The sequence below is a fragment of the Cytobacillus kochii genome, assembly GCF_044790165.1.
GTDB classification, from domain to species: Bacteria; Bacillota; Bacilli; order Bacillales; family Cytobacillaceae; genus Cytobacillus; species Cytobacillus kochii.
The window spans coordinates 171,752-402,437 of record NZ_CP085254.1 but is presented as its reverse complement, the minus strand read 5'-3'; the positions used below and the strand labels follow the sequence as shown (position 1 = coordinate 402,437).

The 230,686-nt window shown below is 37.5% G+C and carries 240 protein-coding genes, 8 tRNA genes, 3 rRNA genes, 5 pseudogenes, 7 riboswitches and 1 other annotated feature (2 of these 264 cut by a window edge); of the genes and pseudogenes, 50 read left to right on the top strand and 206 right to left on the bottom strand.

Going from position 1 to position 230,686, the window contains the following annotated elements; genetic code table 11:
* Positions 1-1,102, top strand: partial view of an adenine deaminase gene (gene ade, locus LG276_RS02250; protein WP_251162975.1) — the 3' portion only. Its footprint begins 635 nt before the window's first position; 1,102 of the gene's 1,737 nt are visible here — the last part of the coding sequence; its start codon lies beyond the left edge, outside the window; the stop codon is at positions 1,100-1,102.
* A 285-nt stretch (positions 1,103-1,387) separates the two neighbouring features.
* Here ade and LG276_RS02245 read toward each other — a convergent pair whose 3' ends face one another.
* From LG276_RS02245 to LG276_RS02195, 11 genes and pseudogenes are all read right to left on the bottom strand, one after another.
* Complete coding sequence (locus LG276_RS02245) at positions 1,388-1,969, bottom strand: GNAT family N-acetyltransferase (RefSeq protein WP_373370949.1); 582 nt, start codon at positions 1,967-1,969, stop codon at positions 1,388-1,390.
* Between the two features lie 153 nt (positions 1,970-2,122).
* Positions 2,123-2,790: pseudogene (locus LG276_RS02240) on the bottom strand (HAD family hydrolase).
* A 34-nt stretch (positions 2,791-2,824) separates the two neighbouring features.
* Positions 2,825-3,763, bottom strand: a complete 939-nt coding sequence (locus LG276_RS02235) for a glucosaminidase domain-containing protein (RefSeq protein ID WP_404293366.1) — start codon at positions 3,761-3,763, stop codon at positions 2,825-2,827.
* 29 nt (positions 3,764-3,792) lie between these two features.
* Positions 3,793-5,022: an MFS transporter gene (locus tag LG276_RS02230; RefSeq protein ID WP_281202787.1), complete on the bottom strand. Its 1,230-nt coding sequence runs from the start codon at positions 5,020-5,022 to the stop codon at positions 3,793-3,795.
* Between the two features lie 129 nt (positions 5,023-5,151).
* A complete protein-coding gene (locus tag LG276_RS02225; protein ID WP_224938200.1) occupies positions 5,152-6,150 on the bottom strand; it encodes a DUF3231 family protein in 999 nt (332 codons plus the stop codon).
* A 130-nt stretch (positions 6,151-6,280) separates the two neighbouring features.
* The gene (locus LG276_RS02220) at positions 6,281-6,547 is read right to left on the bottom strand and encodes a Parvovirus coat protein VP1-like protein (RefSeq protein WP_224938201.1); all 267 of its coding nucleotides are present in this window, start codon (positions 6,545-6,547) and stop codon (positions 6,281-6,283) included.
* Between the two features lie 159 nt (positions 6,548-6,706).
* Entirely contained in the window at positions 6,707-7,201 is a 495-nt protein-coding gene (locus tag LG276_RS02215; protein ID WP_251162980.1) for a DUF1648 domain-containing protein, read from the bottom strand.
* 319 nt (positions 7,202-7,520) lie between these two features.
* Positions 7,521-8,798, bottom strand: a complete 1,278-nt coding sequence (locus LG276_RS02210) for an O-acetylhomoserine aminocarboxypropyltransferase/cysteine synthase family protein (RefSeq protein ID WP_224938203.1) — start codon at positions 8,796-8,798, stop codon at positions 7,521-7,523.
* A 25-nt stretch (positions 8,799-8,823) separates the two neighbouring features.
* Positions 8,824-9,030, bottom strand: coding sequence for a hypothetical protein (locus LG276_RS02205; RefSeq protein WP_251162981.1), 207 nt, complete (start codon positions 9,028-9,030; stop codon positions 8,824-8,826).
* A gap of 55 nt (positions 9,031-9,085) precedes the next feature.
* Positions 9,086-9,177: riboswitch (SAM riboswitch) on the bottom strand.
* 87 nt (positions 9,178-9,264) lie between these two features.
* Positions 9,265-9,663 carry a hypothetical protein gene (locus tag LG276_RS02200; protein WP_251162982.1) on the bottom strand — a complete coding sequence of 133 codons (399 nt, stop codon included), beginning with the start codon at positions 9,661-9,663 and terminating at the stop codon, positions 9,265-9,267.
* A gap of 386 nt (positions 9,664-10,049) precedes the next feature.
* Complete coding sequence (locus LG276_RS02195) at positions 10,050-10,802, bottom strand: IclR family transcriptional regulator (RefSeq protein ID WP_251162983.1); 753 nt, start codon at positions 10,800-10,802, stop codon at positions 10,050-10,052.
* A 340-nt stretch (positions 10,803-11,142) separates the two neighbouring features.
* On the opposite strand from LG276_RS02195, the gene LG276_RS02190 reads away from it, so the two are divergent.
* The 5 genes from LG276_RS02190 to LG276_RS02170 all read left to right on the top strand — a co-directional run bounded on the left by LG276_RS02190 (position 11,143) and on the right by LG276_RS02170 (position 16,520).
* Positions 11,143-12,084, top strand: a complete 942-nt coding sequence (locus LG276_RS02190) for a fumarylacetoacetate hydrolase family protein (protein WP_224938207.1) — start codon at positions 11,143-11,145, stop codon at positions 12,082-12,084.
* Between the two features lie 2 nt (positions 12,085-12,086).
* Complete coding sequence (locus tag LG276_RS02185; protein WP_281202789.1) at positions 12,087-12,584, top strand: DinB family protein; 498 nt, start codon at positions 12,087-12,089, stop codon at positions 12,582-12,584.
* A 20-nt stretch (positions 12,585-12,604) separates the two neighbouring features.
* Entirely contained in the window at positions 12,605-13,714 is a 1,110-nt protein-coding gene (locus tag LG276_RS02180) for a cupin domain-containing protein (RefSeq protein WP_251162985.1), read from the top strand.
* 123 nt (positions 13,715-13,837) lie between these two features.
* Entirely contained in the window at positions 13,838-15,049 is a 1,212-nt protein-coding gene (locus LG276_RS02175) for an FAD-dependent monooxygenase (protein WP_251162986.1), read from the top strand.
* A 118-nt stretch (positions 15,050-15,167) separates the two neighbouring features.
* A complete protein-coding gene (locus LG276_RS02170; RefSeq protein WP_224938211.1) occupies positions 15,168-16,520 on the top strand; it encodes an aromatic acid/H+ symport family MFS transporter in 1,353 nt (450 codons plus the stop codon).
* Positions 16,521-16,571: 51 nt separating this feature from the next.
* Here the strand turns inward: LG276_RS02170 and LG276_RS02165 are convergent, their stop codons facing one another.
* On the bottom strand, positions 16,572-17,435 hold the full coding sequence (locus LG276_RS02165; RefSeq protein ID WP_251162987.1) for an alpha/beta fold hydrolase: 864 nt from the start codon (positions 17,433-17,435) through the stop codon (positions 16,572-16,574).
* A 113-nt stretch (positions 17,436-17,548) separates the two neighbouring features.
* Between LG276_RS02165 and LG276_RS02160 the strand changes: the two genes are divergently transcribed.
* Entirely contained in the window at positions 17,549-17,893 is a 345-nt protein-coding gene (locus tag LG276_RS02160; RefSeq protein ID WP_251162988.1) for a DUF6176 family protein, read from the top strand.
* Positions 17,894-18,229: 336 nt separating this feature from the next.
* Here the strand turns inward: LG276_RS02160 and LG276_RS02155 are convergent, their stop codons facing one another.
* Positions 18,230-18,550: a hypothetical protein gene (locus LG276_RS02155; RefSeq protein WP_251162989.1), complete on the bottom strand. Its 321-nt coding sequence runs from the start codon at positions 18,548-18,550 to the stop codon at positions 18,230-18,232.
* 154 nt (positions 18,551-18,704) lie between these two features.
* On the opposite strand from LG276_RS02155, the gene LG276_RS02150 reads away from it, so the two are divergent.
* The 3 genes from LG276_RS02150 to LG276_RS02140 all read left to right on the top strand — a co-directional run bounded on the left by LG276_RS02150 (position 18,705) and on the right by LG276_RS02140 (position 21,305).
* Positions 18,705-19,304, top strand: a complete 600-nt coding sequence (locus LG276_RS02150) for a glycosyltransferase family 2 protein (RefSeq protein ID WP_251162990.1) — start codon at positions 18,705-18,707, stop codon at positions 19,302-19,304.
* A gap of 40 nt (positions 19,305-19,344) precedes the next feature.
* A complete protein-coding gene (locus LG276_RS02145) occupies positions 19,345-20,340 on the top strand; it encodes a polysaccharide biosynthesis protein (protein ID WP_251162991.1) in 996 nt (331 codons plus the stop codon).
* 197 nt (positions 20,341-20,537) lie between these two features.
* Positions 20,538-21,305 (top strand): IclR family transcriptional regulator, encoded by a 768-nt coding sequence (locus tag LG276_RS02140; protein ID WP_251162992.1) that lies wholly within the window; start codon positions 20,538-20,540, stop codon positions 21,303-21,305.
* Positions 21,306-21,522: 217 nt separating this feature from the next.
* On the opposite strand, the gene LG276_RS02135 is transcribed toward LG276_RS02140, so the two are convergent.
* The 9 genes from LG276_RS02135 to LG276_RS02095 form a co-directional block, all read right to left on the bottom strand.
* Entirely contained in the window at positions 21,523-22,278 is a 756-nt protein-coding gene (locus LG276_RS02135; RefSeq protein ID WP_251162993.1) for a 3-oxoacyl-ACP reductase, read from the bottom strand.
* Positions 22,279-22,370: 92 nt separating this feature from the next.
* Positions 22,371-22,472, bottom strand: a riboswitch (TPP riboswitch).
* A gap of 85 nt (positions 22,473-22,557) precedes the next feature.
* On the bottom strand, positions 22,558-24,093 hold the full coding sequence (locus LG276_RS02130; RefSeq protein WP_251162994.1) for a glycosyltransferase family 2 protein: 1,536 nt from the start codon (positions 24,091-24,093) through the stop codon (positions 22,558-22,560).
* Positions 24,094-24,210: 117 nt separating this feature from the next.
* Positions 24,211-25,875 carry an AarF/ABC1/UbiB kinase family protein gene (locus LG276_RS02125; protein ID WP_251162995.1) on the bottom strand — a complete coding sequence of 555 codons (1,665 nt, stop codon included), beginning with the start codon at positions 25,873-25,875 and terminating at the stop codon, positions 24,211-24,213.
* A 29-nt stretch (positions 25,876-25,904) separates the two neighbouring features.
* Entirely contained in the window at positions 25,905-26,207 is a 303-nt protein-coding gene (locus LG276_RS02120; RefSeq protein WP_224938221.1) for a phasin family protein, read from the bottom strand.
* A 439-nt stretch (positions 26,208-26,646) separates the two neighbouring features.
* Positions 26,647-27,066, bottom strand: coding sequence for a disulfide oxidoreductase (locus LG276_RS02115; protein ID WP_251162996.1), 420 nt, complete (start codon positions 27,064-27,066; stop codon positions 26,647-26,649).
* A gap of 2 nt (positions 27,067-27,068) precedes the next feature.
* Positions 27,069-27,755 (bottom strand): thioredoxin domain-containing protein, encoded by a 687-nt coding sequence (locus LG276_RS02110; RefSeq protein WP_224938223.1) that lies wholly within the window; start codon positions 27,753-27,755, stop codon positions 27,069-27,071.
* 77 nt (positions 27,756-27,832) lie between these two features.
* Complete coding sequence (locus LG276_RS02105) at positions 27,833-28,303, bottom strand: nucleoside deaminase (protein ID WP_251162997.1); 471 nt, start codon at positions 28,301-28,303, stop codon at positions 27,833-27,835.
* Positions 28,304-28,321: 18 nt separating this feature from the next.
* Positions 28,322-28,894, bottom strand: coding sequence for a hypothetical protein (locus tag LG276_RS02100; RefSeq protein ID WP_251162998.1), 573 nt, complete (start codon positions 28,892-28,894; stop codon positions 28,322-28,324).
* Between the two features lie 70 nt (positions 28,895-28,964).
* Positions 28,965-29,660, bottom strand: a complete 696-nt coding sequence (locus tag LG276_RS02095; protein WP_251162999.1) for a CPBP family intramembrane glutamic endopeptidase — start codon at positions 29,658-29,660, stop codon at positions 28,965-28,967.
* 81 nt (positions 29,661-29,741) lie between these two features.
* Here LG276_RS02095 and LG276_RS02090 point away from each other — a divergent pair, with 81 nt between their 5' ends.
* Positions 29,742-30,455 carry a MerR family transcriptional regulator gene (locus tag LG276_RS02090; RefSeq protein WP_251163000.1) on the top strand — a complete coding sequence of 238 codons (714 nt, stop codon included), beginning with the start codon at positions 29,742-29,744 and terminating at the stop codon, positions 30,453-30,455.
* Between the two features lie 11 nt (positions 30,456-30,466).
* Here LG276_RS02090 and LG276_RS02085 read toward each other — a convergent pair whose 3' ends face one another.
* Entirely contained in the window at positions 30,467-31,789 is a 1,323-nt protein-coding gene (locus LG276_RS02085; protein WP_251163001.1) for a TrkH family potassium uptake protein, read from the bottom strand.
* 694 nt (positions 31,790-32,483) lie between these two features.
* Positions 32,484-32,635: riboswitch (cyclic di-AMP (ydaO/yuaA leader) on the bottom strand.
* A 228-nt stretch (positions 32,636-32,863) separates the two neighbouring features.
* On the opposite strand from LG276_RS02085, the gene LG276_RS02080 reads away from it, so the two are divergent.
* Positions 32,864-33,763, top strand: coding sequence for a 3-hydroxyacyl-CoA dehydrogenase (locus LG276_RS02080; RefSeq protein ID WP_251163002.1), 900 nt, complete (start codon positions 32,864-32,866; stop codon positions 33,761-33,763).
* 410 nt (positions 33,764-34,173) lie between these two features.
* Here LG276_RS02080 and LG276_RS02075 read toward each other — a convergent pair whose 3' ends face one another.
* The 32 genes from LG276_RS02075 to LG276_RS01920 all read right to left on the bottom strand — a co-directional run bounded on the left by LG276_RS02075 (position 34,174) and on the right by LG276_RS01920 (position 66,182).
* Positions 34,174-35,142 carry an LLM class flavin-dependent oxidoreductase gene (locus LG276_RS02075; RefSeq protein ID WP_251163003.1) on the bottom strand — a complete coding sequence of 323 codons (969 nt, stop codon included), beginning with the start codon at positions 35,140-35,142 and terminating at the stop codon, positions 34,174-34,176.
* Positions 35,143-35,290: 148 nt separating this feature from the next.
* The gene (locus tag LG276_RS02070; protein ID WP_095370940.1) at positions 35,291-35,560 is read right to left on the bottom strand and encodes a hypothetical protein; all 270 of its coding nucleotides are present in this window, start codon (positions 35,558-35,560) and stop codon (positions 35,291-35,293) included.
* Positions 35,561-35,635: 75 nt separating this feature from the next.
* Positions 35,636-37,048, bottom strand: a complete 1,413-nt coding sequence (locus LG276_RS02065; RefSeq protein ID WP_404293357.1) for a catalase — start codon at positions 37,046-37,048, stop codon at positions 35,636-35,638.
* A 297-nt stretch (positions 37,049-37,345) separates the two neighbouring features.
* Positions 37,346-39,226 carry a helix-turn-helix domain-containing protein gene (locus LG276_RS02060; RefSeq protein WP_404293355.1) on the bottom strand — a complete coding sequence of 627 codons (1,881 nt, stop codon included), beginning with the start codon at positions 39,224-39,226 and terminating at the stop codon, positions 37,346-37,348.
* 142 nt (positions 39,227-39,368) lie between these two features.
* Entirely contained in the window at positions 39,369-40,388 is a 1,020-nt protein-coding gene (gene dmpG / locus LG276_RS02055) for a 4-hydroxy-2-oxovalerate aldolase (protein ID WP_404293352.1), read from the bottom strand.
* A 16-nt stretch (positions 40,389-40,404) separates the two neighbouring features.
* The gene (locus LG276_RS02050; RefSeq protein WP_404293349.1) at positions 40,405-41,280 is read right to left on the bottom strand and encodes an acetaldehyde dehydrogenase (acetylating); all 876 of its coding nucleotides are present in this window, start codon (positions 41,278-41,280) and stop codon (positions 40,405-40,407) included.
* A gap of 26 nt (positions 41,281-41,306) precedes the next feature.
* The gene (locus tag LG276_RS02045) at positions 41,307-42,056 is read right to left on the bottom strand and encodes an IclR family transcriptional regulator (protein ID WP_404293347.1); all 750 of its coding nucleotides are present in this window, start codon (positions 42,054-42,056) and stop codon (positions 41,307-41,309) included.
* Between the two features lie 142 nt (positions 42,057-42,198).
* Complete coding sequence (locus tag LG276_RS02040) at positions 42,199-43,488, bottom strand: MFS transporter (protein ID WP_404293345.1); 1,290 nt, start codon at positions 43,486-43,488, stop codon at positions 42,199-42,201.
* Positions 43,489-43,553: 65 nt separating this feature from the next.
* Complete coding sequence (locus LG276_RS02035; protein ID WP_404293342.1) at positions 43,554-44,345, bottom strand: 2-keto-4-pentenoate hydratase; 792 nt, start codon at positions 44,343-44,345, stop codon at positions 43,554-43,556.
* A 63-nt stretch (positions 44,346-44,408) separates the two neighbouring features.
* Positions 44,409-45,266: an alpha/beta fold hydrolase gene (locus LG276_RS02030; protein ID WP_289432674.1), complete on the bottom strand. Its 858-nt coding sequence runs from the start codon at positions 45,264-45,266 to the stop codon at positions 44,409-44,411.
* A 22-nt stretch (positions 45,267-45,288) separates the two neighbouring features.
* Positions 45,289-46,245 (bottom strand): 3,4-dihydroxyphenylacetate 2,3-dioxygenase, encoded by a 957-nt coding sequence (gene hpaD / locus LG276_RS02025; protein ID WP_404293340.1) that lies wholly within the window; start codon positions 46,243-46,245, stop codon positions 45,289-45,291.
* A 34-nt stretch (positions 46,246-46,279) separates the two neighbouring features.
* Positions 46,280-47,068 (bottom strand): FAD synthetase family protein, encoded by a 789-nt coding sequence (locus LG276_RS02020; protein ID WP_404293337.1) that lies wholly within the window; start codon positions 47,066-47,068, stop codon positions 46,280-46,282.
* A 20-nt stretch (positions 47,069-47,088) separates the two neighbouring features.
* Positions 47,089-47,568 carry a flavin reductase family protein gene (locus LG276_RS02015; protein ID WP_251163014.1) on the bottom strand — a complete coding sequence of 160 codons (480 nt, stop codon included), beginning with the start codon at positions 47,566-47,568 and terminating at the stop codon, positions 47,089-47,091.
* A 17-nt stretch (positions 47,569-47,585) separates the two neighbouring features.
* Positions 47,586-48,764, bottom strand: coding sequence for an acyl-CoA dehydrogenase family protein (locus LG276_RS02010; protein ID WP_251163015.1), 1,179 nt, complete (start codon positions 48,762-48,764; stop codon positions 47,586-47,588).
* A gap of 1,402 nt (positions 48,765-50,166) precedes the next feature.
* On the bottom strand, positions 50,167-50,436 hold the full coding sequence (locus LG276_RS02005) for a hypothetical protein (RefSeq protein WP_224938243.1): 270 nt from the start codon (positions 50,434-50,436) through the stop codon (positions 50,167-50,169).
* 576 nt (positions 50,437-51,012) lie between these two features.
* Positions 51,013-52,044 (bottom strand): S66 peptidase family protein, encoded by a 1,032-nt coding sequence (locus LG276_RS02000; RefSeq protein WP_289432670.1) that lies wholly within the window; start codon positions 52,042-52,044, stop codon positions 51,013-51,015.
* A gap of 17 nt (positions 52,045-52,061) precedes the next feature.
* Positions 52,062-52,847, bottom strand: coding sequence for a lipid II flippase Amj family protein (locus LG276_RS01995; protein ID WP_404293335.1), 786 nt, complete (start codon positions 52,845-52,847; stop codon positions 52,062-52,064).
* Between the two features lie 170 nt (positions 52,848-53,017).
* A complete protein-coding gene (locus tag LG276_RS01990) occupies positions 53,018-53,305 on the bottom strand; it encodes a DUF4190 domain-containing protein (protein ID WP_224938246.1) in 288 nt (95 codons plus the stop codon).
* A gap of 10 nt (positions 53,306-53,315) precedes the next feature.
* Positions 53,316-55,157 (bottom strand): LTA synthase family protein, encoded by a 1,842-nt coding sequence (locus LG276_RS01985; RefSeq protein WP_404293333.1) that lies wholly within the window; start codon positions 55,155-55,157, stop codon positions 53,316-53,318.
* A complete protein-coding gene (locus LG276_RS01980; RefSeq protein ID WP_404293331.1) occupies positions 55,154-56,755 on the bottom strand; it encodes a GNAT family N-acetyltransferase in 1,602 nt (533 codons plus the stop codon). Before LG276_RS01980 ends, LG276_RS01985 begins: the two co-directional genes overlap by 4 nt.
* Positions 56,752-57,297 (bottom strand): glycerol-3-phosphate acyltransferase, encoded by a 546-nt coding sequence (locus LG276_RS01975; protein WP_404293329.1) that lies wholly within the window; start codon positions 57,295-57,297, stop codon positions 56,752-56,754. Before LG276_RS01975 ends, LG276_RS01980 begins: the two co-directional genes overlap by 4 nt.
* Before the next feature lie 178 nt (positions 57,298-57,475).
* Positions 57,476-57,907, bottom strand: a complete 432-nt coding sequence (locus LG276_RS01970; protein ID WP_404293327.1) for an RrF2 family transcriptional regulator — start codon at positions 57,905-57,907, stop codon at positions 57,476-57,478.
* Positions 57,908-57,925: 18 nt separating this feature from the next.
* Positions 57,926-58,822, bottom strand: a complete 897-nt coding sequence (locus tag LG276_RS01965; RefSeq protein WP_224938324.1) for an NAD(P)/FAD-dependent oxidoreductase — start codon at positions 58,820-58,822, stop codon at positions 57,926-57,928.
* 222 nt (positions 58,823-59,044) lie between these two features.
* Complete coding sequence (locus LG276_RS01960) at positions 59,045-59,608, bottom strand: PepSY domain-containing protein (protein ID WP_289432667.1); 564 nt, start codon at positions 59,606-59,608, stop codon at positions 59,045-59,047.
* A 106-nt stretch (positions 59,609-59,714) separates the two neighbouring features.
* Complete coding sequence (locus LG276_RS01955; RefSeq protein ID WP_404293324.1) at positions 59,715-60,395, bottom strand: PepSY domain-containing protein; 681 nt, start codon at positions 60,393-60,395, stop codon at positions 59,715-59,717.
* Between the two features lie 7 nt (positions 60,396-60,402).
* Positions 60,403-61,755, bottom strand: a complete 1,353-nt coding sequence (locus LG276_RS01950) for an ATP-binding protein (RefSeq protein WP_404293321.1) — start codon at positions 61,753-61,755, stop codon at positions 60,403-60,405.
* Positions 61,752-62,447: a response regulator transcription factor gene (locus tag LG276_RS01945; protein ID WP_095370967.1), complete on the bottom strand. Its 696-nt coding sequence runs from the start codon at positions 62,445-62,447 to the stop codon at positions 61,752-61,754. The genes LG276_RS01950 and LG276_RS01945 overlap by 4 nt, the downstream gene beginning before the upstream one ends.
* 112 nt (positions 62,448-62,559) lie before the next feature.
* Entirely contained in the window at positions 62,560-63,561 is a 1,002-nt protein-coding gene (locus tag LG276_RS01940; RefSeq protein ID WP_404293318.1) for a DUF1835 domain-containing protein, read from the bottom strand.
* 38 nt (positions 63,562-63,599) lie between these two features.
* A complete protein-coding gene (locus LG276_RS01935; RefSeq protein WP_404293315.1) occupies positions 63,600-64,028 on the bottom strand; it encodes a GNAT family N-acetyltransferase in 429 nt (142 codons plus the stop codon).
* A 260-nt stretch (positions 64,029-64,288) separates the two neighbouring features.
* Positions 64,289-64,468, bottom strand: a complete 180-nt coding sequence (locus LG276_RS01930) for a hypothetical protein (protein WP_404293313.1) — start codon at positions 64,466-64,468, stop codon at positions 64,289-64,291.
* 136 nt (positions 64,469-64,604) lie between these two features.
* The gene (locus LG276_RS01925; RefSeq protein WP_404293311.1) at positions 64,605-64,745 is read right to left on the bottom strand and encodes a hypothetical protein; all 141 of its coding nucleotides are present in this window, start codon (positions 64,743-64,745) and stop codon (positions 64,605-64,607) included.
* A gap of 174 nt (positions 64,746-64,919) precedes the next feature.
* On the bottom strand, positions 64,920-66,182 hold the full coding sequence (locus tag LG276_RS01920) for a cation:dicarboxylate symporter family transporter (RefSeq protein ID WP_224938257.1): 1,263 nt from the start codon (positions 66,180-66,182) through the stop codon (positions 64,920-64,922).
* A gap of 129 nt (positions 66,183-66,311) precedes the next feature.
* Positions 66,312-66,467: riboswitch (cyclic di-AMP (ydaO/yuaA leader) on the bottom strand.
* A gap of 361 nt (positions 66,468-66,828) precedes the next feature.
* On the opposite strand from LG276_RS01920, the gene LG276_RS01915 reads away from it, so the two are divergent.
* A complete protein-coding gene (locus tag LG276_RS01915) occupies positions 66,829-67,284 on the top strand; it encodes an SRPBCC family protein (protein WP_341104800.1) in 456 nt (151 codons plus the stop codon).
* A gap of 18 nt (positions 67,285-67,302) precedes the next feature.
* Here LG276_RS01915 and LG276_RS01910 read toward each other — a convergent pair whose 3' ends face one another.
* Together LG276_RS01910 and LG276_RS01905 are read right to left on the bottom strand one after the other, a co-directional pair.
* Complete coding sequence (locus tag LG276_RS01910; protein ID WP_224938259.1) at positions 67,303-67,698, bottom strand: VOC family protein; 396 nt, start codon at positions 67,696-67,698, stop codon at positions 67,303-67,305.
* A gap of 64 nt (positions 67,699-67,762) precedes the next feature.
* Entirely contained in the window at positions 67,763-68,908 is a 1,146-nt protein-coding gene (locus tag LG276_RS01905) for an MFS transporter (RefSeq protein WP_404293309.1), read from the bottom strand.
* Between the two features lie 159 nt (positions 68,909-69,067).
* Here LG276_RS01905 and LG276_RS01900 point away from each other — a divergent pair, with 159 nt between their 5' ends.
* Positions 69,068-69,706 (top strand): alpha/beta family hydrolase, encoded by a 639-nt coding sequence (locus LG276_RS01900; protein WP_404293306.1) that lies wholly within the window; start codon positions 69,068-69,070, stop codon positions 69,704-69,706.
* Positions 69,707-69,726: 20 nt separating this feature from the next.
* Here the strand turns inward: LG276_RS01900 and LG276_RS01895 are convergent, their stop codons facing one another.
* The 9 genes from LG276_RS01895 to metG form a co-directional block, all read right to left on the bottom strand.
* Positions 69,727-70,116 (bottom strand): DUF2283 domain-containing protein, encoded by a 390-nt coding sequence (locus LG276_RS01895; RefSeq protein WP_224938261.1) that lies wholly within the window; start codon positions 70,114-70,116, stop codon positions 69,727-69,729.
* Between the two features lie 84 nt (positions 70,117-70,200).
* Positions 70,201-71,079: a peptidase G2 autoproteolytic cleavage domain-containing protein gene (locus LG276_RS01890; protein ID WP_404293303.1), complete on the bottom strand. Its 879-nt coding sequence runs from the start codon at positions 71,077-71,079 to the stop codon at positions 70,201-70,203.
* Positions 71,080-71,234: 155 nt separating this feature from the next.
* Positions 71,235-72,683, bottom strand: a complete 1,449-nt coding sequence (locus LG276_RS01885) for a hypothetical protein (protein ID WP_404293301.1) — start codon at positions 72,681-72,683, stop codon at positions 71,235-71,237.
* 232 nt (positions 72,684-72,915) lie between these two features.
* Positions 72,916-73,377: a VOC family protein gene (locus LG276_RS01880; RefSeq protein ID WP_404293298.1), complete on the bottom strand. Its 462-nt coding sequence runs from the start codon at positions 73,375-73,377 to the stop codon at positions 72,916-72,918.
* A 152-nt stretch (positions 73,378-73,529) separates the two neighbouring features.
* Complete coding sequence (locus tag LG276_RS01875; protein ID WP_404293296.1) at positions 73,530-73,658, bottom strand: hypothetical protein; 129 nt, start codon at positions 73,656-73,658, stop codon at positions 73,530-73,532.
* 139 nt (positions 73,659-73,797) lie between these two features.
* Entirely contained in the window at positions 73,798-74,193 is a 396-nt protein-coding gene (locus LG276_RS01870; protein WP_404293293.1) for a helix-hairpin-helix domain-containing protein, read from the bottom strand.
* 91 nt (positions 74,194-74,284) lie between these two features.
* Positions 74,285-74,533, bottom strand: coding sequence for a hypothetical protein (locus LG276_RS01865; protein ID WP_404294368.1), 249 nt, complete (start codon positions 74,531-74,533; stop codon positions 74,285-74,287).
* A gap of 112 nt (positions 74,534-74,645) precedes the next feature.
* Positions 74,646-75,509, bottom strand: a complete 864-nt coding sequence (locus tag LG276_RS01860; RefSeq protein ID WP_404293290.1) for an aminoglycoside 6-adenylyltransferase — start codon at positions 75,507-75,509, stop codon at positions 74,646-74,648.
* Between the two features lie 61 nt (positions 75,510-75,570).
* The gene (gene metG / locus LG276_RS01855) at positions 75,571-77,211 is read right to left on the bottom strand and encodes a methionine--tRNA ligase (protein WP_404293288.1); all 1,641 of its coding nucleotides are present in this window, start codon (positions 77,209-77,211) and stop codon (positions 75,571-75,573) included.
* Between the two features lie 79 nt (positions 77,212-77,290).
* Positions 77,291-77,567: a binding site (T-box leader), on the bottom strand.
* A gap of 896 nt (positions 77,568-78,463) precedes the next feature.
* On the opposite strand from metG, the gene LG276_RS01850 reads away from it, so the two are divergent.
* Complete coding sequence (locus LG276_RS01850) at positions 78,464-79,174, top strand: hypothetical protein (RefSeq protein ID WP_224938268.1); 711 nt, start codon at positions 78,464-78,466, stop codon at positions 79,172-79,174.
* A gap of 90 nt (positions 79,175-79,264) precedes the next feature.
* Here LG276_RS01850 and LG276_RS01845 read toward each other — a convergent pair whose 3' ends face one another.
* The 10 genes and pseudogenes from LG276_RS01845 to LG276_RS01800 all read right to left on the bottom strand — a co-directional run bounded on the left by LG276_RS01845 (position 79,265) and on the right by LG276_RS01800 (position 85,723).
* Entirely contained in the window at positions 79,265-79,462 is a 198-nt protein-coding gene (locus tag LG276_RS01845) for a hypothetical protein (protein WP_289432630.1), read from the bottom strand.
* Between the two features lie 24 nt (positions 79,463-79,486).
* Entirely contained in the window at positions 79,487-80,215 is a 729-nt protein-coding gene (locus LG276_RS01840; protein WP_289435104.1) for a cytochrome c biogenesis CcdA family protein, read from the bottom strand.
* Positions 80,216-80,252: 37 nt separating this feature from the next.
* On the bottom strand, positions 80,253-80,831 hold the full coding sequence (locus tag LG276_RS01835) for a nucleotidyltransferase domain-containing protein (protein ID WP_404293286.1): 579 nt from the start codon (positions 80,829-80,831) through the stop codon (positions 80,253-80,255).
* The gene (locus tag LG276_RS01830) at positions 80,828-80,950 is read right to left on the bottom strand and encodes a hypothetical protein (protein ID WP_404409905.1); all 123 of its coding nucleotides are present in this window, start codon (positions 80,948-80,950) and stop codon (positions 80,828-80,830) included. The genes LG276_RS01835 and LG276_RS01830 overlap by 4 nt, the downstream gene beginning before the upstream one ends.
* A gap of 23 nt (positions 80,951-80,973) precedes the next feature.
* A pseudogene (locus LG276_RS01825) lies at positions 80,974-81,712 on the bottom strand (class I SAM-dependent methyltransferase).
* Positions 81,713-81,723: 11 nt separating this feature from the next.
* The gene (locus LG276_RS01820; protein ID WP_224938273.1) at positions 81,724-82,497 is read right to left on the bottom strand and encodes a Cof-type HAD-IIB family hydrolase; all 774 of its coding nucleotides are present in this window, start codon (positions 82,495-82,497) and stop codon (positions 81,724-81,726) included.
* Positions 82,494-82,943: a DUF4275 family protein gene (locus LG276_RS01815; RefSeq protein WP_224938274.1), complete on the bottom strand. Its 450-nt coding sequence runs from the start codon at positions 82,941-82,943 to the stop codon at positions 82,494-82,496. The genes LG276_RS01820 and LG276_RS01815 overlap by 4 nt, the downstream gene beginning before the upstream one ends.
* Before the next feature lie 4 nt (positions 82,944-82,947).
* Positions 82,948-84,225 (bottom strand): hypothetical protein, encoded by a 1,278-nt coding sequence (locus tag LG276_RS01810; protein ID WP_251163036.1) that lies wholly within the window; start codon positions 84,223-84,225, stop codon positions 82,948-82,950.
* Positions 84,222-84,635: a hypothetical protein gene (locus LG276_RS01805; RefSeq protein WP_251163037.1), complete on the bottom strand. Its 414-nt coding sequence runs from the start codon at positions 84,633-84,635 to the stop codon at positions 84,222-84,224. Before LG276_RS01805 ends, LG276_RS01810 begins: the two co-directional genes overlap by 4 nt.
* An 86-nt stretch (positions 84,636-84,721) precedes the next feature.
* Positions 84,722-85,723, bottom strand: coding sequence for a YeiH family protein (locus LG276_RS01800; protein WP_224938277.1), 1,002 nt, complete (start codon positions 85,721-85,723; stop codon positions 84,722-84,724).
* Positions 85,724-85,831: 108 nt separating this feature from the next.
* Between LG276_RS01800 and LG276_RS01795 the strand changes: the two genes are divergently transcribed.
* Positions 85,832-86,710, top strand: a complete 879-nt coding sequence (locus LG276_RS01795) for a LysR family transcriptional regulator (RefSeq protein WP_251163038.1) — start codon at positions 85,832-85,834, stop codon at positions 86,708-86,710.
* A 68-nt stretch (positions 86,711-86,778) separates the two neighbouring features.
* Here the strand turns inward: LG276_RS01795 and LG276_RS01790 are convergent, their stop codons facing one another.
* Both LG276_RS01790 and LG276_RS01785 read right to left on the bottom strand, forming a co-directional pair.
* A complete protein-coding gene (locus LG276_RS01790; protein ID WP_404293283.1) occupies positions 86,779-87,753 on the bottom strand; it encodes a peptidoglycan DD-metalloendopeptidase family protein in 975 nt (324 codons plus the stop codon).
* A gap of 27 nt (positions 87,754-87,780) precedes the next feature.
* Complete coding sequence (locus tag LG276_RS01785) at positions 87,781-88,023, bottom strand: hypothetical protein (RefSeq protein WP_251163040.1); 243 nt, start codon at positions 88,021-88,023, stop codon at positions 87,781-87,783.
* 135 nt (positions 88,024-88,158) lie between these two features.
* Positions 88,159-88,263: riboswitch (TPP riboswitch) on the top strand.
* A 104-nt stretch (positions 88,264-88,367) separates the two neighbouring features.
* On the opposite strand from LG276_RS01785, the gene thiT reads away from it, so the two are divergent.
* Positions 88,368-88,946, top strand: a complete 579-nt coding sequence (thiT, locus tag LG276_RS01780; RefSeq protein ID WP_224938281.1) for an energy-coupled thiamine transporter ThiT — start codon at positions 88,368-88,370, stop codon at positions 88,944-88,946.
* 582 nt (positions 88,947-89,528) lie between these two features.
* Here thiT and LG276_RS01775 read toward each other — a convergent pair.
* The 4 genes from LG276_RS01775 to LG276_RS01760 form a co-directional block, all read right to left on the bottom strand.
* Entirely contained in the window at positions 89,529-89,759 is a 231-nt protein-coding gene (locus LG276_RS01775; protein WP_251163399.1) for a helix-turn-helix transcriptional regulator, read from the bottom strand.
* A gap of 10 nt (positions 89,760-89,769) precedes the next feature.
* Positions 89,770-90,246 carry a DUF2975 domain-containing protein gene (locus LG276_RS01770; protein ID WP_224938283.1) on the bottom strand — a complete coding sequence of 159 codons (477 nt, stop codon included), beginning with the start codon at positions 90,244-90,246 and terminating at the stop codon, positions 89,770-89,772.
* An 802-nt stretch (positions 90,247-91,048) separates the two neighbouring features.
* Positions 91,049-92,122, bottom strand: coding sequence for a serine hydrolase (locus tag LG276_RS01765; protein ID WP_251166500.1), 1,074 nt, complete (start codon positions 92,120-92,122; stop codon positions 91,049-91,051).
* A gap of 177 nt (positions 92,123-92,299) precedes the next feature.
* A complete protein-coding gene (locus tag LG276_RS01760) occupies positions 92,300-92,650 on the bottom strand; it encodes a VOC family protein (protein WP_251163401.1) in 351 nt (116 codons plus the stop codon).
* Between the two features lie 293 nt (positions 92,651-92,943).
* Between LG276_RS01760 and sigY (LG276_RS01755) the strand changes: the two genes are divergently transcribed.
* From sigY (LG276_RS01755) to LG276_RS01740, 4 genes are read left to right on the top strand one after another with little or no spacing between them, the layout of a single operon-like run.
* Positions 92,944-93,501, top strand: coding sequence for an RNA polymerase sigma factor SigY (gene sigY / locus LG276_RS01755; protein ID WP_251163402.1), 558 nt, complete (start codon positions 92,944-92,946; stop codon positions 93,499-93,501).
* Positions 93,455-93,814 carry a YxlC family protein gene (locus LG276_RS01750; RefSeq protein WP_251163403.1) on the top strand — a complete coding sequence of 120 codons (360 nt, stop codon included), beginning with the start codon at positions 93,455-93,457 and terminating at the stop codon, positions 93,812-93,814. Before sigY (LG276_RS01755) ends, LG276_RS01750 begins: the two co-directional genes overlap by 47 nt.
* The gene (locus tag LG276_RS01745) at positions 93,801-94,019 is read left to right on the top strand and encodes a sigmaY antisigma factor component (RefSeq protein WP_224938288.1); all 219 of its coding nucleotides are present in this window, start codon (positions 93,801-93,803) and stop codon (positions 94,017-94,019) included. Before LG276_RS01750 ends, LG276_RS01745 begins: the two co-directional genes overlap by 14 nt.
* Entirely contained in the window at positions 94,000-94,314 is a 315-nt protein-coding gene (locus tag LG276_RS01740; RefSeq protein WP_095371002.1) for a YbjQ family protein, read from the top strand. The genes LG276_RS01745 and LG276_RS01740 overlap by 20 nt, the downstream gene beginning before the upstream one ends.
* A gap of 357 nt (positions 94,315-94,671) precedes the next feature.
* Here LG276_RS01740 and LG276_RS01735 read toward each other — a convergent pair whose 3' ends face one another.
* From LG276_RS01735 to LG276_RS01665, 15 genes are all read right to left on the bottom strand, one after another.
* Positions 94,672-94,866, bottom strand: coding sequence for a helix-turn-helix transcriptional regulator (locus tag LG276_RS01735; RefSeq protein WP_251163404.1), 195 nt, complete (start codon positions 94,864-94,866; stop codon positions 94,672-94,674).
* Between the two features lies 1 nt (position 94,867).
* The gene (locus LG276_RS01730) at positions 94,868-95,170 is read right to left on the bottom strand and encodes a hypothetical protein (RefSeq protein WP_251163405.1); all 303 of its coding nucleotides are present in this window, start codon (positions 95,168-95,170) and stop codon (positions 94,868-94,870) included.
* A gap of 157 nt (positions 95,171-95,327) precedes the next feature.
* Entirely contained in the window at positions 95,328-96,755 is a 1,428-nt protein-coding gene (gene aspA / locus LG276_RS01725; protein ID WP_224938292.1) for an aspartate ammonia-lyase, read from the bottom strand.
* A 133-nt stretch (positions 96,756-96,888) separates the two neighbouring features.
* Positions 96,889-97,134: a DUF4190 domain-containing protein gene (locus LG276_RS01720; protein WP_251163406.1), complete on the bottom strand. Its 246-nt coding sequence runs from the start codon at positions 97,132-97,134 to the stop codon at positions 96,889-96,891.
* 563 nt (positions 97,135-97,697) lie between these two features.
* A complete protein-coding gene (locus LG276_RS01715) occupies positions 97,698-97,880 on the bottom strand; it encodes a hypothetical protein (RefSeq protein ID WP_095371010.1) in 183 nt (60 codons plus the stop codon).
* A gap of 855 nt (positions 97,881-98,735) precedes the next feature.
* Entirely contained in the window at positions 98,736-100,412 is a 1,677-nt protein-coding gene (locus LG276_RS01710; protein ID WP_251163407.1) for an acyl-CoA dehydrogenase family protein, read from the bottom strand.
* On the bottom strand, positions 100,409-101,914 hold the full coding sequence (locus LG276_RS01705; RefSeq protein ID WP_251163408.1) for a class I adenylate-forming enzyme family protein: 1,506 nt from the start codon (positions 101,912-101,914) through the stop codon (positions 100,409-100,411). The genes LG276_RS01710 and LG276_RS01705 overlap by 4 nt, the downstream gene beginning before the upstream one ends.
* Entirely contained in the window at positions 101,907-102,290 is a 384-nt protein-coding gene (locus LG276_RS01700) for a MerR family transcriptional regulator (RefSeq protein ID WP_353050699.1), read from the bottom strand. Before LG276_RS01700 ends, LG276_RS01705 begins: the two co-directional genes overlap by 8 nt.
* A 127-nt stretch (positions 102,291-102,417) precedes the next feature.
* Positions 102,418-102,615: a hypothetical protein gene (locus LG276_RS01695; protein WP_224938297.1), complete on the bottom strand. Its 198-nt coding sequence runs from the start codon at positions 102,613-102,615 to the stop codon at positions 102,418-102,420.
* Positions 102,602-103,111: a phosphoribosylanthranilate isomerase gene (locus tag LG276_RS01690; protein ID WP_224938298.1), complete on the bottom strand. Its 510-nt coding sequence runs from the start codon at positions 103,109-103,111 to the stop codon at positions 102,602-102,604. Before LG276_RS01690 ends, LG276_RS01695 begins: the two co-directional genes overlap by 14 nt.
* Before the next feature lie 162 nt (positions 103,112-103,273).
* Positions 103,274-103,513: a hypothetical protein gene (locus LG276_RS01685; RefSeq protein ID WP_251163410.1), complete on the bottom strand. Its 240-nt coding sequence runs from the start codon at positions 103,511-103,513 to the stop codon at positions 103,274-103,276.
* Positions 103,514-103,516: 3 nt separating this feature from the next.
* A complete protein-coding gene (locus tag LG276_RS01680) occupies positions 103,517-103,717 on the bottom strand; it encodes a hypothetical protein (protein ID WP_224938300.1) in 201 nt (66 codons plus the stop codon).
* Between the two features lie 52 nt (positions 103,718-103,769).
* Positions 103,770-104,468, bottom strand: a complete 699-nt coding sequence (locus tag LG276_RS01675; RefSeq protein ID WP_251163411.1) for a hypothetical protein — start codon at positions 104,466-104,468, stop codon at positions 103,770-103,772.
* A gap of 82 nt (positions 104,469-104,550) precedes the next feature.
* Positions 104,551-104,865 (bottom strand): antibiotic biosynthesis monooxygenase, encoded by a 315-nt coding sequence (locus LG276_RS01670; RefSeq protein WP_224938302.1) that lies wholly within the window; start codon positions 104,863-104,865, stop codon positions 104,551-104,553.
* A gap of 24 nt (positions 104,866-104,889) precedes the next feature.
* Positions 104,890-105,327 carry an HTH domain-containing protein gene (locus LG276_RS01665; RefSeq protein WP_224938303.1) on the bottom strand — a complete coding sequence of 146 codons (438 nt, stop codon included), beginning with the start codon at positions 105,325-105,327 and terminating at the stop codon, positions 104,890-104,892.
* Positions 105,328-105,386: 59 nt separating this feature from the next.
* Between LG276_RS01665 and LG276_RS01660 the strand changes: the two genes are divergently transcribed.
* Positions 105,387-105,575 (top strand): hypothetical protein, encoded by a 189-nt coding sequence (locus tag LG276_RS01660; RefSeq protein WP_224938304.1) that lies wholly within the window; start codon positions 105,387-105,389, stop codon positions 105,573-105,575.
* A gap of 5 nt (positions 105,576-105,580) precedes the next feature.
* On the opposite strand, the gene LG276_RS01655 is transcribed toward LG276_RS01660, so the two are convergent.
* From LG276_RS01655 to LG276_RS01635, 5 genes are all read right to left on the bottom strand, one after another.
* Positions 105,581-106,138 (bottom strand): DUF4256 domain-containing protein, encoded by a 558-nt coding sequence (locus LG276_RS01655; RefSeq protein WP_404293276.1) that lies wholly within the window; start codon positions 106,136-106,138, stop codon positions 105,581-105,583.
* 16 nt (positions 106,139-106,154) lie between these two features.
* Positions 106,155-106,700: a hypothetical protein gene (locus LG276_RS01650; protein WP_224938306.1), complete on the bottom strand. Its 546-nt coding sequence runs from the start codon at positions 106,698-106,700 to the stop codon at positions 106,155-106,157.
* 122 nt (positions 106,701-106,822) lie between these two features.
* Positions 106,823-107,578 carry a class I SAM-dependent methyltransferase gene (locus LG276_RS01645; protein WP_224938307.1) on the bottom strand — a complete coding sequence of 252 codons (756 nt, stop codon included), beginning with the start codon at positions 107,576-107,578 and terminating at the stop codon, positions 106,823-106,825.
* Between the two features lie 17 nt (positions 107,579-107,595).
* The gene (locus tag LG276_RS01640; RefSeq protein ID WP_224938308.1) at positions 107,596-107,916 is read right to left on the bottom strand and encodes a hypothetical protein; all 321 of its coding nucleotides are present in this window, start codon (positions 107,914-107,916) and stop codon (positions 107,596-107,598) included.
* Between the two features lie 139 nt (positions 107,917-108,055).
* A complete protein-coding gene (locus LG276_RS01635) occupies positions 108,056-109,303 on the bottom strand; it encodes a LysM peptidoglycan-binding domain-containing protein (RefSeq protein ID WP_404293273.1) in 1,248 nt (415 codons plus the stop codon).
* 399 nt (positions 109,304-109,702) lie between these two features.
* Between LG276_RS01635 and LG276_RS01630 the strand changes: the two genes are divergently transcribed.
* Positions 109,703-110,089, top strand: a complete 387-nt coding sequence (locus tag LG276_RS01630; RefSeq protein ID WP_224938310.1) for a hypothetical protein — start codon at positions 109,703-109,705, stop codon at positions 110,087-110,089.
* 322 nt (positions 110,090-110,411) lie between these two features.
* On the opposite strand, the gene LG276_RS01625 is transcribed toward LG276_RS01630, so the two are convergent.
* Positions 110,412-111,176, bottom strand: coding sequence for a hypothetical protein (locus LG276_RS01625; RefSeq protein ID WP_224938311.1), 765 nt, complete (start codon positions 111,174-111,176; stop codon positions 110,412-110,414).
* A 164-nt stretch (positions 111,177-111,340) separates the two neighbouring features.
* Here LG276_RS01625 and LG276_RS01620 point away from each other — a divergent pair, with 164 nt between their 5' ends.
* Both LG276_RS01620 and LG276_RS01615 read left to right on the top strand, forming a co-directional pair.
* On the top strand, positions 111,341-112,474 hold the full coding sequence (locus LG276_RS01620; RefSeq protein ID WP_224938312.1) for a CamS family sex pheromone protein: 1,134 nt from the start codon (positions 111,341-111,343) through the stop codon (positions 112,472-112,474).
* Positions 112,475-112,591: 117 nt separating this feature from the next.
* Complete coding sequence (locus LG276_RS01615) at positions 112,592-113,278, top strand: DUF1796 family putative cysteine peptidase (protein WP_224938313.1); 687 nt, start codon at positions 112,592-112,594, stop codon at positions 113,276-113,278.
* A 1,161-nt stretch (positions 113,279-114,439) separates the two neighbouring features.
* Here LG276_RS01615 and LG276_RS01610 read toward each other — a convergent pair.
* The 5 genes and pseudogenes from LG276_RS01610 to LG276_RS01590 all read right to left on the bottom strand — a co-directional run.
* Positions 114,440-114,679 (bottom strand): hypothetical protein, encoded by a 240-nt coding sequence (locus tag LG276_RS01610; RefSeq protein WP_224938314.1) that lies wholly within the window; start codon positions 114,677-114,679, stop codon positions 114,440-114,442.
* 19 nt (positions 114,680-114,698) lie between these two features.
* Complete coding sequence (locus tag LG276_RS01605; RefSeq protein ID WP_251163418.1) at positions 114,699-114,938, bottom strand: hypothetical protein; 240 nt, start codon at positions 114,936-114,938, stop codon at positions 114,699-114,701.
* Positions 114,928-116,415, bottom strand: coding sequence for a glycosyltransferase family 2 protein (locus LG276_RS01600; protein ID WP_341104894.1), 1,488 nt, complete (start codon positions 116,413-116,415; stop codon positions 114,928-114,930). Before LG276_RS01600 ends, LG276_RS01605 begins: the two co-directional genes overlap by 11 nt.
* Before the next feature lie 65 nt (positions 116,416-116,480).
* The gene (locus tag LG276_RS01595; protein WP_404294362.1) at positions 116,481-117,722 is read right to left on the bottom strand and encodes a nucleotide sugar dehydrogenase; all 1,242 of its coding nucleotides are present in this window, start codon (positions 117,720-117,722) and stop codon (positions 116,481-116,483) included.
* Positions 117,714-119,225 (bottom strand): annotated as a pseudogene (locus tag LG276_RS01590) (glycosyltransferase family 2 protein); the annotation flags it as partial. The pseudogene LG276_RS01590 and the gene LG276_RS01595, both read right to left, overlap by 9 nt.
* Positions 119,226-119,507: 282 nt before the next feature.
* Between LG276_RS01590 and LG276_RS01585 the strand changes: the two are divergent.
* Complete coding sequence (locus LG276_RS01585; RefSeq protein WP_404293270.1) at positions 119,508-119,795, top strand: DNA-binding protein; 288 nt, start codon at positions 119,508-119,510, stop codon at positions 119,793-119,795.
* A gap of 74 nt (positions 119,796-119,869) precedes the next feature.
* Positions 119,870-119,982, top strand: a riboswitch (SAM riboswitch).
* Positions 119,983-120,036: 54 nt separating this feature from the next.
* Positions 120,037-120,217, top strand: a riboswitch (cobalamin riboswitch).
* Positions 120,218-120,366: 149 nt separating this feature from the next.
* Positions 120,367-122,667, top strand: coding sequence for a 5-methyltetrahydropteroyltriglutamate--homocysteine S-methyltransferase (metE, locus tag LG276_RS01580; RefSeq protein ID WP_404293268.1), 2,301 nt, complete (start codon positions 120,367-120,369; stop codon positions 122,665-122,667).
* 20 nt (positions 122,668-122,687) lie between these two features.
* On the opposite strand, the gene LG276_RS01575 is transcribed toward metE, so the two are convergent.
* From LG276_RS01575 to LG276_RS01560, 4 genes are all read right to left on the bottom strand, one after another.
* A complete protein-coding gene (locus LG276_RS01575; RefSeq protein ID WP_251163422.1) occupies positions 122,688-122,978 on the bottom strand; it encodes a hypothetical protein in 291 nt (96 codons plus the stop codon).
* Between the two features lie 360 nt (positions 122,979-123,338).
* On the bottom strand, positions 123,339-124,211 hold the full coding sequence (locus LG276_RS01570) for an AraC family transcriptional regulator (RefSeq protein WP_224938927.1): 873 nt from the start codon (positions 124,209-124,211) through the stop codon (positions 123,339-123,341).
* A gap of 245 nt (positions 124,212-124,456) precedes the next feature.
* On the bottom strand, positions 124,457-126,070 hold the full coding sequence (locus LG276_RS01565) for an ABC transporter permease (protein WP_404293266.1): 1,614 nt from the start codon (positions 126,068-126,070) through the stop codon (positions 124,457-124,459).
* An 18-nt stretch (positions 126,071-126,088) separates the two neighbouring features.
* On the bottom strand, positions 126,089-126,970 hold the full coding sequence (locus LG276_RS01560; RefSeq protein WP_404293264.1) for an ATP-binding cassette domain-containing protein: 882 nt from the start codon (positions 126,968-126,970) through the stop codon (positions 126,089-126,091).
* Between the two features lie 291 nt (positions 126,971-127,261).
* On the opposite strand from LG276_RS01560, the gene LG276_RS01555 reads away from it, so the two are divergent.
* Complete coding sequence (locus tag LG276_RS01555; RefSeq protein ID WP_224938924.1) at positions 127,262-127,861, top strand: TetR/AcrR family transcriptional regulator; 600 nt, start codon at positions 127,262-127,264, stop codon at positions 127,859-127,861.
* Between the two features lie 542 nt (positions 127,862-128,403).
* Here the strand turns inward: LG276_RS01555 and tcuA are convergent.
* Both tcuA and LG276_RS01545 read right to left on the bottom strand, forming a co-directional pair.
* Positions 128,404-129,888 carry an FAD-dependent tricarballylate dehydrogenase TcuA gene (tcuA, locus tag LG276_RS01550; protein ID WP_251163425.1) on the bottom strand — a complete coding sequence of 495 codons (1,485 nt, stop codon included), beginning with the start codon at positions 129,886-129,888 and terminating at the stop codon, positions 128,404-128,406.
* Positions 129,889-129,986: 98 nt separating this feature from the next.
* Positions 129,987-131,009: an AbrB family transcriptional regulator gene (locus LG276_RS01545; protein WP_404293262.1), complete on the bottom strand. Its 1,023-nt coding sequence runs from the start codon at positions 131,007-131,009 to the stop codon at positions 129,987-129,989.
* 210 nt (positions 131,010-131,219) lie between these two features.
* On the opposite strand from LG276_RS01545, the gene LG276_RS01540 reads away from it, so the two are divergent.
* Positions 131,220-132,080, top strand: a complete 861-nt coding sequence (locus LG276_RS01540; RefSeq protein WP_224938921.1) for a LysR family transcriptional regulator — start codon at positions 131,220-131,222, stop codon at positions 132,078-132,080.
* A gap of 228 nt (positions 132,081-132,308) precedes the next feature.
* On the opposite strand, the gene LG276_RS01535 is transcribed toward LG276_RS01540, so the two are convergent.
* The 8 genes from LG276_RS01535 to LG276_RS01500 all read right to left on the bottom strand — a co-directional run bounded on the left by LG276_RS01535 (position 132,309) and on the right by LG276_RS01500 (position 139,361).
* Positions 132,309-132,797: a GNAT family N-acetyltransferase gene (locus LG276_RS01535; RefSeq protein WP_404293260.1), complete on the bottom strand. Its 489-nt coding sequence runs from the start codon at positions 132,795-132,797 to the stop codon at positions 132,309-132,311.
* A gap of 190 nt (positions 132,798-132,987) precedes the next feature.
* A complete protein-coding gene (locus LG276_RS01530; RefSeq protein ID WP_404293258.1) occupies positions 132,988-133,548 on the bottom strand; it encodes a dihydrofolate reductase family protein in 561 nt (186 codons plus the stop codon).
* Between the two features lie 153 nt (positions 133,549-133,701).
* Entirely contained in the window at positions 133,702-134,385 is a 684-nt protein-coding gene (locus LG276_RS01525; protein WP_404293256.1) for an ABC transporter permease, read from the bottom strand.
* Positions 134,378-135,301: an ABC transporter ATP-binding protein gene (locus tag LG276_RS01520; RefSeq protein WP_224938917.1), complete on the bottom strand. Its 924-nt coding sequence runs from the start codon at positions 135,299-135,301 to the stop codon at positions 134,378-134,380. The genes LG276_RS01525 and LG276_RS01520 overlap by 8 nt, the downstream gene beginning before the upstream one ends.
* A gap of 136 nt (positions 135,302-135,437) precedes the next feature.
* Complete coding sequence (locus LG276_RS01515; RefSeq protein ID WP_404293253.1) at positions 135,438-136,373, bottom strand: sensor histidine kinase; 936 nt, start codon at positions 136,371-136,373, stop codon at positions 135,438-135,440.
* 3 nt (positions 136,374-136,376) lie between these two features.
* Positions 136,377-137,072: a response regulator transcription factor gene (locus tag LG276_RS01510; protein ID WP_404293250.1), complete on the bottom strand. Its 696-nt coding sequence runs from the start codon at positions 137,070-137,072 to the stop codon at positions 136,377-136,379.
* Between the two features lie 235 nt (positions 137,073-137,307).
* Positions 137,308-138,150: an aldo/keto reductase gene (locus LG276_RS01505; RefSeq protein WP_251163453.1), complete on the bottom strand. Its 843-nt coding sequence runs from the start codon at positions 138,148-138,150 to the stop codon at positions 137,308-137,310.
* Entirely contained in the window at positions 138,150-139,361 is a 1,212-nt protein-coding gene (locus LG276_RS01500; RefSeq protein ID WP_404293248.1) for an MFS transporter, read from the bottom strand. The genes LG276_RS01505 and LG276_RS01500 overlap by 1 nt, the downstream gene beginning before the upstream one ends.
* A gap of 201 nt (positions 139,362-139,562) precedes the next feature.
* Here LG276_RS01500 and LG276_RS01495 point away from each other — a divergent pair, with 201 nt between their 5' ends.
* Positions 139,563-139,925, top strand: a complete 363-nt coding sequence (locus LG276_RS01495) for a helix-turn-helix domain-containing protein (RefSeq protein WP_224938913.1) — start codon at positions 139,563-139,565, stop codon at positions 139,923-139,925.
* A 126-nt stretch (positions 139,926-140,051) separates the two neighbouring features.
* On the opposite strand, the gene LG276_RS01490 is transcribed toward LG276_RS01495, so the two are convergent.
* From LG276_RS01490 to LG276_RS01480, 3 genes are all read right to left on the bottom strand, one after another.
* On the bottom strand, positions 140,052-140,504 hold the full coding sequence (locus LG276_RS01490) for a helix-turn-helix domain-containing protein (RefSeq protein WP_404294359.1): 453 nt from the start codon (positions 140,502-140,504) through the stop codon (positions 140,052-140,054).
* 372 nt (positions 140,505-140,876) lie between these two features.
* On the bottom strand, positions 140,877-141,236 hold the full coding sequence (locus tag LG276_RS01485; RefSeq protein ID WP_251163434.1) for a hypothetical protein: 360 nt from the start codon (positions 141,234-141,236) through the stop codon (positions 140,877-140,879).
* A gap of 36 nt (positions 141,237-141,272) precedes the next feature.
* A complete protein-coding gene (locus LG276_RS01480) occupies positions 141,273-142,700 on the bottom strand; it encodes a PLP-dependent aminotransferase family protein (protein WP_404293246.1) in 1,428 nt (475 codons plus the stop codon).
* Positions 142,701-142,801: 101 nt separating this feature from the next.
* Between LG276_RS01480 and LG276_RS01475 the strand changes: the two genes are divergently transcribed.
* Positions 142,802-143,401, top strand: coding sequence for a LysE family transporter (locus LG276_RS01475; protein ID WP_341104931.1), 600 nt, complete (start codon positions 142,802-142,804; stop codon positions 143,399-143,401).
* A gap of 101 nt (positions 143,402-143,502) precedes the next feature.
* On the opposite strand, the gene LG276_RS01470 is transcribed toward LG276_RS01475, so the two are convergent.
* The 5 genes from LG276_RS01470 to LG276_RS01450 all read right to left on the bottom strand — a co-directional run bounded on the left by LG276_RS01470 (position 143,503) and on the right by LG276_RS01450 (position 147,584).
* Positions 143,503-144,156 (bottom strand): uridine kinase, encoded by a 654-nt coding sequence (locus LG276_RS01470; RefSeq protein ID WP_404293244.1) that lies wholly within the window; start codon positions 144,154-144,156, stop codon positions 143,503-143,505.
* A gap of 85 nt (positions 144,157-144,241) precedes the next feature.
* On the bottom strand, positions 144,242-144,760 hold the full coding sequence (locus LG276_RS01465) for an SRPBCC family protein (protein WP_404293242.1): 519 nt from the start codon (positions 144,758-144,760) through the stop codon (positions 144,242-144,244).
* 328 nt (positions 144,761-145,088) lie between these two features.
* Positions 145,089-145,292 carry a hypothetical protein gene (locus LG276_RS01460; RefSeq protein ID WP_251163438.1) on the bottom strand — a complete coding sequence of 68 codons (204 nt, stop codon included), beginning with the start codon at positions 145,290-145,292 and terminating at the stop codon, positions 145,089-145,091.
* A 470-nt stretch (positions 145,293-145,762) separates the two neighbouring features.
* Entirely contained in the window at positions 145,763-147,079 is a 1,317-nt protein-coding gene (locus LG276_RS01455; RefSeq protein WP_404293240.1) for a DUF4179 domain-containing protein, read from the bottom strand.
* A complete protein-coding gene (locus LG276_RS01450) occupies positions 147,072-147,584 on the bottom strand; it encodes a sigma-70 family RNA polymerase sigma factor (RefSeq protein ID WP_322910326.1) in 513 nt (170 codons plus the stop codon). The genes LG276_RS01455 and LG276_RS01450 overlap by 8 nt, the downstream gene beginning before the upstream one ends.
* Before the next feature lie 969 nt (positions 147,585-148,553).
* Here LG276_RS01450 and LG276_RS01445 point away from each other — a divergent pair.
* The gene (locus LG276_RS01445) at positions 148,554-148,760 is read left to right on the top strand and encodes a helix-turn-helix transcriptional regulator (RefSeq protein ID WP_095371063.1); all 207 of its coding nucleotides are present in this window, start codon (positions 148,554-148,556) and stop codon (positions 148,758-148,760) included.
* The gene (locus LG276_RS01440) at positions 148,757-149,056 is read left to right on the top strand and encodes a hypothetical protein (protein ID WP_404293237.1); all 300 of its coding nucleotides are present in this window, start codon (positions 148,757-148,759) and stop codon (positions 149,054-149,056) included. The genes LG276_RS01445 and LG276_RS01440 overlap by 4 nt, the downstream gene beginning before the upstream one ends.
* A gap of 1,137 nt (positions 149,057-150,193) precedes the next feature.
* On the opposite strand, the gene LG276_RS01435 is transcribed toward LG276_RS01440, so the two are convergent.
* The 11 genes from LG276_RS01435 to sigW all read right to left on the bottom strand — a co-directional run bounded on the left by LG276_RS01435 (position 150,194) and on the right by sigW (position 164,237).
* Positions 150,194-151,561, bottom strand: coding sequence for a hypothetical protein (locus tag LG276_RS01435; RefSeq protein WP_404293235.1), 1,368 nt, complete (start codon positions 151,559-151,561; stop codon positions 150,194-150,196).
* A gap of 174 nt (positions 151,562-151,735) precedes the next feature.
* Positions 151,736-152,191 (bottom strand): PaaI family thioesterase, encoded by a 456-nt coding sequence (locus tag LG276_RS01430; RefSeq protein ID WP_404293233.1) that lies wholly within the window; start codon positions 152,189-152,191, stop codon positions 151,736-151,738.
* 686 nt (positions 152,192-152,877) lie between these two features.
* A complete protein-coding gene (locus LG276_RS01425) occupies positions 152,878-153,084 on the bottom strand; it encodes a hypothetical protein (protein ID WP_224938904.1) in 207 nt (68 codons plus the stop codon).
* A gap of 230 nt (positions 153,085-153,314) precedes the next feature.
* Positions 153,315-154,169 (bottom strand): aldo/keto reductase, encoded by an 855-nt coding sequence (locus LG276_RS01420; RefSeq protein WP_404293231.1) that lies wholly within the window; start codon positions 154,167-154,169, stop codon positions 153,315-153,317.
* 959 nt (positions 154,170-155,128) lie between these two features.
* Positions 155,129-156,031, bottom strand: a complete 903-nt coding sequence (locus tag LG276_RS01415; RefSeq protein WP_404293229.1) for a DUF2268 domain-containing protein — start codon at positions 156,029-156,031, stop codon at positions 155,129-155,131.
* Positions 156,032-156,952: 921 nt separating this feature from the next.
* Entirely contained in the window at positions 156,953-158,752 is a 1,800-nt protein-coding gene (gene glmS, locus LG276_RS01410) for a glutamine--fructose-6-phosphate transaminase (isomerizing) (RefSeq protein ID WP_307315834.1), read from the bottom strand.
* Between the two features lie 487 nt (positions 158,753-159,239).
* Positions 159,240-160,586: a phosphoglucosamine mutase gene (glmM, locus tag LG276_RS01405; protein ID WP_251163618.1), complete on the bottom strand. Its 1,347-nt coding sequence runs from the start codon at positions 160,584-160,586 to the stop codon at positions 159,240-159,242.
* Between the two features lie 36 nt (positions 160,587-160,622).
* Positions 160,623-161,951, bottom strand: a complete 1,329-nt coding sequence (locus LG276_RS01400) for a YbbR-like domain-containing protein (RefSeq protein WP_404293227.1) — start codon at positions 161,949-161,951, stop codon at positions 160,623-160,625.
* Positions 161,944-162,786, bottom strand: coding sequence for a diadenylate cyclase CdaA (gene cdaA / locus LG276_RS01395; RefSeq protein WP_095371070.1), 843 nt, complete (start codon positions 162,784-162,786; stop codon positions 161,944-161,946). The genes LG276_RS01400 and cdaA overlap by 8 nt, the downstream gene beginning before the upstream one ends.
* A gap of 244 nt (positions 162,787-163,030) precedes the next feature.
* A complete protein-coding gene (locus LG276_RS01390; protein ID WP_095371071.1) occupies positions 163,031-163,660 on the bottom strand; it encodes an anti-sigma factor in 630 nt (209 codons plus the stop codon).
* A gap of 13 nt (positions 163,661-163,673) precedes the next feature.
* The gene (gene sigW, locus LG276_RS01385) at positions 163,674-164,237 is read right to left on the bottom strand and encodes an RNA polymerase sigma factor SigW (RefSeq protein WP_095371072.1); all 564 of its coding nucleotides are present in this window, start codon (positions 164,235-164,237) and stop codon (positions 163,674-163,676) included.
* A gap of 321 nt (positions 164,238-164,558) precedes the next feature.
* Here sigW and LG276_RS01380 point away from each other — a divergent pair, with 321 nt between their 5' ends.
* Positions 164,559-164,723: an aspartyl-phosphate phosphatase Spo0E family protein gene (locus LG276_RS01380; RefSeq protein WP_095371073.1), complete on the top strand. Its 165-nt coding sequence runs from the start codon at positions 164,559-164,561 to the stop codon at positions 164,721-164,723.
* A 24-nt stretch (positions 164,724-164,747) separates the two neighbouring features.
* Here LG276_RS01380 and rocF read toward each other — a convergent pair whose 3' ends face one another.
* The 13 genes from rocF to LG276_RS01315 all read right to left on the bottom strand — a co-directional run bounded on the left by rocF (position 164,748) and on the right by LG276_RS01315 (position 172,396).
* Positions 164,748-165,644, bottom strand: coding sequence for an arginase (gene rocF, locus LG276_RS01375; protein ID WP_404293225.1), 897 nt, complete (start codon positions 165,642-165,644; stop codon positions 164,748-164,750).
* Positions 165,645-166,057: 413 nt separating this feature from the next.
* Positions 166,058-166,130 (bottom strand) — tRNA-Lys (locus LG276_RS01370).
* A gap of 5 nt (positions 166,131-166,135) precedes the next feature.
* A tRNA-Gln gene (locus LG276_RS01365) sits at positions 166,136-166,210 on the bottom strand.
* A 79-nt stretch (positions 166,211-166,289) separates the two neighbouring features.
* Positions 166,290-166,373 (bottom strand) — tRNA-Tyr (locus tag LG276_RS01360).
* Between the two features lie 18 nt (positions 166,374-166,391).
* Positions 166,392-166,467 (bottom strand) — tRNA-Thr (locus LG276_RS01355).
* 20 nt (positions 166,468-166,487) lie between these two features.
* Positions 166,488-166,563, bottom strand: a tRNA-Val gene (locus LG276_RS01350).
* Positions 166,564-166,567: 4 nt separating this feature from the next.
* Positions 166,568-166,642: transfer RNA gene (locus LG276_RS01345), tRNA-Glu, on the bottom strand.
* A 24-nt stretch (positions 166,643-166,666) separates the two neighbouring features.
* Positions 166,667-166,739: transfer RNA gene (locus LG276_RS01340), tRNA-Thr, on the bottom strand.
* A 31-nt stretch (positions 166,740-166,770) separates the two neighbouring features.
* Positions 166,771-166,845: transfer RNA gene (locus LG276_RS01335), tRNA-Asn, on the bottom strand.
* Between the two features lie 19 nt (positions 166,846-166,864).
* Positions 166,865-166,981 (bottom strand): 5S ribosomal RNA (gene rrf, locus LG276_RS01330).
* A gap of 116 nt (positions 166,982-167,097) precedes the next feature.
* Positions 167,098-170,030 (bottom strand): 23S ribosomal RNA (locus LG276_RS01325).
* Between the two features lie 326 nt (positions 170,031-170,356).
* Positions 170,357-171,905 (bottom strand): 16S ribosomal RNA (locus LG276_RS01320).
* The 16S, 23S and 5S rRNA genes sit together here with 8 tRNA genes alongside, the layout of an rRNA operon.
* A gap of 251 nt (positions 171,906-172,156) precedes the next feature.
* Positions 172,157-172,396, bottom strand: coding sequence for a hypothetical protein (locus tag LG276_RS01315; protein WP_251163220.1), 240 nt, complete (start codon positions 172,394-172,396; stop codon positions 172,157-172,159).
* Positions 172,397-172,533: 137 nt separating this feature from the next.
* On the opposite strand from LG276_RS01315, the gene pdaB reads away from it, so the two are divergent.
* Positions 172,534-173,286: a polysaccharide deacetylase family sporulation protein PdaB gene (gene pdaB / locus LG276_RS01310; RefSeq protein WP_251163219.1), complete on the top strand. Its 753-nt coding sequence runs from the start codon at positions 172,534-172,536 to the stop codon at positions 173,284-173,286.
* 19 nt (positions 173,287-173,305) lie between these two features.
* Here pdaB and LG276_RS01305 read toward each other — a convergent pair whose 3' ends face one another.
* On the bottom strand, positions 173,306-173,947 hold the full coding sequence (locus tag LG276_RS01305) for a KinB-signaling pathway activation protein (RefSeq protein WP_251163218.1): 642 nt from the start codon (positions 173,945-173,947) through the stop codon (positions 173,306-173,308).
* Between the two features lie 148 nt (positions 173,948-174,095).
* On the opposite strand from LG276_RS01305, the gene gerD reads away from it, so the two are divergent.
* Entirely contained in the window at positions 174,096-174,752 is a 657-nt protein-coding gene (gene gerD / locus LG276_RS01300; RefSeq protein ID WP_251163217.1) for a spore germination lipoprotein GerD, read from the top strand.
* 43 nt (positions 174,753-174,795) lie between these two features.
* Here gerD and LG276_RS01295 read toward each other — a convergent pair whose 3' ends face one another.
* The 7 genes from LG276_RS01295 to LG276_RS01265 all read right to left on the bottom strand — a co-directional run bounded on the left by LG276_RS01295 (position 174,796) and on the right by LG276_RS01265 (position 184,407).
* Positions 174,796-175,845, bottom strand: coding sequence for an Mrp/NBP35 family ATP-binding protein (locus tag LG276_RS01295; RefSeq protein WP_224938746.1), 1,050 nt, complete (start codon positions 175,843-175,845; stop codon positions 174,796-174,798).
* Positions 175,846-176,030: 185 nt separating this feature from the next.
* Complete coding sequence (gene cwlD / locus LG276_RS01290; RefSeq protein WP_224938745.1) at positions 176,031-176,750, bottom strand: N-acetylmuramoyl-L-alanine amidase CwlD; 720 nt, start codon at positions 176,748-176,750, stop codon at positions 176,031-176,033.
* Positions 176,751-176,814: 64 nt separating this feature from the next.
* Positions 176,815-177,258, bottom strand: coding sequence for a DUF2521 family protein (locus LG276_RS01285; protein ID WP_224938744.1), 444 nt, complete (start codon positions 177,256-177,258; stop codon positions 176,815-176,817).
* 90 nt (positions 177,259-177,348) lie between these two features.
* On the bottom strand, positions 177,349-178,185 hold the full coding sequence (proC, locus tag LG276_RS01280) for a pyrroline-5-carboxylate reductase (RefSeq protein WP_095371082.1): 837 nt from the start codon (positions 178,183-178,185) through the stop codon (positions 177,349-177,351).
* A 665-nt stretch (positions 178,186-178,850) separates the two neighbouring features.
* Positions 178,851-181,526 (bottom strand): YhgE/Pip domain-containing protein, encoded by a 2,676-nt coding sequence (locus tag LG276_RS01275; protein ID WP_251163216.1) that lies wholly within the window; start codon positions 181,524-181,526, stop codon positions 178,851-178,853.
* 811 nt (positions 181,527-182,337) lie between these two features.
* On the bottom strand, positions 182,338-183,525 hold the full coding sequence (locus tag LG276_RS01270; protein WP_224938742.1) for a DUF4317 domain-containing protein: 1,188 nt from the start codon (positions 183,523-183,525) through the stop codon (positions 182,338-182,340).
* Positions 183,526-183,807: 282 nt separating this feature from the next.
* On the bottom strand, positions 183,808-184,407 hold the full coding sequence (locus LG276_RS01265) for a TetR/AcrR family transcriptional regulator (RefSeq protein WP_095371086.1): 600 nt from the start codon (positions 184,405-184,407) through the stop codon (positions 183,808-183,810).
* A gap of 183 nt (positions 184,408-184,590) precedes the next feature.
* Here LG276_RS01265 and LG276_RS01260 point away from each other — a divergent pair, with 183 nt between their 5' ends.
* Positions 184,591-185,328, top strand: a complete 738-nt coding sequence (locus LG276_RS01260; protein ID WP_224938741.1) for an SDR family NAD(P)-dependent oxidoreductase — start codon at positions 184,591-184,593, stop codon at positions 185,326-185,328.
* Positions 185,329-185,493: 165 nt separating this feature from the next.
* Here the strand turns inward: LG276_RS01260 and bla are convergent, their stop codons facing one another.
* Complete coding sequence (gene bla / locus LG276_RS01255) at positions 185,494-186,381, bottom strand: class A beta-lactamase (RefSeq protein ID WP_251163215.1); 888 nt, start codon at positions 186,379-186,381, stop codon at positions 185,494-185,496.
* A 114-nt stretch (positions 186,382-186,495) separates the two neighbouring features.
* Here bla and LG276_RS01250 point away from each other — a divergent pair, with 114 nt between their 5' ends.
* The 3 genes from LG276_RS01250 (at position 186,496) to LG276_RS01240 (ending at position 189,819) form a co-directional block, all read left to right on the top strand.
* Complete coding sequence (locus LG276_RS01250; RefSeq protein WP_251163214.1) at positions 186,496-188,289, top strand: BlaR1 family beta-lactam sensor/signal transducer; 1,794 nt, start codon at positions 186,496-186,498, stop codon at positions 188,287-188,289.
* Positions 188,290-188,676, top strand: a complete 387-nt coding sequence (gene blaI / locus LG276_RS01245; RefSeq protein ID WP_251163213.1) for a penicillinase repressor BlaI — start codon at positions 188,290-188,292, stop codon at positions 188,674-188,676.
* 153 nt (positions 188,677-188,829) lie between these two features.
* The gene (locus tag LG276_RS01240) at positions 188,830-189,819 is read left to right on the top strand and encodes a zinc-dependent alcohol dehydrogenase family protein (protein ID WP_251163212.1); all 990 of its coding nucleotides are present in this window, start codon (positions 188,830-188,832) and stop codon (positions 189,817-189,819) included.
* A gap of 58 nt (positions 189,820-189,877) precedes the next feature.
* On the opposite strand, the gene LG276_RS01235 is transcribed toward LG276_RS01240, so the two are convergent.
* From LG276_RS01235 to LG276_RS01190, 10 genes are all read right to left on the bottom strand, one after another.
* A complete protein-coding gene (locus LG276_RS01235) occupies positions 189,878-191,839 on the bottom strand; it encodes a TRAP transporter permease (protein ID WP_224938736.1) in 1,962 nt (653 codons plus the stop codon).
* 72 nt (positions 191,840-191,911) lie between these two features.
* Entirely contained in the window at positions 191,912-192,904 is a 993-nt protein-coding gene (locus LG276_RS01230) for a TAXI family TRAP transporter solute-binding subunit (RefSeq protein ID WP_285840948.1), read from the bottom strand.
* A 379-nt stretch (positions 192,905-193,283) separates the two neighbouring features.
* Positions 193,284-194,009, bottom strand: coding sequence for a CPBP family intramembrane glutamic endopeptidase (locus tag LG276_RS01225; RefSeq protein ID WP_251163210.1), 726 nt, complete (start codon positions 194,007-194,009; stop codon positions 193,284-193,286).
* Positions 194,010-194,346: 337 nt separating this feature from the next.
* Positions 194,347-195,126 (bottom strand): ABC transporter permease, encoded by a 780-nt coding sequence (locus LG276_RS01220; RefSeq protein WP_251163209.1) that lies wholly within the window; start codon positions 195,124-195,126, stop codon positions 194,347-194,349.
* Entirely contained in the window at positions 195,123-196,028 is a 906-nt protein-coding gene (locus tag LG276_RS01215) for an ATP-binding cassette domain-containing protein (protein ID WP_404293220.1), read from the bottom strand. The genes LG276_RS01220 and LG276_RS01215 overlap by 4 nt, the downstream gene beginning before the upstream one ends.
* The gene (locus tag LG276_RS01210; protein ID WP_224938731.1) at positions 196,028-196,231 is read right to left on the bottom strand and encodes a PLDc N-terminal domain-containing protein; all 204 of its coding nucleotides are present in this window, start codon (positions 196,229-196,231) and stop codon (positions 196,028-196,030) included. Before LG276_RS01210 ends, LG276_RS01215 begins: the two co-directional genes overlap by 1 nt.
* Before the next feature lie 297 nt (positions 196,232-196,528).
* Entirely contained in the window at positions 196,529-196,873 is a 345-nt protein-coding gene (locus tag LG276_RS01205) for a YxlC family protein (protein ID WP_251163207.1), read from the bottom strand.
* On the bottom strand, positions 196,860-197,390 hold the full coding sequence (gene sigY, locus LG276_RS01200) for an RNA polymerase sigma factor SigY (protein ID WP_224938728.1): 531 nt from the start codon (positions 197,388-197,390) through the stop codon (positions 196,860-196,862). Before sigY (LG276_RS01200) ends, LG276_RS01205 begins: the two co-directional genes overlap by 14 nt.
* Positions 197,391-197,721: 331 nt before the next feature.
* Positions 197,722-198,984, bottom strand: a complete 1,263-nt coding sequence (locus LG276_RS01195) for an MFS transporter (protein ID WP_251163206.1) — start codon at positions 198,982-198,984, stop codon at positions 197,722-197,724.
* Positions 198,974-199,438 (bottom strand): transcriptional regulator, encoded by a 465-nt coding sequence (locus LG276_RS01190; protein ID WP_224938726.1) that lies wholly within the window; start codon positions 199,436-199,438, stop codon positions 198,974-198,976. The genes LG276_RS01195 and LG276_RS01190 overlap by 11 nt, the downstream gene beginning before the upstream one ends.
* 188 nt (positions 199,439-199,626) lie before the next feature.
* Between LG276_RS01190 and LG276_RS01185 the strand changes: the two are divergent.
* From LG276_RS01185 to LG276_RS01175, 3 genes and pseudogenes are all read left to right on the top strand, one after another.
* Positions 199,627-199,870, top strand: a pseudogene (locus LG276_RS01185) (recombinase family protein); the annotation flags it as partial.
* Between the two features lie 112 nt (positions 199,871-199,982).
* Positions 199,983-200,492, top strand: a complete 510-nt coding sequence (locus tag LG276_RS01180) for a hypothetical protein (protein WP_251163205.1) — start codon at positions 199,983-199,985, stop codon at positions 200,490-200,492.
* A 12-nt stretch (positions 200,493-200,504) separates the two neighbouring features.
* Complete coding sequence (locus LG276_RS01175) at positions 200,505-201,023, top strand: hypothetical protein (RefSeq protein WP_251163204.1); 519 nt, start codon at positions 200,505-200,507, stop codon at positions 201,021-201,023.
* Between the two features lie 350 nt (positions 201,024-201,373).
* Here the strand turns inward: LG276_RS01175 and rpsI are convergent.
* A pseudogene (rpsI, locus tag LG276_RS01170) lies at positions 201,374-201,439 on the bottom strand (30S ribosomal protein S9); the annotation flags it as partial.
* A 345-nt stretch (positions 201,440-201,784) separates the two neighbouring features.
* A complete protein-coding gene (locus tag LG276_RS01165) occupies positions 201,785-202,537 on the bottom strand; it encodes a DUF6973 domain-containing protein (protein ID WP_251163203.1) in 753 nt (250 codons plus the stop codon).
* Positions 202,538-202,604: 67 nt separating this feature from the next.
* Here LG276_RS01165 and LG276_RS01160 point away from each other — a divergent pair, with 67 nt between their 5' ends.
* Positions 202,605-203,063 (top strand): hypothetical protein, encoded by a 459-nt coding sequence (locus tag LG276_RS01160; RefSeq protein WP_404293217.1) that lies wholly within the window; start codon positions 202,605-202,607, stop codon positions 203,061-203,063.
* 129 nt (positions 203,064-203,192) lie between these two features.
* Here the strand turns inward: LG276_RS01160 and LG276_RS01155 are convergent, their stop codons facing one another.
* Positions 203,193-203,453, bottom strand: coding sequence for a YolD-like family protein (locus tag LG276_RS01155; protein ID WP_404293215.1), 261 nt, complete (start codon positions 203,451-203,453; stop codon positions 203,193-203,195).
* Between the two features lie 2 nt (positions 203,454-203,455).
* Entirely contained in the window at positions 203,456-203,674 is a 219-nt protein-coding gene (locus LG276_RS01150; protein ID WP_404293213.1) for a hypothetical protein, read from the bottom strand.
* Between the two features lie 103 nt (positions 203,675-203,777).
* Here LG276_RS01150 and LG276_RS01145 point away from each other — a divergent pair, with 103 nt between their 5' ends.
* From LG276_RS01145 to LG276_RS01125, 5 genes are all read left to right on the top strand, one after another.
* Positions 203,778-204,107: a YolD-like family protein gene (locus LG276_RS01145; protein ID WP_404293211.1), complete on the top strand. Its 330-nt coding sequence runs from the start codon at positions 203,778-203,780 to the stop codon at positions 204,105-204,107.
* A 4-nt stretch (positions 204,108-204,111) separates the two neighbouring features.
* Positions 204,112-204,468, top strand: coding sequence for a hypothetical protein (locus tag LG276_RS01140; protein WP_404293209.1), 357 nt, complete (start codon positions 204,112-204,114; stop codon positions 204,466-204,468).
* A 125-nt stretch (positions 204,469-204,593) separates the two neighbouring features.
* Positions 204,594-205,280, top strand: a complete 687-nt coding sequence (locus LG276_RS01135; RefSeq protein WP_251163197.1) for a hypothetical protein — start codon at positions 204,594-204,596, stop codon at positions 205,278-205,280.
* 15 nt (positions 205,281-205,295) lie between these two features.
* Positions 205,296-206,042, top strand: a complete 747-nt coding sequence (locus LG276_RS01130) for a Panacea domain-containing protein (protein WP_251163196.1) — start codon at positions 205,296-205,298, stop codon at positions 206,040-206,042.
* 34 nt (positions 206,043-206,076) lie between these two features.
* The gene (locus LG276_RS01125) at positions 206,077-206,262 is read left to right on the top strand and encodes a hypothetical protein (protein WP_251163195.1); all 186 of its coding nucleotides are present in this window, start codon (positions 206,077-206,079) and stop codon (positions 206,260-206,262) included.
* Positions 206,263-206,315: 53 nt separating this feature from the next.
* Here the strand turns inward: LG276_RS01125 and LG276_RS01120 are convergent, their stop codons facing one another.
* Complete coding sequence (locus LG276_RS01120; RefSeq protein ID WP_251163194.1) at positions 206,316-207,062, bottom strand: sulfotransferase family 2 domain-containing protein; 747 nt, start codon at positions 207,060-207,062, stop codon at positions 206,316-206,318.
* 155 nt (positions 207,063-207,217) lie between these two features.
* On the opposite strand from LG276_RS01120, the gene LG276_RS01115 reads away from it, so the two are divergent.
* Entirely contained in the window at positions 207,218-207,388 is a 171-nt protein-coding gene (locus LG276_RS01115; protein WP_251163193.1) for a hypothetical protein, read from the top strand.
* A 41-nt stretch (positions 207,389-207,429) separates the two neighbouring features.
* Here LG276_RS01115 and LG276_RS01110 read toward each other — a convergent pair whose 3' ends face one another.
* The 28 genes from LG276_RS01110 to LG276_RS00975 form a co-directional block, all read right to left on the bottom strand.
* The gene (locus LG276_RS01110) at positions 207,430-208,395 is read right to left on the bottom strand and encodes an N-acetylmuramoyl-L-alanine amidase (protein ID WP_251163192.1); all 966 of its coding nucleotides are present in this window, start codon (positions 208,393-208,395) and stop codon (positions 207,430-207,432) included.
* 59 nt (positions 208,396-208,454) lie between these two features.
* Positions 208,455-208,688 (bottom strand): phage holin, encoded by a 234-nt coding sequence (locus LG276_RS01105; RefSeq protein ID WP_404294354.1) that lies wholly within the window; start codon positions 208,686-208,688, stop codon positions 208,455-208,457.
* Between the two features lie 11 nt (positions 208,689-208,699).
* Positions 208,700-208,966 (bottom strand): hemolysin XhlA family protein, encoded by a 267-nt coding sequence (locus tag LG276_RS01100; RefSeq protein WP_285840943.1) that lies wholly within the window; start codon positions 208,964-208,966, stop codon positions 208,700-208,702.
* A 32-nt stretch (positions 208,967-208,998) separates the two neighbouring features.
* Positions 208,999-209,220 (bottom strand): hypothetical protein, encoded by a 222-nt coding sequence (locus LG276_RS01095; protein ID WP_404293205.1) that lies wholly within the window; start codon positions 209,218-209,220, stop codon positions 208,999-209,001.
* Entirely contained in the window at positions 209,220-209,651 is a 432-nt protein-coding gene (locus LG276_RS01090) for a hypothetical protein (protein WP_404293203.1), read from the bottom strand. The genes LG276_RS01095 and LG276_RS01090 overlap by 1 nt, the downstream gene beginning before the upstream one ends.
* Before the next feature lie 2 nt (positions 209,652-209,653).
* The gene (locus LG276_RS01085) at positions 209,654-210,085 is read right to left on the bottom strand and encodes a hypothetical protein (protein WP_404293201.1); all 432 of its coding nucleotides are present in this window, start codon (positions 210,083-210,085) and stop codon (positions 209,654-209,656) included.
* 13 nt (positions 210,086-210,098) lie between these two features.
* Complete coding sequence (locus LG276_RS01080) at positions 210,099-214,751, bottom strand: phage tail protein (RefSeq protein ID WP_404293199.1); 4,653 nt, start codon at positions 214,749-214,751, stop codon at positions 210,099-210,101.
* Positions 214,752-214,787: 36 nt separating this feature from the next.
* Positions 214,788-215,483 (bottom strand): distal tail protein Dit, encoded by a 696-nt coding sequence (locus LG276_RS01075; RefSeq protein WP_340977223.1) that lies wholly within the window; start codon positions 215,481-215,483, stop codon positions 214,788-214,790.
* A gap of 13 nt (positions 215,484-215,496) precedes the next feature.
* Positions 215,497-219,213, bottom strand: coding sequence for a tape measure protein (locus tag LG276_RS01070; protein ID WP_404293197.1), 3,717 nt, complete (start codon positions 219,211-219,213; stop codon positions 215,497-215,499).
* Positions 219,214-219,768, bottom strand: coding sequence for a Gp15 family bacteriophage protein (locus tag LG276_RS01065; RefSeq protein ID WP_404293195.1), 555 nt, complete (start codon positions 219,766-219,768; stop codon positions 219,214-219,216). It lies immediately after the preceding gene.
* A gap of 10 nt (positions 219,769-219,778) precedes the next feature.
* On the bottom strand, positions 219,779-220,231 hold the full coding sequence (locus LG276_RS01060; protein ID WP_404293193.1) for a hypothetical protein: 453 nt from the start codon (positions 220,229-220,231) through the stop codon (positions 219,779-219,781).
* A 93-nt stretch (positions 220,232-220,324) separates the two neighbouring features.
* On the bottom strand, positions 220,325-220,777 hold the full coding sequence (locus LG276_RS01055; RefSeq protein WP_095371148.1) for a phage tail tube protein: 453 nt from the start codon (positions 220,775-220,777) through the stop codon (positions 220,325-220,327).
* 3 nt (positions 220,778-220,780) lie between these two features.
* Positions 220,781-221,182, bottom strand: a complete 402-nt coding sequence (locus LG276_RS01050) for a minor capsid protein (RefSeq protein ID WP_322910542.1) — start codon at positions 221,180-221,182, stop codon at positions 220,781-220,783.
* Positions 221,182-221,505, bottom strand: coding sequence for a minor capsid protein (locus LG276_RS01045; protein WP_095371150.1), 324 nt, complete (start codon positions 221,503-221,505; stop codon positions 221,182-221,184). Before LG276_RS01045 ends, LG276_RS01050 begins: the two co-directional genes overlap by 1 nt.
* Before the next feature lies 1 nt (position 221,506).
* A complete protein-coding gene (locus LG276_RS01040; RefSeq protein ID WP_404293190.1) occupies positions 221,507-221,842 on the bottom strand; it encodes a putative minor capsid protein in 336 nt (111 codons plus the stop codon).
* Complete coding sequence (locus LG276_RS01035) at positions 221,842-222,240, bottom strand: hypothetical protein (protein WP_404293188.1); 399 nt, start codon at positions 222,238-222,240, stop codon at positions 221,842-221,844. The genes LG276_RS01040 and LG276_RS01035 overlap by 1 nt, the downstream gene beginning before the upstream one ends.
* 27 nt (positions 222,241-222,267) lie before the next feature.
* A complete protein-coding gene (locus LG276_RS01030) occupies positions 222,268-222,450 on the bottom strand; it encodes a hypothetical protein (RefSeq protein WP_404293186.1) in 183 nt (60 codons plus the stop codon).
* A gap of 12 nt (positions 222,451-222,462) precedes the next feature.
* On the bottom strand, positions 222,463-223,455 hold the full coding sequence (locus LG276_RS01025) for a major capsid protein (RefSeq protein WP_404293184.1): 993 nt from the start codon (positions 223,453-223,455) through the stop codon (positions 222,463-222,465).
* Positions 223,456-223,471: 16 nt separating this feature from the next.
* Positions 223,472-224,095, bottom strand: coding sequence for a phage scaffolding protein (locus tag LG276_RS01020; protein ID WP_404293182.1), 624 nt, complete (start codon positions 224,093-224,095; stop codon positions 223,472-223,474).
* A gap of 118 nt (positions 224,096-224,213) precedes the next feature.
* The gene (locus LG276_RS01015) at positions 224,214-224,825 is read right to left on the bottom strand and encodes a hypothetical protein (RefSeq protein ID WP_404293180.1); all 612 of its coding nucleotides are present in this window, start codon (positions 224,823-224,825) and stop codon (positions 224,214-224,216) included.
* A 51-nt stretch (positions 224,826-224,876) separates the two neighbouring features.
* Positions 224,877-226,031 carry a phage minor capsid protein gene (locus LG276_RS01010; RefSeq protein WP_404293178.1) on the bottom strand — a complete coding sequence of 385 codons (1,155 nt, stop codon included), beginning with the start codon at positions 226,029-226,031 and terminating at the stop codon, positions 224,877-224,879.
* The gene (locus LG276_RS01005) at positions 226,028-227,587 is read right to left on the bottom strand and encodes a phage portal protein (protein WP_404293176.1); all 1,560 of its coding nucleotides are present in this window, start codon (positions 227,585-227,587) and stop codon (positions 226,028-226,030) included. Before LG276_RS01005 ends, LG276_RS01010 begins: the two co-directional genes overlap by 4 nt.
* Before the next feature lie 11 nt (positions 227,588-227,598).
* On the bottom strand, positions 227,599-228,957 hold the full coding sequence (locus tag LG276_RS01000; protein ID WP_404293174.1) for a PBSX family phage terminase large subunit: 1,359 nt from the start codon (positions 228,955-228,957) through the stop codon (positions 227,599-227,601).
* Positions 228,950-229,678, bottom strand: a complete 729-nt coding sequence (gene terS / locus LG276_RS00995; RefSeq protein ID WP_404293172.1) for a phage terminase small subunit — start codon at positions 229,676-229,678, stop codon at positions 228,950-228,952. The genes LG276_RS01000 and terS overlap by 8 nt, the downstream gene beginning before the upstream one ends.
* A gap of 64 nt (positions 229,679-229,742) precedes the next feature.
* Positions 229,743-229,991: a hypothetical protein gene (locus LG276_RS00990; protein ID WP_341050573.1), complete on the bottom strand. Its 249-nt coding sequence runs from the start codon at positions 229,989-229,991 to the stop codon at positions 229,743-229,745.
* Positions 229,992-230,061: 70 nt separating this feature from the next.
* Positions 230,062-230,250: a hypothetical protein gene (locus tag LG276_RS00985; RefSeq protein WP_341050571.1), complete on the bottom strand. Its 189-nt coding sequence runs from the start codon at positions 230,248-230,250 to the stop codon at positions 230,062-230,064.
* Positions 230,251-230,359: 109 nt separating this feature from the next.
* Positions 230,360-230,503, bottom strand: coding sequence for a hypothetical protein (locus tag LG276_RS00980; protein WP_157733841.1), 144 nt, complete (start codon positions 230,501-230,503; stop codon positions 230,360-230,362).
* A 137-nt stretch (positions 230,504-230,640) separates the two neighbouring features.
* Positions 230,641-230,686, bottom strand: the end of a protein-coding gene (locus LG276_RS00975; RefSeq protein WP_095371164.1) for a sigma-70 family RNA polymerase sigma factor. The gene runs 422 nt beyond the window's last position; the window shows 46 of its 468 coding nt (coding positions 423-468); its start codon lies beyond the right edge, outside the window — the gene reads right to left on this strand; it ends in the stop codon at positions 230,641-230,643.

Below are 230,686 nucleotides of genomic sequence, written 5' to 3'. Positions count from 1 at the left end.
AGCTGGTATCCGAACTGATCATGAAGCAACTAATGCAAAAGAAGCAAAAGAACGATTGCAAAAAGGGATGTACGTCATGATTCGCGAAGGTACAGCAGCAAAAGAATTATGTCGAATCCTACCAATTGTTAATGAGAAAAATGCACGTAGATTTCTATTTGTTACAGATGACCGCCATCTTGATGATATTATTAGCGAAGGCAGTATCGACTATATGATTCGGAAAGCGATTAAGAAAGGGATTGATCCGATTACAGCGATTCAAATGGGGTCTCTCAATACAGCTGAGTGCTTTGGGCTTAAGGATCAAGGTGCCATCGCTCCAGGATATAAAGCTGACTTTGTTTTATTAGACGATCTTGAGCAAATTGAGATTCAATCTGTGTATAAAAATGGGCAATGTGTTTTTAGTGAAGGAGAATTAACTGATTTCCCTAAAGAATTAGAGCAAAAGGAATGTTCCCATCTCACTAATACCGTCCACCTTCCTGTCATTAATGAACAATCGTTTCACTTAGACATTGTCGGAGAAAAAGCACATATTATTGAAGTGATTCCGAACAGCATAGTAACCGACCATGTTATTGAAACCGTTCAGAAAGACGAACGCGATCGTTTCATCGCTTCTATCGAGAAAGATCATTTGAAAATTGCTGTCATGGAGCGTCATCATCATACTGGCAACATTGGACTCGGTGTCTTAAAAGGGCTCGGACTACAATCGGGCGCCATCGCAACAACGGTAGCCCATGATTCTCATAATTTAATTCTTGCGGGTACAACTGATAAGGATATGGCAGTCGCTGCCAATGCAATCCGCGACATGCAAGGTGGACTTGTCGTTGTCGATAAAGGAAAGGTGCTTGCTCAATTAAACCTGCCAATCGCCGGTCTCATGTCACATGAACCATATGAGAAAGTGAATAAGAGGCTAGTGGAAATCAATCAGGCATTGGATAAAATCGGAGCTAACCATACATTTAATCCATTCTTAACATTAAGCTTCCTTGCGCTACCTGTTATTCCATCACTAAAACTAACAGACCTTGGGCTCTTTGATGTCAATACCTTTAGCCATATCTCTGTATCTGTAGAGAAATAACCTAATAAATGAGAATGACCCGAACTCGTTTCGGGTTATTTTTATATTCTTTATGTTTCTTTCTTGAGAACTCCTTCATGTATTTTATCCAATTTTTTTCATTTGCCAATCCTTCCCCTTCTTGTGTTCTTATTACTATCTCTGCCAAACCGGCAAGATGTTGTATATTACTGTAAACAGCTTACCTATCTAAGGGAGTCCTCCATTAGTTTTAAATAAAGCAACAGCAAGGTACTTTCCCACCTTTGTCCCCTAGCTGTTTCAACTTCACGTTCATATGAACTCTTAACGAGTACATGTCCCTATTTCACTCAAAACATCAGCTTCTTGTTTAAGAATGCCATAACATACGAGGTCTATATATTTTCCATCTTTTCTTACATGTTGTTTCAACAAGCCTTCTTTCTTCATACCGGTCTTTTCAATTACCCTCATTGAAGCTGGGTTCGAGTCGAATGAGCGTGCAAACACTTTATTGTAATTTTTTGCGCTCAAGGCAAATTCAATTAATGCTTTAGCAGCCTCTGTAGCATAGCCATTCCCCCAATATTCCTCACCAATCCAATAAGCAAGCTCCCCATGATTGAACGTTTGATGATGCGAGAGCGCAATTGCACCGTATAACTTGCCAGTGATTTTATCAGTTATTGCCAACTCAAACCGCTTATTATGATTGAAATCACTAAGATGATTTTCCATCCAAATAAGAGCATGTTCAGTTAAATAAGGATAGGGAAGATTTAAAGTACTTTTATAAAGATTATAATTGTTACATAGTTTAACAACTTCTGGTACATCGGCCTCATTAAACAAGCGAAGCATTAATTGGTTCGTTTCGATTTTATTTTCGTTATGATGATATATCACTAGGTACCCCTCTTTTACAATAAATTTTGATACTACTCTCATTCAATTTTTTTTGTCTATTCTCCTTCTCGTCACTAGAAAAACGCATGTAAGGATCTCTATATGTAAGTTATTCGATACCAATATGGATAAAATAAAAAGACCTCATCCATTCTACAAGATTTGGTCCTTACAAAATTCAGGATTTATTTTTTTCATAATAGCTGCACATACTTCCGATAAATCAGAAACATGCTCATCCCCCATTGTTGTCAATACAGGGCGAGGCTGTTTCCATATTGTATATATCCCTACTCCTACCGCACCGACTATATCATTTTTGAGATGGTCACCTACATATATTGTCTCATCTGGAGATACGTCAAGTCTTGAAAGAGTATGTTCAAAGATATAAGGATAGGGTTTCTTTACACCAACCTCTTCTGAAATAACAATTTCATCAAACAATGCTTCTATCTGCAATGACTTAATTACTTCTCGCTGAAATTTACTGTACCCGTTCGAAATGATCGCCATCCTTATGCCCTTTTTTTCAAACTATTAAGCAATGTGATTGCCTGAGGATAAAGTTCGGCATGTAAAGGAAAATGAGATAAATAATCCTGCAGTAATTCTTGCCAACAAAAGTTTATTAAAGAAAACTCTTCTACCATCTGTTGATACACTTTATCTTTCCAAACATAGCCGCCTTGATCTAAATTAATGAACCTTTCTGCATATACTTTCTTATCTAAACGTGGAAAGAGTCTCTCTCGCTGATTCTCAATAAATGACAAAATAGAAGCCTCTCGATTATGAAGGGTTCCGTCTAAATCAAACATCACTGCTCTTATCATTACTTGATTACACCTCCAATCATTTCACTCGTAACTTTTGCCCAACTGAAATCACATTAATATCTTTCAAACGGTTCCACTCTTGTAACTGTTGCGCTGTTAGTTTAAATCTCTTTATGATAGTTGTGACTGTATCACCTTGGTGAACGGTGTAATAGTAATGTTTTTCCCCTGTCTTGATTATTTGACCGACAGTAATCAAGTGAGGATTATGAATATGATTGATTTTTTGCAAGCTACTGACACTTGTATCGTGCACAGCTGCTATTTTTGAAAGCGTATCGCCAGATTTGACTGTATAGCTAAACTCTACTTCCTCTAATTGATTTAGGTTCACCCAAGATCCTGGCATACCTTCCACTTTTGATAGATTGAATATTTCTCCTACCTTTTTAAAAATATAATAACTTCCTGCCTTGTACAGGGACTTTTCTCGTATCTCTTTCTTTGCATCTTCAACCGTTACATAACCTTTTTTGTCTGTTGATAAATGATATTTAGGATTGGTATCATATTGTAGTAATTGATAAGTCTCAATGATACGAATGATTTTTTTGCTATAATCAGGATCTGTCGCATAACCTGATAACTGCACCTGCTCAGCAGCTTTTTTATAATCTTTTTCTTCTATAATAGTAAGGTATTTGTTTCGATCCCAAGATACACCATTCTTATAAAGCTTAGCTAAGTCCTCAATTGACTCCTCCCATGAAGGGTACTTTCTAAATGTCGCTGCCGTTGTAACCATTTGCCCACCTATAAATTCTTTCGTCAACATCTTTACCGACTGTCCGTTATACTCACCCTTTATACCGAACAAATTATTACCTTCTATTGCCAATTTACTCTTCCCATGATTAGATTCATGCATAGCTTGTGCAATCACTAGTGAAGGCAGTATGTGATATTGTTTAGCTATTTTCTTTGCTAACGGAACGATCGCTTCAATAAAGTTCAAAATAAACACCTCTTTTTCACACTCTATTCCTAACATGATGCTTTGCTAGGGCTTTTTTTCTGTTTCTTGTATTTTAAAAAATAATAAAATGAAAATAAGAATATACTAGAAATAACAAACCCAGTTCCACCTAATAATCCAAGCAAGCGATTAGGCATCCATACAGTGGCAAGCCCAGCTAAAAACATAGAGATACCTATCATTGTATTAGAAATCGTTGTAAATAGACCAAATATTAATCCACTCTTATCTTTAGGTGTCTCTCTCATTAGCATCGTATCAAAGCAGGTGTTACATAATCCAGAGAAAAACGCGGCCGTTATTAAAAAAACAATGGCCATCCACACTTGTTGTGACTGGCTTAATAAAATAATGCTAAATCCTTCGAACATCAGTGCAATGAGGGCGATTCTCATTAGATGATTTTTCAATTTCTCCGCTACAGGAAAGCTTAGCATTAAACCAATTCCTAATGAACCATAGAATATACCGACACCAACATCTCCTAAATGAAATTCTTGAACAGCATACACACTTAATAACACATTATCAATGCCATTAAATAGAGGAATTAACAGTTCTGATAGAAAAATGATAAATAATAAACTCGAATGAAAAATAACATCCTTAACGATGAAGAATGAATCTTCCCCCTTATTCTTGGACATTGATCCCTCTGTTCTTTCTCTATCAAGAACGCGCAATGTAGATAACAAAACAGCAGCAATTAAAAAGGAAGCACCATTGACAAAAAAGGTTAAATTAGCACCAAATAAAGAAGTGACCACTCCACCTGAAAACGACCCTCCAATAAGAACAACGCCAACCATTACTTGTTCAAGGCTATTAACTTTTATCATATTCTTTTCCTTAACCATCAATGGAATAGCAGATTTCCTTGTTGGTGCATAAATGGCTTCACCTGCTGCTAAGAAAAAACTCGACAAATAAACGATCCAGACAGATGAAACATCATTTACAAACACAAACGACAAAGCAAACAGGATCCGTCCTAAATCTGTACAGACTAATATTTTTCTCCGCGAAAAACGGTCTGCCATCATCCCTCCTAATGGGCCAAAGAACAGAAATGGAATGACCCTTATCGCTAAAGCAAGACCAACAGCAAGGCCAGATCCTGTTACTTGCAATAACAGTGCTAACAACGCAACTTGACTAAATCGATCACCTATTCCATTGAGAACACCCGCAAAGAATAAGCGCGCATAGTCTTTCTCTTCTTTTAATATGGAGATCATTCTCGTCCCTCCTCAAACAATTAGATAATCATCTAATTTGATGTTAATCTAATATATGAATAATCGCAATCTTTATTTCGAAAAAAAAAGGAAAGTGCTTCATTATGAAACAAACTTTCCAATCAATTTTTATTCTCTCAAATTATTTACACTCATTCTTGGGGGCTCCTCTAACCATCCATTATCGATCATAATTCTTATATTTTCTCTAATAAACAACATGATGTCTTTTACAAATAAACCTAATTTGATGTTAATGTCATCTCTTAAGCTAAAGCCTGCACCAAATCCCTGACTACCGAGACCGAAATTACTTAACAAAAAGGTTAAATACATCATTAATTTATCAGAAAATGGTGGAATGTTAGACCTAGTAAGCGATAACCCATGAATTGTCGGCACCCTAATATCATCCTTAATTAGGATGTCATATGTTCCCTCCAAAATATCCTTGCTGAGCTCTTTCCCTTTAATAAAATAGTCTTTCACATCTGTATGAACTGCCGTTTGAGCAAATCCTGTCATAAGCATCATGCCAACTGTATTCGTTTGAATGGACTGGTTTAAATAACTAAACTCAATCGTATTAATTTCTCTTTTGTCACTAAACAGGCGATAACCTTTTGTATAATTTATATCTGAGACAAAGTCGACCGTTGTAGGGACATTAATCAAATTAGGTAATGGGTAATATCCCTCATCCACCGCATAATTTAAGAACTTTTGATAATATTTCTGCGTTACATTTGTCATCTCACGATATAAATCAATAATATCATTTCGATAGGACGTTGCTATATGAAGAGTGTATAGTCCCATGCTGATTTCCTTTAACACCATACATAAAAGAATATCAAACCCCTCTCCAAAAAGTTTTGGAGCTTGTAAGTTCACATCGGCATTAGTAAAACCTTGAGGTATAACAGCACCCTCATCTTTAAATATCTGTTCAATTCGGTGGACATTTGGCTCTAACTCAGACCATAAACCTTGCATAAGCTTTTTCGCTTTTTTATCCTCGGACACTTCTATAAAATGTTCTAAAACCCTTAATATCATTGTCTTCTTTTGATAAGTAATCCACAGTGCACCAATTTCTGTAGATGTCATTTTACTTCGATTGACCATTCTGTCACCTACTTTTATAAAATAACCATTCTTGTGACTAAGTTTTGCTATTCTCCTACTAAATATTCCCTCTATATCAAAAAAGCTAGAGGACAGGAATAGTCGTTCCCTTCACCTCTAGCTACCTAAATTATCCCCAAAGCATACGAAAACGCATAGCTGCATCAATTACTCTAGCTGTCGCTCCTTCATGCCTGGATGCATATTTCTTTCGATTGACACAATTAATTAACATTTGATCACATTGATAACAATGGCCATACCGATCAATGCAGGCATCATGTTTCTGACAACAAGAATCCACATAATTAATGGGCTTGCCTGGTCCGCTACAACCCGGGCCACAATATCGATAACCTCCAGGCAAACAAAAACCTTTTTTATTAAACCTGTTCACTATTTTCACCTTCTTATCCTTTTATATATAGTACAAACAGTAAGTCCATTTCGCCTGTGACCTTACCTAATAGGGGAATCTTTTTATCAATTTATTTCAGTGCTTATTGGTCAAATCACATAAAAAAAGCCAACCTATCCAAAAAGGATAAGTTGGCAATTATTGAATTCGACTAAACTTAATCAAAGCAAATATAATTGGAACTATCGTGGCAAGTAAAAACACGGGCAGAAACCAAATACCTAATGAGTCCGCCCATCCTAATGCTACTCTAATGGATTGAATAAGTATAAAGCCGAATAATGCGAGGCAAATATTCTTTGTGACATTTAGCATTTTTCTACTTGTTAAGTAAAATGCTGCTGCATTTGATTCATTGATACGTGCAGGGTAATTATGAATATGAGGAAACCTTTCAAATATCCCCATCATGAACCATAAAAACACGCCGATAATTGGTAAGATAAATAATTCATATTTAGAACCCCACCGATCAACTTCCCCTGAAGCATTGTAATGGCCCGGTACTTGTTCAGGTATAGCTGACCAAGAAACAACTAAGAATACTATCGACCCAATGAATACAATAAGACCAAGTATGTCGCATCCCCATTCCCATTTGGTACGAGGCAATTTAAGTACTGGTCTATCCATACCCCATTCCTCCTCTTTCCGTTCGTCTTTCCAATACATACGAAGGAAAAATGAAAAAGTTTCATTCATTAGATAATCAAAGGCAACTAGTTCATCAGGGAATTACGCGATGGCTTTATCCCCTTTTTCAGGAAAGGAAACAGGGGCGTCGCAATGGTAAGATATCAGTGTTGATGTCTCTTTCTTTAAGAAAAACATAAGGTGAATTGCCTGAGACATGCGATCAACAAAGTATATGGTAAAGGAAGGAAGAATGGTTCTCTTTTTAGGCACTTTAACTTCACTCTTTTCACCCTTTATAATGTAAATCGTAATAAACCTACGTACATTGTTTTAACGCTTGCGTAATATCAGCCATCACATCTACAGGATCCTCTAAGCCAACAGAAAGGCGGATCATTTCGGGACTCACACCCGCCTCCGCTTGTTGCCCTGGTGAAAGACGAGCATGTGTTGTACTCGCTGGATGAATAATGAGCGTTTTCGCGTCACCAACATTTGCTAAATGTGATACCAGCTTTAGTGAGTTGATAAACCTTTTAGCTGTACTGATTCCCCCTTTGATGCCAAATGTAAAGATTGCACCTGCCCCACTCGGAAAATACTTCTTTCCGAGATGATATTGCGGATGGCTTTCTAACCCAGGGTAGTTCACCCAAGAAATATGAGGTAACTCTCCTAGCCTCTTAGCCAAAACTTGTGCATTAGCGACTTGCTTTTCTACTCTGACACTTAATGATTCCAAACCTTGAATAAATAACCAGCTATTGAAGGCAGACAGCGTTGCCCCTAAGTCATGGCCAAGTTCAAATCTTGCTTTAAGAATAAACGCTTTTTCCCTAGAAATTTCAACATAGCTGCGATTACCAATAGCAGGCTTTTTCTCATTAAAGGAAGGAAATCTTTCGTTACTCCATTCAAATCTTCCTCCATCTACAATCACCCCACCAATTGCCGTCCCATGACCACCAATGAATTTAGTTGCTGAATGAACGACTATATCTGCACCAAATGCAAGCGGTTTTAGTAAAAATGGCGTAGTGAATGTATTATCTACAACTAATGGTAGGCCGTGACGTTTCGCTATCTCACTTAACTTTTCTAAATGTGCTACCTCCATATTCGGGTTGCCAATTGTCTCTGTAAAAATCGCCTTTGTCCTTTTATTAATTTTTCCTTCTAAAGATGTAAAGTCCGTCCCATCAACAAAATGAACATTGATGCCGAATTTACTAAACGTTTCTGCGAATAAATGATATGTGCCACCATAAAGAGCCTGTGTAGAAACTATCTCATCGCCTGCTCTTGCAAGTGTTAAAAGGGCAATGGAAATCGCTGCTTGCCCAGATGAAACAGCAAATGAGGCTACGCCACCCTCTAACTGTGCCATTCTCTCCTCAAACACTGCATTAGTTGGATTTGCATTCCTTGAATAAATAAAGCCAGGCTCTTGCATCTGAAATAAGCTTGCTGCATGATCGGTATCTTCAAACACATAGGATGAAGTCATGTATATTGGAACAGCTCTCGCCTTTGTAACAGGATCTGGCACTTGCCCCCCATGAAGCGCTATTGTATCAAACTGGCGATGATTCATTTTTCATTCTCCTCTCACATTTCACTTATAATAAACAAACTCGACTCGGAAACAATCTATCAGTGATGAGCTTTTGAGTATGCCAGCACAATGGTTGTTTTTTCCTAGATTGAATTTGGAACATCCATTTTTTATGTTCAACACCCTTTCCAAGAGCAGAAAAAAGACCACTTTCAATAAAAAGAGATTGTACTCTTCCATCGAAAGCCGCCTTTAGTCGTCTAATCGGCATAAATAAAGCCCCTCTTGCTAAAGAAGAGGGGCTCACGATATATCGCCATATCCTCAACTTATCTATCTTGGAATTAGCACCGTTACCTAGTTTTGGTCGGTTGCTGAGGCTTCAAAGGGCCAGTCCCTCCACCTCTCTTGATAAATTGAATTTTTTAAATTTTAAGAGTCATTAATTATAAATCAGAATAACCTTATCATCCAGCGCTGTCAACAGCTTTTTATAATAAATCTTTTATGCAGCGTAAAGTCTTTCTTTTGCCTTTATTACCGACACCCAATATTCAACTGGGGATACAAAGGATTGCAAATAATTCAGCTCTTTATTATACATAAGAGCCTCCACTAAAAGATAAACAGACGTATCATTTAAATCGTTAACAATCATATCAAGCAAAGTTGCTTTCATATTCATAATATCTTCATAATCATCGATGATAGCCAACTTATCATCTAAATACGAAAGAAAAGCTTGTAAATGAACAACCTCTTCTTGTAATTCCTTCCACCCTTTATCCTTAGCTAATGCGTTTACATAATTAACAAATCGATTGTACTCTTCATGACTATCTCTTTTAATTTTCTCTGCTAATATATCAAAAAATACATGATTGGACATATCCTTATTGTTCACTATTAGAGCACCACCTTTACTATTTGTATAAAATTATAGACCTTCTCTTTTAAATATTCAATAAAATCACATCAAACTATTTTCAATTAAGGGGTCGGGTGGTGTGTAGTTTTAGTCTAAATTAAAACAAGTGGATCAGATATAAGGGTCATAATAATTTCCCCTTCAACTTTTACGCATTTGGATGAAAGGTGAGCCATTACTAGATGTATACCCAGCTATTATGTACGCTTTGTTTCGCCCTTTTCCCCGGTTCATCATTCGATTTGCTTCTTTTTAGCTTCGTTTTGCTCTTTAACGTGGATCATAAACTAAATCTCTTTTAGCTATGGTAAACAACTTTCCCTTTGATGCAACCGCCTCATATAGAGTAGGATTTAAATCATTCAGCCCCTTGCTCGATAGCCAAATTGTGCAGAGATTTCTTTTCCTACTTTTATAATAGATTGACTTTTATCTGCAGAGGGGTCTTTTGGAATCGACTCTGAGAAACCAACTACTGTTATCGCACTTAATAATTCTTGATTATAATTAAAGATTGGTATAGACACAGAAGATACAGTAGGAATCAAGGGCTCATTAGCAAAGGCAATCCGTTCCTGCCTTACGCGGTTGATTTCTTCTACCACATTCCCTTTTCCTTCTTTCCCCATAACCTTAATCCAATCTTTAGTTGTAGCTGAATCAAGGAAGCTCTCGAATATTTTCCCAGTCGATGATAGCGGTGGTAAAAGTGAGCCTAACTGCGCCCCAATATTATAGGCATGTCCCGGGTTCCATATTTTCGAGATAATTGGACCATTATATGTCCACGTAGTTAATAGGCATGTATTGTCTAGTTGCTGACTTAAATCCTTTAAATAAGGTAGAACACGTGAAATCACATCTTCCTGCCCTATAGCTGCCACCCCATATTCAATTAATTTACTTCCAAGTTGATATTGTCCATTATGTTTATCCTTGTATAGAATGTCTAATTCCGTAAAAGTGTTCAAGTATTTATATAGATTACTTTTTGTAATTCCTGTTTTTTCTTGTATATCAGATAACCTCAATGGTTCTCCACTAGCAACTAAAAGGTCAATAATTCTCATACCGACTTGAATCGATTGGATCGTAGCTTGTTTTTGATTTTTCATGTAAAAAACCCCTATTTTATATTTTTTTTAGTATATCAGAAAAACACTATGTTTTCTGATTTCATCCATGTTTTGCATCCTTTCGAAAGGATTTATTTTTCAAAAAGTTTAAAAAACCACAACAAATTCACTTGAGTTTATCTGAAAATTAGGATACTATAAATTTATCATTAATAGATAACATCGTTCACTATTAATGGAATTTAAATAACCGATGAAGAAAGAGTCTAATAAACGCTCATTAATAAAAGGTTTTATGCCTAACACTTCCACACAAAGCGTTTTACTCTTTGATCACGCAATTCCAAGACAAAAAAACTTTTCATAAAGGAGTTTGAATATGAAATTAGTTACTTTCACTCACAATAACAACACACGTATCGGAGCAGTTACAGAAGGAAATGAAGTAGTAGACTTAAACTTTGCTTACCAAGCTTTTCTTGAAGCAGAAGGTAAACTACGTTCTGAGTTAATTGCTGAAGCGTACATTCCAGCACAAATGGAAGGTTTCCTACAAGGGGGAAATGAAAGCCTTTCCATCGCAAAGGAAATGGTTGATTATGCATTAAATAATCGTGAATCGTTCAAACATCCACTTGTACATGCATTTGAAGATGTAAAAATCGAAGCACCTGTAACAAAACCTGGAAAAATCATTTGTGTGGGTCATAACTACCGTGAACATATTGCTGAAATGGGAAGAGAATTACCGCCTCACCCAGTAGTATTTGCTAAATTTGCTAACACAGTGATTGGACCACAAGATGATATTCCATTCTATCCAATTTCTGAACAATTAGATTACGAAGCCGAATTTGCTTTTGTTGTAGGTAAAAAAGCTAGAAACGTAGCAAAAGAAGACGCACTTAACTATGTAGCAGGATATACAATCGCTAATGACGTCACTTACCGCGATATCCAACGTCGCACACTTCAATGGTTGCAAGGTAAAACAGTTGAAGGTAGTGCACCAATGGGCCCTTGGTTAATCACTTCTGATGAATTACAAGATCCATCTGGTTTAGGTGTTCTTTTAACTGTAAATGGTGAAGAAAGACAAAAAACGAATACAGCCAACTTTGTTTTTGATGTTCCAACGCTTGTTGAGTTCTTATCTAACTTAATGACTTTAGAACCTGGTGATATCGTATTAACAGGGACCCCTGGAGGCGTAGGATTTGCACGTGATCCTCAAGTATTCTTGAAAGATGGCGATATCGTTCGCATTGAAGTAGACAAAGTCGGCGTTCTTGAAAATAAAGTTTCAAAGGTGGAAAAATAATTATGAGCGAAACGAAAACGATTCAGCAATCTATTGAGTCTATTCAAACATCATTAGATCAAATCATTGAAACCGTTTCAGGATTATCTGAAGAAACCATACGTTGGAACCCATCAAAAGAAGAATGGTCCATTATGCAGGTTATTACTCATTTAAACGAGGCCTTACCTTATTGGCTAGGTGAAATAGATACAGTTGTAAAAGCCCCTGGTTCACAATGGGGACGTGGCTTACAGGACCCTGCCCGCCTTGCAGCAGTCGAAAATACTGAACAACAATCAGTTGAAGATGAATTGAAAAAATTATCGCAAATAAAACAAGATGTTCAAACCAAATTATCTGTTTTATCTGCTGACACATTGGCTCAGGAATCACCTCATCGTAACTTTGCAAAATTCGGTAATAAATCTGTATTCTTTATTGCCGATCACTTTATCGATGAACATGCCGCTGGTCATTACAACCAAATTCAACGTAACTTGTCTAAGCTAGCAAAATAATATTAAGGTGGCGAAATATTATGGCTGAAAAACATGCATATATGGAGGATCAAGACGTAAAGGACTTTACGAAAGAAATCCAAGAATATCATCTCGGTCCATTATGGGAAGCCATCCCAGCACTGATGAACCATACACCAAAACCACATGCTGTGCCATATTTATGGTCAGATGAGCTTTTAAAGAAAAAATTATCCGAAGCTGCTGAAATCTTCACACCTGACCGTGGTGGAGAAAGACGCGCAATTTACTTTCAAAACCCCGGGTTGACTTATAGACAACCATGGGGATGGGCTTCAACCACTCAAACATTGTATGCTGCTGTGCAGTTGCTGCTTCCTGGTGAAGTAGCACCTTCACACCGTCACTCTCAAAGTGCTCTGCGCTTTATCACTGATGGAGAAGGAGCTTACACAATTGTTGAAGGTGAACGTATCTTCATGCAAGAAGGTGACTTCCTTATTACACCGAAGAACCTCTGGCATGGACATGGCCATGTAGGCGATAAACCAATGATTTGGATGGATGCGCTTGATATTCCTACCATCTATTCAATCGGTGGAACATTCTTTGAACCATTTCCTAATAAGATTGAAACGCCAACTCGCCCAGATAACTTCTCTGAACAAAGATACAGTGGCGGAATGGTAAGACCAATTAATGACCGCTATTCAAGCGTGGCACCACTCGCAAATTACAAGTGGAAACGTACAGAAGATGCGATTAGAGGATTAACTAGATTTGAGCCAGATCCATATGATGGCTACGCTGTTGAATATATCAATCCATCAAACGGACAAACAGCTAATCCAACAATGGGAGCTTGGATGCAATTATTACCAAAAGGCTTCCGTACAAAGGCACATCGTCACACACATTCTACTATTTACCAAGTACATCAAGGTTCTGGTTATACAGTAATAAACGGTGAACGATTCGATTGGAAAAAAGGAGATTACTTCTGTATTCCAAACTGGGCATGGCACGAACATGTACCTGCTGAAGATAGCTTCCTTTTCTCAGTAAATGACCTACCCATTATGGAGAGATTTGACTTAGAAAAATCTCAAAACCTTGAAGAAAACAACGGAGAACAAAAAATCATAGGCGAATTTAAAGCTTTCCGTTAATTGCACAAGAACAACCGGGCACAGTTCCTCGGTTGTTCTTAAAAGATTCGGAATATAACAGTAAATGAAAACGCTTATAAAACAGAATATTTATTTTTGTAAAACAAAAGGAGGATAAACATAATGACAAACACAGCACAGAATCCATTTATTGTAATCGGTGGAGGAATCGGCGGTTTAGCTACTGCATTAGGCGTAGCAGAAAATAACCAATATGTAAAAGTGCTTGAACAAGCACCTGAATTCGGTGAAGTTGGAGCTGGTATCCAACTTGCAGCGAATGCGGCAAATGTTTTGCAACGCTTAGGCGTAATGGATAAAATCAATGAAATCGCTGTATTCCCTAAACGTCTTGTACTTATGGATGCATTCTCTGGTAAAGAATTATCAGCACTTGATTTAGGAGAGGTTTACAGAGAGAGATACGGTGCTCCTTATATTGTATTACACCGCTCTGATCTACATCGTGTGCTTCTTGAAGCTTGTCAGGAAAACCCATATATTGAACTGGCAACCAACCAAAAAATTACGACAACAGAAGAAAACGATCAAGGTGTAACAGTTAAAGCAGAAAACGGTGATGTTCATAAGGGAATCGCAGTAATTGGTGCAGATGGTCTATGGTCTAATGTTCGTAAAATGTTCTCTGATGACCAACCTATTTGTTCCGGATATGTTGCTTACCGTGGGGCAATCCCGATTGAAGAAGTGAAGACCTCTATTGGGGATATGGATGACGTATATATGTGGATTGGACCAGACCTTCACTTAGTACAATATCCAGTTCGTCGTGGTGAACTTTATAACCAAGTCGTTGTATTCAAAAGTAAAAACTACCGTCCCGAAATTGAAAAGACTGAAGATTGGGGCACTCCGGAAGAAATGGACGCTGTGTTCGCTGGGTCATGTGAATTAGTGCAAAATGCCATTTCATTTATCTCACGTCAAAAACGTTGGCCAATGTTCGATCGCTTACCAATTGAAAACTGGACGCAAGGTCACATTACGCTCACTGGTGATGCCGCTCACCCAATGCTACAATATCTTGCTCAAGGTGCTTGTCAAGCACTTGAAGATGCTGCATACATGTCAGATATGCTCAGTGCACATGGTGAAGATATCCCTGCAGCATTTGCAGCGTTCCAAAAAGAAAGACAACCGAGAACAGCCTATGTCCAAGGTTCTGCACGTACATGGGGTGAAATTATTCACAATACAACAAACGAAGGTATTTTACTTAGAAACATTATCCTAGGAAAAAGGCAATCAAGTGACTTTGAATTTGTCGATCAATTCCATGGCTATAATAAAAATGCAAAACTAGTTGAAGCTTAAACCGTTCTCCACAAAGTCATCATTAATGGTTTCATCTGGAGAAGAAAGGCTTAATCCTTTCTTCTCTCTTTTCATATATGTGTAAGCGATTGCAATCTCTAATTGATGGGGGAAACAAATGAACAAAATAAACGCAGCGGAAGTGATTAATAATAGTAAATTTAATCGGTTTCATTTCGGCTTACTTGCCTGGAGCTTCCTTATTATTCTCTTTGATGGCTATGATTTAGTTGTCTATGGTACCGCCGTACCAGTTTTAATTGAAGAATGGGGATTAAGTTCGGTCCAAGCTGGAGCCATGAGTAGTTATGGATTATTAGGGATGATGTTTGGTGCCATCTTTTTTGGTATTCTTGCTGATAAAATGGGAAGAAAAAATGTGATTGCACTTTCACTGATTCTTTTTAGCTTATTTACGTTTCTTTGTGGATTTGCCTCTTCACCTACAACCTTCTCTATTTATCGATTTATTGCCGGTTTAGGTTTAGGTGGAATTATGCCTAACGTTATTGCCTTATTGACAGATTACGCGCCAACGAAAATGAAAAGTATGGCTGTTTCCATTGTATTATGTGGATACTCTTTTGGTGGGATGCTTGCACCGATTCTAGGAATCTTCGTTATGCCTACACTCGGTTGGGAATCGATTTTCTGGTTTGCAGGTCTACCATTATTACTGCTGCCTTTCATATACAAATTTTTACCTGAATCTTCAGCTCATTTAATTAAGAAAAATAAGAAACAAGAGCTATTATCTGTGCTACGTAAAGTAAACCCTGCCCAAAAGATGGATGAAAGAACAGAGTTCTTCCTACAAGTCCAAGAGGAAAACAAAGTTCCTGTTGTCGGACTATTCAAAAACAACCGCGGTCTAAGTACCGTCATGTTCTGGATTGCGTTTTTCATGTGCTTATTAATGGTTTACGGCCTAAATACTTGGTTACCGAACTTAATGATTGAAGCGGGTTATGCCTTAAATTCAAGCCTAGCCTTCCTTATTACGCTACAAGGTGGAGCCATTGTTGGGACACTCATTATTGGCTGGCTCTGTGATAAATACGGTTCAAAGAAAATGCTCGTGCCCTTATATGCACTTGGTGCAGTGAGCTTAACATTACTTGGATTTGGTGGCAGTGAATTATTCATTTATTTACTCGTTGCTATAGCTGGTGCTAGTACAATCGGTGCCCAAAACCTTGTACAAGCCTATGTCTCTCAATATTATCCTCCTAATATCCGATCCACAGCATTAGGAATGGCTTCAGGAATTGGGAGATTTGGAGGCATGCTCGGGCCACTTCTCGGCGGATTCTTATTGACGGCCGCTCTTCCTATTCATATGAACTTTATCGCATTTGCAATTCCAGGGTTGATTGCTGCCATTGCCTTAGCGCTCGTCCCAATTAAACGGGCCTATAAGCCTGAAGCTACTGTGGTAAAAGAGAATGAAACGATAAAAGTTGCTAATTAACGAGGATGTAAAGAAAAGAGCCATATATTTTGGCTCTTTTCTTTTACCTACTTATCTTTGGAAAAAGCTTTCTAATTCCCTTATCACTTCATCAACTTCTTCTATAACGAACGCATGGCCTGCATCTAAATCTCTAAAAATGACATTAACGCCAGCTCTCTTTAAATCCTCTAGTAATGTAGTCGTCATTTCCCTTGTAGTTAAGACATCCTTATTTCCCCACAAAAGAAAAGTCTCTGCTTGAATATGGTTTATTTCTCCTGTTCCCGCAGCTGCATCATTATCAATATCAGTTATATTAAACACATTAGCTGCATGTGCAACATCCATTATATTCCTTTGTTGTATTGCTGCTTCTATATATCCTTCAAACCGTTCTCCTAATGCCTGCCTGCCTTTAACAAACATCAACTGTTCTATCGCTTCGGTAAAAAAAGCAAACTCTTTCATCTTCTGTGCTTCTACCAACCTATTTAACATTGGATCTTTTTCTATTGCTTCTCTTGTTTGATAGCGCTGATTGTTTTCATCATAGGCTGGATATCCACCGGCTGGCATGGAGGCGAGCAAAACCATTTTTTCTACAAGGTTTGGATACATTGCTGCAAATTGCATCGCAATACCACCTCCATTTGACCAACCGATGATTGTTATTTTATTTAAAGAAAAATGATCACAAAATAATTTCAAATCATAAGCGAATGTCTTAAAATCCTTTATTGGCTGATTGTAAGTAGATCGGCCATAACCTCTTAAATCCGGAGCATAGACCGTATACTTTGAAGGTATTTTCTCCAAAAATACGTCCCAATGATTCGCTGAGGCATAATTGCCATGAATGAGAAGTAGAACCTTCTCTCCCCCATCCTTTTTCAGATAATCATACACTTCACCGTTACTTAACCTGCATTCCATTTAAACACCCCTACTTTCTCCCTTAAGCCTCTCATACTATTCGATTAAAGCTATCTTTATTCCTTTTTATGTTAAAATATTACATAAACATTCTAATAAAAAGGAGAGATTGTATGAACGTTGAACTCATACGTTTTAAGGTTAAAAAAGGAAAAACAAAAGCTGTAGACGAATGGTTACAATTCCTTAATCATCATATGAAAGAAGTACTCCTCACACTTGAAGGAGAAAAAATGTATATTGAAACGATTTTTCGCGAAGTACAAAACGAAGATGAATATCTTTACTGGTATTCTGTTCAAGGTAGGGACGGGATTGAAGTGACTGAATCCACACACTGGGTAGATAAAAAACATCTTCAATATTGGCAAGATTGTATAGATGAAATCTACAAACCCGTTAATTTAACTACCGAAGTCGTTATGATCCCAGAGAAAATCAGAGCAAATATGACTTAGCTTAAATAGACTAAGCCCTTTTCACCTTCCGTCCATATAAGAAGAACGAAATGAGCCCTAATACGGTATATAATATAACTGCATTCACCAAACTACCTACCTCAAACCAATACGAAACCGGAATTATTATCGCAGCGGATGAAAAGATAAAGCCTATAATCATCTGCTTTTTTAAGCGCGCGCAAATCATACCTTGGATAATAAAAGCTAGCGGAAAAAGGACATAAATCCCTAATAATAGGATTTTGCTAAACGGAAAAAATGAACATATCCACGTAAATATAAAAATACATATAGAGGGAAATAAAACGCGAAAAAACATCTTCATGTCAGTGTTCATCCCCTTCTTTTTACAGACAATATGATAGCCTTCCACCAAAACCACAATAAAACAAGATAACCGAAAACACTATACAACGCCCATAGTGCCCCATAAGAAAGCTCATGAAGGAAAAACTCCCCTTCATTCATTTCTTCACCGCGACCAATAGCGTTGAATATAGAAATAAAAGGGATTGTTAGAACAAAAAAGATGACAAACAATGCTGTTTTTCTACTTTGTTTCCTCCATACCATTCTTAACGCCATCATAAATGAAATAAACAGAAAGAGATAATACAATAGCCAAAACCATAGCGGTAAACTCACCATAAACATTCCCTCACCCCTCTTGAGTGTAATATTACACTAAAAGAAATTTATTGTAAATAATTTCTTTTTATGTCCTAAATTCACCACTTTTAATTAGGCGCATACACTAAACGATATAACACCTGCCCCAAAATCATGCATAATAAAGTGAGGAAAAGTCATGAGATTCAGCTTTTTATCCCCGGTTTATAATAGTGAACAATGGGTTCGCTCGATGCTTGATAGCATTCCTAAAGAATATGCCGATGAAATCATTGTTTGTGATGACGGATCAACCGATCAAACATTATTGATGTTAAAAGAATATCAACAACAGTACCCTCAACTAAGAATCTTAGAAAATGGGGAAAATCGTGGCGCTAGCTATTCGTATAATCGTTGTATCGAAGCCGCAACTGGAGATTATATTGCCATCATTGATAGCGATGATATTTATTTACCAACCATTCGCGAAGTACTCGCTAAAATAGATGGTGAGTACGACATTTATTATTACAGCATGGTGACAAAGGATGGCCAGCTCTTTCAAGCAACGGAAGAAAATTATCGTGAGTGGTGTGGGCAATTTAGGATCATTAAGAGAAGCTGTGTGGGAGAGGCCAGATTTTCTGAAAGAACGGATATGGCGGGGGACTGTGATTTTCATCAAGCGCTCTTAGACCAAAACCCTTCAGTGCACATAACAGGGATTATCGCTTACTGGTATAACTATCCACGAATAAACTCCGAATATTATTTATACTATTTTGGATTAAAGTAAACCCACTGTGGTAAATGACAGAAAGGTGCGCTCCATACTTATGTTTAAAAATAAAACGCTATTAATTACAGGTGGAACCGGCTCGTTTGGTCATGTCGTGTTAGAACGTTTTTTGCATAGTGAAATAAAAGAAATACGTATCTTTTCTCGTGATGAAAAAAAACAAGACGACATGCAAAAACAGTACGCAGATGGAAGAATCTCTTATATCCTCGGCGATGTTCGGGATATGAGTACTTTATTACCAGCTGTGGACGGGGTTGATTACATTTTTCATGCTGCAGCCTTAGAACAAGTACCCTCATGTGAGTCACATCCGCTAGAAGCAGTGAAAACGAATATTCTTGGCACCGATCATGTATTAAGTGCAGGCATACAAGCAGGGGTAAAGAAAATTGTCTGCCTATCAACGGACAAAGCAGCCTACCCAATTAATGCAATGGGAATGTCTAAAGCTTTAATGGAAAAGACATTTATCGCTAAATCGAGACAAGCTAACGCTCGTGGTACCATTATATGTGGCACAAGATACGGAAATGTCATGGCATCAAGGGGATCCATCATTCCGCTTCTCATAGAACAAGTAAAGGAAGGAAAGCCGCTAACTGTTACGCATCCTTTAATGACCCGTTTTATGATGAGTTTAGATGAGGCTGTCGAACTCGTATTGTACGCTTTTGAGAATGCTTGTAATGGGGATATTATGGTACAAAAATCGCCTGCTGCCTATATTACAGATTTAGCACAAGCGATTAAAGAACTTTTTCATGTTAACCTTCCTTTAGAATTAATTGGCACACGGCCGGGAGAAAAGCTCTATGAAGTTTTACTAACAAAAGAAGAAGCAGCGAAAGCCATTGATCTTGAAGGCTTCTATCGCATTCCTCGAGATACCAGAATAGAAACTGATACAAACTCTGTAGAAGAATATCACTCCAATAATACTTATCGTCTCTCTATAGCTGAACTAAAAGAAAAACTACAATCATTATCCTATGTTCAGAAAGAGCTAAAAAAATGGAAAAGGTTAAATTAATATATTTGACCGCTCCCTATTTTTCGTGAGTTGAGCGCCTTCATTGACCAAGTTAATAATCGCCAACTCACTAACTATTCTTATATATACTGAATTTATAGGGATATCCTACCAACCCTCTAAAGGGAGGTTGTTGTTTGATGTCGTTTCTGATAAATTAGGATTCAACATGACTAGCATAATGAGGAGTTACATACATGGAAATACAAAAAAGTAGTACGATGATACAATCCTTGCAAATAGGCATTTCTATCATCGAATTAATCTATCAAAAAGATACCCCAATGAAATTCTCAACCATTCAAGAAGAAACCGGTATTACGAAAAGTAATTTATATAAATATTTAAATACACTTACACAATTGAACATGCTCTATCGAGAAAAAGGGACAAACCTGTATTACCTTGGCAGCAAATTGATTCAATATGGTACAGCCGCCTTTGGTAGTCGTGATATTGCCGATGCAATCACTCCTTATATGCAGGAACTTTCTTCGCTTACTTCCTGCACCGTTTCGTTTTCATTATGGACAAACAACGGACCAATTACGACAAAGATTTGTCATTCGAATGAACCACTTCATATTGGTACACAACTAGGCGGAAGCTTGCCACCAACATCTGCCGCGGGGAAGATTTTCTTAAGTTTCTTAAACCCAGTACTGACAAAAGATTGGCTTGGAAACGGGGATGCGATCGATAACGCAGAATGGCAAATGATTCAACAATCGAAAATATCCTTCGCTACCGAACCTTTAATTCCATCAATTTCTTCTGCTTCCGTCCCTTTGCTAGACTACCAAAATCAATTACTCGGTGCAGTGACTGTTGTTGGATTTAACGATAAGATGCCTAAGGAAGCAACGGATCCGATGAGCAAGCAACTGCTGAAGTTTCACTTACAAGCATCGTCTATGTTTGGCTATCGATATAAACAAGGAAAAAAATTGAACAATACTGATTGAGCGTTCAATCAACCGTTTTAACATCTAGAAAAATAAAATACTAGCGAGAAAATTAAGTTAAATTTTTAAAAATATTCTTTTCTACGAATAAATTGGAGTTTAGCTTCGACTTAGACGTACATTTGCTAATATAAGCACTTTACTAACTATCAACCTACAAAATAAGTCCATTTATTGAAAAAGGCCGCCATAAACAAAGATGACGACCTTTTTTATCTTAGTTCATCGTCAATCCATGATCAACGACTAGATTTTGTCCCGTAATCGCTTTAGCGCCTGGAGAGGCTAAGAAAACAACTGCTTCTGCTACGTCTTCTGGTTTTGTCACACGGCGGATAGCAGAGTTATCAGCCACAATCGCAAATACCTCAGGGGTAGTAACAGCACTTGCATCCGTTGTTTCTAATAATCCACCGGAAACCATATTCACATTAATATCATACTGTCCGAGCTCTTTGGCCATATTGCGTGTAAAGCCAATTAATGCCGCTTTGGCTGTTGTATATTCATGGTAGGCAACGACTGGGTTCTGGTAAAGATTCGTGCCAATACCAATCACACGGGCTTGCTGTGAATCCTTTAGAGCCGGAAGAGCAGATTGAACAACATTTAAGCTTGCTTTTATCGCGCCTTCAAACTGGGTTTGGTAGCTAGCCCAAGATAATTCCTCTACTTTCGCCTGTGCCACAGGATCAAATTTAAATTGAACTAATGCATTATTGACAACGATATCCAAGCGGCCAAAATGAGCAATTGTGTCTGCTACCATTGCTTTTACTGCTTGATGATCTCTAACATCAGCTTGGATAGCCAATGCACGATCTTGCCCGATTTGTTCAACTACTGCATCGGCTTTTTCTTTATTATTATAATAATTAACGACTACCTTGTAGCCTTCCTTACCGAACTTTTGAGCAATTGCAGCTCCTAATCCACGACTTGCTCCTGTTACTAACACGACTTCTTCTCTCACGCTATTCCCTCTTTTCAATAGATGTAATTAAAAATGTTCAGGAAAACAAAACAAAAGGCTCCCCGAAAATGGAGAGCCTACCATACGTATGCATATAGTTGGAAGATGCTCCCTACGATCGTCTTAACGAACAGGTTCTAAGGGTCAGGTTTTAACCTTCTCAACTCATTTTCTGAGTCCCCCTGCAACAATTTTTAATTATTTTTAGTTTAGCATACAAATAGTTTCCTAGCTATGAATCGAAGTTCAGTTCTTAATTGACCATTTCCTTTATGTTTCTCACCATTGTTTTAAACGGGGATTCTTATCTAAAATCGATTCATATTGTTTCTCATTACCGTAGAGGCTATTCGGGTCAAGCAGCTTATATCTCTCATACTTTTCTAATCGATCTTTTTCTTTTGCCCAGCCTAAATGCTTGACTCGTATTGTGGATAAACTGTGGGTAAGTTGGAAGATGTTTTCTGGAAATCTCCCACAATGTTGAGGTGTTTCTTTCCAGACAGGCTGAAAGGTTGATTCAACTCTTGCTAGAAATGGACGGTATAAGAAATGTGCTTGCCAGTATTCATCTTCACGATAATGGTCTTCATCCCACATATCATACAGTCTAAAACAGTACAGGTCGATAGTATCCTGTTTAACAAAGTCATCAATATAATCAATAAAACTCTCCTCAAACCATTCATCTGCATCAAGATTTAATACCCAACCTAAAAAACAATTCGTTGCTTCTAACCACTGTTGTTTTCTTAGTTCCACTTCATTGGCAAACTGGGAGCTTGCATTCTTGACCAATTTAATTGGCATACCTTTTAGTTCTTGCAAGAAAATCGATATAGTCTGATCAGTACTAGCATCATCTATAATCACAGCTTCATCGATAAATGGCTTTACTTTCATTAACATCGTTTGTAAATAACGACCTTCTTCATTCTTCACAATCATCGATAAGCGAATTTGATGGCTTTCTGCTTTTTCTGGATAAATAGGTAGTTCGCTATACGCATACTGACATTTTTCTTTAAATGCGGGTATGCCTGTAAGGTCAGATGATCGATAAATATGATAAGCTGGGAGATGTGTGTCTACATGTAGATCCAGTCCCAATGCCACTGCTCTCACACAAAAATGTCGATCTTCTCCCCAAAAACTGAGATTTTTAATTTTACTAAAATGAACACCTGCTAACAAAGCCTTCCTGCTAATTAGCGTGCACGCACCTAATCCTCCTACTTCATAAACACCTGGAGTTTGTAACTGTTGAATAAAGGCCTCGGTTTGAACGGCCTTTTCTTCGTCTGTTATAACACCTTCATCCGCCTGTCTCCAGTGGGTATATTCATCTGTTAACCACACTTGCGGATAAGGAATTGTCCCCTCTTGCCAAGCCGTCCAAAATACCTCTGAAACAATTTCTTTTTTCGTGGAAATAAGTGTATGAAGGGTATCCGGGTGTAAAAGCAAATCAGAGTCAACTAAAAACAAATAATCAAATTCTTCAAATTTTGCCTGCTCAATAAGCATATCTTTGAAGCGAGCAACCTTCCAGATGAGAGCATCATTCCAGAAATGTGTAAAGTCGGTGCGAATATAGATACTATCTTCTTTTGCGGATAAAATCGCAACATCGTTCTTCCATCTGGCAAAATGACGTAGTAGTCTACTTGATTCTTCATTCTGATTATCATCTATGAAAAAATAATGAATCTCCATTGTATCCGTTTGTAAATTAGCTAACGAAAGCAGAAACTCTTTTAAAATATCGGGATCTTGATTAATTGGACTACCAATGAGAATTTTTGTATTAATCATAAGCAACATTAACGTTTATTGACAAAATCGTTCACCTCTCTACACTATATTCTCACCATGATTTGCTTGTGTAGTGAAATCAGAAAAATTGTAGCCAAAACAAAAAGCAGAGAGTCGTCAGAATCTCCCTGCTCTAATGATGGTGTATATAAGAAATAAGAACATTAATATCGCAATGACGAAGCCGATTTCTACTGCTGGTATATTCCATAGGAGAGATGATTGCCTGCCAAGGGCGGAACCGATAATTAAGCCTACCATTATAATGCAAAATGCCAGCAACACGATACTAAATGCTAGCCGGTTGCTGATACGGTCAATTCTCGTTAGAAATTTTTCACTGTTTGGCAAGTTCAACTCGAGCGGGATTTTTCCCTTTTTGATAAGAGCAATCAAATCTTTCAAATTATACGGTGCTTCCTTAAGAATATCAAAATACTCCCCGATATGCGCTAGCGAATCTTTCGCCAAATGATCAGGACGATATTTATTAACAATTAATCGTCTACCAAAAGGCTCAGCAATTTTTAAAATGCTTATATTAGGATCAAGTTTTTCAACAATACCTTCCATTGTCAACAATGTTTTCCCCACTAATGTTAGGTTTGTTGGGATATGTATATGATGTTGATTGGCAACGGAAAACAAATCATTAACCGCCTCGCCAATTGATATTTCACTAAATGGAATATCATAGTATCTTTCTCTTAGTAAATCAACATCAATTTTTAAAAGTTCAACATCGACATCATCTTGGACAATTCCCATTTTAGTGATGGCTTTAATGACTCCATCGGTGCTTTGCCGCAACATGGCAATAATTAATGATGCTAAATTTTCTTTCATATCCTCAGTTAAACGTCCAACCATACCAAAATCCATGAAAACAATCACATTTCCTGGTAATACACAAATATTACCTGGATGAGGATCCGCATGGAACACACCTTCCTCTAATATCTGCTGGAGGATGCCTTCAACGATTCTTTCGGCGATTAGTTGTTTATTAAATCCTTGTTCCGCCAAACTTTTATTTTCAAGGATGCCGCAACCTTCAATATATTCCATAGTTAACACTTTTTTCGTCGTATATTTCCAGTATGTTTTTGGGATTTTATAATGATTATTGTCTTCAAATTGATTGGCAATTTTATCGGCGTTACGACCTTCAAGTAAATAATTCAACTCATTTAACAATGCTTTAGAAAATTCTTTCATCATTTCCACTAACTGATATTGCGATGCCCAATGTAGCCTTCTTTCTGCAATTTTAGCAATTTCTATCAAAATTTCTAAATCTGTTCTCATGGTCTTCTCAATATCAGGCCGTTGTACCTTAACAGCTACTTTTTCACCAGAATGGAGAACACCATAATGGACTTGACCGATAGATGCCGATCCTAATGGCTCCTCTTGAAATTCTGTAAAGAGGTCATGTAGTTCTTCCCCTAGTTCGGTTTCAACAATTTTTTTTACCTCTGCAAATGAAAATGACGGAGCATGTTCCTGCAATTTTTCCAATTCCCTAATGATTGATTCCGGAAAAATATCTGACCTTGTACTCGCAATCTGACCAACTTTAATAAACGTCGGTCCAAGCTCTTCTAAAAACAGACGAACACGTTCACCTGTCGTCTTTTCATGAATTTCCTCTTGCTTTCGCATGAACATACGTTTAGGTAGTGACAATACTTCATGCAAGCCTAATTCTTTTAAGAGATAACCAAAACCGTAATGAGAGAAGGCTACGGCAATTTCACGATAGCGATGAATATGGCTCATCTTTGGTTTGAAAATGGCAAAAACCTCCCTTAATCCTCTTCTCGATGTTTTGCCTCAAGTGCTAGAATCCGTTCCTCTAACCTTAAGACATCATCCTTTGTAGCGATATTCAAATCATGCAATAAACTTGTCATTCGTTGATGGGCTTTGTCGTCTATCTGCGTTTGCTTCTCTTGGCCTTTCGTCCTTACCTCCTGCATAAAATCCTTCGCTTCCTGTTTTGTTAACTCTCCTCTTTTCACTAACTCATCCATCATTTCTTGTGCACGGTCTTTCCCTGCTGCTGCTAAACCTAACCCTAACATCATCCCTTGTTTTATTGGATTTTTCATCTCATTTCCTCCTTTAATAAATGGCAGATTTTCACTAACATTATTTTACCCATTTTCAAGTGGATTAAGCATGAAAAAACATATATCACAAGTGTACTAACAGATGGGATATTCAGTGATAGTTAAAATGAATCGAAGAAAATACAATGCTTCACAGACCTTCTTTTTTACGCTCTTGTCCATCCCTAGAAACTAGATAAAGAGTGGGCAAGTCGGATTTAAGCGGAATTGGTCACGGAATTTGCGGATGAATGGCGATGTCGGATTTTCCGATTTACACGCAATTTTATTTTCAAATGAATAGTGGGCATGTAATGCGATCTTACGCTTGTCTCATGTCTCAAGCAGCTTCCCTTTTTCCATTTACAAATTCACACCCGATTTCTACTTTATTACGAACAAAACAAAAACCCCGTACAATCATATGTACGAGGAATGTTTATGATGCTTGATTGTCTTTTTTCATCATCAGACAAAAGAAGATAATAAGCGTGAAAGCCGTTAATGCCAAGAAAGGAATGGTGATAAACCCGAGCCAATTGATATATTGGCCACTACATGGTACACCGTTTGAACATGGGGTGACCTCAGCGAGTCCAGGCACTTTTTGTACAAGATAATGATAGAGAGAAATACACCAGCCAATAAATGCCATTGGTAGCGCAAATCTTCTCACAGAAATATCTTGGTAGAACGTACCAATCCCCAAGATTAAAACGAGTGGATACATGAATATTCGTTGATACCAACAGAGCTCACAAGGAATAAACTGCTTAATTTCACTAAAGTATAGACTGCCTAATGTTGCTATGAGTGCGACCACCCAAGAAAAATACAACATGATTTGATTTTTCTTCATTCTTATCCCTCTAACTCTTCTTCAATCAAACGTTTGATTGAATCATAATCAAATGGATCTGTCACCATTTTATCGTTAATCATAATCGTCGGTGTGAGCTGGACTTCATATTCACCTACGAGTGATGTGTCATGATTAACCGCCTCTATTGTTGCGCTTTTTTTCATTTCTGCCAATAGATCTTCTAGTGGAATTGACGTCGTTTCTGCGACGACTTCCTCTAGTACTTCCGTTGTTAACCAGACAGAATCATGTTGACCACTCTCTGGCTGCTTAGCAAACAAACCTTTATGGAATGCCCAGTATGCATCAGGTTCCAATAGATGAACAGCTTCGGCTGCAACTGAACCTAATTTAGACTCATCCCCATGGAAGAGCACATTGATATAAGAGAAATTCACTTGATTCGTGTCTACATAATCTTCCACTAATTGCGGATAAATGGTCTCACCCCATTGTTTACACGCTGGACATTTAAAGTCGCCAAATTCTACGATTTGTACAGGCGATTCCACCTTGCCTAAAACAGGCTGTCCTTCAATAGGGGGCGCATTTTCAAAAGATGTATACTCATCCTTTTCATTTCCTTGATTGTTTATGAACACCATGATAACAACTGCGATAACGACAATAATCGTAATAAAAAATAATAACTTCATCGGTTGGAATTGATTTTTATTTGTGCCCATGCTGCTCTCCTTTATGTAGAGGTATCACTTTTAAGAATAATATATCCTTATGCAGAAAGTAAGGAATTTCCGTGAAGTCAATATGAAGTTCGATTGACTTGCTTACTCCAAGCATCAAAAGGGAGCTGTGATTGATTTAGTGTCAATTGTACAAACGGAAGACCTCTATCTTTCGGGTCTATGCCAATCTCTTGGTAAATAAAATCATCATCAAAAAGCGCTTTTGCCGCATCTTTCCGATCCGCTGCGTAATACACATTTTCCAAACGCGCCCAGTAAATCGCACCTAAACACATGGGACAAGGCTCACAGCTTGTATAAAGAGTACAGCCTGTTAATGTGAAAGATTGTAACTTCGTACATGCTTCCCTAATAGCCATTACTTCCGCATGCGCCGTTGGGTCATGAAGATCTGTTACCCTATTCACACCTTTGGCAATCACCTTCCCGTCCTTTACAATGACTGCTCCGAAAGGTCCTCCTGCATTTCCTACGTTTTCTACTGCTAGATGTACTGCCTCTGTTAAAAATTGTTCATGATTACTCATCTCGTCCCTCCCATTTATTTAGGCTTTTTGTTTAATACCATGAGATTCTAACAGGATTTGCAACTGTTCATAAGCCTCTATTGAAGTAACTAGTAAACTAACCTGACTCGAACGACCTGAATGAAGCTTCATCTCAAAACCATCATTTACTTTTTTATCAAAACCAAAATGACGGTTATGAATATCAATAGACTGAACTTCATAAGAATCAATTTTATGCCAAGGGATATACTTTAGCCCTTTAACAATCCCTTTTTGGAGAAAAACTAATTGGTTAAACAGAAACTCCATTTGAAAAAGAGGTACAAGTAACAGCAGATAATTCGAAACATCTAACTGATCGGAAAAAACAATAAACATGATCGCGATAAACACCATACATGTGATAAAAATATAAGTAAAGATACTGCCCTTCTGACTAGCTACCTTTGGCTCTGCTATCGGTCTTTGCGGCTCAATACGTATGTCCTCTAATACTTCATCTGGCAATGGGAATACCCTATTTTTCTTAATCTTAAAGAAAACATTAAATAAGCGATAATAATAAAAAAGTAATAGCATAAGCAGTAAAATAGCAAATAACCATTTCATTCTATTCACCCCCTCTTTTATTTATGATTATTCGCTTCATAGCTTCCTTGGAAACTAAAAATTAAGATAATTAAGTAAAGGCAGTTAGTAGAATCGCCAGTCCGTTAAAAACGCTATGGATAATCATCGCAGGATAGATGGAGCCTGTTTTCTCATAAGTCCAAGCGAAGATAAGTCCACTGAAAAAATTAACTGGTAATGTGTTATAAGTCGGTAAATGTACCACCGTAAAAATCGCGGAACTAATGAGCATACTCAGTCCAATATTACATTTAGCCCTTAACCATTTGTATATAAAGCCACGATACAAAATTTCTTCATAAATGGGTGACACAATGGCCGCAGATATAAATGCAATGAGAATCGTAAATCCATTCAGTTCTGCTGTTAATGAAGCCGTTTTCTTATTTTCTACGCCAACACCGAATAAATCCATGAGAATAACAAGCAATACATTGCCCACTATTAGAAAAATCGTCCATCCGATAATCGGTAGCCAATAGCTCTTAGCAAACGACCTCAAGCCAAGCGACTGCCAATTCAATCCATATGGTTTAATCGTAATATAATAAAGAGCCACTGTAAAGGCAATTGCCATGATTAACCCTGTCAAAGTCCCCGCATATAAATCATTTTGAAATAACCGCTGCAATAGGTCCTGTGCCCAATTTTCAATGAATATCGGCACTATGATGAAGACAAACATCAGAATAAGTAAAAACGTTTGTATTGACCAGCGTGATTCTTTTGAAAATAAGGTATTCACTCCATTTACCCCCAATTTATTTGATATATTAAGAGTACCTGGTTACGTTACGTCATCTTCAAGTTCAAAGGAGAGAAAAAGATGAATTATTTTTCGACGGGTAAAATTGCTAAAGATTGGTCCATTTCTGTTAGAACTTTACGATATTATGATGAAATTCAATTAGTCACCCCTACTTATAAAGATGATTATGGTAAACGTTTCTATACACAACTGGACTTACTTCGTCTGCAAAAGGTATTGCTATTAAAAAAAGCGAATATGTCGTTAGAAGATATACAAAAGCTCATTGACGAAACGACTGTATCATCAGTGCTAGATATCCATCTTCAAACATTGAAAGCGTCAATTGACGATATCGTACAAGCGCAAAAATATACACAAACTTTAAGGAACAGTGTAGATTTAGAAGGAGAGATTGGTTGGGAACAACTTCTTCCCTTAACGTTAAAAGAGAGTGAAGATCATACACAGCCAACAAAAGAATGGGAGACATCACTTCCCAAATTAGAGAATGATGATGGTCAAATTAAGAAATGGATGAATATTATTAAGCGCATAGAACTTTGTTTAAAAAACGGAGAAGCGCCTTCTTCTGACGTTGCCAAATTAATTGCGAGTGATGTGGAAATCTACTCAATGGAAATGTTCAACGGTAATCAAGCACTATCTGAACAATTTTGGGAAGCACGAAGATCAAAAGAGCAGTCAGAAGAATTAAACTTATATCCCATTAATCAAGAAGTTATCGAGTTTCTCGAGTCAGCCTTTACCTATATGAAGAATAAAAGCTGACACAATTATATTTAACCTGTCATGATATCTTCACTCGGATATCTAATCTTCTCTTGTCTTGGTTTGGCTAGAGAAAAGGCAAATGTTAATGGTCCAATTTTTCCGAGAAACATAATAAATACTATAATAATCTTACCGATGTTAGATAGATCAGCCGTAATCCCCATAGAAAGCCCAACAGTCCCAAAAGCTGAGACCGTTTCAAATAATAATTCTAAAAACGGCTCTGGTTCTGTAATATTGAGAATAAATACAGCTAAGAAGATAAATAAGAAACTAATCATAGAAATGGCCAATGATCTAAATATGATGGTTTCTTTAATTGCTCTATTAGCAATGGTAATTTGCTGCTTTTGCTTTAAAAAACTCCTAACTGATAATACGATGACTAAAAAAGTCGTTAACTTAATTCCACCACCAGTAGAGCCGCTACCCGCACCAACAAACATGAGAAGGAGCATGAAAGTAATGGTTGCTTCATGCATATTACCTATATCGATTGTATTGAACCCTGCCGTCCTCGGTGATGTCGCTTGAAAGTAAGCTGCCCAAAGTTTATCACTCATTTCAGACATAGCGCCTAATGTATGTGGATTATGGAACTCCATCACGAATATAACTAACATCGCAAAAGCATTGATAACTACAGTGCCGACAATCATCAGTTTTGAATGTAAGCTCAGTTTCTTAAATTTGCGTTTATACCAAATATCCGCTAAAACCGTAAAACCAATACCGCCAATAATGAACAAGAATGAAATAACAAGATTAACAATCGGGTCCCCCACATATCCCATTAAATTATCAGGAAACAGCGATAAGCCAGCATTATTGAAAGCGGAAATGGAGTGAAAGAAGCTGAGGTACATGCCCCTTCCCCAACCAAATTCAGGAACCCAAGTAATGGCTAAAAAACACATAGCAATTAATTCAATCGTGAAGGAATAAATGAATAAACTTTTTACTAATTTAATGACTCCACCAATAGATGTATGGTTTAATGACTGTTGAACTAATAACCGCTCCCTAAACCCTATCCTTTTACCAAGGAGCATAAAAATTAACACTGCAAATGACATGATCCCTAATCCACCAATTTGTATTAACGCAAGGATGACTAATTGCCCAAATAGTGTATAGACCGTACCAGTATCTACAACAGCTAACCCTGTTACCGTCATGGACGAAGTTGCTGTAAATAATGCATCTGTCCAAGTAACCTGTGTTGTCGTTGCAAATGGAAGTTTTAAAAAAATCGTCCCAAATATAATGAAAAACAAGAACACTAACAATAACAACTGAGATGGGTTTAACCGAACGATTGCGTTGTTCATCTTTCTATGCTCCTTCTTTTTCAAAGCGTATAATATCTCTTTTTTTTACCCAATACTATTAACATATCATTCAACTGAATTGGTTCCTTTTCACTTGGAGAAACAGTAAAGTTCTGTTCTCGCCTGAAGACCGACAATATGACAATCAAACCGCTTAGCAATTCGTAAATCTTTCAATTTACACCCCCAAAAATTTCTTTCCTACAAGGATTTCAGCGATGGTATAATCACGAGCTAATCAAGAAAATCAACCATTGAATTTGAGACAATATTTTCTGCAACTCTTATCGCCATATTTCTCTGGATCAATCACTCGGTCAACACCTATCTTTTCTAACACTTTCGCATGAAAATTGTGATGCGCTTTGCCCCCATACCCTTCAGAAGAAAGGCGGTAAAATACTTCCCTGCACATCTTCTCCAAACAAAATAAAAGTATGATCTACATTATTCATCCCGATTTGCCTTGACATGTGCTCATCTAGTGACAGAAAACAGCAGCATGTGTAGATCCTTATCGACCGCTAAAAATGCCTCATTCATTTCTTTCAATTCTGGTAGCATCGTTGCCCCAAAGTGCCCCAAACCATATCCCATCCTTACTATCGATTTGTGAGTTCTTCAATGAGAAAAAAGGAACAGCAAAAAGACCACAGAGGGATCCCCCGTGGTCATGTTATTTGATCACAAGTTTACCATCTTTTCTTAACGCTTACGAAGTTAGCTGTCGGATTAGGGTCAAGAATAACCCTTCCTTTTTACATTCTTTAAAGGATTCACCCCAAGTAGATTACCTCTACAAAAGTGGTTCCTCCGCTCCAATTAAGGATTCAGCGATTGAGATGATATTTAATTGATGAAGTTATATTACTCCCCTTTTTGTTATCTGTAAAGATAAAATAAAAAATGTTTACCAAACCATCCATTTACCTACATTAATGAAGAGGAGCCATGATAACGAATAAAGAGGTTTCAGTTTTACTTAACAATCCTTCTATAAGTCGAAAGTCATAGAAGGTAAGACTATGCCATAATGAAAATGTGAAAATAACTTTTTATAAAGAGGGGATTACAATGGGATTCAAACATATCACAGTTGCAGGTAGTGGGGTACTTGGCAGTCAGATTGCTTACCAAACAGCGTATAGTGGATTTCAAGTAAGTGTGTATGACATTTCTGAGGAAGCACTAGCAACAGCAAAAGGTAGAATATTGAAGCTGAAGGAAAGCTATAAAAATGATTTACAGGCAACCGATGAACAAGTCGATGCGGCATTCGAACGGATGTCTTTTTATACTGATTTATCTAAAGCTGTCGAGCAAGCTGATTTAGTGATTGAAGCTGTTCCAGAAGTGGTTAGCATTAAAGAAGACTTTTATACAAAATTAAGTGCAGTCGCACCGAAAGAAACCATCTTTGCAACGAATTCATCCACATTACTTCCTAGCCAATTTGTAGCTTTCACAGGGAGACCGTCACAATTTCTAGCATTGCATTTTGCAAATGAAATTTGGAAAAACAATACGGCTGAAGTAATGAAACACCCCGGTACAGACATGAATGTTTTTAACCAAATCGTTGAATTTGCAAGAGAAATCGGGATGGTCCCTCTTCAATTGCATAAAGAACAACCAGGATATATCTTAAATTCCTTACTCGTTCCATTATTAGAGGCAGGCCAAATGTTATTAGTGAATGAAGTAGCTGACCCAGAAACCATTGATAAAACATGGATGATTGGCACTGGTGCTCCACTAGGTCCGTTCGCTATTCTTGATGTCGTTGGAATCCGCACAGCTTACAATATCTCACAAGCAAAAGCCGATGCAACCGGTAATGAAGCATTTAAAAAATTAGCTCACCTTTTAAAAACGGAATATATTGATAAAGGTAAACTCGGACGAGAAACAGGAGAAGGCTTCTATAAATATCCGAATCCAAGTTTTGCTGATCCTGAGTTTCTGAAAAGGTAACGAGGGCGCAATTGAAAAATTGATATCCTTAGAACCTTAATATATTTTAGGGCGTCTAAAAAGTCGGCAATGAGACTTTCTGGATGCCCTTACTATTGTAAATGTTTTGCCCACTTGGTATATTTGGTGGAACTTGACTTCGCATTTCCGCTTTACCAACACTTCTCGGCGCTTTTCATCCACTTGGGTTCGCATTTCTCATTTACCAACACTTCTTCTCGCTTTTCAACCCGCTTGTATTTGTATTTACTATTTGCAGGCACAACTCGTCACTATTAATCCCAGTTGAGTTGGTATTTCGGATTTGCGGGAAAACCCTTCCTCTTCTTCTCCACCTTTACACTTGCCAACACATTTTTTGTTAGTTAAATTCTATTGATATGTGTACTACTTGAGAGTTATCCACATCATCAGAAAAAAATTTCTGCAATGCGTTCATAAGATTGGCGTTGATCAGCAAAGTGATAGGTGTTATTTAATAATAACCAGTGGTCACATTCATAAAGTTCGCTCCATTTGCTTAGCTCTTCTTTTACTTTTGCTGGCCCACCGATAATCATCCTTTTTCTATTCAATGCGATTCTTTTTTTATCTTCTGTTGTTAACCGCATTGCTTTTGCTTCCTCAAGTGTCGGAATCCGACTATCAATTCCTTTTTCCGTCCTTAATAACCATATATCTTGTGTAACGGCCAATTCCTCTGCATCTTCATCTGTCGCACCACAAATGACAAAGACAGCAGTAATCGCTTTCGGATTTACAAAAAAGCCCGGCTGAAAATACTCCCGATATTGTTTGTGGGCCTGCACGCCTCTTCCAGGTTGAATAAAGTGACCAAATACATAACCAATGCCAAGCTCTGCTGCTAGCTGGGCACTATTCTCCCCAAGTCCCAGACTATAAAGCTGCGGCGATACCCTCGGCCTAGGTGTCGCTTGCACCGACTGATCCCCTGCGAAATAGTGGAGCATTTGTTTTATCTTTTCAGGATAAATGCTCGTTTCATTCTTCACACCATTAGCTAAGGCCTTACGTATTCGTTCCGGTCCCCCTGGTGAACGTCCTACACCTGCCTCAATCCTACCTGGAAAAATTGATTGAAGTTGCAGCATTTGTGTAGCCACTTTATACGGACTATACTGAGACAATAAAATCCCGCCACTGCCAACATGAATGGTCTTTGTTTTTGCCGCTGCCGTTGCCATTAGGATTTCAGGTGCACTAGAAGTCATCCCTTTTGTCCCATGATGCTCAGCAAACCAATAACGCTCATATCCCCATTCTTCTGCCATTTGTACTTTATGAATGGTTTCTTCTACCGTTTCCTCAACTGACAAGTGACGTGGTCTCGGCATTTGATCAAGAATTCCTAGATGCATGCTCCATACCCTTTCTAAACGATTGTTTTAATAAAGAAAGTATACCAGTCTGTTGATCAACTTCAAACGGAGTTGCTTGAATAATCGACTCCAAATAGGTATGCATCTAGCTTTTCCACTCCATAAAAAAAACCAGCTGATAGCTGGTTTATTCGACTTCCACTATATCAGGACTGATTTCTAACCTCTCAGCAATTTCCTTCTTAATATCATCAGCTGAATTGAATTCAAAATCATAAAAGTGATCCCATTCTTTCGCTGGCTCGTAATCATTTAGAAGCTCCATATTTTTCCCGTAAAACAAAACGGTATCTACTCTTAATAAAGCGTCCGCTGCTTCCTTCTGATCATTATCGTCAGTAAAATATTCTTCCATTTCATCCTGTAATACGACTTTCACAGCTGTTAATTCTGCCATTTTATATCGCCTCCATCTCTTAACTATTCATTACCTCTTAACAGATTATTTTAAACGGAGGTTATGCTGAGAATTTTAAACATGCTTGGCAATCGCTTCCCCAAGTTCTGAAGAAGCTTGGTGAAAATATGACAATACCACTTCTTTTATATCTTGATCAACCCCTTTTAAATCTGCAGCAATATTACCGACTAAATGTTCCTTCTCTTGTGGACTTAAAGCGTGATAAAATTCTCCAGCCTGCGCATAATCATTTTGCTTTATTAAATCACTTCTTTGTAATTTCCCTTCCACAAATCGGCCATCTCCACTTGTCACCTGGTTGGCAGGTGTCCAATCTGCTTGGTCATTTACTGGCAACTTCCTAAACCCCGGTCCGATTCGTCTTCTTTGTGAATCGCTATAAATATTCGCTCGACCTTGAAGCATCTTATCATCGGATAACTCTGCTCCCTCTAGCAGGTTGACAGGTGAAAAAGAGACCTTCTCTACTTCTTCCATATAATTTTTTGGGTTTCTATTTAAAACCATTCGACCAACTGGTACCAATGGATATTGTCTTTCATCCCACACTTTCGTATCATCAAGTGGATCATACGATAATTTCTCCTCATCCATGGGATCCATTAATTGAACGTATAATCCGTACTCTACTGTTTTGCCAGATGCAATGGTATCAAAAAGATCTTTCCCAGCATAATCTGGATTCTCACCGGCTAGTTTGCCCGCTTCCTGCCTCGTAATATATTCAATACCTGCAAACGGATACCAATGATATTTCACATATTTCCTTTCTCCCTGCGCATTCCGCCAGACATATGTATTCACACTATGTCCTGGGATATGACGCAAACTTTTCACTGTTCCAGCATCTGAATATAGATGGACAACAAAATTTAACGACTCTGGTGCACGTGCTACAAAGCTCCAAAAGCGATTGGGATCCATTAGATTATTGACTGGAGATGGTAAAAACGCTTTAATCGCCTCAGGGAAACGAATCGTATCACGCACAGAGAAAACAGGTATATGATTACAAATTAAATCAAATATCCCCTCTTCTGTATAAAACTTAGTTGCAAACCCTCTTACATTCCTTGACGTATCAGGCGTTCCTTTCGTACTCACTGCTAATGAAAATCGCACCATAACAGGTACTTGTTGACCAGGACGCTGTAGGAAACTAAGCTGTGTATGTTCTTTCATTGAATGCACCGTTTGAAAATAGCCAAAAGCACCGAATCCTTTGACATGAACAGGTCGTTCAATGATTTTCTCATGGATAAATTCTTGCAGTGTTTCATGTTCTACACTATCCTGTTTTAAGATAGGTCCTCTTTTGCCAACAGTTTGTGAATGAAGCTTTGCAGGTTCGTCCCCTTTCCATTTATTTATATCCCTCTCTTCCACTTCTTCTTGCGCTTGACTTCCTCGACTATTGAAATGAATCTTTGCTTGTCGCTGATGTTTTTCGTTGTTTTCGTCCATATTTCCCTCCATATTCTTCTATGTCTTCCTGTTAATTAGATATGAAGGACAACTACGTTTTATGTTTCTTTCTATAACAACTTTCACTTAGAATTCTATCGAAGCATTCAAGCTGCTCATTACAACAAAGATTTAATAGATAGGAGTAGTTTAATAAAAAAAGTGGAGGGAGTGCCTTCGATATGACTTATTAAAAAGTTTGAACCTCACTATTATCCATTTAATAGGAATTGAAGGTAGTCAATTATATTAAAAAACCACCAGAACCAACTCTGGTGGGGTAATATAATCATCTATTTAGTTCATTTTCAATTCTCCTAAAGCAATTAAAGATTGCATAATTAAGAATAGTTGATGTGTTTCTTGAGGATTACGCAAATCCTTATCTAATGTATGTTCAATCTTTCGAATTCGATGGCGAAGACCGCTCATAGATAAATTCAGATCTGCTGTCGTTTGTTCCAATTTTCCTCCATTTAGTAAAAACACATATAAGGTTTGCAATAAGTCCACCATCTTGCTATCCGATAAATCATATAGTGAGCCTAATTCCTGTTTGGCAATTGTTTTCACCCCAGCTGTATTTTTAGAATTAATCAGAACACCAACGATTCCTAATTGTTTAAAGGACATCATATTTTCCTTTGAAGATAGTCTTAAAGAAACAAGGGCTTCTTCATAGTGTTGATGGGCACTTGTAATCTCATTTCCTTGATTGCTAAGACCAATTGTAAATTCACCATTAGGAAAGTCCGCACGTAAGGTCTTCATTAATGGGCGGAAGAATGTTTCATGATGCTCATATGAAAGTGCCGCATCTGGGATCAGAATGATTAGATGATGATCACGCATATTGATTAATACACTTTTCTTTTTTTCACTAAAGTATTGAATCATCCATTCATATATATCTTCCTGCAACTGAAATTCTTCCTCAAAGGATTCTGTACCAATACTAAAATCAATCATGACTAAGAAATAGGACTGTGTTAAATCAATACCCGTATATTTACCCCTTTTAATAATCTCTGCTTTAGACGTTTCTCCTTCTAATATACGTTCAAGGAAACTACCCTTCATTCTCTCTAACGAATCAAAGCGTGTTTTTTCATTTAATAATATAAGGGAAGCAGCATTAGCAAATCGTTCCAGTAATAAATAGTCAGATTCATGACTGTTATCTATCGTTGGTTCATAAACAAATGAGCAGTACCCTTGAATTTTCCTTTGCACTAAAATTGGGGCCATCAGCCTTGTTTGCTTTTCAGTATGGACGATTCTCTTTTGAAAAAACAATGGATAGGTAGAGTGCTTTTCTTCCTTATCATTCATAGGAAATGAAAAATATTGCTTCATATCATCCGTCAGTTCACCGCATTCATCTGGAGATAAGCCTGCACTAGACATTTGATAAAAATCAATAGACTCTATCACAATTGGTATTTGCATATGATCGTAGACAAGTTCAGTAATTTCTTCTAAACTACTGCCCCCAGAAATCTCTTCAGTTAATTTACTTTGAAATTCCGCCAGTTTTGTTACAAAATTACGCTGTTCTAATAACTGTTCATATGTATAAGCTAATTCTTTAACGATGGGGGTTTCTTCATATGGTGAATGAGCATCTTCACCCTCCATCTCCCATTGTTCTTGCGATTGGATTGTCCATTTGCATTCAGCATCACCCTTCGCCACACAACACGTTTCTTTTACTAGCAGCGACACACCTGTGATAGTAGTCATATAGCCGCTAGCATAACCTACTAATGTATGACATTGAGGTGTATCACTATAGCCATGTAGTCTTATATGTTCTTCAGCCTCATAAGAACCATACCAAATCCCCTCTGAATAGAGAGATTTCACATGCTGATTGTCTTCACACATTGTTAAATGGCAAATATGCTTCACACCTGTAATTTGCCCATTTTCCTTATGATACAGGGGACCGTGCTTGATTAAATAAGGAATTGAAGTATGCTCTTTCAATGCCTTTTTAGCATCCTTTACACCATTCTCCCATCCAAAGGAAAATAAGAAACTTTTTAGGCGTTCAAAACCTATATGCTTAACGAGTTGATGACGCAAAATACCTAGTGATGCCGATGGTGTCGAAACGACTCTTTCATGTCCTTTTGTAATAGGATTGATTGAAACTTCATCAACAACAATATGCATAGATAACCTCCTAAAGCGCAAGATTGAAAGCGCAAACATTTCTATTTTTATAAAAAAGGGGAAATTTCGCCCCTTCCAGTCTATTTTATTAGAAAATTGAATCATTCGCGAGTTTTGAAACGAAGTTCGGCTGCTTTGAACTTTAGACGAATGTTTTTACTTTTGCTAACTCTGCCGCCACATCAACAATCATATCTTCTTGCCCGCCGACAACTTTTCGGTTACCTAGTTCAATTAAAATATCTCGTGCATCTAAATTGAACTTTTCTGCTGCACGCTGGGCATGTAAAGCAAAACTAGAATAAACGCCTGCATATCCAAGAACTAAACTATTTTTAGTAATTTCTTGAGGAACAGGTAAGATCGGTGCCACAACCTCTTCTGCTAGATCCATCATTTTATAAAAATCCACACCTGTTTCAATGCCCATTCGATCTAATACCCCTACTAACACTTCTGTTTGCGTATTACCCGCACCTGCTCCAAGACAACGAACACTTCCATCGATTCTTGTTGCGCCTGCTTCAATGGCAGCTAACGTATTTGCCATTGCTAATGAAAGATTATTATGAGCATGGAAACCAATTTCCACACCAATGGTTTCTTTCATTGCTTTGATTCTTGTTGTTACTTGATTTGGTAATAAAGCTCCAGCAGAATCAACGACATAAACAATATCGGCACCGTAACTTTCCATTAGTTTTGCTTGTTCCACGATTTTCTCCGGTTCTGCCATATGAGACATCATTAAGAATCCAACCGTTTCCATTCCAAGCTCTTTGGCAGCGTAAATATGTTGGGCAGACACATCTGCTTCTGTCACATGTGTAGCGATACGCGCCATCTTCGCCCCTAATTGCTGGGCTTGTTTCAATTCTTTAACTGTCCCTATACCAGGAATTAACAACACAGCAACCTTTGAAAAGTCAGTTACAGCAACAGCTGCTTCTATTAATTCAAACTCATTTGTTTTTGACCTGCCATATTGCAAAGAAGATCCCGCTAGGCCGTCTCCATGAGCTACTTCAATATAAGGCACCTTAGCCTCATTCAAGCCTTTGGCAATCTTCTCTACTTGCTGAACAGTATATTGATGTGAAAGGGCATGACTCCCATCTCGCAATGCCACTTCCGTTAATAATACCTTTTGAGGTTCGGTCATATGAATCTCTCTCCTTTTACTGTGTAATTAAATTCTTTGCAAACTCTTCAGCTACCTTTACACCAGCCGCTGTCATAATATCTAGATTTCCTGAATATTTAGGTAAATAATCGCCGGCTCCTTCCACTTCTATAAAGATAGTTACTTGATTACCGTCGATCATTGGTTCCGTCCGTAATCGGTAGCCTGGCACATAGCTCTGCACGGTTTTTTCCATATCAGCAATTGATGCTTTTATCTCTTCTTCCTTCATCGTCCCCTCTTCCACTAACGTGTAGACGGTGTCTCTCATGAGTATTGGCGGTTCTGCTGGGTTTAATATAATAATAGCTTTCCCTTTTTTCGCGCCGCCCACTTCTTGAATCGCCCTTGAAGTGGTTTCAGTAAATTCGTCGATATTAGCCCTCGTACCAGGTCCGGCACTTTTACTTGAGATTGTCGCAACGATTTCAGCATAGGCAACTGGACTCACTCGGTTCACCGCATGTACCATTGGTATAGTCGCCTGACCGCCACATGTAATTAAATTGATATTCTCAGCATCTAAATGTTCCTTTGAATTAACTGGGGGAACAATCAACTTACCTACAGCTGCTGGTGTCATATCAATGACCTTCTTACCTGCTGCTTTTAAAGCTTTTGCATGACGAATATGCGCTTTTGCTGATGTCGCATCAAAAACAATCTCTGCAAGTTCCGGCTGTTCTAAAAACCCATCAATCCCTGTATCAATGGCGACATACCCTAATTCCTTCGCACGTCTTAAGCCATCAGAATTTGCATCAATACCTATCACCGTTGTAAGTTCTAAAATGTCTGAACGACCTAATTTAATCATCAAATCTGTTCCAATATTACCTGATCCTAAAATCGCTACTTTTACTTTACTCAAACCTCAGTTCCCTCCTTAATTTCCTTCTAATATCCAAGTGCAGTTGAAATTTCATTGGCAGCAGTTTTAATTCCAGTAGTAACCTCTTGTTGATGTGCCTCATTTAATCGCACTGTTGGTACCGCACAACTAATGGAACCAACTACCCTTCCTTGATAATTAAAGATCGGGCTTGCTGTACATATAAGACCGATTTCAATCTCCTCGTTATCAACAGCGAATCCCTGCTCTTTCACTACAGCTAATTCCTTTACTAATGCTTGCTTAGTGACAATGGTATGCTCAGTGAACGACTTTAAAGTAAGGGTTTCGATGATATCTTCTTGTTCTTTTTTTGGTAAAAAAGCCAATATCGCTTTCCCTACTCCCGTACAGTGAAAGGGTGCCCTCCTACCAATCTGCGAATAGATTCGCAAAGAATGAGGACCTTCCTTCTTTTCAATGTAAATCGCTTCACCTTGCTCAAAAGTTACTAAATGCACCGTTTCTTTTAGAGTAGTAACAAGCTTATTGATGATTGGCCTCGAAACTTCAGCAAAATCGAATTGGTTCTCAACGATATGACCTAGTTGAAAAAGCTTCATACCTAAACGATACTTACCACTTTCCTCATTTTGATAAAGATAACCTTTCGAGGCCAAAGTTTTTATTAAACCATGGACCGTGCTTTTAGAGAGTTCCATGGCTTCCGCTATTTCTTTTACACTTAACTCTTTTTGACCATTAAGATATAATTCTAAAATGTCTGTTGCACGCAAAACTGATTGTATCGTCATACATCCTCCAACGTTCGATAATGTCGAATAGTATTCGTTAATATCACATTAAAATTGTAGGATGTTTTCCTTTTGTTTGTCAATATAATTATTCTGATTTTTTATTTTTTTCAAAAATTACTTGTAAACGCATTCATTTTCTTTATGCTACGTTTGATCGAATATTCTCATCCTTATTCGGCCTGACAAATAACCATACAAGTCCACCGCAAATAAGAAGGATTATACCGCATAATTGAAATGCCATATGAAAGCCCACTGCTTGTGTTGCAGATCTTTCAATAAGAAGACCCGTAATATAAGGACCAACGATTCCTCCTAAAGAGGTAAACGCCATAAACCATCCTTGCACTTTACCTATATGCTCTTTTGAGACCATACTCGAAAGAATAGTCGGACCAAGCACAAGTGTAATACAACCGAAAGTAAGCCCTAAAGAGAGAAAGGCAATGACCAACATATTTGCATTTAGTATTGTCCCTATAAAGTAACTAACTGCTCCCGCTAGCATCACCGGACCGAGTACAAATACTCGCCCCTTCACGATACTTTTCGTTTTCTTAAATAATCGGTCTGAGACAGTAGAGAAAGTGATTTGAGAAATGGTAATCATTATCCATGGGAGTGCTGCTACTATAGATAAGGTTTCTGCACTCAATTGACGGACATTTTCCAAGTAATTAGGAAGCCAATTTAAACCAATGGTAAAAGACCAATACGTCGCAAAACCACAAAGGGCAATAAGAATAAAGTTTTTTGACCTTAGCACTGGTCCAAATTTACTTACTGCTGTTTGTTGGTCTTGTTGTCGATTAGCTTTGTATTTTGCTATTGCTTCTTTGCGATCATTTTCTGCAATCATTAGCCAAAATACAACCCAAATCAAACCGACAATACAAGTCGCTAGAAATGCCGAACGCCAACCAAATTGAGTGATTAAAGAAATAAGTATAGGTGCCGACATAGCTACCCCTAAAGGACCACCTACAGAAACAAGTGTTAAACCTATCCCAAGCTTCTCTTTTGGTAGATATTTTGTTGCAGCAGTCATAGCGAGTGAATAAGATGGCCCCTCCCCTGCGCCTAGTATAATGCGTGTTATCAATAAAAAGGTAAAGCTTGACACAAATAGGGTAGAAAACTGCACGGTCGCCCAAACAATTGCCATACCAGCAATAACAATTTTTGCACCGAATCTGTCAGCTAACGTTCCCCCGATAATAGCAAAAATAGAATATAAAAAGAAAAATGCACTTCCAATGATACCCCACTGTTCAGCATTCAACCCTAATTCTTCCATCAGAGGAACAGATGCAAATCCAATAATCGCTTTATCTGCATTACTAATCACTGTCAGTAAAAATAATAAAATAATAATTAGAATTGCCTGACGCGAGATTTTACCTTCTTTCGTACGAGGATTTTTCGCCATTTAGATGACCTCACTCTCAAGATTTTTAAGAAAAAGTAAGCGAAGGACTACGCTCCGCTATGTTTTTAAAAACTCACCTCTACACTCTCAAGCCCACTAAATTCTGCTTTAAATGAATCGCCTTTCTCCACAGGAATCGCTGCAGATAACGCACCTGATAAAATGACTTCTCCTGCCTTCAAGTGAACACCATAGTCAGACAGCTTATTAGCTAACCAAGCAACACAAGTTATCGGATTACCTAATACATCCGCACCATAGCCTTTATTAATCAATTTGTTATTTTTGTATAACTTCATTTCCATTTCTTTTAGCTTCACACTATCGACAGCATATCGTTCTTCACCTAAAACAAATTGGGCACTTGAGGCATTGTCAGCAATAGTATCTTCCAGTTTAATCCGCCAATTTTCGATTCGACTATCCACAATTTCTAAAGCAGGGATAATATAATCAGTGGCTGCTACAACATCTGCCTCTGTTACGTTCGGTCCCCGCAAATCATGCTTCAATACAAACGCAATTTCTCCCTCAATTTTCGGCTCAAATAATTGATCCATAGGAATGGCCGATTTTTGCATTGTGACATCCATGCTACTTAATAAATGGCCATAGTCTGGCTGATCAACCCCTAAGGCCTTTTGCATAGCTAGAGAGGTTAGACCGATTTTCTTTCCAACTATCTTTTCTCCTTGAGCCAACTTCACATCAATATTTACCATCTGAATCTGATATGCCTCATCAACTGATAGCTGCTGGATGTCATCTGTTAATGGCTGGAGGGATTTCTTTGTTTCCTCCGCTTCTAAAAGCGCTTGAGCAGCTTCTTTTAGTTGATCATTTAACTGTAGTGTCATCATTGAACCTCCTTCTATATGGAAAGACCCCGCCACTTTGTTAAGAGACGGGTGTATAAATATTTATTTAGATACCACTTGTTTTTTTAAAAAATCAATGGTCACCTGATTGAATTCTTCCGGTTTCTCCCATTGTGGCCAGTGACCAGCCTCATTGATTACTGTCAGTTCACTCCCTGGAATCATCTCTTTGATCGGTTCTGCTTCTTCTACTGTTGAAGTTGGATCATGGTCAGTCCAAGCAAGTAATGTTGGTACATTGATTTTGCCACACCATGATGGGTCCCAACTAAATTGTTTTCTTGCTTCGATATTTTGCAAATGGACAATATGATGGACAGCTTCCTGATAAGCAGGTTGAGTATAAATATTGTAACGAGATTCAATTAACTCATCTGTTACTTGCGATTTATCATACATTAACCACTCTAATCTCGTTTTCACATTTTCATAGTTTGCTTCAAGTACAGCTTTTAATGTTGACGCTTTTAGTCCTGCCATAACTTCAGGTTTGTTATTCACATTACCAGGAGTATTGAGCACCATCGATTCCACATAGGTCGGATGGTGAGCAGCAAACCAGGCAGCCACCCATCCACCAAGAGATTCGCCAGATAAATATACTTTCTCTAAATCAAGCGCTTTGATTACAGCTAATAAATGGTCACTGTAACTATCAATACCGTACGGATAGTCTGGCTTTTCTGTATATCCATGACCTAACATATCGATACATATCACGCGGAAATGCTCAGCCAATCCTTTGATATTTCTTGCATAAGCCTCGATGTGCCCCCCTGTACCATGTAAAAGCAAAAGAGGCTCTCCAGTTCCCGATTCTAGTACTCTCGTTTTCACCCCATCTGCATCGACAAAATGAAGTTTAAATTCGATATCTGCTAAATCGTTCCAAATAGACATATAAAATCCTCTCCTATTCTCTTTATTTTGTCACTTTCTCTTTCATCCACTCATCATTCACTGGTGTTGTTTCAAAGAAAGAATCTGGCACTGATGGTCCCCACCATAAACGACCCTTTGTATCATATTCTTCCTTGGTCCAGCCGATTGGTGGTAAATCAGTATCACGTTTATAATCACCAGAATAAATCTCAACACGATGACCGTCAGGGTCTCTTACATATAAGAAGAAGGCATTTGTTACCCCATGACGACCTGGTCCATAATCGATATTTGCACGGTAGCCTGCATCTGCAAGTAAGTCAGCCGTTTTCACAACGGAAGAAATACCGTCTACAATATAAGCAATATGATGCAGAGATGTTTCTTTATGTTGGACAAGGGCCACGTCATGTGTAGATGTTTTCGCTCTTGTCCATGCAGCAAATTTCCCCTCATCTCCTTGAACATATTCGGAAATGCTAAAGCCTATTGCTTGCCAGTATTCTAACGCTTTATCTACATTTGTTACACGCAGGTTCATATGATCGATTGCTACTGGCGGTATACCACGATGTAAATGGGAGTATCTCATTGGCAAGGCATCTACTCCGCCACTTTTATTCCCTACATTCATCTCTTCCATTGCATGATAGAATTCAACCGGATGACCATTCGGCTCAGCTACTTTAAGTACCGGCCCTTTTCCTGGGTGGATACTATTCTCGACATATTGAGTGGCAACTCCCATTTCTTGATGTTGCTTCTCTAACTCTCTTAAATACTCAGGGCTAGATACACGTAGACTAAAACTACCAAGAGCTGCTTTTGGCTTTTGCGTTAAAATTAAAGAATATCGATCAAATTCATCAATGGCACGCAAATATAGACTTGACTCTGTTCTTTCCACTTCAATAAACCCTAGTACATCTACATAAAAATCTTTAGACTTATTTAAATCTGTTACAAACAGCTCGATTTGCCCTAAACGAAGAATCATTGCTCTTCACTCTCCTATTTATCAAAATATTGATTTAACTGATTTGTTCTTTTGCATCTGTTTTTTTCAACCAATGAATGCTTAATTCTTTTGGTAAGGTCTTGTTCGATTGCCATTCTACTTCTTCTTTGCTAAGGACTTTGACTGTATGCATATCCCCTTGGCAATTCACTTCATATTCACCAAGTGCAGGTAAAGTATAAAAAGGTTTAACCCAGTACGTGCTACCGTTCCTTTGCAACTTCACTTGATACGGTCTACCAAGAAGTGCATTTGCTAAATCTACTTCCCCCTGCTGTAAACAGCTGCGGATATAAGAGGAACTAATTTTCAACCCATTTCTGCTCAATTTTGAAACAGATGTTGTCGTTATTTGATAGCCTGAATCAGTTGCTAATCTGGCCATATGTCCGACTCCCTTGTTACCATAATGAAAGTCGAAACCAGCAACTGCATGTTTCACGCCGAGTGTGAGTAAATATTGCTTAACAAATGCTTCTGGGGAGAGGCTAGCAAATGCATGATTAAAAGGAACGATATAGAAAAGATCGACACCAAGAGAACTCATTCTCTTTTTCTTTTCCTCTAATGGCATTAAATAAGGAAAGTCAGATCGCTTCATTAACACCGTTTTCGGATGAGGAAAAAAACTCATGATTGCTAGTGGCAGGTTACGTTTATTTGCTTCCACCTTTGCTTGGCGAATGACTTCTTGATGACCAAGGTGAAGGCCATCGAAAAATCCGAGCGCCATCACACATGATTCTATATTTTTACCTAATACGCCATGGAGCTCTTCCTCATTTAAGACGATGGTTTTCATCTGACTTCCCTCCTTTATTGTTAAGAAATTGGCTCTTCTACTGCTATCATTGAACGGTATTTGCCGTTAAAGAATAATAATGGATCTTTTTCTTCTAAATACACATCCTTCACCCGACCAATAAATAACGTATGGTCACCTTCTACATGTGTGGCCGATACTTCACATGCCATTTGTGCCACTGCCCCGTCAATGACCGGCATGTCATTTAATCTCGCGAATGACACTTCCTTTGTTTCCTTTAACTGTCCAGCAAAATTCATTGACAGCTCTTTTTGATCATCAGCCAAAATATTGACGGTGAATATCCCACTATCTTTAATTTTCGATAGGATATTCGCTCGCTCCCCAATAGAGATAACGATTAATTTAGGATCAAGTGATACCGACATAAAAGCATTAGCCGTCATCCCATGAACATTTCCATTTGTTTCGGTTGCAATCACCGTTACGCCGGTGGCAAATTTACTCATTGCATTTCTAAATAAACGATCATCCATCTTTACCTCTCCTTTCATTAACCTCTGACGCCACTCTCAAATCCAAATAAGTCTTGCCCGTAAGCAGCAACAGAATCTTCATAAAGTGATGTTTTATGTGTAGCCACGGATAAAATATCGCGGATAAACATTTCTAAAGTCCCACCTTTATACAGTGCAGCACCACCAAGTGTTAACATGGCACGAACAGCGATATCTGTACAAAGCTTTATAATTTTAGTTCTAATGGCAAAAAACTCCCCGAGTGGTGTCATTTCGCCATCCTTTTCGTAATTTTCTAATAAAGAAATGTATTGAGCCATCAACCCTTTTGCTGCATGCAAATCGGTAGAAATTTCTGCTATTACACGTTGACTTCGAGGGGACTCACTTTCTCTCATCCCATCCATCAAACGAACACGCTTTTCAGTTAACACTTTAAACTCTTCAATCACTCTTTCCGCACCACCGATAGCAATCGCTGGGAATCCAATATAAAATGCCGGATAAAATGGCACATGATAAAACGGATAACTTTTATCATAATCTTCTTCTGGTGGCCTTCTTGTTGATTCCGCTTTTTCTAAATCGAGAATACGCTCTTTCGGTACGTACACATTATCTGCAATAATTTGGTTACTTCCCGTCCCTCTTAATCCAAAAGTATCCCAATTTTTAACGATTTCAACCTCAGATGTTTTCAAAATGGGTAGGCAGACTACTGGTTTATCACGTCCTGGTAATTGAACTTTCACCCCTACGCCAACCCAATCACTATGAAGAATGCCACTGACAAAATTCCATTTCCCACTAATTCTTAATCCATCTCCATCAGGTTCTGCTGTACCTAATGCTGCAAAGATATCTGCAATCAATCCACCTTGATTGACTACTTCATCTCTTCCTGCTTTCGGTAAATAAGATGGTAATGAATTGTGTAAAGGGTAAAGGAAGGTTAACCAAGCAGCAGAAAGATTATAATTTGCCACCTTTTGAATCACTTTTGCAAAGGTAGATAAACTCGCTTGTGGCCCACCATATTCCCTCGGTAACATCATCCTTGAGATTTGTGTTTCTTTTATCAAATTCACGACATTTGCTGAAACCGTGGCATTCTTATCAGCCTCATGCGCTTCTTCTTCAGCGAGCATACCAATCTTCTCGGCTCCCTGTAATAGCGCTTCTTCCGTTATATTATCCACCGTATTAACATTCATTGTTACTCACCCCGTTTATAGAATATAAAAACAATTAATTTGATATCGCTTACATTGTTGATTCGAAATTTTCTTTTAATTAAGTTTCTACTGTTAGTGTAGTGAAAAATGAAAATTCAAACTAGAACAAAAACTGTTCATGATTTTTGATTTTTTCGTCTTTATTTGTTCATGTCGGAAAACTTTTTTACAAAATAACTGGCGTAAAATGAAAAAGAAGCGTTCAAATGAAGAACGCTTCTTTTTTGTGATTTTATGAAAATATCGTCTAATCATACAGAGAGGAGTTGCTGTGAAAATCAACTATTAATTTCCATTGGGCCCCCTAGTAGAGGATTCTTTTTTGTGATGCTCTCGACTCTGGAATCTTTCCTGGCAGCCTCGATGAATGTACAAAAACAAATATCTGCTATATACATTTTAACTCACAACTTTACTTGTTTTTCTTGTACCATTTTGCGCGTAAACACGACTTGCACGCAGTTCTTTACCTTTTACATCCTTATCAGTCGCGATTCTCCCTTTTATGCTACTTATCTTTGTGTTTTTGTTCAGATTAGTCGCGATTCCCTCTTTTTCTCTACTTATCTTTGTGTTTCCGCTCGGATTAGTCGCGATTTCCTCTTTTATCCTACTTATCTTTGTGTTTCCGCTCGGATTAGTCCCGATTTCCTCTTTTATCCTACTTATCTTTGTGTTTTGGCTCAGATCAGTCGCGATTTCCCCTTTTTCTCTACTTATCTTTGTGTTTCCGCTCGGATTAGTCGCGATTTCCCCTTTTTCTCTACTTATCTTTGTGTTTTTGCTCCGATCAGTCGTGATTTCCTCTTTTATCCTACTTATCTTTGTTTTTCCGCTCTGATTAGTCGCGATTTCCTCTTTTATCCTACTTATCTTTGTGTTTTGGCTCAGATCAGTCGCGATTTCCTCTTTTACCCTACTTATCTTTGTGTTTCCGCTCTGATTAGTCGCGATTTCCTCTTTTATGCTACTTATCTTTGTGTTTTGGCTCAGATCAGTCGCGATTTCCCCTTTTTCTCTACTTATCTTTGTGTTTCCGCTCGGATCAGTCGCGATTTCCTCTTTTTCTCTACTTATCTTTGTGTTTTGGCTCAGATCAGTCGCGATTTCCCCTTTTTCTCTACTTATCTTTGTGTTTCCGCCCTGTTTAGTCGCGATTTCCTCTTTTTCTCTACTTATCTTTGCTTTTCTGGATGGCTTTTGCTCGTAAACTCAACTTGCGTGCAGTTCTCTTTCTTTTCCTATTAGTTTTGTCCGCAAACTCAACTTCTGAGGCAGACGGTTTTTCTTTTCTGCGCCCTCTTGTAATTCTTCCTTTCACAACGCTCACAGCTCCGGTCTCTATATCAAGGAGACCATATATCAAATAGCATATTTACAATCAAAGGAAAGAAACAAGCAAAACAATAATAGGAAAAAGAACAAAAAACCCATTTAACCCTTGTAAAAAAATAATGAGCGGGCTCATGCTATTTTTGTTTCTAATATAAAAGAAAGAAATGATAGCTAAAATGGGGGTGAGTAATCCAAAGATGCCATAGACCTTACCCGTTGTGTCTAAAAGCTCTTGAATAATTAAAGAAGTAAGAACGATATTTACTAGCAACAACAATAAAGGAATAAGCATTTTCTGTGCTTTGTACTGCTCCACCTCTATCACCATCCTCTAGATCATTTATTAATAGATGAACAATAAAAACAAAAAGAGAAGACTTAATATCAAATATCGAAATAAATATTTACTTTTTTGCAACCATGACTCTACCGCATCCATTAGAAACATCAGGGCCAAAATGAGATATAATCTACCCGGTAATAACAAGTCAGTGTTTTGCAGACCCAAAATTAAATAGAGTAGTAGCATAAAAATGAATACGAACCGAAGTATAGTAAAAATTTTAATTGGCTTTACATTACTTTTTTCAAAAAACAAACCCATTTTTTCATCTACTTTCAAAGATTTTCTCCCTAATTCGCCGTTTAAAATAAAAGGTAATAAGCAGACTACCAGTAAAAACAAAGAAAAGTGAGCCCCAAACCCCCCTTGATAAACTAGCAAAAAAATAGAAAAACACCGCATTCACTAACATCCAAAATGTAAAAAGGATAGAAAAAACCAAACCTCTCATAGTCTTATTTGCCCTTTTTGCTAACAACCAAATTCCTACAATACATTGCAATAATATAAAACCAATGATTGAACTCATCCAATAATTATAAACTAACACTACTCCACACCATTTTCTAAGATGGCAAAGGAGCCAAGATCAGCATCAATCTGAGCAGTTGCCCCATAAGGCAAAATAAATTTTGGTTCCGTATGTCCGAAATTCAAGTTATAAAGGACCGGTACATCAGTTAAACCGTATTCCTGTAAAACGGTTAATATCACCATCTTGTATTCTTCATAGTATGCTTCATCATAAGGCTTAGCAAATACGATTCCATTTACGGCTTTTAATATCCCTTGCGCTGCATAATTCCTGAGCCAATACTTCACATAATCAGGGGCCGTCTTATCTTCGGACGTTTCAAAAAACAAAATACTACCTTGCCAATACTCTTTCTCTGGCCAAAGAATGGTTTGCTTAGCAAACTCCAGCACTTCAATACATCCGCCGATTAACGAGCCTTCTACCTTACCGCTTCCTTGCAGGACCTCATAGCCGTTATTCTTATTCATTTTTCGCCGCTTCTCTTTATTGACTTCTATCCACTCGAGCCTCTCACTCGTCCAATGTGGAGCAGGCGTCAGTTCACCAATTGGAGAAGAGGAAAATAGCGTACGTTTGATGCTTTCAACGGTGTACGGATCCATCTCAACATTCTCTGCAAAATCTGTTAAAATCGCAGGTCCATAGAACGACGATAGCCCTGCTTTATGACAGAATAAATGAGTAATCGTGACATCTGAATAGCCCATAAAAATTTTAGGATTTTCTTTTATCACATCAAAATCAATATAGGGCAGCAAGCGAATACTGTCTTCTCCACCAATATTGGCAATAATGGCTTTAATACTATGATCAGAAAAAGCTGCCATTAAGTCTTCGGCGCGCGCTTCGGGATGTTGATATAAATAATCTGCCCCCTTCAGGCTGTGCGGCATTGCGACGACTTCTAGTCCAAATACTTCTTCAAGCCGCCTTACCCCTTGTTCATAACGCCACCTAATTTCTTCTTCACCTGCACCTCCCCATGAAGGACTCACCGTTGCTACTCGGTCACCTCTTTGCAATCTTTGTGGTTTTTTTAACATATATATCCCCCCATCTGTTATATCCAACGTGCAAACCAAGCTACATAGTAAGCAGCAGGCAAGAATATGATTTGCGCTGCCAACGTGCCAACAAACTTAGAACTGACCATTGTTAATGAATAACTTTTCAAATAAATATATTTGCTTGGGTTAGTTACCACCCTATCAGCTAATACTGAAGCTTTTGGGTCAATAAATAATGTCAGAATAATTGTTGCTACACCGTTTATGATACCCGACGACATTAACGCTGCTTGCGCATACTCTGGTGCAATAATGGAAGCATAGATGGATGATAGCACCCCTGTCGTAAACACCGCTGTGACAATTACATTCAAGCAAAATAAGCGCTTAGGAATGGTTTGTAACGTAATTCCTTTTAAGTAATAGAAACGAGGGATTCTAATACATGAAAGCATACGCTTGATTCCTCGTAAGTTCATATTTTTCTTTACTAATGCGGGGATTGAGCCCCGCTGTTCTGACATTTGCACGATTGCCTTTGAAAATATCAAAATAAATGTAGGGAAGAGCAACATGCCTAGCAATACACCTATTGAAGTAACACCTATTAACAGGCGATACTGTTCTTCAATGAACTTCATGACATTCCCTTCAGGTGCTGCATTAATCAATTTTGCCGTCATCGGTTGCTGAATCATCGTCGAAAATCGCGAGACAATCACTAATGTACTAAACAATGAGATTGCTGTAGCAATCAACCTTACTCTTGTTCCAGCAATCCTAGTCGAGTAAGCTAAAGTCTCTACTAATGTAACGATTAATAGAAAACATGCGATCAAAAGTAATTATGCTGTGATCAATTCTGCCATTAACTTGTTCACTCCAGCTTTTTATATTAAAAGCAATTATAAATCAAGTGGGATAAATTAACAATAATAAATACCATCCTTTTCCTTTTGTATTTGGGCATAAGAAAAACGCTCCTTCCATTAGAAGCAGCGCATTTCCGTTAAGGCATTTCCTGTATTTCTGTCTCAAATGTTGAAAAAGCAAAGATACCAAGTAACGCAAATAATATCCATATGACCGTAAGAATGATACCTATAATCCCGCAGATAAGACCGGCCGTTGCTAGCGATTTCCCTTTTTCTCCTGTTTGCAGGATTTCTTTTGCCGACAACCTTCCAAATACAATACTAATAATCCCTAATAAGAAGCCGATAAATGGAACGAGCAATGAGAGAATCCCTAGGGTCAGGGAAACCACTGCTTTCGTATTTGTTTTTTGTTGTTCCATTCTTTCCCTCCTATTCCATAAACCTAAATAAATCGCCTAAAATAATTTCATCAGATAACTTAAGTTCTTTACGTACCGTTTCTAGATAAGTTTCACAGTTTTCTTCTTCAGTTAGTGATTCAGTATTCATGCTGTAACAAGCATTGTTAAGATAAGCGTATTCACTAGCTACCATACTGCCATCACGAAAGACAACAGGTTTATTAGGATCTCTCGTAAAGAGGTTTTCACTAAAGTTTGTTCTCTGCTCCTCATCAATACCCATTAGTTCGAGGATAGTCGCATGAATATCAATTTCGCCACCGATTGTTTCAAATATCGCACCTTCTTCACCAGGTATATGAATAATAAGAGGAATTTGCTGCAATTGAAGATGATTAATCGGCGTCTCCGGTTGATCTAATAACTCATGCACGCCTTCTTCAAATTCTTGAGAAATCCCATAATGATCACCATAGATAACGAAAATGGTGTCTTCATACATGCCTTCCTTTTTTAACAAATCAAAGAATCTTTCAATCGCTGCATCTTCATAATTAACCGTTGTCACATAACGATTAACAACGTCAACCGACGTATCAGCAGGAGGCATTCGTTGGTCCTCACTTTCTAATAAAAAAGGAAAATGATTTGTTAATGTAAGGAAACTAGCCATATAAGGTTCCGTTAGCGTTGAAAGATGTGTGATTGATTGTTCAAAAAAAGGAATATCTTTAATACCATAGTTTACGGAATTCTCTTCTGTAATATGATAGTCCTCTTGAGAAAAATATTGATTATACCCTAAGCTCGGATACATTTGCTTTCGATTCCAAAAATTAATGCTGTTACCATGAAAAGTGGCAGCGCTATAATTATTTTTTGCTTTCAATAATTTAGGTAGAGAAATAAACTCATTTTCAGGGCGTCTAACAAAGACAGAACCACTGGATAAAGGGTATAAGCCTGTATGAATCATGAACTCTGCATCTGACGTTTTTCCTTGTGCTGCTTGCTCATATATATTTGAAAAATAATAACTATCTTCTATTAAGGAGTTAAGGAATGGGGTAATTTCTTCCCCATTGACTTTACGGTTAATGACGAAATTCTGCGTAGACTCTAAGCTAATCAATACTAAATTCTTTCCCTCAGCAAGACCAAAATAGTCTGATTTAGCATCAGGCATCCCCTGTAAATAGTTAGTTACAGGTTCAACACTTTTATCACTAGCTAATACTTTCATCATTGGTGATTGCAAACTATTAATAATGTTGAACACTTGATAATTATATAGCCCTAATGACTCAACAAGCTGTTCCCTGTCATAGTTCGCTTGAAGCACGTAAGGATTTCTCAATAATGCGAGGGAAACGGTCATCATGATTAAGACCATAGTCAAGCCAACATACTTCTTTTTATGAGGCATAGCAGGTTGCCACTTTGTTTGTTTTGTTTTTCGCCATACATAAACAAAAAAGATAATATCTAAGAATAATAGCAAATCTAAAGGCGAAATTAACTCCAACGTACTTGGTCCAAGTCCACCAACATTATTTAGCTGCATAAGTACAGATACTGTTACAAAATCAATATAGAAACGATAATATAGTAAGTTCGCATATAATAAACCAATAAGCAACACATAGGCAATTAACACGCCTATCATGGAAAATCTTTTTTTGAATATAAAAGCAAGGCCCATAAGTAGCAGGCTAATACCAATTGGATTAACGAGAAGGACGAGAAAGTCTAGCCATGTCTCGACGGTTAAATTGAAGCCTACCCATGTAACAACCACTACCTTTACCCATAAAATGACAAAGAGTGCAGGTAGATAATGCTTACCAACCCAATTTATAAAGTTTTTCATCCCATTACCTTCCTACTATGAAAGCTGTCATAGACTTTAAGCAAGCGAATCATCGCATCCTCAACATCTGCCTTTTTCTGTTCCCCCATTAGTGCAATCTGAAACCAGTTTCTCTTAAGCAAATAGTTGCTTTCATAACTGACATAAACCCCTACGAGCTTCAATTGATCGCCAAACTCTCTTGAACTAATTTCTATCTCTAATTGAACAGTCAAAATACCAGGAGAATAATTTTCCCCATAAAACACTCTTAAGCCTGCCTCTACTAATTTTTGACGTACTAATTCATATAAAGCATGACTTGCATAATGATGATTCTCTATCGCTACAGATAGTGCATACAGTCCATTTGATGAATGTGTAAACGGAATACTCGCCTTGGCCTGATACACACCAATATCGAGATATTTCGGTAATTGATGATGAGGCTTGATTTCTGTTTGATGAAAAACCAGCGCTAAACCGGGATAGGAACCTAAGCCTTTCCCACTAACCGCACTCGTGATATATACATTCTTTAGATGAACTGGAACAATTCCTAGCGAACTGCAAGCATCTAGACATAGCTTCACATTATACTGCAGACAAAGCTGTTCCAATTCTTCTAATGGAAAAAGATAACCTGTAGATGTTTCACAGTGTACAGTCCAAATCCAGCCAATATCTCGATTGTCCCGTAACATGTTCTCTACTTCGCTTATATCTATAGGTGCGTTCCATGGTTTCTCAACTGTCGCAAAAGGTAATTTGAAACGCTTACCATGCTCAATGAGCCGGTACCCAAATTCACCGTTTGCTAAAATGAGTCCCTTCTCATTTACTATTGATAAATGGGCAGCAACCATATCATTTGCCATTGTTCCTGTACCAACAGCTATTTCGACTTCATTAGCATTAGTTAATGCGCAAAGCTTCTTTTTTAGCTTGCTCAACATGGAGCTTACTTCATGAGAACGGTGGGACACTGGCTCTCTCCCCCACGCCTCCTTTACCTTATCTGCGATCGAAACTGGACCAGGAAGGAAAAAATGTCCATTCTCTTTCGCGTTCCGCCTCAGCATTTTTTGAAAAAGCTTAGATGCTGCCTCGAAACTTTCTTTTGTTAAATACATTGGTTGGTATGGCGCTTCCTTTGTACCTACCAAAGGACCAAAGGGGCGGAATCCAAGATGTCTATATAACTTTGTCTGTCTTAATGTTCCAGAAATGATTGCCATTGTATAATGCTCTTCAAGACAGAAATCAACTAACGCTTTGCTTAACTCGTAAAATACGCGACTCCCACGATAAGGTGTTTTGATAGATAATAACCGTATCTCACATAAGGTTTCGTTCGGTGGCAGGTACGCGTCTAATTGATCAAGCTTTTCGTCTAATGAAAATGGTCTCGTCCCTTTTACAGCAATCATACCCACGACTTCATCTTCTTTTTTAGCGATAATATATGTATTGGCATCATGAAAGCGATCAACTAATTTTCTTTGTTCATTCACTCTATGTTGCGGTATTTCCTCTACAAATGTTTCATAGTTTAATTGATGAATCTGCTCCAGTTCAGAACTTTGATCTGCACGCTTATAAACAATTGCTGTCATCATTCCACTCCTCCACTTCTATGCAGCCTTACAATAATGAATAGCATAAAAAAGTATGCCGCCGCTAATATCCAACTACTTTTTATCATAAGTAGAATAGGCATGATAAAGAAACTAGTTAGTGTAGGGATAGTCAACTTCTTTGTAATGATATATAGCAGGAGAATGAGTCCACCGACGATCAGTAAACCCATTGGCAACAAAACCAATGAGACAGCTAGATAGACAACGATTCCCTTTCCCCCATGAAACTGTAATTGCACTGGCCAGATATGACCACATAAGATGGCTACCACAACGCAAGCGAGTACTAGATTACTAGCTTCCCCCAAATAAATGACTACTAACAAAGGGAAAATGGTTTTGAATGCATCAATAATTACGGTATACACAAAAGCTTTCCTACCCATCACTCTACCGGCATTACGTGCACCTGCATTACCACTTCCCTTTACTCTTATATCCTCACCATATAAAAATTGACCAATATAATAGGCCCCATTTAAACAACCACAAGCATACGCAAAAAGAACCCATAAAACCAAATTCAGGAAGGGTCACCTCTCTTTTTTAACATAACTACATCCCTCATATCTTAACATTATTATCCAATGTGTAGGAATACCCTAAATGTCATTTTTTACATAGGTTTTAAAATATAAAAAAGGCTCAAGCCACCAAATTATTTAGAGTCTTAAGCCTTTTCATTCCATTTTCATTTACTTAATTTAAATCAACTGCTTTTTGAGAAGCTTTCATTTGTTCAGCGATGTCACTAATGAAGGTTTGCTCCAACTGTTTCACCATTTGCTCTTCTGCTCTAAGCATTGCCTGCTCAATTAAACAGCATTCATTATGTGGGTGGTCGTGATCAAGTGAACAGTGAAACAGTTGATTACTTCCTTCTATCGCTTGGATCACTTGTAAAAATGAAATATCTCCATTACGCTTCACTATACGGTAACCACCTTTTGCTCCGGGTGTGGATTCAATTAACCCCGCTTTTACCAGCTTTGTTAATATTTTCGATAAATAAGTCGGCGATAGATCTTGCACTTTTGCTAACACGTCCACTCCGACAGATTCACCTTTTGGAGCCAAGTATAAGAAAGCCATTGTGTGTAAACCATAATTCGTCGCACTTGAATATTTCATTTTTACTACTCCTTTTTTCTAAAAATCTTCGGCTAATAAATCACTCACAACAGCAATGCCAGCCCTACTTCCGTCACTAGCTGCAAATATAAGTTGAGCCATTGGCATTGTTGATGTGTCACCACTAGCATAAACGCCTTCTATATTTGTTCTACCAAATTCGTCTGTGATAATGCCACCATTTTCATTCACTTTACAACCTATTATATCAGCTAAAGGAGAAGCTTGCTTTGACATCATCCCAACAAATCCACCATTCCTTTCTAATCTTTCCCCATTTGTAAAGACAACTTCTTGTAATTGTCCCTCTTCACCATGTAAATAAGCAATTTCATCCTCCAATACACGGATCCCTTTCGAGGCTAATAGTTCTTTTTCTTCTCCTGTTAAAATCTTCTTCCCATTAGAGCATACAATAATATCATCACTCCAATTCGTTAGTAATTTAACCATATGGGTAATACCTTCCATCTCAGAAACAACCACGAGTTTTCTCTCCCTTAACTCCCAACCATCACAAAAAGGACAATGAAAGACACTTTTGCCATATAACTCTTTTAACCCTTTAATAGGAGGTAACTGATCCTTCACTCCTGTTGCTAAAATCACTTTTCTCGATTGTATCAGATTGCCTGAGCTTGTCTTAATAAGGAATATATTGTTTTCTTTTTTAAGCCCCGTCACCTTTTCTGTCTTTAATGAAATGCTTGGATATTTCTGAAGATCTTCTTTTGCTAAACGTTTAAATTCAGCTGGTGCAATTCCATCTCGTGTAATAAAACCATGTGATTCATGTGTAACACTATTTCTCGGTTTATCTTCATCGAAAAGCACGATATTTTTTCTTGCTCTCCCTAATACAAGTGCCGCATTCATACCTGCTGGACCGCCACCAATAATCACACAATCTAACATTGTATTACTCACTCTCCTATATAAATATATTATAGACCTTTAATATCTATAATAGGGAGTATACCGATTAAAAACAAGGAAAACAACTCACACTTTAGAGTAAAGACTTTTTAGTAGATAAAAATTAATAGCATTTGTTGGCGATATACTCTCATTATATGTACACTTATGTTCATAATAAAAAGTGCTCACCAGAAGATGAGCACTCTCTTATTATTTTTATTAATCATCTAATTCAACTTTTAGTACTTTACCAGTTAAAGCATCAATTTTTATTTCTGCTTCTTGTTTGCCTTCTAATTCAATATCGTAAATAAGTGTCCCATTATCGTGATCAAGTTGCAGTTCACTGAACTCTCCGTCTGCTTCTTTTTCAGCTAATTGAATGGCATCACTTGCAGAGAAAAGCTTTTGATCCAGTGTAATTTCTTCGTCCTGCTCATCTTCTTTCTCTGATTTCACTTTAAGCACTTCTCCAGTATTTGCATTTAACTCTACATCTGTTTCAGTACCATTCCCTTGTAGCTCTACATTATATACGAGATTTCCTCTTTCCCACTCTAATTCAACATCAGTTACTTTTCCTTTCCCTTCCTCTTGTGCTGTCTTGATTGCTTCTTCAATTGAAAGGGTTCCTTCATTTGTATTGCTTGTTTGTTTTTGTTTCACTTCTTCACCATTTGATACCGTTGCTTTTGGGGCATCATCATTGGCAAATGTGGTTGCAGCAAAAACGCCTCCTAATGTAATAGCTCCTGCTAATAAACCTACTCCTACTTTTTTCATTTTAATTTCCTCCTGTTTGTTATGTCTATACTGTTATATTAAACAGCTATCATGAGATAAAATTGTGAGGAAGATTAAAATAAGATTAGAATTCACTTCTTTTTCATTAATCCCAAGTCACAGTTGATTCGCCTGTAATGGCATTCACTTCAACTAAAGCCTCTTTTTCATCACCCGTTTCAATTTCGATAAGATAGAAGACATGATCCTCTTCATTTTCCAAGTCAACATCATCTACTTCGCCTTGAACAGCTTGGAGAGCGATTTCAATCGCTTCTTCTTCTGTCAGAATCGTATTTTTCGGAGGCTGTTCATTGGCTAGCTCATTTGAAAGGACTTTCCCAGTTACTGCATGTAAGGTAATTTCACGCGCTTCTCCGTCTTTAACTACTTGAGCGACAAATACTTCTTCGCCTGACTTTTCTTTTAGATTTACTGAATCAATTTCCCCTAAAGAAGCAGTTTGCACTAATTCCTTGACTTCTTGCTCCGTTAAACGTTGCTTTTCTTCTCCTGTTCTTGACATTTCTTCTATTTCACCACTTGCACGATTAATGTGTAGTTGATACATTTGCCCTGCGCGATCGAAAGAAACGATAAACTCTTTACCTTTATCCTCTGTTTCTTGGATAACGCCTCCATATCGTTCCTCAACTATCTGCTTTACCTCGCTCTCAGCTAATTCATCCGATGGCAACACAAACTGTTTGAGCAAGAGCCAGACAATAATGATCATGATGAAAAACAACAGAATGAATCCTAAACTACTAATTACCTTCTTCTTCATTTTCTCATCACTCCTGACTTTGCCCTTTATCAAAAAGTATTTTCACTTTCGTTCCTATTCCTAATTCGCTTTGAAGCGTTAACTCAACATCAATCGCTTCTGAGATTTCTTTTGCCAAAGATAAACCGAGTCCGCTACCATTTTTCCCCCGCTTCCTTGCGGGATCTACTTGGTAAAAGCGATCAAACACTCTCGCCTGATCAGCTTTAGAAATACCAACTCCTGTATCAATTACTTCAATAAATGTTTGCTCATTTGCCTTCCCGATAACAATTTCAATCTCATTTTCACTATATTTCCTAGCGTTATCTAATAGGATAAACAATAGCTGCTTAAGCTTTTGCTCATCAGAAGTGACCGTCGTTTCTTTTAAGCCAGTTATTGTAATGTGGCGCTGATACGCTCTCTCAAATGAACGACTAACTTCAAAAAGGAACGGGGAGAGTGAAATCTCTTGTTTTTGTACATTCCATTCTTCGTTATTCTTCGCCAAAAGAAGCAATTGTTCAGTTAGTTCTCGCATCCTTATTGCCTCTGAGTGGATAGCTTCAACAGATTCATCGACTAAATCTTTATCTTGGTACCCTCGTCTTTTAAGCAAATTAGCATAACTTTCTATGATTGTTAATGGTGTTTTTAATTCATGAGAAGCATTAGCAATAAATTGCTTTTGTTTCTCATCATTCTCCTCAAGCAGCGTAATCATATGATTGAAGGTTTCACCCATTTCCCTCAATTCGATGTCTGCATTTCGATGGAGCTGCAGTTGTTTAAATTGGCCACTATTTCTAATTTCCTTCATTGTTGCAGTTAAAGAAAGAATCGGCGTAATAATCACGTTGCCGACAAACCTACTTGAAAGGAATACAGGTATCGTTGCAACTAGTGTTACGATAAAGAGAACGGTCTTTAATATATTTAAGTTTCGATAACTTGCTTCAATATCTTTTCCTATTTGTAAGTTTGCCACTTCTCCACTGGGCAAAATCATTGGTGTTGAACTAATAACTATATGTTCGTTTTTAATAATTTCTGTCTTATCACTTGCTCCAAACTGAAAAGCCAGCTTATCTACCTTTTCATTATCCATCGAAGTGGTTGTTGTTGCTTCTCCATTTTCATGAATAATTCTTATAAACCCATCAACCGGTACATACGCCCTTAATAAGCTTCCTTGAGGAAGAGTGCCTAGGGATTGATGGAACTCAGTTAATACCCTATTTAATTCTTCTTTTGCCTGCTCCTTCTCACCCTCTAGCGTAATGGATTGAAAAATAAAGTATATTGTAAAGTTCATTACAATGAGTAAAACAATAAATAAGACCGCAGTATATAAATGAATTCTATTTTTGATCTTCATGTTGGTTGCCTGAGGGTATAGCCCACACCTCTTACTGTTTGAATAAGCGGTTTGACATCATCCGATACTTCTAACTTCCTTCTTAAATACCGAATATACACATCAACCACATTTGTATCACCGCTGTAATCGTACCCCCACACTTTAGACAATATTTGGTCTCTTGTCAGCACTTGGCGTTCATTTTCAGCTAAATAGAGCAATAAATCGAATTCCTTAGCAGTCAACTCAATGGATTGTTCCCCTCGCATGACTTCTCTCGTCTGCTCATTCATTTTTAAATCGCTACAAGTTAACCATTTTCCTCCTTCTTCTTTACCGCCTTTTTGTTTCAATCGCAAAGCTGCTCTCACTCTTGCTAGTAATTCTTCTATTTGAAAAGGCTTGGTGACATAGTCATTTGCCCCAAAATCAAGTCCAGTTACTTTATCTTCTACTGCACCTTTAGCCGTTAGTAATATAACCGGTGTAACCGTATCATTCCCTCTAATTCTACGTAGAATTTCCATCCCACTTAAACCTGGTAGCATCACATCTAAGAGGATAAGATCCCACTCTTTTTCTCGGTAATGATTCATCGCCTCCATGCCATCATACACCTTTGTCACTTGATAACCTTCATACGTTAATTCAAGCTCTAATAAGCGCGCAATTTTTTCCTCATCCTCAACAATCAAAATCTCCTCTGCCATCCACCACGCCTCCTTTTACAGTTATTATTAACTTACCAAAAGAACATTAAAAACAAATTAAAATTTTCATCAAATAAACCTCCCTTTTTTGGAGGAGGTCTCACCATATTAATTATTCGTTCGGCTTGAGGCGTACACTATAAAATCTCATTGCCCTCGGCACACCCTTCAATTCAAAAACACCTAAGAACGCTAGCGTTCTTAAACGGTACTCAATAAACAAATCCCCAATGGGTTGGTCTAAATGTCCAATGACCTCACCAATTAGGCGGGCAGACTTCATAAATTCTTTTCCCTTTTGAAGTTCCCTTGCCTTAGCAATAATCATCTCATCTAAATAATTTTCACTGACAGGAGTTAACCTTCCTTCTTCCCATGTCCTTAAAAAGACGTCCTTCGAGTGAGCAAGCGTAACCCAAAGTTCTATCCATTTTTGACGTTCATCTATTGATAAGAGGAGATAATTTTCCACATTTTTTATATATTCCATCCACTGCTCGGGCGCAAGCTCACCCGTATGTAGAATATCTTGACGTGTTAAGCTTTGCTGGTGCTCCTGATCTAAACCTATATATATTTGATTGTTTTTCTCCCGTAATAGGTAGACGGCATAGGCTATTCCTGTCTGTTCATGCGCATTTTCGCATCCCCAAATAAAAATTTTACATTGTTCGGGTAATGCCTGTAACTTCATCCAACTTTCTTCTATCCGTGGAATATAGTCAAAGATAAATTCATCTTCTAAATTAATATGTTCAAACAACCAGTCCTTGCGCTTCTCAAGACCCTCTAATTGATGCAATTGCCATAATGGCCCTATCGAAAAATTAATTGGAATAGTAATGACTCTATCACTTATATTTAATTTCTCTATTGCTTGTTTTAAACTCCCCGCACTCGAATCGCTAAAAACAATATGTATATTACCTCCTTGAATAGGAGGAGTTTCCTTATCAAATGTTAACACTGCTCGATAAAACTTCTTCATGCTAGTCATATAATCCTCATCAGAGTAGTTTCCTGAACGAAGCATTTCAGTATGTAATAACATTTGTAACAGTAAGGATCTTGCTTCATGATCCGATAATTTATCTACTTGCTGTTTAATTTGCACCTGCTAACCCACTCCCTATACACTTTTATAACAATCTATTACCATATCATAAACTCATAAGTACTTCCGTTTGTTTCTTGCATATATATGCGACTCGTGCAAAACCCCATACGTTTATATAGTTTAATAGCCCTTTTATTGAAAGTAGCTACAGATAATGTCATCTGTTTAGGTTCATCATTCATTCTTATAAAACACGTCGCAGCCTTTAAAAAAGTGGCACCTTTTCCTTGACCAGTTAAGTCTGGTCTCAATCCAAGGCCTATATCCATTGAGTCACCCATTTGCTCAATCATCAAAAAAGCGATAAGCTCTTCTTCATCCTTTACAGAAAAAACAAACTCTCCCCGTTCTTTTTCATCCAAAAATGCAACTAAATCCGCCTCATCTTCTTCCATATTATAAAAATCATAGGGGGCATCATACTGCCAAGTTAAAGCAATTTCCTCAGCTTCCTGTTGCGACATGATATTAAATGAATACGGCTTTATAGACTCCTCCTTATTTTAGAAAATTATACCACTTCCTCCCTATACAAAACGCCATTTTAACAAACATTTAATGATCATTTGAGAATGGCATTTTTTAAACAAGATGCTATTTCAACCTATATATCAGCATCTATTAAAAGGCCATAACTAGCCATTTAATATGCAGGTCCCTGCTCTTGGCAGCGAAGTCCGCATTGAGAGCGATACTTGTGGAGTAAAGTGTTTCCTGCTTTTTTTCAGACTTGTAAGCCTATTTGACTCTTGTGCGTAATTTCTCGGCTTCCTCTATACCTCTTTTGCGCGTATCTGGCTTTTGCGCGCAATTCTTCTTCTCTCTCCCTTATCTTGTGCGCGTATTTAGCTCTTTCACGCATTTGCGCGCATTTCTTCTTCTCTTTCTCATAACTTGTGCGCATATTTTGCTCTTTCGCGCATTTCCTCTGCCTTCTCTATGACTCTTTTGCGCGTATCTGGCTTTTGCGCGCAATTCTTCTTCTCTTTCTCATAACTTGATCGCGTTTTTGGCTCTTTCGCGCATTTCCTCGGCTTCCTCTATACCACTTTTGCGCGTATCTGGCTTTTGCGCGCAATTCTTCTTCTCTCTCTCATAACTTGTGCGCGTTTTTGACTCTTTCGCGCATTTCCTCCCCCTCCTCTATGACTCTTTTGCGCGTATCCGGCATTTGCGCGCAACTCTTCTTCTCTTTCTCATAACTTGTGCGCGTTTTTGATTCTTGCCAACATAGTTTCTTAATCTCTTCCCTCGCATTGTAGGTTATGCAGCCAAGATAGACTATTGATCGCAAACAAAAAAATACCACAGAATTAAATTCTGTGGCATGCGAATTCTATCATCTATGATAACTTTTAAGAAGCTTTTTGAACTTTATTATCAGCTGGCGGGTTAAATTGGCCTTCCCACTTTGCGATAACAAGTGCTGCAAGGGAATTACCAACTACGTTTACTGCTGTACGACCCATATCTAGGATACGGTCGATACCTGCGATAAAAGCAAGTCCTGCTGCAGGCAGTCCAATTGTACTGAAAGTAGCTAGTAGAACAACAAACGAAACGCCTGGTACACCTGCCATACCTTTAGAAGTAATCATTAGTACAAGCATTAATGTGATTTGTTCAACAATACTTAACTCAATACCAAACATTTGTGCAATAAATAATGCTGCAATGGCTTGGTATAAAACGGAACCATCGAGGTTAAATGAGTAACCAGTTGGAATAACAAAAGAAGCGATATGTTTCGGGCTTCCTGCTTGTTCCATCTTGTCCATAATTCGTGGAAGAACCGTTTCTGAACTCGCTGTTGAGAAAGCTAGAAGTAATTCTTCTTTAATGGATCCAAGTAATTTAAAGATATTCACACCGATAATTTTAGCCATAATTCCTAAAATAACGATAACGAAGAATGCCATTGTTCCATACACAGTTAACGCTAATTTCCCTAAAGGAATCAATGAAGCAAAACCATATTTTGAAATCGTCACACCAATTAACGCAAACACCCCTATTGGTGCATACTTCATAAATAAGTTTGTTACATAAAACATCGCCTTAGCTGTGCCTTCAAAAAATCTTAATACTGGTTTCCCTTTTTCACCTATTGCAGCGACTCCTAGTCCAAACACAACGGCAAAGAAAATAATTGCAAGCATGTCACCTTCCACCATTGCTTGAACCGGATTTGTCGGTACAATATGCAATAGCGTATCGGCTATTGATTTTCCTTCTTGCTCTTCATTCGTTTGAACATATCCAGAAATATCATTCTGTTCTAAGCTCTCCATATCCAAACCTGCTCCAGGTTGGAATATATTAGCAGAAATAAGTCCCACTGCAATCGCTACCATTGTCATTCCAATGAAATAAAACAGTGATTTTCCGCCGAGCTTACCGACTGATTTAATGTCACCAACACCAGCAATAGCAACGATGATTGTTGAAAGGACGATCGGTACGACGATCATTTTAATTAAACGGATAAATAAATCACCAAAAGGCTGTAAAAAACTTTGAGCGGTTTCATTTCCGTAGAAAATACCACCAATGACAATACCTAAAATAAGACCAATCAAAATTTGAGTAGCTAGACTCATTTTAAATATTTTTTTCATAAAAAAACCTCACCTTCTATAAATTTGATCTAGTGCTTAGGCAAGGGAAACAAGGTTAATTAATTTAAGGTGAAAATAAACCAAAAAAAAAAGCCTTTTCAGTCATTTTCCCGCAATCATATAAACTCCTTTTGTCTCCTTTAATGCTGACGAGGTTAGCTTTCGGGTTAGGACTAAGGGAAACAGTAAGCCCCTCTAACATACATAGATTCACCCCAAACGGACATGTCCGCTGTAAAAATTGGGTCCCCCGTTCTTAGAAAAAAGATTAAGCAATATATTACAAAATACTTTTCTATTATATTATTAATACATTGAAATTGTAAATAGCAAGAATTACCGAGGATATTTAAAGCTGTGCGTTCACTATAGCGCACCTATCTAGAAAAACCTTTATAATTCTCTCAAATACTTATTATTTCTCTTGTTTACTACAATAACCTTCAGTTTAATTCTTCCGATTATTCCTCTTTTTTTAAATAAAAATTAAAGAAAAATATACACAAATTTTACAAAACTAATTTTTCTGAAATATTAATTATTTAGTCTATCTAAATAATTAATCAACGGTTACCGCAATGATCTTGTTTATGGTGGTTGATTTCATCGAATGCTTTTGTTATCACTAAAATAAGGGGGTTTACACATGCCTGTCATTAAACATCGTTTGTTGATTCATGCCGATATTCACTTATGTTTTGATTTAGCAAGAAATGTGGAAGTACACACGGAGACAACAAAGCAATCACAGGAGCGAGCTGTTGCAGGAGTGACTTCAGGTTTACTCAGGAGTGGGGACACAGTAACCTGGGAAGCTATACATTTTGGTGTAAAGCAAAGACTAACAGCAAAAGTAACGGAGATGGAACGCCCCTACCAATTTACAGATGTATTGGTCAAGGGTGCTTTTCAATCATTTATTCATGTTCATGAGTTCCGCGAGCATGAGGAAGGAACAGAAATGATAGATTCATTTTCTTATATCTCACCATTAGGATTGATTGGGAAGATAGCAGACTTCCTCTTTTTAAAAGCTTATATGCAACGATTCATAACCAAAAGAGCGTTAGCATTAAAAAAGATGGCAGAGGGGATTACATAACCCTCGCCATCTTTTTAATTAAGGTAGATTGATTTGCCAAGATACACCGAAGCGATCATTAATCCAAGCAAATTGTTGACTAAAACCATAATCACCTAAAGGCATTAATTCCGTACCACCGTCTACTAGCTTTTCGTAGACAACACGAAGTTCTTCCGCAGTATCACAATTCAAATAAAAGGAAAAGCTCGGGGTGAAATTGAACTGATGGGCGATATTACTATCAATGCACATCACTTCTTGGTCCTTTAGCTTGAATATGGCATGCATTACTGTCCCTTCATCACCCGCTTCATTTTCACCATAGCGGGCAATATTTATAATGCTTGAGTCTTCAATAATCGACGTATAATAATTCATCGCTTGCTCTGCTTGACCATCTTGAAACATAAGAAATGGCATGACACTTTTCATCTCTAATCTCCTTTATCTCTCATTTCCATTCATCATACTTCAATCGGAAGTTAGGAGCAAATCATTAGCTAGAGACAGCCTTATCTTCAAAATAACTTGCTTTTGATGGGCGATAGATAGTTGCGACTAACGCAATAGAAACAATTCCACTAATCACTGCAAAAGCAACACTGACTTCTTGTAAGGTAAACCACTCAGCTAGGAGACCCAGTAGTAATGTCAAACCAATCTGGACGATTCCTTGCAATAGATCAGCCACACTTGCAAACCTTCCCATAATGCCAACAGGTACTTGTTTTTGGAAAAAAGTCACGTAACCTGCATTTGCAAACGTAAAGAAGAACCCTAATATGACAAAGGCTATGGTTGCAGTTAAATAATGTGAAGATGCATAGAAGACTATGTAACCGATTGATGTCAATAACATCCCCGCACCAATATATAGTTTTAATGATAATTTTTTCGCTAATAAACTCGAACATAAACCGCCAAATATAGCACCGATACCTGTCATGGCCACAATATAGCCATACGCTTCATTAGATAGGCCAAGATCTCTCGTTAAAAAGGTAACTTCTTGAGAATCCAGGGCGACACATATGAGCATCGTCGTTTGGAATAACAAGTATACAGATATAAAATATTTGGCTCCTTTTGAAAACCGGATAATTGTTCGCCAATCTTCTATTAATGTTTTTAAGCGAATTCGCTCTCTAACATGATTATTCTGCTCATCCACATTCGGAAGTAAGAAAATAAAGAAAGCACAAATAATAAAAGTAGCCGCATTAATATAGAAACAGACAGCCAAACTAACCGTCGTCATTAATACACCCGCAATAGCTGGACCAATCATAATTGCCCCATTACCTGCCATTCCGATAAGAGCATTAACTCGCTTACGTTCTGACTCTGGAATTAATTTGGTTATGTATACCTGTGAGCTTGGTCCAAAAAAACTACCAGCCAAATTAATAAGTAACAATAAGAAGTAAATCAACCACAATGAATGTAAAAATGGTAAACAGACAACTAAAAGACCACGTACAATATCAATAAAAATCATTAACCTTCTCTTATTTACTCTATCAATTACGCTACCTGACCAAAGGTTGGTCATAAGCATTGCTAGAGGTCTAATAATATAAAGACCCGCAACTGCAGCTGCAGAACCGGTTAAGTCAATAATATATACGTTCAACGCAATCAAATAAATCCAATTTCCTAAATAAGAAACGCCTATACCCAATATAAGCAGCGCAGGATTTCTCCAACCGATAGGTATCACCCCTTAAAAAAATACAAGATTCAGAAAATACAGTACAGGAAATATGTTACACTACTTATAAAAAATAACAAGGGGAAATCGATGGAAATTCAAGAAAAAAACTTACAAAAAGAGGAAAAAGCAGTTAGATATACTCATATAAATTCAGGCGCACCGTCCGTATGTATTATGTTTTCAGGAGCAGGATACAACTATAATCATCCATTGTTTTACTACGCTACGATGATGATGATTGAACAGGGCATTGATGTTGTTCATATCCATTATCAATATGAAGCAAATTTATTAAAAACACATAGAGTAGAAGACATTTCATCCTTAATGATGGCAGATATTCACCTAGTTATTACGGATCTATCTCAAAAACATATCTATCAAAAAACCATCCTGTTGGGCAAATCTCTTGGTACGATACCGATCACTTTACACCTTGCGAAAGAAGAATTTTTCCGTGAGGCACAGATCATTCTTTTAACACCGTTATTAAAATTCCCATCAATCGCTAAGGCAACAGTACTTATAAAGCAAGAGGTGTTACTCGTCATGGGTAATCAAGATCCATATTTCCATCATGAAACAATCGAAAAAATGAAGGAACGTTCTATTCAAATAGAAATAATAGATGGCGCAAATCACTCACTCGACATCGACTATCATACGGAACATTCCCTTCAAACGTTGAAAACAGTAATGGCAGAATTAAAGAGATTTATTTCTTGATATGGTTAAAAAAGTAAAGATTATTTTACTATGCTTTTTAAAGTCTGTTTTTTATATTTATGAAAATCAATAATGTCAAAGCCGATAAAATATTTACACTTCTCATCAGCAAAATAAAATTGGATGCCTTTCAGTAGATAATGTTTCTTAACAGCTTGTCCAGATAGCCGGAAAGATAGGGTTTCACCATTTTCGTGATATATTTTTTCTGACCCTGCTATCGGGGATAATCTTTGCGCAATCTCTCCAAAACATTCTATACCAACGATTCGATCATGCTCATCAATATCGACTAGTAATGGAGAATCACCCACATCTTCTGTTGCTTGAATAGTATACGTTTCTGAATCAGGCAGTAAATAGATATAGCCAGCTTTCGCCTCTGTATCAAATGTAATTCTAGATTCCAATCCTTATCCCCCTCAGATTTTTAGTTTGATGAATATTATGTAAACATAGGATTCCTTTGTATAGAAACCCTACATTCTTAGGATTTAATTATAGTTATTATTGATTGTATTTGCCAATTGGGAAAGCATTTGTTTCATTTCTTGTTGTTCTAGTTGATATCGGTTAGAAAGCTCGATTATTTCACTTTCATTGCCTTTAATCATTATTATAACTTGCTTAGCAGCCGTTCTTTTTATCACGCGATACCCTTGCTGTGAAGTAGTTGCTATTCCTTCATCATTTGGTAAACAATAGCCATTCACTTGACAACTACCATCATCTCTTACTCTTAATTGTCCCAATAACCCTACTGCAGACCACTCTTGTCTATCTTGTCTTGAAACATAAGATTGCGATGGATCCCATTTCGTACTAATGATCGGTTTGGTTTCTGTAACCGATGACCGAGGTTCTCCATTTTTTGAAGCTGGCAAAGGTACCTCAATATGGGTGTACATTCTACGTCCCCATTCATCTAATTCATATTTCCCCTGCCAATTCAAGCTTGCACTATTACCTAATAAACTTGGAGTAGCACTTGTAACACCAAGAATATATCTATCAGATGCAGTTGCCTTTCGCATCTTATCTCCTTCTAATGTAACAAAGTATCCTGGATCAATTGCCAAGCCATCTATACTTTCAAACATCTCTGCTATATCTGCCCCACCAGTATTGTATGTGGCTCCATCAATATACATTTCGCCATTACTAGCTAACCATTTAGCACCGAGGCTTCTTGTGTCTGCAGCTGTACCGTTACCAATAAACCATGAAAAAGGTTCTTCGGCATCACCGTATCTACCTATAATATGTGCTCCGGCTTGACCATTTGTACTTGTTCCAAGTCCCTCCGCATGAGAGTAATCACCTGAAGCGATCGTATCTGTGCCTTCTGCATGACTTGCTAATCCACTCGCCACATTGTTAAATCCTTCAACATGAGAACTATTTCCACTGGCAGTGTTAGGCGCTGGTAAGTTTGCTCCATCTGATCCCCCTTCTGCGTGTGCTGAGAAACCACTGGCCGTATTTTCAGTTCCTTCCGCATGGGACGCATTTCCACTGGCGGTTGTTCCTAACCCTTCGGCGCATGGGCATAAGGTGCGTCAAATGCTGTACTAGATAAGTAGCCCTCGGCATGGGAAGAAGTGCCCGCCGCTACTGTACTCTGACCTTGGGCATGTGCAAAAGTGCCTGAGGCAATTGTTGAATTTCCCTCGGCATGTGAATTGTAACCAGAGGCCTCTGATCCATCTCCCTCAGCATGAGACCAAGTTCCCGAAGCAATTGTTGAAGTACCTTCTGCATGAGCCGCACCTCCACTCGCTGTTGTAAGGTAACCTTCCGAATGAGAATAGTCACCTTGTGCCTGTGTACTCCCACCTTCAGCATGGGAGTAGGCTCCTAACGCTTGAGTATTGTACCCTTCGGAATGACTACCAAAGTTACTTGCTACACTTAGAAAACCTTCTGCATGTGCGCCAGAATTAGATGCAGTGGTTTGAACACCCTCGGCATGAGCACCGTAAGCAGTTGCATTTGTTGAACCCCCTTCGGCATGGGAGGCGGTAGAGGTAGCATTAGTAGATAAACCCTCGGCATGCGCGCTACTGCCAGAAGCTAACGTACCATCTCCTTCCGCATGAGAGGCATCCCCACTCGCGGTTGTACCTAACCCTTCTGCATGCGCAGCCCCTCCACTTGCTGTTGATTCTGAACCTTCTGCATGCGAAACATCTCCGCTTGCATTTGTTTCTGAACCTTCTGCATGAGAGGTTTCCCCACTAGCCGTTGTGGCATAACCTTCTGAATGACTATTATCTCCAATCGCCGTTGTATTTGTTCCTTCCGCATGTGCCTCATTTCCAATTGCCGAAGTATTAATCCCCTCGGCATGAGAGGCATATCCACTTGCTTCAGTCCCATGTCCCTCAGCGTGTGATACACCCCCGATGGCCAAACTTTCAAATCCCTCCGCATGGGATGCTGTCCCTAATGCATTTGTCGAATTCCCCTCAGCATGAGACCCATCACCGTTTGCAGTTGTACTAAAACCTTCTGCATGCGCAGCGACTCCACCTGCATTTGATTGAGCCCCTTCTGCATGTGAACCAATTCCATCTGTTGTTGTTCCATAACCTTCTGCATGTGAATTATCAGCAATCGCCATATTTCCAAAGCCTTCCACATGAGAAGCTGTCCCTAAAGCTTCCGTCGAATTTCCCTCCGCATGAGACGCTTGCCCACTCGCTAGTGTATTAAACCCCTCACTATGTGCAGCAACCTCCGTTGCATTAGTACTTGAGCCTTCCACGTGAGAAGCTGCACCTGTTGCTATTGATGCATAACCCTCGGCATGAGAGGTCTCTCCAGTCGCTATACTATTATAGCCCTCCGCATGAGACGCTGTGCCAGCAGCTTCTGTTGTACTACCCTCCGCATGCGAAGCCACACCACTTGCAGTAGTATTATAGCCACCTGCATCGGAACATGTTCCTAAAGCATTTCTATTACAATCAGCCAAATGTAGCACTCCTTTCCACAAGAATTTAACCTTTATCCTGATAGTTTATTAAGAAAAGATCATTTTCGTGTGGACAAGTAGCCTACTTTTATCACTTTATCTCTTTGGCTTTTTCTAAATGTAACCATATTACCACTCAACTCTTACAAGGCAAAAAAAAAACGAAAAAATGATATAAGAAGCAACATTTTTTCGTTAAAATCTCATTACTCTATTTAAATATATCTTGTAGCTAAAGTCCCTTCAAGGATTCTTCCCATTCAGTGATAGACCACTTTTTGCAAACTTTCTGCAACTCCTCTGGTGTATCCACCGTACACATCAACTCTAAACTATTGCCGTCTGGGTCTTTAAAATAAACGGAAGCATTACTTTGATGTGATCGAATAAATGGAGCCACCGACTTTCTGCTGCCAAATGGCACTGCTTCAATTCCCTTTGTTTCTAACCAGTTTAATGACCGCTTTAAATTTTCATAGGAAACGCGAAAGGCAACATGTCTAACAGAAGGATGATAGGGCAACTTGTACTCTTCTCCTTGCCATAGACCTAACCAACTTTTATCCTTTTCAATCCAGAGAAATACTGTCTCTTCATCCCTTAATGCCACCTGTAACCCTAGATTCGTATAAAATTCAATCGCGTCATCTAAATTTTTGACTGGTAAATGAGCTTCATATAAGCCTTCTATCATTGCATCATCAGTCCTCCTTTATCTAATTATATTTTTATACAAAAGAGAACTCATCACGACCGATAAAAGCTGTATCTTCCTTACGACTTTTGATGGAGAGCGGACTTTGCAATAGGTTACTTTCTTGAACAAGTTCTATTATTTCGGATACATTATGATAAAAATAGGAGAGATCGTCCACTATTTCCACTGGGCACCCTTGAAAATTCTGGCTTCCTAGCAATTAACAAACCGGCATCTAAATCACCTTTCTCAGGTTGGTTTAAGATGATCGTATCCACCTATCCTCCCGCTAACATCACCCACCTGAATCGATGGTGCTTTTAATCTCATTTAATCGCTTATAATGATTGAACCCGTTTGACTTGTTGCCTTCAAGGCTACTTCATGTGTAACTTGAATCACAACCGCCAACTCCTCCTAGTCCCTCCACGATTTCTCTGGGCGATCTGATGGAAAGCCATTTGTTACGCGGTACGCCTTTCTCTCATCCGTGAAGTCAAACCTTTTTTTAGGTATTTTCTTATTGTTAGCAAAATGAATGACACAGCGAATTTGATCTTCCACACAGCCATCCGTTCTCACACCCATCTCCTTTTCCAGCAGATCAAATAGTTGTGCTGGATTTTCATTCTTTATATCTTCTAAACGATAGATTTGCAGATATCGAACAAGTTTATCCGCTAATCCAAAACCAACCGAGGGCACCAATTGAAAATCTGCCCATCCCTTTATCTTTCGTGCCCTTTGATCTGATATATTTAAATGCTGACTAATTTCTTTTATCCCAAGTGTATGTATTTGGCTGATCTTCAATCTTGCCTTTCGTAGTCTAGACCTTTCATCCGCTGTTAAAGGTCATTCAGGTTGATAAGATGGCATCGGCTTCCTCCTTCCTGGCTTACATTTATAATATTAGTGGTTTATAACCTTTTCTTTTTTTATAATGATCAAGTGTACCCATCTCTAAGTTTGCTACTATCTCCATTCTCTCTAAATCTCTTCTTGTCACAACAGGATCCGCCGCATTCCAGCGCACAGTGCGAATGAAATAATACGTTTTAATTGGGTGAAAGACTACTTTTGAATGGGGAAAAGCATCGAAAGTAAATTCAATCGCTCCCCGTTTTTTATAAGAATAGGAAAGAATATTCATTGTGTTGATCCATCCCTTTGCTTTTAAGTCGTACAATTCTTTACCCTTATACGAAAGGTCTTCAATCCCTTTTTCCGCTTTTTCCTCTCATTCTTTAAGTAGCCTATCTCCTTCACGCTTTCGGTAATTGCCTTACCCCCTCCAAATACGCCAACATACGGCGATCATCATTGATAGGATAAGAGAATCGAAGGTGATTAGCCACTTCTTGAGCTAACGCACGAAACAATTTGCATGTGGTCATAACTGCTTCCCACATATTTTCCTCATCTCCATCACTATAAGTTTTTCTGTACATCTCCCAATAGGAAGGAGGGAGATAACACTTATAATATTTTCCTAACTTACCAGTAGAAATACGAAAATCATATTGAATACCGATCCACCAATCGACCATTTTGTTTAATGCGTCTCTTATGTCAGAGTTAAACATTGCTTGAGCATATGGCCATTCATCTCGCCAAATACCTTTCGCCACATTTTGTAGACACCACCAGAAGTTATTTGTATAAGCATCATATTCACCTTCACTCGGTGTTTGCACGTGGTAATCGACATCTGTCGGAGGAGGAATAATGGGCAAGTACTCACCTTTATCTAATAAAGGAACAGTCAGTTTATCTTCCCCATATTCTTTTCGCATCACTTCCTTCGTTTGAAAGCGAAGATCGATGCGATTGCCGTCTGTAAATAGCATCAGAAAACCATAACTCTTGAAGTCTTGCACTATTTCTTTACCAAAATCATTTTTATCTGGTTCTTGCTTCATAATCAACTCGCCGAATGATGCGATCCAATTTTGATTTTTAATAAAAGGCTCGGTATCTTCAACGACATAAACAATATCATAATCTTGAAACTGGTCTCTTGGGACATTTATATTTGTTCTGGAACCGTTCATATAGACGGCAAAAATCCTTTCTTCGTTTTTTGCAAAGTCTATAATCGTCGCCATCATTTCTGTTTCAGACCTCATCACTTCACCACCCAAGTATTGGTTCTTTGTTTACTAAGAAAAGTCCTGCTTCCGGCGATTATTAGGCAAGTGATTGTGCTTGTAATCTCGCTAATTCTTTTTCAATGTTCTCTACATCAATGCGCGCAAACAATGGTTCAACTGGTGCAGTGAGTGTCACACCATTCAAAACAACCTCTTGCCATCTCCGCTCTTGGACATTGAGTAATTCAAATACCTTTTCACTTGAAAACGGTAAAAAAGGAGAAAGTAATTGCGCGAGGTTGGCAAGAAGATAAACACAATTAGCTAACGTTTTTTCACAAGTCCCTTGATCCTCATGCCATTGTTGCCATGGCTTTTGCTCATCAAAATATTTATTAGATTTTCGCACATAGGCGAATATATTTTCTAGGGCTTGCTTCATGCTTCCTTGTTCAATGAGGTTTCCAACTTCATGATATAAGCAGTTTATTTCTCCTTTTATCTTCTCATCAATATCCGACGTTGTAATGACACCGGCAAATGATTTTTCAATAAATTTCAACGTACGATTCACAAAATTCCCATATGCACCGAGCAATTCGCTATTATGGCTATAGATAAACTCTTTCCAAGAAAAATCGGCATCGCGATTCTCCGGTGCATTAATCGTAAGAAAGTAGCGAATCGAATCTGGTTCATATCTTTCTAAGAAATCAGGCACCCAAACAGCCCAATTTTTACTCGTCGATAACTTCTTTTTTTCTAAAGTAACATATTCGTTGGAAATCACCCTTGTCGGCAATGCCGCAATTCCTATTCCTTGTAAAATGGCGGGCCAAATGACCGTGTGGAACGGGATATTATCTTTTCCGTGCACATAATACGAGGTTGTTTCACTTGACCAAAAAAGATGATCATCCTGATTGTTTTCTTCGGCCCACTTTTTACTTGCCGAATAATAGCCTGAAACCGCCTCAATCCATACATACACCTTTTTCTCTTCATAACCAGAAACAGGGACACTGACACCGATTGGTAAATCTCGAGAAATGGCTCTGTCGTGCAAGCCTTCACCTAAATACCTCTTCGTTAAATGCAATGCATTCTCTCTCCATAAATGTTGCACTTCAGCCCGTTGTGTATATTTCTCCAAATCAGCTTGTAAGTCACTTAGTGCAAAATAAAAATGTTCTGTCTCCCTTGTCGTAGGTGTGTGACCACAAATTTTACAGCTGCGTTCATGAAGTTCAAGGGGCTCTAAGATGGTTGCACAATGATCACATTGATCACCTCTGGCAGGTTCATTGCAAACTGGACATAATCCTTCCACATAGCGGTCTGGCAAGAACTGCTGACAGTGCTCACAATAGGTTTGCTCTACCTTTCGCTTGTAGATCAAGCCTTTTTCTAAAAGCGCTAAAAATATTTCTTGTACTCCATGATGGTGATGAGCTGTATCTGTTCTTGTATAAATATCATAAGAAAAACCTAATTGTGTAAAGCAATCAACAAACTCCCGGTGATAGTGATCTGCTATCGCCTGCGGCTCTACCCCCGCCTGTCTTGCTTTCACAGTAATCGGTGTACCATTACAATCACTGCCTGAAGCATATAGCACTTTTTCTCCTTTTAAACGATAATATCTTGCCAAAATGTCTCCAGGTAGCAAACTTGAAACATGACCGAGATGCAAAGATCCATTTGCATAAGCCCACGCCCCACCAATAAAAATACTCATCTTCTATTCCCCCTAAATTTTAGCCTGATTGATTGAGACACGACTGCAAACAAAAAACCTCGCCCCATAGCTATTGCTAGCTAAGGGCGAGGTTTACACCACGCGTTACCACCTTATTTTACAAATAGGTTACCCTACTTGCCTCATCAAGTACGCCAGTCCCAATCGGCCTTTATACTGTGACATTGATAACGAGTGCCAAAACTCGGCGTAGCCTACTTATACTAATAAACAAGTATGTTCAGTACACAGCTCAGAGACCATTTTTCGAATGATTGCTTTTTGCTTCTTCTCAGCTACCGAAGCTCTCTGCTTAAAAAACGACACATTCTACTTTTTCTCTTCATTGCTTTTGAAGTAAAAATATATAAGGGTAATTTTAATCAACTGGGTTTTGAAAGTCAATGGGAGAAGTGAAAGGCAAATGTGTTTTGCTCGGGCTTAGTGACGGAATTTCTAACTGAATGACTTGCTAATAATGCTATTTGCTCGGCTTTCGCGGACGATTTTCTAGTTGAATGACTTGCTAATGCTTTTTGCTCCGCTTTCGTGACGGGTTTTCTGACTGAATGACTCGCTAATGCTTTTTGCTCGGCTTTCGTGACGGATTTACTGTCTGAATGACTTGCTAATGCTTTTTGCTCGGCTCTCGTGGGGGATTTTCTAGTTGAATGACTTGCTAATGCTTTTTGCTCGGCTCTCGTGGGGGATTTTCTAGTTGAATGACTTGCTAATGCTTTTTGCTCGGCTTTCGTGACGGATTTTCTGTCTGAATGACTCGCTAATGCTTTTTGCTCGGCCTTCGTGACGGATTTACTGTCTGAATGACTCGCTAATGCTTTTTGCTCTGACTGAATGACTTGCTAATGCTTTTTGCTCGGCTTTCATGTCGGGTTTTCTGACTGAATGACTCGCTAATACTTCCTTGTTTTACTTTTACAATTGCTGGTTGTGTATTTCGGCCCAATCACGGGTCTTTATCTATTTCTCGGTGGCACGGAAAAACAATATTTGCCGACGATTTATCTCTCGATTACCAATGAAAGGCCTGGGCTCATTGGGCAGGCACGCGGCTTCATCTACCACTCACCATGGATTATTCTTTTCCCTCTCATAGCTTACTTATTACTACTATTGGCCTTTTATCTCGTCTCGTCAGGTTAAATAACCAGGCAAATAAAAATTGGCGGAGGATGACTCATTTATGATTTTCGGGTATATAGAAGGGTAAAGAAATAGGAGGGGAATCACCATGACCATTGAATCCATCATCATTGGCGTTATTCTTATATTCATCCAGCTTTTTGCACTAAAGATTGTTAAGTGGCTACCAATGAGAGAACAAAAAATACTGTCGCTATCCGGCGGTGTCGCGATCGCTTATGTATTTGTATATATTCTCCCTTCCATGCATGAAGAACAAGACAAGTTAGGTGGCACACTAGCGATCGATTCCGAACTATACTTCTTGGGGTTGATTGGATTAATTGTTTACTATAGTGTGTATAAATTCGCAAAATCTACAAAAGCGCAAAAAATGAACCAAAACGCCGCCTATTTTGTGCAAGCAACTTTTTTCGCTATCTATACATTTATGGTTTCTTATATTGTATTCTCATCTGATGTTCACTCTGGTGAAGCTTTATTTTATGGATTAGCCATCGGTCTTCACTTTATCGGCATATCCTATCATATTGGAAAAGGTAACGAAGATGTTCACCATCAGTACGGACGCTTTCTATTTGCGATAGCTACGCTTATAGGGGCACTTGCCGGATCAATGGGCCCTACTTCAGGGTTATTCGTCCACTCCATCATCGCTTTCAGTTCAGGCGCAATGATCTTTAATGTCATCAGTAAAGAGTTACCGGAGGAAGACTATGCCCATCTGCCCACTTTCTTATTGGCTTCCCTTTTGTACTCATTGATTCTCTTTACTCTTAAAACCGTCTTTAATTGGTAAATAAAACGAGATAACCCAATTTAAATGACATGAGCAAATTCCCAGAAACTTTTGTTCATGTCTTTTTTATGGAGTTGTACTCAGCTCTTCCTAGTTACTTTTTCTGTAAAGTATAGCACTAGTAAGAATCATAACGATTGTACCAATCATTAATAAACCGTTTGGGATCCAATACAATTCACTCGGTAAAGCACTAAATAATATGATAGACAGCACGATTAAAGGTATCATGCCTAAAATATACAGACGGATGATTGGATTTTGCCACTTTATATTAAACTGATTCAACTAATTGTCCCCCCTTTGTGCTAGCTAGTAACCATCCCCCCACAACCCTTTCAAAAAGAATTCCGCCTTCGCTCCCCAAATGTTGATGACATACACTTGATCAAAATAGACCATTACACCAATAATAATCAAAATGAAACCACCAATTTTCATCAAATGGCTCGAATATTTATGAAAGAATCGCACCTTCTCAATAGCAAAACCTAGTAAGATAAACGGTATAGAAAATCCTAACGAATAAGCCGTAATATGGATAAAAGTTTGTTCTGGTGGTTGAGCCAAACTAGCGTAAATAATAGCACCTAAGATGGGGCCAATACATGGGGTCCAAGCTGCAGCAAAAATGACGCCTACTAAGTATGAATTCAAACAAGTTCCTGCTTGTTTATATTTGAAGAGGCGTATCTCCTTCATAAAAAATTTCGGCTGAAAAAGTCCCATTAAAAATATCCCCATCATAACAAGGAAAATCCCGCCAAACATGCGAATGAGATCATTATATTCTCTAAAAAACTCCCCAAGAAAGCTCGCAGAAAAACCCAATACATAGTTTAAAGATGCTAATCCGAAACAAAACGCAACCGCATGAAGGATTACCTTCGACTGTGCACCACGCTTTTGTTTCAGGTCATTTACCGATACCCCGGTAATATAAGAGATAAAAGTCGGATATAACGGTAGCGTACACGGAGAGAAAAATGCCAATAGCCCGCCTAATAATGCTAAGGTTACTGTCATATTCATTATATCCATCACTAGGTATCCTCCTGATCCATTTAAGTAAGTGTTTTCAGTATCTTACAAGTAATTCTAACCACTTATGATGTGGCATATGTAATTGAATCGCCGTTTGTAGCCATTTCTTTTCTTCAGAAGATAGGAAATCGACGACTCGAAGAAAGTCCTCTTGATCTTTCGCTCTCGTATCTTTCGCTTTATATAACAACACCACTTCGGGGCTCAAATATGGAATATCTTCTATGTGTACGGACTTCATTTTTTCAAATGAATAACGAATACGCTCATCTCTTCTAAAGATCCAATCGTTATGTTGGATTTCATTTAACAATACTTCTAAAGAAGTACCATCTATCACATTCTGGCAATGAATTTCATGAATCGGTCGCTGTAAGTTTTCCCCTTCCCAAGTAACTAGTTCACCATTCACCACCTTCTGAAACCTCCATTGTTTAAGGTGATTTTTTACATGCGCTTGATCCTGACGAAATACAGCGATTTCAATATCTTTATGTTCTCTAGTCTTTTGACCGATATGCAAATCAATCGCCCAACCACCCGCAATAAACCACGGTTTATCAAATCCCGACATGAGTTCCTTTATTCTATGACAAAGTTGGAACTCCGTCATAATTTCAACCCCATATATAAAGCTCCTGCTACCGGATTGTACGTATATGGCGGAATTTCATAAAACTGGTTAAGAGAATAATTTCTTGAAACGACCAAATCATCTACTCCTTTCTTCAACAACCAACCATCATTGATATTTACTACTCGTATTTAGTCGCCGAAATGATGATCATCATGGGTCTTCTCATTTCATTCTTCATTTCCTCTGTATGCATCATATGTTCTGGTGGCTTTGGTTCCACTACTCTTGTGATTTGAAAACCTTGCTTTAGTAAGCCATCAAGATAAGTAGTCAAAGTTTTATGGTATTTCGTTACTTTTTCTCCCAAAAAGGTTGTTTGTCTTTCTCCTTCAAAGAAATAATGGTCAACAGGAAAATGAGAAACCTCTTGCTGTGCATCATAGAACCAATCTTGACTACCTTGTGCTGTAAAAATAGGATGTTCTACAGAAAAAATAAATTGTCCTCCTTTTACCAATCCCTTATGAACATTATTAGCCACTTCTTCAAAGTTAGGTACATAGTGTAGGGCAAGTGAACTTACTATCAAATCATAATGCCTCTCTTCTATTTGCATATCCTCTATCGTGGATCGAATATATGTAACATTTTCATAGTCTTGTGACATTTGTTTTTGCTTTCGAAATCATTTTTTCAGAAATGTCTACTCCCACAACTGATTTAGCTCCATGCTCTGCCGCGAATCGGCAATGCCAACCGAAACCACAACCTAAATCTAAGACGGTTTTATCCTGAAAGGTTGGCAGCATACCTTTTAATGTTTGCCATTCTCCAGCTCCTTCTAAGCCTTTTACCGATCGTGTCATTTGACTATATTTTTCAAAAAAGGATGCTTGATCATATATATTCTCCTTCATAACGAACCTCCTTATTTAATATTGAACTTCTTTAACGCCTCACTTATCCCTCCTTCACTTGCCCTGGAGGTCACATAATCGGCAGCAGTCTTTACGCCTTGGCTACCATTACCCATCGCAATTCCTAGCCCAACAAGTTTCACCATATCAATGTCATTGTCACCATCGCCAAAAGCAATTGCTTCATGAGGGTACACATTGAAATAGGCTAATACTTCTTTTATTGCTACATACTTAGATACCTCTTTTTCAACTACATTTAAGATATAAGGGTGCCACCTCTTAAAGATTAAATAAGGAAACGTTTGCCGATAAATATCTACTACTCTATCATTCGCAAATAAACATAATAGATAGACCTCTTCCTCAAGAATAGCAGGCACTATACTCGGATAATCAGCAAGAGATAAAGTCTCATTAAGTGCTGTAAGAATAGCTTCTTCTTTGACACCATTCATATAAAGGGATTCAGTATAAAAAGATAAACCATGTTTCATTTTTTCTGCAAAGTTCATCACGTCTATTAATCTCTCTTTATTAAATGGAATCTTATGTATGACCGTCTGTTGATGCTTGGCATATCCTCCGTTAGCAGTTATAAATGTCTCTATCCCTATTTCCCGCAACTCTTCACACATGGATAATGGCCTACCAGTAGCCGCAACAACGTGTATACCTTTCTCCATCAGTTTTCTAATCACTACCTTGGTTGTTGGTGGTATACTCCCATCTTTTTCACTCGTTATCGTACCATCCACATCAAAGAAGACCAGTTTATAAGTCATCTTCTCTCAACCTCTTTATGATGATAAAAATAGGGTCCATACCACGGGTTTTCATGCGTTCTTATATATGTCCAAGTAAAATCAACATCTACCACATAGATATCACTTTCTCTCTCGAAATCAAGCGCCTTGAGTGATGTTACCCGATCAATGATATACGCACTATCCTCCATCTCGTAAAAAATATAACAAGACATATTTTTCATTTGTTCTAACTTACCTCTAGCCTGTTCTCCTTTAAGACAAGTGACTGTCTCATAACTAAAAACATGCCATAAATATCCACAAATTTTTCCTCTTTCATATAAATAGATCTCTTCTTTTTCACGCTCATTCAAGTGACTAGCAAATGACTGCCCACAGCGATATTGTAAATAAGGACCCCATTTCGGTATCTCGGTTACTTTTACTCCCCGATCTCGCAATCTTGTTACTAAATCCTCCACTCCATCACTTCCTATCCGCCAACAAGAAAACCTCACCGGTATTGGCATCAACCCCATACAAACTATCAATCATTGCACTTAAAATATATTTTCGTGTATCAAAGTCATACACATAACAAGGTTTTAACACAATGAATTCCTTGATTTTTTCATAGGCTTCTTCTTTTGATAGGACAACCTCTTCCGGGCCATCATACGATTTAAATTGATCAATCAATAACTGGTTGTCTATATAATTAATCACCTCGAGTGAACGGGGATCGATAAAGACTTTCAGTTTCCGCTGGAAAACAAACGAGTTTTTCTTACTTCCTATTAAATTTGCGTGAATATAACCAATATCGCGATTGAAAGAAGTTAATAACCATTCCCCTGAATACTCTGGGTATACTTGTCTTAAAAACGTTTGAACGACGTCAATATAAGCAGTTACTTCACTTTCATTAATCGGTTCAGTATCAGCACTAGGTTCATTCGTGAATGCCTGTTTTGCTGAGATATCTTCTATCAACATCAACTCACTCAGAGTGAAGTTATTTTGTAGCGGCTCCGACCAAACCAATAGCTCTTCCAATTCAATACGCCCACATCTATCGGTAAACCCTTCAAAAGGAAATGTTTTCGAAAGATCATTGGCTATATATATTTCCTCTACAGCATATATAGCGTGGATTTTTTCTTCTTCAAAGGAAGGATGATGTATCAGTTTGATTTGCGCTTGGGCTGTTTTCTTTACTTGCTCAACGGTCAGTGTATATTCCTCTTCTTTCACTACTTCTTCTTTTGGGAATTGCCCATAAACACTATAAAAAACGAGTTTTCCTTCACTATTTAGTTTCAGTTCAATATAACCAGGTGGAGATATATCTATCCCTTTATAGCATTCTTTAAAAACGTACTTGTCCCCTTTATGGGATTCCAGTTGAAAATGCCTACCATATATCAAATTCGTTTCCGCTTCTATCCATTTGATAATGCTTTCTACATCCCGCTGTTGAAAGACAACACCATGCTCTGCATATGTTGCCCCTTCCACAAAAATCGCGGATTCTACCTTATTTGTTTGCAAATCGATCGTAATTACTGCCGTTCCCTCAGGATTTAAATTTTCCTCAACAATATCTGCCTCTTTAGGAAACCACTCCATACAAAATTGGTAAACTGTTTCATTGAACAGTGTTACGCGGCGACTGTAACTACTACGACATAAATCATAATGAGCTAAGCCGAACTTTAATCTGGTCCATTCTATTATTTTTTGTTCTTGTTCGTTTATAATCATTTCTTAACCATCTCCCTTAACACATTTGTCATGTCGCCTGTGGTCAAATACGTCTCCCCATCATTAACCATATACATGAGAATACTAGGATCATCTTGTTCTCCTACCCATAAATGAATGGCATGAGTAGGTAAACCCTTTTTATACTCAACCATTACATCATAATCTGGCAGTCTTTCATTTAATACTGTTGGCTCTTTTACAGCTGTTAAAATGACTTTTTCCACTGTTTTTATGTCTGCATCTTCTTTGATAGAAAAAAGGATGGTTTCATTTATTTCACCCACGCCTTTTGATGGTGAAAAATGAATAGCTTTAATTGGCTCGTCCAATAACACCATCGGCTCTCCCTTTTCACAACCGATGAGAACGAATACGCTTAAAACGATAGCGAGGTATATGATTTTCATACTTACTCCTTCATACACATAAATGGAAATATATGCTTATTATCATACAATGGAACAAAAAAAAGAGCCACACTTCATGTGACCCTTTACATAATAAAAATAATGATAAATCCTAATAAAACAAGCAGTATCGTACCAAGTAATGCCGCATAAAAAATCTGCAGGCCCATTTTCTTAAAAGCGGAGAGTTCTACATTTAACCCTAAGCCCGCCATTGCCATTGCTAATAATAAATATGATCCACTAATAAGCCATTGAACAAGTTCAGTCGGCAACCACCCCAACGTATTGATGGCACTCATCGCGAGAAAACCGAAAATAAACCAAGGAATCGGTAACTTGTTCTTTGTTGCGCTCTCTTGACTTTCCCGCTTCTTCATATAATAGCCGATAAGAATAGCCACTGGTACAAGTAAAATGACTCTTGTTAGTTTAACGATAATGGCGATATTCTCTGCCTCCACACCACCAACAGAAGAAGCAGCAACAACGTGCGCAATCTCATGCAGGGTGCCTCCAGTTAACATACCATATTGGTAATCGGTTATTGGTAAAATCGGATAAAGAAATGTATAAAGTAACGTGAATAGCGTACCAAGCACAGCAATCACACCGACACTGACAGCAGTCACACTTTCCTTCGCTCTGACAACAGATGCAATCGCCACAATCGCAGCCGCACCACAAATCGCCGTACCACATGCCGTTAATAAACTTAATGTCTTATCCACACGAAGCATCCTAGCGAAGCTATAAACTGCTAGGAGGGTGACACATAATAAGAATGCCGCATAAAGAAAAGTACTTACACCTGCATGAGCTAAATCGGATAAATTAAGGCGCAAACCTAACAAGATAATGCCTAGTCTTAATAATTTTTTACTAGAAAAATCAACACCGACTTTATATGAACGGTTCCAACCAATCGTATGAGACCAAATTATACCTAGCAAAATGGCTAAAACGAGCTGACCGATAATCGTCAGGTAAGGTAGTTTGGCGAGAAGCCCAGCCATAATTGCAATAATCAATGTCGTTCCTATTCCAAAATAAAAGGAGCCTGTTCTCAAAGATGACTTTAAATCCATTACTGCCTCCCCTTTCTCTATTACAGTATAGTTTTGTCCTTTTTATTTTGGAAATAAATATATATAATAATACTTATTCATTTTATTGATAAATGGGGTGGTTTTATAATGCATATGGAGGAACTTGAGACGTTTCTTGTCCTCGCACGCGAGAAAAATTTTACAAAAACAGCTAAACAAAGGGCATTATCTCAACCAACCGTTAGTGTCCATATAAAAAACCTGGAAGAAGAATTTGCGACCTCACTCATTCAGCGCACAACAAAAAAAGTCCACTTAACAGCAGAAGGGGAACTTTTTTACAATCAAGGCTTAAAAATATGGGATGTGTATCAGCAGCTTAAAGAAACATTATATGAGAAAAAAAAAGTCGCCTCAGGGCTCATACGAATCGGAGCTAGCTTTACAATTGGTGAATACATTTTGCCGAGCGTTATCGCACAATTACAAGCAACACATGAGCAATTATCCTTCCATGTGACGATTGGTAATACAGATCAGGTGATTAATAGTGTGAGGCGGTTAGAAGTAGATATCGGTTTAGTGGAAGGGCAAACCTATGCAAGAGAGGTGGTCCAAACACCCTTTGCAGAAGATCGTTTAGTGATTGTCTGTTCACCTGCCTATGAAGGAAATTTTCATTCGATAGATGATTTGCATGATCAGGAATGGATTATCCGCGAAGAAGGTTCGGGGACAAGGCAATCATTTGACCACCTGATCGAATCTCATCAAATGAGAGTCAAATCCACCTTCATCATCAGCTCTACCCAAGGAATAAAAAGTAGTGTAAAAAGTGGACTAGGACTCGCCTTACTATCCGAGGCAGCCATACAAGAGGAATTAACATACGGTCTATTAAAGATTGTACCGATAGAAGGCCTTTATGCAAAACGAGCCTTTTCTTATATCCTAACCAAAGGGACAAACCTTAATCGCAATACGCAATTATTAGTCGATACATTGAAATATGGTCCTGAAGCTTAGTATTTAAACAAACGTTTGATTAAATGGGAGGAATAAACAAGTTACAGGTTCTACTTTTCTCCAGATTGTTATTTAAACAACTGGAGAATAGCACGAGGAACGGCAAAGATGTAATCTGCAAACGTCAAGGTATTTTCAACTTTGTCAAATCTCTCTTCGAATCGATCCTGATATTTAGTAAGGTTATTTGTGACAACCTCTCCTTGAATGGGTTCCAGGCGATTTTTAAAACGAATGCGAATCGATTTTCCCTTCTGCCAATCGCCAGAGTTACTGATTTGAAAATGAATATGCGCTTCAGAAGAGTTACCTGAGTTCCCACATTTGCCAAGTAATTGTTTTTGGCGAACTTGTTCTCCTTCTTTCACAATAATCGTATCTTTTTTAAAATGAGCAATCATACTATATTCTTTATGTGCATGCTCAATCACAATATAGTTGCCTGGCGGGTGTTCTTCATCCATCTGCCCAGGTATATTGTCATCGAGGCCATCGACTACCTGAATGACCGTTCCATCTTGCGGAGCAATGACTTCGGCCCCAAAAGCATAATAACTTTCATTCTTTTCCGGTCTACCATTATATGTAGAGCCATCCTTCACCTTTAAAAGGTCATAGGCATATCTTTGATGTTCATAAGCGTAATGATAATTAATGAATTCATTTGTGCCACCCCAAAATATAAACCATTCATCCATTACTGGCATAATATATTCATTCTTCGTATAGATCTTATCTGTTTCAGGAAAGACAAAATATGGTTTTAAGTAGAGGCTTGCAATCGTATGCTTTTCGTCGAATCCAACGACGACCGCTTTTGCTTTTGTATGATCCACCCATACGAATTGATCGACATTTAAGACATTCGTCTGTGAGACTAATTGATAACTTTGTACACCTGCATTAAAAGATGAACCCATCTGGACAAAATCGGCCCTTGATACCATCCCTTGAAACACTTTTGAGGTTGCATTATAAATTTCCTTAAAATCTTCTTTTAACCAATGATCTATAAACCAATCAGTATCCATTGACCCGACCATTCCATCTACCCCCTAGGTTTCTATTCTTTATATAGAAGAGAAAATCAAACGATTCTCAAGAAATATTTTGCAGTTAATAGTTAGAAAACCACCAATAGTTACTTTAATTCGACTTGAATCTTCTAACTTTCCTTCCAAATCTCCTCTTATAGCAAGTCCTAAATTTTCATCCTGTAATTCGCCATTTACATATAGCTTTTCACCATTAATCCAGTAATTCTCAACTAGTATATGATCTCCCTGATGGTTCACTTCAAAAACCTTCTTCATGTAAATCACTCCTCGTTTATTTTTACGACTAACTCGGGAATAAGTTTCACAAATAATCTGTTTTTCTCTTACCAAAAAAAAGATTCTTGAATTATGATGAAAGTCATAGTATATTCTAACCGAGGATAAATTTAATACTTCCACAAGGGGAGCCTAATATGGCTGAGAGTGAGCGAGTTCGTTCTGACCCTAAGAACCTGTTAGATAATGCTAGCGTAGGGATCGTGGTTTTGGATATGAGCAATACTAGGCATCCATCACCGCCTATGTATTGCTTTTTTTCATGACAAAAAAGTAATACAGGTTTACTCGTTCGCTTCTCTTTTCGGAGAAGGAGGAAAAACATGAAACAAAATAAAACACTTTTTATGGTGGAAATTGCTATATTTGCAGCTTTGGCATTATTACTTGATTTCTTATCGGGCTTACTGATGGGGAGATTTTGGCCACAAGGTGGGTCCATCTCACTTGCTATGGTACCGGTTTTCTTAATGGCCTTTCGTTGGGGTATTAAAGGTGGCGTCTTAACGGGCTTATTATTAGGAGGACTACAAATCTTAACAGGAGCTGTTCCTTTTCATTTCGCCTCATGGATCATTGACTATTTCGTAGCCTTTGCTGTTGTCGGACTCGCAGGCATCTATATGAAGAAAGTTGTACAAAATTATCAAGACGGCCAATTTGCCAAAGCAAACATGTATGTTATTAGTGGCGTTTTCTTAGGAAGTTTCTTACGCTTCTTATGCCATTATTTATCAGGCATAGTCCTATTTGGTGCCTATGCTCCGGCAGATCAACCTGTCGCACTTTACTCACTCGTATATAACGGAACATATATGCTACCTACCTTTATCGTATGTGCCTTAGTCGTTGTCATGCTTTACACAACAGCCAATAAGGTCCTTCTGAAAAAAGCATATTAATCAACTAAAGGCTCTGGGGGAAACTCAGGGCCTTTTTTTTAAGATATCTTTTTGGGAGATTTTCGCACGATGAGATGGAACTGAGGAATCAGGGTGGCATGTACATCGGCGTGATATCCATAAGATAACCATGCAATCGACTCTTCACAATACTTCCAAAATGAAAGCGTCAAAAGCAGCTAGGCAAACCTCCATCATCTCTTCTATTTTCTGGCCGGCCATGATGATCCGAAGAAGACCATGATTTATAACAACGCCGAATCTGCAGATAGTTGGCAACCGACTCGATAGTTTATATCACGAAGAAGATTGAGTGTGATAGGAGAAATTTTATTAATATCGAATATAAAGGAAACGCAAACGAAATGAGCTAATGATACACATCATTAGCTCATTGGATTATAGTTAGCTCATTTGAATTCCCCTTTATGCCGATATAAGAGTGCCTCTTCATGATTCCTCTCAATCGAAATAACAGAAATTTTAATGCTGTAGAAATTGGGCTTTTTAATATTGTAATTTCTTAACGTTGTAAAATCGCATTTTCCTGACGCTACCCCGATTATGGAATAAATTTATTTTCTATACTTTATTATTCTTGAGTTCTTCGTCGCTATTGTACTCCAATATGTCGCCTGGCTGACATTCCAAAGCCTTACAAATGGATTCTAAAGTGGATAACCGAATCGCTTTTGCCTTTCCATTTTTCAAAATAGAAAGATTAGCCATCGTGATTCCAACCCTCTCCGAAAGTTCTGTGACGCTCATTTTCCTTTTCGCCAACATCACATCGATATTAATTATAATCGCCAATTCCTTCACCTCAGACCGTTAAATCATTTTCTGATTTTATATTTATCGCTTCTTGTAAAAGCCTTTCCAGAACTGCAGCGAATACTGCAATTACCATCGAAGCAAAGATAGGGACCATTCCGATTATTGCACCACCTGGGGCATCGTCTACTTGAGCTAACATAAAAACGAATGGCAAAATTGCCACATATAAGATACTGAATATGGTTGCACAGAGTTTTATATGCTTCAAAGCTTTTACGGAAATTTGCGAAAAAGCTTGGTTCTTGTCAATATAACTTAAAAGCTTAAAAGCTTTATAAAGTGCAATGTAAAAGGGAATTGCCGATAAATACATTCCGATTACAATGGGATATAACATATAGGCATAATCTGGATTTGCCGGATTATTAGGTAACCAAATCAACCCAATTATACCTAAGGAAAAAACTGGAGTACCAATAAAGAAAACGGCTATTTTTAAAAAGAGTGTTGAACCACGTTTCATAAAAAGCACCTCACTTATTTATTTCTATTTGATTTTAATATAAAATTTATCGTTTCACAATATTTTTTTGTTCCTAAACATTATTAATTTGTTGTTATAATCTTTGGATTTTAGACAAATATAAAAAAGCATTCCTTATTACAAAGAAATGCTTTAACTTAAAACTATTGGATTTATAAATCGTTCAACAAATTAGAAGGTATCTCATTTTCGAACATTCAATTATCTTCATTATTATACTTTTGTTCATTTAAAAAAGGTAAAGCCTCAGAAGAAGAAGTTAAAAAAGAGAAGTAAAGCGAACCTCATGTAATAATACACCTTGCAATACAAACCCTTCTTGACAAAGAAATATACAGCGCCCATACATTCTAGTAAACATAACGTCTCATTTATCGGGAATTCCAAAAAGCTAGAACCCTTGTGGGAACTGGCTTTTCGTTTGCGCTTTTGTTAGCCATGAAATATACATGCCAACATACAGTGATAAAGCACGAATTGTTCTTTATAAAAAATGAATGAAAATATGTATAAAATCCTCGCAAATCTCTCTCATTTAATGTGTAATTTTTACACAAAACGGAATATTGTATGTGTAGTTTGAAATAGAGCTTGAGCAAAAACACTTCGTAAATCCTTATTTTACGGTAAAAAAGAAGAATTCATTTTGAAGAAAGATTAATCAAAATGGATTCTTCTATACCAATTTTAAGGTTGTTTTTTATAAAAGAGTTTGATCATTTTCTGCCTGTGTTACTCCACAAACGTGCCCTTTAACTGAATATAAGAAGTCGCATTTCTTTCATTTAATTTTACTCAATTGGTTTATTACTTTCATTAACATAAATTTGACACCTTTTCTTTCATAAGAAAAGTCATTAAAAGTACCAATTAAATAGGTATCCATCTTAGGGTGATAAAATAAATAGGCTCCTGTGGCACCTGCATGTCCCCAGACATTAAATATTTTCGGCATGAGTAGTGGAACTGATTTAAACTGCATAATTCCATATCCATACTCAATTCCTACCCCATACTTTGCTTTATCATTCATCATTTTCTCAAGCGTTTCCTTTTTCAATAATTGATAGGATACTAACGCTTTCATAAATTTCAACATATCTTCTCCAGTAGATACTACTCCACCGCCTGCATAGTCGAGACCTGCGTATCCTTTGTGATTAGTTAGGTTGTTTTTATTAATATAAAAGTCTGCTAAATGTTGGGTATCTTTGTCTAATGGATTAGAATAGTGTAACACAGATGAATTCATCATACTGAGGGGCTGATAAATATATTGTTTCATAGCTACATGAAAAGATATTCCTGTTATTTTTTCTATGATTAAGCCTAATAGATGATAGTTTGTATCAGTATATTTAAAGCCGTTACCTGGAGGGAAATGAGGTTTTTGATGTGTTTTTGCCCAAGTAATTGCCTCTTGTGGGGTTATGGTAAAGTTTGGATCATCCAGAAGCCTTTCAAGTAATGGACGGAAATTATCATACAAACCAGACGTTTGATTTAGTAGATGTTTAATTTTAATGTCATTCGTATAATCTTTACCTTGATAAACATGAAGGTGTTTGCATAATTCTCGATCTAAATATTTGGTAATACCGTCTTCGAATGATAATTGACCGTTTTCATATAAAATACTAACCAAAACTGACGTGAATATTTTTCCTACGCTTGCCATATATGCTGGCTGTTTTGGATTCATTGACCCTTCTGCGATATTTAAATGGATACCTTTCTTTTCAGAATGAACAAGTAAAAATGCACTCTTTAAATTTTTGTTTTTTTGGACTTGTTTTTTAAATGATTTTTCAATTGAATTGATTACTTTTTCACTTTGTTTTGTTTGCACAGACATCCCCCCATTATTTGACTAATTTTATTCCTAAACGCCGTTACTAACAAATACAAAAACGCCATTTTGAAAAAAGATTGAATCAAAATGGCGTAATACTTTTAAATTTATATGAATTTTTTATAAAAAAGATTGATCATTTCAATGTGCCTTATGCCGCGAATGCTAACCGCAACAGTTTTAACATTTGCAAACCATTAAATGGTTCCCATCAGGGTCTTTGAAATTAAACCATTGGTTATGCTCAATTTCTGTTGTCAATTCGACATTCTTACCCTTCATATACTCATATGCTTGTTCTATATTATTAGTATTCAAATGAAAAGGTGGAGTTTTGAAAATATTATCCTCTGAATAAATCTTGCTATCTAATACAATTCCTGTTCCGTTCATAGGTACTATATACAAATGACCAAATAATATTTCACCATCTGCTGATAAACCTAATATGTCACAATACCATTTACGAGCTTCTTCAATGTTGCTTACGGGAATAAACACAGTACCAACTTGATTTAAAATAGGGTTCATAGATTACCTCCAAATTTAGCTATATAGGTTTAATTCGTCATGTATTAAATATCTCCTTCTTGTTGAATTATACTGTCCCAGTTAGTGAAATATCGAAGTGTAGCTAATTCTGGTACATCTTTTTTATAAAGGCAAATGGTAGAAAATCATTTACATTTTTATTCATGCACACATAACTTCTATGCGATAACAAGAGATAATCTCTATCTCCATTCAAAAAATTTTATTTTTCGTGAACGAAAGGAGAACACTAATCGTCATAGTAGTAAATCCAAAGAAAAGGGGGGCAAGGTTTGGAAGAGAAAAAATGGATTAAAGCAGCGAAACTAGGCGATAACCTGGCGTTAGCTCACTTATTTAAAGAGAGTTATCCCCTTCTCGTTCATTATTTAATGAAGCTCACCCTTAATCGAGAAGAAGCTGAGGATTTGGCACAAGAGACGATGACAAAAGCGATTGAAAAATTAAATCAATTTCAGGTGAAATCGAAATTCTCCACTTGGATCATATCCATTGGCACAAAATTATATATCGATCAAAAAAGGCGCCAAAAGCGAGCTGATGCTTTTAAAGCACAGCATATGCGGAAATTAAAATGGCAGGCACAGTCACAAAATGAAGATTGGGATTTCTTATTAGCTTCTCTCGGTGAATTAGAAGATGAATTAAGAGTGCCGATTATTTTAAAACATTATTATGGCTATGCGTATGATGAGATTGGCAAAATGCTTGGAATTGCTGAAGGAACAGTAAAATCTAGAGTTCACCGCGGAATTAAAACCATTCGAAAGGAGATGGGTGAAGATGAGAAAGGCCCAGGAACAATGGAAAACCCTATCAAACAAGGATGAAGAAGTTTTTTCAAAAGAAATGACACGTTCTTTTGCACAGTTTGAGGAAAATAACCCCATCTCTACTCCTAGTGAAGATTGGTTTGAAAAAATGGTCATCGCTAAAAAGGATGCAGCTAGCAGAAAATGGCGAAGAGAATTACTCTTATTCGGCGGAATAGCAACACTTATTCTCGTTTTATTTTTTACAACATTAACCCAAATACCAGTTGTCTTTATCACATTACAAGGTCTTACAGTCCTTCTAGTCATCTGTTATACCTTGCTGCAAATCCAAAAACATAGAGAGAAGGTGCGACATGACGAATATTGATTTCTTTTTACTATTCTTAGTAGCTATTATTTTATTATCACAAAGTATCTTTTTATTTACTAATGCAAAGAAAAATGGGATGAATCATTGGTTCTGGGGTATTATCGCCTTAATTCAAGCACCCGTACCACTAATATTCTATATCATCGTAAGAAACGTTCGTAGAAAAGAGGAGGATGAATTAAATGATTATCGTGACTACTGAAACAATACCAGGTAAAGAAATAAAAGAGTTAAAAGGTTTTGTTAGGGGAAATTCAGTCCAATCGAAACATATTGGAAAAGATATCGTGGCCGGATTACGTACGATTGTCGGTGGAGAAGTCTCGGAATATACAGATATGATGACGGAATCTCGCCAGAAAGCAATCGGTCGAATGGTAGAGCATGCCAAAGAAAAAGGGGCAAATGCGATTATCGGTGTACGTTTAGAAACGTCAGCTATAATGGCAAACGCCAGTGAAATATTAGCTTATGGTACGGCGGTGTATGTGGAGTAAACAAGAGGTTATATATATTTGTTGGCTGTCGATTTCTCGACAGCTTTTCTGCGGATTAACTTATATCTATTCAGAATAAGGATTGGGCAAATTCCTAACCCCTAATTCTAACGCTTAAGCTTCCGCTGCTGTATCATTCTTTTAATATCATAGCAAGCAAATGTCCCACAAATAATGATACCTGCACTAAATAAAAATACTAAAAACCAATTCTCTCCCCAACTGACATAGGCACTGTAGAGACAAAGTAACGCAGTGACGAGTGATCCATAATTCGCCTGATACAGCTCTAGTTTTGACCTTTGATTTTCTTCCAGAGATCCTCAACTCCCTTTATTATTTTATTATCAAATTTCTCTACTCTTCACTCGCAAACAACTCATCTACTGTGATATCCAATACTTTGGCTAAATTAAACGCCAACTGCAGTGTTGGATCATATTTATTATTTTCAATAGCATTAATCGTTTGCCTCGTTACTTTGCAACGTTTCGCTACATCCTCCTGCGATAGTTTCATTGACTTCCTTAACTCATGAATTCGGTTTTTCATCTTAATTACCGTATTTTCTCTTATAAAAAAGTAATGTAATCAAGTAGATAATGCAAATACTTAGTAGAAAGGAGAATGGTGAGAGTCCTTCATAAGTGTTGCTTCCCCAAAAAGCTGAATAAACCTTCTTCCCCATTTCAAAAACTAAGTATAAGACAACAGCTGCAAAAGAATACGATTGTGCTTTCATTTTAATAAAGTTTTTCCTTTCATCACCAATTAGGGGCAATGTACTCAATGTAAACAAAATCAGTATAATACTTAACACTAGTATTGTTAAAAACGCAATAACGACTCCGTCCAAAATGATTACTCCTCCAAAATGTAAAAAGTATTTTACATATATTATACTAATACTATCCAAAAATGTAAAATACTTCTTAGTTTATTATTAGGACATCACACGCTAATGTCTGAAATACAAAAATGCTTAGAGTCATTATCAACTCTAAGCATTAAAATTAATCTCTATTTAACAAAGACACACCCGCGATACCTGGATTCGTCATTTCGTATGGGTTCAAGATAAGATCCAATTCTTCTTCAGTAAGCACATCGTATTTTAAGCACAGTTCACGAACGGATTTGCCATTGATGATTGCTTCTCTCGCGATGCGTGCTGCGACTTCGTATCCGATATGTGGATTCACTGCTGTAATGATTCCTGCACTGTTTTCTACATATTCTTTCAAACGCGTTTCATTCGCTTCAATGCCTGATAAACAGTAATCTGTAAAAGCACGGAAAGCGTTGTTCATAATACTGATTGATTGTAATAAGTTAAAAACAAGTACCGGCTCCATTACGTTTAATTCTAGCTGTCCTGCCTCAGATGCAAGGCAAATGGTATGGTCATTACCGATGACTTGGAATGCCACTTGGTTAATCATTTCAGGCATAACTGGATTCACTTTACCTGGCATGATAGAAGAACCTGGTTGACGCGCAGGCAATGAAATTTCGCCTAGACCAGCGCGTGGGCCTGATGCCATTAAACGAATGTCATTAGCAATCTTAGACATATTCATCATACAGACTTTTAACGCTGCAGAAACTTCTGTATAAGCATCTGTATTTTGAGTCGCATCGACAAGATGATCAGCTCCAACAAGTGGTAAGCCCGTAATCTCAGCCATATGTTTAACAACACTTTCAATATAAATAGGGTCTGCATTTAGTCCCGTTCCTACAGCCGTTGCCCCCATATTGATTTCATATAAATGCTGACGAGATTGCTGGATCCGTTTAATATCTCTTGTGACTACACGACTGTATGCTTCAAACTCTTGTCCAAGACGAATCGGAACCGCATCTTGCAGATGTGTTCTACCCATTTTAATCACATGATCAAACTGCTTCGCTTTCTCCTTAAATGTCGCAAGCATATGCTCCATCGTTTGTGTCAGTTTTTCCAATGCATTCAATGTAGCAATATGAATCGCTGTTGGGAAAGCATCATTTGTTGATTGTGACATGTTGACATGACTATTCGGACTTAAGTGAAGTGCATAGTCTCCTTTATTCTTCCCTAGTAACTCTAGCGCACGATTGGCAATCACTTCATTGGCATTCATATTAATGGATGTCCCAGCGCCACCTTGAATCGGGTCAACAATAAAGTGATCATGCCATTTACCTTCAATAATTTCATCAGCAGCCTGAACAATAACATTGCCAAGCCCTTCATATAATCTCTTTGTGTCCATATTTGCTAACGCGGCTGCCTTTTTAACCATAGCAATTGCGATGATCAGCTCTTCATGAATGCGATATCCGGTAATTGGAAAGTTTTCAACTGCACGTAAGGTTTGAACACCATAATATGCATCTATTGGCACTTCTTTCGAACCTAAGAAATCGTTTTCAATCCTTACTTTATCATTTGACATTTTTATTTTCGCCTCGCCTATTTTCATCATTTAACTATAGATATATCATCTTGCTTTAAGACGATATACCTCCTAAATAATAGCACAGTCTAATTCTTTTATAAAGGCGGGGAGCCACAAAGATTTTTTCTGCTTACACACTGGTTAAGAAAAAAATAATAAGAGAAAAACTTAATAAAATGAGCAGAATAGTATGAAGGAAAATACCAATCACACTGCATACTTTTCCAGCAGAAATTAACTTTCTTCCTTCAGGTCCATTAATATTGCACAATAACTTTGATGCATAGATGCTACCAAAGATACCTATAACAAGTCCAATATACGGTGTGATGATAGAAAGTATTCCTAAAATAAGAGAGAGATGAACTTTTGACACATGTACGCCTCTTTTCAAAAGTAAGCTTATAGGTTCATCTTATTACACGATAAATATTTATATACGGAAAAATGGCTCAAATGATGAGAGAGGTTCATTCTAAGAGGTTTTTGATACATTTTTTGGGATCGGGATTACACAAGGTAAAAACTTCACGAACCTAGTCATCATCAATCGGCCCGAATTGGTTATAATCAAGTTTTGTTTAAATCATAAACCTTCCATATTGGCCTCCACCTTATATTAAACGAACACCGGATGAAAATAGATCACTGGCTCTTCATATGGATGGATGCGTTTGATGATCGTTTTCACTTCTGCCATCTGGCTATATAGGCAACGAAATTCCATCTTACATTCAGTCCCAAACGAGATGTTCCCAATTTGGCCGAAGTAAGGATTTGCGTCTTCTAAAGGTCTATAGTAACCTTTTACCGCTGAGTAGGATATAAATCCCTACTGTTTATGTTCCTATTGCATTCAATTCATCTCTTAATCTCATAATATATTCGCCTGGTATTAAAACTTCGACTTTTACAAATTCAAATACCATGAAGTTTCACCTACCATTTAAAAGACACGCTTTGAAAAAGTGAAATCGTCAATATCACTGTTGTTAAAGTGCCGGCAGTCATCAAAGTAATTAACTTCGAGCGACTATTTTCCGTTTTTAAAACTTCATTCGATACCGCAAGCCATATAACGATAGATGCGATTGCAATAATTGATAGCATTCCTGTAGACATCTTTTATCCCCCCAGGATTTTTTTTAGATTCTTCTCTACTATTCTATACGATTTTGTGAGACATTTAGTTTCAAAAAGTAAAAATTAGTCTTAAGTCTGAGTCAGGGTTACGGCATTAGCATGAGTTGCATTAGGGTTTTTGCTAAATTAAGCTAATATTTTAATTTTCGCTGGTGGCTTGGTGCTATCCATCTTGCTATGTTCGCATTTTTTATTTGACAACACATCCTTGTGGTTTTCATTACTTTTGTGACCGTATTTCTGATTTGACAACACTTCTTCGCGTTTTTCTTTACTTTTGTGTTCTTATTTCTGATTTACAAACGCATCCTTGTGGTTTTCATTACTCTTGTGTTCTTATTCCCCATTTCACAACACTTCTTCGCATTTTTCTCTACTCTTGTGTTCTTATTTCTGAATTACAAACACATCCATGTAGTTTTCATTACTCTTGTGCTCGTATTTCTGATTTCCCAACACTTCTTCGCCTTTTTCTCTACTCTTGTGTTCTTATTTCTGATTTACACACACATTCTTGTGGTTTTCATTACTCTTGTGTTCTTATTCCCCATTTCCCAACACTTCTTCGCCTTTTTCTCTACTCTTGTGTTCTTATTTCTGATTTACAAACACATCCTTGTGGTTTTCATTACTCTTGTGTTCTTATTCCCCATTTCCCAACACTTCTTGCCCTCCTTCCACTCATTTGAGTGGACATTCTCTTTTGAGCAAACTTACTGGCGAATTATTTAACCCTTTAATCCTTTCCCTCAATATATAACCCTACCTGATTCAGATCTCATCCCCCTACCCAAATATAAAAAAACACCCCTAGCACTCTAGGGATGCAACTGATTATATAACGATCTTACTTAACTCCAAAACCCGTGTTTCTTCTCCATCAACACTCCCCCAAGTTTGCTTTAAGTAGAGTTCGGCGATCGCTTCATATTTACCCTTAAATTTCTGCGCATATTCTAATGCGATGACACTTTCATAAAGATGAGCCATTATTTTCATTAATGGTTTCGCTTGAAGTTGCTGCACGAGGGGATTAGCTTTAGCGAATTGTTCCAGCTGTTGTTTCACTTCAGCAAACTTTACTTCAACGAGTGCTGTCTGTTCACCTTTAGCTAGTAAAGCAATTCGATCAAACGTTTGATTGATAAATAGTTCGTCTGCAGAAAATTTATTAACGAGACGGATTAATTCCTGACCGAGTATGTTCGCCGTGCCCTCCCATACCGTTAGCACTTGGGCATCTCGTAAAAGCCTTGGGGTGATAAAATCCTCTATATAACCGTTTCCTCCATGCATCTCTATTGCTTCATGGGCAAAATGAATCGCATTTTCTGCTGATTCTTTTTTCAAAAGGGCAATATAGAGTCGATGTAGAATAACCTCCGAATCGCTTGCCTCACCCGCTACAACCTTGTCGTATAGTTCTACTAAATCAAAAATTGCGACGACTTCTACCTCAAGCTTTGCCTTAAGTTGAGAAAGTGTTTGTTGAATCATTGGCAAATCAATCAACTTTTGACCGAACGCTTCCCTAGCTATGGCATACTGCTTTGCTTCCTCATACGCTCGCTTCATGATGCCGATCGATGCGACAGCATTACATATCCGAGAAAGGTTTAATGCTTCCATCATATAGTAAAAACCTTTTGATTCATCGCCAACTGCATAGGCAACACTACCATCAAATTCTACTTCTCCAGATGGGACAGCACGCACACCCAATTTATCTTTTAATCTTCTAATGCGAAGATGATTTAGCTCGCCATTGTCTTTTTTCCACGGAACAGCGAACAATGTTAAGCCCCGCGTTCCTTCTTTGGCGCCTTCCTTTCTTGCTAACACCATTGCTACACCACATTGGCCAGCATTGGAAGCAAAGTATTTCTCACCAAACAACCGGTATTGTCCCTCTTCTTTTACTGCTCTCACGACATTTGCACCTACATCTGACCCGCCTTGCCGTTCAGTTAAAAAAGTCGCTCCCTCGTATAATTCCTCATCAGCATTTGTTGCACACAGATGTGGTAAAAAGCGTTTCTTCACTTCTTCATTCCCATAATGATCCAATAGATAGGCGGTCGCCATTGATAAAGTAACTGGACAATAAAATCCTGGCTCTGTTTGTGAAAGGAGATACCCTTGCGCATAACTGTAAATATAGTTGCCTTTTCTACCAAGCTCAGGGATTTCCTTATGCACATAGCCCACCATACCCGTACCGTATGATTCTTTTACTGTTTGTTTGTAGCCGCTATTCACCCACACTTCAGAAACTTCTTCACCATAGCGGTCATACTGTTTTAGCACTGGTTGTCCTTCTCGATCAGTGTATTTAGCACGTTCATCAATCGGACCAGCACATTGCGCGCCGTACGCTGTTAATTTTTCAACTGCGTAATCAAAAAACGCAGGAGGAAGCTTTTCTCTTAAAATATGAAGTAACGTCTCGTCTTCTTTGAAAAAATTAGTCGCATAGTCACTTTTCTTTTCCGGTTCCTTCAATACTTTCATACTTGCTCCACCCCTTCTTTTAACACTCTTTTTAATATTTTTCCTGACGCATTTCTTGGCAACATGTCAACTTGATGGTAGGAACGTGGGATTTTATATTTTGCTAGATGGTCAACGAGGAATCGATTGAGCTCCTCACTATTTACCTCTTCTGTTGCTGAGAAGAAGGCTGTTACGGTTTCTCCCCATTCTCGGTGTGGGAGACCGAGAATCGCAACTTCTTGAATAGTGGGATACTTCATCATAACGTCCTCGATTTCTTTAGGATAAATATTTACACCACCTGAGATAATAACATCCTTTTTACGATCGACTATCCATATATAGCCCTCTTCATCCCGTCTTGCTATATCCCCAGTCTTTAACCAGTCACCGTTAAATGTTTCTTTTGTTAATGCGATATTTTTGTAGTAACCCACCATGTTGCCTTCTCCACGCAAGACAATTTCTCCAACTTCACCTGCCGGGATCACTTGACCGTGTTCATCAACAATTCTTAACTCGGTATGAAGGGGTGCTCGCATACCAATGCTCCCTGTCTTTTCTCCATGCTCTTCAGGTAACATGATGGCGCCACTTGGTCCTGCTTCCGTTAAGCCATACACGCTTGTTAGTCGATCCGTGTGAAATCTTTCAGCAATAAGATCAATTTGTTCCTTGGCAAGCGGCGCTCCTCCGTAAACCCACCATTTCATCGTTGATAGGTCGTAGTTTTTTATTTCTGGGTGTTGTGCGGTCAGTAAATAAGCGACCGGTGCACCAAAAAAGTGTGTTGTTCGATAAGTTGCAACCGCTTTCAAAAGTAGGTCTGGTGTAAAGGTAGGAGTAATGACAACTGCTGCTCCGACAACCGTTGCTGACATGAGGAATAAATGTAGGGGGGCTGAATGCGTTAACGGCATCATTAAAAGCATTTTACTATCTGGTTTTACTTCCATTTCAACCGCAATCATTTGCGCCACTGTTAAAATATTGCGGTAGCTAAAAAGAACACCCTTAGGATCACCTGTCGTTCCAGATGTATAAAGAATGGTACTGTAATCATCTTCCGTTAGATTACACTCAACTTCTTTTCCAGGAGAAAGGGCCAATAACTGCTCAAAGCTTTCCCAATTCTGCGCATGCTCTCCCGTTTTAATCTTCAATGGTACTTTTTCAATACTCTCAACTGCTGAAAAAATAATCTCATGTGCGAAAATAGCTTTCGCTTCACAATGATCGACAATGTACTGCACCTCATCCAATGTGAACTTGGCATTAATCGGTATAACAACAGCACCCACTCTTTGCACAGCAAAATAGGTAATGATAAATTCAAATGTATTAGGCATAAACAAACAGACATTGTCTCCTTTATCAATTCCTCTTTCCAATAAACCGTTTGAAAGAGCATTTACTTTATCGTTTAACTCTTGAAAAGTAAGACTTCCTTCAAAACCGATTACTGCCTGTGCTTGAGGATACTTCCTGGCATTTCTTGCGACTAATTGCGAACTATTCATGACGATCCCTCTCTTCTACTAGTTTTTCGAGCCTTTCACTAAAGCTCTTCTTCAAAGACAGCAACTCTTCTTTCATTTCCAACAGTTCTTCAATGGCTTGATCAATTTGCTTGATGCGCTGATTACCATAAGTAATCGTACGTTCTAACTGGGCCATACCGGTTCTGTCATAATCAAATAGCAGCACCATTTCTTTAATTTCTTCCAATGAAAAACCATACCGCTTTCCACGAAAAATCAACTTTAACTTGGCACACTCTTTTTTTGTATACAAACGATGATTGCCTTCAGAACGAGTCGAGCGAATTAACCCTAGCTCTTCATAATAACGAATCGTCCTTGTAGAAACATCAAATTTTGCAGCTACTTCACGTATTGTCTTCAGTCATCAGCACCTCCTTTTTCTTAGTATACAATTGACGTTAACGTTAACTTCAAATGTTTTTTGTATATTATCAAAATTCTTATATTTAAACAAAAAAGAATGATATCTGTCTTAGATATCATTCTTCTCTGTTCTTATGCTTTTTTTTATTCCAATCAAAAGGAATGTTGGTCCATTCAAAAAATAGATACCCAAGAAACACCAACAAACTTACCATTATATTCTCAAACCAAGAAATGGGCTGACTACTTATTAATTGCCATATCGTTCCCGTTAAAAAGAAGATCACCGCAAAAGAAAGGCTACTCTTTAGCATGATATCCCCCCTTATGTAAATAAGTTATTTTCTCCCTATCTTTATCATTATTTTGCTCAGCACGATAACTATCTTTAGAAGAAGCTTGATAAACCTTTAAATATTGCTCGTGATTTAATAAATAATACTTACTATTTTCAACTTGTTGTAGCATTAATTCTGCTAAGGGAATTCCAGCAAAGTTAGGTAACGTATCGATAATTCCAAACTCAACCGACAAACCCTCTTTCATAAATTCATGTTCATGCAAATCGACTAATTGATATCCCAGCGATACCATCACATCAACAATCTTTGGCCACTCAAAAACATTCTGATCCGGAGGTACGGCCCACCCTCGCTCATCACCTGGCACATGAATATCTAAATCTCTTGCTTGCCAATCCACTCCTGTCAAATGCTCAAGCCCCACCGAACCCATTAACAAAGGAATGATATTCACTTGATTCAGCGCTTCTGTTATTCTTAAAAACTCTTTGAATTTAGGACTGTCCACATGTGGCCCCCCTTTTCCTTTGATAATGATTTAAGATTACTAGATTATGTACATTTTACTCTCATATCATGCTGCGATTTTTCTGCGATGTATGCCTTTCACTTTGCTCTTTCCTGTTGGCTTTGATTTTCTTTTTGTTTTGCTCATATTTTGTGGAGACTCTCAATTAGTCCCGATTTCTTCTTTTGCCCGACTCATTTCCTGCTGAGACTCTCGATTAGTTCCGATTTCTTCTTTTGCCCGACTCATTTCCTGCTGAGACTCTCGATTAGTTCCGATTTCTTCTTTTGCCCGACTCATTTCCTGCTGAGACTCTCGATTAGTCCTGATTTCCTCTTTTGCCCGACTCATTTCCTGCTGAGACTCTCGATTAGTCCTGATTTCCTCTTTTGCCCGACTCATTTCCTACTGAGACTCTCGATTAGTCCTGATTTCCTCTTTTGCCCGACTCATTTTTTGCTGAGACTCTCGATTAGTCCCGATTTCTTCTTTTGCCCGACTCATTTCCTGCTGAGACTCTCGATTAGTTCCGATTTCTCCTTTTGCCCGACTCATTTCCTGCTGAGACTCTCGACTAGTACTGATTTCCCCTTTTGCCCGACTCATTTCTTATTCAGGCTCTCTATTAGTTTCAATTTGCCTCATTTGTCATAGCATCTTACTTAAAATAATAAGAGTGAAGGATGAGAGACATGATATACTCTGATCGATCGTCGGTTACATTTATCGATTGTACATTACTTATCAAATGATTACGCCGCAGTAAGCCTTCTTTCTTGTTATCTCTCATTAGCGAGATCGATGAAGTAACCGTCAATGCATTTGTGGTCCAGGTTTCCTCTTCTACTTCAAAAAAAATCACTTCCTTCAGCTTAGACATATTTTTCACATTCATTACTGTGTTAGCTTTGCCAATTACGATACCATTTTTGTAAATCAGCCATTGCTCCTGTTGAGAAAACCCCCTACTTCTTTTCCAACGTACATCAAAGGAATCCTCTTCTATATATATGCGCAAAGATAAATACCAGCGTAAATCAAAGATATCACTCACAACATATTGCCATCTCTGCGTAAAATATTGCTGAATGAAACCGCGTTTTTCCTCACCCTTAAAAAGTGGCTTTTTATTCATCAATGTTCGTTGCAGATGATAAAACGACCACCCGTCTTTATCAGGAGGTTGATAGTTATCTTCTTTTCCAGCCATCCGTTTACTTACTAAATAAATAATAAGCGCGGTTGTTGGGAATAAAAATATCGCAGCCCAATGCCACAGGTTAAATGCATTAAACAGCATGAAGCGTACAAACAAAATGAACGATATCAAAACAAATAATAAATTTAACTTAACCAACCAAACACCCCTTCGTTTACATACGATAAAAATGGTAAATAGTTTCAATTCTAAATAAAAAAGCCTACTTCTAAAGTAGACTTCATCGTTCAAAATCATAACTCTCTTCCACCTTGCAAATACGCACCTGATAGTTCTCATACCAGTCCGATTTTCCTTTTTCCTGTGCGACTTTATGGGCCGCATGGTCTTTCCACCTTTTAATATCCTCAAATGTTGCCCAATATGAAACAGTAATTCCTAATTGTGAGTCTCTGGCACTTTCGATCCCGAGGAAGCCTTCTTCCTTTTGCGCTAATTCCTCCATGGCCAATGCCATTTTTTCATACCCGTTATCGCCAATTGTCCTTTTGGAAGTAAAGATCACAGCATAATATGTTGATGGTAACTCCTGCATGATTGACCTCCAATAAATGAGATATTATTTACAAATATAATGTAATAATAGTACAGGCACAGCTAGTTTATATTTCGTTTCAACAGACACCGAGTTGCGATCAGCAAGAAAATTCTTGATGGCTTCTTCGCTCACTCCTGTATAAATAGAAATCGTTTTGACACTAATACCATAATTTGTTTGCAAAACGTCAATGACCGCTTGCAAACGACTATCCACATCACAAGCAAACATGCCAGAAGTTAATAAAGCTAAAAGGTGATTGAAGTCCATACGTCTATCTACACCATGAAGCTCTCCCCAATCACAAGTACTATCTTTTTTTCTATACTTCTCTATAGCCATCTGATTAATGCCAGATATTTTCTCTAATGTTTGCGCATCCATTCTCAACTCATTCATCAACACGGTGATAAAATCCCTCGGGTCATTAATGGAAAAAAGCCTTTGTGGATCTTTCAAGTACAGCACCACCTATTTGTATATAATGGTAATAATAATCCATTTTGAGGAGGTTTTCTATGAATCAGACTGTTACATTCTCCATGCAAGTAAAAGGAATGTCTTCACCACTTACCGAAACCTTTACGCTTAAAGAACTATCTCTACATAAACAGATGTCAACCGAAGAGCTAGAGAACAGAGTAGATGCCATTTTTCAAACGTGGGTTTGGAGTCATATTAGCTTTTCTCGAACCATCAATCATTAACAACATCAAACCCTTAACTCACCACGGAAACCTCTAGCCCCGTAGTATGAATCGGCGTCGTTATGGTAGACAAATACATGATCATAGCGGCGGTCACAAAATAATGCACCTCCGAGGTTTCTAATATTCTCTGGAGTCTGTATCCAGCTAGATGTTTTAAGGTCAAAATTTCCTAGCTGCTGCAATGATTCATACTGTTCTTCAGTAAGAATTGTAATGCCCATCTCATTTGCTAAATCCATCGCGCTCGTTTCTGGCTTATGTTTTTTTCTAGCCTCAAGTGCCTCTCTGTCATAACAAACACTGCGGCGCCCCTTTGGACTTTCTTTTGAACAATCGAAAAAGAGGTACTCGCCTGTGGATTCATCATAGCCCACCACATCAGGTTCACCTTCTGTTCTCTCCATTTCATGAAGGGACCACAGCTTGTCCGGCTGTGCTACTAGTTTTTCTTGCACGTTCTCCCATTCAATACCTTCATGTCTTTCCAAGTTTTTCTCAAAACGTAATTTTAAAATGGATAATAACTCTTCTTGGTTTTCTGTTGATAACTTTTTAGTCATTCTTTTTAACCTTCCTTTATCTCATACTTTTTCGTACGAATTGTAGTAGTTTTTCTTTTCCATGTAAGCATTGCTCCATCGTTACAATACAAAAATATGGTTGACACATCAAGTCCCCTAAGAAGCAATCATCATATATAACCTGCACAAACAAGGTTTTCCTTGGGGAAGACTCAGCTAAATCACGATAGATATTACTTATCTCTTCATCTACTGTCCTTGTGACGGCCAGTTTTCCCGTTAGACTCTGCCACCATACTTTAAAAGATTGATAAACTTCATTAAAGCTTATATAATCCATAAACAAGCCTTCAAAAAAGAAGTTTTTATGATTATAAAATAATTTTTCACCATTAAATCGATTCTCCGCCACAAGCTGAACCGTTTCTGCCCACTTCTCTTTATAGCTATCTTCAAAGTTTTGACTAAAAGCATACTCTCTAATCATATAAGGAAATCTGCGCTCATTCTTTTTCGTCTGATTACCATATATATTTTGAATATAGATAAAAAAATTTAACGCAGGACAGGCTTCAGTCATGATATAGAATTCCTTATTCATCTAGCCACCACCTAACCTCCAATTGTGTATACGTTTTTGTTTTTACAAAATGCTTCTCAATATATGAAATAAAGTGAGTAAAGTCAGTGGTGTGGTCACTGGCTTTTTTTAGCATGCTTGCTCTATTTCGCTACTGCCTCAAATGTAATCGATTGATGAGCATTAGTAGGATATAGCCCTTGTTCATAATCGGCTGAAATAATGATGCTGTGGAAACCCGTTGCCTCAAGAATGGTCTTAAACTCTTCGACTCCATACCAACGGAGAGGAAAATGTTCCAATTCTGTTTGTATCAGCTGCCCATCTCTCCATTTTTCATAACGATGGTGAGAAACTGTGTACTGTTTTATATAATCGACTTCAATCACCTTTTTCTCCAGCGTAATTACATCGCCATTTTCTGTTCTCCATGTCTTAGTCGATGCTTGATTTAGAGTAACGTCCGGTTGTAAAAAAATATCTACCATCAACTTTCCACCTGTCGAGAGATGGTGTTGGAAATTCTTTAATGCCTTTATAGAGTCCTCTCGTTCATGCAGCAACAGAAAAGTACCTGTTGGAATAATTATCGCTTCATATTTTGTTGGTAAACTAAACGACTCCATTTCCCCGCTAAATACATTGGTCTCAAGCCCCCTTTCTGCACAATGACGCCGACATATACGGAGCATCTCATCTGATACATCAAACCCTTCAACCGTAAAACCCGCTTCTAAAAGGGGAATAAGCGTCCTCCCCGTACCCACTCCAGGTTCAAGAATCTTACCTTTACAAGTAGCTAATCTATCTCGGTAAAAGGCAATGTCTCCAAATGTTGAACCTATATTTTTATCTAAATCATATACTTCAGCAGAAAGTTTACTATAATAACTTAACAATGACTCTCACATCCTTCCTAAAGGAGCATGTCTAATTTATTTTTACTAGATGAATAATAATAAATGTCTTTACCTTTACTCTTTGCGTATTGTATTTCCTTTCGTGTACTCTCTCCAATGTATTCATCCTCATTAATTACATAAATGGCGTCACTCAAATCAATCTTTCTTAAATGTAACTCTTGTAGCATATTTAGCTTCTCATTCGATAAATAAATGTCATCACTATGTTCAAAGAAACCAAGACTTAAAACGATATGACCATGGTAAGTCAATGTCGCTTCTGTATGTATAAATTGTTGTTTAAATTTGGTTGAACCACAAAGTGTTATTATCAACCGCATCCCCCTCTCATTTAGTCATTTAACAAATTATACTATATTACTAAATATTTAGAAATTTAAACAACGAGTACTGATTTCGTGAAAGATTATAAGAAGGCTGAACCCCTCGCGTTAGGTTCAGCCTTTTTAGTCTTTATTTCCCTATAAACATCTGCACCCAATTATGACCATTACTCTCATAACCTATGCCGATTTCTGTAAAATTACCGTTTAATATATTTGCTCTATGACCTTCAGAGTTCATCCAGCCTTGGACAACCGCTTTAGGTGATGTATAGCCTTTAGCAATATTTTCACCCGCAGTAAGATAGGTAACCCCATTTGCCGTTAACATTTCAAATGGTGTTCCATATGTGGGAGAAGTATGACTAAAGTAGTTGTTATCGGCCATATCCTTCGCCTTCAAATACGCAACTTTGGAAACGTCTCCATTAAGTTTTAATGCAGGCAACCCGTTATTAGCACGCTCTACATTTACCAATGATACGACTTCATTCATGTATTGCTCATGATTTCCTGTAGACGCATTTCCGTCATTTTCTTCCTCTGGGTCTGTTACTCCGGGCTTCTCTTCTTCCGGTTCAGTCGCCTCTGGTTTTTCTTCCTCTGGCTCAGTCACTTCCGGTTTCTCTTCTTCCGGTTCAGTCGCCTCTGGTTTTTCTTCCTTTGGCTCAGTTACTTCCGGCTTCTCTTCTTCTGGTTCAGTCGCCTCTGGTTTTTCTTCCTTTGGCTCAGTTACTTCCGGCTTCTCTTCTTCCGGTTCAGTCGCCTCTGGTTTTTCTTCCTTTGGCTCAGTTACTTCCGGTTTCTCTTCTTCCGGTTCAGTCGCCTCTGGTTTTTCTTCCTTTGGCTCAGTTACTTCCGGTTTCTCTTCTTCTGGTTCAGTCGCCTCTGGTTTTTCTTTCTTTGGCTTAGATCTATCTTGTTCCTCAACTTTTGGCTTTGATACTTTGTCCGTATTGGCTTGTGGTTTTATAATGTTAGAATCATCTTGTTCCAAAAGTTCTCCGTCTCTTCTCTCAGGTATTTTAATTTTTTGCCCTGGATAGATGAGGTTTTTATTCGTAATTTCTGGGTTCGCATTTAGTAGTTTTTCAAAATTAATATTTAACTTAATGGCAATTCTCCACAAGGAGTCACCCGGTAAAACAGTATAATAAATAGAGCTCGTTTTAGGTAATTGAATGATTTGCTCAGGGAAAATGAGATCTTTATTAGGAATTTGACTATTAACGTCTAATAATTCATAAAAATCAACACGCTGTTCCTCTGAAATGTCCCATAAATTATCACCTTGCTTGACTGTATATTTATCAGCAAATGTGGTCATTGGACTTAAAAAAACAAGGGTAGATAAAGTAATTGCTAGTTTTTTCTTCATTATACGTATGTTGGCCTCCGTTATTCCTCGTATATTACCAACTATTACCTAGGATGACTAGTTTAATAATATTCAATTATAATAGCTTCATTCGTCGACTAATTTGGTTAACCACTTTGTAAATTATACGATAGTAATAATACTGTCAAGTTGCCTTTTGACTATATATTTTAGAAGAATTTTATAAGTTATAAAAAATACCAATTTCTAATGATTTTCTACCTATTCATCAGAGAGTTGCCGATCTAATTGAATTAAAATCTTACTATTTTACAATATGTTCTAACCTCTTATTATAAGAGATCATTTTTAAATTCCGTCGTAGACAACAAAAATGAACGATTGTAAATAAGATATTTTTAGTGTAAAATTACACTAAAAATCTGAAGGTGGTTTAAATTGAAACACAAGCTGTTCGTTTTCTTATTAACCGTTAGTCTACTACTGAACATATATTACTTCTGCAAATGGTTCATATTTGAACAATGGTCTGAAGCGTCAAGAGAAGAAGCTATCATTTTAAGTGAAATGATACTAAAAACGGTTGAAAGTGAGGATTACTTAGCTTTAAGGGAAAGAGAAAAAATCATTGCCATCGAATCAGATATTAACAAGTTTAAAGGTGGCGTCTTCCCGTATTATATGGAAGTCAGCGTTAGAACTGAGCAACAAACGTACCTATTTTATTGTAGCGATAAGCAATGTTCGAGTATGGAAAATGGAGGTTTGAGTTATTCCATCTATGAAGAGGAAAAACCGCGCCTTCCATTTCAAAATACGGACTAATAAAATTTACTACAATCCAAAATCACCTAATTATATATAGCTCGAAAGAAGGGGGAAGATAAAAAACCTATTTACAGTCGTATATTTGAACCAAAGCACGACAACGGGTGTACCGGGACATTCCTCACCACTCTTCTTACCAACAAACAGCGTTCTGATTTAAAACATTTTGTTTTAGGATGATATCATTTTTATTGCTTGGTTGATTAAGATATATATTAGAACGTAGCTAGGTTGCCTATTTATTTAATGCAGAGTCAAAATGATTCAATTCAAAAATACCAATCTACTTTTGAAACCTTAAACCACGGCTCATGTCGTATTATTTATTTTGAAAAGCGTGATATAGCTTTAACATCTCCAACAAAATTTCTTTATTATAACCCGTTTTTTCATGAATTTTCATTACCCACTCATCGATACCAACTAATGGACTGTCTTTTATTAGTCCATGATTCGTGCTCAAAAAGCTAATCCAATTTGTAAATTCCCAGTGTGCTACTTCTGTTTGATAGGGAACTCTACATTCGAGTAAGGGAGTGGGCTTAATGAGATTTTGCGAATGTTCAGCTGCATGGAGAAAAACATCACAATGAATCGGGCGTGTATCATATATTTGTTTTGATTCTTTCCCATTTGGTCTATGATAGCGCACCTCAACCATATATTCATTCGGTATCATTTGTATATTAGCACCTGGGAAAAAACCGCCAAGTTTCTCACTTGTGAAATTTTCTCGTTTCTTATCTATTAACACCGGATTTAACCACTGATCCCCCAAATCACATAAGTAGCGGCCACCATCATCGTCCAGTGCAATCACTGCTACATGGGCATTTACTGTCCCTAGATGATGACCGATTGGAAATGCTTGAATCTTTGCTTGTCGAAAAGCATCCAACAACCAAATGGCTAAATCAAAACAATTACCCGCCAGGCCATATTGATCTCTATGTTCCTTCATTAAGGATAGCTCTCTTTGCTTTCTCTCACTCCCCTTTTGGTAATGCCATATTTTCGTTAGATTTTCCATCGGGAACGTATTAAATTGTTCCCAAACACGTTGAATACTTTCGGTTGCTCTCATTATTATTCACATCCATCTTTCTTTTCTAACCCTTTCTATTCCACCTTTCATAATCCTCCTTTTTCAAGCAAGCTATGAAAATATCATTTGTACATAATGTCATTATATGGTACCTTTTATTTGCAAGATGATTGGTTCAAAAACATACAAACAAGGAGTTAACCATGAGAAGGCTTCTACTACTTACACTTACACCATTACTACTTATTACGCTAACAGCATGTATGAATAAGGATGAGGAAGAAACCACGGATCAACCCGAAGATATCGTCATTCCAACGCAAATTGAGAATAATATATTCAAAGTCAAGCAACCGTTTGAGCCAGCTAAGGCACGAGGTGCAATTACAGCAAATGTGTCTAATAACTACGATATCACTGAGATTGAACTGGGGTTGATGGATATCACTTCTGAATATTTTTCACCAGAAGACCACCTTTATCAATCAGGGCAATACATAGATAGTGACTTGCTCAATGAATTACTTGCTAGAGAGTCTAATGATACGCCTAATGGGCTGAACCCCAAAATGAAAGCAACAAAAGATCGACTGGAAGATGAGGAAAAAACCCCTAAAATTATCTCTCATATTCACGAACAAAATTACTTAAATGAAAAAGGTAAAGTTGTTGGGATTTCATTAGCTATTTCTATCAATGATTACTACCATATTCGGGTAATGGATGATGCCGGATTAGTTCACACAGGTGAAGTAAGAGTGAATGATGTTTATAAAGACAAGAGTTACAACGAAAAATATGCGAAAAACATCGCCAAAAATGTTATTTCTGCCGTTAGAGGGATTGAAAATGTACCTAACGTACCAATTATCTTATCTATCTATGAAGAGGCAGGCCAAAATGAAATTACACCTGGCCAATTTCTTGCTCATACTTATATTGATAAAGGCAAACAAGGTATTGGCAGCTGGGAAGAGGTTGAAAAAGACCAATATGTCTATCCTTCAGATGAATTAAATGAAGTGGATAAAAGTCTTCATGATAGTCTCAATTATCTATCAGATGACCTTCTTACCTACTTCACAAATTTAGATTTGAGATTAAACGGCGATATTAATTATGAGCATGATAATTTAACAAATATAGAATTAAAAATCTATGCACCAGGTATTTCAAAGGCAGAGTTAACGAGCATCCTTAACTTTTGCGGTACGAAAATTAATTCTATAGCAGGCGACCATGTCCCCGTCTCCATTCGTATCATCAATGTAGATGAAGAACTTGGGCTCATGATTTGGGATACAGAGAACAAAGAGATCTTAACGGAAATATTATAAAAGTAGGGCTTCTTCTTTTTTTAAAAAAGGAGGAGCCTTTTCTACTGCATTTAACTGTTTGTCCAATCACTTCCTCTTCTTTATTAATAAAATAATTATAAGTAAAGGAGTGATAACTTGAAGCTATCAGAAACAAAAGGCGTATATGATCTCGTTGTAAGTTTAGGCTGTTGGTGTGGTCCTGCCATCTTCACAAAAGAGCATCACTTAAGAAAAAATTCATTCCCTTTTGATTGGGTACAGTCGCCATATCTTAACATGGTCAATCAGCTACTTAGAAACAGGTTTAAAAATTACATGGAAAAAGATCACATGGAGGAAAAGAATATTACCGCACATTTCGTCCATGAAGGACAAGTCATTTATGAAGAAGGAGGAACCACCCCTGCAAGAGCACATTTTGTTCATGACCGTCTATATCAAATTGATTCTGTCCACGATTTCCCTATGATCGCCAACCAACAGTGGACCGATCAGTACCCAGCATTCAAGCAAAAGCTCAACAAACGCATTCAAAACTTTCTCAAAAAAATACAAACTAGCAAAAAAACGTTATTCATCCGATATGAATGGGAAATTGCAAAATACGATGACATTATTGAATTGCATACGACCCTCTCCAAAATTACCCGCGGCCCCTTCAACCTCCTTATCATCCAACAAGTAAATATACCATTAGAACGACCACTCATTGATGCGGAATGGCCACATGAAGGAATCTGCTTCGTTAAAATACCCATTAACCATCATTATGATAAACAAATATGGAAGGAAATCCTTACTGGTGTGAGTTTGAGGAAGTAAAGACAGTCGATTATGCACTGTCTTTTTTATTTAGTACTTAGATATCGAAAGGAAATAAGTGTGTAGCTATATTTTGATCACTGCGTCTCTCATCCCTAGACCAATTGGTTTGATTTTCTTATAAATAATAGTAAATTCCGTTTGTTCGGCTTTCGTGGGTGGTTTTCCTTTAAGTGACGTGCAAATCCAGTTTGCTCAGCTTTCATTGAGGGGTTTTTGTTTGAGTGACTCGCAATTCCAGTTTGTTAACCTCTCGTTGGGAATTTTCTGTTTGAGTTACTCGCAAATCAGTTTGTTAACCTCTCGTGAACAGATTCCTACTTGAGGGACTCGCAATTCCGGTTTACTTACCTCTCGTGAACAGATTCCCTCTTGAGGGACTCACAATTCCAGTTTGCTCACCTCTCCTTAACAGGGGTTCCACTTGAGGGACTCGCAATTCCAGTTTGCTCACCTCTCCTTAACAGATTCCCTCTTGAGAGACTTGCAATTCCAGTTTGCTTACCTCTCATTAACAGGGTTCCACTTGAGAGACTCGCAATTCCAGTTTGCTTACCTCTCGTGAACAGGGGTTCCACTTGAGGGACTTGCAATCACAGTTTGCTCACCTCTCCTTTACAGATTCCCTCTTGAGAGACTCGCAATTCCAGTTTGCTCACCTCTCCTTAACAGATTCCCTCTTGAGGGACTCGCAATTCCAGTTTGCTCACCTCTCGTGAACAGGGGTTCCACTTGAGGGACTCACAACTCCAGTTTGCTATCCTATCGTTAACTCATTTCCGTTTGAGTGATTCGCAATTTATGCATACTTGGCTCTCGTTAGCCCTTTTCAGCCTAAATGAAGAGCAAAAATTCAACATCTCTGAGGATGGTGCACATAATTGATTTTTCTCTTTTCTATTTCTCTCCAATCGAGCAGGGCTTAAAAGTGAGATATCCCCTCCTATTCGGCGGTGTCTCTTTTTTCTCGTTATCAACATATATTAGCATCACAAGAGCGACTGTTTTCCTTTTTTCCCGCAGTTCTTAAATCGACTTTTGACCGACTAGACAAGAGTTTCTCTCTATTCCTCCTCACTCTTAAACGCATCTACCATCCATCTTTTATGATAAAAAGAACCTCACACCAAAATGGTATCAGGTTCCGGACTCCTTATTTGTTCAAGAATAACCTGGCAAAGATAAACTGACGAGTTGTGCATCTGCACGCAAGGAGTCTCTTAAGGTTGTTTCCACACAGGCAACTAGTGGAATCGTGATGATTATGATGCCATCTTCGAATTCAAACTCAAGACCTGGGCAGACCTCATCGCATTGCACTTCCGTTTCTGCTCTTCCTGTTCTCGTATTTACCATGATTTTCAGACAAATATCAAAACAACTTTTATGACTACATGCCATTTCCATTCACTCCTTGTGTTTATTGATAGCCTGGTAAAGATAAGCTTGTTAGCTCTGCACTCGCACTTAAATCATCTTTTAATGTCGTCTCCACACAAGCTACAAGTGGTAAAGTGATTTGAATGACGCCATTTTCAAATTCGAACTCGATACCACCGCAAGCTTCATCGCACTCAACGGACGTTTCTGCCCGTCTGCTATTCGTATTTACCACCAATTTTAGACATACATCAAAACAACTTTCATTTTTACAAGCCATTCTTTTTCTCTCCTTTTTTTTGTAAATTCCCTAAATATATCATCGCCTCCAAATGATCACCTACGATGACTGAAGTAGTCGGGGCTAGACATCCTTTTCGATTAGCATAATGAGTATGCGGGCGAAAGCGATTGATTTTATCCACTTCTACATGGTGTACATTTTCGACTACACAATGATTAACAATTAACTTTACGTAAGCTAATACAGGATTAGCTAGTGACCCAACACCGACTTTTTCAATACTTTTCCTTCTCAAGGCATGGGGGACAGCAACAATGGAGCCCACACCTAAATCAGCTCGATTACAAGCTACATTTATTGCGTATTTACAGGCAGTAACTAAATGAAGCGGCCAGTGCTGTTTTATGCTAGCATTGAGGTCATTTACTGCAACATCAACGCCCCTCTCTACAGCCTGTACAAATGGCTGTAAGTCTTCCATCGCGATGACAAAATCGCCATCAACAAATAACAAAATCTCGCCGGTGGCAAAGTGTGCACCTATCGCCCTACCAGTATCTAAACCTAGTTTTTCAGCAAACTGAATAACCGTTGCCCCTGCATCATATGCATGAACCGCTGTCTGATCATTTGACCCATTCACAATAACAATGATTTCTAACGGACCTAATCGCATACACTCCTCAATTACTGCCTTAATTCGCGCTTGTTCATTTTGAGCTGGGATGATAACTGATAACCGGGATAAGGGGTTGTTGGCATGGTCATTTTTTCTAATAGTTGGCTGATGGCCCTGGATAACAGAATCTAGTACATCTAATCTTCTTTCACCATCAGAAAACTTTGATCGGCTATTAGGCGGGAATCTTTGTGTGTAAGCTTGTAAATAATCGTCTATTCTTCTCCTGTCATCTTTCCTATCCCACACTTGATTTTGCAGCTGAAAGATATTTCGAATAGGAAGCTGATGTGACAATACATAGCCTTGTTGAACTAATTTCACATGTGCTTCAACAGGATTGCTAAGCGTATCGATACCAATAGTATCTACTGCTTTTCTTGAGAGTCCATAAGGGACGAACATGATTTGGTCTATTTTTAAATCCGAACGATGGATAAAAGCATTGGTTATTTGCGGGAAAATAGTAGAAGGAATGTGGCGGTGTTTTTTTTGAAATTCATAGTCCATATTATTGAGAACAGCGTCCGCGCTATTGTCCATCAGCGGTTGTAAAAATTGCTGGAGCGTTGGTACCGTAATATGTTGGTTGAGATCTAAAAATAACATACATGGTCTCGTTGCCTTTTTTGCCCCGATGACATGTGCTTCGTAGACATGTTGCCAAGCATCATTTACTACGAGACGAAACGGATCAACATTTAGTGATTTATGGGCAACAAAGATTAGCTCAACATTTGTGATAGATTGATAGGTCTGGATCAACTTACTCACATACTGATTACTCGCATCCCGACTAATAGGGACAATCAAAGATAAACACGAACCATCCAAAAAGCATCGTCTCCTTACATCCTTAAGTGGCATCACCCCCTTACAAGGAATATGGTATTGCTTGTTCATTTCCCTGTTTTTAATACATGCCTCGTATCAATGATATTTTCTACTTTCGATAAAAGTTTATAATCCAAATTACTATGGTCAGTAAGAAGCAGGGTTAATTGATACTTTGATAATGTCTCCTTTGTTAACGGAACGGATTGATAGCTTTTATTTTCAAGAACAACAGTTGGTACATAAGGATCGTGATAGTCTACCTGATAACCTTTCTGCAAGAGTTCGTTAAATATTGTTAAAGCTGGGGATTCACGGACATCGTTCACATCCCTTTTATACGCTAGGCCAACAACAAGAATTGCCCCAGTCTCCCCTGCTAATTCAGCTTCTACTTTTTTGACGATTTTTTGAGGCATCGTATCATTAATTTTTCTTGCTGCTGCTACAAGCTGACTGCTTAAGCCGTATTGATTGAGTTTCCATTGTAAATATATCGGATCAACAGGGATACAATGTCCACCTATTCCAGGACCAGGCCAATAAGGAGTAAATCCAAATGGCTTTGTCGCAGCTGCCTGCAGGGCTTCATAAAAATCAATGTCTAATCGATCACATAGCTCGTCCAACTCATTCACTAGTGAAATATTGACTAATCGCTGTGTATTTTCAAATAACTTTGCTAACTCTGCAACTTTCGGTGAACTTACTGGCACAACTTGAGCAAAATACTTTGCATAAAACTGATCAATTTTCGCAAGAGAGCTCTCTGTTTGACCACTAATCACTTTTGGGATAGACGCTAATGTATATTGCTTATTTGCTGGATCAATTCTCTCGGGTGAATAACATAAGTAGTAGTCTTCACCAGCTTGAAAGTGATGGCGTGTGAATATAGGCTCAATCACCTCTTCTACTGTTCCCGGATAAGTAGAGCTTTCATAAATAATCGTTTGTCCCGTCTGTAAATATTGGCAAAGATAGTTAGTAACTGCAATCATCGCTCTTAAATCCGGTTCATGATGTTCGTCAATTGGGGTTGGAACTGTGACGATGATATACTCAGCGGCTTTAAGCAAAGCTACAGCTGCATCCGTATGTTTTGGAATGAAATTTAGAACCGCTTGCAGCTCTTCATCTTTTACATCAGGAATATAACTGCTCCCTTGCTGTAATAACTCAATCTTATGAGTATCTTGATCGATGCCCGTTACATGACAGCCCTTTTTTGCTAAGTGGAGAGCCAGTGGGAGACCAACATAGCCGAGACCAATAACAGCAACTCTATCTATTTGACCTTGGAGCATGTCCCATTTTCGGTTGCCATCTGTATAACCGCATCTCTGATTGAACGATAGTAAATATGAAAATGCTTCAATGTGGTCACCTAGAATCCGGTCAGTTGATTCGACCCGACCATCGGCTTGCCTGTGATGCTGTTTTCTAATTTTATTTGGCTTGACGACATCGACATAATGAATGGATTCGACTTTAAATCCTTTTAGAATTGCCTTTGCTTGAAATAAAGGTGGAGACATTAATGTGAGGATACCAATCTCTTCAATCACTTTCCTGCTCATTGCGTGTGGAATAGCAGTGAGAGAATTAACGGTGAGGTCCTCTCTTTTCAGCGCCATATTCAGAAGGTACTTAGCAGCACTCACAGAATGCAACGGATGGGCACGGTCGAGCAATATCTCTAAATCATTTAAAGCAATATCTGCCCCTTCTTCTACAGCATGTATAAAAGGGGTTAAATCTTCTGCTTTGATAACAAAATCACTATCTAAGAACAAACAGATATCTCCTGTACTGTGAAGCGCACCAATCGCTCTTGGAATGTTATGTCCGAGTGCCTGGTCAAACGCAATCACTTTCACACCTGACTTTTCTACCTTTTCCTTTGTTCGTTCATCTGCTCCATTTAACACAACAATGATTTCATCAATGCCTGCCTTCTTTACCTCAGCAATCACTTCAGCAATCGTATCCGGCTCCTTCCCTACAGGAATAATCGCACTATACTTCGCTCGTTTCTCTTCCTTTACCGAAAAGGCTTGTACATATTCCTTAAAAGATTGCCGATTTCGCCTGCCATCATTTAAACCACCGCGATATCCTCTCTCTTCAATCAGTTGCGCCACTGCACGTAAGTGGTCACCAATTATTAAACTTGTTGAAAATGAAAAAGAGGAGCCCGTAATCTTCTGTTGATGTTTCGGTCGAATCTTATTTGTAGCAATCACGTCAATGGCGACTGGTGCACTCATCTTTAATTCTTTCATCACAGCTATACTATGAGCTAATGGCGGACAAGCTAAATTCTCCCAACCAATTGTATCAAGCGCTGATTTTTTCATCACATGAGGAACAGCGACTAAGGAATTAACGGATAACTCACCTTTACCTAAAAAATGATTAAGAGAGAACTTTGATACTGCTGTCGGATGTGGTCTAATGGGGCGCTTCATTGTCCAGCTTAAATCATTTAGGGCAATATCAGCCCCATCCCGAATGCCATCAAGCAGTGCTTGTAGCTCCTGTGCTCTAACGACAATATCACCATCAATAAAAAGAAGCGTATCTCCTTTTGCCTCCCTTGCACCAATTGCTCGTCCAATATCCACCCCTAGAGGTTCTTTATAAACAAGCTTTCTACATTCAAATGCTTCCGCTATTTTCTCCGATCCATCTGTTGAACCATTCAAAACAGCGATGATTTCATATGGCTCAATCTTCACTAACTCTTCTAAAACGGCTGACAACGTAGATTCTTCATTCTGAATGGGAATAATAACAGATAGATTCATAACACTTCACTTCTCTCCTTCAGCAAAATTAATAGTCTCCTTTGTGCTAACTATAGCCTTTTCCATCACAAACCCGAGAAAAACACTAAGTAATATCAATATATACAGCTTGGCCAATTTTGTTCTCGGACAAGTATACAATCTATGAAAGATGGTGCGATAGACAGGGTAGATTGGTTTAATTATGGGGGCATTGATCGGATTCGGCACTAAAAAATATATTATTACTATTCGTTAGGAGATGTTAAAGTAGATATATATGTATTTAAGGGGGAGTACAAATTGGAATTCGAGTTGAATTTTATTTGGATTGCCGTCGGTTTAGCATTACTTGGCTATTTCATAGGCAATGGGTTGAAGCAATTTAGTAGTAAAAATGAAGGTAATATGAATCATTTACTCGTGGAGCAAAGCCACCTTCATCTTTACTTTTATTTAAGTGAAGCAGACATGAAGGATCTATTACAGAAGCATCCTCACGCACCAAAAGTCATTCTTAATGGCAAGCATTATTACCATCTACATAAATTTCGCAAGTGGCTTGAATCTGATGATCTATATCACTCATGAAGAATTTATTTTGACAGCTTCCATTTATTATGCTAATCTATCTGTAAAATTCAAAATATTATAAATATGTAATTCTCTTATTCAGAGAGGTGGAGGGACTGGCCCGATGAAACCCAGCAACCTTTAACAATTTTTTGTTAAAAAGGTGCTAATTCCTGCAAAGTGTAATAGCTTTGGCAAATAAGAGAGGATTAAGACCTCTCTATTTTTAATTTAGAGAGGTCTTTTGTATTTTCAAAACTTAATAAGAAAGGCAACAGATGCATGATTGCTTAAAAGGGAAGCCCGGTGGAATGCCGGCACGGTCCCGCCACTGTGAAGGAGAGCGACTTATCATTAACCACTATTTCATAATAGAAATGGGAAGGGATAACGAGCGATGATCTGAAGTCAGGAGACCTGTCTGTTGTTTGCACTTAGACTCTACGGATGCATAGAGAGGAGTGATGAATACGTGTTGAGCAAATCAAATGGTCTCAACTCTAGTTAATATTGCGTATGAATCTCTCATTTAATAATAGATAGAGAGATTTTTTGTTGAGAAAATACAATCATAAAAGGAGTGTTTAAAATGACTGAAGTAAAAAGCTCAAATGTAGGTTATCCAAGAATTGGCGAGAAGCGGGAGTGGAAGAAAGCTCTCGAACAATTTTGGAGTGGTATGTTGAATAAAGAGACTTTTCTGCAACAAATGGAAGTCATACGTTTATCCTCTCTCGAGAAACAAAAACAACTTGGCGTTGATCTCATCCCGGTTGGTGATTTCACACTGTATGATCATGTCCTCGATACAGCTGTGATGTTTGGACTTGTTCCTGAGCGTTTTACATACAGAGGTGGGAAGGTTGATATTGAAACGTATTTTGATATTGCCAGAGGGAACAAAGATGCCGTGGCAGCTGAAATGACCAAATGGTTTAACACAAACTATCACTACATCGTGCCAGAACTCACCAACCTCACGCCAACACTTGCTGAAAACCGGCCACTTGCCTTTTATAAAGAAGGAAAAGAGAAGCTTGAAATCGACGGAAAACCGGTTATCTTGGGCCCGATTACTTTTGTGAAATTATCAAAAGGCTATAAAGAAAGTGAATTCAAATCAATCGTCAATCAATTCGTTCCTCTTTATGCACAAATTTTAAAAGAATTACAGCAAGAAGGTGCCTGGTGGGTGCAAATCGATGAACCTATTTTAGCCACTACCCTCACAGAAGAAGACATCTCACTCTATCAAGCAGTTTACCAAACATTACACGAGGCAGCACCACAGATAAATATCATTTTACAAACGTATTTTGAAAGCATCACTCATTATGAAGCTGTTACCTCTTTACCTGTGCAAGCGATCGGCCTTGATTTTGTCCATGATGCAGGTCAAAACCTCGCTTCCTTACAAAAATTCGGCTTCCCAAGTGATAAAGTATTAGCTGCAGGTGTCATCGATGGCCGTAATATCTGGGGCGCCAAACTTGATAATAAGCTCTCTCTTCTAGAAGAAATTACAGCAATTGTTCCGAAGGATCGCTTAATCATCCAGCCTTCATCCAGCTTATTGCATGTACCCGTTACAGTCAAAATTGAAGAAACACTTGATCATACATTAAAGACCGCACTCGCCTTTGCTGATGAAAAATTACAAGAAATCGTAGTGCTAACAAAAGGAATAAGAGAAGGAAAAGAGCAAATCCAAGATGAGGTAAACAAGAGACGAACTGCTATAGAGGCGCTAAATCAATCTTCTATTAGAAACAATCAACAAGTACAAACAGCCATTCAAAACTTACCATCATCACTAGCAGAGCGCGAAGCACCTTATTCTGTTCGTCAAGCAGCACAAAAAACAGCCTTCCAACTACCACTCCTACCTACAACAACGATTGGAAGCTTCCCACAAACACAAGAAGTGAGAAGAAATCGTTTAAAATGGCGTAAAGGAGAGTTAACTGCTACTGACTATCAAACATATATCAAAACGGAAATTAAAAAGTGGATTGATATTCAAGAAGAGCTAGGCCTTGATGTGTTTGTTCATGGCGAATTCGAACGCACAGATATGGTCGAATACTTCGGTGAAAAATTAGCCGGATTCCAATTCACAAAATTCGGTTGGGTGCAGTCTTATGGCTCTCGTTGTGTCAAACCACCAATTATTTATGGAGATGTCTCATTCGAACAGCCAATGACAGTTGCAGAAACAGTCTATGCCCAGTCCTTAACAGATCACCCGGTAAAAGGTATGCTCACTGGTCCGATTACGATTTTAAACTGGTCATTTGTCCGCGACGATATCCCTCGTTACGAAGTCGCAAACCAAATTGCCCTTGCCCTTCGAGAAGAAGTAGAAGCACTAGAAACAAATGGTATCCGGATGATTCAAGTAGACGAACCAGCCATTCGTGAAGGATTACCACTCAAACAAGAGAAGTGGGAAGATTATCTGAACGCTGCTGTTTATGCTTTTAGACTAGCCACCACTTCTGTCAGAAATGAAACACAAATTCATACGCATATGTGCTACTCCGATTTCGAAGACATTATCTCAAGCATTCAAGCACTCGACGCTGATGTCATCTCCATTGAAACATCAAGAAGTCATGGCGAGCTGATTCACTCATTTGAAGAAAGCACCTACCAACAAGGTATCGGCCTAGGCGTATATGACATTCACAGCCCTCGAGTGCCACAACTCGACGAACTAACGAAAAACATCGACCGTGCCTTACAAGTACTAGACCCACAACTTTTCTGGATTAACCCTGACTGCGGTCTCAAAACAAGAGGCATTGACGAAACCGTCGCAGCCCTAACAGTCATGGTGCAAGCTGCCAAACTGTCGCGGGAAAAATTACTTGTAAAAAAAGGCGAATAACCAAACAGAAATCCGAACGATTATACATTCGTTCGGATTTCCTCATTCAATAACACAGCGTTTAACTTCTTATCCATCTTCTTTTGATAAGGACGATGATTAAATCTCCTTGTGTTAAAACCACCAATCAAATTCCGTACTCGTTCATTATGGGTAATGAGGTGCTGATATATCTCATTCTGCAAATAAGCATTAAACCAATTATACTCCTTTAATTTCCGCATGTTATATGTAACATCCTCTTGTGTGACTTGTGTAATAAAGGGAGAAAAAGAAATAATACTTATAAAATTCAGGAGAAACTTTTTCATTAATGAATACATCCTCTCTTTATGATTTGTATGTGATTGACTGTGAACGCTCTTTGCGGAATATAAATTTCCGGAATTAGCTCATTCGCGTAATTTATGGGTTTACGTTGCTTATATTTCCTAGAACTCCATTATTAGCTACGAATTCTCGACTTTATGTTGCTCATTTCTAAAGAACTTTTTATTATCCAGGATTTCGAATTTACGGTCATTTACTATAAATTATACCAACCATTAATTTTTTTACAAATATATACTTTTATAAGCATCGAAGATTCAACCGTATAAAAGCAAAAAAGAACCACAGCAACAATCTAAACTGTGGTCACAATCATTCGTATTTATTGATTTTTACCTTTATTATTTTTCACCTTTCCTTTTCACCGCAAACCAAATCTCACTATACACATTATTTAAGTCCGTCATATCTCCAGTAAATGAAATATTGGGCGCATTTACTAATTCATAATCTGACGAAGGAAGCCATTCAGAGGCAAATTTCGCCCAAGTTTCTTGCATGACTGTTGGAAATGCTCCTTTAGAAGAGAAAATGGCCCAAGTAAGAGCTGGCACATCTACTACCGTAAATTCATTAGCGGTGACTTCTTTTTTTGTCAAGAATCCAATCATATGATCGAGACTGCCCTTTTCATCCATACAACCGTCATCCAAATTATATGAAGCGTTCACGACTTGATAAGGCTCCATATCCCCATAGCTATGCAATGCTTTTCTTTGTTCTGGTGTTATGCTTTTTGCTAATTTTATTATTTCTTGATTTTCTCCATTAAATTGAATAGGTACTCTCTTTTGAACACCGACTATCTTAAAGGCTTCTTTTTTCTCGATTCTGTAATCCATATTTATTCCTCCTTGCAATACTAATTGAAAGGAGAGCTTAGGAAATGCTTTAAGGTTATTTTTCTTTTTAACCTCTGATGGTTTGATTCCTGACCATTCTCGAAATGCGCGAGAAAAGCCATCAACTGATTCATACCCACACTTAAATGCTGCGTCAGTCACGCTCATTCCCTCATTCAGCAAATCAAATGTAGCATTAGATAATTTTCTACTGCGAATATACTCCCCTAAAGTCATGCCAGAGAGGAATGAAAACATTCGGCGAAAATGATAAACAGACGTACCTGTAATGCGCTCCAATTCCGATTCTTCAACCTCGTCATACAAATGCAATTCAATATAATCCATGGCTTCATTCATACTCTTTAGCAAGTCTATCTCTCCCTTCATAGGTTTATTTTAATCCCTAACACACAAATAAAACCCGATGAACAAGATACGGATATCATCGGATTCATATTCAAATAAAACAGGAAAGCTTGCACGATTTCATTATCTTTCGATTTAAATATCTAATTGAGTAAAAAGTACACACTTATATTGCTAATTAAGAAAAGGTTCTATTCACTTGTAAGTCTCCCTGCTCGAGACCAACAACAATACATTTTTTATACCGTTTAAGCGCCTTCGACAAAATCTCGCCTTTTATAGCCAATAAAGCCAATGAACATTAGAGCCACACTAATGACAGTTATTATAATAAAAATCGGCGCTTCAAAATGATCCATTGGCATTTGCGGCAACCAACCTTGTACCGCTGTTTTTGAAACCCACTTTGGCAGGTCTAACATACTGCCGAAATAATTTAATATAAACGAATAGCCCAAATAAATATATACGGCTTTACCTAGCCTAGGTGCCCATCCTAGTGCTAAAGCAGCAAGCCCTGTAAAGAATAACACCGATGGCAGAAAATTATAACCTGATGCAAGGAAATGACCCATACCTAATACGGCACTGTCATCCATTACAGATATAGCTGTGCCTCCAAGTGCCCCTGCAGCAAAAAGGATTCCTATTAATCCAGTAACAATAGCTAATCCGATCGTAGTCCAATAGAATTGACCACGGGTAACTTTCGTGGCGTAAAGCTGACTTAAATGCAAACGACTTTCCTCAACAAAAAGTTTATTGACGATGGCAATCGGTAATATAGAAACTAAAGCAATCATCACCATCATAATTGTTCCTGTAAAGGATTTTTCGATTGACACACTTGTTTGGGCAAACATTTGCTTCATCATTTCATTGCTCTCAAGGAATGATTGCATATCTCCATAAATCGAACCATAAGCTGCTCCCATAACCACAAAACCAATCATCCAGCCAATCATGACACCTTTATTAATCTTAATAAATAACCCACGGACAGAAAGCAAAGATTTTTTCGCCCTTTCCCTTCCTTCTCTCTCAGGTAAATAACCTGAACCCAAATCTCGACCGCCTTCAAGAGTAAAAGCGATAACTATCATAACTACAGAAAAAATAAAAACAAATGCAAATGGCATCCAGTTATTATCTGTAAACGGAAAGGTTAAATAGGTCCAACTTAGCGGATTGAACTGGGATAAATCCACATTGGACACATCTGTTCCTGCACGAATGATGTAAAGTAAGCCAATTATCCCTAGGGCTGAACCTGTCGCACTCGAAGAAGTCGGCATAATTTGAGCCATGACAAGGCCGATTACTCCACCAATCACACCCGCCATTCCAACAGATGCTCCAAATAAAAAAGCCCCTTCTAGCGTAATTGTATCTGCTCCAAAACTCATCAGTATGGCGCTAATAAAAATGGTCAATAACATTTGAATAACAACTATTTCTACCATCACAGCAAATGAGTTTGATTGACGACCTATTTGAAATGAGCGAATAAGCTCAGTCAATCCAAGGTCTTCTTCCTTTCGGGTATGGCCTACCACATGTATAACAGCTATAATCATTGCAAATAAACCACAAAACAACAGCATCTCATGTGCATACATTGCACCTAATGTATACTCGGCTGCTATCTCAACTGGCGTAGGACCAACCATAGCTATCATAGCCGGATTTTGCAACGTTTCAAACATGCCTATCAAACCTTGCCCTTTTGCTATTTCTTCAAATGAAGAAACGAAGCCTCCAGAAAATAGGCCCATACCCAATATCCAAAGAATTATTTTTTTCCAATCACGTTTCAGATACTGTACAAACAATATATCCCAACGTGCAAACTTTTCTTTCATTAGTTAATACACCTCCTATTACCCCTCGTAGTGACGCATAAATATATCTTCAAGTGTCGGCGGGACAGCTTCAAACTTTTTAACCCCTAATTTCGTCGCTTCTAGTAAGATGTCATTTATATATTTATTATCAGCTAAAAATGTAGCTTCATTATCATTGTGAGTGAAGTCATGTACGCCTTCAATGAGTTCCATTTTTGCCACATCACCCACTGTGGATAATGTTATCGTAGAACGCGTTAAGTGCCTTAAATCATCCAATTTACCAGACTCTACAATTTCTCCCTGACGAATGATAACAACCCTATCTGCCAATCGTTCTACCTCACTTAAAATATGGGAAGACAACAAGATAGACTTACCTGAAGCTTTTATTTTCTCTACTTCTTCCTGAAAAACAGCTTCCATCAAAGGATCCAATCCAGAAGTAGGTTCATCAAAAATATACAAATCGGAATCAACAGACAATGCAGCGATTAAACCAACCTTTTGCCGATTTCCTTTAGAATAACTTTTTGCTTTTTTCTTCGGATCTAATTCAAAGCGTTTAATGAGCTCATCTCGCTTTTCCTTATCTCCGCCACCATGTAATTTCAAGAACAAGTCAATGATTTCTCCACCCGTCAGACTTCCCCAAAGTGCGACATCACCAGGAACATATGAAATGCGTTTATGGATTTCCAAGCTGTCTTGCCAAACATCTTTACCAAAAATCTTGGCTTGCCCCGCATCACGTTTAATAATTCCCAACAAAGTACGGATCGTTGTTGATTTACCAGCACCATTGGGTCCAATAAAACCAACAACCTCTCCAGTCTCAATAGAGAAGGTCACATCTTTTAACGCTTGAAATTTACCAAACTTTTTCTGCAATCCTTGTAAATTCACAACCTCTGTCATAGTTTCGACACTCCTTCTCTTCATAATTACATTTTTAACTGGATTTCCATCAAAGAAAACAACTCTAAACAATTAGTTTAGTTATAGTTCATTTTCATTCATTTAACACTATATTTTAAACCATATAACAATATTAAGTTCAATATTACCTATATAATTTGGTTTAATCAATAAAATAAATACTTTTTCTAATTTGCTAGTACATAATTACATATATATAATATAGAAAAGATTATATTCTCGATTGGAAATATTTTTAGGAAGACGTTTTATAGAAAGTGGGTCATGCAATTGAATGGTTTTGAAAAGAGAACAGAAGAGAAGAAGAAGAAAATATTAGAAGTAGCTTTTGAGCTTATGAATAAATATGCGGATGGAAATATAACAATGGAGAATATCGCTAAGCATGCCAACGTTTCTAAAGCCACCTTATTTAAATATTTTAGTAATAAAGAAAACCTCATACACGAAGTTTTTAAGTACTATTTAGAAAATATGGTAACAATGGCGAATGAAATTATGGATAAAAATAAACCGTTTGATGAAACATTAATTGCCTTGAGTCAAAATAAAATCAGCTTTTTAAATAAAATTAACCACTCATTCTATTTAAAAATGATGGAATATCTAACCCAAAAGGATGAAGATGGTTCGACTGTGTTAATGCAAAAATATACACAGGAAAATTATAATGTCATGTTAGACTTATTCCACCGTGGCCGTAAGGAAGGAAAAGTGGACTTAAAATATTCAGATGAATTTCTATTGTTATATTTCCAAGCGATTGTAGAAGGGATATCCCATTCACATATATATGAAAAACTCCTGCCTTATACAGAAGAATGGACAGAGATGCTCATTAAGGGAATAGCACCAAAAGAGAGTAATTAGGGACAAGCATAAACATAAAAGTGCTTACCCAACAGCTAGACGGACATTGAAGAAGATGGGGTATTCAATTGAATCATTTATACTTAAGTTCCAAAAACCAAAAGATCATTCATCATGAGCTTAACTATTTCGGCTAACCCATAAAAGGTAGATTTTTGATTAATAGTTCATTGCTCTTCAAAGTCAGTGCTGTCATAGCAATGGTTTCTAAATATTTTTTATAAAACCCTATTAGCAAATGATGAACAGGCAAAATGCATTGCTTTCAAACTAATTAAGTTGCCATGCGTGAGGAGGATGAGCCGTCTGACACAAGAAGAGAATTTGGCAAACTGAGATTTAGCGGAGTTATTGACACTATCTATGAAGTCAAGTCGATTTTATTAAAATAAGAACGGCGTGGTAATGCCTTCTTCCTTTTATGTATTAGAATACCAAGCGTAATCCTTACTAATTTAGCAATCTACTATCCAATCATCTTTATCCATAATTAATCAGACGACTCCCACCTTTTGAAGATGGGAGTCGCCTGAAAGATAGAATCAATTATTAACTTTTTGTGCATGGCGTGAAGCCGCTGCACCAGCTAATTTGCCAAAGACCGCGCCGGACATCAAGCCTGAGCCCCCGGGATAATTCTCATAGAAGATACCACCAATCATTTCTCCAGCAGCATATAAGCCTTCTATTGGTTCATTTACTTGATTGACTACTTCCCCTTCGATTGTTGTCGCTAATCCCCAAAATGAGAAAGTAATTCCGCATGTCACAGGATAGGCATAGAATGGGCCTTCACTTATGGTTTGTGCCCAGTTAGATTTGGCTGGGGTAATGCCTTTTGTCGATTTACCGTCCTTTTCTGAAGGATTGAATTCACCTTCTTGAACCGCTGCATTATAGTCAGAAATGGTTTGTAGGAACTGTTCTTTATTTATATCTAATTGATCTGCAAGCACTTCAAGTGTAGCTGCTTCAATGACGGTCGCTTCTTCTAAATCATACTCCGCACGTAAGATTGGGCGAACTTTAGCATCATAAATTTGGTAGGCTATATTTTTCGGTTGTTTTAATATTTCTTTACCATATTTTGCATAGGTGTAGTTACGAAAATCAGCTCCCTCGTCTACAAAACGTTTGCCTTCCACATTGACCATCACGCTATATGGGTAAGAATGCTTTTTGAAAATATCACCTGGTTTTTGGAAATCGCCTACTCTTGGTGCATTGGCATCTGTTCCAATGGCATGACAACCATTCCTTTGACCAAACGTTTGCGCACCGATTGATACCGCCATATCAATGCCATCACCCGTGTTAAACTCAGTCCCTCTAACGATTGCTTCGTTCCACTCCATTCCTAACGCTTCCGCACGCTTCTTTTTGTCCGCTTCTATACTTCCACATGCTAAAACAACACTTTCACATTGAATCGTTTGCAGTTGCTCTTTTGTTTGCACTTCAATCGCCACCACTGTCTCATTTTCTGTGACAATGTTCGTGGCTGCACTTTCATACCAAACGTCAATTCCCAACTCTTCACAACGTTGAAATAAACTGCGCATTAAGCCGATCCCTTTATCAACGGTTTTAACTGGTAAACCGCCCCAGAAATGAACCTTTCCTTCTTTTTCAAAAGATTGGTTCGCATAGTTCAACTCAAATACGACACCTTGTGTTTTCATCCACTCAATCGTTGGTAAGGATTGATCAACTAATTGACGTATCAACTCAGGTTTACTTTGATTTTTTGAAACTCTCATAATATCATTATAGAAATCTTCTGTGCTGTATTCAGGCATATCAATTTTATTAATCGTGTCCTGATCTAAATCAATCACTTTCGTAATGGCATCTAAGTTTTGATAAGCTACACGAATGGCGCCGTCAGTAAAGAATGAATTACCACCACGTTTTTCAATTGGTCCTTTCTCTAATACAAGTACCGAACTCCCTTGCTCTTTTGCAGATATCGCGGCACATAAGGCCGCATTTCCCGCCCCAACAATTACTACGTCATATTTAGCCATCAAACATATCCCCTTTATTTGTTGATAGATTAACTATAAGAAATGATTAGAAATAAATAAAATACATAATTTTTAAACATATCCATAAAAATTTTTTATCACTTGAATATCTTCCACTTTAATACAGGTAGAATAACGACATAAATGAATAGCATGCGGAATAATTGAAAAATCGTTACCTGTGTAGCATCTGCTTGTAATGCGGTAGCGATGAGTCCCATTTGATCCATTCCACCTGGAGCTGTACTTAAATAGCTGGTGGCAAAATCCATGTCAAATAATAAAACCATTCCCTCTGCAATTATAAAGGTGATGATTAACAGTAATATTGCACTACTAACCCCTCCTATTAATATGCGAACGGGTAATCGTAAAGATTTCGGATGTAAAAGTAATCCAATGTACGCACCAATACAAAGCTGTGCTATATGCAACAGGTGACTATCCATTGGGGCTAAATCTACTTTAAATAGACTTAATAGCAAGCCCATAAGGACAGGCGTTAAAAAATGTGGCACCGGCAATCTTAATTTTTTCCCAATCGGCAAAAACAGAAGTCCCAATAGGATTAGACCGATATTATGCAGAACATTATTTGAACTTTGTATGACTGATTCCGGCGCCTCTCCAGTTAGGGAAACAACAATCGGAATAAGCCCAACAACAAACAGAACACGAATGACATGAAAAAACGTTACTATAGCTACGTTAATATTCTCTTGTTCCTCTGCAAAAATAACTAATTGAGATAACCCACCGGGAATACTAGCTGTTATCGCTGTCACAAATGGTATATGCGCCCATATTTTTAAGAGATAGGCTAATCCAAAGCAACATACACTCAAAGAAATATTGAGCATGAGCATAAAAAGTAAAGTGTCTTTCATCGAGACTAATATATGAAAAGTAAAAAGTTGACCAATTGCTGTCCCTACTATAAGTAGCCCAATATTTCGCATCATAACGGGCCACTTCATAGGTATTTTCCATATCAGTTGTGTGAGCAATACCCCAAATAACGAACCTAACATCCATGGCATAGGAAAGGAGAGTAATTGAAAGATACCTACTCCAACAATGGCTACAATCACCACTGTGGCAATAGGAAGAATTGCGCGCATTAAATCCCCTCCTAAGATTAAACACTCATACCTCCAGTAATTACGCCTACTATATCAAAAACAATAGCCGTAAAAAAACAAAGAAAAAACTCCCCAGATTCAAATTTATTTTTCCTTTTACAGAATATATGATATATTCCAATGAATAAAATAAATTTATTTCAGCGACACCGATAAAAAATTTTTATATCAATGCGGAAGGAAATTGCTATGAACCTTAATGATTGCCACCTATTAATTGATTTGTACAAGACGAAGAATATTACACACACTGCTAATAATTTATATACATCGCAACCTGCTCTCACCTACCGTATTAAACAGCTCGAAAAGAAATATGAAATAGAGTTGATTGTAAGAGGGTCAAAAGGAGTTGACTTTACAGATGAGGGACGGATTCTTTATGAACATGCAGAACAAACCTTACATAACGAAAGATTACTCGTAGATCAATTAGCTAATCTAGCTGTAGAAATAAGGGGAACCATTGCAATCGGCGCTTCTGGTTTGTTCTCGCTATACCATCTCCCCAAAATATTGAACGCTTTTAAAGAACTTTACCCTAATATACACATACAACTGAAAACAGGGTGGAGCAGCGAGATGAAAGAAGCACTCAATGCAGAAGATATTCACTTAGCCATCATACGTGGTAATTACTCACTGAATGCCCAGAAATATACACTATGTAATGAAGAATTATTTGTCGTATCAAAAAATCCGTTTCAAAAAGAAGATATTCCTCACCTACCATTTATCACATATAAAACCGATCCACCCTTAAGTCTCTTGATTGATAAATGGTGGCGCACCAACTTTCAACAACCGATCCATCCTAGCATCGAAACAGATCAAGCCGCAACTTGCAAGGAAATGGTAAAGTATAACGTTGGTATTGCCGTACTACCCGGCATGAGTATTGAAGGGGAAGAATTATATACCATTTCACTGAATGAGTTTGGAGAAGACATCTATTACCGAGAAACCAGTCTTTTCTATAACCCATTCGTCGAAAACTTACGTCATGTTAAATTGTTTATAGATTTTTTAAAGAGTCATTATAATGTGTAAATAGCTGAGGAGGGAGCCAAGCGTTAGCGTTTGGCTCGTCTTTAAAGCGTCTGATATATACTATTAAAATCTTTTTTTGACCACTAAAAAACTGATTTACTTATGCCCTGAATTCACATTCTTTAACGTCAGATAAAAATTCAGGATCGTAGTCGCCTTCCTAAAGAAAAATGCTATCGTCTGCTGTATGGTTTGATCTTTCGCATTCAAAATGTTGTACCTTAAGATTTATACTTTAAATGTTTGAATCAAGCATAGTTCATCGTCAATTATATCTTGCTTTTCTTCGTATGGAATATTGAAATTTTTATATATTTTTCTCCAAAAAGATACTGCAGTTCTATTTTCAATCAGTTCAATGACGTAATACTTTCCTTGTTTCTTATGAAATATCTCTTTAATAGCCTGCGTACTATTTCCTTTCCCTCTGTATTGATTAAGCAAGAAAATATCATTCACTGCAAAATCATACTCTTTTCTTAGAAACGGACGCTCTAATAAGAGGATAAACCCTATAATACGCTCTTCTATTAAGATGAAATATGGGGATAGCCCATCTACTTCCCAAAACTGATCAAACCCCTCGTATTCAAAGATACCGTCTGGCCCAATATCCAGTGTTGATGTGTATCTTGTAAGGTCATGAAGGTACAGGGAGTAAAGGTTTTTTAAAATATTCTTTTCTGATTTTAATACTTCTCTAAGCGCCACAGGCATTATATAAGCTCCTCCTTTTTAATCTATCTAACATCTCCATTCACATTAATTATATAAAGGTTATTTCATTTATATAAAAATGTAAGAGCCTTGCTACATCTTATTGTAGTAAGCTCTATTAAGTTGTTTTGCTTGGTACTCTTTTAATGGTGTTTGTAATGAAAAATACGTGGGTACACAAAAAACTACTTTACTTGTATATAATTCTGTATTTAGGCAATAAAACCCCATTATTATATTTTTTAAGGTCAATTAGTTCTAGTTGGATTTGTTTTTTGCTCGAACCAAAAAGTGAAATACCTTCTCCTATCATGACGGGATTCACTTTAAGTATAAGAGTGTCAATTAATTCATGGTAAAGCAGTGAATGAGCCAGTTCACCACCGCCACAAAGCCAAATTCTCTCATTCGCTGTCTTTTTTAAATGTTTGACAAACTCAATTGTATTTTCTTTTACAAACTTCACTTCCTCATTTGACTCCATCTCCATTTTACTCGAGAAAACATAGTGCTTAAGGTTGGGATTGGCAAACTTTGCAAGAGGCCATGGTTCACCTGGCTTCACTCCATCTTTTAATCCGACTTCGTATGTCTTCCCGCCCATTAAAGCAATACCGTATCCTTTAATATCAGCTAAAAAATCCGGACCATGGTCGCCTTCATAAAGAAAAATGCTGTCATCTGCTATATCGTTTGGATCTGCAATATATCCGTCTGCCGTAATTGCCACATGATAAATCAATTCTGCCATTCCTTTGTCCTCCTTTTTTATACAAGCTATATCGTACTCTTTTATGGCTATGCAAAATTAGGGCTACTTTTACCTTCATAAGAATTGATTTTTAGTTTCTTAAGAAATGAATCCATGGTACTTAAAACTGTATCTCCCATACCATCAAAAAAATTAAACATCCCCCACTCTATCAACCATCTTAATTGAAAGAAAAATGCTAACCGCTCCCAAAAGACATAGACCTGCGTTCACAAAATCAGAATTGAGATTTATATTAAGAAGAGAAGAAAAGTTTTGAAATTGCATAAGGAACATGGCACAAATGACAGTTGGAATCGTTGCTCTTTTCCAAATCCCAAAGAAAAAGAGGGGAATGAAACTAATTAGTGTAATGAAAAAAGAATGAATGATCATCTTACTAGCATATGAAGTAATATCTACAACGGTTGGTTGCCCATTAATGATATGGAACAGATGATCAAGAAGATACGTGACGATACCTGACAACAGAAAGGATACGAGTGTACAGAGAAAAACTGCGAGTGAGATAAAAAGCACTTTTGCGATAATTAACTTTTTCCGACTAATTGGATAGCCGAATGAAAGAGAGAACGTTTTGTTCTTATACTCATCTATAACCACCTGATTAATAAGAGAAGCTCCAAATAGGACCCAACCCATTTGTATGGCCAAAATCAATTGAATAATTGTCGCATAACTTTGCCCGAAGTCAGCGCTTACCATTTTAATAAAGAAAATCGGCATAAACATAAGAATACCCGCATAAATAATGATCTCACCCATCACCATTTTTTGCTTTAGTTTCCTCCACTCCAGCTCCATTAATTTAAACATGCTGTTCACCTCCATGGATAATTTGATAGAAATAATCTTCCAGTGTACTTGTATGTTTTTGTATCTCTTCTATATCAATCTGATGAAGAATTAACGCCTTAGAAATCTCACTTGGGGACAAGGTTAAATCATATATGCGAATTCTATTGTCTTCTACAATCTTCATATTAGAAATACGGAGTTCGTACTCTAGTAAATACACTGATTTTTCTACATTCGATGTCACAATCTCAATGTATTCCGTTTGTTGCTTCCTAATATCAGCCAAAGTGACTTCATTCACTAATTGACCATCCCTAATCACACCGATTCTATCAACAACCTGTTCCATTTCCCCTAAAATATGACTAGAAAGGAGAAAAGTCATGCCATATTCTTTATTTAACATGCGAATTAAATCTCTCATATCTTTTATACCAATGGGATCAAGACCATTGGTCGGTTCATCGAGAACAATCAGTTCCGGCTTTGTTATGATGGCTCTGCCAATCCCCAATCTCTGCTTCATCCCAAGGGAAAAATCCTTCACTTTTTTCCCTTCAATTCCTTTTAAATGAACCATATCTAAAGCTTGCGTAATGGCTTTTTGATCATAAAACCCTAAATATTCACAGTGAAGCTGTAGATTCTCTCTGGCTGTTAAATGCTCATAAAAGAGCGGATATTCAATAATACTACCCACACGCTTCAACCCAGACTTCTTATTTTCTGTAAGCCTTTCACCAAATAACGCAATCTCTCCTGAAGAAGGATGAATTAATCCCGTGAGCATTTTCATGATCGTCGTTTTCCCAGCCCCATTTTGTCCGAGAAATCCGTATATTTCTCCTTTTTTAATATGAAGATTTACATTAGATACAAGCACCTTATCTTTGACCTTTTTCGTTAAGCCATTGGTTTGCACGACGTAATCCATTGTCTTAACCTCCTTTATGATTGTTACTTATAGCTTAAGCAAAGAAAGTATCTTTTTTCTTTCTCATTTCTTACATGTTTCTTACGTTTGAATAAAAAAAGAGCCGTTCCAACAGAACACCCCTTTTCGCGAAGTCTTAATATGTCATTTGTTTAAACCTGCAAGTAAAAGTCGTCTTCTCAAATGGTTGGCTACTCACGTGCAGCGTGCCATTCATTGCTTCTGTTAAGCGTTTCGAAATACTTAAACCTAATCCACTGCCTTGAAATTGAGGGTTTCTAGCATCATCTAATGTATATAGTCGTTCAAACACCCGATCCTGGTGTACCTCTGCAATTCCTTTCCCCTTATCCCAAACCTCTACGGCAATGGTTTCCCCATCTCCTCGAAGGGTGAGACCTAAAACGCCCCCATCATTTCCATATCGAATCGCATTCGAGATAAGATTACTCAGCACCCGATTAATTGCCTCTTCATTACCAAGAATGTAAAAATTCTGCTCTGGAATGTCTATCTCTACCTGAAATCCTTTGGATACAAGCAAATCGTAAAATTCTAATACATTCTTTCTACATATCTCATTAAGTGAAACCTTACTCAACGGCATGAGATAATCATCGGATTCTAGTTTAACAAGATCAAAGGATTGATTAAGTAAAGAAACGAGACTCATTACTTTTTCGTGCAGGCGTAAAATAACGATTTCTTTTTCGTCCTTAGCCATCGTTTTATCCAGCTTTATTTTTTCTACATAACCTAAAATAACCGTTAGGGGTGTTTTCAAATCATGTGACATGTTGGCTATCATTTTCCTTAAACTATCTTTTGTTTTGGCGTAATCGGCAAATATTTTTTGATTGTTATCAAGCATTCGGTTGATTTGAATAAGTAAAAGTTGAATGGCCTCCTGATCTGTTTGGAGTAACACTTTTTCAGCTGTCTGTTGTTCCATGATATTTGTTAACTTATCACTGATTTCATTTATATGTTGCTTTGTTTTTTTATGAGAATAATATTGCCATCCATTCATTACAATTAAAATGGCCATGATAACAATTAAAGTAACCATCATAGACTATTCACCTAATTTATATCCGATTCCCCAAATGGTTCGAATATACTTTGGATGAGACGGATCCTCTTCTATTTTTTCTCGTAGCCTTCTTATATGCACATTGATTACATTTTCATTGCCATAATAATCATCTTCCCAAATAAAATGATATATTTGTTCCTTTGTAAACACTCGATTTTGATTGGTCATAAACAGCTTTAAAATATGGAATTCCTTAGAAGTAAGCTGCACAACCTTATCTTTCATTTGTACAGAAAAGGTATGTAAATCGAGGGATAGTTCCTTAAAATGAATGTTATGAGATATAGCTGGAGTCCCCGAAGGACGATATTGCGTTGCCCTACGAATAGCCGCATGGACCCTCGCTGTTAGTTCGATCATTGAAATCGGTTTGCTTATATAATCATCGGCACCAAAGCCTAATCCTAACGCCTTGTCTAAGTCACTATTCTTCGCTGAAATAATCAATACAGGCATTAAACTCTTTTCTCTGATGCGTTTTAAAACAGCCATACCACTTAACTGCGGAAGCATTAAATCCAACAAGATTAAGTCAAAGTCCTCCTTATGGAAAAGGGATAAAGCTTCCTCCCCATCAAATGCGGTAAATACCTCGAAACTCTCCTGCCTCAAAATATCTGTTATCAATTCACTAATCTCCCTGTCGTCTTCCACAAGTAGAATACGCTTTTGCATACTTCCACATCCAATCCTTTGTACTAACCATGCAATGAATCAATCACCTTTAACTCTCCCTTTATTTCTATAAAGGGGGCATAATTCCTTCTATAATATATAACTGATGCTATAAAAAAAGACTGCTGATTTTCATTCGTCAGACTAATTCGAGATAAAAGCTGATTACCTCTCTCATGCAGGACACATGAAAAAGTGTAGGGAAAGTATGCATCCCTACACTACAAGTTCTTTATTAAAAATCAAAATTGTCTGGGTCTGGCCCTACACGAAGATTCTGATTTAATCCATCAATGATTTGCATCTCTTCTCTCGTTAATTCAAAATCAAACACATTTGCATTTTCTACAATTCGATGCTCTTTTGTTGATTTTGGAATGGTGACAATCCCATTCTGTAAATCCCAACGCAAAATAATTTGCGCAACTGACTTATGATGCTTGTTCGCGATCTCCTGTAACACTTTATTATCTAGCAATTGTCCTTGCATTAATGGTGACCATGCTTCCAGCTGAATCCCATTGTCTTGACAAAATACTTGTAACTCTTTTTGAGATATCCTCGGATGGCATTCTACTTGATTAACCATCGGTTTAATTTCAGCATCCTTCATTAGTTCTTCCAGATGATGAGTTTGAAAGTTACTCACTCCAATGGCTTTTACACGACCTTCTTTATAAAGCGTTTCTAAAGCTCTCCAAGCATCCTTATATTTCCCTTCAACCGGCCAATGGATCAAATATAAATCTAAATACGCTAAACCAAGCTTCTCTATGCTTGCTTCATAAGCAGCGATTGTTGATTCATATCCTAAATCAGCATTCCAAACTTTAGAAGTGACAAATAGCTCTTCTCTAGAAATCCCTGCATCTCTTATACCTTCTCGGATACCTTCACCTACACCTACTTCATTCTCATAAATTGCTGCTGTATCCACGCTGCGGTATCCATGGTTAATCGCTGACTTTACTGCGTTTACTAATTCAGGACCTTCTTCCACTTTAAAAACACCTAATCCAAACCAAGGCATTTTCACACCGTTATGCAAAGTAGTAGTATCTTGTAAATGTTTGACCATCATCTTTCAACCTCCAAAGTGATATTATTTTCTTGATCTTTTCGTTCCAAAGCTCTGCTAAACCCCGTTAAAACAGCTGCCACTAAAACCATAAGCGCTCCAATCCAAGATGTATGAATCAGTCCAATCGAATCCGTAATCATACTACCTAAATAAGAGCCAATGGCAATACCAGCATTAAATGCTGCAATATTGATGGCAGATGCGACATCCACTGCACTCGGAACAAAGCGCTCTGCCAACATCACCACATAGACTTGTAAACCCGGCACATTCATAAATGCTAATAACCCCATTAGAAAAATCGTTATCAATCCAGCCACTTTAAAAGGTGCTGTAAACATCAAAGTAAATAACACAAACGCCTGTACAATAAACATATAGAACAATGCGCGGATAGGATTTTGATTCGATAACTTCCCGCCAACCATATTCCCAATTGCAATCGCTATGCCATAAACCAATAAAATGATTGCTACAGTTCCTTCTTCAAATCCAGTGATATCTTGAAGCAATGGCGATAAGAAGGTAAACACGACGAAGGTTCCACCATAACCTAGTGCTGTAATGATAAATAAGAGCAATAACCGGCCATTTTTCACAAGTTTCAGTTGATCACGAAAGGATGTTTTGACCCCTTTTCGTAAATGTGATGGAACGAGAATACTATTAGCAATTAAAGCAATAACACCAATAATGACAATCGTCATAAACGCTGCTCTCCACCCTAATTGTTGACCGATAAAGGTGCCAAACGGAACACCTGTAACAGTAGCGACCGTCAGACCCGTAAACATAATGGAAATCGCACTCGCTCTTCGATTTTCTGGAACTAAATCAGCAGCGATTGTCGATCCGATTGACATGAAGACCCCATGGGAAAATGCTGAGATCACACGTGCAACGAGTAATAACCCTATAGTCGTTGAAAAGGCAGCAACCGTATTCCCGATTATAAAAACAATCATAATCCAAAGTAATAAAGTCTTGCGGGACATTCTCGATGTCAAAGATGTCAAAACAGGGGCACCAAATGTTACCCCTAAGGCATATAGAGAAACCGTTAACCCTGCAGTGGTTACCGGAATACTTAAATCATTTGCAATAAGGGGTAATAAACCAACACTGATAAATTCAGTCGTCCCGATTGCAAAGGCACTTACTGCCAAAGTAAGCAAGGCCATTGTGCTTTGCTTTCTGCTTAGATTCATATATTCTTCACCTTTTTTCTTTTATATAAATGGAAAATTTCCTTTTCGAACATAATAATTTTAAAGGAAAGTATCGTTTCAATCTGCCGGCAAATGTTATTATGATACATATAGAACACAAAGAGAAGTACGCACTTTAAGGTGATATAGAAACCAGAAAGTAATATAGGTACTTTTTAGTTCCTAAGGAGGGAAACAAGAATGCAGAAGAAGAAATACAATATTTCTGTCGAAGCAACTTTAGAAGTCATCGGAGGAAAGTGGAAATGTGTAATCCTTTGTCATCTCACACATGGCAAAAAGCGAACAAGCGAATTAAAGCGTCTCATGCCTAACATCACACAAAAAATGCTTACCCAACAGCTACGCGAGCTTGAAGAGGATGGTGTCATCAATCGTATCGTGTACAATCAAGTCCCACCAAAAGTAGAATACGAACTCAGCGAATACGGACAAAGCTTAGAAGAAATCTTAAATTCATTATGTGCCTGGGGAGAGAACCATTTGACCAAGCTATATGGGGATAAATTCTCGGTATTAGAAGAAAGTATATTGAACGAATAGAATAAGTAATAAACGGGCTCAAAACAGGACATTTTTATAGAGGTAATGGCTAAACTCCAAACATAACAGAGAAGCTTCAATGGCATACCCTCTGAAGCTTCTCCCTCTCTTTATAAATAAATTTTCTTACTCCGTTTTATATTTTTTTGCCAACGTTTCACTCCCAATCGCTCCAATGATTGAAGCAGTGAATGGAAGAAACGCATAAAGAATCGAACCTTGGAAAAACGTTATATTAAAGTCAAAAAATTTATTACCCACTGCGATAAGAATTTTGATAACAACTAAAAATAAGCCAACAAGCAGAAGAAGATCAAAAAACAACTTTAACTTTGGATACGCTAATTGCTTTCCATCTTCAATAATGCTCTCCTTCAAATGATTATCTCCTTTTAATAATTCATCAATGGTAATATCAAAAATTTCACTTAGTTGAATGAGAGATTCAATGCTGGGATATCCTTCTCCACGTTCCCATTTTGATACTGATTGTCTACTAATTTTAAGTAATTCACCGAGCTGTTGTTGAGACATTTCATGTTTCAAACGTTGTTCTTTTAATTTTTGGGGGAAATCCATTTTCTTCATCTCCTAACAACTCCAGTATATTTGCATCTCTAACTAAACGTAAAGAACCGTGTCGTTGCAACGATGTAAACGAATAGTTGCGGGATAAAATGAGTAATTATTTTACCATGTTATATTATATCAGCTATCACTTTACCTATATTTCCCATTGTCATTTATACTTATTATGCTGTTTTCTATTTGAAGATACCCGTGGGGGAATTTCCAGTATAAGAAAACGGCCATTCCCTTATACCACTAAAGTAAAAAAGGAAGTGACCGTTTCTATCAAAGCTTTATATAAGTTTATCTATACAAACATCTTACACCTAATATTTACCAATAGGGCAGATGATAAAGCACCTTAATGTTGTAAGCCACATCTTAAAGACGGTTCTCCAATGATTCAATCGCCAGTTGAAGCGCAATTAATCGTCGCTCATTTACTGTTTTTTGAGGACTACCATCTTTTGCTTTTGCTATCTGTTTTTCAATAGGTGGAATAGTACTTTGCAAAATATCTTTAGATGTTAGAATAACTTCTTCTTCATATGAGAAGTCTTCACCGTTCCAAATATTCTTTAAGCTAGCTAAACCGACTCTTATAGCGTCTCGTCTCTTTCTTACAAGAGTAGTATTGGACCCCTTTTCAGTCATGCTTTTATAAGCATTTGAAAGTTTACTAAATGTAGACTCTAAGGATTTAACGGATAACTCTTGTATTTCTTGGTTAATTGACTCCATGTAGACTTCTCATCACTTTCTATTATTTAGTAGTATTCACTCATGATTACAGAGTAATAATAAAGCATGTAGACCTTCTTTTATTTCTGCTAGTGAAGCATACGCATACGACAGTCTTATATGGTGAGAATCACCTGAATGATAGATATAACCTGGGTTGATTAAAATATTTTGATTGAGAAGGTTTAGAAATAGTGCTTTGCTTACGATAGGTTTATTAAACCTTAACCAAATGTAAAAGCCACCCTCTGACTTATTCCACGTAGCAATCTTTCTAAATTGCTTTTCTAGTATATTTTCAATAAATGCCGCTCTGTTCTTTAGTTGTTCACGAAGGTTTTTTAAGTGATTTTCGTATAAACCAGTTGATATCCAATGTGCGACGATCTCTTGAGAAAGAGCACTTGAACCATAATCCGTTTGCATTTTTATATCAGCTAGCCGTTCAACCACAGGTGAAGGTGCGACAATCCATCCAATACGTAACCCAGGACTTAATGTTTTCGACACACTACCAAGATACAGTACTTGTCCTGACTTATCTAAAGACTTTAAGGTAGGTAAAGGATGATCAAATAGTAATTCATGATATACATCGTCTTCAATAATAGGAATCTGTAACTCTTTGCATATATTGTATAGATTTTTCTTTTCCTCCAACAACCAATTAACTCCAGTAGGATTATTTAATGTCGGAACACAATAAAATATAGATTGTTTTTTCCTCTTAAAAACTTTTAAGTTCTCAGCTAATTTCGGGTGATTACGCATTACCGTATGCATACGCATGCCAGCAGATTGAAAAGGATGAATAGAACTTAAATAAGATGGCTCTTCATGGAAAATCACAGAGCCTTCTTCTAATAATCCAATGGCAATTAGTTGAAGCGCCTGAAGGGCGCCAGAAACAATTAGAATGTTCTCTGGTTCCGAATGAATACCTCTTCTTTTCAGATAGTCACATAATACTCTTCTAAGTCTTTCATTTCCATTTGGTGATGAATAACCGATAGATTTTGCATCAAGGGTGATTTCTTTTAATGACTGTTCAAGTTGTTTTGTTGGGAGTAATTCCGGTGATAATTCACCTGTTCCAAGGCGAATGATATGATTATATTGCTCGTATTCATTGATAAGTTGAATGGTATGGTCATTTGCTCTATGGATACTTGATTCAATATGCTTTTTCCAATTCGGTTGAGTTTTATTTAAAAGTACATTCCAAGAAGTATGAGTTACAAATACACCTGATCCTAATTTTGATTGAAGTAAACCATCTGCCTTCAGTTCATCAAGAGCAAGTTGAACTGTACTTCTATTGACATTAAATTGTATCGCTAGTTGACGCTGTGTGGGGATTTTTGTTCCAACCGCCCAATCTCCACTTTCTATACGAAATTTCATCCAATCTACAATTTGTTCGTGAAAAGTTAAATGAGAATCACTATTCGGTTTCCATTTCAAGATAATCCCCCCTTAAATTGGGTGGATAAAAAACCATCCAATTGGTTGTTTTCTTTCAGTTTTATCATAGTACGATAGTAATTGAAAGAGAGTTGATTTGAATGGAACCTATTCTGCACGGATTAATTTTGGCATTCGGACTTATTTTACCTTTAGGGGTACAGAATGTCTTTGTATTTTCTCAAGGAGCAACGCAACTTAGATTGGCTCAGGCACTTCCAGCCACGATAACAGCTGCAATCTCTGATACACTTTTAATCTTATTATCTGTATTTGGTTTATCAATGATTGTCCTTCAATTTGAATGGTTACGAGTAATTTTAATGATTACCGGTATCTTATTTTTATTGTATATGGGATATGTCATTTGGAAATCCGAAACGACAAAAAAAACGAATAAAGCTTTACCTATTCGTCAACAAATTATCTTTGCTTTATCTGTTTCTTTTTTAAACCCTCACGCCATCTTAGATATAGTCGGTGTTATTGGGGTAAGTGCAATAAAATATGCTGGAAAAGAACAATTTCTTTTTACAATTACTTGTATTACAGTATCTTGGATTTGGTTCTTTGGGCTAATGATCGCAGGAGCATTTGTGAAAAAGTTAGATGGCAAAAGAAATGTATTGCAATTATTTAATAAATTCTCTGCTATCTTTATCTGGGGTACAGCCATTTATATTTTTCTTGATTTAATGTAATATCCTTGGAATTATCATTTCATATGTAAAAAGCGAAAGCCTTCTGTCTAGTTGCAAGGGAGAAGGCTTAAAAGGTAAGATTTCCTTTTTAAAAAAGTAGTTTATTCTTTCACTTCAAATGTATTTTTCTCTATACATATCGCTGCTGCAGACGTATTTATAATAATATCAAAATCCTGACTGTATGGATGCATAAACACTTCGTACTGTATCCTTCGTTCTTCATGGGATTGCCTTAAATAATTGAGATCTGCTCCCCTTTCAACGATGTCCCGATTCGACCTCCTTAATAATTCAGTTTCACCATCTGTATAGAAATAAATTTTCAAGTCAAATAAATCAGGATGAATAAATGCTACACTCATTCCCTCAACAATCGTTACTTTATTCCTCGAGGAAATTAATTCGCTTTTCATATAATGTGTATGCATTGTGTATAAATCTAAACCATCTCTAATCATCTGAACATCTCTTTCTAAAGATAACAAATGATGCGCTGATGGGTGGCAAGCTGTCATTTTATAACGATGATTTTCGTTTTGATATGTATAGTCAATCATTGCATGTTTTCGTATATTCGAGCTAACAATATACGGGTCTGTATTTATATAATTCACTCCATCTTGATTTAATACGTTTATAAGCTTATTGGCAAACGTTGTTTTTCCAGCAGCACCATGTCCGGAAATACCAATAATAAGCTTTTTATCCGTTATTGTAATCCAATTTAGGATGTCTTGTATTAACTTATCCATCAATCTCCCCCGTCACTAGATTTGCTTTTTTCAACTTACTTTTTAAGATGTCTATACTTCTAATGATGAGTGCTATATTCTCCACTTAATTCGAATCAAATGCTTCCCGATAAAACTCCCTTAACTCCGCTCCGTTATCCGGCCATTCGGGCAGCTGTTCGTTAGCCAACATAACCAATGCATCAAGACAGCGATGCCATCCTGCTGCTGTTGCCGCTGCCCAAGACCGGTCATCAAATGTATGCTGAAAATTCATTCGGCACCCGTCATCGGTATTTTGTAACTCGATTCTTAGCAAATCAGCGCCTTCATGAAAGGCAAAGACGACAGGTGGTTGGTATTCAGTAATTATGCCTTCGTACTTCGTCCCCTCGCCATCATCAAAAGCTATTTTGCCACCTTCATTAAGATCCATCTCTCCAGTTGCAAACGGATACCACTTGGTAAAGTAATCAGGATCTGTTACGTAGCGGAAAACACTCTCTGGTTTATGGGTAAACAAACGTTCAAATTGCAAAACATAACGACCATTCACTTCATATAACTTTCCGTATTTAGTCATCTTTTTCTCCTTTACATTTTTATTCCTTATTAAGGTTAACAAAAAGTTTCATCTTAAACTATGCCCGTTTGCGAAATAAAATTTCCGATAAAAAACCTCTCTGAATCATCATGTCCAAAGGGTAGAAACATCGCAATTTATGCTGATTTGGAATAAGTTTGATCAAAATTAAATATGACGAATATGCTTCAAATAGTTTATTAACCTGCATCTAGCTGTTTTCTAGGTGCAAATGTATAACTATCTCACACTTTTAACTAAAATCATTATAACCCTTAGTTAATAATTACTAACATAAATGTGTTGTCTAAATTGATAAAATGATGAAAATCCCTACCTACTCATGGTCAGGATTTTCATCATCTTGTCTTCACTTTTTGTCATCAAATTCATTTAAACGTTTTCGAAGGAACAGAGACGAGACTGTGAACACCACACAAGCTACTGCTGAGCCAACAGCAAATGTCAGCTCAAAGTTTCCTATTGGTGATTTGAATAATAGAGGGACTGAGATTATTAAAGCAGCACCACTAATGCCCAATCCCAAAATAGACATCGCTAAAATTTTATTCATAGAAACACCCACCTATTCTAGGGTAATTAAAGTAATCTACTACTCCAGCAATCCCAACAGGTCCGCTGCTTTTACACCATCGGTTAAATCTCATAAGGCTCTTCTGCAAGCAAATCTTCATCTGACATATTAGGAACCCCGGTATACTCGGATGTAACAAGCGAATCATCCAAATATGTCTCAACCTGGAAGTTGACTATCTCATTCTTAGTCACTACTGCATTACAGTACCATCCTCATCGATGAAAAGGGTATGTTACTAGGGAGACTATAATCCCCATGTACAGGAACTGTAAGCACATATTACCTTAATGAGGAACTATTAGATTCAGTCGAGATTATTATTAAGAGGTCTTTAATCCCTTTGGTAATTCCCCAAAGAGAAAGCAAATGTGCTTACAGACAGTGGTTTTTTATAAAAAATTCACCTTTTATTTAACGGAGTACCTGATGACATTTGCATTGGGCTATTACTTTATTTTCACATTAGCCTCTGCACTGATAGAGGCTGGATAATCAAGCAATTCAAGTTTAACAGGTCCTAAGTCAGTTGCTTCAGATGGGAAAGGAACGGAATACAATACATAGTCGTCGACATAGGAATAGGAGATACCATATGGTTCATCCTTACTTATTACATTTCCATCTGCACCAATTGCATGCCTAAAAATTGCTGATTTGAATTGATTCGGATTCGTATCTAATTTAATGGACATCTCGCCTTGCTCTATCTCTACATCTGTTAATTTCCCGTCTTTCGGTGCCTTAAGTATTTTCTTTTTTATCGGGTCTACTTCAACATTGAGCTCTTCCTTATCAAGCGCACGAATTGAATTGAAACGCAAATATAATTCTTTAGGATTAGTAAAGTAGTTGCTCTGTAAATAAATGATTGTTTCGTTCTCATTGATTTGTGTAGTCTCTATTACACTTGTATTCCATGTTTCTCCTTTCTCATCTATTAGATGCAAGTCATTAATACCAAATATCTTTTTACTATTTTGCGAATTATAATATACATGTACAGCTGTTTGAGAAGGATACATTGTTACGTCCTTGATAGTTAATTGCTGTCCTTCAATTTCTAATGTTTTATCCACATTATACACTTTCTTTCCAACAATTTTACCTTTATCTAAAGTAAAGGGAATTTCCCAAACTCCGTCTAGAAGTTTCTTATCTTTAGAAAGCTGAGTTGAAAGAATTAGTTCATTTGGCAGATTATCCCCTTCTTTTAAAGGAACCCTGATTTCCAGCAAAGAATCCGGATTATCATTCCAATATTCACCAACTATATGATAAGGCAATACCTCTCCTTTTTCATTAAGCAATTGAAAGCTTTCTGGAGTAATAACTACGTCTTCTTCATCTGATTGATATTCATAAAAAATGATCAATGATTTTTCATCATGAATAATTGAATTCAAAGTAAACTCTATACCTTTGTTATTCACACTTGAATCCACTTTTTGTATGTAATTATTTTCAACAGCTGCAAGTAGCCCTTTGTCATATCGGACAAAATCAACAATTTTCCCCATACCAGGTACATTTGACATGTAATATGCAACGGGTTCGGATACATTAACAGATGTAATAAACGAAAGCCCTAAAATACATGCAGCAGTGAATGTCTTAATGGGCAGCTGCACTCTCTTTTTCTTTTTCTCTGCCTTTGCTTGCTGTATCCCCCTTAGAATTGCCTGGTCAGAGCGATCGTCAGAAATGGATAGATCCTTCATTATTTTTTTTGATTCAGCCAACTCACTTTCTTCTCTTTCAAACATTTAGCCCACCCCCCTTATTTAATTGAACCTGAAGTGCTTTTAGGCCTTTGTATAGCCAGGTTTTAATGGTGCTCTCCGACCTTTCGAGAATTTCGGCAATATCTTTTATCTTTAAATCGTTATAATACTTTAAAATAATGACTTCTCGAAAACGTGCATCTATTTTTAGTAATGCTTCCTCTATTTCTAACGTCTGGTTGTCATTCTTCGTTACTATTAAATTATCAATATACTTAGGATCTGCGATTCTTTTTCTTTTACGAATTTGATCATGGCAGTAATTAAGCATAATCCGGATAACCCATGTTGAGAAGTATTCTGCATGTTTCAATTTATTCAATGAAAGATAAGCCCTAAAAGTTACTTCCTGCAATGCTTCTAAGGCCTCCTCCTCATTATGTAAGTAACCCAAGGCTATTTTTAATAGTCTACTTTTATGGATTTGGATTAATTCGTAGAAAGCATCATCATCTCCCTTTCTTGCTCTATTGACTAGGTTTTTCACTTCCAAGCGCGCTTCCCCCTTTTCTCTTTCTAGTTATTAGACATAACAAAGAAACAAAAAGTCTTAAGTTTTTACTTTCTGCAGAATTTTTTGGTATTTGATAATCGAATAATCTATTCCTAAGGTGTACCCGTTGTAAAAGTCCTTTTAAAAAACAAGTCTAATGTTAGAAGCTACGGTTGGTAGTTTGGAGAAACATCATGTTATCTTATTTTCACCCTAAAAAACCCCCTAGGACAAGCATATTCCAAGAAGGTGAAACTTCGCACTTTATTTGAAATCAATACATTTTGTTGGATTGAAAAAAAGTTCGAGCAACTCGAAGTAATTTCTTGTTAAAAACTGTACAATTTTTATCATTTACTTCTATTAATTTTAAACAATTTCGCTCTTCTTGATTACTATACAATTGAAATTTTCTAAAGAACGTAGACCACCGAAAAAATAAACATATTTTCCCTTAATTTACTCCAAATAACCTACATAACTAAAAATCAATGATGGACGTAAAAAATACCAGGTTATATTCCGCCTTAAACAGGAACAATTTTTGACCATTTTTCAGAAATTACTTTAAACACGAATATTGTAATACGGTAAGACTAAATTCCACAACAGAGACAAATTGGATGAGGTTATAGTCATTATGAGGAGATATTTTAGAAAAGAGACTTAGACAAAAAACTCCTACACTTAGAGGAGTTTTGTTTTACTAATCTTTCATTCCTCTTTATCACATTCACTTGGTAATATGCCCCCTACGTATTATCAATCTATTATTTCATTACCAGAAAAATATTAAGGTATTAACCTAACAAACAATTTAGTGTAATTGAATTATTAGAGGGGATTGAACCATTAAAGGGAATAATCTAATTATGATAAATTTAATTGTCGTAAATACTTTACATTTTGTAAAAAATATATTACATTTAACTTATAAGAAATCATATAGAAAAGAGGCTTCATATGCTGGAAAACTTTATATCAGTTGGTAGGGCTGAGAAAAAATGGACTCAACAACACTTAGCCGATGACGTAGGTGTTAGTCGTCAAACGATTGCAGCATTGGAAAAAAACAAATATAACCCTTCATTGATATTAGCATTTAAGATTTCTAATTCATTAGGGAAAGAAATTACAGAAGTATTTAAATTTAAGGAGGAAGTTGTATGATCACGTTAACTACATCATTGATTATAAGTTTAGCAATACTGGTTATAGTTTCAGAAGTATATAAAGCAAAATTTGAAAGTAAAAAAGAATCAATGGATGAAAGAGGTGAGCTATTACTTTTTAAGATTAAGTCGCTCTCTTATTCAATATTATCTGGGGGGATACTTCTTGGGGTGGCATTAGTAGCAATCTTAGATGTAATCCAAAAAGAATATTTTATTTATTACGTTATGATTGTTTTTTTTATTCAAAGCATTGTTTCTTCAATATATTTAGCTGTAGTTAAACGTATTTAAATAATACATTACAACACTTTGAGAAATTAACTATGCTCATATATAACTTCTTAATCAAGTATCACATGCCTCTTCAGTACATGACCCACTCATAGTTTGTCTATTTGCAATCCATTCATAAACTTTTTGCCCCATCCCCTATCTTAGAGGATTAAGAAATTGGCAGCAAGATATGAAGAGATATGACCAGTGTCGTGAATTCTTTTAGGTTTAAGTTGCATCTAATCGATCCGACCCCTTTAAAATTTAAAATTCCTGAAGCTAAGTTTATCAACTTATGGATTACTCAATTTTTTTGACAACCTCAATAATACTCATCAAAAGGGAAAATCTTCGCGACTTTTTAAGACGTCGCGATTTCATACAAAACACTCGAATTGATATACCTTATTTGTTCATGTAATTCAGTAAATCTATAGATTTTTTGAATACTTCTTCTCCTTGATATTGTAAATGTATAATCCAACAATGATAAGTTTTTTTCTATTTCTATTTTAAATTTTAAAGAACTTAACCATAAAAAACTGCACCCCATTTGTTAGACCATGTCTAACAAATGGGGTGCATATCAGAATTTTAAAAACGGTATCACTCTTATTTAAATTTTATACAAGTTCTTGTAGCCTTGGAATAAAGTTTGATCAAAAGTACCTCACAAAGCCACATTTTAGGCAAAAGATCGTCACTATAACCATAATCCTACTTTTCCACTAATGGATTCATAGTTTTATGATTAGGTACGAGTCTCCCCTTGTGCTAAATTTTGTCGCAGATTGTTAGCCTTTAAGGTAGGTAGAACATAGTAATATATATCGATTGCTTCAAAAGATTTAAATATGAAATTCAGTACTAAGTGAAAACATAACGACAAATAGGGTTCTTGCTAAAAAATTTCAATACTCTTAAATCTTGGACATACTAATTCTAGTACTCTAAAAAAGGACAGCTGTACAAATTCAAAAAGAATTCATCCATCCACTGTTTGGACTAATTGCTTAGGATTAGGAGTCAATAGAAATCTTTCGCTTTTATATTTTCTTCAAGAATTTGCACCAGATCCCTACCAGCAAAACCACCAGTTCCAATTTAAAAACAATCTTTTCAAAATACATGTAAGTTGTTCAATTACGCTTTTGATTAACTAATTTTTTCTTCCTTTATTTTCACATCATTAACGATAGGTAAATTCTCTTTATTTTTCCCAATCAACAACATATATAATACGGTACCAATACCAATTCCCCATGCAGCTCCTAAAGTGGCGCATGACACACCTATCATTAGCACTAATCCACGCGAAATATTATTTGTAACCATTGACATCGCTATATACGCACAAGCAAATCCAGTGAGTAGGATGGTTACCGATAGGGCAACTGGAAAAAGCGGAGCAATAATACCCATGACTGGTAAAAGTAAACCTAGTGGAATCGCTAGTAGGTAGAAGTTTGCTACACCAGAGAAAATAGAATCCATTACATGACGACCCTTTTTATAACGTTGGATTAAGAAAACTTGTACCCCCGTCCAAATTGGTCCATGTAGCCACGGCATTGGTCCTGCTGTTAAAATTTGTGCTAAGTTACGGAATGCTAGTACGAAGTGACTACGATTCATATTAATATCTATTTTTTCATCTTTTCTTGCTTCTTCCGCGTCTTTTAACAATGTTTGAGCAACAAGTAAATCACCAAACACTAAAATATAAAACATAAACCCAATTGGAATCACAGACACAATCATTTCCCAAGGTGGTAAACCAACTGACCAGATGGATAATGTAGAAAACACTTCACCAATAGGAGGAACAAAAATTCCCCACTGAAGATCAAACGTAACTTCACCTGTAGAGAAACCTACAACACCAGCTAGTGCAAATGCAATTAATAATGCATTTGATCCCGCTATGGCCTTTGCCTTTGTATCTGGTAATCTGGCAAATGGAATAGAGAACATTAATAGAAGGACGATTACCCAAGCTGTCACTAACGTAATCGGCATCGTTGGTAAACGACCAAGCTCACTTTGAAATGCTGCAATCGCTGCCCCCATAATAATCCCCGCTTTTAGGGACGCAGGAATTACATTATTAAACTTTTCTCCCAATCTAGTTATACCAAAGAACAAGAATAATGCGATCACTACAATGGATATTGCGATCATACCATGAATCGCTTCAATACCAGGTGTAAGCGTATTCAAATAAACGATGGTTAAGGGAAGCGCTGGTGTAATTGCACCAGCAGCATATATGTCACCAAATAAAACGGTTTGAGCGATGACCCAAACTAGGAACACTAAACTTACTGTCCATGCTACTTCTAAAGAGATGTCAAAATATTTCATCGCAAGGGGAGTTATCGACCCACATGTGGCTAGTAGTAATAAACCGCCTTGAAGATGCTGACTTGGTGTTATTTCGAGATGAACTCCTGGAATCCTCATTGTAAAGGGACCCCATTTAAACCCAGGATGAATTTCTCCGTCTTTCCGCTTTATAAGCATAATTATTACCTCCTTTATAACTAAATGAAAACGCTTAAATAATTTAGGTTAGTCAGTACAACTTAAGAAGCATGTCCCTTACTCTAAGTGACAACGGAGGATTTTCATTGAATTCTAACATCTATTACGAACTCCCCCTGCAAATCGAATGAATTGTCCGGTATGTAAAAAACCTTATCTTAATTTATCCTGTTGAATAAAATATTGACTTTTCCGGTATACCATCGCTTCCATTGTTGCGATTAGTTCATTCTCACTTTGGACATCGATTTTGTACCAAGCAAGTTTATGATTTTTCTTTACTTCTTTTGCATTTCCCGTTAATGTCTTACCACGTTTGCCAGCTGATATAAAGTTAACATTGGTTGTGACGCCCACTGCTGTTTTGCCATATGAGTTGCTTGCAGCGGCGAATACGTAGTCAGCAAGTGAAAAGATAATGGCCCCATGAACCATTCCATGTGAATTAAGCATGCGGTCGTCCGGAATTAATTCGGCTTCCGCTGTGCCAGGTCCGAGTTTTGTCAGTTTCATACCGAGAAAGGACGCAAGAGGTTCGTCTTCTAAAAATTGCTTAATTTCATCGTAATGCAAATCATGAATGGTCTCATCATTTAATTGAATCGTCATGGATTGAATTCCCCTTTTTTAAAATTTTTTCATTTAAGCCAAACAATAGAACGTTGAACGCTCCGGCTACATTAATTTATTTCCCATCAATTGTGCAAAGTATAACCGGCAAGGTGGCCTGCCGTGATAGTTGAAAGAGGTAGAACAAAATAAACAGTTGGACGAAAATAATAAATCGGGATAATAAAGGATTTTATGAAGTACATGATTTAAATCTTCTTTTTCAACCAATTGATAATAGAGCTTCTTCTGCATATTCTTCAGCTAAATAGATTTTACTTTTTTTCCATAAATCACCCTCCCTAAAATTAATAGAACGTTTTTAAAACGTTAGTGTTGTAAGGTGATATACATCACCATCGTTAAAACTATAATAGACATATAATTAAGTAAATTTAAAATTTACAAATTATTAATCTCCTTCTTCCGTAATAACAAGGAAAGATGGACGGTTTGCATTATATTGAATAATTTTAAAAATCAAAATTGCGTAACATTTGGTTATAGTATAACATTAAATGAACGGTTGTTGAAAAAATGAAACATATTTCCGAGGTTTTTTCTATTCAGTATGGTGGGGTGAAATTTCTGAAACCATTTGTTTAACAGGTAAAAATGGATAGAGTGAATTGATTTCAAGTGTATTTTCATCAGAATTCAAATTGCCTGCACTTTTTCTTTGGATATTATAAAGTAAAGGTAGTTTCTTCGATTATACCTTTCGTAATGTATATACGATCACGGTCTAGAGAGATTTGATATTTCCCATGTTTTAGAAATGTACGCACGATACCGATAATAACAGAAGCAATGACGAGTACAATGATGATGTTCGTCAACATCCATCCAGAGCTCTTGATACTAATAAAAATCCCTTCGGCTTCTTCTTCCACATGAAAAATTTCATTAACTTTAAAATAAATAGAATTAGAGGAATAAGAACTAAAAAGCTTAGTGATGTTAATTCATCGCGGTAAAGAAAAGGCAGACATATATTTTTAAAAATCAAAAGAGGACCTGCTTAAACAGATCCTCCTTTTATCTATTGTTCGAATATCGTATCAAAAACGATATTAATATTATGAACGAATACTATACGATGTATGTTTATATATTGTCCTGCCTATACATATTCGTGATACTCATTTGGGTCCTGCCCTTCTACACGACCGGCTTCTCCTTTATCCAATGAATCAATTGTTTCAATATCCTCAGGTGCTAATTCAAAGTTGGTACTATTGAAATTATCTTTTTGATGCACGGGATTACTTGATTTTGGTATAGAAAATACGTCTGCTTGATAATTCCAATTTAAAATAATCTGCGCCGGGCTTTTATCGTACTTATCCGCAATTTCTTTAATTGTGTTATTTTTTAGCACGTCATTCAGATAACCTCTACCAAAAGGGCTCCAAGATTCAGTAAGAATGCCCCGTTTTTTATTTTCTTCTACCATGCGGTTATTATTAAAATACGGATGACGCTCCACCTGGTTTGTAGCAGGTGTCACACCTGTTGCTTCGATAATGTCGTCCAGATGTTCTGGTTCAAAGTTTGAAACGCCAATGGTTCTGATTAACCCTTGTTTTTGAGCATCCACTAAAGCCTTCCAAGCTTCTACATACTTGCCATCCTTAGGGTTCGGCCAATGAATTAAATACTTGTCAAAATATTTTAATCCAGTGCGGCGTAGAGATTCTTGGATAAAGATAAATGCCTTGTCATATTCATGGTAAGCACCGGGCAATTTCGTACTAATCAAAATTTCCTCTCTAGGCAGTGCGGACCGACGCACAGCTTCACCGACAATCCCTTCATTGTCGTAGTTTGTTGACGTATCGATTAAGCGATATCCTATATTCAAGGCGTTTAAAATTTCAAATGTACCCTGATCCCCGTTAATACCGATTGTGCCTAATCCCACAAAAGGAAGTTCTGTACCATCATTTAGAGTAAAACCATTATTATTTAAAGTCAAAACCTCATCTCCTTTTAAAATTTTGCAATGTAAGTTGAGATTGGAAATAACTATTTCCATGATGTCTATAATTACAATACCCGATTTAAAAAAATCCTACACCAACGAATTGATTGCTATGCCTTTGTGACTTTTTTGGTTTCTCACCAAATCCCCTCCATCCTTTCTCCCCCAACGGTCCATCCCCTCATTTACGCCTGAAGGCAATGTTATTAAGCTCTTCCCAAAAGCCCATTTTCGACCTCTTTTTTACGTTCTGGCTTGTATCGAATAAGGACAATGTTAAATAGATGTTCTCTGAATGGGAACAGAAATAGGAAAAAACATGAGCAATGAGAATAAAAAGTATCTTTCCCAGCACTCTTATTGTTTCTATCCCGTTTTCTTAGAACTGTATAGAAACAATACGACAAACAAATGAACACACTATAACTCTTATCAGACAAGGTTTTTGGGGAAATATTGGCCATAGAAAAGGACTGAACCCTATTGAATTCAGCCCGGATTTGTATTGAGATTTTGAATAACCTTAAATGATTGTCTGCCTATTCGTGTTTCCCCCGCTCTTCGCCCGACTCCTTTACCGTTAGGATACCAACTTAGTTCCATAAGAGAAGAACAAGGTTACGTGAGAACCAAGAGAGTTAAAGGAGACAAATTCTGTATAGAGATAATAAAGACGTTTAATTTTGAAATGAAAAACAAGAATCTTACTACGATTTATTGTAGTAAGGATTTTTTAACGTTTATCAATATAATTATTCTTATCCTCGAATTTGATAATAAAGTTGTTTGATACTTTTAATCTAAAGCACCTGTTACTTTAAGTACATTAATTTACAATCTTTTTCTAAGAACATAGTTCAGAATTGAAACTAAATTAGATAAAAAAGGACACCCCTATACAGGTGTCGACAGTCTATTGAGAAAATTATATAAAGACGTAAATCTTTTCCACCCTACCTAGAAAACAAACCAGACCCTTCAATAATCTCTTCGCTCGAAAGTAAAGTTGCTTCATAAATCGATATATTTTTATTTTTCAAAAATGATTGAACAACCTCATAACCAACTGCATATCCCGCACAAAATGAAAGCCCTACAGGTTGATACCCTTCTTGACGAGCAAAGTCATCGCCATACATATAACTACTTACTTCAGCAAACCCTTTTACATCTAGGGCCTCTCCTATAACATGGATAGAATACGCTAAATCATCTTGATCCATGCTAGTTACCCATGGTCCAAGCAATTCTTTTCCATATAACTCCTGTGCAAATGACTCAGCTAACCCTTCTATCACGATATAATCTCCAACTGTTATATCACCGTGGTTCCACTCAAAATAGGAAAAACGAATATTATGGTGAACCTCATGAGCAATTACGGCAGGGATTCTTGGCACATTATAAGGATTTGGGGAAATGTTGACAGTAATATATCCAGGTATCCCTCCGAAACCTGCGTAGCCATTCGCATGGTTTAACTTAATAGAATCTGCCAAATAAAACCCAAAGGTTAATTCTTCTGCATTGACTTTGAGACCTGCATTCTCTGCTCTTACAAAACAAGTGTTCAGGGTATTCTCAGCTAAAGTATACACATCATTTTCTCGTAAAACTTTTAAGCCTTCTCGTATTTGTTTATCATCAGTAATATCAACATACCCTAACATACTTGTAGCCATTAATACATCATAACCATTCACCTCTTTAGCCTTAATCGGGACATTTAAGAAACTCCACATCTGATGAAATGGCTTCATCATCGTATACCGAAAGTAATCATTTCTCTTTTCAACATCTTCTATTCTAAGTAGTTCCTCATATTGCTCCAAAGATTGCATGATTTTATAGTTCATTTTTCTCAACTCCCTTGTTAGATCTAGTACGTATCTAACAATAAAGTATTACGTCGCGTCAATGTCAAATACCAAGTTTGATTAAAAATCCCTCGAAAACCCTTATTTTACATTAAATAAAAAGACCCCGTTTTGAAAAAGGTTGATTAAAACGGGATTTATTCTTTGTGAAACATTATATATTTTTTTAAAATTTGATTATTTTCTACCTCTTATACTAATCACTCTTTCATAATTATTAAAAGATATAACTATTTAGAGATCTATTCTTGACTGGGTCCTCATATTTCTAACGGCTTTTATTAATTCCTCTTGCTTAGGTTCTATCTCATTTCACTTCCTCCAAAAATCTACTGTATTACTTTCCGGTTTTATATTTAGGCTCATTTAATTTAATTTTTATTAGTATTAACCTATCGTAATTAGTGCAAATAACAACTAAGCCCCATTTCAGGTATTCTAAATCTTTTGATAAAATTTGAAAAACGTAATTTATTCTCACCAGTAGTTACCCTATATATTACTTGTCTTTCCTCTTCTTTTATATAATTTGTTGTTAAGTTACGTATAGCTACTTCTATATCTTCATTAGGCGGATACTTTAACAGTGTTCAGCACTTTCATTCTTCTATCTCGTGTTCTTTCGAACTCTATAGAAAACGATATGAAAAACAACTGAACACGCTATGGACAAGGGATTGGAGAGGTATTGAGCAAGAGAAAAAGACTGAACCCGTATTGGATTCAGCCTGGATTTGTATTGATTTTACGATTAAAAAACGATTGAATCGGAACTACCTGCTGCACTTCCCACTTCCTTTACCGTTTGGATACTAACTATTTAGCAGTAGGTACCGACTTTTTAGCAAAGAGAAGTGGAAAGTAACAGGGGGACAAATTCTAAAATCCAACAAAATCCCCTTATTCAACAGTTACCGACTTAGCCAAGTTTCTTGGTTTATCTACGTCACAGTCACGGTGCAGAGCAGCGTAATAAGAAATCAACTGCAATGGAATAACCGAAACAAGTGGTGAGAGCATTTCGTGTACTTCTGGGAGGACGAATGTGTCACCGTCTTGGTCTAGGCCTTTCATTGAGATGATGCATGGGTTAGCTCCACGTGCGACGACTTCTTTAACGTTGCCGCGGATGCTTAGGTTAACGCCTTCTTGTGTTGCCAGGGCGATGATTGGTGTACCGTCTTCGATCAGAGCAATGGTACCATGTTTGAGTTCTCCTCCAGCAAAACCTTCTGCTTGGATATAAGAGATTTCTTTTAGTTTTAATGCTCCTTCAAGTCCTACGTAGTAGTCAATACTCCGGCCGATGAAGAAGGCATTTCTTGTTGTTGATAGGAAGCTACGTGAGATGTCTTCGAAAGTTTCCTTTGAATCACATAGTGTTTCCATCGCATTTGCAACAATACCTAATTCTTGGACAAGGTTAAATTCTAATTCACGTCCTTTAGCAATCGCTGTGACCTCCGCTAAGATTGCTAATACCGCTACTTGGGCAGTGTATGCCTTTGTAGAAGCGACAGCAATTTCTGGACCAGCATGTAATAAGAGCGTGTAATCTGCTTCACGGGATAAGGTTGAGCCAGGGACATTTGTAATCGTTAATGCTGGGTGTCCCATTTCTTTCACACTAACTAATACCGCACGGCTATCAGCTGTTTCACCACTTTGTGAAATAAAGATGAATAACGGTTTTTCTGATAGCAACGGTGTGTTATAAACAAATTCACTTGAGATATGCACTTCAACAGGGACTTTCGCTACTTTTTCAATATATTGCTTACCGACTAATCCAGCATGGTAAGACGTACCGGCAGCGATAATGTAGATACGATCCGCACTGTTCATTGCATCAAGAATCTCTCCATCAATCGCTAGCTCTCCTTGGTCATTCTGGTATTTCTGAATGATCTTACGAAGAACAAGTGGTTGCTCATCGATTTCTTTTAGCATGTAGTGAGGGTATGTTCCTTTTTCAATATCGCTTGCATCAAGTTCTGCTGTATAAGGTGCACGTTCAATTGTTTCCCCTTTAAGGTTTTTAATTGTTACACCATCTTTTGTCACCATTACCATTTCTTTATCCATGAGTTCTACATATTGATCTGTGATTTGAATCATTGCCATCGCATCAGAAGCCACGACATTGAATGCTTCTCCTAAACCAACTAATAATGGACTTTTGTTTTTCGCGACATAGATTGTGCTCTTGTCTTCATTATCTACAAGCGCAAGAGCGTAAGAGCCTTTAAGCTGTTGCAAAGTTTTGCGGAAAGCTTCTTCAGTGCTGAGTTCTTTAGCAAATTGATCAATCATTTGTACGATAACTTCAGTGTCTGTTTCACTTTTCAACTCTACACCTTGTAAAAATTCACGTTTCATCTGTTCATAGTTTTCAATCACACCGTTATGAACAAGTGTGTAACGACCTGAATTACTTTGATGAGGGTGTGCATTTTCTTGACTAGGTACACCATGTGTTGCCCAACGTGTATGACCGATTCCTGTATTCGCTAAAACTTTTTCGTCTACAATCGCACGAAGGTCAGCAATTCTGCCTTTTTCTTTAAAAACTTGCACGCCAGCTTCATTAACTACTGCAATACCTGCCGAATCATAGCCTCTATATTCTAGCTTTTCTAAGCCTTTTAATAAAATTTCCTTTGAATCTTGGTTACCAATATATCCAACAATACCGCACATACTTCTTCCTCCTAATGTAGAAGGGGCAAGAAGCCTTTAAGGGCGTACTTGCCCCTTATCTCCGTATTTTTTCAATGTGAAAGCAAGGCATGACATAGATGCCTTTACGTTCTTTATTTATGGCATTCATCTCTCTTTGTCCATTAGGTTACCCTAATGATTTAAAGACATGATTACGGTTGTGCTTTTCAACCGGGAGGTACCCGCCGATGCTTCGATAAACCTCCTCCTCGTCAACTAACCTTCCATATCCGTTCAAAGGTTAGCCCGGGCGCTTTAATTATGAAAATTGCTCTTCTAAACCACCTTTCTTTTTTATATACAAAAACATGATAAGCATAACCGATACGCTGTTGAAAGTCAACGAATAACCATCAATTAATAGGTATTTTTTACTATAAGTGGAAGTTCGCCATGCTTTTTTCATACATAAATAAAATATGCATAAGAAAACAGAAGCGTTCCCTTATGCATCAATATTACACGCTTATTTCAGTCCCATTTCTTCTTCTACAACAGCAGCAATACGGTTTACATATGCTTCACAAGCCTCTTCTGTAGCTGCTTCTGCCATGACGCGAACAAGCGGTTCAGTTCCTGAAGGACGGACAAGAATACGTCCATCACCATTCATTTCTTTTTCAACTTCACTAATAACAGCTTTAACCTTTTCATTATCTGTTACATGGTGTTTATCCGTTACTTTAATATTGACGAGCTTTTGTGGGAACTTCTGCATTTCTTTCGCAAGCTCTGAAAGTGATTTGTTTGTCACCTTCATAATGTTCACTAGTTGTAAACCAGAAAGGAGTCCGTCACCTGTCGTGATATGATCAAGGAAGATAATATGGCCAGATTGTTCGCCACCTAAACTATAACCACTCTTCTTCATTTCCTCTACAACATAGCGGTCACCGACTGCCGTTTGCACACTTTTCATCTCATTTGCTTCTAATCCCTTATAGAAACCGAGGTTGCTCATTACTGTAGAAACAACGGTATCCTCTTTAAGTCTACCTTGTTCTTTCAAGTACTTCGCACAAATGAACATGATTTGGTCTCCATCTACCACTTGCCCTTTTTCATCGATAGCTATTAAGCGATCACCATCACCATCAAAGGCAAGCCCTACATCTGCTCCTCTTTCTTTCACAAAAGCAGCTAAGGCTTCTGGATGTGTAGAGCCCACTTCCTCATTGATATTTAACCCATTGGGTGAAGCACCCATCATCGATAAATCAGCATCCAAGTCAGCAAATAAATGATTTGCTAAGAATGAAGTCGCTCCATGTGCACAATCTAAAGCGATATGAATGCCAGAAAAATCATCATCAACAGATTGCTTTAAGTATTGCAGATATTTCTGTCCGCCTTCAAAGTAATCATTCACTTGTCCAAGATCACCACCAACTGGTCGTGGTAGGGAATCATTCTCCATGTCCATTAGTTCTTCGATTTCATTTTCCTGTGCATCTGAAAGCTTGAAGCCATCTGGACCAAAAAACTTAATTCCATTATCCGCAACAGGATTATGGGAAGCAGATATCATTACGCCCGCTTCTGCATCTAATGCTTTCGTTAAATAAGCCACACCTGGAGTAGAAATAACGCCCAGTCGCATCACTTCTGCGCCGATAGAAAGAAGGCCTGCTACCAGTGCATTCTCAAGCATATGTCCTGAGATTCTTGTATCTCTCCCAATTAAAACTTTTGGGCGTTCTTGATCTTTTGTTAATACATATCCACCAAATCTACCTAGTTTAAAGGCTAACTCTGGCGTTAACTCACTATTTGCCACTCCGCGAACGCCATCCGTACCAAAATATTTTCCCATTATTAATCGCTCCTTCACTTTCCTCTGCTGTTCCATCTATTCTTTTTCTGTAATATTGATTGTTGCCGTCTCACTCTCAAGTTGGGACTCAACACCAGGAGGTGCGTCTAATTGAATATTCACCTCATGTTCTCCAGGATCAAGGCCAGATACATCTATAGATAGGGTAAAATCACCTTTACTTAAATTATTCATATCCTTTTCATTACCAGAAACCTTCAAGCTTGTCTCACCTTCATCAGGGCTTTGAAATGTCACATCATATTGGTCGTCTAAGCCTGTGATTGTTATCGGCATGCCTGAATAGGTTCGATTCACTGTTTGTTCATTTGCGGCTTGTTCCTGCTCTTGTTCTTGTACTTGTGATTCTTCTTCCTCACTGCTGCTATCTTCTGGTGCTTCTTGTTCCTTAACAGTCACATTGGCATTAACCGTCACTTCTTTAGGATCAACACTAGTAATTCCGTCAGAGATGATCACAGGTAATTTTATTTCCTGATCTTTATCGAGTTTGCTTAAATCGACCTCTACCCTAACCGTTTTGACATCATTTAGAACATTTTCTGGAGCAAAAATGGTTGCTTCTGTTTGGCTGAGTTTAAGAGAGTCTAACTCAACTCCCGAAGGAAGGCTCCCGGTTTCAACAATATCGATGGGCACCGTCTTACTTAAACGCTTCACATCGACCGAAACCTCCACCTCACCTGGATTTACATCTACATCTAATTTATTCATATTACGATCGAGCACATTAATCGCGGCTGTTTCTGTAAATGATTCCGTTATAGAACCTTTTGTATTAACAGTTGCTTTGACATAAGCAATCGATTCAATCACATTTTTGGCACCTGTTATTTTGACAGTACTAGGTTCAGCAAGTGCTGCTTCGGCCTTGTAACCTTCTTCAAGTAAACTATTGTTAAATTCTGCTTCCACATTGAACTCTTCAGTTACTTTTTCATCAATTGTTACATCTACAGTAGAAGGGTCAATTATATATTCAAGCTTATCGGATAGATCTTTAATCCCTACCTCTACTTCTTGTCGACCAATTTCTGCATCTGATAAGTCCACAAACACTTCAAAGTTCCGCTGTGCCTTCGCATTTTCCAAATGGCTCCTTGGGCCATCTAACGTAACAGCCACTGTTTCTGGAAGTCCGGAAACGACAAGATTATCTGTATCATAGTAAGCTGTGAGCGGAACATTTTCAATGACAGCTGAGCCATCATCTCCAGGTACATTGATACTTCTATTATCGTTATTCGTATCATAAACCGAATCAAACAGGAGCAGAGCAATTAATAAAGCCACTACCTTCATAAACCATCTGGTATCAATGAGCTTATCAATATATTTATCCATTTTTCTTTCCCCTCCAGTTCCAAAGAGTGGAAGAAGATTGTTTTGATTTAGCTGAGTGAATAAGCTTCTCATTTAAAAGTTCTTTGAGCTGATCGAGTTTCAAATCGCGTGTAAGTTCACCATTTTTCGCTACAGATATTCCACCTGTCTCTTCAGACACAATAATGGTGATACTATCTGTTACTTCACTAATTCCCATCGCTGCTCTATGTCTAGTACCTAACTCTTTAGAGATAAAAGGACTTTCTGATAAAGGCAAGTAACATGCAGCAGCTGCAATTTGACTTTTCTGTATAATAACGGCGCCATCATGTAATGGTGTATTGGGAATAAAGATATTAATAAGTAATTCTGATGATATTTTGGAATGCAATGGAATACCAGTTTCAATATAGTCACCCATACCAGTTTCACGTTCAATCGAAATTAGCGCACCAATTCTCCGCTTAGCCATGTAATCAACAGACTTTACAATTGCAGTAACTAATTGATCTTGATCCATCTCTTCTTGGTTACCACTTCTAACGAAGAATTTACCCCTACCAAGCTGCTCTAGTGCACGACGCAACTCTGGTTGGAAGATAATAATAATGGCTAGTACCCCCCATAAGAGAACCTGTTCCATCATCCATCCTAAAGTTTGCAAATGAAGGATATCACTTAAAACCTTTACAATCAGAATAATAAATATCCCTTTGACTAATTGGACGGCTTTCGTCCCTTTAACAATCATAATTAATTTATATATAACGAACCAGACAAGGAGAATGTCTACTGTATTCGCTAAAAGCCTTAATAAAGGTAAATCTGTGAAAGATAAATCTAAAAGCGACATTTTCCTTCCTCCAAGTATTTATTTCCACCATTAAAATAGTCGTTTAACCTACTTATTATACCATATTTCTAATGAAATCCAATTTTCTAGTTATGTATACAATCGTGAACGTTATTAAAATATATCCTACATTTTTATTACTACATATGCAAAGATTAAGCGATTTATTAACAAATAATTACATATTTACACTTCTTTGAACAAAAGAAAAAGCCACCGCATTATAGCAGTGACCTATATTCCCTTACTCTTTTTCATCCTCTTGTGTAACAGTCGAGATTAAACTTTTACTTGTATTTTTAATGTGATACCATAACCATTCAAAAAGCTGGTCTACTTCTTTTATTTCTCCTGTGACGTTACCAGCGGAGGCTAAATATTGCTCACCATTAATGACCGTTGCATCCCCTTCGACTTCACCATTTATCTGCAAGTTCCCATTCTTAACAACAACATCTCCCTTGACCACTTCTCCTTCTGGGACAATGACCGTATCGTTCTCAATCACTAGATTAGATTGCTTGGAAACAGACAATGCACTTTCTTGATTCCAGGCAGATAGAACACTTCCAGACATTAAGATAAGAAAGAGCGATGCTGCAGCAAGCATTGGGTGCTTCCTGAGCCACCTTTGTGCACCTACTTTTTTCTTTTCCTTAGGCAGTCTTGCCATCACATTCTCAGTAAAACCTGCAGGCGCTTGGAAATGTGACGTACTCTGGACAAAGGCAATCGCTCGTTTTAGTTCATGAAAATGCATGCGGCATTCTTCACATTGCTCTATATGTGTTTTGAGTAATTGTTTATGCTCATCTGTTATTTCTTCATCTAAATATTCATGCATATATTCAATAATTTCTTCATTACATTTCACTGAAATCACCTTCTTATACGTAGCGTAATTGCTTTCTTAAAGCTTCTCTTCCCCTATGAATCCTCGTTTTCACAGTGCCTAATGGTAGATCTAAGGTCTCACTGATTTCATTCAAGGACAGTTCTTCAATGTACTTAAGCACGATGACCGATCGATATTTTTCCGGTAGCTTCGAAATTTCCATTTGTATGGTTTCCTGCAACTCCATTTTTTCTACATCTTCTTCAGGTAGTTTCGTACTCGCGGGAATTTGTGAGTACATATTTAAACCGTCTGTTCCTGCTACTTCCGCGTCCAAATAATAGTCAGGCTTTTTCTTCCTGATCCGGTCAATACATAGGTTTGTTGCAATGCGATATAACCATGTTGAGAACTTTAAGTTCGTATTGAAGCTTTGTATATTTACATATGCTCGTAAGAAAGCTTCTTGTGCAATATCTTCAGACTCATGTTGATTACCCAACATTCGATAACAGATATGATATACTCTGTCTTTGTATATTTCTACTATTTCAGCGTAAGCATCTTGATCTCCTTTTAATACTTGTTTAATTCTTTTCTTCACCAACAATTCCATCTATTTACCCCCGCTCTATGCGGCTTATCGATAATCATTTACGAATCGATAGCAAAAAGGTTTCACATATTTTTTATTAGGTTCCTTTTCCTCCATAAGTACTTTGGTTATATAAGAGTTATCACATAATATTTTAACAAATTTTAACTAAAGTAGTTTAATTAATTTTCATACTGGGTATAAAGGATTTAAAACCAGTGTGTTGACGAAGGAAAAAAGACCTTCCCTTCAATATTTTTGCTCCAACGAACAAGAGACCATACATTTAAAAATTGTCTACGTGCTGGAATAAAATTTTCAAATGGAAAGGACAATGATCTCATGTATACGGAGGAACTATTAAAAGATATTGAAATCCACAGAGCTAAAATGGTTGAACTTGCTTCTATTTCTTCATTTTCAAACCACCAAGTTCTTAAAGCGAGCATTGAATTGGACAATCTAATTAATAGATACTATACATTAACATTAAAAAAAGAAGCTTGAGTCGATGCTCAAGCTTCTTTCACTTTATAGTAATTTTTCACCGAAGAGCGAGCCCATTAAGGCCACCGCTGCATCAGCTGTTTTATTTCTTTCATCTAATATTGGATTAACCTCAACAAATTCGGCCGAAGTAATCATTTGAGATTCTGCCAGTATTTCCATAGCAAGGTGGCTCTCTCGATAACTTATCCCCCCCATAACTGGTGTACCCACACCAGGTGCATCAGATGGATCAAGACCATCTAAATCTAGCGAAAGGTGAACACCATCTGTTCGGTCTTGTAAATAACTAATCGTCTCTTCCATTACCTTCGGCATCCCTAAGCGATCAATTTCATGCATCGTAAAGACTTTTATTCCCTTGGCTTTAATCAAATCCCTTTCTCCTTGGTCCAAAGACCTTGCTCCTATAATCACAACATTTTCAAGCTTTAACTTCTTATGGACTCCTCCTACCTCTAATAACAACGGATGCCCATACCCTAGAGCGACTGCTAAGGACATCCCATGAATATTACCGGAAGGCGAAGTTTCTGCTGTATTTAAGTCCCCGTGTGCATCGTACCAAATCACACCTAAGTTATGATAATGCTGTAATAAACCAGCTAATGTACCAATAGCGATACTATGATCCCCTCCTAAAACTAGAGGAAATGCTCCTTTTTTTACTACCCCATCAACTTGATCGGCTAAGATTTTAGTCTTTTCTGCAATTAAGTCCAAGTTTCTTAAACCTGTTTCCTTATCTATTTGTTCAGTCGACCTACCTATTTCAATATCACCTAAATCATCAACTTGGTGATTAAGTTGTTGTAATCTATTTTCAATGCCCGCATATCGGATGGCACTTGGCCCCATGTCTACCCCTCTTCGTAATTGTCCCAAGTCCATCGGCATACCAATAATCGAAATGTTTTTCATTTAGTTGCTCCCCCTACTAAAGAATGAATTCTCTCTCTATTGTAAACGGTTACATTCTGATGGTTCAACTGTGCAAAATTTTGTATATCTATACAAAAAAAGGGCATTTATTGGGTTAATTATTGTGGTCAGGACCGTACAACACAAACGGAGAATGATATATTTCTTAACACAGCTTGCAATTACAAATCACCGAAAATAGATGCGCTTAGTTAAGTTAGAGGGATGGTACGAAGAAAGGCCATTTGATATCTCATACAAGAAGTATGTATACACTTTTGATGATTTATATGTAATGTGAGTAATTTCGTTGGATCGCCGCAAAATTTGGGTTTTTCCTTATGTTTGACCTCATGGGGAAAAATACAAGATAACAAATAAAAATCCTTAAACATAAATGTTTAAGGATTAAGTGAGCCATGAAGGACTCGAACCTTCGACCCTCTGATTAAAAGTCAGATGCTCTACCAACTGAGCTAATGGCTCGAAAATGGCTGGGCTAGCAGGGATCGAACCTGCGAATGACGGAATCAAAATCCGTTGCCTTACCGCTTGGCTATAGCCCATCGTATGTAAAAAAACAAAATAAAAAGGACTAATTATATTATGTCCGCTTTTTGGATTTTCATTCAAATAAAATTGAAATGGTGGAGGGGGGCAGATTCGAACTGCCGAACCCGAAGGAGCGGATTTACAGTCCGCCGCGTTTAGCCACTTCGCTACCCCTCCGACATAAATATATTAAAATGGTGCCGGCCAGAGGACTTGAACCCCCAACCTACTGATTACAAGTCAGTTGCTCTACCAATTGAGCTAGGCCGGCCCATCTATAGTAAATTGAAATGGTGGAGGATGACGGGATCGAACCGCCGACCCTCTGCTTGTAAGGCAGATGCTCTCCCAGCTGAGCTAATCCTCCAAAATGGTGACCCCTACGGGATTCGAACCCGTGTTACCGCCGTGAAAGGGCGGTGTCTTAACCGCTTGACCAAGGGGCCAAAAATATTTAAAGTTCTTACCAGAGCTTCCAACCGGGCTCGAACCGGTGACCTCTTCCTTACCATGGAAGTGCTCTACCTGCTGAGCTATGGAAGCATCAGCTAAATATCTTTGATTTTGTTTAAAATGGCTCCGCAGGTAGGATTCGAACCTACGACCGTTCGGTTAACAGCCGAATGCTCTACCACTGAGCTACTGCGGAATAATATGATAATATGTATGCCCGGCAACGTCCTACTCTCACAAGGGGACAGCCCCTAACTACCATCGGCGCTGAGAAGCTTAACTTCCGTGTTCGGTATGGGAACGGGTGTGACCTTCTCGCTATCGCCACCGGACTTATTAAAGACATTTATTATTATAACGTCTTTTATGAAAATTTCAAGAGAAATTTTAAATCATTCTCTGAAAACTAGGTAATGTTGAAGAAGATATTTATTGAGTAATCGCCTGTTTGGTTAAGTCCTCGATCGATTAGTATTAGTCAGCTGCATGTGTCGCCACACTTCCACCTCTAACCTATCAACCTGATCATCTTTCAGGGATCTTACTAGCTTGCGCTATGGGAAATCTCATCTCGAGGGGGGCTTCATGCTTAGATGCTTTCAGCACTTATCCCTTCCGCACATAGCTACCCAGCGATGCCTTTGGCAAGACAACTGGTACACCAGCGGTGCGTCCATCCCGGTCCTCTCGTACTAAGGACAGCTCCTCTCAAATTTCCTGCGCCCACGACGGATAGGGACCGAACTGTCTCACGACGTTCTGAACCCAGCTCGCGTACCGCTTTAATGGGCGAACAGCCCAACCCTTGGGACCGACTACAGCCCCAGGATGCGATGAGCCGACATCGAGGTGCCAAACCTCCCCGTCGATGTGGACTCTTGGGGGAGATAAGCCTGTTATCCCCGGGGTAGCTTTTATCCGTTGAGCGATGGCCCTTCCATGCGGAACCACCGGATCACTAAGCCCGACTTTCGTCCCTGCTCGACTTGTAGGTCTCGCAGTCAAGCTCCCTTGTGCCTTTACACTCTACGAATGATTTCCAACCATTCTGAGGGAACCTTTGGGCGCCTCCGTTACTCTTTAGGAGGCGACCGCCCCAGTCAAACTGCCCACCTGACACTGTCTCCCATCCCGATAAGGGATGTGGGTTAGAATTTCAATACAGCCAGGGTAGTATCCCACCGACGCCTCCACCGAAGCTAGCGCTCCGGCTTCTAAGGCTCCTACCTATCCTGTACAAGCTGTACCAAAATTCAATATCAGGCTACAGTAAAGCTCCACGGGGTCTTTCCGTCCTGTCGCGGGTAACCTGCATCTTCACAGGTACTATAATTTCACCGAGTCTCTCGTTGAGACAGTGCCCAGATCGTTACGCCTTTCGTGCGGGTCGGAACTTACCCGACAAGGAATTTCGCTACCTTAGGACCGTTATAGTTACGGCCGCCGTTTACTGGGGCTTCGATTCAAAGCTTCGCGTGAGCTAACCTCTCCTCTTAACCTTCCAGCACCGGGCAGGCGTCAGCCCCTATACTTCGCCTTGCGGCTTCGCAGAGACCTGTGTTTTTGCTAAACAGTCGCCTGGGCCTATTCACTGCGGCTCATCAAGGCTTTAACACCCTAATGAGCACCCCTTCTCCCGAAGTTACGGGGTCATTTTGCCGAGTTCCTTAACGAGAGTTCTCTCGCTCACCTTAGGATTCTCTCCTCGCCTACCTGTGTCGGTTTGCGGTACGGGCACCTTATTCCTCGCTAGAGGCTTTTCTTGGCAGTGTGGAATCAAGAACTTCGGTACTAAATTTCCCTCGCTATCACAGCTCAAGGTATATGACCATGGGATTTGCCTCATGGTCCCTCTAACTGCTTAGACGCACATCCAATCGTGCGCTTACCCTATCCTCCTGCGTCCCCCCATCACTCAAACAGAATACGGTGGTACAGGAATATCAACCTGTTGTCCATCGCCTACGCTTTTCAGCCTCGGCTTAGGTCCCGACTAACCCTGAGCGGACGAGCCTTCCTCAGGAAACCTTAGGCATTCGGTGGATGGGATTCTCACCCATCTTTCGCTACTCATACCGGCATTCTCACTTCTAAGCGCTCCACCAGTCCTTACGGTCTAGCTTCAACGCCCTTAGAACGCTCTCCTACCACTGAACATCAACGATGTTCAATCCACAGCTTCGGTGATACGTTTAGCCCCGGTACATTTTCGGCGCGGAGTCACTCGACCAGTGAGCTATTACGCACTCTTTAAATGGTGGCTGCTTCTAAGCCAACATCCTGGTTGTCTAAGCAACTCCACATCCTTTTCCACTTAACGTATACTTTGGGACCTTAGCTGGTGGTCTGGGCTGTTTCCCTCTTGACTACGGATCTTATCACTCGCAGTCTGACTCCCATGGATAAATCTTTGGCATTCGGAGTTTGTCTGAATTCGGTAACCCGATGAGGGCCCCTAGTCCAAACAGTGCTCTACCTCCAAGATTCTTACGCATGAGGCTAGCCCTAAAGCTATTTCGGAGAGAACCAGCTATCTCCAAGTTCGATTGGAATTTCTCCGCTACCCACACCTCATCCCCGCACTTTTCAACGTACGTGGGTTCGGGCCTCCATCCAGTGTTACCTGGACTTCACCCTGGACATGGGTAGATCACCTGGTTTCGGGTCTACGACCACATACTCATTCGCCCTATTCAGACTCGCTTTCGCTACGGCTCCGTCTGTCCAACTTAACCTCGCATGTAATCGTAACTCGCCGGTTCATTCTACAAAAGGCACGCTATCACCCATTAACGGGCTCTAACTACTTGTAGGCACACGGTTTCAGGATCTCTTTCACTCCCCTTCCGGGGTGCTTTTCACCTTTCCCTCACGGTACTGGTTCACTATCGGTCACTAGGGAGTATTTAGCCTTGGGAGATGGTCCTCCCTGCTTCCGACGGGATTTCTCGTGTCCCGCCGTACTCAGGATCCACTCTGGAGGGAACGAAGTTTCAACTACAGGGCTTTTACCTCCTATGGCGGGCCTTTCCAGACCTCTTCGTCTATCTCGTTCCTTTGTAACTCCGTATAGAATGTCCTACAACCCCAAGAGGCAAGCCTCTTGGTTTGGGCTAATCCCGTTTCGCTCGCCGCTACTCAGGGAATCGCGTTTGCTTTCTCTTCCTCCGGGTACTTAGATGTTTCAGTTCCCCGGGTCTGCCTTCCATACCCTATGTATTCAGGTATGGATCCTATCCCATAACGGATAGGGGGTTTCCCCATTCGGAAATCTCCGGATCAAAGCTTACTTACAGCTCCCCGAAGCATATCGGTGTTAGTCCCGTCCTTCATCGGCTCCTAGTGCCAAGGCATTCACCGTGCGCCCTTATTAACTTAACCATTGTTCGGCTTGCGATAAGCTACGCATTTCGGCGTCAGCTCACTCGTCAACATCCTCATGTGCACAAGACGCACACTCCGGTGTTTCCTCGCTCGCTTCCTTGAACTGCTTGCTTCTCACAACCCTCACGGTTGTGTTTATTAAAAAAAATTTAGTATCTTAAATCAATCTATAATAATAGAGAGAAAAAATAACTAAGGTGGCGATTACTCGGTAATCTTCTTCATTACATTATCTAGTTTTCAAAGAACAATTAAATTGAGAGATTATACTCTCAAAACTGAACGAACAGTCTAACATCAAGTTAATTCCGTATATTCCTTAGAAAGGAGGTGATCCAGCCGCACCTTCCGATACGGCTACCTTGTTACGACTTCACCCCAATCATCTGTCCCACCTTAGGCGGCTGGCTCCAAAAGGTTACCCCACCGACTTCGGGTGTTACAAACTCTCGTGGTGTGACGGGCGGTGTGTACAAGGCCCGGGAACGTATTCACCGCGGCATGCTGATCCGCGATTACTAGCGATTCCGGCTTCATGTAGGCGAGTTGCAGCCTACAATCCGAACTGAGAATGGTTTTATGGGATTGGCTAAACCTCGCGGTCTTGCAGCCCTTTGTACCATCCATTGTAGCACGTGTGTAGCCCAGGTCATAAGGGGCATGATGATTTGACGTCATCCCCACCTTCCTCCGGTTTGTCACCGGCAGTCACCTTAGAGTGCCCAACTGAATGCTGGCAACTAAGATCAAGGGTTGCGCTCGTTGCGGGACTTAACCCAACATCTCACGACACGAGCTGACGACAACCATGCACCACCTGTCACTCTGTCCCCCGAAGGGGAAAGTCCTATCTCTAGGATTGTCAGAGGATGTCAAGACCTGGTAAGGTTCTTCGCGTTGCTTCGAATTAAACCACATGCTCCACCGCTTGTGCGGGCCCCCGTCAATTCCTTTGAGTTTCAACCTTGCGGTCGTACTCCCCAGGCGGAGTGCTTAATGCGTTTGCTGCAGCACTAAAGGGCGGAAACCCTCTAACACTTAGCACTCATCGTTTACGGCGTGGACTACCAGGGTATCTAATCCTGTTTGCTCCCCACGCTTTCGCGCCTCAGCGTCAGTTACAGACCAGAAAGTCGCCTTCGCCACTGGTGTTCCTCCAAATCTCTACGCATTTCACCGCTACACTTGGAATTCCACTTTCCTCTTCTGCACTCAAGTTCCCCAGTTTCCAATGACCCTCCACGGTTGAGCCGTGGGCTTTCACATCAGACTTAAGGAACCGCCTGCGCGCGCTTTACGCCCAATAATTCCGGACAACGCTTGCCACCTACGTATTACCGCGGCTGCTGGCACGTAGTTAGCCGTGGCTTTCTGGTTAGGTACCGTCAAGGTACCGGCAGTTACTCCGGTACTTGTTCTTCCCTAACAACAGAGTTTTACGATCCGAAAACCTTCATCACTCACGCGGCGTTGCTCCGTCAGACTTTCGTCCATTGCGGAAGATTCCCTACTGCTGCCTCCCGTAGGAGTCTGGGCCGTGTCTCAGTCCCAGTGTGGCCGATCACCCTCTCAGGTCGGCTACGCATCGTCGCCTTGGTGAGCCGTTACCTCACCAACTAGCTAATGCGCCGCGGGCCCATCTGTAAGTGATAGCAGAACCATCTTTCAATCTAATTATATGTATAAATAGATATTATCCGGTATTAGCCCCGGTTTCCCGGAGTTATCCCAGTCTTACAGGCAGGTTGCCCACGTGTTACTCACCCGTCCGCCGCTAATCTTTGGGAGCAAGCTCCCTCAGATTCGCTCGACTTGCATGTATTAGGCACGCCGCCAGCGTTCGTCCTGAGCCAGGATCAAACTCTCCAATAAAGTGTTTGATTAGCTCGTTTGCACCTATGGTGCTTTGTTGCTGATAAATCAGCTTTTTTAGAATTACGCTTGACGTTTTACGTTCGTTCAGTTTTCAAAGAACAATCTCGTTCGCTTCAGAAGCGACTTTATTAATTTAACATTTAAGCTCGTTTTTGTCAACAACTTTTTTGTTTTTTTATTAAAAACTTTTTAATAGTTGATGTCACTAACGACTGCTTTAATATAATAACACCATATCTTTTAAAACGTCAATGACTTTTTTTCATTTTTTTATTCTTTTTTTCATTTAACTTATAATGAGCATATTCATCTGCTGGAACAACCCTTTTGAATAAGCTTAAAAGAATCTCATACTTCTCTTTCATTGCAACTTTAACAACATCTGCAATTCGCTCATCTTCTAAATCGAACAATATTTCGTCCATCTCTCTCTTTAATAAGTATTCAATTTCTTGTTGCTCTTTTCCATTTAGTAATAACCCGATCAACGATTGTTCCACCCTCTCTTTGACAAGCTATCACTATATTACCCATCCCCACTCTTTTTATAATGATAAATTCATCATGTTTTTAATTTTTTTGCATAGATATAGGACAAGGATGTATTGGGACGAGGTGAATAAGAATGAAATTCTTTTATGTATTTCATGCAAAAAGATTAAAACAATTGACTTTAATTTTGGTAGCAGCATTTTTCACAGCAATGTTTATGTTTATGGAAACAACGATTCATTTACCTGTTTTTTCTACAAAAGACGCACCAAAGGCATTATATAAAGGGGAGAAAGGAGTAGCTCTCACTTTTAATATTGGTTGGGGAGATGAAAAGGCGGAGCCTATTTTAGACTTATTAAAGAAAGAAAAAGTCACTTCTGCTACATTTTTCTTATCAGGCTCATGGGCTGAGAGCCACCCTGATATTGTCGAACGAATTGCTAAATCTGGATATGAAATCGGTATACTTGGTTATAATTACGAAGACTATACAGAGCTAGAAGAAGATAAAATCAGACAAGATTTAGCTAGAGCACAAACCGCGTTTGCTAAGTTAAATATTAAGGATATTAAATATGTGAGGCCTCCAACTGGTCACTTTGATAAAAAGACCTTAGCAGCAGCAAAACAATTAGGCTATACAGTTGTGCATTGGAGTTTAGATTCTAAAGACTGGACAAATCCAGGTACAGATAAAATTATTCAAAAAGTACTCGAAGCTGAAAATGGAGAAATCGTATTGATGCATGCATCTGATTCAGTGAAACAAACATCCAAAGCATTGCCCTCTATTATAAACGGGTTCAAAAAGGAACAGCTTGAGCTAGTAACCATTTCAGAAATGATGGCCAATGCCAATGCAACGGCAGAAGAAATTAATTAAATAGCAAAAAGTCGCCTGGTTAAACAGACGACTTTTTTGCTTCCAATCTTTCTCTTTGACGGGCAGATTCTGCATTATATTTTGGTAACACGAGTAATTGATAAGCATTACAAATGATTAAAGGTAGAACCATTAACCATAACCAGCTTTCTTCGTTTACTCTTAATACCGGCACCCATTCAATCGTTGTCACGACCACCATAAAGAACAACGCTGGCACAAAAGCATGTTTATTCGTAGTGATTACTTTCAAGGCCGCAATAATTACACCGGCTATTAAAACAAAACCTGCAAGACCTAAATAAGGAAGAATACTATCTCCTGCATCCGCAAAAGCTTTATAACGGAAGTACACTAAATCAAATAGCACAAATAAAACCAACACAATTTGCACAGCATTCCATAATTGATGAGACTTAAAAATACCCAACCCAAAACGATGCACTGTTAAATATGCGAAAAATCCCATTTGACTAATAATACTAAAAATTAAACCGACACCGAATAACCAAAAAAGAACAGATAGTATTTCCAACCCATCAAAATTGGTAAATAAATGAGAAAATTCATCCCAACGCACGACAAAACCAATAACCCCTGTTGCAACGCCACCGACAAGTAATGTGGTTATAAAAAATTTGATCCAAGCACGGCTAGTCAATTCCTTTTCCCCCATAACGTTATTATCACTTAATGATTGTACCAAATCTTTACTTGAAAAATCTAGGCAATCCGCAATTTACGCATAATATTGACCGATTTTCTTCATTCTATTAGTACGGGATATTTATTTTAGGAGGCAGTTTAACATGAAAAAAAGCCTTTTTATTATTCCATTGCTCCTCATTCTAACCTTAACAGCATGTTCGCAATCAGGTAGTGAGCACATGGACTATGATCAAACAAAGAAAATGATTGTAGATATACTAAAAACGGATGACGGAAAACAAGCATTACAAGACTTAATGGCTGATGAAAAAATAAAACAGCAACTAGTGATGGACCAAAATATGGTGACAGAGACAATCGAGAGTACTCTGACATCTGAAAAAGGCACAGAGTTTTGGAAAAAGTCATTTGAAGACCCAGCGTTTGCTGAAACAATGGCTAAAAGCATGAAATCAGAGAATGAGGAGTTACTCAAGGACTTAATGAAGGATCCAGATTATCAAAAAATGATGATGGACATTCTAAAGGATCCTGAAATGGAGAAAAAATTAACAGAAGTGATGAAAAGCCAAGAATTTAGAGCTCATTTGCAAACAGTCATTACTGAAACCTTTGAAAGCCCGCTCTTTAAGACAAAATTACAGGACGTTCTTATGAAAGCGGCCGAAGAATCACAATCAGGTAAATCAGGTAAAGAAGGTGGCGGCAGTAGTAGCGAAGGTGGTGGTGGTGAACAAGGCGGTGAAGGAGAAGGCGGCCAAGATAGTGGCGGCCAAGAAGGTTCTGGAGAAGAATAAAAATATAAAAAGCATTTGGACTTAACATCCAAATGCTTTCTTATTATGCTTTTTCAATTACTTGTTGTGCAATTTCTGTATAGATTTTTCCTAAACGATGATCTGCGTCGTAAATAGATGGTGCGAAATCTTCTTCGCTCCAATCAGGCTGTTGCAGTGGTAATTGACCAATTACCTCTGTTCTTAGTTCTTCTGCCAGTTTTTCTCCGCCACCATGACCGAAGACATACTCTTTTTCACCTGTAACTTTACTTTCAAAGAAAGCCATGTTTTCAATTACACCTAAGATTTCATGTTCAGTACGAATAGCCATCGCACCAGCACGAGCGGCAACAAAAGCTGCCGTAGGGTGAGGCGTAGTTACGATGATTTCCTTACATGATGGAAGCATTGTATGAACATCTAGCGCCACATCACCTGTTCCTGGTGGTAAATCTAATAGAAGATAATCAAGATCTCCCCACTCTACTTCATTAAAGAAGCTATTAAGCATTTTACCAAGCATTGGACCTCTCCAAATAATTGGTGCATTATCTTCTACAAAGAAGCCCATAGAAATAACCTTAACACCAAAACGTTCAACAGGAATTATGCGCTCACCTCTTACTACAGGACGCTTCATAATACCCATCATATCAGGGACACTGAACCCATAAATATCTGCATCTACTAGACCGACTTTCTTTCCTTGCCTAGCAAGAGCGACAGCCATATTGACAGATACTGTTGATTTCCCAACGCCGCCTTTACCACTAGCAATAGCAATAAATTTCGTTTTACTATTCGCTGATAGTAGACCCTTATCTTCTTCAGGCATTGCTTGTCTATGTTTTTCTAGTGTTTCAGCCGGTAGTTCATTAAAACGGATACCCACGGATTCTGCACCCGCTGCTTTAATTCGATTCACAATCTCCGTTTGCAATTGTAATTGTTCAGCTGTTGCAGTCTTGGCGATCAATATTTTCACACTGACGTGAGCCTTCTCCTCTTTTACTTTAATCTCTTCAATCGCTTGAAGTTCCCCGAGTGTTTTATGTAAAAAAGGTTCTTGTAAGCCCTCAATGGCTTCTCTTACTTTTTGTTCAGTAATCATCTATCCTACACCCCTTTAAAATCGTTTCTTCATTAGAATAACTCTAATTGTCATTCTAACACATATTAGAATATCAGTCTTTATACAATGCCTAAAATATCTTAAAGATCTATTTGTATAAATGTTTATATTTTACACGAAGGGGTTTTTAGAAAATAAAAACACGAACAAATCTTTGTCCGCGTTTAATCTTCAATCACAATCTCTTTCTCATTAGAGTAATGGCGCATTATACCATTGTAAATGGAGGCTGCTATTTTATTTTGATAATCGTCACTTTGTAGTAAGGTCCGCTCGTTCTGATTAGAAAGGAAGCCTACTTCTACAAGGACACCTGGTTTTTTTGAATGATCAAGAATATAGACATTTTCTAATTCCTTCGCCCGTCTTGTCGTATTTTCTAAGTTAGCGATGAGTTCATCTTGGATAAATTTAGCCGCTCGTGCATTTCCATCTATATGAGAAGCAAAAAAGGTTTGTGCTCCTCTCCATTTAGGAGAAGGGATCGAATTCAAATGTACACTTACGTAAAAATCAGCATCACTATGGTTAATCATATTTAAGCGCTTTTTCAAATCCTCTACTTTTCGCCTGCTATAGCCTTTAGTATCTTCTGCGGCTAAGTCCCTATCACCTTCTCGTGTCATCATCACCACGGCTCCTTGTTCTTGAAGGTAATCACGCAGCTTCAAAGAAACTTCTAGGGCAATATCTTTCTCCAAGACATTTCCATTATCTGCTCCACCATCCGGACCGCCATGACCAGGGTCAAGAAGGATAACCTTTCCGGATAAAGGAAGATTCCAAGCGTTCCAGGAATCATCTTCAGAAAAGTCATATTGCAAAATAAAGAATAAAATAGCCAGTCCAGTTATAAAACCAATTACTTTTAATTTCTTCTTCACCGATTACCACTCCCCGCTCGTCCTCAAAATATATATATGGGACAAGGAGAATGATTAGAACGATTTAATGCAGTCTTAATTTATGCCTTTTTCGACCATTTTCAAACCCTTCCATCCACCAACTATAGATATACTGTTCACAACTGTAGATTAGGGATTCACTATAAGCCCCTTCTTCATTTTGCGCCCAATATAAGAAAAAATGATACAGAGTATTCGTAAAATGCGTAAGATCCCCTTTACATCTATGTTGTACAGTAGTAGCCGTCTCACCACTAGTACCAAAATGACTATAATGTGCGCCTAAAAGATACGCTTCGATCGCCATATCATAGCAAGCTTCCTCTATTCCCGCATGGTTCATTAAACCTGTTAACAAACGAGATGATCCGAATAAGTGCTTGACTTGTTCTTTCAGATCCTTTACTGAGATCTCCTTTAGCACTGATTTTTCATATTTTAACTGCTTCTCTCGCCGCTTATCTTCAAATGTTGTAATAAGTGTCACTTGTTTTCACCTCTATCTCTATTCTTTAACTTCCTGGATAGAGGCATACAAAAAGCAGCGGTGATTTCCGCTGCCAATTTTTCCACTATATTAATGTGCTACTTTTTCTAACTCTTCTCTAATTTCCTTCGAACGTGCAGCAGCATGTTGAACAGCTTCGGAAATAGCTTCTCCGCCGTGATGAGCTTTCAATGCTTCAACACCTGAATGAGTTGTACCATTAGGTGAGGTCACTCTCTCACGTAAAACAATCGGTGCTTCGCCTTTTTCCAGAACCATTTTTGCTGCTCCATATATCGTTTGAGCAATAATTTTCCGTGCTTTTTTGGCCTCTAATCCTTGTTCTACACCCACCTTCTCCATCTCTTCCATTAGATAGTAGAAGTAGGCAGGGCCACTCCCTGCAAGACCTGTGAAAACATCCATCTGCTCTTCTTCAATGATAAATACTTCTCCCATGCAAGCAAGTAAATCTTTCACATCTCTTTCATGTCGCTTCTGTGTATAAGAACCAAGAGACATCGCTGTAGCCGATTCTTGAATCATACTAGATGTATTTGGCATCACCCGAATGACTTGCTGCTCATCATTTAGCTTCTCTTCCATATATGAAGTAGAAATACCTGCTAATACAGAAACAACCACTTGATCGGGTCTGATTTTATCTTTTAAAAAGGCAAGGGCTTCTTCTGCGCCATAAGGTTTCATTGCCATAATAAAATAATCAACCTCTTCATACGGTAAATCCTTTTGTAACATTGTATGAACACCGTATCTTTCCTTTATTTCTGTCAACCGATCCCCATTGAATTTATTTGTTACATAAATTTGCTGTGCTGGTACCTTCTCCGCATGAATCATTCCTGAAATCATTGACTCCGCCATTGAACCTGCACCAAAAAAAGCCACTGTCTTATTCTCTAACATTTACACAAACACTCCTTAAAAGTTGTGTCTTCGTTTCCGTACTTTTTTCAACGTTATCTATCTTAACATGTCACTATTTAGAATCAAGGGTTAACGATTAAGTCATAAGCATATGAGCGAGATAGTGAAAGAAAGCGTTACCATTCAAATCCTGATGTCCTCTAACCTCGCTCAACAGTCTGTATGCAGGCTCAATCTTGAATATCGTGTTTTCATCTTTGTTTTAAAAATGGGACAACCATCTGCACATACTTCAATAGTAGGTTCATGTTAAATTATTCTTTTTTCTCTGGCGTCACAAAACCACAAACAATGAAAAAGACGAAGTAAAACGGATGAGGAGAACAATTCAGATTTTGTGACGATGATAGGTATAAGCCACATCATCCGAAAAGAACTGCTAAACATTTACGCTTCCACTAAGGAAAGTCACAAATCTGTTTTGCGCTACTTATCCCTTTGCTTTCCCTTGTAACTATGTACCCCTTCACATTTTCAAACAGAGCGACTTGCCTAATTACCAACCTCGCAAAAGATCTGCCCCCCACTCCCTTTAAATTATCGCCACCAACAAACACTGTACCGTAGATTAAATTATCGAAAAAATTTGATGATACATCACCAAAAAAAAGCTTTCGCCACGATAAGTGACAAAAAGCTCTATATTAATCAACTAATCGACTAGAACGAGATTTCTCCGCTGTCTTCTTTAACCAAGGCGTTAATGGTTTTTTTAGTACAAGCCCTAAGATTAAAGAGGCTACGAAAAAGAGAAATAAGTATAGAAAACTCATCCAGACGACATGAGGGACAATGCCTCCAACTGCTTCTCTCAGAATATTAATCGCATGTGTAAATGGTAAGAATGGATTAATCGCTTGGAAAAATGCTGGTGCAACTTGAATCGGGAAAGTACCGCCTGCACCTGATAATTGCAATACCATGAGTATAATCGCTAACGCCTTACCAATATTGCCAAAGATTGAGACAATCGTATAGACCATTGTCATAAACATCATCGCAATAATGACAGTAAATATCACAAACCAAACCGGGTTTGCTGCGTAAGTTCCAAGAATCAGAAGATCACCAACACTAACAATTAACCCTTGTAGAAAGCCAACGATTAAAAAGAGTACAAGCCTGCCAAGGTAAACATGACGAATAGAATACTCCTCTTTCATATCTTTTGGGTGGACATCTGTTTTTAATAAGTTCGCTAATAACAGTGCACCTACCCATAAACATAACACGGTATAAAAGGGTGTATTCGCTGAACCGTAATTCGGGATTGGATATAATTGATCCTCAACAAGCTTTACCGGCTCTTTAAAGAATTCACTTTCTTTTTGAATATCATTTTTTAATAACGCAATGATTTCTCCCAAATCATTATTTGCCTTAAAATCTCGAATATCATCGGCTGCTTTATGGACCGAATCCTCAAGCGCAGGAAGATTCCCTTGAATGAACGCGGTAACTTCAGAAAGTCCTTTTTCCACCTCAGGAAGGTTTTCATTCACTAAGCCCGCTATTCGCGAGAATTCTGACTCAATTTTAGGGAGGTCATTACGGACAAAGTTACTTGCTTGATGAACTTTTTCTTCCACACCTGGGAGGTCATTTCGAATAAAGTCGCTTGCCTTATGAACGGCATCAACTGCTTTGGGTAAATCCGTCTCAATCTTTGCAACGATTTCTCCTATTTTCTCCTCGATTGCCGGTAAGTCAGCAATGATTTGATTGAGCTGTGCTTCACCTGTCTCAGCAATTCCTTCTGCATTTGTCAGCACTTCTTCTATATTCGGCATGTCTTGTTGAATTTTCTCTAAATCGCCTGCAGCTTTTTGTGCTGTCTCATTCAATTGTTGCATGCCATTTAAGATCTCTTGCTTTCCACCATTGTTCATAAAACCAACAAGTCTACCCGCTTGAGCGGCGGTATCTTGAGCCTGTTTCCTAAGTACTTGGATTTGCTCTTTTGATAACTCACCTGAGCCCGCTTGTGCTAGGGAATCATTAAGTGCTGTTAACTGCTGTGATAATTGTGTTAATGAATCAATCACAGTTGTAAATTGACCGTTTTGATTTAACGCCGTAAACATATCAATCGCATGATTAACTGATGTAATATTTGTCTGCAATTGTTGCTGTAAATCTTTAATCGATTGATTGACCGAATTGTTCATTTGGTCATTTTCGAGTTGTTTAAGTACTTGGTCAATGGAATTGGCCGTATTTTCAATGATAACTGCATTTTGAGTTATAACATCTAATATGGGCTCAATTGCCCCTTCATTTGCTGATAAAAAGCTATTTAGACTTTTAACATATTCTTCAGCATCAGCTGCCATTTGATTGGCCTTCGGTAAAGCTTCCTGCACACGATCAATCACCTCTTGCGCTGTTTGCACACCTTTCAACGCTCGATTTAACTGATCTGATACTTCTCCAAACTGCTGACTTGCTTCTGATAATCGCTCTGCTGCCTCTTCAATTTCTGGTAACCGCTCTTCTAATGTCAATACTTGATCACCTAATTGATTAATGAGCGGAAGCTTTTCTTCTAATGTGAGTATTTGCTGTGCCCCTTGATTTAATTCAGGAAATTTTTCTTCCAAGGCAATTACTTTTGTGATCGTTTCCTTCATTTCTGGCCAGTCTTCATTTAACGTGACAATCTTTTCACCTAGTTCATTTAACTCCGGAAATCGTTCTTCTAATGCAAATATATTATTCTCCACTTTAAGAATGGTCGGTAGTTCTTCCTCTAACTTAATACCGATATTGTTAAATTCCGTGAATAGGGCTTTTGATGCTTCGGCTAAGAAATTCTCACTGATCTGTTCAACTAATGCGGAAGCGCCTGCAGATGTCATCTTTGGTGCAATCGCATTTAATTTTTCATTTACCTCATACCTGACTTCCGGTGCCTCTGGTTCACCATCCACCACACTTGTTAATTGTTTCGAAAAATCCTCGTCAATATAGACCGCAGCATAATAATCACCATCTCTTACTCCTTCTTCAGCTACCTGCCTATTCACAAAGGTCCAACCCATTTGATCATTATCTTTTAATTGATCAACGAGCTCTTGGCCTATATTCATTTCTTTCCCTTCAAGCTCTGTGCCACTATCTTCATTGACAATTGCTACCTTAATTTGACTCGTCTCGCTATATGGATCCCACGATGCAGCAATATTAAACCATGCATACAATGACGGCAAAAAGGCTAATCCGATTAGTAGCAACGCAACTAACGGTACCCTGCGTAAATTCCTAAAATCCTGCCTGACAATGCTGAAAATCTGCTTCAATCTTCCACCTTCCTTATTCATGATGGGCCTTCTAATAACAGAAAACCCCAATTCAATACCTATAAGAATACAACATCCTTTTGGAAGTTTCCATTTAAAAGTCACTGGAAATTTAAAATTAAAAATTAATGGTTGCTTATCGAGAAAACGTCGCTTTAAAAAGGGGCAATAATCGGTACATTGTAAATATTATTAAAGGAAGAAAAGCATATAAAGACTTTTTACCTTACCAACGCCATATGAAAGCATATGACATTTAAGAAACCACTCCTAACAAATTAATGATACGATTGAAATTGGATTTAATAATAGAGAGTGGGTTTCTTTTTGTAAATGTCAATCAATCAGTGGTTGGGATAATGATATCCGATGCATCCGAATGATTAGGGTTCTTTACCTTCTATTAGTTTGGATTATTTTATATGGTTTTTATACTCATTTTAAAAGAATAGTGGAATTAAGCCTATTATATTATCCAATGTTGCATGCTACAGCAGAAAAATATACACAAGTCGTACCCTTGCCCTATAAACATCACTTGCTTTGGACTCAGTTAAGCCATGGAATCCTTCGGCTCATATTTTAAAAAATATATTCAAGGAATAAAGTAAAAGTGGAACTGAATGGACTATATCTATCTAATCGCTTATTCGAAAAGTATGCCAATGTATTACAGGCATTTTGGGGAATCTATTTAAAATGAGGAGGGTGGATAGGTCATATCTCGTGTCAATTTACCGGTAAATCACGCTTAACCGCCTTATATTTGGGCTAAGGCGGTTAATTTTTATATCCCATTCTTTATCAAATACTTAATGGGATAAATCTTTCTTTATTCTTCATCTTTTACTTTATTAAATATTGCTTCTGGAATCATTTCAAAGCCTTCTATCACTGTGTTTTCTTCCACTTCAATCATTAGACAAAGCTTGCCATCCACATGCATTTGACGGACATAGCGCAAATCCTGCGGGCAAACAGAAATATCTGCTACTTTTGTTTTGATTTTAATTGACTTAGACGTATACTTCGGCACAATACTGGTTGCTTTCAGCTCATAATTTTCATCGTCAATTACCTTTTTGAAAGCTGATTCTACCTTTTGGCGATCGACATCCTGCACACCGCTAGTCGTTAGAACCTTCTCCACATCGCGATAGTCCAGTTTCGGGGCATCAGGCTCTTCATTCTCTTCCACCACTCGTTGGATTTCATCGAATACATTAGCAAGTATCGACGTATTAATCTGGTTGCCTGCAACATCCTTTACAATTTCCTCAAACACAATCTTATCGTCTTGTGCTGTCATAGCTTCTTCAGCATTTAATACTTCTTCAATGAAATGATAATCCAGCTCATAGGCTTTTCCTGCTGAATAGAGTACATGATTCACATCTGCGGCATGATCAGTAAAGCTAGGAAATAGAAATCCGCCAACTGGTACTTTCAAATTGATAACAGGATCTACGACAAAGTGATACTTGAATTCTTTCTCCACATAGTCAAACAGTAGCTCCTTTTTGGGATCTATCGTCTTGTTAATACTACATAAGATAAAAGGATTGGCATAAACCGCATCTCGGCTGCTTTCTTCGGTCTCTTCGTTACTCCGCTTCGTAGGCTTTAAATATTCACCATGTATAAAGGTAACGACAATATCCATTTCGTACTGTTTATCCTTCAACATCTTTTCCACAAGATCCAACATATGCTCTTTCCATTCATCCGTATCATTTGTAAGTATCGCTTGATGAAGTATCAGTTGGCTACTATTCTCTATATTTCGCTGGAATTTCAATTCAAACAACTTCTGATCCAACTGGCCTGTCAGTACTTTTTTAAAGTTGGTTAAGAAAAGGTCCTGCTGTTCTTGTTCAAGCATTTCAAATGGCGTGCTTTGATGGTGATAAACCTCACTAGATTCTTTCATTATATAAACATTAAAAATATCTTTAATCTTTAATAAATCATTATTCATCTTAAATTGTTTTTTAAAGTCAGCTATATCTTTTTTATTCAAAAATGGATTCTCCCTTAATTCATTATGCAAACCATGGATCAATCAACTGAATTTTATCTTTTCATTTTAACATAATTAAATGGGCTAATGGATGACTTAACTCCATAGATTGTTTCCAAACGAATATCAATTAAAATTAGTTTGTGAAAATGTGCACAAGTGGTTATACTAGAACTATAAACCAATTGTGAAGCATTGAACATGATGAAGAATTAAAAAGTGGTCCATGAGGAAAATAGCCGAACAAGCTTGTAATAGAAGAACCTACTTTTCTTGCCACTTTTAATGTTTATCTATATATTTGACCGACGCCATATGCGCCTGAGATAGTATGATAATTTCTTTAATCAATTCTTCTTTTGATATCTGAAAGCCTGTATTAATCCAATTGGCTAATAAACCGTAAAATCCATATGCTGTGTAGCGCTTAAAGTAATCCATATTAACCGGGAGATCATTAATTGTTTTAAATTCAAACTTCTCCTGATATATCGTAAGTATTGTTTGTGGAAACCTCGTATGCAGTTCGGGAATGGTGTCGACGTAGTTGATTAAATCATAAAATTCCCGATTGTTATAAATGGATGAGATAATATGAAAATACCTATTATCCAATAGGTTTGTACTAACCTCTCTCTTAAGTTTAAACGGCCTCTCAAAAGATTCCTCTAACGCCGCTAGATTGGTGGACAAGAGGTCATCGGCTAATTCAAATTTATCTTTATAGTGAACATAGAACGTACTTCGATTATACTTTGCATACTGCACGATATCTTTGACAGAAACAGAATGGAAGCCCTTTTCTTTCGTTAAGGCAATCAGAGCCTGTTGAAGGTGCATCTTCGTCCGATCTCTTCTTGGGGTAGACCAATTGTTTTGCATTCGCTCCTTCTCCTTATGCAACAAAATTTTGCTGATTTATAGACAATTATACCTAATATGTCTAATGAATACACAATTACAATTTTATTGCTGATTGAACCTATTCATCATCGTATTATAATTTATTTGTAAACACTTTCAATTAAGTGTATTGACACATTCATTATAATAGGGGGAAGAAACATGAGCAAACTACAAGATAAAGTAGCTGTTATTACTGGGGGAGTATCTGGAATCGGTGCTGCAACTGCAAAATTATTTGCTTCAGAAGGGGCAAAATTAGTCCTTGTTGATATGAACGAAGAAAAAGGTGCTAGTTTTGTAGCTGAATTAAAATCACAAGGTGCAGAAGCGGTTTTCCTTAAAGCTGATGTAACAAGTGAAGTAGAAGTTAAAAATATCTTTACTACAGCATTAGATACTTTCGGTAAAGTAGATATTTTATTTAATAATGCGGGAATTGGCGCGGTAAAACCAACTGAAGAGTTAAGCTATGCAGAGTGGAGAAAAACAGTAGAAGTGGACTTAGATGGGGTATTCTTAGTTGCACAAGCTGCTATTAAAGAATTCTTAAAAACAGGAAGCGGTGTGATTGTCAATACAGCTTCTATGTATGGTTGGGTTGGCTCACCTGGAAGTGCGGCATATAACGCTGCCAAAGCAGGTGTCGTGAACTTAACTCGTTCGCTTGGCTTAGAGTATGCAGCACGAAATATCCGTGTAAATGCACTTTGCCCAGGGTTTATCGATACACCAATTCTTGGAGAAACAGATAGACAAGGTTTAACTGCTGCTACACCAATGAATCGTTTAGGTAAACCAGAAGAAATGGCAAAAGCAGTATTATTTATGGCTAGCGATGATTCTTCTTTCATGACTGGTAACAGCTTAATCATTGATGGTGGATACACAGCACAATAATTATAAATTAAGTAAGGAACCCATTTTGACTTATGGTCAGAATGGGTTCTTTTAAGAGGATGCCGTGACAGAAATAGCCATATTCTAAGCAGTCATCTACTTTAAAACAGCTATGAACAATCAATTTTACCTAGGCTTGTTTATTCCCAATAACATTTTTTTATCTCAATTCGCTTGAGTCAATGTTTCAAGCACAATCTCGGTTGCTTCTCCAATCAATTGGTCATCATATTCGGCTTCTTTTTCCTGCTTATTCGACAATATGGCAATCACAATTGGTTCATCATTAGGTGGCCATACAATCGCGATATCATTCCTTGTGCCATATGAAGCGGCACCACTTTTATCACCAACAATCCAATCTGTCGGTACTCCTGATTTAATTAAGGTATCACCAGTTGTATTTCCTTTGAACCACTCCTGAAAAATTTCTCTTTTTTCTTCCGATAATTCATCCGTTAATCCAAGCATTCTTAAATTTGTCGCCAATGCTTTAGGGGTACTAGTATCTCTCGTATCCCCAGGAGTTGCTTCATTTAATTCTGTCTCCAACCGGTCCATCTCTGTCACATCATCACCGATTGCTCTTAATGCTTTCTCAAGCTGACCTGGTCCACCTAATTCTGCAAACAATAAATTTCCCGCTGTGTTATCGCTATACTGCATAGCTGCTTTCGCAATCTCCCTTAATGTCATTCCTTCATCGACATATTTTTCTGTAATCGGTGAATAGGTAACAAGGTCTTCTTTTGTGTACATTCTTTTTTCATCTAAGATTGATATCGGGTTTTCCTTTAATAAAACGGCACCCGCTAACGCCTTAAATGTCGAGGCATACGCAAACCGTTCGTCTTCTTGATAGGCAACCGTTTCTTCATTACCCGTATCAATAGCGTATACTCCTAATTTAGCACCATACTTTTCTTCTAACTGAGCAAACTTGCCAGACGACACATCCTCTGCCTTCACTTCCCCACCATTCACTTCATTTTCTTTAGAACAACCGACGAGTAATAACATAGCTACAAATAAACCAACAATCATTTTTTTCATCTATAAACCACTCCCTAAAATTTAATATCAGATTACATTTGTAGTCTGATTACATCTGTAGTACAATATTACATATGTAATCGTAATTGTCAAACTTTTTTTATAAAAAAGGAGGTGGGCGAGATCTTTATAAGCTTCTTTCTCAACGGGTTGATCATTTCCACTTTTTCAATCCTTACCATCCTACTTATACGTAATTGGATGAAAAACCAAATGAAAGCACAATCACTTAACCACTTGTGGATATTGCTTTTCCTAACACTGCTCATTCCTTTATGCCCTATGCCATTACCTTCTTTGTTTTCCGCACAACCGCAAATTCCGGAATTACAAAAGGAAGGGACAACTTTAGCAATTGAAGAAAACCAAGGTGTAATGACAAACGAATTTATTAAAGATTTCTCTGTTTCGGTCCAAAGGATTGATTTCTCTTTCTTAAATGTACCGCTCATGATTCTATGGCTACTCGGCGTGTTTGTGTTACTATCTTTACTTTTGATTAGCTTTTTCGCACTTAAAAGGTTAAAGGCTCAAACACTACCAGTTGAAGACCCAAATATTGAAGCTCTTTTTCTATCATGCAAAAAAAGACTAGGGATTAAAAGGACTATCGATGTCCGCTATTCAACCGAGACTCACTCACCACTCATTTTTGGCCTTTTTCATAGTGTCGTTGTCATCCCCAAAAAAGAGCAAAGCTGGTTAACCATGACGGACTATGAAAATATCTTCCTACATGAGTTAAGTCATTATAAAAATAAAGATTTACTTACAAACTATGTGATGATTTTCTTCCAGGTCATATACTGGTTCAACCCGCTCATCTGGATTGCCTCAAAAAGAATGAAAGCCGATAGAGAAATGGCTTGTGATGAGGCAGTTTTACAGTTACTCTATCATGACAAAGCTGTCGTTGGTTATGGGCATACAATGATTAATTTCGCATCTACAATACAAAGGAAGCTGCCACTAATCGCAGAATTCACGAGTGGCAAACGACAAATGAAAGAACGAATCGAGCGTATTGCTGCTTTTCGTACAAAAAAAGCATACTCAATTAAAAAAACAGTATGCTTCTATGCTTTAACTCTTTTTATCTTAATTGCTCAGCTACCTTTCGTATCTGCACTCGAAATCGGAGCAGAAGAGACATATGACTTTCAAAACGAGAGCATCATCGAGCGAAATCTCTCACCCTTCTTTCAAGGATTTGAAGGAAGTTTCGTCCTTTATGATGAAGCGAAAAATCAATACGTCCTTCATAACCGCGAGAAAAGTATGAAGCGGATCTCACCTGATTCTACTTATAAAATCTATAGTGCTTTATTTGCATTAGATGCAGGGTACATTACGGAGGAAGCTTCCACCCTTTCATGGGATGGCAGAAACCAACCTTTTGCGGCTTGGAATCAAGATCACAACTTAACTTCTGCTCTACAAAACTCAGTAAATTGGTATTTCCAACGCTTGGATACAATGACTGGTGAGGAAGCGTTACAAACAAAACTTCAACGTATACATTATGGCAATACCGATACTTCGGGAGGCGCAAAGGACTTTTGGAATGAATCGTCCTTGAAGATTTCACCAGTTGAACAAGTCGAGCTCTTGCAATCTTTTTATCATCATCAATTAGGGTTTAAAAAGGAGCATACAGCCAAGGTGCAAGATGCACTATTAATTGAAAGCCACACAGGTTACCGCTTATATGGAAAAACAGGCACAGGAACCATTAATGGTCTAAACAAAAACGGTTGGTTTATAGGTTACGTTGAAACAAAGCAAACTACCTACTTCTTTGCCACAAATATTCAAGACGAAGGAGAACCAGATGGGCAAAAGGCAATACAGATCACGAAAGATATCTTGAAAGAATTAGGGATTTACGAAAGCAAGGAGGCACAATAAATGGGGGAAACATTACCGAATATCTCAGAATCCGAATGGGCCATCATGAATGTCCTTTGGGATCACTCACCGCGAACAGCTAACGATATCATCCAATCATTACAAAAGCACACTGATTGGAAACCAAAGACCATCAGGACACTGCTTGACCGTCTCGTCCAAAAGTCCGTCGTAGCTGTCGACAAGAGCCAGAAAGTGTACACCTTTTCCCCACTCTACTCCCAAGAAGAGTGCCAAAAGGCAGAAACACAATCATTCATCCAACGCATCTACGGCGGCACACTCAAATCCATGCTCGTCCACTTTATCCAAGATGAAAAACTATCAAACAAAGACATCAAGGAACTGCGTTCGATATTGAATGAGAAGCCTGAAGGGAAGGAATAGGGAAGGATGAAGACACTAGAAACCCGTCCTACAATTTGGGTTTCTGGTGTCTTTTATTTTCAAATACGCCATGATAATAATAGTGTCTGAATGATTATTAGCCGCATTAAACAGTTAAGATGATGGAAATAATTTAAAAGGAGACTTACTGTTTTGGAAGCAAAGTCTATTAAGTTCTATGAATTTGGTAATCCCGAAGACGTACTAAAAATTGAATATAAAAGTGTCCACACTCCTAAGGATAATGAAGTGCTTGTACGTATGATAGCAAGACCAATGAACCCTTCTGATTTAATTCCCATTAAAGGTGCATATTCTCACCGTATTCCGTTACCTAATATTCCTGGTTATGAGGGCGTAGGTATTGTAGAGGAGATTGGTCCATTAGTATCTCAAGACCTTATTGGTAAGCGTGTCTTACCTTTACGAGGTGAAGGTACTTGGCAAGAGTTTGTGAAAACAACAGCAGACTTTACCGTGCCGATACCGGATTCTATTGATGACTTTACAGCTGCTCAGATGTATATAAACCCAATAACAGCCTGGGTGATATGTGTGGAAGAATTAAAATTAAGGCCAAATGATGTCTTATTGGTAAACGCATGTGGTTCTTCTATTGGGCATATTTTTGCTCAATTATCTAAAGTAATAGGCTTCCGGTTAATAGCTGTAACAAGAAATGAGAAATACACAAAAGATTTACTAAGACTCGGTGCTTCTTATGTTATTAACACCTCTGTCAATCCATTGCATGAAACAGTGATGGAATTAACCAATGGACTCGGAGCCAAAGCAGCCATTGATTCAATAGGAGGTCCCTCAGGCACTAATTTAGCATTTAACGTTCACCCGACTGGAACCTTTTTAACTATAGGACTATTATCAGGAATTCAAGTAGACTGGGCACAAATCATAAATAAGGCAAAAGTAAACGCCAAAATATTTCATTTACGACATTGGAATAATAGAGTTTCGATAAGTACTTGGCAAGAAACATTTAATCAACTGATAACCTTAATCACTAATAAAAAGTTAAAACTCCAGAATGCAGATGCTCAATTCGACTTGATCAAAGTAAAAGAAGCAGTCAATTTTGTAGAGTCTTATCGATATCGGAAAGGAAAGGTTTTTCTAACCAACTGATAAGTATTGAACCTAAAAAAGAGTCGGATGAACAACAACGTTCATTCGACTCTTTTCATTATGACAATGCACTTGAAGGACTACTTGTATTTTTATTATTTCTCATATGTTGAATAAGTCCCAATATAATCAATACGACAAAGCCACTAATAGATACCAATAAATTGTTTGGATAAGCCATCGCAATGCCAGAAGCGAATAGTATGATTCTTTCTATCATATTCATCTTCGCGACAAAGAAATTCATTAAGGATGCACTGATGGCAACCATTCCCAAAATAGCTGTTATCAATACTGGTAATAAACTCCCCCACGTCCAATCCCCCTGTAACAATAATACCGGATTAGACACGAAAACGTATGGAATAATGAATGCCGCTATCGATAGCTTGAAGGCGACCACACCCGCTTTCATCGGATTGGCTTTTGCTATTCCCGCACCCGCGTATGCAGCTAAACATACAGGTGGCGTAATATCAGCAACGATACCAAAATAGAAAACAAAGAAATGAGCTGCAATCAATGGTACATCAAATGACATAAGAGCTGGTGCTGCTAATGCTGCTGTAACCACATAGTTAGCGGTTGTTGGTAAACCCATACCTAGCAATAAGCAAGCAATCATCGTGAAAAATAATGTAAGGAAGAAGCTCCCTCCAGAAAGTTCAATTATACCTCCCGTAATCTTTCCTCCGAGCCCTGTCATCGTAACAATCCCCGCAATGATACCTGCAGTAGCACATGCCGCAATAACTGGCAGAGCCACGCGTGCACCTTGTTCTAAAACATCCAAAATCGCTTTAGGACTCATTCTTGTATCTTTCCTAAATAAGCTGACAATAAAAGCTGTCGCAATTCCCCATAGAGCAGCAGTGTTCGCAGTATAACCTAAATATAGTAAACCAATGATTACGAATAAAGGAGCTAGGAGATCTAATCTTTTAGCAATCCCTTTAAATGGTGGCAATTGGTCTTTAGGCAACCCATGAATACCTTGTTTTTTTGCTTCAAAGTGAGCCCCTAAAAATACGCCTAAAAAATATAAAATAGCAGGAATTAATGCAATAATGATAATTTCTTTATAAGCTGTTCCCGTATTACTCGCCATAATAAAAGCTGCTGCTCCCATAACTGGCGGCATAATTTGCCCACCCGTCGACGCTGATGCCTCAGTCGCAGCGGCAAATTCCGGCTTAAACCCTGCCCGCTTCATCATCGGAATGGTAAAAGACCCCGAACTCACTGTATTTGCAACAGAAGAACCCGTCACCATTCCTTGTAATCCACTTGCTGCTACAGCTGCCTTGGCTGTTCCTCCTGTCATCCTACCAGTTGCACTAAAAGCTAAGTCATTAAAGAATTTCCCAATGCCCGTTTTAGTCAACATCACACCAAAAAATAAGAACAGAAAAATAAACGTAGAGGAAATTCTTAGCGGTGTGCCAAATATAGCCTCTGTATTAAAAAACATACTTGTCATCAATCGATCAAAGGTAAAACCCGAATGTTGAAATGCTTGGATAGGAAACACATACCCCAATAGGCCATACAGTAAGGCGACAATGGCAATAATAACAATCGGTAAACCTACCGCTCGGCGAGTTGCTTCTAATACTAATACAACACCTAAAGTGGCAACAATAATATCAAGCGTAGAATATCCTAAAATTTTGACTTGATTACTAATTAAACGTTCATATTCAAACACGATATAAAAATTAACAGTTAAACTTAATAAAGCCAGTACTCCATCATACCAAGGGACTCCTTTCTTTTTGACCATTGAACTTTTGAAAGGGTATAAGATAAAAATAATGGAGAGCCCACCTGCTAAATGAACCGCCCCTTGAATTAAAGTGACATAAGGGCCCTTTAGCGCTGTATACAGTTGGAATAAAGTTAAGGAGATTGCCAGAATCGTAACAATCCACGCCCACTTATGTAAGTTCGTTCGAAAGTTTGATTCTTTATCATATTTTTTTAATATGTCTTCAGAATCATTAACTGTTACTTGAGACATAATCATTCACCGCCTTCGAAAGAATAAAAAGGCTGGACAGCATGATGTCCAGTCCCCTTTACACATGTTCTTTTAATCCATATAGCCTTTTTCTTTAAAGTATTTCTCTGCACCTGGATGAATGGGTAAACCTTCTGAACCATTCATGATATTTTCAGGGTCCAAAAACGTCCCTTGCGGATGCGTAATGTCACTTACATTTTCATATAGTCCCTTAACAATTTCATAACCAAGTTCTTCTGAGATCTGGTCAGTAGACCCTACTAAAATCGCATAAGCAGTAATAGCTGTGACTGGCTCTTCAAGAAAGTCGTAAGAATCAGCAGGAATCTCAATTTCTCCATATCCAGACGTCTCTAGAATCGTTTCTAGTGGTTTTCCTTCCACTGGTAAGAGAACAACATCACGCTGAAATGATAATTCATCTATGCTACTAGCAGGTAAACCAAGTAAGCCAAATGATGCATCTAATTGACCATCTTGAATTTTAGCCGCTGCATCCCCAAATCCTTCTTCATATGCTTCATAGTCACCATCTTGTAAACCATAAGCCTCTAAAATGATTTTAGCTGCAGCTTGTGTTCCACTTCCCGCTGGTCCGATAGCTACTTTTTTCCCTTTTAACTCCTCAATGGAAGTAATTCCTGTATCTTCAGTCGTGATAATTTGCATAACCTCAGGATAAATATGTCCCATAAATCCAAAGTTATCTACTTTTGCTCCTTCAAATTCACCTGTACCCTCAGCCGCTTCTAATGCTGGGATGTGAACCGTCATACCTAGCTGCATTGTACCTTGAAAAATGCCGCCAATATTTTCAACAGATGCACCTGAAGCAACAGCACTGACATTAAATCCATCTGCTTCCACGTGGTTATTCATCACCTGTGCCATTTCTTGGCCAAGTGGATAATATGTCCCACCTGTACTACCTGTTCCCATTTGCAAATCTGTTAATGCTTCTGTTTCTTCACCTGAAGCACTATCATTAGAATCGCCTGAATTCCCACAGGCACCTAAGAAAATGACTAAAGCAGAAAGCAAAGCGATCCATAACCATTTCATATTTTTTTTCACAAAAGAAGCCCCCTTCTCTTTCTAGTTATTTAGTCTCTCTATCGACTCCCCTATTATTTAAGCAAATATCACACAATTTGTCAAAGTATTTAGAAATATTACAATAATAATTAATGTATGTTAATTTATACTTGTTTATTACCTAAAATTCACAAATGATGAGAAATGATGAATGACTCTTTAAAGGTGATGAACTAGAAGATAAGTTAAAGAAGGACCCTATGACACATTAGAAATTTTCTATAGCTGAACTTAATAGTAACTTCATATAGTAGACTTCTGCCTGATGAACATTCGCAGCCTCATCATTTTTGATATAAAAAGTTCATCTTATTAAAATGTAATTCACTTTATTATTCGTCAATGCTTAACTTTGATCACCTAATTTGGCAAGGTAATCAATTAAGAAGTGTAAAACAATTAGCGGAATAATTGATCCTAAAATAATATAGAGACATGAAAATAAAAAACCTATAATAGAAGTTCTTACAACTCCTACCCACACTCCTTGATAGGTATGTGCTAATCCAAATATAAAAGATGCAGTAATAATGACTCCCCATATTGATAAATTAGGAAATAAATAGGATAGTGCAAAAATCAAGAAACCTCTATAAAGAACTTCCTCCGTTATCGCCGCACTCAATGAGACAAAATTCCACACTTTTTTCTCTTTATCATTTACTGGCAATATCGGAGTAAACTCATAATTCTCCATTTCCCCCGCTTTTTTTATGGATAGTTCACGCCTAATCTTAGAACTTAAATAATAACCAAATATATAGTACAAAACTAAACAAAGATAAAATACTCCTAAGATTAAAATGAGGTAACTGAAAACAGTACCTAAAACAGAAGTATTAAGTTTCAGTGATGTGAAGCCTATTTGCCCTAAAGACAGTTCTGTCAGTAAAACCAAGCCAAGCATGAAAATGATGGGTAGCCATGATCCATATATTATTTTGTAGTAGTACTTTAATCTTACATTCTCTTTTATCCGTACATCCTTTTTGAGTTTCTGAAAGTCTAAGTATCCCATAATCGGATCATAAAGCAATAAGGTAATTAAAATAAGCCAAAATCCAATTTCCATAATTTATCCTCCTTGATAGATTGTGAATTAATTTTAACAACTCACGTTACGTGAGATACAAGGGGGAAATTAATATGAGGTAAATGAATTGTACTTAGATTGGATGATTTAAAAACGAATTCATCTTCGTTTTATGAAGAGCTTGTTTCTCAAACATATTCTTGCAAGATTGAACAATATAATTATTTATCCTTGATCCTAGAACACTTTAAATTCATATTTAGGCATAAAAAACTCCTTGCTCCTTAAGAACAAAGAGGGTTAACATTTATATAAGAAGTATATTACCATTTTGCGAAGTGTTATATGGCTACAAAAATGTATGAAAAAGGATTTTTTATTCCAATAAGTCTTTCCGCTTAAAGAGTTGTACGGTTGCGATGAGTACGACGATAATAATAGCAATAGTTATAATAAAAGCTAGTAAGAAACTAGAATCTAGTTTTCCTGACAGCAAGACCTGTCCTGTGTGCTCAGTCATCGTAGCCGGACTCCATTTCATATACTTTCCTAGAAGGGATGTAACTGTTGAAATGGCAAAGATCACAAATATTGTAACAAAAGCAACACTACCATTTCCTTTCATTATCGTACTAAAAAAGAGCGTCAATGTAACAACAAAAACTAACCATATGCTGTAGATCACTACACTTTGAAAAATGCGCTCAAAAGCGACTGTTTCAATGAGTAAGCTCGTATAATACCAAGAAGCTACATATCCGATAAACAATGAAACGAGTGTAATTGTAAGTAACCCAGCCCATTTAGATAATATATATGAGGAATAAGAAACTGGTTTAATCATGACCATAGCTGCTACTCCACTTTGTCTTTCTTCGGAAACAACACCCATTGCACTCAAAACAAGTATAAGTACACCAAACATCCCATAATTAGATAGAACATTCATTAATACCTCAGCCCCAGTTGGAGTAGGCATTTCAAGGATTGTACCTTCTGGAAGACCGCCAAAAGTGTCCAAAATTTCCGGCATATAATACGAACTAACCGGCTGCATAACACCTAGCAAAATAAACACAATTGGAATCCATAAAATTTTATAATTCCGCACCATTTCCGTTATTTCTTTTTGATAAAGAACAGTCCATTGCGTCATGCCTTCACCACCTTGACAAATAAATCTTCTAATGTTGTTTGAGAAATCTCGAACTTACGAATCGGAAGTTTTCTATCCACAATATCTTTTAATAATGTCTGCTTTCCATTTACCATATCTTTTAATACGATGCTGGTTTTATTACCTTGAATGTTTACTTCAGATACAAAGCTATAACTCGCTATGCTCTTTAACCAATCAACAGCTGGTGATTCGAATTCGATTTGTAAAATAGGTTGCCGATACTCCTCCATGACACTTCCCAGGCTACCTGATATCGCAATTTCTCCAGCATGCATGATAAGAATGTCATCACTTATTTCTTCTGCATCGTGAAGGACATGAGTTGAGAAAAGAATGGTTGTTTCCTCTTTAATCTCTCTCATCATGTCCAACACTTCCCGTCTCCCAAGTGGGTCGAGTGCAGAAACAGGCTCATCTAAAATAAGTAATTTCGGACGATGAATGAGTGCCTGCGCCAATCCGAGGCGCTGTTTCATTCCACCAGAATAACCTCCTATTTTTCTTTTTTTTGCATTCGTTAGACCCACTCTTTCAAGTAATTCCTCACTCCGTTTTTCTGCTTCCTTACGATTCATTTTTGACAATTGTCCTGCGAAAACAAGAAACTCCTTTCCGCTCATCCAATTATAGAAAGCAGGATATTGAGGTAAATACCCAATATACGGCCTTAAATCCTTTGGTTTTTCCCCTTTAAAATCAATACTACCTGAAGTCGGCGCCAACAATCCGGATAGCATTTTTAATGTCGTTGTCTTTCCTGCTCCATTTGGTCCAAGTATTGAAACGCACCTGCCTTCTTCAATATGAAAATTGATTCCTTTAACAGCATTCGTATTTCCAAAACTTTTTACTAAATCGTTTGCCTTTAATAATTCCATTAATCATTTCTCCTTCCAACAACCAAATAAAGCACTGGCCCTATTATGCCGATAATGAGAATAACAAGAACCCACAACCATTTTGGTCCGTTCGTTTTTTCTTCTTTAATACAAGAAACTAATGCGATAAACATAAGAATTAATTGTAAGACAATAATTGGCGCAAACGCTCCCCATGGGATTCCATTTAACAGTTCATTCATTTTTTCTCCTCCAAACTGTTTATTTATCCTTAATACGATTACGTTTGCCTATTCGTTCACTCACGAAAAAAAAATCTCAGGAATTTGATCCTGAGACCTTTCTTTTAAATATTTTTCTTGCAAAAATAAGATAGATAATAAGATACGTTGGAAATTGAATAAGACCTAAGAAGCCCCATAGCCAAGCATTGTGTCCTCTTTTTCGCGCATCCCAAAACATCCATGAGCTCTGGCAAATCAGAATGAACGCAATCACAAGCCATAACCAAAGCGATATGCTACCTAGTTCATTTGAGTTCATTCATTACTGACCTTCTTTCTAGTTATGTTAAGAGCGACGGGCAGTAAGATAATCCCCACAAGCTGAAAATAAAGAAAAAGAATTGGCTGGCGATAAACGACAGCAATCACAACTGAAAGCACTAATACTGCAACAGAGATAAACGTGAGGAGGTCTTTCCATTGTTTTTTTCGTATTCTTTTTTTCTCTAATTCAACATTCTGTTGAAACCATTGTAAGTTTGGAGTAGATACTGGATTCCATTGATCCAGTTTTTCTAAACCATCTGTTAATTGCTTAACCGTTAATTCCTCTTCATCATCCAACATAGAATTACTATTTTTAGAATCATAATCCTTCAAGATCAGCCAACTCCTTTCGTACATTTTTTAGACCATTTGAAACTCGAGATTTTACTGTTCCTTCTGCTAGACCCATCATTTTCCCAATTTCCCCATATGAATATCCGTAATAATGCTTTAATACGATTGGCATACGTATTCCTTCATCAATTTGGGCAAGTATATCAAGTACATCTGCCCAATCTTCATTCATATTTGCTGCATTCCATTTCATTTTTCGGAGCACTTGTTCCTGCTCTAGCCAGTTATTCTCCAGCTTCTTTCTCCGCTTTTGATCGATGAAAAGGTTCGTTGCGATTGTGATGAGCCATGAGGAAAACTTTGATTCACCATTATACAGTTGGATTTTTTCAATACACTTCATCATCGTCTCTTGTGTTAAATCTTCTGCGACTTGTGGATGAAGGGTAACTTTCATTAAATACTTTACGAGGAACGAATAATTCTGTTGTAGCAGCTTCGAAAGCGCCAATGTATCTCCTTTTTTCGCCTTTCGAATTAAATCCTTTTCATCCATGAGATCTACTCCATACAATAATAATCTATATGTAATACGATTAACTGGGAAGAATCGTTCATTTTCAAAATAAAGAATTACAAAAAAACGTTTAGCCAACTATTAGTAATTGTTATGACCATAGATTTTGCCAAAGGAATCAATTATTGACTGCATTAGCTTAGGCATAGTTTCCCCTTTTGATCAAACATAGTTTTTAAAGGTACACGTTGCGAAACTTTTTTGTTATATTACTTTTCATGGCCGAATCTCAAGCAAAGTTTTAAAAAAGGAATTCCTTGTAAAAAAGGATTCCGAGCATCGTTTTTCGATGACCAGAACCCTTTTAAACTTAGGCCTCAATTTTATCTTTGAAAAGATTTACACTATCAATCTTAGGTAATTTACGTAACACAGAACTACTTAACCAGTAAACGCTAAAAGTTATCATAGAAATACTACAGATCATAATAGCAAGTGCTGGTGTAAATGTTTCACCTAGAAACCCTCCTATAAGTGAACCTAAAGGCATTCCCAAAGCTGATGCACTAGTTATCAAGGTCACTACCCTACCAATGTACGCAGTTTCAACCTGTTTCTGTATAGCAGAAAATATTAGCAAATTCAGTATCCCTATTGATATCGCACCTGCACTAAATAAAATGGTCGATGGTATAAGTGGCAATGTTGCTGTACCCATCCACATGATTCCTGAGCCAATAAATGCCACTATAATTAATATCCCAAAATTAATTTGTTTTAATCTTGGAGTAATGATAGTTCCAATCATTATTCCAATAGACATGGAAGCTAAATAAAAACCATACGCAGCTTCAACACCATTACTTTTTAGAAGAGAGAATGCGGGTAAATTTGTTGTCATAATAACCATCGCTATGTTTATGAAGATAATAGAAAAAATCATTTTTGGAATCAATGAGCCTTTAATGTAATTAAAACCTGCTTTTAAGTCCAGAAAGTAAACCCTAGAAGCCGCTTTTATAGAGCTTGATTTTTCCTTGTTAACCGATGGTTGATCGAAATTGAAGAAGGCGTAAGAGATAGAAACTAATAATATACAGATTGCAGTGATCGAAATGGCCGGTATTGTTCCAACAAATGTTATGATAATCCCTGCCAGTGCTAAAAATGCAATGTCCATCGCTTCCCGAATCGTTTGTAAATAAGAATTGGCTTCAATAATATTGTCCTGTCCTACGATGATTGGTAATATGGTTGATTCAATAGGATACGTAAATTGAGTAAATAAGGCAATAATAAATAACATACTAATTACATACCAAACATTTATTCCTATTGTATAGTGTAAAACTGGGATCGTAACTAGTAAAATCGCTTTTATAAGGTTACTGTAAACTAAACCATTTTTGTACTTAGTATAATTCGCTAATGGAGCAATTAAAAATGCCAATGTGCCTGCAAAAGATATGGCAAAAAATGCGAATCCAGAATAAAGAACGCTTCCACTCAAATGTAAAACAAGCAACATGCCCGCAACAGAGTATATACCACTTCCTACTCCGTTTATTAAAACACCTATTATTAGAATAAGAAAATTTCTTTCTAACATAAATGGCTTTAATTTATTCTTCACTTTTTTCCCCCTCATTAATATGTTTTTTAATTAGATACTCAATAGAATATGATAATTGTTCTTCTTCATCCCTTTCTTTGAAAGACAAGTGTCCATATTTATAAAAAAGCTTTTCTATATCTTTGCTTAATTCGTTAACAAGCTTTTGAGAAAGATAAACAGTTGCCATTTTTTGCTCAACATGTTCTGGAGGTGTTTCCTGCTCTGGGTTTGTGAAAGTTACTGCCTTAGACTTATAATATTTTTCTACTATCCCCTTATCAGTATTGACACTGTCTACTTCTAGAATTTCATGTTTTACAAGTTGCTGGATGTGATAATAAATGGTTCCTGGGTTCTTCTTTAACAGATCGGCGGTTTGTTTCGGTGTCATAGGCTTTTCATATAGTAATGCAATGATCCTTGAACGTAATGGATTGGAAATGGCCTTTTGTTGCTTCCAATTAATTTTCATTATGGTCACCTCTAATTGTTTTTTAAAATATATGAATATTTGTATTTATAAATCAACTTAAAAATACAATACAATTGTTAAATATAAATGTCAATACATTCTTGGATACCATTTCCAATTATTTCTTTAAACTAAATTGGATAATCCATAGACACTAAGTATTCAAATCGATATTACGTGCGCTCAAGATGGACAGTAAAATACGTGTCAGTTCGACTAGCCAAAATCCTCCAAGGAAATTTCAGCAACTGAACGAAATCGAAATCGATATTATTTTTGAAGAAAAAATTCCGTGAGCAACAAATGATCGTGAGCAACTTCAAAAAAATTGTTTGAGATTTACAAGAAGGCGACATTATTTATGTTACAGACTTAACTTAACTCGGATTACTCGTAGTACGGAGGATTTATTTGAATTAATTGATGATATAAAGTAGAAAATGAAGCGGGATTAGAATGGTTACTTATCGAAGAAGATGAGAACTGGATTACGGAAGAAGAAAATCCAGCAATTTTTGAGCAAGTTGAGGAAATTGATTGGAGTTTGATTGAACATAATTATACGGATGGAATTGATTGGAAAAGTATTCCGTTTGAATCCGATGAAGAATTTACAGGAATTCAACCTTTCTTTTGGCCATTAATTGCAAGGCTTGTACTAAGTGGAGGCAAGTATGTAATTAAATATGGATCAAAGGTATTTAAAAAGGCTCCAAAATCAAAAGTAACAAATGCACTAGCAAACTATAAAACACTATCATATAAAACGGGTAGTCATACTTTTAAGTTGACTAAAACAGATATGAAACATATGCTTGAGAGACATCACCCAAAATATTGGGACGGTTCTGTTAAAAAAGATCAAACATTCTATAACCCTGATTTAAGTGTTAATGATGTGAAAAACATTGCGCATACAATTGCTAAAAACAAAAAATCTACCTTGTCTAAAAAAGAAACAAATTCAACATTCCAGGTTGAAGGTAAAGTAAATGGAGTTGAATATGTTATGGGAATTACTAAAGGACATATCAAACAACTATACCCTAAATAAGGAAGATGAGTAATGGGAAATTTAAAATTTGATGTTTTTATAATTTTTATACTTAAAAAGAAAGTTACTGACTTAGAGATATTGAAAAATAATACAGATGAGTATTGTTTGGTTTTAAATGAGAATCTTAAGTCAATAAAAGACATTATTAATAGTGATAGTATTGATGACGGTATTCTAAATTTAGATGGTGGAGTTATAATTGAGTATAATTATAAGCCACTAACTGATTTCTCCTTTTGGGATGATTTGCCAACATTATTGTCTTATATGCTCAATTTAGTTGAAGAGTTCAAGGAAAATGGTCAAGCATCCTTTTATTTTCCTAGTCAGCCTATGAAGGTCGAACTGAAGAAGGAAGGGACCAAAGCTAAGTTTAGTGTTCATGAAAAGTCTATAGTCGTTAATAGTGATGTTTTAATTGATGATATTCTTAGAAATACCCGAAAGTTCTTTGAACTATTAACTAACGAATTGCAGCTAAGTAAATATCAATTTGAGTTAGATCAAATTGAATCTATAAGAAAATAAAACTTAATTAAAAAGAGTCTATTAAGACTCTTTTTTCGTATAAAATGTTAAGGTCTTTTCGGATTATATCATACGCTTTTTCATTTCAATTTAAAAAAATATAATAATATGCTGTGGGTGCGCATTAATTAATCCCTGGACAATAATTATTACCCACACCCCGCGATAACACTCTAACATGGATATGTACACTATGTGACCGATGAAGTGAAGGAGAAAACAGCCGAGATGTTCCAAAAGTACATGAAATTTTAGCTTGGGGTATTCGTATTCAACTCCAAATTTGGACATAAAAAAGCCCTCCCTGCTCATAAGAGCATAGAGGGCAAAACCTTGGTATATAAGGTTTATTAACGTTTTGAGTACTGAGGTGCACGACGAGCGCCTTTAAGACCGTATTTTTTACGTTCTTTCATGTCATAGCTATACTTAATTATTTCATTATATATAAAACCATTATATATAGAAAAAACTCGGGATATTTATATACTGAGCTATCCATAATTGTATTTAAAAAATGGTCAAAAGTAGGTCAATTTATATGGCACTACACACCTGCTTAAGTATTCAGTAGCAATACACTAGACTTATTATAATTAGGTAAAAAAATAAAAGTTTTTCGAGAGATGTTTATTTACACCCTCGGAAAAACTTTTATTAAATGATTTATTTTACATTTCCTTATATGTGAATATAGTATTTGGTTGGCACACCACATCATAAATCGAGAAAATCACAGATAAGTGAAAAAGAAAATATTCTTATTTCTTACCACTGCTATTTGTTTTTACTAACTTACCATTGACCACACGGTATAATTTACCCTGATCAATTTTTTTCATCAATTCTTTTTGAATCTTAGTATAATTTGGTTTAAGAAAACTTGCATCTGCTAAAGCGACATAAGTATCTCTACCAATCTTATTATTTTTCAAATCCATATCTTTTGAAACACCTTTAGCCCCTACCTCATGAGCATCTGCCCATGTTTTTGCTTTTGTAGCATTCATGTCTCTTGTCATTGCTGCATTCCAAAATGCATGTTTAAAAGCATTGCCATTATGATTATCAGCATTCCCATTTTTATATAATTTTCCTGCAAGTCCTGTCGCAGCAGCTGAACAATTGTAAACAATTGCAGCTTGAGTTGGATGCTTCTTTGCCAGCTTTCTTTCAGTATCATTCAATCTATTATAGGCATCGGGTAAAATGCTATATGGCTTAATTGAATTTTCTTTTGTTTTAGCAATATCTATTAAAATCGGGATAATTAATTGATCTAATTCTTTCTCTTGTTTTTCAAAATCTTCTATAGATGTAGTTTCAGTTAGAATCTCATAAGCCGCTGCAAAATCTTCTTCAGTTAAAACTTCTAAAACTTCCTCTGATAATTCAGGAGTCACATCCAATTGATTCTCTATATTTGATTTTTGCATCTCTGGTTTTTCTGATGCATATGCACTCGATACTCCAAAAGCTAATAGAAATATAAAAGCTAAAAATACCTTTTTCATTCCAAATTCTCCTATTCTATATTATAGTAATTAGATGAAAACCAATTTCAGGGAAAAGGTGATATAAATGACAAAAAAAAAGACAACCATAGTGATAAGTATTATTCTTCTTCTTCTAATTCTGGCTTTAAGTACCCCCTATCTTTTAAATAAACTCTCTCAAGGTGAATTTTCATCTTTACCAGATGGAGTAAATATAAGAATTCAGAACACATCTACAGAAGTAGTCCCAAAATCAGAAATATATTTAATTAATGGTGATGAAGAAAAGGTCCATTTAACAGAGTTTCCAGAATTAAAACCCAAGGATACTATTAGTTTCAATACCAAGTATCGCCCCAAAGATGATTATAATTTAGCGATGTCCTATGAAATAAATGGTAAAAAATACGAAAAGATACTTATGTATGCAGGTGCCAACTCTACAAAGCTCGGTATTAACGCTAAAGTAAAAAGTATCAACGATAAGAACGAGATTGAAACAACTTCCAAAATTTTTGATGGTTTACATCTTTATGAAGAATAATACAACTCTATATTACTACAATTATCCAAATAAAAACATATATTGGATAAAAATAAAAATATTTACTAGTTTATAGGTCAATAGATACCTATATAGAAAGTTATGTAGATGTAAAATAAAAGCGCCCTCTTATTGAGGAGCGCTTTGAATTGAAAGAATATCAATAAATTTTACCTTTATCGTTTCATAACCACTTTCAATATGTATTAATTGAGTCTGGCCATCAAGATTAACGATTTTCCCTTGGATAGGCTCTCTTTGCCACAACAATATTAAGACTTGAGTTTTCTCCCTATGCGCTTCAACTACTGCATTTCCCAGCTCTTCTAATTCAAATTCATCCCTTGAAGGTCTTTGTGGTTTTGATTTCTTCGGCATTTTCACTCCCATGATTAAGCTCCTCTCCTTACTTTCCTGACTGGACCAATCGATAAGACATTACTTACCTTAAAAGTGCGCTGCTCTCGCTTGGTATAACAATATGCTCGAAAGTAATCTTCGTAAACGGACAAAATTTTAATTCTTCTCTGGCTGATATCTCCCTTGTTATCCAGATAAATCATTTCTAATTCCTCTTTATTGTTAACTCCTCTAATAAGTAAACCTTTCATCGATTAGCCCTCCCTTACCATTATTTTATACGAACCTTTGTTCTATTTCAATTGAATTAAGAACAAAAGTTCGCATATAATATTAAAAAAGGAGATGTGGTTTATGATTCGTGACCGCGGAAAAATGAAATGGCAAGGGTTCTTTATGAGCGAACATACTGAATTACTTAAGAAAATACCAGCCGAATACGAAAAAGTAAAAAAGCCAGAATTAGATGAGCAAGAACTTGAGGAAATACAGATAATAACGATGGAATCATTAAACTACACCCTTACAATCAAGATGACCATCTGGGTTGATGGGTTCACAAAAGCTTATGAGGGCATAGTAGATAAAATTGATCATATTAATATGTACATCCATTTGGAAACAAACGAATTAAAAACCTTAAAATTTCACATTGATGAAGTGATATCAGTCGAAGGGGTTTAACAACATGACTAGGATTAATGAAGCTAATCGTAATGTTCTTGAGCAAGCTATATACTTACCGATGATTATTATCATCCTTGAAAGAGATTTAAAGATCATTGAGAAGTCCCCGTTTAAGATTAAACAGCCTTATATTACCTTGACGGAAAATACAATAAAGAACGTTCAGCGTGATTTGAAAGAAGTTAAAGATAAGCTGAGAAAAGAAAATATGAGAGTAAACCAGATTGGACACGATGAGTCGTTTACTATGTATGAGTTCCACTATAAAGGATACGATGAGCAGCATAGTTATTTTAATCCAAGGATTAGGAATAAATGTGAGGAATTATTTAATTTTTATTTAAATAGTCCATCTTGATTTATGTAGAAAACTTCTTCATTACAGTAAAAATAAATTTTTCCAACAATGCAGGACTTTTCTCCCTTATAATAGAAGTGTTATATAGTTATATTTTAATATAATATTGGGGGAAACTTCTTTTAATGAGTAGCACGAAAATTATTCAAAAAGAGTATACATATAGTATTAAAGAATATGAAGAAATATTTAAGATACTAAATGAAAATCTTATTAATCATAACAATATGTGGATATCTCAACAACCAGGTATACATCTGTATAATTTAAAGAAAACATATGTTAAAAATGTTATTACTGAAAAAGATGATGAAATTTTTATTATTGACCAACAGTTTTATGACTATATGACAAGGTATAAAAATGAACTTATTTATTTATACGCACAAATAATTGGACTGATAAAAGAATTATTTAATTGCAATATTATTGGTAGAATAAAGAATGAGGAATCTATCTTAAATAAATTACAAAAGAAAAAAGCTGAACAAAACGGTTCTTTTTCAATTAATAAAGTCCTCAATGATTTATTAGGTTTTAGAATAATCGATAAGGATTTTGGAAAAAATATTAACAAAATAAAAACTATTTTAGATAATTTAAAAGAAAAAGAAGGTTTTCGTATTCTACATAAGGAAAGAATTAATGGAGATTACAGAGGGTATCATATATATTTTATGGGTAAAGACGCCAAACACTTCCCTTTAGAGTTGCAAGTATGGGATACTAAGAGTGAATTAATTAATTTAGATTCCCATGAAATTTATAAAAAGGATTATACATCCTGGCCTGAGATTTATTTTAAAGGCTAATTAAGGAGGATTAGCATGATAGAACATTTTATTATATTATACAGCGATTATAAAAGTGGAAAGAGAATAGCACTACATAAAAGTGATGAGAAAATAGACGGAATAGCTGAATGTGTAAAAACATTAGAGACATTAAAGGCAGAATTTGAACATTTAACCTTTGGATTCCACCACCTACAAACAAGTGAACATTCTTGGGATTCTATTGTAAATTATGATAAATTCTTTTCAGATGTTACTCCAATAACAAACTTTAAAGATTTTAAAGAAATGATATCTGATGATTTAATGATATCTGCATTCGATATTGCAAATTTATTAACTTCTCGCATGCAATTAACACATTTAAAATTACAGAAATTAATTTATCTATTCTATTGTAAATTTGTTAAAAAGTATGACTACAGACCATTTGATGAAGAATTCTATGCTTGGCAATATGGACCGGTAATTAAGGAACTATATGAAAAGTACAAAATTTATGGTAGAGATGAGATTGAACAAGAAGATAATGATTACCTAATACTTAAAGATAAACCTTTCAAATTATCTGTTTTTTCCAAGTTCACTAAGACACCTATTGATTACAAGATTGTTGAAACATTAGAAGAAACTATCAAAGAATACGGTGAATACTCCGCTTTTTCATTGGTAGATTTAACTCATGTTGAAGATGGTCCTTGGGATATAATTTATAAAAATGGTTTAGGAAGAGATGAGGTTATACCACATAACTTAATTCACCAATCTTGTAGCGATTAATCCCTTTCTACTTTATGAAACAAGGAATGATGTCATGAAACCTGAGGAAATGTATGTTTCTGTTACAGATGAGAAGGGTGATAAATACTATATTTTTGCCCAAAGTCATCCAGTTACTGTTGTAGGAACATCTGACAATAGAGGGATAAAGGTTGAAGGCAATACAATGAAAGAAGCATTACAGAAGGCATTTGAAGGAATGAAAGCCCACCTCGTTTGAGGTGGGCTTTCATTCACACATTGTGAAAATATAGACTTTTCTTTTTTTAAAACTCAAAGCCCTTTCATACTATAACCGTAAACCTCAAAATCTTCTTTATAAAGCTCTGTAACTAATTGAATTGCTTCAGCATCATATAGACTCTCATAACTAGGCAAATCCCCATCAAAGTCCAATGGTAGTTTTGTTTCTGCATGTCTCCCACTACCCTTCATATAATTTAGAAAATGGTGTGGAGATTTTGATAAATCTTTTATAGGAGATTTTGGAAGGTTGAATTTCTTTTCTATTTTTTTTAATTCTGATTTAAGGTCCTCTAATTTAACATAATGATTTATTAAATCTTCTTCCCCTTGTAAATACTGCTGTGAAATATGAGGATCTATTTGACCTGGTTGAACTCCTCTTTCTTTAATATAATATAAAAACTCCTTAAACGATAGGCCAGTGGTAATTTTCGGACTTAAGTTATCTCTTACAACCGTTCCAATTAGTGTAGAGTAAAACGAGCTAACAGCTCTTTTATATGGATCTCTAACAAGTTTATATGTTGCTTTTTGGTTAGACAATAGACTGGTGACTAGTTCCTCTCTGTAAAATTGATCTTGAATTTTGGATCTATAGGTATGAATCCAATTATCCATATTTAACGCTTCAGATAGTTCTCCTGACTGATAATAAAACCATTTCATTATAGTTGTACAACCTGATTTTGGTGACCAATAAAGAATAATAGGTAAATTCTTATTATATAAAGGAATTCCGTTCATAAATGTTTGATATATTTCATTATTATTCATTAAGTTTCTCTCCTTTTATTAACATTTAACATATAATATGCAAAAAACTAAAGTTTAAATTGTGCAAAAACCTTTAAATTAAAAAATGTATATTTTTACAAAAGGTACATATTTAATAATTATAGATAAGTTTATTAAGGAGTTGAAAATATTTGATGACTTGGGAAATGATCAAAGTATCAATTCAAGGTGACTCTTGGTATTCAGAAACCATAGGGTATACAATTATTCATACTACAAAAGGTTTCGTTTCTTCTAATTCGCAATTTACAATTAAAATTTCGAATACCTTCTTAAGAGCAACTGATTGGAGAAAAGTAAATTAAAATTCCAACAATTCCATCACACTTTTGAAGGACTTTTATTATTACTTCATAATAATCTTTGCACTAGTATCAGCACCTACATAGATATTACGTTTACCTCTTGATGTTTTAATCGTCACGACATTTGCTTGTGGTTTATCAAGAATTTCATACGTTAACCCACCAAACGCTGCAGGAGTAAGTGACCAGTCAGAGTTCTTAGTAACTGGAGCTACATTGAGCTTATATGTCCTCCATGTCTTTGCTGATGCTGGTAGAGTAACATACTCTTTCTTTGCTTTTGTAGATGTTGGTTTACCTTTTTTGATTAACTCTAATAACTTAATGTTTTGAGGTGCAGTGCCTTTATAATCTTTTATACCATACTCTTTCGCTAATTTAGCACGGTTTGAATAAGAAGAATCAACACCCTTGGAATTAAGGTAATCCACGATGCTATTAGTATTCTTTGGCGATGTTGTGGAAGGTTTTGTGTTTGTTGATGTGCTACCACTACCGAAATTCTCTTGCTCCTGTACCCCTTCGACCTTATTTAAAAAGTCTTGCCAAGAGATCCCTTTATAACCTGCTCGTAATTGAGCAGGGCAGTTTTTACCTGACCAATCATGGTGTTGGTTAACACTACTGATATCAAGACCATGCTTATCCATTAAAAGCTTAACAAGTGCTGCACCATTGTTTAGAGTCTTTTCGTAATCGCCATCTGAGTTGACACACATCTCAATATGAATCGACTCCGTGTTACCTGGTCCTCTACCGTCTCCTGCAGCCCAACACATAATGTCATCCTCGAATGACTGGATGATTACTTCATCATCAACAGAATAGTGCCAACTAGCTTGTCTAGGATTTAAATTTGATTGAATGTTTGCATGAGCCTGTGCATCGGCACCTGGATTGGTATTACCCGTTTGGTGAGGTGTGATGGATTTGATTTTGTTACCTTTACCATAAGAACGCTTATTTATAACCTCTTGAGATACTAATTGTTTTTTGATATTAACCATATAAATAACACTCCTTTTATTTGTATTGGATTAAAAAAAGACTGCCCGATTGGACAGCCTTATTTAGTCAAACCTTTCATTTTCAAAGCAGCTCTTTGCCTTTTACCCTTTGCTGTTACGTAATTGTTCTTAAACCATGCCCACGTTGCGGCAGCACCAGTAAATGCTGTGCTTAAAACTTCACCCCATAGTTGTTCACTACCTGGTATTGGATTTAAACCTATTGCCACCAAAAATTGATTGATAACCGCCACCAATAACACCGCTGTTCTAATGATTGTCCCTTTGTCCATTTTCAATCTATTCATCCTCCTATCACGTTATAAAAAAGAGCGATTGCTCCGCCGATTAAGCCGGTGCAAACCGCTGTAATAATGGCACCTATTAAGGCGCGTTTAATCCATGTTGTATTGTCATTAATACTATCTAAAGTTTTATTAATTGCTTTAATTTGTTCCTCATGTACAGATGTTTTATTCTTTAGATCAGCGACATCTTTCTCTAGTAATTTGATATCCTGCTTCATTTGTGTAATGTCTTTATCGTGAGTATTCACCTCGACCGCCTCCATTGTCTATCCCCCTTATCCAAAATAAAAAAGCCTTATTCGGCTTCTGGTGTTAGTCGTTCAATCAATTTAATTCTCACTACATTTTTTAATGCTGTAATAGATTCATTACCTTGATAATCCTCTGCGGAAATTGGAATATAACCATTTAATGTGACTGTTGACTCTGGATCATTGGCTCTGAATTGAACATGTACTACTGAAATACCACCATCTGCATAACGTATATTTGTACCTGTGATTTGAATATCAAACATTATTCTTCCTCTCCTTTTTCTTCTTCATTTTCAAATGCTTCACATAAAATAAAATGAGCCTCCGCAGATTTCCCTGAAAGCTCTTTGTCATATTCGTTTACTAATTTTTCTACTGTCTTTAATGCAGATTCAAGATTCTTATCATCCACAACAAAATACTCATCATATAGAGCCTCTTGCTGTTTCTTGAACTCCTTGGCATCCTCCATTTGAATACCACCTTGATCATTAAGAATCAATTCATTATCATCATCTGTTTTGCCGTATTCTTTTAGAAGAGATAACTCTTCTTCTCCAACCTTCTTGCTTTTTTCACCGAGAACATTCACAATACGCATACGATGGATGTTTTTCTTCCCTTTTGCACCAACTAGGTTTTGTAAAAAGTCCGCTACGTTACTTAAGTGTTTGTGTTGAATTTTGAGTTTCAAGCTTAATTACCTCCATTATCTTTAGTAATAATTAAATGTTGCGGGATATTTACTTTTAATGTCTTTTCTATTCTGTTTGGTATGGTTGGATCTTTCTCTGGTTCCATTGCCGGATCTGGATAATATCTTCTTATTCTATAAAAACCTTCAGCATATAAGTTAATATCCGAAAGGTAAAAAACTAGTCCCTTTTCCTCGCTTTCAATATAAAGTGAATCGGTTGTATCAATTGGTCGATCAAATACAGCCACTAACTCACAGTTAATAACTTGATAAGGTTGACCTGTCCCTTTATAAAAACAACTATAACTTTCATAAATATCAATAGGATTTTCAACATGCCTTCTACCAACTAAACTATCAACATAGATATTAGTTTCTTGCATTTCCTCTGCATAATTAAAAATATAAGTAACTTCTTTATTGAATTCCATTTATTATTTCCTCCTAAGCTACATTTAGCAACCCTTCTAAATGTGCGATTCTTTTTTCTTGATTTACAACTGTTTGCTTTAAAAGTTGATTTTCTATTTTAAGCCAATTTATTTCATCTGCATGTAAATCAGTTATTGAAATTACATCTTTGATACCTTTGAGAGAATATCCAATCATAGAATAGAATTCGACTGTATCGTTGGTATTGGCTATTATTTCATTTGGTGCCTCATCTAACATCACCCCTAGATGTTTCTTATCATCGTTCTGTTCAAAATTATAATTAAATAGATAAAGATTCATTGACCTCAATTTATCAATTACATTATCTGAGTAGGTTTCAATATTCTTCTTAGTTTCTCTTAATGAGGAGGGTGGTCTGAAATCAGATGCTTTTATCGGTCCATAGGTTCCATCTCCAGAACCTCTCGCAGTCACTCTCACCTCTCCACTACTTGTTGGGCGAAGGTACAGATGAACACCTGCTGTATCAGAATTAACCTCGAAGTAATTTCCTCTAAAACCTGATGCAGCAACGGCGCGCCAAATAATACTTCCTTCATCAGCCATTCCGACGCCTGTTGCTCTAATTTCACCGTTAGCGCCCAGATATAGATGCGTTCCTCCTGCTGATGTGTTTGTAGCAATTCCAGCAAAATATCCCTTATATCCCCTTGCATTACGGTATACCGGGTTACCAGAAGAACCATCCACATAACCCTTGTTAACAAACCTTGTTTCATCATCTGACCCTATATAAGCATTGGTTGAATTAGTGCTGAAACCAAAACCATAAATAACAGAAGCTCGTAAATCACGGTATACCACTGATCCGTCAGCTTGCGTAAACGCTGAACTTGTTATTCTTACTTCTCTATCTGTACCGATATATCCATTATATCCCGGTCCAAAACGTAGTCCTTGAGCCCTGATAGGTCTGTAACTGTAATTCTCTGCAACACCATCTGATGGAATACTTGAAATATTAACTACCCTGACTTCGTTAGTTGAGTCCGGAGCCAAATAGACATTAGAATTACTTGTGCCTAGAGCTGCACTTGTTACTAGTGATCTATCAACACTAAATCGTTGAGAACCGCCTGAATTATATCCAAACAAACCGTCAGGATTAACATTTACATATTGCCCATTAGACTGCGTAAGACGGACATTACCACCAATGATTTCTAAGTTAGTTAATCCGTCAGAAGAACGGAACTTAGCTCCATATACGTCAATACCACGTAATGCACCTACATTGATACGGTCAGCGTTCACGCTTGCAATTTTAGCAGCTGTTACAGCTAAATCATCAATTTGCGCTGTACCAATAATGGCATCTTGTAATTTTGCACGCGTAATAGACGCATTTGCTAATGCGCCGTTTTGTGCAGTTATACTATTAGCTGCCATTAAGTTGGCTTTTATTGTGCCATCCACAATTAAATAACTATTGTTCTTTCTTCTAACGACAAGGTTATCAACATATAGGCGGTTAGAAGTTTCTCCATTGTTTTCAAATGTAACGCGAATTCTAATATATCCAACTCCAGCTGGCACTTTATATGAACCATTCATTTTAGTCCAATTTACAGTCTTGGTTGTTGTAGTGAAAGCTGTTCCCCAACTATGATGTTCTTTAGAAGGAGAGTAATTACGTACACCAAAAGTTTGTCTTCCAGTCCCTGCAGTATTGTGATTTCGATACTCCCATTCAAAGTAAAGCTCATCCCCCTCACTTACTTGGATATATCTTTCTTGCATGACATCAACATTGCGAACAGAATTTGCCCATAAAACCATGGTCTTTGTTGAGCCGTTTTGTAAGCCCCATGTTGTTTGATCATATACCATAAAAACTGAGTTACTTGGGTTTTCGTTTATCCATCCAGTTACTTTGTTTGTAACGTTAGGAGCATCATCTTCGAATGTTCCATTATCTACGAGATTAGTAAAATCACCAACATCTAGTAATCTTGCTTGGATTTTAACTATTCCAGGTTGTACATTGATCGCACCAATAATCCCATCTCGGTCTACTTTCAATTCAATATCATCTGATAAGAGACTTAGGGATGATTCTGCTGAAGTCATTCTACCGGTTAATGAATTAACTTCTTGAGTGGATGCTTTAAATGTTAAGTCATATGCTGTTTGGTCAATTTTTGTTTCTGCTGATGAAACACGGCTTTCTATGTCTTCTGGTGGAGGGGACCACCCAGCGAGTTTATTGCCTTCTATCACTTGTAAATCCCATATTTCTGCTTTCATTGGGACATATCCACCAGACCCACTGGATCTATTAGGCTGGATATACAGATGCGTATCTGTGGCTGTCATACCATTTGTTGTAAAATGTATCTCATAATCATAGATTTCTTCATCATTGGGATAAGGAGAGCCAACAGTCCACACATCACTCACTAGTTCATTATTTCTATAAACAGACACTGGATTACCCGAAGATAATTGGCTATGACCACCCATAGTAGTAATATTCCCAGAAATTTTTCTAATCTTAAACGCTAGGATATATTCAGTGAATGGCTTAAATATCGTATTGCTCAAACGTAAACCAGCTCCAGATGAACCCATTGACTCTATGGTATAGGTGTATGCATCAAATTGATAAGTATTGCCCCATGGTGCAACGAGACTCCTTCTTGCTAAATTGCGCCCACTAATCTCCAAATTATTAAACTCAGACCTAAGCTCATTTACACTAGTAGAAATCTTATTAGCCTTAATATCAACTGCAGCAATTTGACTAATAGCATTACCAACTTCACCGGTTAATTCATTAACATTAGCTTCCACATTTTGCGCTCGTAAAGACAACCCAACTAGGCTGTTATCAATTTGAAGAATTTTATTCTGGTAAACTCCATTATCAACCTTATTAATCAATTCCTCATTAACCAGATATATCTTTCCATCCACATAGTCAAAGCCTGCTTTATTTGCAAGTTCAGACATCAAGCTAACTTCTGTTGCTGTTATCTCAGCGTCTGTATATTGCTTTGAATCAGCTTGAATTTGATTATATACATCTTGGCGAATCATATCAGCGTAAATAGTGCCATCAGCAAGTATGTCAGCAGTTTTTGATAGCTCTCTCAATTCGGCAGCTATATCGGGTCCGAATAATATATCATCACTGACTACCCTGTGGGTTGCTCCCATAACTTGCACAGACCAGTCACTTGGGGTTCCATGCTGATTAACTGCCCGTATACGGTAATACCAAACTTGATCAGTACCAACCGAATGGAGAAAACCACTAGTATTTCCCCTCCACAATAAGTGCTGTGTATCTGGCACAAAGTCTTTTAATTGTGAGCCATATACTTCGTAGTGTTTTACATAAATCGAACTGCCGTAGTCCCAATATAATTGTATAGCTCCCATTCCACTTATCGCTTCAACATTTATTGGAATAGTGGGCTTGATGTCTGGGAAACTTCCCTCTGTGACTTGTTGTGGACGATCACGGATTTGTTCAACTTCTTTTTTTAACTCTTCAAGCCGATCATCCTCTAAATCGAGAAATTGCCCCATCTCTACAACCGTGGTACCGTCAATGTCTAAAATGTCATATTCCATGGCTATTACTCTAGCTTGGATTTCGATAGGACGCGCAAAACGACGGTCAATAGCAACCGAGGTGTCACCAAGGAATACTTCTTCATCAAACAGTTCGGCAGCAAGTCGATAATTGACTTCTGGTTTTTTTATAGTCTGTAAGTTATCCCAAGTAGCCCATAACAACTCTTCTGGATCTTCATATTGTTGGTTGCTATAGATGCCAAAACGATGCTTCATCTCCCCGTTTTCATCTTCATAGCCTAAAATGGGGATATCTTTAGGGTCGCCGACCCATACTTGTCCTTTTGGCTTATTAACAGGATGACCTTTTGAAACAGACCATTCAACATCCGCAAAATCAATATAACGGGTAAACCCACCTGTGTGTTCGCCCTCATCGTCTTCAATTGGTAAGGATGAACCACGACCGTATAACGCTGTCTTTGGATAGCTTAGAATGGTTCGACCAATCTCTGTTGTATTATGGTCAATTTCAAACCGTTGACCATGTTCATATCCACGACGTTGTAAAATCTGAATCTTGCATGCCTTGATTTCATTAGTGCGCTCGTCAAAATCCACAACATCTTTTACTTCTCCACCCCAAGTAGACAGGATATCCCATACAGCTTCTACACTTGATAAATAATAAAAGTTTGTAGTGGCTAAACCTAATGATACCAATACTTCTCCAATCCAACGGGTACCTAATAATGCGGCATCTAGTGCTTCATCTGCTGTTTTATCAACAAATCGCCTATCGACAACAATATGATCATTTAACTCAGCTAGATATACAGGTTCACAGGTTGCTATTGTCATTGGTCCATTTATGCCATCACTATCGTCAATTTCACGAATAACCATTAACCGCCAATCGCCTTCATGATCTTTAAAGACGACTTTATTTTCTTCTTTTACGTGTACAGTATTTTCGTGGTCTGCCTCAATGGTAAAAGAAAAAGGCTTGTCCGGCACGCTATTTACCTCTATCCGGTAATTCGTACTGACTAGCCCTGTGTCTTCTGACAATATGGTTAAGTGTTTTTCCCTTTGGCTAAAGACATACAATTCACTCAATCTATCACATCCTTTCCCTAAGGATTTCTCACCTCATTAATAATATCTCTCGACATATTTCAAAGTGCAATTATGGTTTGCCTTTATCGTAAATGGACCAGGTTGCAAATGAACAAAATTAGAAATCATTCTATAAGAATGTCTTAAATCTTCACCATTTAATAATGCCTTTCTCCCATCCAATTTAAGTGTAAGCCTGTCACCAACTACAAACTCATATGCTAATAGCAGATAGAAGTTATTACTTCCTTCTATTTCTAGAGTATTTGTAGCCTTAGTAAAGACAACTTCAATTGTCCAAGGTACTTCCACCTGACCACTAATTGTATGAACAGAAGGCTGTGAGGTAACATTGATTATTTTTTCAGATCCAAACCTATAGGCTTGTGGTAAATAAAAGTTGATGTATCCCTTTGCATATTTGGGGCGTTCACTTAACTCCATTCCTTCATAATAGGCAAGGTAATACCTGTCAGGGTTATCCTTGAATATCAACTTTTTCGGTTCATCATGAATAAGCCATGTGGACATATCTTCTTTCAATGACTCTATTCTTTGATTGCTAGAAATCCTAATGGGCACTTGTAAGTTATCATCCATTAACTTCTTTTTTCTAACCCTAGTTCCACTTTTTGACATATTGAATGTATCAAACATAATAGGAGGCGAAGGTGGTCTAAATAAATCAGCTATTACCCTGATATAGTCTTTTTCAATACCGTTAAAAATCATATTCTCACCTCCCCTACCTTGGTCTTCTTCGTTTACGATTGTTGGAACGGTTTTGTAGATTAGTTATATCATCAACTATCTCTCTTGCGACTTCTTTAGAACCAACATAAAGTGAAATAACAGCTGGTTGCTTACTGTTTGGTTCACCTTGATTACCTTCATTTTGTGTAGGAATTTGAAATCCTCTAATAGCATCTACAAGCTGATTCCCCATGCCACTATGTGCCATTCTTGATGTGCCTAAAGCTTGTTCGGCCGTTGATGTTAAAATCATTCCGTTAGACAGGGTATCTAGTTCTTTATAAACTGATTTAGCGTTTTCCCTGATACCTACAGCAATTCCTTCGGGAATCCAACGACCTACATCATCCCTCATTAGTCGAGAAGGGGAATGGATTCTTAAAGCGTTTTTCATGGTGCTTGCAACACTATTTGCTATACTCCTGGCTGTAGACATTACTGCACCTCTACCAGCTAATAGACCTTGATTTAAACCAGCCATGGCATTCCTACCTACTAAATTAAATTGACCTCTTGTACCGTTGAACGGAGTAACTAAATCTTTCGCTAACAACCTCATTGTTTTGGTTTGATCATTTGACCCTGCTCTTAATCTAGCAAGCATGTTTTTCATGGCTTGTTGAGTAACTAGTGGTAGCTTTTTGAGCGACTTTTCTATAATCTTGACTGAATTATCATGCCCCTTAGAAATTTGTCTAAAATTCTTTTCGGAGCTTTCAAGAATACCTTTGAACATATTTTGAACTGATTGCAAAACAGCATTACTACCTTCGTTTATACCAAGAACTAAACCTTCTGTAATGTTAGAGCCAAAACCCTTAAAAACTTTAGAAGGGCTATTTATTCCAGCTTCTTGCTTAAAGGCATTTGCCGTATCCTTTGCCATATTTTTAGAAGCATTTTGTGCTTGTGGTGATCCTTCTTCAATCCCTCCTGCTGTTCCTTCTGGCATTGCCTTTCCGAGTGATTTAAAATCAGCTGATTGTATTTCTTCAGCTAAGGATTGTTCCATACCAGTTACTAAATGTCCTACAGCTTCCATTACACCTGATTCTTCAATACCTAAGGATTTGCTCAAAGCATCAGTAGCTGTGTCTCCACCTTTTTGAAAGGCTTCACTTAAATTTTTTAACTCTTCATCAGAGGCATTAACTAATGCATTTACGTGTCCTGCTGATTCGGGACCTGCTTCTCTTAAAGTATTGAGCAAACCTTCATCAACACCACGCTCAGCTAAAGTGGCAATATTCTCTGCCCAATTGCTAATAATCTCTTGGTTCGTTTGGAGATTCTCCGTCATTTCTGCAACAGTTATCTTTGATTTTTCACTAAGGGTATCAAACATATTCGTAGCTTGTTCTTTGTAACTCTCCCATGTCGATTTCATGGACTCGACGATCTCTTTATTAGTGTCTGATAATCTTTCAAAATCTATCACTTGATTATTGACACCATTCTTAACAGCCTCTGTAATAGCCTCTTGAGAGGAGACCATCTGCTCTTCAGTAACCTTCTGTTGTACAGCTAACTGTGATTGAGTATCAATTAAAGATGCCTCCTGTTCATCAAGAGCAGCCATCGCATCCTTATATTCTCCTGATTTAACTGTTCCTTCTGCCTTTTTCTGATTCCAGTCTTCTTGTAAGGCATTTATTTCTTTTAATTGCATGTCAATTTCATTTTGCTCTTTTGATATTTCTAATTGTCTTTCTAACGCACCATTGTAAGATGTCTGTTCCTTCATTAACTCAACGCGGGCTTGTATTTCCTTCGATGACATGCTTAACGCCCCTGCTTCTTCGTTATAAGCAAGGTTTAAACCATCTATGGATCCATTTAATTGTTCGATATAGGAGTTAAGTATTTCTTTTTCAGCAGCAGACTTCTTTTCTTTTCCGGCTAGTTCTTCTATTTTCTTAGCTAATTCTTCGTTAGCCATAGCTGATGCATTAATTTCAGTTTGATTCTTTTTGTACGCTTCAGCGTTAATATTAATTTGATCATTTAATGAATTTACAGATTCACCAAGCTTTTCAGTCTCAGCATTTAATTTCTCAGCTTCTTCACTTGTTTTGTTAAACCATTTAACTAATGCAATGACTCCACCTACTAATGCACCTATACCAAGTGTGATCCAACCAATTGGACCCATAGCCAATTTTGTTGCAGCGGCAAATGCAATTTTCGCTGCAGTTGCCAACTTGACTTTCCCTGTTAAAACACCCAGAGCTAAACTACTTAATGTAATAGCGCCTGTATGAGCTACCGTAGCAGCGGCACCAGCTCTAGTTACTGCAGTTGATGTCATTTGTGCTGTAATTTGAGTACGTGTAGCTAGTGTTAAAGCTTGTTGCGATGCAATAGCAGTTGTAATTACTGCATTCATTGATTTAATAGACGCTATAACTTTAGTGACTATCACTAGCCCTGCATATGCTGATACCATGCTCAATATTACCGGGGATAAAGCTTTCGCTACAGGGATAACTGCTCCTACCGCAAAACCAAAAGCCTTTACGACTGGTGTTGTGCTTTCAATCACCGAACCAACCACTTTAAATGACTGGTTAACTATTGCTTTTAAACTATCAATATTTTGAGCGATATCTTTCCCAGTTACCTGTTGGGATAGCTTATCGAAAGATTTAATGATATCGGCAATCCCTTTTGCTGCTGCATTTCGTAAGTTTCCTAAAGAAGTAGCAATTCCTAAACTATTTTCTTTTGCAAGTTTGGCCATGATTCCAGTACCAGTACCAACTTCAATAAGTTTCTCATTGAATTGATCTAAAGTAATAGCCCCGTCTTGTAAAGCGTTGTATAAATCATCCTTAGCGCTTTTACCAGCAAATCCAAAACCTTCAGCAATCTTAATCAAACCGACATCCATCGTTTCGGATAATGTGTTCCAAGTATCCATATTCATGGTTCCGGTCTGTAAAGCCTTAATATATTGATCAGTTCCACGCTTTGCTTCCTCTGCACTAGAACCCGAGCCAAGCAATGCATTGTTTAATGCAATCGCTGACTCTGTTGACTTATCCATGTCATTAAAAGAGGTGTACATTCTTTGAGCACTGCCAGCGATATCATTAAGTGTAGTTGGTAATCCATCGATACCTTCAGAAAGTCTATTCATCGCTTTCTCTGAATCCTCAGCAGAAACCCCTAAGGCTTGTAGTACTTTTGGAAATGCATTAAGTGTATCAAAACGTGCAATTGCCGCATCCACTGAGTTTTTTAATTCATTAAATACCGCTGTACCAATTGCCACCAATCCCAAAGAGGTGGCTAACTCTTTTATGCCGAATGAGGCTCTACCGGTTTCTTCTCCAACATTTGACACCTCTTGACTCGCCTCTTGAGCTTGGCTTGCCATGCCGTCCAAACTATCTGAAACACCGCGAACGCTAGATGCAGCACTAGTACTACTATCAGCTAAGCCATCAACACTGCCTTCTACGCCCCTTAAATCTCTACTTGCCCTAGAACCACTTTCTCCTAATCCTTCAATAGCACTACCTGCACCACGCACACTAGAGCTTGCTTGAGTACTACTATCACTAATACTATCCATACTATTTTCTACAACTGTCATTCCACGGCCAGACCTAATTGCTGAATCTCCCAACCTATCTAATGCATTAGATGCAACTGTAACCTGTCTGCCATCAACCTCAATCTCAATCCTAATTGATCCATCTGCCAATTATTCCACCTCCTCCCAAGCTAAAGAATATTTCCTCTGAAGTTTCTCCATATTAGCCTTATAATCAGGTGAATCAGTATTTTTCGGTTTCCATGCCCTAATTTGAATAATCCTCTTCATGATCGTTTCATCTGGCAATCCGTTGAGTAAAGATTGAAATTCATGCCAGTGAAGCTTTCCTTGCTCTTTATACAAGTTCACTCCATAGGCTTGTTGAAAAGAGGCATATATGGATTCTGCATCTATACTTAAATCAATAAGTTGCTCATGTTCTTGTTGAACAGGCATTGGATTGCCTTGAAGGTCATATTCTATTGACGTTTCGTTTTCAATTTTAATAAACTCTTGATATATTAAATTCCACATATCAATTACATCAGTATCAGGAACGCAACCGATTAGTAAGTTTAATGCAGTTTCTGCTTTTTCAAGAGGGTTGAGAACCTCGTCATATAGAACATCAAAAACATCTAACACATTATCAAAAGATAGATCAATCGAATAAATTTCACCTTTAAAAGTAAACTCGGTGATTAGAGGGTCGTTTAACCTCACTCTGCATCACCTACTTCTTTTTGGCTTTTTTATTTAGATATTCATTTTGTTTTTTCTTAGCTTCTTTAGATCGTGATGTCTCTTGCTCCTCAAGTCGTTGAGCAATGGCAGCCCCCACTACCTCTAAGGCTTTCTCTAAAGCTAGGATATCCGGGTATTCTTTGTAAATTTTACGGAATGAGCCGTCACCAAAAATAATGTCATATTGAGCTGCTATGAACTCTTTATTAACATCAAATGCGGCATCTACTGTTTTTTCATCGAGACTCTCAACAGTAATTTCTTCTGGAAAGTGGATATGTTTAGCTTTCTCCTCAGCCACCTTTAATTTTTCTTGTGCTAATTCATCAACATTAAAATATCTTCTGAGATTTTCAAAAGAGCTATCAAACCACAGTTCCACTTTTCCAACTTTCACAGGAAATCCAGTTCTTTTAATATCAATTTGTATATCTTTTGACATCATAAATCCTCCTCTAGAAATAAAAGAGAGGCATTAAACCTCTCTTATCCTTCTGGTATTTCTTCTTCATCGCCTCCGTCTTCCGGAGGTTCCTCAGGGTGTAGTTAAATCTGTTTCTTTTGGAATTGTATCGAAACGAATATTGCAGCTAAATGTTTCATAAGCAGATGCATCACCTGCTCCAGCTACAATTGCTGAGACTGTTGCTCTACCTACCCATTCTTTCTTGCCATCTGCCGAAACGACTTTGTGCCAAACCTTACGACCATCACCAGTTTTGTATTTCAATCCAGCAATCAATGCTTGAGCAGGGTCTTCAGGGTCATAAAAGCCTTCTGGAGTGTAAGCGCCAGCTACAGAAACAACATCCGTTTCTGGTGTGCCATCACCGTCATAGAATGCTTGCTCCTCAGTTCCTTCCTGTGTATCATCACCAATTGCAGAAATGTATTTTGCAAGTTCTAACCACTCTGTTCCTGGTGTTTCTGTACCTGGAAGATACGCTTGTACAAAATGTCCTCTTAACGCATTTTTTTGTCTTGCCATTCTTTATTCCTCCTTAGTATTAAAAACTGTTACTGTTGCTTGAATATCTAATAAAAAAACGAACCAACCCTGATCATCTAATTGATTGATGAAAGGTTTGTTCGTTATTGAAAGGTCCTCAAATTCAAAACTATTATTATTACTCTCCAACTCTTCTAATCTCTCTAATTCATCCTGTACTAACCACAGTGATTGATGTATTTTGCTTTGTGACTTCGATTTCATAGCAATTTCATAGTTTAATTGCTGGTCACTTACACCATCCATGAACTTTCTAATTACTTGTGAACCAGGCAAGGGATATATAACAAGCGATTCTTCTGCCCCTATATATCCCTTCTTACAGTTAAGCGGAAGGTTGGGGATTAGGTTAATTCTATCGGTCAATCTTTCTGTAAAATCCATTACCAATCAGCCCCCTTTATGAAAGCCTTGTTCCAATCATTCATATAAAGGTTTTTAGCTTTCATATCCCACCTCGGACCAGTGCCAGGAGTGGTGTAATTATGCATGTACATATAAAAAAGCCTTGCAGCGTACTTTTGATGATACTCAATACCAGAACCATCTACAGCAATACTCATTGCTTGCCTTAAGTTACCTTCATCCATTGGAACGAACTGGTTCATATCTGCGGCTGCTTGATTTGCTAAAGTCCTTTGACCATTTCTAACTGCTTTGGCACTCAACTTACTACGAGCAACACTTAAATTAACTGTTACCCCCATATTAGACCACCTCCAATTCATAAGAATAAATAGTGGTGCTATATGCTTCGTAAATAGGAATAACCTTCGTGACAATATGATTTGTATCATCAAAATGAAGCACTGATTGAACTTTAAATTTAGGTATTGGAGTAGTCATGCCCTCATAACAAAAAACAACCGCATTATACAGTAATTGTTTACCAGAGGCACTTGAGCTATAAGTTGCTCCTCTGTCAATACGGCAGTGTTCAATGAGAATTGGATCAGCATATTCAGGCTCAGACCAATCATTCTCTCCGATGTACTCTTTATAATAAAAAGCATCGATTAAAAATTTTTGAGGTGGTTTAGGCATTACCATGTCATCACACCACTAAATAACAAGCCCGTCCCCTCAAGGTATATATAAACGTCCTCCGAGATTAAGGGCTTACTTTCGTTCGCTCCACTTGGATTATATCTACTTGCATTAGAAACGCTTGTACGCCCCGCTTGAAAGTTCTGGGGGGCATTATTTATTTCCTCGAATGTTGTAGCTCCAAGAACGTGGAAGTATTCAATTTGTGTACATAACGCTTGTTTAAATTTATTTACACGCCATGTATTATCCTTTTCGATGTTCACCCTTTGGTAAAAGTGATTAGTAACGTTATCCATAACGGCAGATGCTTTTGGAAGTAATTTATTGAAATTACTCTCATCAATATCACGATTACTCAGTTCCTTAAATTCCTCAAAAGTGAGATAAGCCATAATCTCCCTCCTAATAAAAGAAGGAGACTATTTGTCTCCCTCATTATCTTCTTTGTTATCTATACGTTCCAAAAACTCACCTTTGTGATTTTTTAAGTTTTCCGCAGCTTCATCAGCGCGCTTGACAGTCATTTCAATTTCTTGATCTTTTTTGTAAACTTCATCTGTTTTAATGTCTCTGAACGTTTGCAACACCTTGTATTTAGCCATGTTTTAGCCTCCTTAGCCTGCTGGTGTTTGTCGTACTGTATTGAATCGGAACTTTACGATACGTACAGCTTTTGGCTCATAAACGCGAGTCCAACGTGCTGCAGTATTAATTTCAGCGTTTGTCGGGAACACGTTGGCCACTCCGCCTTCATTCCACTTCACTCCACGTGGGTGCAGGATGAAAATTTTACGGTTGATAAGCGCTTCTTCACCAGAAAAAGCAAGTGGATTACGGCTTACTTCCGTTTGGATGATTCGTGGGTGCGATCCGTTACCTAATGCAATAGCACCTTGACCGAAAATGTACATTTCGGCTTGTCCCGTAGCTGTATCGTAGAACATAGAATCGTCTACAGTTACTTGTTTTCCGTTAAAGTAAGGAATTGGTTTGCCTTGTTGTGATTGCGGTACGTACTCAATTAAATCTTGTTTACGTAGTTCTGTTTCAACAGCAGAATGCATCATAACTCCAGTTAGTGATTCTTTTGCGTCACCCATCAACTGAGTAGCATCAAGAAATGTACTCATGTTGATTGTTCCAGCTGTTCCGTCACGACCTGTAATGTCATATACTTTACTGGACATAGAAGTGCTTTTGAATACTCCACCAAGCGTAGAAAGTAGTGTGCGCTGCATATCTCTTGCCCAATAAGCTGCAACTAGTAGAGCAATAGCATCCATTGGATCGTCACCAGAAAGCATTGCTGATAAACCATTCGCGCCCCAAGCATTAACACGAGCATGTTTGCGAGCCACATCATCGCTAGAAGTAATTTTCCCAACAGACATGTCGCCTTCATCTTTCATGATTTGAGATTCTTCATTCCCTAAATCATTCCAGAAAGGCATATTAATAAGGGTATTCGCCCCGCCTGCTAAGTTGTTGAATTCAGCATCATTGGCAATAATTCCGCTTTGCACTAATGTTGATAGTTCCATAGTTTTTTGAATTGTGTATGGAGTGAAAATCTCCGGTTGGATTACATCTTGTAAACGTGTAGTCATTTATATCATTCTCCTTTTATTTTCCGGCTTGTGCTTTTAACGCATTATATAAGTCCGGATTTTCTTTGTATAATTTACCTTGCTCCGTTAGATTCCAGCTTTCCTTGCTGAATGGGTTTACCCCACCAGTTCCACCTTGTGGATTTCCAGGAGCAACTATTGTTGGTGAATTTGGCTTTTGCTCTGTTTCAAATAAATAAGGATCACTTTCTTTGATGGTATTAATTTGAGCGTCTAATCCTAAAAGTTTGTCCCCATCCAATTTGATAGATTCCAAATCTAAGAGGGCTTTAGCCGCTTTGGGATTGCGTACTTTCGCTTCTGTAAGGGCGTCTTTTAAAGCATAATCAAAGGTTTGTTTCTGGAGTTTATCTTCATACTCCGTTTTTGTATTGTTGTTTTCTTCTTGGAGTTCTTGGATTTTTTGTTGTAATGCTTCTGCATCAACTTTTTTTAATTCTTCAAGCTGATCATCACGACTGGTAATTTGCTCTTTTAAATTCTTGATATCCTCAAGCTTGTCATTAAACTTATCTTTCGGAATCCAATTACCATCAGAGACAACAGCTAATTTGTTTTCCCCTGCTTTCTCCATGACCTGCTTATAAAGTTCTTCTCCTAATAACTCTTGTATATCCATTACTATCAATCTCCTTATTAATGTTTTTTAGCGTGTCACACCTCACGCTTAAGGATGCGCTTAGTTTTACCCCAAGCCTTTAAAATGGGCATAATAAAAAGACCTTTTAATGTCATGTCTAGGACAGGTCTTTTTGAAGTTGTTTAATTAACTCTTCTTGCTTTTGAATAAATTTTTTGTGAAAAAAATCAATCCTTGGAGGTATTTCAAGTGCTGAATATGTGTATCCTTCTAAATTCTGTTTAGAAACGTAATCTAATGTTTTATAAATTGTCTCACGGAATTCTCTACATTGTTCAATATCACTTCTCGAAAAAGTGCAGATTTTCATTACTGATTCTAAAAGAAGTAAATCACTGGATAATTTGATTATTATTGTAGACATCATCTGCTTATTGGAAATTGAATTATTGTTACGTTCTTCCCCTTTTTCTTTTAGGTCAATATCTAACTTTAGAGATGATTGAAGAGCTGTCAAATCATCTGGTAATCGTCTTAGAAACTCCAAAGACTTTCTACATTCACCAATTTGGATTCTTGTTAACTCCATACCTTTTTCATGTTTAACAATCTCTTGACGTTGCTTTTCTTGATGCTTTTCAGATGCCTTAACTTGATGCTTGGCAATTAAAAATGCAAAAATACCGCCAACTAAAGCCCCCAATATGGTTCCCCAGAAATTTTGACTCTCTAAAAGACTAGCACCCCATTGTATAATAGTAAAATTCACTTTTTTCCCTCCTTACAATTCATCGTAAAGGAGAATAAAAGATAAAGCTATTTATTTATAAGTAAAATCTTCCATAATATTCGACAAAGGAGTGTACACTTTCTCTCTTTTATAATTTCTTCTGAGATAGTCATCGTTTGTATTAAGATGCTCCCTCATCGCCGTCTGCCTTCTCCTCACCATCATTCGCCAATAATCAGCTTTATCACTACCTAATTCCTTAGCAATCATAAGATTCTTTTTATACTTAACTATTTCTCTCTCAATTCTGCGTTGGGTATCTCTGGCTAGAGCGACGCGAGCATTTAGATCAGCATCGTAATGAGGTTGATTATTGGTATTTACACCTGGAATAAAAGGAATATGCAAATGCTTGCAATTGACGCCCCTGTGACCGCCTGCTGTTCCGTAATCAGCACCCCAAGAAGGGTCGTATATTGATTTATACTCACTATCCTTAGGTATTTCACTAGGCATCCTTAAATCAACAACATTCCCCTGAATGGCAGAGCATTGTTTCCTTGCTCCTACATGACTAGTAACAACCACTGTATAAACGCCATATTCGCTCATACGCTGTGTTCTCAATTCATTATAGGTATTTCCTAGCGTAGACTTTAAAACTGTTCTTACGTACCCTTCGAGGCTCCATGTATTATTGCCTCTGTCTGTTAGAGTAGTACGGATTCCTTTTTGAGCTAAATCAGTTATTGCTCTTTCGAGAGATTCTTCGAAAGTATAAATTCCTGTATTAAACATTGCAGCAGTTTGGTTTAATACATTTTGATAAGCAATTTGTGCAGTTCCTATACCAAAATTTGTTGTAATGAGTGTTTGATTAACATAGTTCTCAATATCTCCCCAAGCTTGCTCATAATAAGCCTGCATAATCATATCCAAATTACTCGACATAGGCTTAGACGGAGCAGTCATACTCTTATCAATGTCTTTTATGATGCCCTCACCAGCATCTTCAAACATACGTTTAATTTCCTTCTCAGAAACATCTGTAACCACAGAAAGAAGAGATATAACCTCGTTATTGAACAACCTTAATTCATATAGTTTCTTAGCTTGCCAATCAGTAATATCCCTAGAACCGTCTTTCAAATGCTTAATAAGCAACCGAATGATTTCACCTTCAAGACTGTTGTACAATTCAGCCATGTTACTGGACCACAAATCTAATTGATGTGGTGTAATCATTCATCATCACCTGTGTACTGCGTTTCTCTGCGGCGATTAATGTTTGCTGGCTCAGTTCCTAATTGATCTGCATTAATTTCTTTTATCCATTGCTCAGCTGTCTCTTTAGGTACTTTGAAAACACGCTGAATAATTTCTGCTGTTGGTATTAAACCAAACGTTTTAGCTTTACCGTAGAAGGTGAGTAAGGCGTCTCTATCCTGGAATACTCCGTCATCAAAATCGACACCAATATGTTCAAGCGTGGGGATTTCTCCATCAAACAGGCTTTTACCATTCCAGGTAGTCGCTTTGGCAAGTTCAAGAACGGATACAATCAACCCTTTAATAAATTGCTCCACTTCGTAAACGTGATCGTTTCTAGTGCGGTAGGTTAAATCATTTTCGCTGACAACCTCAGTAGCTGTTTTCATGCTTCGACCATCAAAACTAAATGTCCCTACAGAAAGTTTTAATTCCATTTCTAACGTTCTGAGCGATTGATTGATAGCTGATATATATTGGTCGGTCCTAATATCACTAGTGACATCTTTGACCGGGTCCTTACCATCCCCCATATGAATGGATTTATAAACATTGACATCTGGGTCGAATACTTGGATAGGAGGTCTACCACTTTCATCTGGCAATGTACTTAACATTGCATCATTAACAAACACTGTTCGCTGTCCCATCTTGATTTCCCACCAAAATTGATCATATGTGTCATTAATCTTTTTTAACGTAGTAACTGCATTATCTGCAATCCCTAATCCTAACGGGCTGTGGGGGTTTATGTTATTAAAACCAGAAGGTTTGAGATAATTAAACAAAGGCCTGGATAGCCCTGATATTTCTGCTTGTTCTTGTAATCCATTGTAAACTTCATCAAGTGGCACTCTCTTGCCAATTTCATTTGGACTTTCAGACTTATAAAGTTCATTAGTGATTACATACAATCCATTCTTCCACTCATGAAATTCAAGTAATGTATAATAAATAATTTTATTACCTTCAATTTTGGTAGTAACTGATTTCATCACACCTTCCGATATACCATTACTGTTATTTCGTAACGGGTAAAAGGCATTGGCCAACGCCCAAGAAAATTCAATATTACCAGTTTCAGTGTCTACATAAGGTCTTACTGTTAACCCACCAAGCGCCAGCATAGGTTCCAAGTAATCAGCTAGATTTTTCTTAAATTTATTATGTTCAAATACATGCTTAATGAATTCATGTGCTGATTTAAAGCTATTTTCCTTCTTTTCCTCGTCTTTTCTATCGGAAACAGTAACTTCGCATTGCTCATTAAAAATCAATCCTGCAAGTACATCGGCGCTTAATTTCCTCATGTTTAGTGGCATATAATCCCGCTTTTTCAAAAGGCCCTGCGAGTTGAAATACTCCACTTGTGGATATTCATTTGCATATTGCTTCATATTACGCTCAATACGAGCCAATTCTTTCGGATCAATATTGATTTTAGGATGATCGTTAATTGATTTCAGGTTCTTCCCAGCCAAAGCATAACCTCCCCTCTTAAACAGACTTTTGACACGATCAATAATCCTCAATCTACCACCTCCTACACCTTCAAACGCAAGTCTCTAGCATTTGAAACACAAAAATATTGAAAATCATCACAAGTATGGTCATCTTCCTTCACCACTTGCGGATTATCAGTGTTCTGTGTCTTCTCTATCCATTGATACTTTTTATGTTCTTCTATAAATATATCGTTGCTGTCACAGTTCGGTAGATTAGTAGGTAATGGATTTACAAGATAATAAAAACGACCTTGCGCTAACAGGTCGTGAACGTAATCTACCATATCTACTTTTTTAAGCTTGTTAACTGGGTTCCAATGTTGCCCATGATCTTTTAAATATTGATTTCGCAAAGCTCCTTCAGCACTATCAATTGTACGATTCCTAATCCTCGCTCCTGTATAGGGTGCTTGAGTAGATGTAGCCATAATAAATTGGAATATATCCTTTGATAGATCACTAGGAGCCTTTTTATTCACTTGACCAGCTGGACTGTAATAGTAACCATTTAATCTAATCACCTTACCCCTTGCAGTTAGTCCATAACATCCACAGGAAGTTGCAGAAACGCTATGTCCAGTGTCCATTGAGTAAAATAGAGCAATAACCCTATCGTCATCTGGCAACTGCTCTAACGGCTTAAACAGACTCATATTGTACACATTGGTTCCGAGTCCTACAGGTTCACCAAGGTACAAATACCGATAATAATCGTAGTCGTTATTCTTTATCCTTTCGATATCCTGTAGCATCTGCTCAGTAACAAAACCTAACTCATCATTCTTGTAACTCGAATCATGTACAAGGGAGTTATCTTCACCAATCATACTGTCAGACCATTCATTGATCCAGCTGTACGGATTACGTGGTGGATTGTATGACCAAAAGAAACGAACCATATCAACTAAAGGATGTTTTTGCCGCATAAATGTTGTATTCGTCTGGTCAAATTCCTCAGCATTTGCAAACTCTGCTGCTTCTTCATACCAAACACCAATAATGTTTCCAATATCGTTTGATTTTAGTTTCTGGAAGTCATCCTGCCCATAAAAATAAAACGTAGAACCTGTACTTTTATGGGTCAATTTTAAAGGTGCAACACTATCCTTAAAATCACCTGTTTTCCCAACAGAGAAACCAAATTTACGTAAAGCCCATTGAATTTTTAAGAAAACACTATCTCGTAACGATGTTCCAACCTTTCGAATAACAACGACATTCGCTTTTTCGCCTTTTCTCAAGAGTTTCATCATCATATAAACGAGCATTAAAACAATGACAGATGATTTAAAGGAGTTACGGCCGCCTCTTAATATGTTATATGGCTTCTTAGTGGTCCAGACACTCTTAAAATGAGGATTAACCTCTTTCTGAATATCAATCGTTGGCTTACTCATTGTCATCACTCCATCTATCTACAACGGTGATGGATGGTGTAGTGTCGTTTTTGCTATCGTTAGAGATTTTCTCAATCTCTGCTTTAGTCTTATCAACAGTTAACTGCATCTGCTCCAGTTTAAGCCTTCTCTCGTCATCTTCATGAGTCATATCTAGGAACTGCTTAATAAGTGATCGTAACTCACTCATCGCTCTAGACTGGGCATTTATAAATGTTGCATGACGGTCCCAAGCAAATTGATATTCCCATTCGTGTTCTTCTGCAAAATCGGAATCCTTTTTCTTTTTGAGCACTTTTATGATCTCGTCTTTATCCTCTACATACATTATCTTTTGCGCTCTTATGATAGCAGTATATTGAATCTGTATCTGGTCATAAATCAAATCAGCAGGTGAACGTTCTTCCATTTGCTCCATGATTTCTAATGTCTCAGCAGGAAGGAACTTGGAGAAAAATCCGTGTTTCTCTGCTGCCTTGTTCCGTTTCGTGAATTGGTTTTGAGGATTGGGATTTCCACTTCTTTTTCTTGTTGCATCTTTTGTTAATTGGGTTGCAACCTTCTTCTTTTGGGTTGCATCCTTTTTAGTGGGATCTCTCGACCATCCTTCACGGCTTTTTCTGCTCTTCAAAGTACCAATTTTTATATCATGCTTATCAGCAAGCGCCTTTAATGTAATTTTTGATGTCTCAAATTCTTTCCTTATTTCCTCCCAATTCATTACATGGCACCTACCTCCTGTCTTTTTTTACAAAGAAAAAAGACCTCGATTTGAGGTCTAAATTTTATTCTATCTCTTCTTCAATTAATACATGGATGTGAGCGTCATATGTTGAGTCTGCCTCATGGATGAATACGTTTTTCACCTCAAAAACCCCTGCAACACTATTCAAAGGGCGCTTTATTGGATCAGGTTTATACTTTACATCAATATAATCCCCGACCCTCGGAATTATTGGCAAATTAAAACTTTGCCCATTCACAGTATCCTTCGGTGAATTTGAAGCATACACCTTAACTTTAAAACCACTCATTTTTATTCTCCCTTTCTAGTTGCATCTGAACAAAACGTAAATCCTCCTGATAATAAAATTAATTACCCACCTACTTTATTCCCCATTGTCTGCCACCGCCTCCTGGATCAATTAAACAAGAAATCCAAGCTAGCCAATCACTTCCTGGTTTCGGGTTCCTTTTCCATCCTCCACCACCTGGGTCTTGGTGATGTCCACCTCGTGGAGGGTCAGAATGGTGTCCTCCTGGCTTAGGGTCTCTTAAGATAGTATTGAGCATCATATACCTCCACAACCTGGGTCAATATGATGACCTCCTACACCTAGATCTGAATGATAGCCGCCACCACCTGGGTCCTTCTTAATTCTTCCTCCACCTGGATCTTTTCTCATTTCAAAAGCCCCCTTCGTTTTTTAATAGGAATGGAATAACACACATCACAAACGCCATCATTGTCATGGTACTCATTATAATCTGTGATTACTGCCTCACATTTAGAACAAATCCACAATCCTTGTTTCACCTGCTCCATATGCAATCCTCCCCTTTTTATAACATAATTCGCCATAAAACGGGGTAAATCCTCCTATAAAATCACCGAAAGGTGAGCAACGCACAAAAATAGAGGAAGCAGCTTGTTTAACTGCCTCCCCTGTCCTGCCTTCCATTTTAGCATGCCGATTTTTCGTGTTTCAACAAATGCACAAAGTGGCTT

Excerpts from the sequence above, each read along its gene's own strand:
- LG276_RS02230 (WP_281202787.1), bottom strand. The coding sequence starts at position 5,022 with ATGATCTCCATATTAAAAGAAGAGAAAGACTATGCGCGCTTATTCTTT.
- LG276_RS02225 (WP_224938200.1), bottom strand. The coding sequence starts at position 6,150 with ATGGTCAATCGAAGTAAAATGACATCTACAGAAATTGGTGCACTGTGG.
- LG276_RS02215 (WP_251162980.1), bottom strand. The coding sequence starts at position 7,201 with ATGGATAGACCAGTACTTAAATTGCCTCGTACCAAATGGGAATGGGGA.
- LG276_RS02210 (WP_224938203.1), bottom strand. The coding sequence starts at position 8,798 with ATGAATCATCGCCAGTTTGATACAATAGCGCTTCATGGGGGGCAAGTG.
- LG276_RS02205 (WP_251162981.1), bottom strand. The coding sequence starts at position 9,030 with ATGCCGATTAGACGACTAAAGGCGGCTTTCGATGGAAGAGTACAATCT.
- LG276_RS02195 (WP_251162983.1), bottom strand. The coding sequence starts at position 10,802 with ATGAAAAATCAAAAACAAGCTACGATCCAATCGATTCAAGTCGGTATG.
- LG276_RS02190 (WP_224938207.1), top strand. The coding sequence starts at position 11,143 with ATGAAATTAGTTACTTTCACTCACAATAACAACACACGTATCGGAGCA.
- LG276_RS02185 (WP_281202789.1), top strand. The coding sequence starts at position 12,087 with ATGAGCGAAACGAAAACGATTCAGCAATCTATTGAGTCTATTCAAACA.
- LG276_RS02180 (WP_251162985.1), top strand. The coding sequence starts at position 12,605 with ATGGCTGAAAAACATGCATATATGGAGGATCAAGACGTAAAGGACTTT.
- LG276_RS02175 (WP_251162986.1), top strand. The coding sequence starts at position 13,838 with ATGACAAACACAGCACAGAATCCATTTATTGTAATCGGTGGAGGAATC.
- LG276_RS02170 (WP_224938211.1), top strand. The coding sequence starts at position 15,168 with ATGAACAAAATAAACGCAGCGGAAGTGATTAATAATAGTAAATTTAAT.
- LG276_RS02165 (WP_251162987.1), bottom strand. The coding sequence starts at position 17,435 with ATGGAATGCAGGTTAAGTAACGGTGAAGTGTATGATTATCTGAAAAAG.
- LG276_RS02160 (WP_251162988.1), top strand. The coding sequence starts at position 17,549 with ATGAACGTTGAACTCATACGTTTTAAGGTTAAAAAAGGAAAAACAAAA.
- LG276_RS02155 (WP_251162989.1), bottom strand. The coding sequence starts at position 18,550 with ATGTTTATGGTGAGTTTACCGCTATGGTTTTGGCTATTGTATTATCTC.
- LG276_RS02150 (WP_251162990.1), top strand. The coding sequence starts at position 18,705 with ATGAGATTCAGCTTTTTATCCCCGGTTTATAATAGTGAACAATGGGTT.
- LG276_RS02145 (WP_251162991.1), top strand. The coding sequence starts at position 19,345 with ATGTTTAAAAATAAAACGCTATTAATTACAGGTGGAACCGGCTCGTTT.
- LG276_RS02140 (WP_251162992.1), top strand. The coding sequence starts at position 20,538 with ATGGAAATACAAAAAAGTAGTACGATGATACAATCCTTGCAAATAGGC.
- LG276_RS02130 (WP_251162994.1), bottom strand. The coding sequence starts at position 24,093 with ATGATTAATACAAAAATTCTCATTGGTAGTCCAATTAATCAAGATCCC.
- LG276_RS02125 (WP_251162995.1), bottom strand. The coding sequence starts at position 25,875 with ATGAGCCATATTCATCGCTATCGTGAAATTGCCGTAGCCTTCTCTCAT.
- LG276_RS02120 (WP_224938221.1), bottom strand. The coding sequence starts at position 26,207 with ATGAAAAATCCAATAAAACAAGGGATGATGTTAGGGTTAGGTTTAGCA.
- LG276_RS02115 (WP_251162996.1), bottom strand. The coding sequence starts at position 27,066 with ATGAAGAAAAATCAAATCATGTTGTATTTTTCTTGGGTGGTCGCACTC.
- LG276_RS02110 (WP_224938223.1), bottom strand. The coding sequence starts at position 27,755 with ATGGGCACAAATAAAAATCAATTCCAACCGATGAAGTTATTATTTTTT.
- LG276_RS02105 (WP_251162997.1), bottom strand. The coding sequence starts at position 28,303 with ATGAGTAATCATGAACAATTTTTAACAGAGGCAGTACATCTAGCAGTA.
- LG276_RS02100 (WP_251162998.1), bottom strand. The coding sequence starts at position 28,894 with ATGAAATGGTTATTTGCTATTTTACTGCTTATGCTATTACTTTTTTAT.
- LG276_RS02090 (WP_251163000.1), top strand. The coding sequence starts at position 29,742 with ATGAATTATTTTTCGACGGGTAAAATTGCTAAAGATTGGTCCATTTCT.
- LG276_RS02085 (WP_251163001.1), bottom strand. The coding sequence starts at position 31,789 with ATGAACAACGCAATCGTTCGGTTAAACCCATCTCAGTTGTTATTGTTA.
- LG276_RS02080 (WP_251163002.1), top strand. The coding sequence starts at position 32,864 with ATGGGATTCAAACATATCACAGTTGCAGGTAGTGGGGTACTTGGCAGT.
- LG276_RS02075 (WP_251163003.1), bottom strand. The coding sequence starts at position 35,142 with ATGCATCTAGGAATTCTTGATCAAATGCCGAGACCACGTCACTTGTCA.
- LG276_RS02070 (WP_095370940.1), bottom strand. The coding sequence starts at position 35,560 with ATGGCAGAATTAACAGCTGTGAAAGTCGTATTACAGGATGAAATGGAA.
- LG276_RS02065 (WP_404293357.1), bottom strand. The coding sequence starts at position 37,048 with ATGGACGAAAACAACGAAAAACATCAGCGACAAGCAAAGATTCATTTC.
- LG276_RS02060 (WP_404293355.1), bottom strand. The coding sequence starts at position 39,226 with ATGCATATTGTTGTTGATGAAGTTTCAATCAATCCTATTACAAAAGGA.
- dmpG (WP_404293352.1), bottom strand. The coding sequence starts at position 40,388 with ATGACCGAACCTCAAAAGGTATTATTAACGGAAGTGGCATTGCGAGAT.
- LG276_RS02045 (WP_404293347.1), bottom strand. The coding sequence starts at position 42,056 with ATGACGATACAATCAGTTTTGCGTGCAACAGACATTTTAGAATTATAT.
- LG276_RS02040 (WP_404293345.1), bottom strand. The coding sequence starts at position 43,488 with ATGGCGAAAAATCCTCGTACGAAAGAAGGTAAAATCTCGCGTCAGGCA.
- LG276_RS02035 (WP_404293342.1), bottom strand. The coding sequence starts at position 44,345 with ATGACACTACAGTTAAATGATCAACTAAAAGAAGCTGCTCAAGCGCTT.
- LG276_RS02030 (WP_289432674.1), bottom strand. The coding sequence starts at position 45,266 with ATGTCTATTTGGAACGATTTAGCAGATATCGAATTTAAACTTCATTTT.
- hpaD (WP_404293340.1), bottom strand. The coding sequence starts at position 46,245 with ATGATTCTTCGTTTAGGGCAAATCGAGCTGTTTGTAACAGATTTAAAT.
- LG276_RS02020 (WP_404293337.1), bottom strand. The coding sequence starts at position 47,068 with ATGAAAACCATCGTCTTAAATGAGGAAGAGCTCCATGGCGTATTAGGT.
- LG276_RS02015 (WP_251163014.1), bottom strand. The coding sequence starts at position 47,568 with ATGGATGATCGTTTATTTAGAAATGCAATGAGTAAATTTGCCACCGGC.
- LG276_RS02010 (WP_251163015.1), bottom strand. The coding sequence starts at position 48,764 with ATGAATGTTAATACGGTGGATAATATAACGGAAGAAGCGCTATTACAG.
- LG276_RS02000 (WP_289432670.1), bottom strand. The coding sequence starts at position 52,044 with ATGTTAAAAAAACCACAAAGATTGCAAAGAGGTGACCGAGTAGCAACG.
- LG276_RS01990 (WP_224938246.1), bottom strand. The coding sequence starts at position 53,305 with ATGGAACAACAAAAAACAAATACGAAAGCAGTGGTTTCCCTGACCCTA.
- LG276_RS01985 (WP_404293333.1), bottom strand. The coding sequence starts at position 55,157 with ATGAAAAACTTTATAAATTGGGTTGGTAAGCATTATCTACCTGCACTC.
- LG276_RS01980 (WP_404293331.1), bottom strand. The coding sequence starts at position 56,755 with ATGATGACAGCAATTGTTTATAAGCGTGCAGATCAAAGTTCTGAACTG.
- LG276_RS01970 (WP_404293327.1), bottom strand. The coding sequence starts at position 57,907 with ATGAAATATTCAAGTGCGACGAATTATGGTTTACACACAATGGCTTTC.
- LG276_RS01965 (WP_224938324.1), bottom strand. The coding sequence starts at position 58,822 with ATGTTAGATTGTGTGATTATTGGTGGCGGTCCAGCAGGTATGAATGCG.
- LG276_RS01960 (WP_289432667.1), bottom strand. The coding sequence starts at position 59,608 with ATGAAAAAAGTAGGAGTAGGTTTATTAGCAGGAGCTATTACATTAGGA.
- LG276_RS01955 (WP_404293324.1), bottom strand. The coding sequence starts at position 60,395 with ATGAAGAAGAAGGTAATTAGTAGTTTAGGATTCATTCTGTTGTTTTTC.
- LG276_RS01950 (WP_404293321.1), bottom strand. The coding sequence starts at position 61,755 with ATGAAGATCAAAAATAGAATTCATTTATATACTGCGGTCTTATTTATT.
- LG276_RS01945 (WP_095370967.1), bottom strand. The coding sequence starts at position 62,447 with ATGGCAGAGGAGATTTTGATTGTTGAGGATGAGGAAAAAATTGCGCGC.
- LG276_RS01935 (WP_404293315.1), bottom strand. The coding sequence starts at position 64,028 with ATGTCGCAACAGGAAGCTGAGGAAATTGCTTTAACTTGGCAGTATGAT.
- LG276_RS01930 (WP_404293313.1), bottom strand. The coding sequence starts at position 64,468 with ATGCGCACAAGTTATGAGAAAGAGAAGAAGAAATGCGCGCAAATGCGT.
- LG276_RS01920 (WP_224938257.1), bottom strand. The coding sequence starts at position 66,182 with ATGAAAAAAATATTTAAAATGAGTCTAGCTACTCAAATTTTGATTGGT.
- LG276_RS01915 (WP_341104800.1), top strand. The coding sequence starts at position 66,829 with ATGCCTGTCATTAAACATCGTTTGTTGATTCATGCCGATATTCACTTA.
- LG276_RS01910 (WP_224938259.1), bottom strand. The coding sequence starts at position 67,698 with ATGAAAAGTGTCATGCCATTTCTTATGTTTCAAGATGGTCAAGCAGAG.
- LG276_RS01900 (WP_404293306.1), top strand. The coding sequence starts at position 69,068 with ATGGAAATTCAAGAAAAAAACTTACAAAAAGAGGAAAAAGCAGTTAGA.
- LG276_RS01880 (WP_404293298.1), bottom strand. The coding sequence starts at position 73,377 with ATGATAGAAGGCTTATATGAAGCTCATTTACCAGTCAAAAATTTAGAT.
- LG276_RS01865 (WP_404294368.1), bottom strand. The coding sequence starts at position 74,533 with ATGAATATTCTTTCCTATTCTTATAAAAAACGGGGAGCGATTGAATTT.
- LG276_RS01860 (WP_404293290.1), bottom strand. The coding sequence starts at position 75,509 with ATGAGGTCTGAAACAGAAATGATGGCGACGATTATAGACTTTGCAAAA.
- metG (WP_404293288.1), bottom strand. The coding sequence starts at position 77,211 with ATGAGTATTTTTATTGGTGGGGCGTGGGCTTATGCAAATGGATCTTTG.
- LG276_RS01850 (WP_224938268.1), top strand. The coding sequence starts at position 78,464 with ATGACCATTGAATCCATCATCATTGGCGTTATTCTTATATTCATCCAG.
- LG276_RS01840 (WP_289435104.1), bottom strand. The coding sequence starts at position 80,215 with ATGGATATAATGAATATGACAGTAACCTTAGCATTATTAGGCGGGCTA.
- LG276_RS01835 (WP_404293286.1), bottom strand. The coding sequence starts at position 80,831 with ATGACGGAGTTCCAACTTTGTCATAGAATAAAGGAACTCATGTCGGGA.
- LG276_RS01820 (WP_224938273.1), bottom strand. The coding sequence starts at position 82,497 with ATGACTTATAAACTGGTCTTCTTTGATGTGGATGGTACGATAACGAGT.
- LG276_RS01810 (WP_251163036.1), bottom strand. The coding sequence starts at position 84,225 with ATGATTATAAACGAACAAGAACAAAAAATAATAGAATGGACCAGATTA.
- LG276_RS01805 (WP_251163037.1), bottom strand. The coding sequence starts at position 84,635 with ATGAAAATCATATACCTCGCTATCGTTTTAAGCGTATTCGTTCTCATC.
- LG276_RS01800 (WP_224938277.1), bottom strand. The coding sequence starts at position 85,723 with ATGGATTTAAAGTCATCTTTGAGAACAGGCTCCTTTTATTTTGGAATA.
- LG276_RS01795 (WP_251163038.1), top strand. The coding sequence starts at position 85,832 with ATGCATATGGAGGAACTTGAGACGTTTCTTGTCCTCGCACGCGAGAAA.
- LG276_RS01790 (WP_404293283.1), bottom strand. The coding sequence starts at position 87,753 with ATGGTCGGGTCAATGGATACTGATTGGTTTATAGATCATTGGTTAAAA.
- LG276_RS01785 (WP_251163040.1), bottom strand. The coding sequence starts at position 88,023 with ATGAAGAAGGTTTTTGAAGTGAACCATCAGGGAGATCATATACTAGTT.
- thiT (WP_224938281.1), top strand. The coding sequence starts at position 88,368 with ATGAAACAAAATAAAACACTTTTTATGGTGGAAATTGCTATATTTGCA.
- LG276_RS01770 (WP_224938283.1), bottom strand. The coding sequence starts at position 90,246 with ATGAAACGTGGTTCAACACTCTTTTTAAAAATAGCCGTTTTCTTTATT.
- LG276_RS01765 (WP_251166500.1), bottom strand. The coding sequence starts at position 92,122 with ATGTCTGTGCAAACAAAACAAAGTGAAAAAGTAATCAATTCAATTGAA.
- LG276_RS01760 (WP_251163401.1), bottom strand. The coding sequence starts at position 92,650 with ATGAACCCTATTTTAAATCAAGTTGGTACTGTGTTTATTCCCGTAAGC.
- LG276_RS01750 (WP_251163403.1), top strand. The coding sequence starts at position 93,455 with ATGAGAAAGGCCCAGGAACAATGGAAAACCCTATCAAACAAGGATGAA.
- LG276_RS01745 (WP_224938288.1), top strand. The coding sequence starts at position 93,801 with ATGACGAATATTGATTTCTTTTTACTATTCTTAGTAGCTATTATTTTA.
- LG276_RS01740 (WP_095371002.1), top strand. The coding sequence starts at position 94,000 with ATGATTATCGTGACTACTGAAACAATACCAGGTAAAGAAATAAAAGAG.
- LG276_RS01735 (WP_251163404.1), bottom strand. The coding sequence starts at position 94,866 with ATGAAAAACCGAATTCATGAGTTAAGGAAGTCAATGAAACTATCGCAG.
- aspA (WP_224938292.1), bottom strand. The coding sequence starts at position 96,755 with ATGTCAAATGATAAAGTAAGGATTGAAAACGATTTCTTAGGTTCGAAA.
- LG276_RS01715 (WP_095371010.1), bottom strand. The coding sequence starts at position 97,880 with ATGTCTACAGGAATGCTATCAATTATTGCAATCGCATCTATCGTTATA.
- LG276_RS01710 (WP_251163407.1), bottom strand. The coding sequence starts at position 100,412 with ATGAAAGTATTGAAGGAACCGGAAAAGAAAAGTGACTATGCGACTAAT.
- LG276_RS01705 (WP_251163408.1), bottom strand. The coding sequence starts at position 101,914 with ATGAATAGTTCGCAATTAGTCGCAAGAAATGCCAGGAAGTATCCTCAA.
- LG276_RS01695 (WP_224938297.1), bottom strand. The coding sequence starts at position 102,615 with ATGCTAAAGAGTAGCCTTTCTTTTGCGGTGATCTTCTTTTTAACGGGA.
- LG276_RS01685 (WP_251163410.1), bottom strand. The coding sequence starts at position 103,513 with ATGAGTCGGGCAAAAGAGGAAATCAGGACTAATCGAGAGTCTCAGCAG.
- LG276_RS01680 (WP_224938300.1), bottom strand. The coding sequence starts at position 103,717 with ATGAGTCGGGCAAAAGGGGAAATCAGTACTAGTCGAGAGTCTCAGCAG.
- LG276_RS01670 (WP_224938302.1), bottom strand. The coding sequence starts at position 104,865 with ATGCAGGAGTTACCATCAACATATTATGCTGTGATCTTTACTTCCAAA.
- LG276_RS01660 (WP_224938304.1), top strand. The coding sequence starts at position 105,387 with ATGAATCAGACTGTTACATTCTCCATGCAAGTAAAAGGAATGTCTTCA.
- LG276_RS01655 (WP_404293276.1), bottom strand. The coding sequence starts at position 106,138 with ATGACTAAAAAGTTATCAACAGAAAACCAAGAAGAGTTATTATCCATT.
- LG276_RS01650 (WP_224938306.1), bottom strand. The coding sequence starts at position 106,700 with ATGAATAAGGAATTCTATATCATGACTGAAGCCTGTCCTGCGTTAAAT.
- LG276_RS01635 (WP_404293273.1), bottom strand. The coding sequence starts at position 109,303 with ATGAAGAAAAAACTAGCAATTACTTTATCTACCCTTGTTTTTTTAAGT.
- LG276_RS01625 (WP_224938311.1), bottom strand. The coding sequence starts at position 111,176 with ATGAGAGCAACCGAAAGTATTCAACGTGTTTGGGAACAATTTAATACG.
- LG276_RS01620 (WP_224938312.1), top strand. The coding sequence starts at position 111,341 with ATGAGAAGGCTTCTACTACTTACACTTACACCATTACTACTTATTACG.
- LG276_RS01610 (WP_224938314.1), bottom strand. The coding sequence starts at position 114,679 with ATGGCATGTAGTCATAAAAGTTGTTTTGATATTTGTCTGAAAATCATG.
- LG276_RS01605 (WP_251163418.1), bottom strand. The coding sequence starts at position 114,938 with ATGGCTTGTAAAAATGAAAGTTGTTTTGATGTATGTCTAAAATTGGTG.
- LG276_RS01595 (WP_404294362.1), bottom strand. The coding sequence starts at position 117,722 with ATGCTCCAAGGTCAAATAGATAGAGTTGCTGTTATTGGTCTCGGCTAT.
- metE (WP_404293268.1), top strand. The coding sequence starts at position 120,367 with ATGACTGAAGTAAAAAGCTCAAATGTAGGTTATCCAAGAATTGGCGAG.
- LG276_RS01575 (WP_251163422.1), bottom strand. The coding sequence starts at position 122,978 with ATGAAAAAGTTTCTCCTGAATTTTATAAGTATTATTTCTTTTTCTCCC.
- LG276_RS01565 (WP_404293266.1), bottom strand. The coding sequence starts at position 126,070 with ATGAAAGAAAAGTTTGCACGTTGGGATATATTGTTTGTACAGTATCTG.
- LG276_RS01560 (WP_404293264.1), bottom strand. The coding sequence starts at position 126,970 with ATGACAGAGGTTGTGAATTTACAAGGATTGCAGAAAAAGTTTGGTAAA.
- tcuA (WP_251163425.1), bottom strand. The coding sequence starts at position 129,888 with ATGGCTAAATATGACGTAGTAATTGTTGGGGCGGGAAATGCGGCCTTA.
- LG276_RS01545 (WP_404293262.1), bottom strand. The coding sequence starts at position 131,009 with ATGCGCGCAATTCTTCCTATTGCCACAGTGGTGATTGTAGCCATTGTT.
- LG276_RS01540 (WP_224938921.1), top strand. The coding sequence starts at position 131,220 with ATGAACCTTAATGATTGCCACCTATTAATTGATTTGTACAAGACGAAG.
- LG276_RS01535 (WP_404293260.1), bottom strand. The coding sequence starts at position 132,797 with ATGCCTGTGGCGCTTAGAGAAGTATTAAAATCAGAAAAGAATATTTTA.
- LG276_RS01530 (WP_404293258.1), bottom strand. The coding sequence starts at position 133,548 with ATGGCAGAATTGATTTATCATGTGGCAATTACGGCAGACGGATATATT.
- LG276_RS01525 (WP_404293256.1), bottom strand. The coding sequence starts at position 134,385 with ATGTTTAAATTAATGGAGCTGGAGTGGAGGAAACTAAAGCAAAAAATG.
- LG276_RS01520 (WP_224938917.1), bottom strand. The coding sequence starts at position 135,301 with ATGGATTACGTCGTGCAAACCAATGGCTTAACGAAAAAGGTCAAAGAT.
- LG276_RS01515 (WP_404293253.1), bottom strand. The coding sequence starts at position 136,373 with ATGATGGTTACTTTAATTGTTATCATGGCCATTTTAATTGTAATGAAT.
- LG276_RS01510 (WP_404293250.1), bottom strand. The coding sequence starts at position 137,072 with ATGCAAAAGCGTATTCTACTTGTGGAAGACGACAGGGAGATTAGTGAA.
- LG276_RS01505 (WP_251163453.1), bottom strand. The coding sequence starts at position 138,150 with ATGGTCAAACATTTACAAGATACTACTACTTTGCATAACGGTGTGAAA.
- LG276_RS01500 (WP_404293248.1), bottom strand. The coding sequence starts at position 139,361 with ATGAATCTAAGCAGAAAGCAAAGCACAATGGCCTTGCTTACTTTGGCA.
- LG276_RS01495 (WP_224938913.1), top strand. The coding sequence starts at position 139,563 with ATGCAGAAGAAGAAATACAATATTTCTGTCGAAGCAACTTTAGAAGTC.
- LG276_RS01490 (WP_404294359.1), bottom strand. The coding sequence starts at position 140,504 with ATGGATTTCCCCCAAAAATTAAAAGAACAACGTTTGAAACATGAAATG.
- LG276_RS01485 (WP_251163434.1), bottom strand. The coding sequence starts at position 141,236 with ATGGAGTCAATTAACCAAGAAATACAAGAGTTATCCGTTAAATCCTTA.
- LG276_RS01475 (WP_341104931.1), top strand. The coding sequence starts at position 142,802 with ATGGAACCTATTCTGCACGGATTAATTTTGGCATTCGGACTTATTTTA.
- LG276_RS01470 (WP_404293244.1), bottom strand. The coding sequence starts at position 144,156 with ATGGATAAGTTAATACAAGACATCCTAAATTGGATTACAATAACGGAT.
- LG276_RS01460 (WP_251163438.1), bottom strand. The coding sequence starts at position 145,292 with ATGAATAAAATTTTAGCGATGTCTATTTTGGGATTGGGCATTAGTGGT.
- LG276_RS01455 (WP_404293240.1), bottom strand. The coding sequence starts at position 147,079 with ATGTTTGAAAGAGAAGAAAGTGAGTTGGCTGAATCAAAAAAAATAATG.
- LG276_RS01445 (WP_095371063.1), top strand. The coding sequence starts at position 148,554 with ATGCTGGAAAACTTTATATCAGTTGGTAGGGCTGAGAAAAAATGGACT.
- LG276_RS01440 (WP_404293237.1), top strand. The coding sequence starts at position 148,757 with ATGATCACGTTAACTACATCATTGATTATAAGTTTAGCAATACTGGTT.
- LG276_RS01435 (WP_404293235.1), bottom strand. The coding sequence starts at position 151,561 with ATGCTTATAAAGCGGAAAGACGGAGAAATTCATCCTGGGTTTAAATGG.
- LG276_RS01430 (WP_404293233.1), bottom strand. The coding sequence starts at position 152,191 with ATGACGATTCAATTAAATGATGAGACCATTCATGATTTGCATTACGAT.
- LG276_RS01415 (WP_404293229.1), bottom strand. The coding sequence starts at position 156,031 with ATGAACTATAAAATCATGCAATCTTTGGAGCAATATGAGGAACTACTT.
- glmS (WP_307315834.1), bottom strand. The coding sequence starts at position 158,752 with ATGTGCGGTATTGTTGGATATATTGGTAACCAAGATTCAAAGGAAATT.
- glmM (WP_251163618.1), bottom strand. The coding sequence starts at position 160,586 with ATGGGAAAATATTTTGGTACGGATGGCGTTCGCGGAGTGGCAAATAGT.
- LG276_RS01400 (WP_404293227.1), bottom strand. The coding sequence starts at position 161,951 with ATGGATAAATATATTGATAAGCTCATTGATACCAGATGGTTTATGAAG.
- cdaA (WP_095371070.1), bottom strand. The coding sequence starts at position 162,786 with ATGTCGCTTTTAGATTTATCTTTCACAGATTTACCTTTATTAAGGCTT.
- sigW (WP_095371072.1), bottom strand. The coding sequence starts at position 164,237 with ATGGAATTGTTGGTGAAGAAAAGAATTAAACAAGTATTAAAAGGAGAT.
- LG276_RS01380 (WP_095371073.1), top strand. The coding sequence starts at position 164,559 with ATGTATACGGAGGAACTATTAAAAGATATTGAAATCCACAGAGCTAAA.
- rocF (WP_404293225.1), bottom strand. The coding sequence starts at position 165,644 with ATGAAAAACATTTCGATTATTGGTATGCCGATGGACTTGGGACAATTA.
- pdaB (WP_251163219.1), top strand. The coding sequence starts at position 172,534 with ATGAAATTCTTTTATGTATTTCATGCAAAAAGATTAAAACAATTGACT.
- gerD (WP_251163217.1), top strand. The coding sequence starts at position 174,096 with ATGAAAAAAAGCCTTTTTATTATTCCATTGCTCCTCATTCTAACCTTA.
- LG276_RS01295 (WP_224938746.1), bottom strand. The coding sequence starts at position 175,845 with ATGATTACTGAACAAAAAGTAAGAGAAGCCATTGAGGGCTTACAAGAA.
- proC (WP_095371082.1), bottom strand. The coding sequence starts at position 178,185 with ATGTTAGAGAATAAGACAGTGGCTTTTTTTGGTGCAGGTTCAATGGCG.
- LG276_RS01275 (WP_251163216.1), bottom strand. The coding sequence starts at position 181,526 with ATGAATAAGGAAGGTGGAAGATTGAAGCAGATTTTCAGCATTGTCAGG.
- LG276_RS01265 (WP_095371086.1), bottom strand. The coding sequence starts at position 184,407 with ATGCAAAACAATTGGTCTACCCCAAGAAGAGATCGGACGAAGATGCAC.
- LG276_RS01260 (WP_224938741.1), top strand. The coding sequence starts at position 184,591 with ATGAGCAAACTACAAGATAAAGTAGCTGTTATTACTGGGGGAGTATCT.
- bla (WP_251163215.1), bottom strand. The coding sequence starts at position 186,381 with ATGAAAAAAATGATTGTTGGTTTATTTGTAGCTATGTTATTACTCGTC.
- blaI (WP_251163213.1), top strand. The coding sequence starts at position 188,290 with ATGGGGGAAACATTACCGAATATCTCAGAATCCGAATGGGCCATCATG.
- LG276_RS01235 (WP_224938736.1), bottom strand. The coding sequence starts at position 191,839 with ATGTCTCAAGTAACAGTTAATGATTCTGAAGACATATTAAAAAAATAT.
- LG276_RS01230 (WP_285840948.1), bottom strand. The coding sequence starts at position 192,904 with ATGAAATGGTTATGGATCGCTTTGCTTTCTGCTTTAGTCATTTTCTTA.
- LG276_RS01225 (WP_251163210.1), bottom strand. The coding sequence starts at position 194,009 with ATGGAAATTGGATTTTGGCTTATTTTAATTACCTTATTGCTTTATGAT.
- LG276_RS01220 (WP_251163209.1), bottom strand. The coding sequence starts at position 195,126 with ATGACGCAATGGACTGTTCTTTATCAAAAAGAAATAACGGAAATGGTG.
- LG276_RS01215 (WP_404293220.1), bottom strand. The coding sequence starts at position 196,028 with ATGGAATTATTAAAGGCAAACGATTTAGTAAAAAGTTTTGGAAATACG.
- LG276_RS01210 (WP_224938731.1), bottom strand. The coding sequence starts at position 196,231 with ATGAATGAACTGTTAAATGGAATCCCATGGGGAGCGTTTGCGCCAATT.
- sigY (WP_224938728.1), bottom strand. The coding sequence starts at position 197,390 with ATGGATGAAAAGGATTTAATTCGAAAGGCGAAAAAAGGAGATACATTG.
- LG276_RS01190 (WP_224938726.1), bottom strand. The coding sequence starts at position 199,438 with ATGAAAATTAATTGGAAGCAACAAAAGGCCATTTCCAATCCATTACGT.
- LG276_RS01175 (WP_251163204.1), top strand. The coding sequence starts at position 200,505 with ATGGGAAATTTAAAATTTGATGTTTTTATAATTTTTATACTTAAAAAG.
- LG276_RS01165 (WP_251163203.1), bottom strand. The coding sequence starts at position 202,537 with ATGAAAAAGGTATTTTTAGCTTTTATATTTCTATTAGCTTTTGGAGTA.
- LG276_RS01160 (WP_404293217.1), top strand. The coding sequence starts at position 202,605 with ATGACAAAAAAAAAGACAACCATAGTGATAAGTATTATTCTTCTTCTT.
- LG276_RS01155 (WP_404293215.1), bottom strand. The coding sequence starts at position 203,453 with ATGGGAGTGAAAATGCCGAAGAAATCAAAACCACAAAGACCTTCAAGG.
- LG276_RS01150 (WP_404293213.1), bottom strand. The coding sequence starts at position 203,674 with ATGAAAGGTTTACTTATTAGAGGAGTTAACAATAAAGAGGAATTAGAA.
- LG276_RS01145 (WP_404293211.1), top strand. The coding sequence starts at position 203,778 with ATGATTCGTGACCGCGGAAAAATGAAATGGCAAGGGTTCTTTATGAGC.
- LG276_RS01140 (WP_404293209.1), top strand. The coding sequence starts at position 204,112 with ATGACTAGGATTAATGAAGCTAATCGTAATGTTCTTGAGCAAGCTATA.
- LG276_RS01135 (WP_251163197.1), top strand. The coding sequence starts at position 204,594 with ATGAGTAGCACGAAAATTATTCAAAAAGAGTATACATATAGTATTAAA.
- LG276_RS01130 (WP_251163196.1), top strand. The coding sequence starts at position 205,296 with ATGATAGAACATTTTATTATATTATACAGCGATTATAAAAGTGGAAAG.
- LG276_RS01125 (WP_251163195.1), top strand. The coding sequence starts at position 206,077 with ATGAAACCTGAGGAAATGTATGTTTCTGTTACAGATGAGAAGGGTGAT.
- LG276_RS01120 (WP_251163194.1), bottom strand. The coding sequence starts at position 207,062 with ATGAATAATAATGAAATATATCAAACATTTATGAACGGAATTCCTTTA.
- LG276_RS01115 (WP_251163193.1), top strand. The coding sequence starts at position 207,218 with ATGACTTGGGAAATGATCAAAGTATCAATTCAAGGTGACTCTTGGTAT.
- LG276_RS01110 (WP_251163192.1), bottom strand. The coding sequence starts at position 208,395 with ATGGTTAATATCAAAAAACAATTAGTATCTCAAGAGGTTATAAATAAG.
- LG276_RS01105 (WP_404294354.1), bottom strand. The coding sequence starts at position 208,688 with ATGGACAAAGGGACAATCATTAGAACAGCGGTGTTATTGGTGGCGGTT.
- LG276_RS01100 (WP_285840943.1), bottom strand. The coding sequence starts at position 208,966 with ATGGAGGCGGTCGAGGTGAATACTCACGATAAAGACATTACACAAATG.
- LG276_RS01095 (WP_404293205.1), bottom strand. The coding sequence starts at position 209,220 with ATGTTTGATATTCAAATCACAGGTACAAATATACGTTATGCAGATGGT.
- LG276_RS01085 (WP_404293201.1), bottom strand. The coding sequence starts at position 210,085 with ATGGAATTCAATAAAGAAGTTACTTATATTTTTAATTATGCAGAGGAA.
- LG276_RS01075 (WP_340977223.1), bottom strand. The coding sequence starts at position 215,483 with ATGATTTTTAACGGTATTGAAAAAGACTATATCAGGGTAATAGCTGAT.
- LG276_RS01060 (WP_404293193.1), bottom strand. The coding sequence starts at position 220,231 with ATGTCAAAAGATATACAAATTGATATTAAAAGAACTGGATTTCCTGTG.
- LG276_RS01055 (WP_095371148.1), bottom strand. The coding sequence starts at position 220,777 with ATGGCAAGACAAAAAAATGCGTTAAGAGGACATTTTGTACAAGCGTAT.
- LG276_RS01050 (WP_322910542.1), bottom strand. The coding sequence starts at position 221,182 with ATGGATTTTACAGAAAGATTGACCGATAGAATTAACCTAATCCCCAAC.
- LG276_RS01045 (WP_095371150.1), bottom strand. The coding sequence starts at position 221,505 with ATGGGGGTAACAGTTAATTTAAGTGTTGCTCGTAGTAAGTTGAGTGCC.
- LG276_RS01040 (WP_404293190.1), bottom strand. The coding sequence starts at position 221,842 with ATGCCTAAACCACCTCAAAAATTTTTAATCGATGCTTTTTATTATAAA.
- LG276_RS01035 (WP_404293188.1), bottom strand. The coding sequence starts at position 222,240 with ATGGCTTATCTCACTTTTGAGGAATTTAAGGAACTGAGTAATCGTGAT.
- LG276_RS01030 (WP_404293186.1), bottom strand. The coding sequence starts at position 222,450 with ATGGCTAAATACAAGGTGTTGCAAACGTTCAGAGACATTAAAACAGAT.
- LG276_RS01025 (WP_404293184.1), bottom strand. The coding sequence starts at position 223,455 with ATGACTACACGTTTACAAGATGTAATCCAACCGGAGATTTTCACTCCA.
- LG276_RS01020 (WP_404293182.1), bottom strand. The coding sequence starts at position 224,095 with ATGGATATACAAGAGTTATTAGGAGAAGAACTTTATAAGCAGGTCATG.
- LG276_RS01010 (WP_404293178.1), bottom strand. The coding sequence starts at position 226,031 with ATGATTACACCACATCAATTAGATTTGTGGTCCAGTAACATGGCTGAA.
- LG276_RS01000 (WP_404293174.1), bottom strand. The coding sequence starts at position 228,957 with ATGAGTAAGCCAACGATTGATATTCAGAAAGAGGTTAATCCTCATTTT.
- terS (WP_404293172.1), bottom strand. The coding sequence starts at position 229,678 with ATGAATTGGGAGGAAATAAGGAAAGAATTTGAGACATCAAAAATTACA.
- LG276_RS00990 (WP_341050573.1), bottom strand. The coding sequence starts at position 229,991 with ATGAGTGGTTTTAAAGTTAAGGTGTATGCTTCAAATTCACCGAAGGAT.
- LG276_RS00985 (WP_341050571.1), bottom strand. The coding sequence starts at position 230,250 with ATGCTCAATACTATCTTAAGAGACCCTAAGCCAGGAGGACACCATTCT.
- LG276_RS00980 (WP_157733841.1), bottom strand. The coding sequence starts at position 230,503 with ATGGAGCAGGTGAAACAAGGATTGTGGATTTGTTCTAAATGTGAGGCA.